At 58.0% G+C, this 228,712-nt stretch carries 221 protein-coding genes, 2 tRNA genes, 1 other RNA gene and 1 pseudogene (1 of these 225 running past the window's edge); 111 read left to right on the top strand and 114 right to left on the bottom strand.

Going from position 1 to position 228,712, the window contains the following annotated elements:
- From QRN55_RS18780 to QRN55_RS18720, 13 genes are all read right to left on the bottom strand, one after another.
- Positions 1-27, bottom strand: the start of a protein-coding gene (locus tag QRN55_RS18780; protein ID WP_284777842.1) for a histidine phosphatase family protein. Its footprint begins 555 nt before the window's first position; only the first 27 of its 582 coding nucleotides appear in the window; the start codon lies at positions 25-27; its stop codon lies off the left edge, out of view.
- A gap of 64 nt (positions 28-91) precedes the next feature.
- Positions 92-451 (bottom strand): MmcQ/YjbR family DNA-binding protein, encoded by a 360-nt coding sequence (locus QRN55_RS18775; RefSeq protein ID WP_284777841.1) that lies wholly within the window; start codon positions 449-451, stop codon positions 92-94.
- Positions 448-1,653, bottom strand: coding sequence for a bifunctional phosphopantothenoylcysteine decarboxylase/phosphopantothenate--cysteine ligase CoaBC (coaBC, locus tag QRN55_RS18770; RefSeq protein WP_284777840.1), 1,206 nt, complete (start codon positions 1,651-1,653; stop codon positions 448-450). The genes QRN55_RS18775 and coaBC overlap by 4 nt, the downstream gene beginning before the upstream one ends.
- 706 nt (positions 1,654-2,359) lie before the next feature.
- Positions 2,360-3,670 carry a thymidine phosphorylase gene (gene deoA, locus QRN55_RS18765; protein ID WP_284777839.1) on the bottom strand — a complete coding sequence of 437 codons (1,311 nt, stop codon included), beginning with the start codon at positions 3,668-3,670 and terminating at the stop codon, positions 2,360-2,362.
- Positions 3,671-3,676: 6 nt separating this feature from the next.
- On the bottom strand, positions 3,677-4,450 hold the full coding sequence (gene deoC / locus QRN55_RS18760) for a deoxyribose-phosphate aldolase (RefSeq protein WP_233135634.1): 774 nt from the start codon (positions 4,448-4,450) through the stop codon (positions 3,677-3,679).
- Between the two features lie 2 nt (positions 4,451-4,452).
- Complete coding sequence (locus QRN55_RS18755) at positions 4,453-5,253, bottom strand: purine-nucleoside phosphorylase (protein WP_284777838.1); 801 nt, start codon at positions 5,251-5,253, stop codon at positions 4,453-4,455.
- Positions 5,253-5,642: a cytidine deaminase gene (locus tag QRN55_RS18750; RefSeq protein ID WP_284777837.1), complete on the bottom strand. Its 390-nt coding sequence runs from the start codon at positions 5,640-5,642 to the stop codon at positions 5,253-5,255. The genes QRN55_RS18755 and QRN55_RS18750 overlap by 1 nt, the downstream gene beginning before the upstream one ends.
- Before the next feature lie 3 nt (positions 5,643-5,645).
- Positions 5,646-6,617 (bottom strand): ABC transporter permease, encoded by a 972-nt coding sequence (locus QRN55_RS18745; RefSeq protein WP_045230166.1) that lies wholly within the window; start codon positions 6,615-6,617, stop codon positions 5,646-5,648.
- A gap of 5 nt (positions 6,618-6,622) precedes the next feature.
- Positions 6,623-7,726: an ABC transporter permease gene (locus QRN55_RS18740; RefSeq protein ID WP_284777836.1), complete on the bottom strand. Its 1,104-nt coding sequence runs from the start codon at positions 7,724-7,726 to the stop codon at positions 6,623-6,625.
- 19 nt (positions 7,727-7,745) lie between these two features.
- Complete coding sequence (locus tag QRN55_RS18735; RefSeq protein ID WP_284777835.1) at positions 7,746-9,251, bottom strand: ABC transporter ATP-binding protein; 1,506 nt, start codon at positions 9,249-9,251, stop codon at positions 7,746-7,748.
- Positions 9,252-9,333: 82 nt separating this feature from the next.
- Entirely contained in the window at positions 9,334-10,326 is a 993-nt protein-coding gene (locus QRN55_RS18730) for a BMP family lipoprotein (protein ID WP_045230169.1), read from the bottom strand.
- Between the two features lie 296 nt (positions 10,327-10,622).
- Positions 10,623-11,270, bottom strand: coding sequence for a peptide-methionine (S)-S-oxide reductase MsrA (gene msrA, locus QRN55_RS18725; RefSeq protein ID WP_284777834.1), 648 nt, complete (start codon positions 11,268-11,270; stop codon positions 10,623-10,625).
- A gap of 67 nt (positions 11,271-11,337) precedes the next feature.
- Positions 11,338-11,655 (bottom strand): hypothetical protein, encoded by a 318-nt coding sequence (locus tag QRN55_RS18720; RefSeq protein WP_284777833.1) that lies wholly within the window; start codon positions 11,653-11,655, stop codon positions 11,338-11,340.
- Positions 11,656-11,892: 237 nt separating this feature from the next.
- Here QRN55_RS18720 and QRN55_RS18715 point away from each other — a divergent pair.
- Positions 11,893-11,982, top strand: a tRNA-Ser gene (locus tag QRN55_RS18715).
- A gap of 90 nt (positions 11,983-12,072) precedes the next feature.
- Here QRN55_RS18715 and QRN55_RS18710 read toward each other — a convergent pair.
- Positions 12,073-13,338: an ROK family transcriptional regulator gene (locus QRN55_RS18710; protein ID WP_284777832.1), complete on the bottom strand. Its 1,266-nt coding sequence runs from the start codon at positions 13,336-13,338 to the stop codon at positions 12,073-12,075.
- Positions 13,339-13,605: 267 nt separating this feature from the next.
- Between QRN55_RS18710 and QRN55_RS18705 the strand changes: the two genes are divergently transcribed.
- The 7 genes from QRN55_RS18705 (at position 13,606) to QRN55_RS18675 (ending at position 19,747) form a co-directional block, all read left to right on the top strand.
- On the top strand, positions 13,606-14,628 hold the full coding sequence (locus QRN55_RS18705; RefSeq protein ID WP_111840188.1) for a sugar ABC transporter substrate-binding protein: 1,023 nt from the start codon (positions 13,606-13,608) through the stop codon (positions 14,626-14,628).
- Between the two features lie 136 nt (positions 14,629-14,764).
- Positions 14,765-15,829 carry an ABC transporter permease gene (locus QRN55_RS18700; RefSeq protein WP_284777831.1) on the top strand — a complete coding sequence of 355 codons (1,065 nt, stop codon included), beginning with the start codon at positions 14,765-14,767 and terminating at the stop codon, positions 15,827-15,829.
- The gene (locus tag QRN55_RS18695; protein WP_284777829.1) at positions 15,805-16,623 is read left to right on the top strand and encodes an ATP-binding cassette domain-containing protein; all 819 of its coding nucleotides are present in this window, start codon (positions 15,805-15,807) and stop codon (positions 16,621-16,623) included. The genes QRN55_RS18700 and QRN55_RS18695 overlap by 25 nt, the downstream gene beginning before the upstream one ends.
- Entirely contained in the window at positions 16,620-17,249 is a 630-nt protein-coding gene (locus tag QRN55_RS18690) for a nucleoside triphosphate hydrolase (protein WP_284777828.1), read from the top strand. Before QRN55_RS18695 ends, QRN55_RS18690 begins: the two co-directional genes overlap by 4 nt.
- A 101-nt stretch (positions 17,250-17,350) precedes the next feature.
- Entirely contained in the window at positions 17,351-18,475 is a 1,125-nt protein-coding gene (gene recF / locus QRN55_RS18685; protein ID WP_284777827.1) for a DNA replication/repair protein RecF, read from the top strand.
- Positions 18,476-18,515: 40 nt separating this feature from the next.
- Complete coding sequence (locus QRN55_RS18680; protein ID WP_284777826.1) at positions 18,516-19,277, top strand: molybdopterin-synthase adenylyltransferase MoeB; 762 nt, start codon at positions 18,516-18,518, stop codon at positions 19,275-19,277.
- Positions 19,274-19,747 carry a GNAT family N-acetyltransferase gene (locus QRN55_RS18675; protein ID WP_284777825.1) on the top strand — a complete coding sequence of 158 codons (474 nt, stop codon included), beginning with the start codon at positions 19,274-19,276 and terminating at the stop codon, positions 19,745-19,747. Before QRN55_RS18680 ends, QRN55_RS18675 begins: the two co-directional genes overlap by 4 nt.
- Before the next feature lie 4 nt (positions 19,748-19,751).
- Here QRN55_RS18675 and QRN55_RS18670 read toward each other — a convergent pair whose 3' ends face one another.
- A complete protein-coding gene (locus QRN55_RS18670; RefSeq protein WP_065700051.1) occupies positions 19,752-20,756 on the bottom strand; it encodes a 2-hydroxyacid dehydrogenase in 1,005 nt (334 codons plus the stop codon).
- A gap of 185 nt (positions 20,757-20,941) precedes the next feature.
- Here QRN55_RS18670 and QRN55_RS18665 point away from each other — a divergent pair, with 185 nt between their 5' ends.
- Positions 20,942-21,478 carry an SH3 domain-containing protein gene (locus tag QRN55_RS18665; RefSeq protein ID WP_284777824.1) on the top strand — a complete coding sequence of 179 codons (537 nt, stop codon included), beginning with the start codon at positions 20,942-20,944 and terminating at the stop codon, positions 21,476-21,478.
- 9 nt (positions 21,479-21,487) lie between these two features.
- Here the strand turns inward: QRN55_RS18665 and QRN55_RS18660 are convergent, their stop codons facing one another.
- The gene (locus tag QRN55_RS18660; protein WP_233135644.1) at positions 21,488-22,480 is read right to left on the bottom strand and encodes an adenosine kinase; all 993 of its coding nucleotides are present in this window, start codon (positions 22,478-22,480) and stop codon (positions 21,488-21,490) included.
- A gap of 316 nt (positions 22,481-22,796) precedes the next feature.
- Here QRN55_RS18660 and QRN55_RS18655 point away from each other — a divergent pair, with 316 nt between their 5' ends.
- Entirely contained in the window at positions 22,797-23,741 is a 945-nt protein-coding gene (locus QRN55_RS18655) for an AEC family transporter (RefSeq protein ID WP_284777823.1), read from the top strand.
- Here QRN55_RS18655 and QRN55_RS18650 read toward each other — a convergent pair whose 3' ends face one another.
- The 9 genes from QRN55_RS18650 to rimP all read right to left on the bottom strand — a co-directional run bounded on the left by QRN55_RS18650 (position 23,742) and on the right by rimP (position 34,965).
- Positions 23,742-24,761: a class I SAM-dependent methyltransferase gene (locus tag QRN55_RS18650; RefSeq protein WP_284777822.1), complete on the bottom strand. Its 1,020-nt coding sequence runs from the start codon at positions 24,759-24,761 to the stop codon at positions 23,742-23,744. It lies immediately after the preceding gene.
- A 78-nt stretch (positions 24,762-24,839) separates the two neighbouring features.
- Positions 24,840-26,981 carry a polyribonucleotide nucleotidyltransferase gene (gene pnp / locus QRN55_RS18645; protein WP_111840178.1) on the bottom strand — a complete coding sequence of 714 codons (2,142 nt, stop codon included), beginning with the start codon at positions 26,979-26,981 and terminating at the stop codon, positions 24,840-24,842.
- Between the two features lie 306 nt (positions 26,982-27,287).
- The gene (gene rpsO / locus QRN55_RS18640) at positions 27,288-27,557 is read right to left on the bottom strand and encodes a 30S ribosomal protein S15 (protein WP_284777821.1); all 270 of its coding nucleotides are present in this window, start codon (positions 27,555-27,557) and stop codon (positions 27,288-27,290) included.
- Positions 27,558-27,750: 193 nt separating this feature from the next.
- Complete coding sequence (truB, locus tag QRN55_RS18635) at positions 27,751-28,698, bottom strand: tRNA pseudouridine(55) synthase TruB (RefSeq protein ID WP_284777820.1); 948 nt, start codon at positions 28,696-28,698, stop codon at positions 27,751-27,753.
- A 3-nt stretch (positions 28,699-28,701) separates the two neighbouring features.
- Complete coding sequence (rbfA, locus tag QRN55_RS18630) at positions 28,702-29,118, bottom strand: 30S ribosome-binding factor RbfA (RefSeq protein WP_111840175.1); 417 nt, start codon at positions 29,116-29,118, stop codon at positions 28,702-28,704.
- A gap of 75 nt (positions 29,119-29,193) precedes the next feature.
- Complete coding sequence (infB, locus tag QRN55_RS18625; protein WP_284777819.1) at positions 29,194-31,926, bottom strand: translation initiation factor IF-2; 2,733 nt, start codon at positions 31,924-31,926, stop codon at positions 29,194-29,196.
- 102 nt (positions 31,927-32,028) lie between these two features.
- Positions 32,029-32,721, bottom strand: coding sequence for an RNA-binding protein (locus QRN55_RS18620; protein WP_111840173.1), 693 nt, complete (start codon positions 32,719-32,721; stop codon positions 32,029-32,031).
- On the bottom strand, positions 32,718-34,328 hold the full coding sequence (gene nusA / locus QRN55_RS18615; RefSeq protein ID WP_284777818.1) for a transcription termination factor NusA: 1,611 nt from the start codon (positions 34,326-34,328) through the stop codon (positions 32,718-32,720). The genes QRN55_RS18620 and nusA overlap by 4 nt, the downstream gene beginning before the upstream one ends.
- 52 nt (positions 34,329-34,380) lie before the next feature.
- The gene (rimP, locus tag QRN55_RS18610) at positions 34,381-34,965 is read right to left on the bottom strand and encodes a ribosome maturation factor RimP (RefSeq protein ID WP_233122282.1); all 585 of its coding nucleotides are present in this window, start codon (positions 34,963-34,965) and stop codon (positions 34,381-34,383) included.
- 281 nt (positions 34,966-35,246) lie between these two features.
- Here rimP and QRN55_RS18605 point away from each other — a divergent pair, with 281 nt between their 5' ends.
- Both QRN55_RS18605 and QRN55_RS18600 read left to right on the top strand, forming a co-directional pair.
- The gene (locus QRN55_RS18605) at positions 35,247-36,875 is read left to right on the top strand and encodes an MFS transporter (RefSeq protein ID WP_111840170.1); all 1,629 of its coding nucleotides are present in this window, start codon (positions 35,247-35,249) and stop codon (positions 36,873-36,875) included.
- A gap of 267 nt (positions 36,876-37,142) precedes the next feature.
- A complete protein-coding gene (locus tag QRN55_RS18600) occupies positions 37,143-39,155 on the top strand; it encodes a PAS domain-containing protein (protein ID WP_284777817.1) in 2,013 nt (670 codons plus the stop codon).
- Between the two features lie 11 nt (positions 39,156-39,166).
- Here QRN55_RS18600 and QRN55_RS18595 read toward each other — a convergent pair whose 3' ends face one another.
- From QRN55_RS18595 to QRN55_RS18580, 4 genes are all read right to left on the bottom strand, one after another.
- Positions 39,167-40,402 (bottom strand): FtsX-like permease family protein, encoded by a 1,236-nt coding sequence (locus QRN55_RS18595; RefSeq protein WP_284777816.1) that lies wholly within the window; start codon positions 40,400-40,402, stop codon positions 39,167-39,169.
- A gap of 1 nt (position 40,403) precedes the next feature.
- A complete protein-coding gene (locus tag QRN55_RS18590) occupies positions 40,404-41,084 on the bottom strand; it encodes an ABC transporter ATP-binding protein (RefSeq protein WP_284777815.1) in 681 nt (226 codons plus the stop codon).
- Between the two features lie 2 nt (positions 41,085-41,086).
- Positions 41,087-41,551: a hypothetical protein gene (locus QRN55_RS18585; RefSeq protein WP_284777814.1), complete on the bottom strand. Its 465-nt coding sequence runs from the start codon at positions 41,549-41,551 to the stop codon at positions 41,087-41,089.
- A gap of 97 nt (positions 41,552-41,648) precedes the next feature.
- Complete coding sequence (locus QRN55_RS18580; RefSeq protein ID WP_284777813.1) at positions 41,649-43,406, bottom strand: alkaline phosphatase; 1,758 nt, start codon at positions 43,404-43,406, stop codon at positions 41,649-41,651.
- 354 nt (positions 43,407-43,760) lie between these two features.
- Here QRN55_RS18580 and dnaK point away from each other — a divergent pair, with 354 nt between their 5' ends.
- Together dnaK and dnaJ are read left to right on the top strand one after the other, a co-directional pair.
- Positions 43,761-45,665: a molecular chaperone DnaK gene (gene dnaK, locus QRN55_RS18575; protein ID WP_284777812.1), complete on the top strand. Its 1,905-nt coding sequence runs from the start codon at positions 43,761-43,763 to the stop codon at positions 45,663-45,665.
- An 86-nt stretch (positions 45,666-45,751) separates the two neighbouring features.
- Positions 45,752-46,885, top strand: a complete 1,134-nt coding sequence (dnaJ, locus tag QRN55_RS18570; protein WP_112497909.1) for a molecular chaperone DnaJ — start codon at positions 45,752-45,754, stop codon at positions 46,883-46,885.
- Between the two features lie 55 nt (positions 46,886-46,940).
- On the opposite strand, the gene QRN55_RS18565 is transcribed toward dnaJ, so the two are convergent.
- From QRN55_RS18565 to polA, 11 genes are all read right to left on the bottom strand, one after another.
- Positions 46,941-47,525 carry a LysE family translocator gene (locus QRN55_RS18565; RefSeq protein ID WP_284777811.1) on the bottom strand — a complete coding sequence of 195 codons (585 nt, stop codon included), beginning with the start codon at positions 47,523-47,525 and terminating at the stop codon, positions 46,941-46,943.
- 80 nt (positions 47,526-47,605) lie between these two features.
- Positions 47,606-48,157 carry a DUF924 family protein gene (locus QRN55_RS18560; RefSeq protein ID WP_284777810.1) on the bottom strand — a complete coding sequence of 184 codons (552 nt, stop codon included), beginning with the start codon at positions 48,155-48,157 and terminating at the stop codon, positions 47,606-47,608.
- A 10-nt stretch (positions 48,158-48,167) separates the two neighbouring features.
- On the bottom strand, positions 48,168-48,380 hold the full coding sequence (locus QRN55_RS18555; protein WP_042616170.1) for a SlyX family protein: 213 nt from the start codon (positions 48,378-48,380) through the stop codon (positions 48,168-48,170).
- A gap of 108 nt (positions 48,381-48,488) precedes the next feature.
- Entirely contained in the window at positions 48,489-49,994 is a 1,506-nt protein-coding gene (locus tag QRN55_RS18550; RefSeq protein WP_111840161.1) for a tripartite tricarboxylate transporter permease, read from the bottom strand.
- Positions 49,995-50,002: 8 nt separating this feature from the next.
- Entirely contained in the window at positions 50,003-50,464 is a 462-nt protein-coding gene (locus QRN55_RS18545) for a tripartite tricarboxylate transporter TctB family protein (protein WP_045230198.1), read from the bottom strand.
- A 72-nt stretch (positions 50,465-50,536) separates the two neighbouring features.
- The gene (locus tag QRN55_RS18540) at positions 50,537-51,520 is read right to left on the bottom strand and encodes a tripartite tricarboxylate transporter substrate-binding protein (RefSeq protein ID WP_065700065.1); all 984 of its coding nucleotides are present in this window, start codon (positions 51,518-51,520) and stop codon (positions 50,537-50,539) included.
- A gap of 214 nt (positions 51,521-51,734) precedes the next feature.
- The gene (locus QRN55_RS18535; RefSeq protein WP_045230200.1) at positions 51,735-53,099 is read right to left on the bottom strand and encodes a sigma-54-dependent transcriptional regulator; all 1,365 of its coding nucleotides are present in this window, start codon (positions 53,097-53,099) and stop codon (positions 51,735-51,737) included.
- Positions 53,096-54,919, bottom strand: a complete 1,824-nt coding sequence (locus tag QRN55_RS18530; RefSeq protein ID WP_284777809.1) for a sensor histidine kinase — start codon at positions 54,917-54,919, stop codon at positions 53,096-53,098. Before QRN55_RS18530 ends, QRN55_RS18535 begins: the two co-directional genes overlap by 4 nt.
- 310 nt (positions 54,920-55,229) lie before the next feature.
- Positions 55,230-55,415: a 50S ribosomal protein L32 gene (gene rpmF, locus QRN55_RS18525; RefSeq protein WP_003507205.1), complete on the bottom strand. Its 186-nt coding sequence runs from the start codon at positions 55,413-55,415 to the stop codon at positions 55,230-55,232.
- 193 nt (positions 55,416-55,608) lie between these two features.
- Positions 55,609-56,331, bottom strand: a complete 723-nt coding sequence (locus tag QRN55_RS18520; RefSeq protein ID WP_284777808.1) for a DUF1868 domain-containing protein — start codon at positions 56,329-56,331, stop codon at positions 55,609-55,611.
- 70 nt (positions 56,332-56,401) lie between these two features.
- The gene (gene polA / locus QRN55_RS18515; RefSeq protein WP_284777807.1) at positions 56,402-59,395 is read right to left on the bottom strand and encodes a DNA polymerase I; all 2,994 of its coding nucleotides are present in this window, start codon (positions 59,393-59,395) and stop codon (positions 56,402-56,404) included.
- A 424-nt stretch (positions 59,396-59,819) separates the two neighbouring features.
- Between polA and QRN55_RS18510 the strand changes: the two genes are divergently transcribed.
- Both QRN55_RS18510 and QRN55_RS18505 read left to right on the top strand, forming a co-directional pair.
- Complete coding sequence (locus tag QRN55_RS18510; protein ID WP_284777806.1) at positions 59,820-60,263, top strand: MarR family winged helix-turn-helix transcriptional regulator; 444 nt, start codon at positions 59,820-59,822, stop codon at positions 60,261-60,263.
- A 73-nt stretch (positions 60,264-60,336) separates the two neighbouring features.
- Positions 60,337-61,728 (top strand): M20/M25/M40 family metallo-hydrolase, encoded by a 1,392-nt coding sequence (locus QRN55_RS18505; protein ID WP_284777805.1) that lies wholly within the window; start codon positions 60,337-60,339, stop codon positions 61,726-61,728.
- 450 nt (positions 61,729-62,178) lie between these two features.
- Here the strand turns inward: QRN55_RS18505 and QRN55_RS18500 are convergent, their stop codons facing one another.
- Entirely contained in the window at positions 62,179-62,388 is a 210-nt protein-coding gene (locus tag QRN55_RS18500) for a cold-shock protein (protein ID WP_045230211.1), read from the bottom strand.
- Between the two features lie 514 nt (positions 62,389-62,902).
- Here QRN55_RS18500 and QRN55_RS18495 point away from each other — a divergent pair.
- Both QRN55_RS18495 and QRN55_RS18490 read left to right on the top strand, forming a co-directional pair.
- The gene (locus QRN55_RS18495) at positions 62,903-63,361 is read left to right on the top strand and encodes a YbaK/EbsC family protein (RefSeq protein ID WP_284777804.1); all 459 of its coding nucleotides are present in this window, start codon (positions 62,903-62,905) and stop codon (positions 63,359-63,361) included.
- A gap of 124 nt (positions 63,362-63,485) precedes the next feature.
- Positions 63,486-65,813: a transglycosylase domain-containing protein gene (locus QRN55_RS18490; protein WP_284777803.1), complete on the top strand. Its 2,328-nt coding sequence runs from the start codon at positions 63,486-63,488 to the stop codon at positions 65,811-65,813.
- A 100-nt stretch (positions 65,814-65,913) separates the two neighbouring features.
- Here QRN55_RS18490 and QRN55_RS18485 read toward each other — a convergent pair whose 3' ends face one another.
- Entirely contained in the window at positions 65,914-66,489 is a 576-nt protein-coding gene (locus QRN55_RS18485) for a c-type cytochrome (RefSeq protein WP_233135663.1), read from the bottom strand.
- 149 nt (positions 66,490-66,638) lie between these two features.
- Here QRN55_RS18485 and QRN55_RS18480 point away from each other — a divergent pair, with 149 nt between their 5' ends.
- The gene (locus QRN55_RS18480; protein WP_284777802.1) at positions 66,639-67,388 is read left to right on the top strand and encodes a 3-deoxy-manno-octulosonate cytidylyltransferase; all 750 of its coding nucleotides are present in this window, start codon (positions 66,639-66,641) and stop codon (positions 67,386-67,388) included.
- Positions 67,389-67,403: 15 nt separating this feature from the next.
- Positions 67,404-68,261, top strand: coding sequence for a prephenate dehydratase (locus QRN55_RS18475; RefSeq protein ID WP_111840242.1), 858 nt, complete (start codon positions 67,404-67,406; stop codon positions 68,259-68,261).
- Between the two features lie 17 nt (positions 68,262-68,278).
- Here QRN55_RS18475 and nudC read toward each other — a convergent pair whose 3' ends face one another.
- Together nudC and QRN55_RS18465 are read right to left on the bottom strand one after the other, a co-directional pair.
- Positions 68,279-69,247 carry an NAD(+) diphosphatase gene (nudC, locus tag QRN55_RS18470; protein WP_111840151.1) on the bottom strand — a complete coding sequence of 323 codons (969 nt, stop codon included), beginning with the start codon at positions 69,245-69,247 and terminating at the stop codon, positions 68,279-68,281.
- Positions 69,247-69,708 carry an HIT domain-containing protein gene (locus QRN55_RS18465; protein WP_284777800.1) on the bottom strand — a complete coding sequence of 154 codons (462 nt, stop codon included), beginning with the start codon at positions 69,706-69,708 and terminating at the stop codon, positions 69,247-69,249. The genes nudC and QRN55_RS18465 overlap by 1 nt, the downstream gene beginning before the upstream one ends.
- 31 nt (positions 69,709-69,739) lie before the next feature.
- Between QRN55_RS18465 and ffs the strand changes: the two genes are divergently transcribed.
- The 3 genes from ffs (at position 69,740) to QRN55_RS18450 (ending at position 72,126) form a co-directional block, all read left to right on the top strand.
- Positions 69,740-69,836, top strand: an RNA gene (gene ffs / locus QRN55_RS18460) — signal recognition particle sRNA small type.
- Positions 69,837-69,916: 80 nt separating this feature from the next.
- Positions 69,917-71,782, top strand: a complete 1,866-nt coding sequence (locus QRN55_RS18455) for a DNA polymerase III subunit gamma/tau (RefSeq protein WP_284777799.1) — start codon at positions 69,917-69,919, stop codon at positions 71,780-71,782.
- A gap of 20 nt (positions 71,783-71,802) precedes the next feature.
- The gene (locus QRN55_RS18450; RefSeq protein WP_111840149.1) at positions 71,803-72,126 is read left to right on the top strand and encodes a YbaB/EbfC family nucleoid-associated protein; all 324 of its coding nucleotides are present in this window, start codon (positions 71,803-71,805) and stop codon (positions 72,124-72,126) included.
- A gap of 6 nt (positions 72,127-72,132) precedes the next feature.
- Here the strand turns inward: QRN55_RS18450 and QRN55_RS18445 are convergent, their stop codons facing one another.
- Positions 72,133-72,744 carry an MOSC domain-containing protein gene (locus tag QRN55_RS18445; RefSeq protein WP_284777798.1) on the bottom strand — a complete coding sequence of 204 codons (612 nt, stop codon included), beginning with the start codon at positions 72,742-72,744 and terminating at the stop codon, positions 72,133-72,135.
- A 55-nt stretch (positions 72,745-72,799) separates the two neighbouring features.
- On the opposite strand from QRN55_RS18445, the gene recR reads away from it, so the two are divergent.
- Complete coding sequence (recR, locus tag QRN55_RS18440; protein WP_111840147.1) at positions 72,800-73,405, top strand: recombination mediator RecR; 606 nt, start codon at positions 72,800-72,802, stop codon at positions 73,403-73,405.
- Positions 73,406-73,504: 99 nt separating this feature from the next.
- Positions 73,505-74,731 carry a lytic murein transglycosylase gene (locus QRN55_RS18435; protein ID WP_284777861.1) on the top strand — a complete coding sequence of 409 codons (1,227 nt, stop codon included), beginning with the start codon at positions 73,505-73,507 and terminating at the stop codon, positions 74,729-74,731.
- Between the two features lie 20 nt (positions 74,732-74,751).
- On the opposite strand, the gene ubiB is transcribed toward QRN55_RS18435, so the two are convergent.
- Complete coding sequence (gene ubiB, locus QRN55_RS18430; RefSeq protein ID WP_112497892.1) at positions 74,752-76,326, bottom strand: 2-polyprenylphenol 6-hydroxylase; 1,575 nt, start codon at positions 76,324-76,326, stop codon at positions 74,752-74,754.
- A gap of 37 nt (positions 76,327-76,363) precedes the next feature.
- Positions 76,364-77,140, bottom strand: coding sequence for a bifunctional demethylmenaquinone methyltransferase/2-methoxy-6-polyprenyl-1,4-benzoquinol methylase UbiE (gene ubiE, locus QRN55_RS18425; RefSeq protein ID WP_233135670.1), 777 nt, complete (start codon positions 77,138-77,140; stop codon positions 76,364-76,366).
- A 146-nt stretch (positions 77,141-77,286) separates the two neighbouring features.
- On the opposite strand from ubiE, the gene mutM reads away from it, so the two are divergent.
- The 5 genes from mutM to QRN55_RS18400 all read left to right on the top strand — a co-directional run bounded on the left by mutM (position 77,287) and on the right by QRN55_RS18400 (position 82,471).
- Positions 77,287-78,174 carry a bifunctional DNA-formamidopyrimidine glycosylase/DNA-(apurinic or apyrimidinic site) lyase gene (gene mutM, locus QRN55_RS18420; protein ID WP_284777797.1) on the top strand — a complete coding sequence of 296 codons (888 nt, stop codon included), beginning with the start codon at positions 77,287-77,289 and terminating at the stop codon, positions 78,172-78,174.
- Positions 78,175-78,192: 18 nt separating this feature from the next.
- Complete coding sequence (locus QRN55_RS18415; protein ID WP_284777796.1) at positions 78,193-78,966, top strand: enoyl-CoA hydratase; 774 nt, start codon at positions 78,193-78,195, stop codon at positions 78,964-78,966.
- Positions 78,967-79,220: 254 nt separating this feature from the next.
- Positions 79,221-79,487: a 30S ribosomal protein S20 gene (rpsT, locus tag QRN55_RS18410; protein ID WP_111840141.1), complete on the top strand. Its 267-nt coding sequence runs from the start codon at positions 79,221-79,223 to the stop codon at positions 79,485-79,487.
- 874 nt (positions 79,488-80,361) lie between these two features.
- A complete protein-coding gene (gene dnaA, locus QRN55_RS18405; protein ID WP_284777795.1) occupies positions 80,362-81,825 on the top strand; it encodes a chromosomal replication initiator protein DnaA in 1,464 nt (487 codons plus the stop codon).
- Between the two features lie 220 nt (positions 81,826-82,045).
- A complete protein-coding gene (locus tag QRN55_RS18400; RefSeq protein ID WP_284777794.1) occupies positions 82,046-82,471 on the top strand; it encodes a DUF805 domain-containing protein in 426 nt (141 codons plus the stop codon).
- A 1-nt stretch (position 82,472) separates the two neighbouring features.
- Here the strand turns inward: QRN55_RS18400 and QRN55_RS18395 are convergent, their stop codons facing one another.
- Together QRN55_RS18395 and QRN55_RS18390 are read right to left on the bottom strand one after the other, a co-directional pair.
- Positions 82,473-83,018: a hypothetical protein gene (locus QRN55_RS18395; protein ID WP_284777793.1), complete on the bottom strand. Its 546-nt coding sequence runs from the start codon at positions 83,016-83,018 to the stop codon at positions 82,473-82,475.
- Positions 83,015-83,512: an SRPBCC family protein gene (locus tag QRN55_RS18390; RefSeq protein WP_284777792.1), complete on the bottom strand. Its 498-nt coding sequence runs from the start codon at positions 83,510-83,512 to the stop codon at positions 83,015-83,017. Before QRN55_RS18390 ends, QRN55_RS18395 begins: the two co-directional genes overlap by 4 nt.
- A gap of 97 nt (positions 83,513-83,609) precedes the next feature.
- Here QRN55_RS18390 and QRN55_RS18385 point away from each other — a divergent pair, with 97 nt between their 5' ends.
- Positions 83,610-83,951: a metalloregulator ArsR/SmtB family transcription factor gene (locus tag QRN55_RS18385; protein WP_234936125.1), complete on the top strand. Its 342-nt coding sequence runs from the start codon at positions 83,610-83,612 to the stop codon at positions 83,949-83,951.
- 9 nt (positions 83,952-83,960) lie between these two features.
- Here QRN55_RS18385 and hemW read toward each other — a convergent pair whose 3' ends face one another.
- Genes hemW through rph form a run of 3 tightly spaced genes read right to left on the bottom strand, consistent with a single transcriptional unit; the run spans position 83,961 to position 86,544 of the window.
- Positions 83,961-85,166 carry a radical SAM family heme chaperone HemW gene (gene hemW, locus QRN55_RS18380; protein ID WP_284777791.1) on the bottom strand — a complete coding sequence of 402 codons (1,206 nt, stop codon included), beginning with the start codon at positions 85,164-85,166 and terminating at the stop codon, positions 83,961-83,963.
- Positions 85,166-85,810, bottom strand: a complete 645-nt coding sequence (rdgB, locus tag QRN55_RS18375; protein ID WP_284777790.1) for an RdgB/HAM1 family non-canonical purine NTP pyrophosphatase — start codon at positions 85,808-85,810, stop codon at positions 85,166-85,168. The genes hemW and rdgB overlap by 1 nt, the downstream gene beginning before the upstream one ends.
- Before the next feature lie 17 nt (positions 85,811-85,827).
- Positions 85,828-86,544 (bottom strand): ribonuclease PH, encoded by a 717-nt coding sequence (gene rph / locus QRN55_RS18370; RefSeq protein ID WP_284777789.1) that lies wholly within the window; start codon positions 86,542-86,544, stop codon positions 85,828-85,830.
- 159 nt (positions 86,545-86,703) lie between these two features.
- Here rph and hrcA point away from each other — a divergent pair, with 159 nt between their 5' ends.
- Positions 86,704-87,795, top strand: coding sequence for a heat-inducible transcriptional repressor HrcA (gene hrcA, locus QRN55_RS18365; protein WP_112497885.1), 1,092 nt, complete (start codon positions 86,704-86,706; stop codon positions 87,793-87,795).
- Between the two features lie 114 nt (positions 87,796-87,909).
- Complete coding sequence (gene grpE, locus QRN55_RS18360) at positions 87,910-88,545, top strand: nucleotide exchange factor GrpE (RefSeq protein WP_111840134.1); 636 nt, start codon at positions 87,910-87,912, stop codon at positions 88,543-88,545.
- A gap of 50 nt (positions 88,546-88,595) precedes the next feature.
- Here the strand turns inward: grpE and QRN55_RS18355 are convergent, their stop codons facing one another.
- From QRN55_RS18355 to lptC, 7 genes are all read right to left on the bottom strand, one after another.
- Positions 88,596-89,720, bottom strand: coding sequence for a dienelactone hydrolase family protein (locus QRN55_RS18355; RefSeq protein WP_284777788.1), 1,125 nt, complete (start codon positions 89,718-89,720; stop codon positions 88,596-88,598).
- A 24-nt stretch (positions 89,721-89,744) separates the two neighbouring features.
- On the bottom strand, positions 89,745-90,206 hold the full coding sequence (gene ptsN, locus QRN55_RS18350) for a PTS IIA-like nitrogen regulatory protein PtsN (RefSeq protein ID WP_111840133.1): 462 nt from the start codon (positions 90,204-90,206) through the stop codon (positions 89,745-89,747).
- Between the two features lie 79 nt (positions 90,207-90,285).
- Entirely contained in the window at positions 90,286-90,861 is a 576-nt protein-coding gene (gene hpf, locus QRN55_RS18345; RefSeq protein WP_111840132.1) for a ribosome hibernation-promoting factor, HPF/YfiA family, read from the bottom strand.
- Positions 90,862-91,085: 224 nt separating this feature from the next.
- Positions 91,086-92,633, bottom strand: a complete 1,548-nt coding sequence (gene rpoN, locus QRN55_RS18340; protein ID WP_284777787.1) for an RNA polymerase factor sigma-54 — start codon at positions 92,631-92,633, stop codon at positions 91,086-91,088.
- Positions 92,634-92,816: 183 nt separating this feature from the next.
- Positions 92,817-93,614: an LPS export ABC transporter ATP-binding protein gene (lptB, locus tag QRN55_RS18335; protein WP_162694551.1), complete on the bottom strand. Its 798-nt coding sequence runs from the start codon at positions 93,612-93,614 to the stop codon at positions 92,817-92,819.
- 25 nt (positions 93,615-93,639) lie between these two features.
- Complete coding sequence (locus QRN55_RS18330) at positions 93,640-94,218, bottom strand: LptA/OstA family protein (protein WP_111840129.1); 579 nt, start codon at positions 94,216-94,218, stop codon at positions 93,640-93,642.
- Between the two features lie 13 nt (positions 94,219-94,231).
- The gene (gene lptC / locus QRN55_RS18325; RefSeq protein WP_284777786.1) at positions 94,232-94,897 is read right to left on the bottom strand and encodes an LPS export ABC transporter periplasmic protein LptC; all 666 of its coding nucleotides are present in this window, start codon (positions 94,895-94,897) and stop codon (positions 94,232-94,234) included.
- Between the two features lie 240 nt (positions 94,898-95,137).
- Between lptC and sppA the strand changes: the two genes are divergently transcribed.
- From sppA to trmB, 26 genes are all read left to right on the top strand, one after another.
- On the top strand, positions 95,138-96,091 hold the full coding sequence (gene sppA, locus QRN55_RS18320; RefSeq protein ID WP_233122314.1) for a signal peptide peptidase SppA: 954 nt from the start codon (positions 95,138-95,140) through the stop codon (positions 96,089-96,091).
- A gap of 2 nt (positions 96,092-96,093) precedes the next feature.
- Positions 96,094-96,423, top strand: a complete 330-nt coding sequence (locus tag QRN55_RS18315) for an integration host factor subunit beta (protein WP_268753650.1) — start codon at positions 96,094-96,096, stop codon at positions 96,421-96,423.
- Positions 96,424-96,548: 125 nt separating this feature from the next.
- Positions 96,549-96,899 carry a lipopolysaccharide assembly protein LapA domain-containing protein gene (locus tag QRN55_RS18310; protein WP_111840127.1) on the top strand — a complete coding sequence of 117 codons (351 nt, stop codon included), beginning with the start codon at positions 96,549-96,551 and terminating at the stop codon, positions 96,897-96,899.
- Between the two features lie 105 nt (positions 96,900-97,004).
- Entirely contained in the window at positions 97,005-98,180 is a 1,176-nt protein-coding gene (locus tag QRN55_RS18305; protein ID WP_284777785.1) for a class I SAM-dependent methyltransferase, read from the top strand.
- Entirely contained in the window at positions 98,177-99,037 is an 861-nt protein-coding gene (locus tag QRN55_RS18300; RefSeq protein WP_284777784.1) for a TrmH family RNA methyltransferase, read from the top strand. Before QRN55_RS18305 ends, QRN55_RS18300 begins: the two co-directional genes overlap by 4 nt.
- The gene (gene lspA / locus QRN55_RS18295) at positions 99,037-99,543 is read left to right on the top strand and encodes a signal peptidase II (RefSeq protein WP_111840235.1); all 507 of its coding nucleotides are present in this window, start codon (positions 99,037-99,039) and stop codon (positions 99,541-99,543) included. Before QRN55_RS18300 ends, lspA begins: the two co-directional genes overlap by 1 nt.
- A gap of 55 nt (positions 99,544-99,598) precedes the next feature.
- Positions 99,599-101,845, top strand: a complete 2,247-nt coding sequence (locus tag QRN55_RS18290) for a PAS domain-containing hybrid sensor histidine kinase/response regulator (RefSeq protein WP_284777783.1) — start codon at positions 99,599-99,601, stop codon at positions 101,843-101,845.
- A 97-nt stretch (positions 101,846-101,942) separates the two neighbouring features.
- Positions 101,943-102,824: a l-ornithine N(alpha)-acyltransferase gene (gene olsB, locus QRN55_RS18285; RefSeq protein ID WP_284777782.1), complete on the top strand. Its 882-nt coding sequence runs from the start codon at positions 101,943-101,945 to the stop codon at positions 102,822-102,824.
- A gap of 178 nt (positions 102,825-103,002) precedes the next feature.
- Positions 103,003-105,654: a DNA mismatch repair protein MutS gene (gene mutS, locus QRN55_RS18280; RefSeq protein ID WP_284777860.1), complete on the top strand. Its 2,652-nt coding sequence runs from the start codon at positions 103,003-103,005 to the stop codon at positions 105,652-105,654.
- Positions 105,655-105,740: 86 nt separating this feature from the next.
- Positions 105,741-108,569, top strand: a complete 2,829-nt coding sequence (locus tag QRN55_RS18275) for a [protein-PII] uridylyltransferase (RefSeq protein WP_284777781.1) — start codon at positions 105,741-105,743, stop codon at positions 108,567-108,569.
- 7 nt (positions 108,570-108,576) lie between these two features.
- Positions 108,577-110,178, top strand: a complete 1,602-nt coding sequence (murJ, locus tag QRN55_RS18270; RefSeq protein ID WP_284777780.1) for a murein biosynthesis integral membrane protein MurJ — start codon at positions 108,577-108,579, stop codon at positions 110,176-110,178.
- Between the two features lie 93 nt (positions 110,179-110,271).
- Positions 110,272-111,336, top strand: a complete 1,065-nt coding sequence (trpS, locus tag QRN55_RS18265) for a tryptophan--tRNA ligase (RefSeq protein WP_284777778.1) — start codon at positions 110,272-110,274, stop codon at positions 111,334-111,336.
- 109 nt (positions 111,337-111,445) lie between these two features.
- Entirely contained in the window at positions 111,446-111,937 is a 492-nt protein-coding gene (locus tag QRN55_RS18260) for a universal stress protein (RefSeq protein WP_111840118.1), read from the top strand.
- 144 nt (positions 111,938-112,081) lie between these two features.
- Positions 112,082-112,645 (top strand): NifU family protein, encoded by a 564-nt coding sequence (locus QRN55_RS18255; protein ID WP_111840234.1) that lies wholly within the window; start codon positions 112,082-112,084, stop codon positions 112,643-112,645.
- Positions 112,646-112,663: 18 nt separating this feature from the next.
- Positions 112,664-113,332 (top strand): tRNA (adenosine(37)-N6)-threonylcarbamoyltransferase complex dimerization subunit type 1 TsaB, encoded by a 669-nt coding sequence (gene tsaB, locus QRN55_RS18250; protein ID WP_284777859.1) that lies wholly within the window; start codon positions 112,664-112,666, stop codon positions 113,330-113,332.
- A 40-nt stretch (positions 113,333-113,372) separates the two neighbouring features.
- Positions 113,373-113,867: a GNAT family N-acetyltransferase gene (locus QRN55_RS18245; protein ID WP_233122324.1), complete on the top strand. Its 495-nt coding sequence runs from the start codon at positions 113,373-113,375 to the stop codon at positions 113,865-113,867.
- 63 nt (positions 113,868-113,930) lie between these two features.
- On the top strand, positions 113,931-114,359 hold the full coding sequence (locus tag QRN55_RS18240; protein WP_111840115.1) for a Fur family transcriptional regulator: 429 nt from the start codon (positions 113,931-113,933) through the stop codon (positions 114,357-114,359).
- 29 nt (positions 114,360-114,388) lie between these two features.
- A complete protein-coding gene (gene olsA / locus QRN55_RS18235) occupies positions 114,389-115,189 on the top strand; it encodes a lyso-ornithine lipid O-acyltransferase (protein WP_284777776.1) in 801 nt (266 codons plus the stop codon).
- A 50-nt stretch (positions 115,190-115,239) separates the two neighbouring features.
- Positions 115,240-116,637: a tRNA (N6-isopentenyl adenosine(37)-C2)-methylthiotransferase MiaB gene (gene miaB, locus QRN55_RS18230; protein WP_284777775.1), complete on the top strand. Its 1,398-nt coding sequence runs from the start codon at positions 115,240-115,242 to the stop codon at positions 116,635-116,637.
- Between the two features lie 46 nt (positions 116,638-116,683).
- Positions 116,684-117,739 carry a PhoH family protein gene (locus tag QRN55_RS18225; RefSeq protein WP_111840112.1) on the top strand — a complete coding sequence of 352 codons (1,056 nt, stop codon included), beginning with the start codon at positions 116,684-116,686 and terminating at the stop codon, positions 117,737-117,739.
- A gap of 9 nt (positions 117,740-117,748) precedes the next feature.
- Positions 117,749-118,255 (top strand): rRNA maturation RNase YbeY, encoded by a 507-nt coding sequence (ybeY, locus tag QRN55_RS18220; protein ID WP_112497867.1) that lies wholly within the window; start codon positions 117,749-117,751, stop codon positions 118,253-118,255.
- Positions 118,256-118,272: 17 nt separating this feature from the next.
- The gene (locus QRN55_RS18215) at positions 118,273-119,403 is read left to right on the top strand and encodes a hemolysin family protein (protein ID WP_111840110.1); all 1,131 of its coding nucleotides are present in this window, start codon (positions 118,273-118,275) and stop codon (positions 119,401-119,403) included.
- Positions 119,404-119,596: 193 nt separating this feature from the next.
- Entirely contained in the window at positions 119,597-121,186 is a 1,590-nt protein-coding gene (gene lnt / locus QRN55_RS18210; RefSeq protein ID WP_284777774.1) for an apolipoprotein N-acyltransferase, read from the top strand.
- A 144-nt stretch (positions 121,187-121,330) separates the two neighbouring features.
- Positions 121,331-121,750, top strand: coding sequence for a helix-turn-helix domain-containing protein (locus QRN55_RS18205; protein ID WP_111840108.1), 420 nt, complete (start codon positions 121,331-121,333; stop codon positions 121,748-121,750).
- Positions 121,751-121,917: 167 nt separating this feature from the next.
- Entirely contained in the window at positions 121,918-123,183 is a 1,266-nt protein-coding gene (gene metK / locus QRN55_RS18200) for a methionine adenosyltransferase (RefSeq protein ID WP_065700006.1), read from the top strand.
- A gap of 110 nt (positions 123,184-123,293) precedes the next feature.
- On the top strand, positions 123,294-123,992 hold the full coding sequence (gene trmB, locus QRN55_RS18195) for a tRNA (guanine(46)-N(7))-methyltransferase TrmB (RefSeq protein ID WP_284777858.1): 699 nt from the start codon (positions 123,294-123,296) through the stop codon (positions 123,990-123,992).
- Between the two features lie 2 nt (positions 123,993-123,994).
- Here trmB and QRN55_RS18190 read toward each other — a convergent pair whose 3' ends face one another.
- Positions 123,995-124,894 (bottom strand): ribokinase, encoded by a 900-nt coding sequence (locus QRN55_RS18190; protein ID WP_284777773.1) that lies wholly within the window; start codon positions 124,892-124,894, stop codon positions 123,995-123,997.
- 49 nt (positions 124,895-124,943) lie between these two features.
- A complete protein-coding gene (locus QRN55_RS18185; RefSeq protein WP_112497863.1) occupies positions 124,944-126,140 on the bottom strand; it encodes a DNA recombination protein RmuC in 1,197 nt (398 codons plus the stop codon).
- A gap of 150 nt (positions 126,141-126,290) precedes the next feature.
- Here QRN55_RS18185 and def point away from each other — a divergent pair, with 150 nt between their 5' ends.
- The 4 genes from def to arsC are packed head-to-tail and all read left to right on the top strand — an operon-like array spanning position 126,291 to position 128,969.
- Positions 126,291-126,803 carry a peptide deformylase gene (gene def, locus QRN55_RS18180; RefSeq protein ID WP_045230237.1) on the top strand — a complete coding sequence of 171 codons (513 nt, stop codon included), beginning with the start codon at positions 126,291-126,293 and terminating at the stop codon, positions 126,801-126,803.
- A gap of 51 nt (positions 126,804-126,854) precedes the next feature.
- Positions 126,855-127,790 (top strand): methionyl-tRNA formyltransferase, encoded by a 936-nt coding sequence (gene fmt / locus QRN55_RS18175; protein WP_284777772.1) that lies wholly within the window; start codon positions 126,855-126,857, stop codon positions 127,788-127,790.
- On the top strand, positions 127,790-128,596 hold the full coding sequence (gene truA, locus QRN55_RS18170) for a tRNA pseudouridine(38-40) synthase TruA (protein WP_284777771.1): 807 nt from the start codon (positions 127,790-127,792) through the stop codon (positions 128,594-128,596). The genes fmt and truA overlap by 1 nt, the downstream gene beginning before the upstream one ends.
- Positions 128,574-128,969 carry an arsenate reductase (glutaredoxin) gene (arsC, locus tag QRN55_RS18165; RefSeq protein WP_284777770.1) on the top strand — a complete coding sequence of 132 codons (396 nt, stop codon included), beginning with the start codon at positions 128,574-128,576 and terminating at the stop codon, positions 128,967-128,969. The genes truA and arsC overlap by 23 nt, the downstream gene beginning before the upstream one ends.
- Before the next feature lie 254 nt (positions 128,970-129,223).
- Here arsC and QRN55_RS18160 read toward each other — a convergent pair whose 3' ends face one another.
- The 3 genes from QRN55_RS18160 to dapD are packed head-to-tail and all read right to left on the bottom strand — an operon-like array spanning position 129,224 to position 131,872.
- Positions 129,224-129,820: a spermidine synthase family protein gene (locus tag QRN55_RS18160; RefSeq protein ID WP_045230117.1), complete on the bottom strand. Its 597-nt coding sequence runs from the start codon at positions 129,818-129,820 to the stop codon at positions 129,224-129,226.
- Positions 129,807-131,000 carry a succinyl-diaminopimelate desuccinylase gene (gene dapE / locus QRN55_RS18155; RefSeq protein ID WP_284777769.1) on the bottom strand — a complete coding sequence of 398 codons (1,194 nt, stop codon included), beginning with the start codon at positions 130,998-131,000 and terminating at the stop codon, positions 129,807-129,809. Before dapE ends, QRN55_RS18160 begins: the two co-directional genes overlap by 14 nt.
- A 17-nt stretch (positions 131,001-131,017) precedes the next feature.
- A complete protein-coding gene (dapD, locus tag QRN55_RS18150; protein ID WP_284777768.1) occupies positions 131,018-131,872 on the bottom strand; it encodes a 2,3,4,5-tetrahydropyridine-2,6-dicarboxylate N-succinyltransferase in 855 nt (284 codons plus the stop codon).
- A gap of 138 nt (positions 131,873-132,010) precedes the next feature.
- On the opposite strand from dapD, the gene QRN55_RS18145 reads away from it, so the two are divergent.
- Complete coding sequence (locus QRN55_RS18145) at positions 132,011-132,871, top strand: LOG family protein (RefSeq protein WP_284777767.1); 861 nt, start codon at positions 132,011-132,013, stop codon at positions 132,869-132,871.
- Positions 132,872-133,005: 134 nt separating this feature from the next.
- Here QRN55_RS18145 and QRN55_RS18140 read toward each other — a convergent pair whose 3' ends face one another.
- Positions 133,006-133,950: a nucleoside hydrolase gene (locus tag QRN55_RS18140; protein WP_284777766.1), complete on the bottom strand. Its 945-nt coding sequence runs from the start codon at positions 133,948-133,950 to the stop codon at positions 133,006-133,008.
- 180 nt (positions 133,951-134,130) lie between these two features.
- Between QRN55_RS18140 and QRN55_RS18135 the strand changes: the two genes are divergently transcribed.
- Positions 134,131-134,556 (top strand): Hsp20 family protein, encoded by a 426-nt coding sequence (locus tag QRN55_RS18135; RefSeq protein ID WP_284777765.1) that lies wholly within the window; start codon positions 134,131-134,133, stop codon positions 134,554-134,556.
- Between the two features lie 59 nt (positions 134,557-134,615).
- A complete protein-coding gene (locus QRN55_RS18130) occupies positions 134,616-134,873 on the top strand; it encodes a BQ00720 family protein (RefSeq protein ID WP_062587710.1) in 258 nt (85 codons plus the stop codon).
- A 53-nt stretch (positions 134,874-134,926) separates the two neighbouring features.
- On the opposite strand, the gene QRN55_RS18125 is transcribed toward QRN55_RS18130, so the two are convergent.
- A complete protein-coding gene (locus tag QRN55_RS18125; RefSeq protein WP_111840096.1) occupies positions 134,927-135,562 on the bottom strand; it encodes a trimeric intracellular cation channel family protein in 636 nt (211 codons plus the stop codon).
- A gap of 137 nt (positions 135,563-135,699) precedes the next feature.
- Here QRN55_RS18125 and QRN55_RS18120 point away from each other — a divergent pair, with 137 nt between their 5' ends.
- Positions 135,700-136,173: a hypothetical protein gene (locus tag QRN55_RS18120; RefSeq protein ID WP_284777764.1), complete on the top strand. Its 474-nt coding sequence runs from the start codon at positions 135,700-135,702 to the stop codon at positions 136,171-136,173.
- 11 nt (positions 136,174-136,184) lie between these two features.
- Here the strand turns inward: QRN55_RS18120 and QRN55_RS18115 are convergent, their stop codons facing one another.
- Positions 136,185-136,892 (bottom strand): YoaK family protein, encoded by a 708-nt coding sequence (locus tag QRN55_RS18115; protein WP_284777763.1) that lies wholly within the window; start codon positions 136,890-136,892, stop codon positions 136,185-136,187.
- A gap of 151 nt (positions 136,893-137,043) precedes the next feature.
- On the opposite strand from QRN55_RS18115, the gene hutC reads away from it, so the two are divergent.
- The 5 genes from hutC (at position 137,044) to QRN55_RS18090 (ending at position 141,583) form a co-directional block, all read left to right on the top strand.
- Entirely contained in the window at positions 137,044-137,778 is a 735-nt protein-coding gene (gene hutC / locus QRN55_RS18110) for a histidine utilization transcriptional repressor HutC (RefSeq protein ID WP_233122342.1), read from the top strand.
- 184 nt (positions 137,779-137,962) lie between these two features.
- On the top strand, positions 137,963-139,087 hold the full coding sequence (gene exbB, locus QRN55_RS18105; protein ID WP_284777762.1) for a tonB-system energizer ExbB: 1,125 nt from the start codon (positions 137,963-137,965) through the stop codon (positions 139,085-139,087).
- Positions 139,088-139,089: 2 nt separating this feature from the next.
- A complete protein-coding gene (gene exbD / locus QRN55_RS18100; RefSeq protein WP_284777761.1) occupies positions 139,090-139,572 on the top strand; it encodes a TonB system transport protein ExbD in 483 nt (160 codons plus the stop codon).
- On the top strand, positions 139,569-140,507 hold the full coding sequence (locus QRN55_RS18095; protein WP_284777759.1) for an energy transducer TonB family protein: 939 nt from the start codon (positions 139,569-139,571) through the stop codon (positions 140,505-140,507). The genes exbD and QRN55_RS18095 overlap by 4 nt, the downstream gene beginning before the upstream one ends.
- Positions 140,508-140,593: 86 nt before the next feature.
- Entirely contained in the window at positions 140,594-141,583 is a 990-nt protein-coding gene (locus QRN55_RS18090; RefSeq protein WP_284777757.1) for an Ldh family oxidoreductase, read from the top strand.
- Here QRN55_RS18090 and phnN read toward each other — a convergent pair whose 3' ends face one another.
- From phnN to mepA, 9 genes are all read right to left on the bottom strand, one after another.
- Entirely contained in the window at positions 141,584-142,183 is a 600-nt protein-coding gene (phnN, locus tag QRN55_RS18085) for a phosphonate metabolism protein/1,5-bisphosphokinase (PRPP-forming) PhnN (RefSeq protein WP_284777756.1), read from the bottom strand.
- Positions 142,180-143,316, bottom strand: a complete 1,137-nt coding sequence (locus QRN55_RS18080; protein ID WP_284777755.1) for an alpha-D-ribose 1-methylphosphonate 5-triphosphate diphosphatase — start codon at positions 143,314-143,316, stop codon at positions 142,180-142,182. Before QRN55_RS18080 ends, phnN begins: the two co-directional genes overlap by 4 nt.
- Positions 143,313-144,011, bottom strand: a complete 699-nt coding sequence (locus tag QRN55_RS18075; protein WP_284777857.1) for a DUF1045 domain-containing protein — start codon at positions 144,009-144,011, stop codon at positions 143,313-143,315. Before QRN55_RS18075 ends, QRN55_RS18080 begins: the two co-directional genes overlap by 4 nt.
- Before the next feature lie 460 nt (positions 144,012-144,471).
- A complete protein-coding gene (locus QRN55_RS18070) occupies positions 144,472-145,107 on the bottom strand; it encodes a 2,3-bisphosphoglycerate-dependent phosphoglycerate mutase (protein ID WP_233135707.1) in 636 nt (211 codons plus the stop codon).
- 21 nt (positions 145,108-145,128) lie between these two features.
- A complete protein-coding gene (gene dapB, locus QRN55_RS18065; protein WP_284777754.1) occupies positions 145,129-145,956 on the bottom strand; it encodes a 4-hydroxy-tetrahydrodipicolinate reductase in 828 nt (275 codons plus the stop codon).
- A 23-nt stretch (positions 145,957-145,979) separates the two neighbouring features.
- Positions 145,980-147,737 (bottom strand): ABC transporter ATP-binding protein, encoded by a 1,758-nt coding sequence (locus QRN55_RS18060; protein ID WP_502871351.1) that lies wholly within the window; start codon positions 147,735-147,737, stop codon positions 145,980-145,982.
- 118 nt (positions 147,738-147,855) lie between these two features.
- A complete protein-coding gene (locus tag QRN55_RS18055; RefSeq protein ID WP_284777752.1) occupies positions 147,856-148,878 on the bottom strand; it encodes a glucokinase in 1,023 nt (340 codons plus the stop codon).
- A 24-nt stretch (positions 148,879-148,902) separates the two neighbouring features.
- Positions 148,903-149,286, bottom strand: coding sequence for a methylglyoxal synthase (locus QRN55_RS18050; protein ID WP_065699984.1), 384 nt, complete (start codon positions 149,284-149,286; stop codon positions 148,903-148,905).
- A 97-nt stretch (positions 149,287-149,383) separates the two neighbouring features.
- A complete protein-coding gene (gene mepA / locus QRN55_RS18045; RefSeq protein WP_284777751.1) occupies positions 149,384-150,442 on the bottom strand; it encodes a penicillin-insensitive murein endopeptidase in 1,059 nt (352 codons plus the stop codon).
- Positions 150,443-150,624: 182 nt separating this feature from the next.
- On the opposite strand from mepA, the gene QRN55_RS18040 reads away from it, so the two are divergent.
- The 6 genes from QRN55_RS18040 (at position 150,625) to QRN55_RS18015 (ending at position 159,331) form a co-directional block, all read left to right on the top strand.
- Positions 150,625-152,469, top strand: coding sequence for an extracellular solute-binding protein (locus QRN55_RS18040; RefSeq protein WP_284777750.1), 1,845 nt, complete (start codon positions 150,625-150,627; stop codon positions 152,467-152,469).
- A gap of 145 nt (positions 152,470-152,614) precedes the next feature.
- A complete protein-coding gene (locus QRN55_RS18035; RefSeq protein WP_065699982.1) occupies positions 152,615-153,703 on the top strand; it encodes a microcin C ABC transporter permease YejB in 1,089 nt (362 codons plus the stop codon).
- Positions 153,703-154,845 carry an ABC transporter permease gene (locus tag QRN55_RS18030; protein WP_284777749.1) on the top strand — a complete coding sequence of 381 codons (1,143 nt, stop codon included), beginning with the start codon at positions 153,703-153,705 and terminating at the stop codon, positions 154,843-154,845. The genes QRN55_RS18035 and QRN55_RS18030 overlap by 1 nt, the downstream gene beginning before the upstream one ends.
- Positions 154,842-156,491 (top strand): ABC transporter ATP-binding protein, encoded by a 1,650-nt coding sequence (locus QRN55_RS18025; RefSeq protein ID WP_284777748.1) that lies wholly within the window; start codon positions 154,842-154,844, stop codon positions 156,489-156,491. Before QRN55_RS18030 ends, QRN55_RS18025 begins: the two co-directional genes overlap by 4 nt.
- A 175-nt stretch (positions 156,492-156,666) precedes the next feature.
- The gene (locus QRN55_RS18020; protein ID WP_045230096.1) at positions 156,667-158,028 is read left to right on the top strand and encodes a glutamine synthetase family protein; all 1,362 of its coding nucleotides are present in this window, start codon (positions 156,667-156,669) and stop codon (positions 158,026-158,028) included.
- A gap of 1 nt (position 158,029) precedes the next feature.
- On the top strand, positions 158,030-159,331 hold the full coding sequence (locus QRN55_RS18015; protein ID WP_284777747.1) for an NAD(P)/FAD-dependent oxidoreductase: 1,302 nt from the start codon (positions 158,030-158,032) through the stop codon (positions 159,329-159,331).
- Positions 159,332-159,372: 41 nt separating this feature from the next.
- Here the strand turns inward: QRN55_RS18015 and QRN55_RS18010 are convergent, their stop codons facing one another.
- The 7 genes from QRN55_RS18010 to rirA all read right to left on the bottom strand — a co-directional run bounded on the left by QRN55_RS18010 (position 159,373) and on the right by rirA (position 165,553).
- The gene (locus QRN55_RS18010; RefSeq protein WP_284777856.1) at positions 159,373-159,855 is read right to left on the bottom strand and encodes a gluconokinase; all 483 of its coding nucleotides are present in this window, start codon (positions 159,853-159,855) and stop codon (positions 159,373-159,375) included.
- Between the two features lie 101 nt (positions 159,856-159,956).
- A complete protein-coding gene (locus QRN55_RS18005) occupies positions 159,957-160,697 on the bottom strand; it encodes an ABC transporter permease (RefSeq protein ID WP_284777746.1) in 741 nt (246 codons plus the stop codon).
- Positions 160,694-161,632 carry an ABC transporter ATP-binding protein gene (locus tag QRN55_RS18000; protein WP_284777745.1) on the bottom strand — a complete coding sequence of 313 codons (939 nt, stop codon included), beginning with the start codon at positions 161,630-161,632 and terminating at the stop codon, positions 160,694-160,696. Before QRN55_RS18000 ends, QRN55_RS18005 begins: the two co-directional genes overlap by 4 nt.
- On the bottom strand, positions 161,629-162,819 hold the full coding sequence (locus tag QRN55_RS17995) for an ABC transporter permease (RefSeq protein ID WP_284777744.1): 1,191 nt from the start codon (positions 162,817-162,819) through the stop codon (positions 161,629-161,631). The genes QRN55_RS18000 and QRN55_RS17995 overlap by 4 nt, the downstream gene beginning before the upstream one ends.
- Positions 162,820-162,828: 9 nt before the next feature.
- Positions 162,829-163,740: a glycine betaine ABC transporter substrate-binding protein OsmF gene (gene osmF, locus QRN55_RS17990; RefSeq protein ID WP_284777743.1), complete on the bottom strand. Its 912-nt coding sequence runs from the start codon at positions 163,738-163,740 to the stop codon at positions 162,829-162,831.
- A gap of 148 nt (positions 163,741-163,888) precedes the next feature.
- A complete protein-coding gene (locus QRN55_RS17985; protein WP_284777742.1) occupies positions 163,889-164,926 on the bottom strand; it encodes an AbrB family transcriptional regulator in 1,038 nt (345 codons plus the stop codon).
- A 141-nt stretch (positions 164,927-165,067) separates the two neighbouring features.
- Entirely contained in the window at positions 165,068-165,553 is a 486-nt protein-coding gene (rirA, locus tag QRN55_RS17980; protein WP_111840076.1) for an iron-responsive transcriptional regulator RirA, read from the bottom strand.
- Positions 165,554-165,790: 237 nt separating this feature from the next.
- On the opposite strand from rirA, the gene QRN55_RS17975 reads away from it, so the two are divergent.
- Positions 165,791-166,777: a Fe(3+) ABC transporter substrate-binding protein gene (locus QRN55_RS17975; protein ID WP_502871350.1), complete on the top strand. Its 987-nt coding sequence runs from the start codon at positions 165,791-165,793 to the stop codon at positions 166,775-166,777.
- Positions 166,778-166,834: 57 nt separating this feature from the next.
- Here the strand turns inward: QRN55_RS17975 and irrA are convergent, their stop codons facing one another.
- A complete protein-coding gene (irrA, locus tag QRN55_RS17970) occupies positions 166,835-167,254 on the bottom strand; it encodes an iron response transcriptional regulator IrrA (protein WP_111840074.1) in 420 nt (139 codons plus the stop codon).
- A 300-nt stretch (positions 167,255-167,554) separates the two neighbouring features.
- Here irrA and fabA point away from each other — a divergent pair, with 300 nt between their 5' ends.
- From fabA to fabI, 3 genes are all read left to right on the top strand, one after another.
- On the top strand, positions 167,555-168,070 hold the full coding sequence (gene fabA / locus QRN55_RS17965; protein WP_111840073.1) for a 3-hydroxyacyl-[acyl-carrier-protein] dehydratase FabA: 516 nt from the start codon (positions 167,555-167,557) through the stop codon (positions 168,068-168,070).
- Between the two features lie 77 nt (positions 168,071-168,147).
- Positions 168,148-169,371, top strand: a complete 1,224-nt coding sequence (fabB, locus tag QRN55_RS17960; RefSeq protein ID WP_284777740.1) for a beta-ketoacyl-ACP synthase I — start codon at positions 168,148-168,150, stop codon at positions 169,369-169,371.
- A 6-nt stretch (positions 169,372-169,377) separates the two neighbouring features.
- On the top strand, positions 169,378-170,184 hold the full coding sequence (gene fabI, locus QRN55_RS17955) for an enoyl-ACP reductase FabI (RefSeq protein ID WP_111840071.1): 807 nt from the start codon (positions 169,378-169,380) through the stop codon (positions 170,182-170,184).
- A gap of 159 nt (positions 170,185-170,343) precedes the next feature.
- Here the strand turns inward: fabI and QRN55_RS17950 are convergent, their stop codons facing one another.
- Complete coding sequence (locus QRN55_RS17950; RefSeq protein WP_284777739.1) at positions 170,344-171,210, bottom strand: amidohydrolase family protein; 867 nt, start codon at positions 171,208-171,210, stop codon at positions 170,344-170,346.
- An 89-nt stretch (positions 171,211-171,299) separates the two neighbouring features.
- Positions 171,300-172,061, bottom strand: coding sequence for a FadR/GntR family transcriptional regulator (locus tag QRN55_RS17945; protein ID WP_284777737.1), 762 nt, complete (start codon positions 172,059-172,061; stop codon positions 171,300-171,302).
- Between the two features lie 250 nt (positions 172,062-172,311).
- Here QRN55_RS17945 and QRN55_RS17940 point away from each other — a divergent pair, with 250 nt between their 5' ends.
- Together QRN55_RS17940 and QRN55_RS17935 are read left to right on the top strand one after the other, a co-directional pair.
- Entirely contained in the window at positions 172,312-172,929 is a 618-nt protein-coding gene (locus QRN55_RS17940) for a TadE/TadG family type IV pilus assembly protein (RefSeq protein WP_502871348.1), read from the top strand.
- Positions 172,930-172,939: 10 nt separating this feature from the next.
- Positions 172,940-173,521 carry a TadE/TadG family type IV pilus assembly protein gene (locus QRN55_RS17935; protein ID WP_284777735.1) on the top strand — a complete coding sequence of 194 codons (582 nt, stop codon included), beginning with the start codon at positions 172,940-172,942 and terminating at the stop codon, positions 173,519-173,521.
- Positions 173,522-173,608: 87 nt separating this feature from the next.
- Here the strand turns inward: QRN55_RS17935 and QRN55_RS17930 are convergent, their stop codons facing one another.
- On the bottom strand, positions 173,609-174,931 hold the full coding sequence (locus QRN55_RS17930) for an MFS transporter (RefSeq protein WP_284777734.1): 1,323 nt from the start codon (positions 174,929-174,931) through the stop codon (positions 173,609-173,611).
- Between the two features lie 313 nt (positions 174,932-175,244).
- On the opposite strand from QRN55_RS17930, the gene cyoA reads away from it, so the two are divergent.
- The 8 genes from cyoA to upp all read left to right on the top strand — a co-directional run bounded on the left by cyoA (position 175,245) and on the right by upp (position 183,457).
- The gene (gene cyoA / locus QRN55_RS17925) at positions 175,245-176,333 is read left to right on the top strand and encodes a ubiquinol oxidase subunit II (protein ID WP_284777733.1); all 1,089 of its coding nucleotides are present in this window, start codon (positions 175,245-175,247) and stop codon (positions 176,331-176,333) included.
- A gap of 138 nt (positions 176,334-176,471) precedes the next feature.
- Positions 176,472-178,475, top strand: a complete 2,004-nt coding sequence (cyoB, locus tag QRN55_RS17920; protein WP_284777732.1) for a cytochrome o ubiquinol oxidase subunit I — start codon at positions 176,472-176,474, stop codon at positions 178,473-178,475.
- 4 nt (positions 178,476-178,479) lie between these two features.
- Complete coding sequence (cyoC, locus tag QRN55_RS17915) at positions 178,480-179,106, top strand: cytochrome o ubiquinol oxidase subunit III (RefSeq protein ID WP_284777731.1); 627 nt, start codon at positions 178,480-178,482, stop codon at positions 179,104-179,106.
- A complete protein-coding gene (cyoD, locus tag QRN55_RS17910; RefSeq protein WP_112497825.1) occupies positions 179,106-179,522 on the top strand; it encodes a cytochrome o ubiquinol oxidase subunit IV in 417 nt (138 codons plus the stop codon). The genes cyoC and cyoD overlap by 1 nt, the downstream gene beginning before the upstream one ends.
- A 120-nt stretch (positions 179,523-179,642) precedes the next feature.
- Positions 179,643-180,434, top strand: coding sequence for an SURF1 family protein (locus QRN55_RS17905; protein ID WP_284777730.1), 792 nt, complete (start codon positions 179,643-179,645; stop codon positions 180,432-180,434).
- A gap of 85 nt (positions 180,435-180,519) precedes the next feature.
- A complete protein-coding gene (locus QRN55_RS17900) occupies positions 180,520-181,740 on the top strand; it encodes a phosphopentomutase (RefSeq protein WP_284777729.1) in 1,221 nt (406 codons plus the stop codon).
- Complete coding sequence (locus QRN55_RS17895) at positions 181,737-182,726, top strand: adenosine deaminase (protein ID WP_284777728.1); 990 nt, start codon at positions 181,737-181,739, stop codon at positions 182,724-182,726. Before QRN55_RS17900 ends, QRN55_RS17895 begins: the two co-directional genes overlap by 4 nt.
- A 101-nt stretch (positions 182,727-182,827) precedes the next feature.
- Positions 182,828-183,457 (top strand): uracil phosphoribosyltransferase, encoded by a 630-nt coding sequence (gene upp, locus QRN55_RS17890; protein ID WP_077102204.1) that lies wholly within the window; start codon positions 182,828-182,830, stop codon positions 183,455-183,457.
- A 53-nt stretch (positions 183,458-183,510) separates the two neighbouring features.
- On the opposite strand, the gene QRN55_RS17885 is transcribed toward upp, so the two are convergent.
- Positions 183,511-185,007, bottom strand: coding sequence for a CoA-acylating methylmalonate-semialdehyde dehydrogenase (locus QRN55_RS17885; RefSeq protein ID WP_284777727.1), 1,497 nt, complete (start codon positions 185,005-185,007; stop codon positions 183,511-183,513).
- Positions 185,008-185,163: 156 nt separating this feature from the next.
- Between QRN55_RS17885 and QRN55_RS17880 the strand changes: the two genes are divergently transcribed.
- On the top strand, positions 185,164-185,478 hold the full coding sequence (locus QRN55_RS17880; RefSeq protein ID WP_284777726.1) for a putative quinol monooxygenase: 315 nt from the start codon (positions 185,164-185,166) through the stop codon (positions 185,476-185,478).
- A complete protein-coding gene (locus QRN55_RS17875) occupies positions 185,475-186,356 on the top strand; it encodes a LysR family transcriptional regulator (RefSeq protein ID WP_284777725.1) in 882 nt (293 codons plus the stop codon). The genes QRN55_RS17880 and QRN55_RS17875 overlap by 4 nt, the downstream gene beginning before the upstream one ends.
- Before the next feature lie 22 nt (positions 186,357-186,378).
- Here QRN55_RS17875 and QRN55_RS17870 read toward each other — a convergent pair whose 3' ends face one another.
- From QRN55_RS17870 to hutI, 5 genes are read right to left on the bottom strand one after another with little or no spacing between them, the layout of a single operon-like run.
- A complete protein-coding gene (locus QRN55_RS17870; protein ID WP_284777724.1) occupies positions 186,379-186,942 on the bottom strand; it encodes a HutD/Ves family protein in 564 nt (187 codons plus the stop codon).
- 5 nt (positions 186,943-186,947) lie between these two features.
- Positions 186,948-188,621 (bottom strand): urocanate hydratase, encoded by a 1,674-nt coding sequence (gene hutU, locus QRN55_RS17865; protein WP_284777723.1) that lies wholly within the window; start codon positions 188,619-188,621, stop codon positions 186,948-186,950.
- Positions 188,618-189,433, bottom strand: a complete 816-nt coding sequence (gene hutG, locus QRN55_RS17860; RefSeq protein ID WP_284777721.1) for an N-formylglutamate deformylase — start codon at positions 189,431-189,433, stop codon at positions 188,618-188,620. The genes hutU and hutG overlap by 4 nt, the downstream gene beginning before the upstream one ends.
- Before the next feature lie 2 nt (positions 189,434-189,435).
- Positions 189,436-190,971: a histidine ammonia-lyase gene (hutH, locus tag QRN55_RS17855; RefSeq protein ID WP_284777720.1), complete on the bottom strand. Its 1,536-nt coding sequence runs from the start codon at positions 190,969-190,971 to the stop codon at positions 189,436-189,438.
- A complete protein-coding gene (gene hutI, locus QRN55_RS17850; RefSeq protein WP_284777719.1) occupies positions 190,968-192,224 on the bottom strand; it encodes an imidazolonepropionase in 1,257 nt (418 codons plus the stop codon). Before hutI ends, hutH begins: the two co-directional genes overlap by 4 nt.
- 88 nt (positions 192,225-192,312) lie before the next feature.
- Here hutI and QRN55_RS17845 point away from each other — a divergent pair, with 88 nt between their 5' ends.
- On the top strand, positions 192,313-193,656 hold the full coding sequence (locus QRN55_RS17845; RefSeq protein ID WP_284777718.1) for a formimidoylglutamate deiminase: 1,344 nt from the start codon (positions 192,313-192,315) through the stop codon (positions 193,654-193,656).
- Between the two features lie 92 nt (positions 193,657-193,748).
- Positions 193,749-194,678 carry a DMT family transporter gene (locus tag QRN55_RS17840; RefSeq protein ID WP_284777717.1) on the top strand — a complete coding sequence of 310 codons (930 nt, stop codon included), beginning with the start codon at positions 193,749-193,751 and terminating at the stop codon, positions 194,676-194,678.
- Positions 194,679-194,687: 9 nt separating this feature from the next.
- On the opposite strand, the gene kduD is transcribed toward QRN55_RS17840, so the two are convergent.
- Positions 194,688-195,446, bottom strand: a complete 759-nt coding sequence (kduD, locus tag QRN55_RS17835) for a 2-dehydro-3-deoxy-D-gluconate 5-dehydrogenase KduD (RefSeq protein ID WP_284777716.1) — start codon at positions 195,444-195,446, stop codon at positions 194,688-194,690.
- Between the two features lie 442 nt (positions 195,447-195,888).
- On the opposite strand from kduD, the gene QRN55_RS17830 reads away from it, so the two are divergent.
- The 5 genes from QRN55_RS17830 (at position 195,889) to pncB (ending at position 200,538) form a co-directional block, all read left to right on the top strand.
- Positions 195,889-196,995, top strand: a complete 1,107-nt coding sequence (locus tag QRN55_RS17830; RefSeq protein WP_233135740.1) for a DUF475 domain-containing protein — start codon at positions 195,889-195,891, stop codon at positions 196,993-196,995.
- 341 nt (positions 196,996-197,336) lie between these two features.
- The gene (locus QRN55_RS17825; RefSeq protein ID WP_284777715.1) at positions 197,337-197,681 is read left to right on the top strand and encodes a MarR family transcriptional regulator; all 345 of its coding nucleotides are present in this window, start codon (positions 197,337-197,339) and stop codon (positions 197,679-197,681) included.
- 68 nt (positions 197,682-197,749) lie between these two features.
- Positions 197,750-198,610: a C40 family peptidase gene (locus QRN55_RS17820; protein WP_284777714.1), complete on the top strand. Its 861-nt coding sequence runs from the start codon at positions 197,750-197,752 to the stop codon at positions 198,608-198,610.
- Between the two features lie 90 nt (positions 198,611-198,700).
- Positions 198,701-199,060, top strand: a complete 360-nt coding sequence (locus QRN55_RS17815; protein ID WP_284777713.1) for a hypothetical protein — start codon at positions 198,701-198,703, stop codon at positions 199,058-199,060.
- A 173-nt stretch (positions 199,061-199,233) separates the two neighbouring features.
- The gene (gene pncB, locus QRN55_RS17810; RefSeq protein WP_111840046.1) at positions 199,234-200,538 is read left to right on the top strand and encodes a nicotinate phosphoribosyltransferase; all 1,305 of its coding nucleotides are present in this window, start codon (positions 199,234-199,236) and stop codon (positions 200,536-200,538) included.
- Positions 200,539-200,568: 30 nt separating this feature from the next.
- Here pncB and QRN55_RS17805 read toward each other — a convergent pair whose 3' ends face one another.
- Positions 200,569-201,966, bottom strand: a complete 1,398-nt coding sequence (locus QRN55_RS17805) for a leucyl aminopeptidase family protein (protein ID WP_284777712.1) — start codon at positions 201,964-201,966, stop codon at positions 200,569-200,571.
- Between the two features lie 177 nt (positions 201,967-202,143).
- On the opposite strand from QRN55_RS17805, the gene QRN55_RS17800 reads away from it, so the two are divergent.
- Positions 202,144-202,932, top strand: coding sequence for a tetratricopeptide repeat protein (locus QRN55_RS17800; protein ID WP_284777855.1), 789 nt, complete (start codon positions 202,144-202,146; stop codon positions 202,930-202,932).
- A 64-nt stretch (positions 202,933-202,996) separates the two neighbouring features.
- On the opposite strand, the gene QRN55_RS17795 is transcribed toward QRN55_RS17800, so the two are convergent.
- The 9 genes from QRN55_RS17795 to QRN55_RS17755 all read right to left on the bottom strand — a co-directional run bounded on the left by QRN55_RS17795 (position 202,997) and on the right by QRN55_RS17755 (position 211,863).
- Complete coding sequence (locus QRN55_RS17795) at positions 202,997-203,983, bottom strand: type II secretion system F family protein (RefSeq protein WP_284777711.1); 987 nt, start codon at positions 203,981-203,983, stop codon at positions 202,997-202,999.
- Between the two features lie 12 nt (positions 203,984-203,995).
- A complete protein-coding gene (locus QRN55_RS17790) occupies positions 203,996-205,000 on the bottom strand; it encodes a type II secretion system F family protein (RefSeq protein WP_233135744.1) in 1,005 nt (334 codons plus the stop codon).
- Between the two features lie 24 nt (positions 205,001-205,024).
- Entirely contained in the window at positions 205,025-206,491 is a 1,467-nt protein-coding gene (locus QRN55_RS17785; protein WP_112497803.1) for a TadA family conjugal transfer-associated ATPase, read from the bottom strand.
- Positions 206,492-206,531: 40 nt separating this feature from the next.
- The gene (locus QRN55_RS17780; RefSeq protein WP_284777709.1) at positions 206,532-207,821 is read right to left on the bottom strand and encodes a CpaE/TadZ family protein; all 1,290 of its coding nucleotides are present in this window, start codon (positions 207,819-207,821) and stop codon (positions 206,532-206,534) included.
- 36 nt (positions 207,822-207,857) lie between these two features.
- Positions 207,858-208,538 (bottom strand): CpaD family pilus assembly protein, encoded by a 681-nt coding sequence (locus QRN55_RS17775; protein WP_284777708.1) that lies wholly within the window; start codon positions 208,536-208,538, stop codon positions 207,858-207,860.
- A 14-nt stretch (positions 208,539-208,552) separates the two neighbouring features.
- The gene (locus QRN55_RS17770) at positions 208,553-210,139 is read right to left on the bottom strand and encodes a type II and III secretion system protein family protein (RefSeq protein WP_284777707.1); all 1,587 of its coding nucleotides are present in this window, start codon (positions 210,137-210,139) and stop codon (positions 208,553-208,555) included.
- Positions 210,136-210,945 carry a Flp pilus assembly protein CpaB gene (gene cpaB / locus QRN55_RS17765; RefSeq protein ID WP_284777706.1) on the bottom strand — a complete coding sequence of 270 codons (810 nt, stop codon included), beginning with the start codon at positions 210,943-210,945 and terminating at the stop codon, positions 210,136-210,138. The genes QRN55_RS17770 and cpaB overlap by 4 nt, the downstream gene beginning before the upstream one ends.
- 128 nt (positions 210,946-211,073) lie before the next feature.
- The gene (locus tag QRN55_RS17760; protein ID WP_284777705.1) at positions 211,074-211,586 is read right to left on the bottom strand and encodes an A24 family peptidase; all 513 of its coding nucleotides are present in this window, start codon (positions 211,584-211,586) and stop codon (positions 211,074-211,076) included.
- An 88-nt stretch (positions 211,587-211,674) separates the two neighbouring features.
- The gene (locus tag QRN55_RS17755) at positions 211,675-211,863 is read right to left on the bottom strand and encodes a Flp family type IVb pilin (protein WP_111840036.1); all 189 of its coding nucleotides are present in this window, start codon (positions 211,861-211,863) and stop codon (positions 211,675-211,677) included.
- A gap of 453 nt (positions 211,864-212,316) precedes the next feature.
- On the opposite strand from QRN55_RS17755, the gene QRN55_RS17750 reads away from it, so the two are divergent.
- Entirely contained in the window at positions 212,317-212,697 is a 381-nt protein-coding gene (locus tag QRN55_RS17750; protein ID WP_502871349.1) for a pilus assembly protein N-terminal domain-containing protein, read from the top strand.
- Between the two features lie 179 nt (positions 212,698-212,876).
- Here QRN55_RS17750 and QRN55_RS17745 read toward each other — a convergent pair.
- From QRN55_RS17745 to QRN55_RS17730, 4 genes are all read right to left on the bottom strand, one after another.
- Positions 212,877-212,963, bottom strand: a tRNA-Leu gene (locus QRN55_RS17745).
- Positions 212,964-213,130: 167 nt separating this feature from the next.
- Entirely contained in the window at positions 213,131-213,442 is a 312-nt protein-coding gene (locus QRN55_RS17740) for an Rdx family protein (RefSeq protein ID WP_111840035.1), read from the bottom strand.
- Positions 213,443-213,528: 86 nt separating this feature from the next.
- A complete protein-coding gene (locus tag QRN55_RS17735; protein WP_284777701.1) occupies positions 213,529-214,047 on the bottom strand; it encodes a GNAT family N-acetyltransferase in 519 nt (172 codons plus the stop codon).
- Positions 214,048-214,064: 17 nt separating this feature from the next.
- Positions 214,065-214,643 carry a helix-turn-helix domain-containing protein gene (locus QRN55_RS17730; RefSeq protein ID WP_502871347.1) on the bottom strand — a complete coding sequence of 193 codons (579 nt, stop codon included), beginning with the start codon at positions 214,641-214,643 and terminating at the stop codon, positions 214,065-214,067.
- A gap of 197 nt (positions 214,644-214,840) precedes the next feature.
- Here QRN55_RS17730 and lepA point away from each other — a divergent pair, with 197 nt between their 5' ends.
- On the top strand, positions 214,841-216,679 hold the full coding sequence (gene lepA, locus QRN55_RS17725) for a translation elongation factor 4 (protein ID WP_284777853.1): 1,839 nt from the start codon (positions 214,841-214,843) through the stop codon (positions 216,677-216,679).
- Positions 216,680-216,688: 9 nt separating this feature from the next.
- Here the strand turns inward: lepA and QRN55_RS17720 are convergent, their stop codons facing one another.
- Positions 216,689-217,705: a hypothetical protein gene (locus tag QRN55_RS17720; protein WP_284777700.1), complete on the bottom strand. Its 1,017-nt coding sequence runs from the start codon at positions 217,703-217,705 to the stop codon at positions 216,689-216,691.
- A 351-nt stretch (positions 217,706-218,056) separates the two neighbouring features.
- Here QRN55_RS17720 and QRN55_RS17715 point away from each other — a divergent pair, with 351 nt between their 5' ends.
- The 4 genes from QRN55_RS17715 to QRN55_RS17700 all read left to right on the top strand — a co-directional run bounded on the left by QRN55_RS17715 (position 218,057) and on the right by QRN55_RS17700 (position 219,150).
- Complete coding sequence (locus QRN55_RS17715; protein ID WP_284777699.1) at positions 218,057-218,254, top strand: hypothetical protein; 198 nt, start codon at positions 218,057-218,059, stop codon at positions 218,252-218,254.
- A gap of 15 nt (positions 218,255-218,269) precedes the next feature.
- Positions 218,270-218,497 carry a DUF2188 domain-containing protein gene (locus QRN55_RS17710; RefSeq protein WP_284777698.1) on the top strand — a complete coding sequence of 76 codons (228 nt, stop codon included), beginning with the start codon at positions 218,270-218,272 and terminating at the stop codon, positions 218,495-218,497.
- Positions 218,498-218,620: 123 nt separating this feature from the next.
- Positions 218,621-218,851 carry a type II toxin-antitoxin system CcdA family antitoxin gene (locus QRN55_RS17705; RefSeq protein WP_284777697.1) on the top strand — a complete coding sequence of 77 codons (231 nt, stop codon included), beginning with the start codon at positions 218,621-218,623 and terminating at the stop codon, positions 218,849-218,851.
- Positions 218,851-219,150: a CcdB family protein gene (locus QRN55_RS17700; protein WP_284777696.1), complete on the top strand. Its 300-nt coding sequence runs from the start codon at positions 218,851-218,853 to the stop codon at positions 219,148-219,150. Before QRN55_RS17705 ends, QRN55_RS17700 begins: the two co-directional genes overlap by 1 nt.
- A 65-nt stretch (positions 219,151-219,215) precedes the next feature.
- On the opposite strand, the gene QRN55_RS17695 is transcribed toward QRN55_RS17700, so the two are convergent.
- Positions 219,216-219,530, bottom strand: a complete 315-nt coding sequence (locus QRN55_RS17695; RefSeq protein WP_284777695.1) for a hypothetical protein — start codon at positions 219,528-219,530, stop codon at positions 219,216-219,218.
- Positions 219,531-219,623: 93 nt separating this feature from the next.
- On the opposite strand from QRN55_RS17695, the pseudogene QRN55_RS17690 reads away from it, so the two are divergent.
- Positions 219,624-219,960: pseudogene (locus tag QRN55_RS17690) on the top strand (EamA family transporter); the annotation flags it as partial.
- On the opposite strand, the gene QRN55_RS17685 reads toward QRN55_RS17690, so the two are convergent.
- From QRN55_RS17685 to QRN55_RS17675, 3 genes are all read right to left on the bottom strand, one after another.
- Positions 219,957-221,036: a glycoside hydrolase family 25 protein gene (locus QRN55_RS17685; protein ID WP_284777694.1), complete on the bottom strand. Its 1,080-nt coding sequence runs from the start codon at positions 221,034-221,036 to the stop codon at positions 219,957-219,959. The pseudogene QRN55_RS17690 and the gene QRN55_RS17685 sit on opposite strands and share 4 nt — an antisense overlap.
- A gap of 232 nt (positions 221,037-221,268) precedes the next feature.
- Positions 221,269-223,782 (bottom strand): methyl-accepting chemotaxis protein, encoded by a 2,514-nt coding sequence (locus QRN55_RS17680; RefSeq protein ID WP_284777693.1) that lies wholly within the window; start codon positions 223,780-223,782, stop codon positions 221,269-221,271.
- Between the two features lie 181 nt (positions 223,783-223,963).
- On the bottom strand, positions 223,964-225,034 hold the full coding sequence (locus QRN55_RS17675; protein ID WP_284777692.1) for an alpha/beta hydrolase family protein: 1,071 nt from the start codon (positions 225,032-225,034) through the stop codon (positions 223,964-223,966).
- A 141-nt stretch (positions 225,035-225,175) separates the two neighbouring features.
- Between QRN55_RS17675 and QRN55_RS17670 the strand changes: the two genes are divergently transcribed.
- The gene (locus QRN55_RS17670) at positions 225,176-226,234 is read left to right on the top strand and encodes a helix-turn-helix domain-containing protein (protein WP_284777691.1); all 1,059 of its coding nucleotides are present in this window, start codon (positions 225,176-225,178) and stop codon (positions 226,232-226,234) included.
- 35 nt (positions 226,235-226,269) lie between these two features.
- Here QRN55_RS17670 and QRN55_RS17665 read toward each other — a convergent pair whose 3' ends face one another.
- Positions 226,270-227,373: a TRAP transporter substrate-binding protein gene (locus QRN55_RS17665; protein ID WP_111840026.1), complete on the bottom strand. Its 1,104-nt coding sequence runs from the start codon at positions 227,371-227,373 to the stop codon at positions 226,270-226,272.
- 320 nt (positions 227,374-227,693) lie between these two features.
- Between QRN55_RS17665 and mbfA the strand changes: the two genes are divergently transcribed.
- On the top strand, positions 227,694-228,677 hold the full coding sequence (gene mbfA / locus QRN55_RS17660) for an iron exporter MbfA (protein ID WP_284777690.1): 984 nt from the start codon (positions 227,694-227,696) through the stop codon (positions 228,675-228,677).
- The last annotated feature ends 35 nt before the right edge of the window (positions 228,678-228,712 follow it).

Here is a 228,712-nt window from a genome sequence, read left to right as displayed (position 1 = left end):
AACGATCTGCGGAAATTTCGTACTCATCGCTCTGCTTTCCTGCACAAATGATTTTCTTCATTGGTCTTACGTTGTCCGAAGACCGGGTCGCTCACGTCAACACGATGCCCAGCTCTGCTCGTAACTTCCTCGTCAATCCTGACGCAACCAACGCATAGGATCGTTGGACGTAATGCTCTATCTCTTCGGGTTCGAGCGACGCTTGGTCGGAAATCGAAATCCATTTGCGTTTGGCGAAATAGGGCGCCTGCCCAATCCCGTCCAGCGACGTCAGAATTTCGAAGCTTTCCTCGGAACACTTGATGACAAGCCGCCAATTTTCCCGCTCTCCGAGAACGGCAAAGACCTTGTCTCCCACTTTCGCGACATGGGAATCCCATTGGTCAACGAAGGCGACACCCGGCCACGTCCCCAAGAATGCATCGAACCCATCTCGGTCAAAAATCGTCATGCGAATCTATCCGCAATCAGCGCTGCAAGGCGTCTTGCGACCTCGGTCTTGTCGAGATCAGGCCATGCCTCGACGCCATCTGCCGAGATGATCTTCACGCTGTTGCGATCTCCACCCATGATACCGGTTTGGGCAGACACGTCGTTGGCGACGATGAGGTCGGCGCCCTTGCGCGTGAGCTTGGCTCGCCCGTTCGTTTCGACATCCTGAGTTTCCGCGGCGAAGCCGACGACGATTTTCGGCCTGTTGGCGTGGTGGCCGATGGTTTTGAGAATATCCGGGTTTTCGACCATGTGCAGGGCGGGAGGCTGGCCGTCCGGTTGCTTCTTGATCTTCTGATCGACCGCCGTTGCCACCCGCCAGTCGGCGACAGCTGCGACCATCACCGCAATATCGACCGGCAGATTCGAGATGACTGCATCCAGCATCTCCTCGGCCCGTTCGACGTGGACGGTGTTCACGCCCGCCGGATCGGCAATCGTGACGGGGCCGGAGACGAGCGTTACCTCGGCGCCGAGTTCCGCCAACGCTGCCGCAATGGCATGGCCTTGCTTGCCGGAGGAGCGGTTGGCGATGTAGCGGACGGGGTCGATCGGCTCATGCGTGGGGCCTGACGTGACGATGGCTTTTTTGCCGGCAAGCGGCTTCGGTCTGTCGTCCAAAAGTGTTTCGACCACCTCCACGATCTGTAACGGCTCGGCCATGCGGCCAAGGCCGGCCTCGCCTTTTTCCGCCATCTCGCCGGACATAGGTCCGATGAAATAGATGCCATCGGCTTTCAAGGTTTCGATGTTGCGCCGAGTTGCCTTGGCGGTCCACATTTTGGGGTTCATGGCGGGCGCGACAAGCACCTTGCGATCTGTGGCCAGCAGAACGGTGGAGGCCAGATCATCGGCCAGGCCATTGGCCATCTTCGCCATCAGATCGGCGGTGGCAGGTGCGACCAGAACCAGATCGCAATCACGCGCCAGTCTGATATGGCCGACATCCTGCTCGTCCTGGCGCGAAAACAGTTCGCTAAAGACATGGGTGGCCGAGAGGGCACCGACGGCAAGGGGTGTGACGAATTCCTGTGCCCCGCGCGTCATGACAGGCGTCACCTTCGCGCCGCGCTCCTTCAGGCGACGGATGAGATCGAGGCTCTTATAGGCTGCGATGCCGCCGGAGATGATGAGAAGAATATGCTTGCCCGAAAGTGCCATGATGCCGACCGAATTCCTGTTTGATGGAAACCTAAGCCCTTGGCTTTCAAAGTGCAATCGCGTGGGCGCGCTCCACCCTCATGCTGAGGTGCTTTGGCCAAAGGGCAAAGCCTCGAAGCATCCGTTCCGCAGCCCTCGTCCTTCGAGGGTCGCTTCGCGCGCACCTCTCCTTCGACAGGGCTCAGGATGATGGATGAGGACTGCTAACGTTTAAGATACGCCTCGCCGTTCACGCGATGCGAGGCACCCGTGTCCTGTTTCGTTTCAACCCGGAGAACACACGCAAATGCGGAAAGGTCTCTGGTATGGTGGTGTCGTTGGCGTCCGCATTTGCTTGGCCTCTGGTCTTTCGTTCTTGCAGCCATGTCTTGCCCAGACCGGACCGTGAATAATCCGGGCTGAGCGTGACAGGCAGTATCCGCCGAACCGTTTCGCCTCGCCCAGTCCGAAAGCCGTGAATGGTCTTTCGCGTCGAGAAAATCAGGTCCACCGGTCTTACCCTGACATGGTATTCCTGATGTCTGGCCGCACGTCTGCGTCCACCCACCAGCCTTCGCCGCCTCCATGTCTCGCGAAACAGCTCCGCGGCGAAAGTGGGAGGATTGTAGGCATGGGTCAGATAGCCGTGGAGAAAAGTTTTTTGACTTTTTTTGGTTTTCGCGGATTTTCTGAGACGGCTGCTATCCGGGGTATTTCACCCTCACATTCAGCCTATGCGACCCGCGATCATCGGGCTCGACGATACGGGCTCGTCTGAGGTCGTGTAGATCGTCGACACCACCGCCACTGCCTTGTCCGCATCGTCCTGCGTTGCCGCATGTATCACAGCAATCGGCTGACCCTTCTCCACCTTCGTTCCCAAGGGCAGAATATGTGACATGCCGACACGATGATCGATGACATCACTTGGATGGCGACGACCGCCGCCAAGGCCGACCACGACCATGCCAAGATCGCGCGTCTGGCAGGAGGACAGAAAACCGGTTTCGGTTGCCAGAACCGCCGCGATATGGGGTGCCGGTTTGAGATAGTCACCCGGCTTTTCGATGAAATCCGAGGGGCCGCCAAGGGCTGAGATCATATGGCCGAAACGCTCCATGGCCGCACCGGAGGCAAGCGCCTTGCGCGCCATGGCTTCGCCTTCGATGAGGCTGTTGACAAGGCCAGATTGCATGAGCATTTCAGCGGCGAAGGCGAGCACCAGCGTTTCGATACGGGTTCCGGCCTTTTTGCCGCTCAGAAAATCCAGACAATGGATGATTTCGAGCGCGTTGCCTGCCGCATCGGCAAGCGGCTCGTTCATATCGGTGATGAGAACGGAGGTTTTGACGCCTGCGCCATTGGCGACCTCCACCAGAGACCGCGCCAGTTGCTCGGCCTCGTCGGCGCTCTGCATGAAGGCGCCATTGCCGAATTTCACGTCCAGAACCAGCGTTTCAAGGCCCGCAGCGAGCTTCTTCGACAGGATGGAGGCGGTGATCAGGGGAACGGAATCCACCGTCGCGGTTACGTCTCTGATGGCATAGAGCCGCTTGTCGGCTGGGGCGAGATCACCCGTCTGGCCGATGATGGCGCAGCCTACGTCTTTGACCGTGCGGCGAAAGAGGGCTTCGTCAGGCATGATATCATAGCCTGGTATGGATTCGAGCTTATCCAGCGTGCCGCCGGTGTGTCCGAGGCCCTTGCCCGAAATCATCGGAACCGCCAGACCGCAGGCGGCGACGATGGGGGCGAGCATGAGCGAGACATTATCGCCCACGCCGCCGGTGGAGTGCTTGTCGGCAATGGGTTTGCCGATATCGGCCCATGACAGAACATCGCCGCTGTCGCGCATGGCCAGCGTCAGGGCCACCGTCTCATCGCGGCGCATGCCGCGAAAGAACACGGCCATGGCGAAGGCTGCGGCTTGCCCTTCGGAAATCGAACCCTTGGACAGACCGGAGATGAAGGCGGAAATCTCATCCGCCGTCAGCACCTGCCCATCGCGTTTGCGGCGGATGATTTCCTGCGGGATCATGCGGGATCAATATCCGCTGGCGGACTTGGCCGGTTCGCCACCGCCCAGCACGTTCAAGATATCGTCCAGAATGCCTGAGGCGCCGAAGCGGAAGGTGGAGGGCATGGCCCAGTTGGGCTGCATGATGGTTTCCGCCAGACGCAGATAAAGCGTTGCATCTTCCACCGTGCCGATGCCGCCGGCGGGCTTGAACCCTACCTTCTTCTTGCTGTCTCTGATGGACTGCAACATGATGTCGGCGGCTTCCAGCGTGGCGTTGACCGCGACCTTGCCGGTGGAGGTCTTGATGAAATCCGCACCCTCGGCAATGGCAATCTCGGAAGCGCGGCGGATGAGCGCCTTGTCCTTCAACTCGCCGGTTTCGAGAATGACTTTCAGCAGGACAGGTGCAACACAGGCTTTGCGGACGGCAGCGACCATTTCTGACACCGCATTTTCATCGCCTGCTATGAATTTCCTGTAGGGAATGACCAGATCGATTTCATCGGCACCATCGGCAATGGCGCGTTCGGTCTCGCCGACAACGGTTGCGACATCGAGATCGCCGGAGGGGAAATTGACGACGGTTGCGATGCGGATCGAGTGATCCTTGCCGAAAGCGGCGCGGGCCTGAGCCACGAAACGCGGCCAGATGCAGATGGCAGCTGTTGTGCCGTATTGCGTGTGGGCTTTCTGGCACAGGGCAGCGATCTGCTCCGGCGTGCAGTCTTCCTTGAGATTGGTGAGGTCCAGCAAGGACAAGGCGAGAGCGGCGGCTTCGCGCGGGCGCTGAAGTTCCATGCTCAATTTCCTCCTGAAATCATTTCCGTTAAGATCGCGGCCAGTCTCTTGCCGCCTATGGGCGCCATGTCTTTGGTTTCGTCATGGCTCAGTTCGGCCCCGGTCATTCCGGCACCGTAATTGGTAATAACGGAAGCGGCGGCAACGCGCATCCCGAAAAAGCGCGCAAGGATGACTTCCGGCACGGTGGACATGCCAACGGCATCCGCACCCAGCGTGCGGGCCATGCGGATTTCCGCCGGTGTTTCGAAGCTGGGGCCGGAGAACCACATATAAACGCCCGAAAATAGCGGCACGGTGGCGCGCATGGCGGCGTTGCGCATGGCAATCGACATATCCGCATCATAAGCGCTGGTCATGCCAACAAAACGGCTGTCGCTTTCTTCGCCGATCAGCGGGTTCATGCCGGAATAATTGATGTGGTCGGTGATCTGCATGACCGATCCGGGTGGCATGTCTTGGCGAACAGAGCCTGCGGAATTCGTGAGAATCAGCGATTGAACACCGATGCCGCAGAGAGCCTCGATGGCCGGGCGCATGGCGCTGGCATTGCCCTGTTCGTAATAATGGACGCGGCCCGCCAACATGAGGATGGGCTGGCCGCCGAGATATCCCGCCACCAGCTCGCCCGCATGGCCGGAAACAGCGCTTTCGGGAAAGCCGGGGATTTCGGCATAGGGAATGCGGATCGGGTCGGCCACCTCGTCCACCAGAGAGCCTAGGCCGGAGCCGAGAACCACGGCGGTGCGCGGCATCAGCCCGTTCAGCCTGTCCACGAGGACGTCGATGATCGCGTGATCCATCAATCCAACTCTGTCTTGAAGCTGAAGGGCAGGAGCTCATCCATGGTCATGACCTTTTGTACGCCCGCTTCGTCACAGAGATAAATCTTCGTATCGGCGGAGGCGAATTCCGCGATCTTCTGGCGGCAACCGCCGCAGGGCGGGCAGAGCGCCAGCTTCTCGGCAATGACGGCGATTTCGGTGATCTTCTTTGCCCCGCCCATGACCATGGCACTGATGGCGGAGGGTTCTGCGCACCAACCTTGAGGAAAGGACAGGTTCTCTATATTGGCGCCCTTGTAGATATTGCCGTCTTCGGCGCGGATGGCCGCACCGACGGGAAACTTCGAATAGGGTGCGTGGGCAAAGGCCATGGCCTCGCGGGCGGCTTCAAAAAGCTCATGGGACATGGTTTAACGCTCCTTCGAGTAAGCGACGCCACCGGCCTTTGGCGGCTTGGCAACGCCGATGAAACCGGCCAGCAAAATGCAGGTGAGGATATAGGGAAGCGCCTGGAAGATTTGCACCGGGACTTCACCGATGCCCGGAATGGCCTTGCCCTGCATGAAGTTTGCAACCGCATCCAGAAAGCCGAACAGCAGGCAGGCAAACATGACCGGCACCGGCTTCCATTTGGCAAAGATCAGGGCGGCCAGCGCAATATAGCCCTTGCCCGCCGACATGTTGGCGATGAAGGCGGCGGACTGCGCGACAGCGAGATACGTCCCTGCAAAGCCGCAAAGGAAACCGGCGACGATGACGGCGCGGAAGCGCATCCATGTGACGGAAATGCCAGCCGTATCGACAGCGCCCGGATTTTCACCCACCGCGCGCAGGCGCAGACCAAAGCGGGTGCGGTACAAGACCCACCAAGAAATCGGCACGGCGATGAAGGCGAGATAGGTCAGGATATTGTTGCCGGAGATGACATTGGCATAGAGCGGGCCGATGAAAGGCACCTCGCGCATGGCATCCACACCCGGCAGAATGATCGGCGTGAAACGGCCTTCGCCAGTGATCTGCGGCGTGCGACCGCCCTGCCCGAACCATGCCTGACCCAGAACGACGGTGAGACCGGCAGCCACAAAGTTCAACGCCACGCCAGAAACGATCTGGTTGCCGCGGTTGGTGATGACGGCAAAGCCGTGGACCAGCGAAAAGAAGATCGAAACGCCGATACCGGCGGCCAGACCCGCCCAGGGGTCGGACGTGATATAGGCCACGCAGGCCGATGCGAAGGCCGCAGCCAGCATCTTGCCCTCAAGGCCGATATCGAACACACCGGCGCGTTCCGAAAACAGGCCTGCAAGGGCCGTAAACAACAGCGGAATGGTCAGGCGGACGGTCGAACCGAGAATGCTGACCAGCATATCGAAGGTTTCCATGGGCCTTACCTCTTCACGAATTGTTGGTAGATGCGCACCAGCGCGGGGCGGTACATATATTCAAGCGCGCCAGCAAACAGGATGACGAGGCCCTGAATGACGACGATCATCTCGCGGGTGATGTTGGGCATTTCAAACGAAAGATCGGCGCCGCCCTGATAGAGAATGCCGAAGAGAAGGGCCGCAAAGACGATGCCGAGCGGGTGGCTGCGCCCCATCAACGACACGGCGATGCCGACGAAGCCTGCACCACCGACGAATTCCACCTGCAAGCGTGCAGACGCGCCCATGACAGGGTTGAGTGCCATCATGCCTGCCAGACCGCCTGAGATCAGCATGGCGATGATGACGGTGCGGGAATAGGGAATGCCAGCATAAACAGCCGCAGAAGGACTGATGCCGAGCGTGCGCATTTCATAACCCAGCTTTGTGCGCCAGATGAGCACCCAGACGAGGAAGGCGGCAACCAGCGCAATGATGAAGGAGACGTTGAAGGGCGCGGGGCCGAGTTTCAGGCCGAACATCGCCATCAACCAATCCAGCTTCGGCAATTGGCCACCGGGCAGGAAGGTACGGGTTTCCGGCGCCATCTTGCCGGGCACGATAAAGACGTTGACCAGCAGATAGACCATCAAGGCCGCTGCGATGAAGTTGAACATGATGGTGGTGATGACGACGTGGCTGCCGCGCTTCGCCTGAAGCCAGCCGGGAATGAAGGCCCAGGCCGCACCAAACACGGCGGCACCGATAACGGCGAAAGGCATGGTGACATACCAGGGCACGTAACGATCCAGCGCCAGTGCGACCATGGCAGCACCCAGACCGCCGATATAGGCCTGACCTTCCGAGCCGATATTGAAGAGGCCCGCATGGAAGGCGACGGCCACCGACAGACCGGTGAAGATGAAGCTGGTGGTGTAAAACAGGGTAAAGCCGATGGCGTCACCACGGCCGAGCGCACCCTCGATCAGCAGACGCAGGGCGGCAAACGGATCTTCGCCAATGCCCCAGACCACGAGGCCGGAGATGAAAAAGGCGGTGACGAGGTTGAGCAACGGCAGAAGGCCGTAGGACATCCAGTTGGGAAGGGGGACGGAAGCTGTACTCATGAGCTTTAAAGCCTTTGCCTTATGCGGCGATGCCGGCCATCATCAGGCCCAGCGTTTGTTCTTCGGCTTCCGCCGTTTTTTCTCCGACGATCCGGCCTGCGAACATCACCAGAATGCGGTCCGACAAAGAGCGGATTTCATCCAGCTCTACCGAGACCAGCAGAATGGCCTTGCCCGCATCGCGCATTTCGATGATGCGGCGATGGATGAATTCGATGGCCCCGATATCCACGCCACGCGTCGGCTGGCCGATGATCAGCATCTTCGGATCGCGCTCGATTTCACGCGCAACGACGATCTTCTGCTGATTGCCGCCGGAGAAGTTGGCGGTCTTCAGCCGGGCATTCGGCGGGCGGATGTCGTATTTCTCGATCTTTTCGACGGCATCCTTGCGAATGGCTTCGGGATTCAGGAACATGCCTTTGCCGTAGCGGTCATCACGGTGATAGCCGAGGATTGAGTTTTCATATTCCTCGAATTTCAAGACCAGACCCATATGGTGGCGGTCTTCGGGAATATGCGCCAGACCCAGCTTGCGTAGAACGGCGGGATCGACTTTGTCGACCGTCTTGCCGCCCATCAGGATTTCACCGGAATGCGGCTTGCGGATGCCTGCGATGGCTTCCAGCAATTCCGATTGGCCGTTGCCCGCCACCCCGGCAATGCCGACGATTTCGCCTGCGCGCACATCGAAGGACACATCGTCCACCATGGTCACGCCACGGCTATCCTTGACGGTGAGATTGCGCACGGAAAACAGGACTTCGCCGGGATTGGCTTCGCCTTTTTCCACGCGCAGAAGCACGCGGCGACCCACCATGAGTTCGGCCAGTTCCTCGACCGTGGTTTCCGACGTCTTACGTGTCGCCACCATCTCGCCGCGGCGCATGACGGAGACCTCATCGGTGATCGCCATGATTTCGCGCAGCTTGTGGGTGATGAGAATGACGGTCTTGCCCTGATCGCGCAGGACGCCCAGGATATTGAAGAGGTGATCGGCTTCCGCCGGGGTCAGCACGCCTGTGGGCTCATCGAGGATGAGGATTTCGGCACCGCGATACATGGCCTTCAATATTTCGACGCGCTGTTGCAGGCCCACCGGCAAATCCTCGATGATCGCATCGGGATTGACCTCGAGGCCGTATTCGTCTTCCAGCCGCTTCAATTCCTTGCGGGTTGCCGCCGTGCCCTTGGCGAGCAGCATGCCGCCTTCGGCACCTAACATGATGTTTTCCAGCACCGAGAAATTCTCGACCAGCATGAAGTGCTGATGCACCATGCCGATGCCGGCATCGATGGCGGCCTGGCTGTCCTTGATGTTGACGGGCTTGCCGTCGATGCGGATTTCACCTGAATCGGCAGAATAGAAGCCGTAAAGGATCGACATCAATGTCGATTTCCCCGCCCCGTTTTCCCCGATGATGCCGTGGATGGTGCCCTTGGCAACGGTGAGATTGATATTCTTGTTGGCGTGTACGGTGCCGAATTTTTTATCGATACCGACAAGCTCGATTGCAGGTTCCATCGTCAACCCAAACGTCTCCGGAGGCTGGATATGAAAAGGGCGCAACGCGGATACCGCGATGCGCCCTGATCCGAAAATCACATCACTTTGGGCAAGAATTGTCCGACATATAGTCGTGAACCTTGACGGTGCCAGCAATGATATCGGCCTTCGCCTTGTCGACGGCTGCCGTCATTTCCGGCGTGATCAGAGCCTTGTTGTTGTCGTCGACAGCATATGCAACGCCGTCTTCCTTGACGCCCAGAGACTGAACGCCACCGGTGAACTTGTCGTCCTTGGTGTCCTTGAACGCATTGTAGACGGCCAGATCGACGCGCTTGACCATGGAAGTCAGGACAGAGCCGGGGTGCAGGTGGTTCTGGTTCGAGTCCACACCGATGGAGTATTTCTTGTTGTCGGCTGCGGTTTGGAGAACGCCGAGACCCGTGGCACCCGCTGCCGCGTAGATCACGTCCGCGCCCTGATCGAGCTGGTTCTTCGTCAGTTCACCACCGCGAACCGGGTCGTTCCATGCAGCGCCGGTCGTGCCGGTCATGTTCTGGAAGACTTCGATCTTGTCATTGGCAGCCTTGGCACCCTGGGCGTAACCGCAGGCGAACTTGCGGATCAACGGAATATCCATACCGCCGATGAAGCCGACCTTGCCGGTCTTGGATGCCATGCCGGCCAGAAGACCGACGAGGTAGGAACCCTCTTCTTCCTTGTAGACGACGGAGCGCACATTCGGCAGCTCGACGACGGAATCGACGATCACGAACTTGGTGTCGGGAAATTCGGCTGCGACCTTTTCCATGGCCGATGTCCATGCGAACGACACCGCAACAACGGGATTGAACCCACGGCTGGCGAAGTTGCGGATGGCCTGTTCGCCCTGCGTGTCGCTTGTCGGCTCGAAATCGCGGTATTCGGTACCGGTTTCAGCCTTGAACTTCTCAGCGCCTGCGGCAGCAGCTTCGTTGAACGACTTGTCGAATTTGCCGCCCGTGCCATAGACCAGCGCAGGCTTGATGTCCGCAGCCAAAGCGGAAGCCGACATCGCGGCTAGCGCGAAAAGCGTCAGAAGGGATTTTTTCATTGTGCAGCCCTGTTGTTACAGTTTGGTTTTTTAAAGGGTCCTCCCGCAAACCCGCTGATACGGGCATGTCTGCGGAACTGCCAGCCTGTTTTCGACTGTGCGTAAGGATTATCCTTGCACGGCTGCAAGAAAAATTCATCCGCTTTTTTTGACCCGGTGGAAAAACCGTTAACTGCTACTTCTTCAGGCATTCAGCACAAAAAATCGGCCCGGCTGTGCGCGATGATAGAGCGTGGCCGGGCCGATAGGCGTGTTTGTAGGTCCGAAAGCAGGTCGAACCACCAAAAGTTTCGAAACTAATCGATGTTGCAGCTCACGCCCGTACCGCGCAAACCACAATAACCGCCGGGATTTTTCGCCAGATACTGCTGATGGTAATCTTCCGCATAATAGAAGATATCCAGCGGTTCGATCTCGGTCGTGATCGCCGGATGCCCGGCAGACTTCAGCGCCTGCTGGAAAGTGTCGCGTGTGGCTTTGGCCTGGCTTAACTGCTCATCACTGGTCGTGTAGATGACGGAGCGATAGGTGGTACCCACATCGTTCCCCTGCCGCATGCCCTGTGTCGGATCATGTTCCTCGAAAAATTTCTTGAGCAGAGCGGCGAGCGACACCTGAGCGGGATCATAGACAACCTTGACCACTTCGGCATGGCCGGTGAGGCCGGTCGTCGTTTCCTGATAGCTGGGATTGCGGGTAATGCCACCGGAATAGCCGACAGCCGTCACCCAGACACCGGGCGTTTTCCAGAACAGCCGTTCCGCACCCCAGAAACAGCCCATGCCGAGATAGATCGTTTCTAGACCATCGGGGTAGGGGCCTTTGAGAGGGTTGCCGTTGACGAAGTGATGCTCCGGAACAATCACCGCCTCGTCGCGGCCCGGATATGCCGTCTCCGGCGTCGGCATGGTGGTTTTCTTGGACATGGTATCAAATCCGAACATTGCATTCTCCTTGCGCCCACAAAGGGCCGCTACATGGTTCGCGCATATGTACGTGGCTATCTCTGCATCAGGCGGAGAAACGGCCCATGACCCTCGGTTTTCTGTATCCCGCCATCCAGAAGAGCAGCGACAACGCCAGAAGAACGGCAAAGGCGGGAACCGCAGACAGGCCGTTTCCAACCCAGCGCCACGCTTCCGGGTGAATATAGTGCGCCACAATGCCTTCTGCCATGGTGAGCGATGCAGGAAAGAATTTCGACCAGACATCCTGCGCACTCATCATATCCACTGATGATGTCGCAACCGAGCGTACAGAGTCGAGCGCACCGACGCCCACCGCTGCCGCCAGAAACAAAAAACTGATGAGCCGCAAAATCGCTTTCATGAAACCTCTTCCGATACTGCTACAGGAAAGCAGTGCCTCGGCCTTTCCGGCGCACGACGCGCTCGTTTGTCTACCTCGGGATAAAGCTGCGTAACACGCATTGCAATCGCGCTAACGGCAACGAATTGATGCGCAAATAAAAAAACTGTCAAATTTGGGTTGATCCCTGCGAATTCATCGGTATATATCGCGCCGTTCCAGTGATTTGCAGTTTTCACAAAATGCAGATGTTTAGACGGACAGGTGGCCGAGTGGTTTAAGGCGCACGCCTGGAACGCGTGTGTGCGTGAAAGCGTACCGTGGGTTCGAATCCCACCCTGTCCGCCATCCCACACTTAAAAACCTCACCCAAGTTTCGACGCGACAAGATATCTCTTGACCGCGAGCAACCTCGATGTTTGGCTTGCAAATATCCCCTTATTGAACGGCACGCATTCCATTCTGCTGCTCACCCAGCCCCGTTGTTTCCTTGAACAACACGTTCTGATCCAAAAGGTAGCGTGAGAAAAGCGGAAGGCTTGCGCCGCCGATGGCGCGGGCCTGGCTTCCAACAGCACCCTCCAGAATTTCCGGCACGACGACGCCCTGGAGATCATGCAGATCCAGCGCCTTGCGTGTCGCTGCGGTTATTCTTGCGCGCACCCAGCTTGGAAACCCGCCATCGATAATAACGGACGCGAAATCGATGATCGAGGAGGCGGCGACGACGGCTTGGGCGAGGGCTGCCGCCGTGTTCTCGATCCATCGTTCGAGCGGTTCGCCGAAATCGACCCATTCGTCCGGGGAAAACCACAGTGGTTTCGGGTCGATATTTTTTTCACGCAACATATCCTCAAGCACGAAGATCGAGGCGATCTTCAGCAACTGCACGACGGAACCATCCCGGCCCTGCACCGGTAAGGGACCGATTGCGCCAGCCGCACCGGTGCGCCCGGAAAACAGGGCGGAATTCAAAACGACGCCGCCACCGATGAAAGACCCGATGAAGACGTAGAGGAAGTCGGGGTAGTTCTGGCCGACGCCGAACACGAGCTCTGCGCCGCAGGCGCTCGTCGCGTCGTTTTGCAGAAACACGGGGTAGCTGATCTGCCGGGCAATCTCGGCCCTGAGATCGACGCCACGCCAGCGGTCCATTTCCTTTTGCGGCGCGCCCACTTCCTGCGCCCAGCTCCAGAGCTCGAAAGGGGCCGCGATGCCAATGCCAGCGATCCGTTGTTGTTCGGCGGGGGTGAGGCGTGCCTCCAACTCGGCGATGCCATCGATCACGAAGGGCAATATCCATTCCGGCATGGGATAGGGGTAGGTGTTGCGGAGTTTCAGCCGGATGCGACCGACGAAATCCATCAAAACGAGATCGACACTGCGCCTGCCGATCTTGACGCCGAAGGAGAAAACGGCATCCGGGTTCAGTCTCATCGGTGTCGAGGGTTGGCCAACCTTGCCCCGGAGCGGTTCGCCGCGAATAAGCAGCCCGTCGCTTTCAAGCGACCGCATGATGACCGAAACAGTTTGCGCAGAAAGACCGCTTCTGCGGGCAATCTCAGCCTTTGAGAGACCATTGTGGCGTCTGACGAGCGACAGCACGAGGCGTTCATTATAGGCGCGGACACGGACCTGGTTTGCCCCGCCGCTGTCCATCGCATTGGCCGATACCTGTATCGTCGGTTCCGCTGATCGTCTCATGTGCATGTCCCTCCCGGCCTACGACGGTCTGTAGCCAGCATCAAGAAATTCGCAAGGATCGTGTTTCGAAGAACAGTCTCCTCCCACCGTTCTTTCCATCGTCGCGAAACGATAAGATGGCACATCGAATTAATAATTCAATTGGATTTATTTATTGACAGTTTTTTAATTTGGTGGTTCCATCTGCCGCAGTGGTACCCGCTCTAGGAGGAGAGGGGCCGCACAGGTCGCTTCGACAAGAAGCACTTCGCTCACTGGGAGGACTACATGAAAAGCACCGTTTCCGCCTTTCTCGGCGCGCTTGCGCTTGGCGTTTCTTTTGCATCCGTGGCATCTGCCGCCGATACGTCGGTTTGCCTCATCACCAAGACAGATACCAACCCCTTCTTCGTCAAGATGAAGGAAGGCGCGACTGCCAAGGCCAAGGAAGTCGGCGTGACGCTGAAGTCCTATGCCGGTAAGATCGACGGCGATTCCGAAAGCCAGGTTGCCGCTATCGAATCCTGCATCGCCGATGGCGCCAAGGGTATCCTCATCACCGCATCCGACACCAAGGGCATCGTTTCTTCTGTCAAGAAGGCACGTGACGCAGGCGTTCTCGTGATTGCTCTCGACACCCCTCTCGATCCGGTCGATTCTGCCGATGCGACCTTTGCCACCGACAACCTGCTTGCCGGCAAACTGATCGGCGAATGGGCCAAGGGTACGATGGGCGACAAGTCCAAGGATGCCAAGGTTGGCTTCCTCGACCTGACACCTGACCAGCCAAGCGTCGACGTTCTGCGCGACCAGGGCTTCATGATCGGCTTCGGCATCGACCCCAAGGATCCATCCAAGATCGGCGATGAAGTCGATCCGCGCATCGTTGGCCATGACGTGACAAACGGCAATGAAGAAGGTGGCCGCAAAGCCATGGAAAACCTTCTCCAGAAGGACCCAGGTATCAACGTCATTCACACGATCAACGAACCTGCTGCCGTTGGTGCCTACCAGGCGCTGAAGGCCGTCGGCATGGAAAAGAACGTGCTGATCGTCTCTGTTGACGGCGGTTGCCCCGGCGTGAAGTCGGTTGAAGAAGGCGTTATCGGCGCGACATCGCAGCAGTACCCGCTGATGATGGCAGCACTCGGCGTGGAAGCGATCAAGAAGTTTGCTGACACCGGTGAAAAGCCAAAGCCAACCGAAGGCAAGTCCTTCTTTGACACAGGCGTTTCGCTCGTCACCGACAAGCCGGTATCCGGGGTGCCGTCGATCAGCGTCAAGGAAGGCCTGGCCAAGTGCTGGGGCTAATCCCCATCCTTCGATAAACCCATGCCGGTCGGAACATTGTTCCGGCCGGTTTCGCCCAGAAGATTTCGCTGTCAGATTATCCGGCTAAAGATCGAGCGACTTGGATGGCTTGGGCTGGCGAGCGGGAGGAGAAACCATGAGCGGAATACAGGAATTCGAGCAAGTGCTCGATGGCAGCGACAAGAATGTCGCGTCGTTCGAGCACCAGAAAATTTCACCCCTGAAACGCGCGCAGCATTTCCTGCACTCGACCCCGGCAGCGGTGCCGCTGATCGTGCTGATCCTTTCGGTCGCCATCTTCGGACTGAGCATCGGTGGGCGTTTCTTTTCATCCTATACGCTAACGCTGATTCTACAGCAGATCGCCGTCGTCGGTATTCTCGGCTCGGCGCAGACGCTGATTATCCTGACCGCCGGTATCGATCTTTCGATCGGCGTCGTCATGGTGATTTCGTCCGTGGTGATGGGCAATGTGGCCGTGACCTACGGGCTGCCGAGCGGCGTTGCCGTTCTGGCAGGCTTCGTGGTTGGCGGGCTCTGTGGTCTGTTCAACGGCTTCCTGGTTGCGGTTGTCAAATTGCCGCCCTTCATCGTCACGCTCGGATCGTGGAACATCGTCATGGCGACGAATTTCATCTATTCGGCAAACCAGACGATCCGTGATGCTGACGTTTCGCAAAACGCACCGCTTCTCCAGATTTTCGCCACCAACTTCCGCATTGGCACGGCCACCTTCACGCTGGGCGTTATCGCCATGGTGCTGCTGGTCGGGCTGCTCTGGTATATTCTCAACCACACCGCCTGGGGTCGCCACGTCTATGCCGTGGGTGATGATCCCGAAGCGGCAAAGCTTTCCGGCATCCAGACCCGCAAGGTTCTATTGAGCGTCTATACCGTTGCAGGCGTCATCGCCGCCTTCGCAGCTTGGGTTGCCATCGGTCGTAACGGCTCGATTTCGCCGTCCGCTGCCGTGACCGACTATAACCTGCAAGCTATTACGGCGACTGTGATCGGAGGTATTTCGCTGTTTGGCGGTCGTGGCTCCATTCTCGGCACGCTGTTTGGTGCCATGCTGGTGGGTGTCGTCTCCATGGGTCTCAACATGCTTGGTGCTGACCCGCAATGGAAAGTCATGTTGACCGGCTGGCTGATCATCGCTGCCGTTGCAATCGACCAATGGATCCGAAAGGCAGGCGTGTGATGAGCATAGACACCACAAAGCAACCCGTTCTCTCCGCCCATGGTCTCGTCAAGCGTTATGGCCGTGTGACCGCCCTCGACAATGCAGATTTCGATCTCTACCCCGGCGAAATCCTGGCCGTTATCGGCGATAATGGTGCGGGCAAATCCTCTCTGATCAAGGCTTTGTCAGGGGCCGTCCGTCCCGATGAAGGCGAAATCAGGCTCGATGGCAAGCCGGTGCAGTTCAAGACTCCGCTCGAAGCCCGCGATGCTGGCATCGAGACCGTCTACCAGAATCTGGCGCTCTCGCCTGCCCTGTCGATCACAGACAACATGTTCCTTGGTCGTGAGCTGAGAAAGCCAGGCTTCCTGGGGTCTGTCCTGCGCAAGCTCGACCATGCCGCCATGGACAAGTTTGCCCGCAACAAGCTGTCTGAACTCGGGCTGATGACTATTCAGAACATCAACCAGTCGGTGGAAACCCTCTCGGGTGGTCAGCGACAGGGTGTGGCCGTGGCACGCGCGGCAGCCTTCGGTTCCAAGGTCGTTATTCTCGACGAACCAACGGCGGCACTCGGTGTGAAGGAAAGCCGTCGCGTGCTGGAGCTCATCCTCGATGTGCGCTCGCGTGGCATGCCGATCGTGCTGATTTCGCACAATATGCCGCATGTGTTCGAGGTCGCAGACCGCATTCACATTCACCGTCTGGGCAAGCGCCTTTGCGTCATCAACCCGAAGGAATACACCATGTCCGATGCGGTGGCTTTCATGACGGGCGCCAAGGAACCACCGAAAGAGACGCTCGCGGCATGACGATGACACTCGATGCGATAGCTGACGACATCGTCAAGCGCGCGTCAGACAATCCCCGCTTCATCGTTGCGATTGCCGGTCCCCCTGGGGCCGGCAAGTCTACTCTGGCCGATGCGTTGCGGGACGAACTGACCAGACGCGGTGAAAAAACCGAAGTCCTGCCCATGGACGGGTTTCATATGGACAACGGCATTCTGCAAGCACGCGGACTGTTTGCCCGCAAGGGTGCGCCTGAGACCTTCGATGTGCGCGGTTTCTCCGACATTGTCGCCGCCGTTCGCGAGGCGGATCAGGAAGTGCTGGTGCCGGTGTTCGACCGTTCGAGGGAGATTGCGATTGCCTCGGCACGGGCGATTGCGCCTGATACGCGGTTCATTCTGGCCGAAGGCAATTATCTCCTGCTCAATGAAGAGCCATGGGTTCATCTGAAAAGCAGCTACGACTTTTCGATTTTCGTCGGTCCATCCGTCGAGGTTCTGGAACAGCGCTTGCGGGATCGCTGGGTTGGATATGGACTTGACGAGGCGGGCATTCAGGCCAAGCTTTACGAAAACGATCTGCCCAACGGCAAACGCGTGGTCGAGAACTCCTTAGGCGCGGATATCAGCATCGACATCTGGGAATAGCGGCACAGAACGGGCAATCAATATGCGCTTTGTTTGAAAATCCATTCCGATTTTCCAGCGCATGTTGTAGGTCATGATCCCATGACGATTCTGGATGTGGCATGACTGCCAAGGTTTTCCTCTCCCGGCTGAAACTGAGCGAGTTTCGCAATTATGCGGAGGTTGCCCTGCGCCTCGATGCGCGGCATGTTGTGCTGACGGGCGACAATGGATCAGGCAAGACCAATCTGCTGGAGGCCATCTCGTTTCTGTCGCCCGGTCGCGGATTGCGGCGCGCGACGCTTTCCGATGTGACGCGCGTTGGCGCAGAGAATGTGGGCTTTTCCATCTTTGCCGAGGTTGATGGCATGGATGGCGAGGTTGCCATCGGCACCGGCGTCGAGGGCGAAGGCGAAACGCTGTCGCGCCGTCTGCGGCTGAATGGCACCTCTGTCAAATCCGTCGATGAGTTGACAGACCACCTCCGCGTCTTATGGCTGACACCGGCCATGGATGGCCTGTTCACCGGCTCCTCATCCGACCGCCGCCGGTTTCTCGACCGGCTTGTTCTATCGCTGGACCCCAGCCATGGACGCAGGGCCAGCGACTTCGAAAAAGCCATGCGCGGACGCAATCGCCTGTTGTCGGACGGTCGCTTCGATCCCGTCTGGCTGGAGGGCATCGAGAAGCAGATGGCAGAACTCGGGATTTCCATGGCGGTGGCACGCCACGAAATGCTGGGCCTCCTGAGAGCGCTGATCAACAGCCGCAGCAATGACACAAATTTTCCGACGGCATCGCTGACGCTCTCCGGCTTCATGGATGGCGAGTTTCATCGCCCGGCGGTCGATCTGGAAGACGAGTATCTCGCGACATTGAAGGACAATCGCTACCGCGATGCTGCCGCCGGACGCACACTGGAGGGTCCGCACCGCGCCGATCTTTTCGTGCGCCATGCGGAAAAGGACATGGATGCGGGACGCTGCTCGACGGGTGAGCAGAAGGCGCTGCTCGTCGGGTTGGTTCTGGCCCATGCGCAGCTCACGGCCAACATGACCGGCCACGCACCGGTGCTGCTTCTGGACGAAATCTCTGCCCATCTGGACGAGGGGCGGCGCGCGGCGCTGTTCGACCTCATCCACGCGCTGGGCGGGCAGAGCTTCATGACCGGGACAGATGCGTCGATGTTTGCGGGTCTGGGCGAGCGGGCGCAATTTTTCGATGTTTCCCATGGCAGCATCGGGTGATAGTTCTTAAATCCTGTAGCTATTGCCAGGAGACACAACTTTGGAACCGCTGACGCCAGAGGAAATCGACCGTTACAAGCGCCATATTCTGTTGCCGGAAATCGGTGGCGCGGGCCAGCAGCGTCTGAAGGCTGCCAAAGTGCTGGTGATCGGCGCGGGCGGGCTGGGTGCGCCGGTGCTCTATTATCTCGCAGCGGCGGGTGTCGGCACGCTTGGCATCATCGATGACGATGTGGTGTCGCTCTCCAACCTTCAGCGACAGGTCATTCACGATACAGGCACCATTGGTGAGCAGAAGACGGAGAGCGCACGTCGCTCCATTGCGCGGCTGAACCCGCATGTGCGGACGCTGCATTTCGAAGAGCGCTTCTCGATCGTCTGGGCGCATGACCACCTGAAGGGTTTCGATCTGGTCATCGATGGCTCCGACAATTTCGATACGCGCTATGCCGCCGCCGATGCGGCGGAGACGGCAAAAGTGCCGCTAGTGACGGGGGCGGTTGGGCGTTTCGATGGCTCCGTGACCGTGCTGAAGCCCTATGAGGCTGGTGCGGACGGCACCTTGCTGCCGGGATATCGTGACCTTTTTCCCGCACCGCCGCCAGAGGGCGTCGTGCCGTCCTGCGCTGAAACCGGCATTATCGGCGCGCTGACGGGGGTGATCGGCACGATCATGGCGATGGAGGCGATCAAGCTGATTACCCAGACTGGCGAACCGTTGATCGGGCGTCTGCTGTTATATGATGCGTTGGCGGCGCGGTTCGACACCGTTCGCTACAAGCGGCGTGCGCAGACATCATGATCGAGATCGTGAAGATCGATGGCGAATTCAAGCGATTTGCCGAGTTGTTGGCGCTTATCAGGTCGTCCTTTGCCTATATGGACGGGATCATCGATCCACCGTCTTCCGCGCACCGGCTGACATTGGACACGCTGGCGCAGAAAACCGAAGACGAAATCGCCTTTGTTGCGCTGGATGGCGAGCTGTTGTTGGGCTGTATTTTCTGCAAGCCGGAAGTGACAAGCCTATATGTTGGCAAACTGGCCGTTTCCCCGTTGGCGCAGGGTAAAGGCGTGGGCTCCGCATTGTTGCGGAGAGCGGAAGAGGTGGCCAGTGATCTGGGGCTTTCCGCACTGCGACTGGAAACGCGCATCGAGCTTACCGGCAACCATCGTCGCTTCGCAGCATGGGGTTTTGTGAGGACGGCAGAAAACTCCCATCGCGGCTATACGCGTGTCACGTCCATCGAAATGACGAAGCGGCTTAGCTGATCGTCTAGCTGCGGCCCGGCAGCACGCGGTTGGGTGGGCGGTGGCCGTCATAGAAGGCGCGGATGTTGATGATGACCTTGTCACCCATATCGATGCGGCCTTCGATGGTGGCCGAGCTCATATGCGGCAACAGGACGACCTTGCCCTCTTTGGCCAGCTTGATGAGCTTGGGGTTCACGACCGGTTCGTTTTCGAAAACGTCCAGACCCGCACCGGCAATCTTGCCGTCCATCAGGCAGCGGATCAGCGCTGCCTCGTCGATGATATCACCACGCGCGGTGTTGACGATGTAACTCGTCGGCTGCATCAGCGCCAAGTGGCGCGCGGAAATCAGGTGGTAGGTCGCTGGCGTGGACGGGCAATTGACGGACACGATATCGACGCGGGCCAGCATCTGGTCGAGGCTGTCCCAATAAGTCGCCTCAAGCTCTGCTTCTGTTGCCGGGTTGACGCGCTTGCGGTTGTGGTAGTGGATCGACAGGCCAAACGCCTTGGCGCGGCGGGCGACGGCAGTGCCGATGCGGCCCATGCCGACGATGCCGATGCGCTTGCCCGACAGGCGACGGCCCAGCATCCAGGTGGGCGACCAGCCCAGCCATTCATCCGAGCCATTGGCAAGAACGCGGGTTCCCTCCACCAGCCGACGCGGCACGGCCAGCACGAGCGCCATGGTCATATCGGCGCTGTCTTCGGTCAGAACATTTGGGGTGTTGGTAACGGTAATTCCCTTGCGGGCGGCGGCATCCACATCGATATGGTCGATGCCGTTGGAAAACCCGGCGATCAGCTTCAGTTGCGGGCCTGCCTGTTCGATCATCTCGGCGGTGATACGGTCCGTGACCGTGGGCACCAGAACGTCCACGGTCTGCATGGCCGCGATGAGTTCGGCCTTGGTGCGCGGGGTGTCCTCGATGTTCAGTTCCGCGTCGAACAGCTCTCGCATGCGGGTTTCGACCAGATCCGGCAATTTGCGTGTCAAATAGACGGTCGGTCTCTTCTTATTCGTCATTGTCCGAGGGCACCTTGTTCAGAGGTCGTTAACCAAAAAGAGCGATAATTTCTTTCACCACGGGCGTTTCTACCAGACCCACCGGCGAAGACAAACAAATCTCGCATGTTGCCGTCGTCGACTTTTAAAAATGGTGGTTTCGTTCGTCACCCAAGATTACCAACCGCAAGGAAACGGAAACCGGCATGCGTAGCATTGTCTTTATTGTCTGCATTGCATTGTCGCTGGGTTTTCTCGACGCTGCAAGCGCACCTGTGATGGCACAAGGTGCCGCCAAGGGCGCAAGCGGCCTGCCGTTGCCACGCTTCGTCAGCCTGAAATCGCGGCGCGTCAACATGCGCATTGGGCCAAGCACCGATTATGCGGTTTCATGGATGTATATGAAGTCCGGCATGCCGGTGGAAATCATTCAGGAATATGAAAACTGGCGGCGCATTCGCGATGCCGATGGCACCGAGGGCTGGGTCAATCAGGCCCTTCTCTCGGGCGAGCGCACCGCCGTCGCGGCCCCATGGATGCGCGGCAAAGGCAAGGATGTCTACGTCAACATGCGCCGCGAAGCGCAATCGAGCGCATCCGTCGTCGCCAAGCTGGAGCCCGGCGTCCAAATCCGGATCGGCGAATGCAACGGTGACTGGTGCAAGGCCCAAGCCGATCAGGTGACCGGCTGGGTGTCTCAGGGCGAAATCTGGGGTGCATACCCCGGAGAAGCCTTCAAGTAAGCCTAGCCTTTAGACAAGACCATGCTTTTCGGCCAGCGCCTTCAGCGACGACATGGGGCGCGGCCCGACCTGCTGAATGACGGCGGCGGCGGCCAGGCAGCCAAGCTTGCCGCTGTCTTCCAGCGAACGGCCCTGCGTGTAGCCATAGAGGAAGCCGGAGGCGAACAGATCGCCAGCACCTGTCGTGTCCACCACGTCGAACACCGGGTAGGCTTCGACCTTCACACGCTCTGTGCCGCGCACAATGGTGGCACCTTCTTCGCTCATGGTCACGGCGGCGATCTTGCAATCGGCGGCGATCTTCGTCAGCGCCAGATCGAAATCATCGGTCTCGTAGAGCGAAAGCGCTTCCTGCTTGTTGGCGAAAACGATATCGACCGTACCGGAGCGCATCAGTTCCAGAAACTCATCCCGGTAACGACCGACGCAAAAGCTGTCTGAAAGCGTCATCGAGACTTCGCGACCGTTTTCGTGGGCAATGCGGGCGCAATCGCGGATCGCATCCTTGGCGCGCGGCGGGTCCCAGAGATAACCTTCGAAATAGATGACCTTGGATTCTGCGACGACTGCCGGTTCGACATCCTCAGGGCCAAAATCGACACAGGCACCGAGATAGGTGTTCATCGAACGCTCGCCGTCTTCGGTAACGAAAATCATCGAGCGGGCCGTTGGCGGGAATGTGCCCTGTGGCTTGGTTTCGAAATGAACGCCCTGGGCGCGGATATCGTGCTGGAATATCTCGCCGAGCTGATCTTCGGCCACCTTGCCGAAATAGGCCGCGCTTCCGCCGAAATTGGCAATGCCCGCTGCCGTGTTGCCAGCGCTGCCGCCGGAGGCTTCCAGCGCCGGGCCCATCAACGAATAGAGCAATTCGGCACGCTCGGCATCGATGAGGTTCATCGCGCCCTTGGTGATCTTGGTTTCTTCTAGAAACTGATCGTTACAGCGGGAGATGATATCCACAATGGCATTGCCAACCGTCAGTACGTCGAATTTTGTCATGGGCCTCTTGTCCGGGATGCATCGGTGGATGCGTTATATACCATCCGGTCTTAAAGAATTCTGGCGACAAGAAAAGCCAAAACCGCGTTCCGGTTGCAACAGAACAGCGATGCCACAAAAAAACAACGCGTCATGTGTCTGTCATGCAGCGTTGGTATAGAATGCGCATTGCGTCATCACGGATGTACTGATGGGGCAAGCGGATGAAAGCGGGGGCGACCTCGCTTTTTTCTTTTGTGGAGGCGGTTGGCGTTGTTCGGTCCCTAGAGATGCGTTAGACCGAAAGCTTCTGCAGGCCCGCGAAAGTCCCTCCGCAATGTATGCTGTCGCCATCAATGTCGCGCCGATCTTCCTTCTCATTCTCATTGGCTGGGCAACCGTCAAGGTTAAGCTGTTCAAGGCGGAAGCCAGCGATGTGCTGAGCGACTTCGTCTTCAAGATCGCCGTTCCCACACTGATTTTTCGCACGCTGGCCTCTGCCGACTTCCACGGTGCCTCGCCCTTCAAGCTTTGGGTGACCTATTTTGTCGGGGTCGCCATTACCTGGACAGCAGGGCAACTGGTGACGCGCCACGTCTTCAAGCAGGATTTACGGGTCAGCGTCATCGCTGGCATATCGTCTGCCTTTGCCAACAACATCTTCATCGGCCTGCCGCTCGTCGGTCGCTCGATCGGCAGCGATGGCATCGTCGCGATTTCCATTCTGCTGGTGGTGCATCTGCCGATCATGATGATTGCCGGTACGATCCTGATGGAAAATGCCACGCACAAGGTTCTGGGCGGAGAAAAGCGCAGTGCATTTGCCGTGCTGAAACAGGTGGGGCGCAATCTGGCGCAAAACCCGCTTGTAATCGCGCTCGTGCTGGGGCTGAGCTTCAACATGACGGGCTTTGCCATGCCGGAGGTGATGACGACGGTGATCGATCAAATCGCCAGCATGGCGGGACCAGCGGCGCTGATTTCGCTCGGCATGGCGCTCACCAAATATCCCATACGCGGCAATCTGCGCATTGCGGTGACGATGACGGCGTTCAAGCTGATCCTGATGCCAGCCTGCGTGTGGCTGATGGCGCATGCCCTGGGCCTGAGCCCGGCCTGGACGGCAGCACTGGTTCTGACGTCGTGTGTGCCCACAGGCATCAATTCCTGGCTGCTGGCCAACCGTTTCGGCATCGGCCACAGCATCGCGGCCTCCACGATCAGCATTTCCACCCTTTTCGGTGTGCTGACCGTATCGTTCTGGGCGTGGCTGCTGAGCTAATTATTTCTGTGCGCCCAAAACCTTGAAGCGCGAGTTGCGGCAGACTTCCTGGCTGGAGCGGAACTCGGTCGACAGGATCGTCTCGTAGGGCATGCCGCGATTGGCGACCATCAGCAGTTTTCCGCCGCTGCGCAGCGCCGTTGCGGCTGTCTTGATCATGGCCTGGCCGAGAGCCGGTTCTGACGCCTGACCATTGGCATGGAAGGGTGGGTTCATGATGATGAGGTCGTATTTTTCCTTCGGCGGCTCTGCGACCAGATCCTGCCAGAAGAAGCGTGCCGTCAGACGCGGGCAATTTTCCAGCATATTCGTCTTTGCAAATTCCAGCGCGTTCCAATCGGCCTCGAACAGGTCGATGCGGGCCGTGCGCGAAGACTTCTCAGCCAGCATGACAGACAGATAACCCCAGCCTGCGCCAAAGTCTGCAGCGTTGCCATCGAAATCCGTCGGCAGGCGCGAAGCCAGAAGCTCGGAGCCGCCATCGACGCGGTCGTGCGAGAACATGCCCGGCATGGCCGTAAAGCGACTATCGATGGTCACAGTGCCCTGCTGGAGTTTGGCAACGGCTGCGGAGACATCGTCAGGACGTGTAAACCAGATGGCGACGCCGTGATATTTCGGTGTCGATTCCGCTTCGATGCCGAGCTTCGACAGGGTCTTGCGCAGGGTGACGATGCCATCTTCCTTCGAACCGGCAGCGACGATCAGGCCGCCAGCCTTGACGCGGGTCAGTGCCTCGGCAAGACGGTTTTCGTTTTCGCCGCGGTGCTTGCCACCGATCAGAAGTGCCACGTCATAATCTTCACCTGATATCTCAGGCGCGACCTCTGCGCCCTGCGCTTGCAGTGCACGGTAGAGTGGGCGCAGGTTCTGAACGGCGGTGATGGCAGCCTCGAACCCTTCCAGACGTGGCGCGCCTGCTTCAGCGCCCAAAAACAGAACGCGTTCGCCCGCTTTGGGGCTCGCCAGCATATCTGCGGCAAAGGGATGAAACAGGGTTTTGACAGCGTCACGGCTCATGGGGTCGTTCCTAAGTTCAAATAGAAAAAAGGCGCGGGGAGAAATCCCGCGCCTCGATATCGGTTAGCGCCAGCTACCTTATTCGGCAGCTTCGCCTTCGCTCTTCTTTTCAGCAACGGCTTCCTTGCCGGTTGCCTGATCGACAACCTTCATGGACAGGCGAACCTTGCCACGCTCGTCAAAGCCCATCAGCTTGACCCAAACCTTGTCGCCTTCCTTGACGACGTCGGAGGTCTTGGCAACGCGGTCGGATGCCAGCTGCGAGATGTGAACGAGGCCGTCGCGTGCGCCGAAGAAGTTGACGAATGCACCGAAGTCAGCGGTCTTGACGACCGTGCCTTCGTAGATCATGCCGACTTCAGGCTCTGCAACGATGGAGTGGATCCACTTGCGGGCCGCTTCGATTTCCTTGCCCGAGGACGAGGCGATCTTGACGGTACCATCGTCTTCGATGTTGATCTTCGCGCCGGTCTTTTCAACGATTTCGCGGATAACCTTGCCGCCGGAGCCGATCACTTCACGGATCTTGTCGACCGGAATGTTCATGACTTCGATGCGTGGAGCGAATTCGCCAAGCTGCGAACGTCCTTCGGTGATGGCGTTGGCCATTTCGCCGAGAATGTGCGTACGACCGCCCTTTGCCTGCTCCAGAGCGACCTTCATGATCTCTTCCGTGATACCGGCGATCTTGATGTCCATCTGCAGCGAGGTGATGCCGTCAGCTGTGCCGGCAACCTTGAAGTCCATATCGCCGAGGTGATCTTCGTCGCCCAGGATATCGGAGAGAACGGCGAAGCGTTCGCCTTCAAGGATAAGGCCCATGGCGATACCGGCCACTGGCTTGGCAAGCGGAACGCCTGCATCCATCAGAGCGAGCGATGTGCCGCAAACGGTTGCCATCGAGGACGAGCCGTTGGACTCGGTGATCTCGGAGACGACACGCAGCGTGTAAGGGAACTGTTCGACCGATGGCAGCATCGGGCGAATAGCGCGCCATGCCAGCTTGCCGTGACCGATTTCGCGGCGGCCCGGGGAGCCCATGCGGCCTGTTTCACCAACCGAGTAGGGAGGGAAGTTGTAATGCAGAAGGAAGCGTTCCTTGTACATGCCTGTCAGGCTGTCCACGTACTGCTCGTCTTCGCCGGTGCCGAGTGTGGCAACAACGATGGCCTGGGTTTCGCCGCGTGTGAAGAGCGCCGAACCGTGCGTGCGTGGCAGCATGCCGACTTCAGATACGATCGGACGAACGGTGGACAGATCGCGACCGTCGATGCGGCTTTTGGTGTCCAGAATGTTCCAGCGAACGATCTTCGCCTGAATGTGCTTGAAGACAGCGCCGATGACTTCATTGGTGTACTTCGGCTCTGCACCTTCCGGGAAGAAGTGCGCCTTGACCTTTGCCTTGACGGCGTCGACCGCGTTGTAACGGGCAGCCTTCTCGGTGATCTTGTAGGCGTCGCGCAGTTCAGCTTCGGCAAGGCCGAGCATTTCCGTTTCGAGAGCGGAGAAATCTTCCGGCTCGAATTCGCGTGGTTCCTTGGCAGCAACTTCAGCCAGCTTGATGATGGCGTCGATGACCGGCTGGAAACCGCGATGACCAAACATCACAGCGCCAAGCATGATTTCTTCGTTGAGTTCCTTGGCTTCGGACTCGACCATCAGAACGGCGTCCTGCGTACCGGCAACCACCAGATCGAGAACCGACTCGTCCATCTCGTCGAGATGCGGGTTCAGGACGTATTCGCCGTTGATGTAGCCGACGCGTGCGCCGCCGACGGGACCCATGAAGGGAACGCCCGACAGTGTCAGGGCAGCAGAGGCTGCAACCATCGACAGAACGTCAGGATCGTTTTCGAGGTCGTGCTGAATGACGGTGACGACAACCTGGGTGTCGTTCTTGTAGCCTTCAGGAAACAGCGGGCGGATCGGGCGGTCGATCAGGCGGGAAACCAGAGTTTCCTTTTCAGAAGGACGACCTTCGCGCTTGAAATAGCCACCGGGAATCTTGCCGGCTGCATATGTCTTTTCCTGGTAGTTGACGGTCAGCGGGAAGAAGTCCTGACCGGGCTTTGGCGACTTTGCGGAAACGACGGTCGCGAGAACCATTGTTTCGCCGTAGGTTGCGATAACGGCGCCGTCAGCCTGACGGGCGACCTTGCCGGTTTCAAGCTTGAGCGGGCGGCCTGCCCATTCGATTTCCACGGAGTGTTGATTGAACATATCTTGTCCTCAAATGTAGCCACGGTCCTCTCAAAAAGCGGAGACACGCGGGCTGCAACGTATCACGGGCAAGACAGCAGGGCGCTTTGGTCCATATTTCATGTGAAACATGGCAACGCGTCGAAACGTTGCAAAAGCATCCGGCAATCCTGCCCCATGACAGGTCATCGGTTATATCAGACGGCACCGGCCCATCCGGCCCATCTTCTGTTGGCGTCCTGAGGGACTGCCATTATCAGCATGCCAGCACAGGGCTGGAATAAAAACCGGCGGGAATTTCGTGATCGAAACCCGCCGGAAAAGTTTTTAGCGGCGAATGCCGAGTGCGCTGATCAGCTTGGTGTAACGGCTTTCGTCCTTCTTCTTGACGTAGTCGAGAAGCGAACGGCGGCTGGAAACCATGGTCAGAAGGCCACGACGCGAGTGGTTGTCCTTCTTGTGATCCTTGAAGTGGCCTGTCAGGTTGTTGATCCGTTCGGTCAAAATTGCGACCTGAACTTCCGGCGAACCGGTATCACCTTCCTTGATGGCGTATTCCTTGATGAGTTCGGCTTTGCGCTCTGAAGTAATCGACATCGGACGATCCTTTCTATTTAAGGAAAAACGGGACGCCAAGCACCGGGATGTCGTCCAGCACTGGCCATGTAGTAGCGCGGGCCAAGCCCAAGCTGCGCTGCCTATAAACCAAACGGCCCATAAAGGAAAGAGGCGATTGGTTTCGCCTCTTTGGGTCGCTCAGCCATCAACGTGGGTGCGTGTGCTGTCGTTATCAGCCGAAAACGCGCTTCGGGCGGAACTCGCCTTCGGCGATTTCTCCGATGGCGACAAGCTTGCCGCGAGCGGTCGCATAGGCTTCCATCTCCTGTGTCGGCGCATCGCGTCCGCGCAGAAGAATGGGATTACCCATTTTGAGCCGATGGGCCTGGTCATCATTGATGATGAGATGCGGCAGCGACGATAGCGCCTCCGACGTGTCGATCAAATAGGCGTCCAGTGCCGCCAACCGCTCGTCGCGGTCTTCGATGACTTCGAACTCGACCAGCTTTGCAAGCGGCACCATCGCGTCTTCGGCAAAGGGTGCGACCATGGAGCGTCGCAGCTCAGAGATAAAGCCATAGCAACCCAGATCGCGGCCCATGTCACGCGCAAGCGCACGGACGTAGGTTCCCTTGCCGCACTCGACCTCGAAATGGGCGGTATCGGCATCCGGGCAGGCCAGCAGGGTGATCCGGTGTATCTCGACCTCACGGGCCGGAATTTCCACTTCCTCGCCGCTGCGCGCCAGATCATAGGCCCGCTCTCCCGCAATCTTGATCGCGGAAAACTGCGGCGGTATCTGGAGGATCGTGCCGGTATAGTTGGGCAGCAGGTCGCGGATCGCCTGCTCATTCGGACGGTCGGTGGATGTGTTGAGCACATCACCTTCCATGTCGTCGGTGGTCCGCTCTTCGCCCCAGGTTACGGTGAACTCGTATATCTTACGGCCATCCATAACGTAGGGAACGGTCTTCGTGGCATCTCCCAGCGCAATCGGCAACATGCCGGAGGCCAAAGGATCGAGCGTGCCAGCATGACCGGCCTTCTGGGCGTTGAAGAGCCATTTGATTTTCGAAACAGCCTCGGTGGAGCCAAAGTCGAACGGCTTGTCGAGAATGAGCCAGCCGGAAATCGGTCGGCCCTTGGGCTTACGGTGTTGTTGTTTGCGTGGTTTGGACATGCTTCAGTTCTGTTCGTCGTCTTTTTCGTTTGAAGGTCCCAGATCGCGCTGCACCTCCGGCGAACGCAGGAGCGCGTCGATCTTCTTGTAATTGTCGAAGCTGGTATCGTCGCGGAACCTCAGTTCCGGCACGTATTTCAGCTGCCGCAAATGCGGGCCGAGCCGACCACGCAGAAACTTGGCGTGGCGGTTCAGTGCCGTGATCGTATCGGTGTGGTCGTCAACGCCAATCGGCGTCACGTATGCGGTCGCGATCTTGAGATCTGTCGACATGCGCACTTCCGAAATGGAAATCACCGTCTTTTCGATCAGATCGTCGCGAACTTCGCCGCGTTGCAGAATTTGGGTCACCGCAGCGCGAACCTGTTCGGCAACGCGCAGCATGCGTTGCGAGGGCGCGGATGATGATGCTTTTGCCATTTTATCTTAGCCTTAAACAAAGCGAGCGCCGGTTAAGCCGGCGCCCGACAGTGTATTCTCGTTGTGGCGAAACGCTTAGAGCGTTCTGGTGATGTGCTCTACGCGGAAGCACTCGATGGTATCGCCTGCACGGATGTCCTCGTAGTTTTCGAACGCCATACCGCACTCCTGACCGACAGGCACTTCGCCGACTTCGTCCTTGAAGCGCTTGAGCGTCTTGAGCTTGCCTTCGTGGATGACGACATTGTCGCGCACCAGACGAACGCCTGCACCACGTTCCACCTTGCCTTCGACCACACGGCAACCGGCAACCTTGCCGACCTTGGTGATGTTGAAGACTTCCAGGATTTCGGCGTTGCCGAGGAAGGTTTCGCGGCGTTCTGGAGACAGAAGACCCGACATCGCTGCTTTCACGTCATCCACCAGATCGTAGATGATGTTGTAATAGCGAATTTCGATACCGGCGCGTTCGGATGCGGTCCGTGCCTGAGCGTTGGCGCGTACGTTGAAGCCGATGATCGCAGCGTTGGAGGCCTCGGCAAGCGAGATATCCGATTCCGTGATCGCACCTGCACCAGAGTGGATGATGCGTGCGCGAACTTCGTCTGTTCCAAGCTTTTCAAGCGATGCGATGATCGCTTCGACAGAACCCTGCACGTCACCCTTGATGAGCAACGGGAAGTCCTTGCGGCCACTGGCCTGCAACTGCGTCATCATCTGTTCCAGCGAACCGCGCTGGCCAGTCTGACGGGCAACAGCCTTGTCACGTGTCAGGCGCTGACGGTACTCGGAGATTTCACGCGCACGGCTTTCGTTTTCGACGACCGCGAAGCGATCACCGGCAGATGGTGTACCCGAAAGGCCGAGAACCTCGACTGGTGTAGCCGGACCGGCTTCCTTGACGTGTTCGCCCTTGTCGTTGACGAGTGCGCGCACACGGCCCCACTGGTCGCCGGCAACGATGATCTGGCCCGGACGCAACACGCCCTTCTGAACCAGAATGGTCGCCACGGAACCACGACCGCGATCGAGCTGCGCTTCGATAACCGTACCTTCCGCGGTGCGGTTGAGGTTTGCCTTCAGATCGAGAATTTCGGCCTGGAGCAGAACCGCTTCGAGAAGCTTGTCGAGGTTGAGCTTGTTCTTGGCGGACACTTCCACATCGAGAACTTCACCACCCATGGATTCGACGAAGACTTCATGCTGCAACAGCTGCTGGCGAACCTTTTCAGGGTTTGCCTCGTGCTTGTCGATCTTGTTGATCGCGACGATGATCGGCACACCAGCGGCTTTCGCGTGGTTGATCGATTCAATCGTCTGCGGCATCACGCTGTCATCGGCTGCGACCACCAGAATGGCGATGTCGGTCGCCTGTGCACCACGAGCACGCATGGCCGTAAAGGCGGCGTGGCCGGGGGTGTCGATGAAGGTGATCTTGTGACCGTTCTTCTCGACCTGATAGGCGCCGATATGCTGAGTGATGCCACCGGCTTCACCCGAAACAACGCTTGTCTGACGGATGGCGTCGAGCAGCGATGTCTTGCCGTGGTCGACGTGACCCATGATGGTAACGACAGGAGGACGCGAAACCAGTTCGCCGCCATCGTCGTCGGATACGTTGAAGATGCCTTCTTCGATGTCGGATTCGGATACACGCTTGACGGTATGGCCGAATTCGCCAGCGATGATTTCGGCCAGATCGGCGTCGATGACGTCGCCTGGCTTCATCATCTGACCTTCCTTCATCAGGTACTTGATCACATCGACGGCCCGTTCGGACATACGCTGCGACAGTTCCTGAATGGTGATGGTCTCAGGCAGAATGACTTCGCGCATGACCTTTTCGCGGGTTTCCTGCATCTGGCCACGACGGAATTTTTCCTGACGGCGGCGCATGGCGGAAAGCGAGCGACCGCGCGGGCTGCCGTCTTCTTCCAGATTGGACGTTACCGTCAGTTTGCCACGACGACGCTCTTCTTCCGTCTTGAGACGGGCAGCAGGCTTGGTCGGGGCAGGGGCCGCGACCTTGCCGCGAACCGGTACACCACTGCGACGTGCACCACGATCGTCTTCTTCTTCGCCACCGGGGCGACGGCCACGGGGACCGGCATTGTCGATCGGTGTCGGAACGGCAGCCGGAACGGTGCGCAGTTGCGGACGTGAGTCCGGGCGGCCCGCGCTGGCAGGTGTTCTGGTCGCAGCAGGCGCAGGTGCGGCTTCGGCAGGCGCTGCAACAGGAGCCGGTGCCGTCTTGGCGGCGAGGGCTTCTTCGGCTGCGCGGCGTGCAGCCTCTTCCTTCTCGGCCACTGCACGGGCTTCTTCTTCGATCTTTCGGCGTGCTTCGTCTTCGGCGCGCTGCTTGGCTTCTACGATGTCGCGAGCCTGAGCTTCTGCGAGAGCCCGACGGCGCGCATCCATTTCGCCAGCCGAAAGGTCATGCAGGACGGCGCCACGCGGGCGGTCCGGCTGACGCGCAGGCTGCGAAGATGGCGCAGAGCGGTTCTGATTGTTGTTATTGTTCTGGTTGCCAGACTGATAGGGCCGCTGCGCCTGAGGCTGCTGCGGGCGCTGAGCTGCAGTAGGCGCTGCAGGCCGTGCTGGCTGTGGTGTTGCTGTCACTGTCGGCGTGATGGGCTTTTCGTCTTCGGGACGCAATGGCCGGCGTTTGCGTGTCTCCACGACAACCGCGTTGGTGCGACCACGACCCATATCCTGACGCACAGTTCCCGTCGACGCTCCACTCGGCTTCAGAGTGAGGGTCTTCTTGGGTTGTGCGTTGAGTGTCTTGTCGTCGTTGTTATCGGTCATTCCGTTCCCGTTCCTTCGGACGAGAGCCGGATGACATTCATCAGGCCCTGTCTTTAACTAGCTGCATCCGAACGCGGTGGCGGATAGAGTCCGATGACCGCGTCATTGTATTGTCCGGGCAGCGTCTAAATCCGCCTGAGGTTTATCGCCATTGCGATATCGCTCGAGCATCTTTGCGCGCTTCACTACACCCTCACCCGCCTGCCCTGCAAGCGCGCAGGCATGGATAAAAGCATTCTGGCCCATCAGTTCGTCCATTTCCTGCTCGCTGAAGAGCCGAAAGGACGGTATTTCTGTTTCGGCGCCTGAGCCGAGGGTCCAGGCCTTGCGGGCCTGGTTGATCTTTCTCACGCCATCCGGCGCAGCATCCGTTGCATGGAACACCGCAAGGGCATGTCCCGAACGCACGGACGCATCCACTTTTGTGGCGCCGCTGATGAACTGGCCCGCCTTGCGCGCCATGTTCATCATTCCGGTCAACTGCTGCGCCATCAGCCGGTCCATCATCTCCAGGAGTTCAGGTCCGGTTTTGACATCCGTCTTCAAGGCGCGCGCGAAAAGCTTCTTCGCAATGGCCTTCTCGATCAGGGCGCGCTCGGGAGTGACCCAGCATCCGCGCCCTGGCAATTGGCGTTTCAGGTCCGGAACAACGCTTTTGTCCGGGCCTGCGACAAAACGGACCAACTCATCGGGTGTTCCACTCTGCCGCGTTACAATGCACATCCGCTCGCTGCCTGTACCTTCGACCAGCTCGTCATCGAGCAGGTCGTCAGGCTCATGCGCTTGCGAAATCATTCCTGATCGGCGGTATCCGCCTCCTCGGTAGCAACCTCTTCCTGCTGTGCAGCAAGATCTTCAGCGGTGATCCAGCCAGCCAGAAGACGGGCCTGAACGATCATGTTCTCAGCTTCAACGCGCGACACGTCGAGCTTGGAGAACGTGCCTTCGAACTTCCTGGTCTCGCCGTCCTTGCGTTCGCTCCAACCAACCAGATCGTCAGCGGCGCAGCCTGCGAAGTCTTCGATGTTCTTCACACCTTCTTCGCCCAGAGCGACCAGCATCTGCGATGTCAGACCGTCGATCTGGCGCAGTTCGTCGGAAACGCCGAGTTCCTTGCGCTTGGCATCCATTTCCGTCTCGATACGCTCGATATATTCTTTCGCGCGGGTCTGGATTTCGACAGCCGTGTCTTCATCGAAACCGTCGATGGACGAGATTTCGCTCAGGTCCACATAAGCCAGTTCCTCGACCTGCGCGAAGCCTTCGGATGCCAGAACCTGGCCAACCATTTCGTCCACATCCAGCGCTTCCATGAAGATGCCGGTGCGTTCGTTGAATTCCTTCTGACGGCGCTCGGACTCTTCGGCTTCCGTCATGATGTCGATGTCCCAGCCGGTCAGCTGCGATGCGAGACGCACGTTCTGGCCGCGACGACCGATGGCCAGCGAAAGCTGCTCATCCGGCACGACGACTTCAATGCGCTCTGCCTCTTCATCGAGAACGACCTTGGAAACTTCAGCGGGCTGAAGCGCGTTGACGATGAAGGATGCCGGGTCCTGAGACCAGGGAATGATGTCGATCTTTTCGCCTTGGAGTTCACCGACAACGGCCTGAACGCGCGAACCGCGCATACCGACGCAGGCGCCGACTGGATCGATCGACGAGTCGTTGGAGATGACGGCGATCTTGGCGCGCGAACCCGGGTCGCGGGCAACAGACTTGATCTGGATGATACCGTCGTAGATTTCCGGCACTTCCATGGTGAAGAGCTTGACCATGAACTGCGGATGCGTACGCGACAGGAAGATTTGCGGGCCACGCTGTTCGCGGCGCACGTCGTAGACGAAGGCACGAACGCGGTCGCCGTAACGCAGGTTTTCGCGAGGAATCATCTCGTCGCGACGGATGATGCCTTCGCCACGACCGAGATCGACGATGACGTTGCCATACTCGACGCGCTTGACGGTACCGTTGATGATTTCGCCGATACGATCCTTGAACTCGTCGTATTGGCGGTCACGCTCGGCTTCACGAACCTTCTGGACGATGACCTGCTTGGCAGACTGCGCAGCGATACGACCGAAATCCATCGGGGGCAGCGGATCGGCAATGTAGTCGCCGATCTTGGCATCGACGTTGCGGTCACGCGCCAACTCCAGCGGAATCTGCGTGCCGTAATCTTCGGCCTTTTCGACGACTTCGAGCAGACGCTGCAAGCGGATTTCGCCGGTCTTGGAGTTGATGTCGGCGCGAATGTTGGTCTCGGAACCGTAACGCGAGCGGGCAGCCTTCTGGATAGCATCAGCCATTGCGGCCAGCACGATTTCGCGGTCGATGACCTTTTCGCGCGCCACAGCATCGGCGATCTGCAGAAGCTCAAGCCTATTAGCACTGACTGCCATTTTTATGTCTCCGTAAGTCGTTTTGCCCGCGTTGTCAGGGCTTACTTTGGAATTAGTCTTCGTCTGCTTCTTCGTTCTGATTGGCGGCCGCGGCCTTGGCCTGCTTGTCCGCCTTCAGTGCGTCGCGAATAAGATCGTCCGTCAGGACCAACTTCGCGTCGGAAAGTGTGTTGAACGGGATCATCACCACGGGCTCTTCGCCATAGGCAATCTGGTCGCGCTCCAGTCTGAAACCGTCCGCTTCGACGCTGGCGATCTTGCCGCGAAAGCGCTTGCGGTTGTCGACCAGGATCGATGTTTCGACCTTGACGATATGGCCCTGCCAGCGAACGAAGTCGGTCTTGCGCACCATCGGCCGGTCGATGCCGGGCGACGACACTTCGAGATGATACGCCTTTTCGACGGGGTCTTCCACATCAAGAACCGGTGAAATCGCCATGGAGACGGCTTCACAGTCCTGTACGGTCATGGTTCCGTCTTCGCGCTCGGCCATGATCTGCAGGGTCGAGCCGTTCTGGCTGGAAAGCCGGACGCGCACCAGAAGGAAGCCCATGCCTGTCAGCACCGGCTCGATGATTTCGGCGATGCGCTGGTCGATGCCTGTTTCGGTTATCAGTCTTGGTTCGGCGTCTGCCATTCTGGCCTTCCGGTCTTTCTCTGCGCCGGAGGCTGGCTCCGGTTTTTAGGGCGCCTAACGAAAAAGAGCGGAGCCTTGCGGCCCCACTCTTCATCAGACGATCAAGAATTTGAAGGTCCGTATAAACCCAAATCGTCGATATTGCAAGGATGAGGCGCAAAAGCAGCGAAATTGGCTTTCGTCACAATTTTACCTTGGCACGCGCCGAAACAGTGGCATCCTCTCAAACGGCGTCTATAGTGTGACCCGGATGACCAGCAATTGCATCAATTGGACTGCCCGTGCCCGATAGAAAATCTCCCCTTACGCCACTCAAGCATCAAACCTACCGCACAATCTGGTTTGCGAGCATTGCCTCGAACTTCGGCGGGCTCATTCAGGCGGTGGGCGCTGCCTGGATGATGACGGCGCTATCCTCGTCCGAAAACATGATCGCACTGGTGCAGGCATCGACGTCGCTGCCCATCATGCTGTTTTCGCTGGTATCGGGCGCATTGGCCGACAGTTTCGACCGCAGGCGCATCATGATTTCGGCGCAGCTTCTGATGCTTGCCGCCTCCATCATGCTGACGGTGTTCGCCTGGTTTGGATGGCTGTCACCGTGGCTGCTCCTGTTCTTCACCTTCATGATCGGCTGCGGTACTGCGCTCAACAATCCGTCATGGCAGGCGTCCGTTGGCGAGATGGTGCCGCGCGAGGATCTTCCGGCAGCAGTGACGCTCAACAGTGTCGGCTTCAACATCACCCGTAGCGTCGGCCCGGCCATTGGCGGTGTCGTCGTGGCGATTGCGGGCGCGGCAGCCGCGTTTCTCGTCAACACCTTCAGCTATTTTGCGCTGATCTATGCTTTGGTGAAATGGCAACCGCCCAAGAGCACCTCCACTTTGCCACGCGAGCATCTCTTCGCCGCGATCTCCGCTGGCATGCGCTATGTCGCCATGTCGCCGAATATCGGCAAGGTTCTGGTGCGCGGTTTCCTGTTCGGCCTTTCCGCCAGTGCTATTCTGGCGCTGATGCCGCTGGTCGCGCGCGATCTGGTGCAGGGGGGACCTCTGACCTACGGTATTATGCTGGGCGCCTTTGGTGTCGGCGCAATCGGCGGTGCTCTGGTCAGCGCGCGCTTGCGGGAAATGGTCAGCAGCGAATGGATCGTGCGCGTTGCGTTTCTCGGCTTTGCCTTGAGCTCCGCGGTTACCGCCGTCAGCACGAGTGCCATCCTGACGGCGCTGGTCCTGACAATTTCCGGCGCAAGCTGGGTTCTCGCACTGTCGCTGTTCAACACCATCGTGCAATTGTCCACGCCGCGCTGGGTCGTGGGCCGCGCGCTCTCGCTCTACCAGACGCTGACCTTTGGTGGCATCGCCGTGGGCAGTTGGCTGTGGGGTTCGCTTGCTGAAAATTACGGCCTGACCTATTCGCTGCTCTGTTCGTGCCTGCTGATGCTGCTAGGTGTTCTGGTCGGCTTCAAGCTGGCAATGCCAGCCTTCGCGTCGCTCAATCTCGATCCGCTCAACCGTTTCGTCGAACCGAACCTGCGCCTCGACGTCAAACCGCGAAGCGGGCCGATTGCCATTCTCGTCGATTATGAAATCGATGATGCCGACCTGCCGGAATTCATGTCGATCATGGCAGAGAGAAGACGCATCCGCCTGCGGGACGGAGCCCAGAACTGGACGTTGATGCGGGATCTGGAGAACCCGGATATCTGGACGGAAATCTACCACGTACCGACATGGGTGGAATATGTGCGTCACAACCACCGGCGAACGCAGGCCGATGCCGAGAGTTGGGATAGTATTCTGGCGCTCCACCGCGGCAGTACACGTCCCCGCGTGCATCGTATGATCGAACGTCAGGCCATACCGCCGCAGGATGATATCTTCCATAAAGCCCATATCGACCCGCACTGAAGGCAGCATGACCGGATCAGACGGATCATCGGCTTCGCTAAAATACTCTACCCTCGGGAACTTTTTTGACCGTAACGGCTTCATGCGTCTCATATGGTCAGGGGAAAGTCATGAGAGCCTTCGAAAGTCCGCGCCTGAGACGCAGCCCTGCGCCATGGCTCTCGCCCCGTTGCGCCAAGGCTTCCACCAGATACCGCATGTGAAAACTGCGCTCTTTTTGAGAACGACGACATTTATCAAAGACTTTAGGCATGACGGGGCAGACAATTGTACACAGAGACGAGCGGCATAGGCCCAATTCTGGATAAGCTATTCGAGCAAGCGCCGACGTTCATCGCCCTTCTTCATGGCCCGGATCACCGCTTCGAACTTGCCAATCGCAGCTATATGACACTGGTAGGTCGAAACGATCTCGTCGGCCGGACAGTTGCGGAAGCCTTGCCGGATGCCGTCTCGCAGGGTTTCGTGAACATTCTCGACGACGTCTATCGAACGGGCTCACCCTATTCTGCTCCCGGAGCGCTTTATGCGGTGCAGCCGGAAATCGATGGGCCCGTCACCGAGCGCTACCTCGACTTCATCTACCAGCCCATATTGGGAGCGGATGGAAAGGTGGAAGCGATCTTCGTCGAGGGGTCCGATGTCACCGAGCGGACATTGGCTGAGCGGAAACGTCGCGAGAGCGAAGAACTCTACAAGGGTTTGTTCGACGCGATAGACGAGGGCTTTTGCGTCATCGAGTTCTTCGATGGTCCACACGGTCCAAACAGCGACTATATCCACATACAGGCCAATGACGCCTATGCCCGACACGCCGGTATTCCCAACGTCGTTGGGCAAAAGCTGCGCGAAATGGTTGGGGATGAGGCCGATGCCTGGGTCGCTCGCTACGGCGAAGTTCTACGGACCGGAAAGCCGATCAGGTTTCAGCAGGAACTGGTTGCGACAGGCCGCTATCTGGAGCTGGCGGCGGTGCGCATCGAGCCGGAAAGCAAGCGGCAGGTCGCGGTCATGTTTCAGGACATCACCGCCAGACGCCGAGCCGAAATTGCTTTGGCAAAACTCAACGCCACGCTGGAACAGCAGGTGGAGAAGCGCACAGCCGAATTGATGGTCGCGGAAGAGGCTTTGCGCCACAGCCAGAAAATGGAGGCCGTGGGGCAACTGACCGGTGGCCTTGCGCATGACTTCAACAACATCCTTGCTGGTATCAGCGGCAGTCTGGAGATGATGAGCACGCGCCTTGCGCAAGGCCGTGTCGGTGATATCGAGCGCTATATCAACGGTGCGGTGGGCGCAACCAAGCGTGCTGCGGCCCTGACGCAACGGCTTCTCGCCTTCTCACGGCGACAGACGCTCGATCCCAAGCCGCTCAACGTCAACACCCTCGTGGACGGTATGCTCGACCTCATCACCCGAAGCGTCGGTCCCGCCATCAAGGTGGAAACGGTGGGTGCGGCGGGGCTGTGGGCAACCAGTGTGGATGCCGGTCAACTCGAAAATGCTCTTTTGAACCTCTGCATCAATGGGCGGGATGCGATGCCCGGCGGCGGTAACTTGACCATTGAGACCGGCAATCGCTGGATCGATGACAGGGCGGCACGCATGCGCGGGCTGGAGCCGGGGCAATACGTTTCGCTCTGCGTGTCCGACACGGGAACCGGCATGAGCCAGGAAATCATCGACCGGGCATTCGACCCTTTCTACACCACCAAACCGATCGGTCAGGGCACCGGCCTTGGTCTTTCCATGGTGTACGGATTTGCAGGCCAGTCGGGTGGTGCGGCGCGAATTTATTCCGAAGTGGGCAAGGGCACGATGATATGCCTTTATTTGCCCAGACACGCCGGTGACATCGAAACCACTGAGGCCGAGCCGCTTGGCGTGACGGATGCGCTGCGTGCCGATGGCGGCGAAACCATCCTCGTCGTCGATGACGAGCCACTGGTGCGCATGCTTGCGGTCGAGGAGCTTCAGGATTTGGGCTACTCGGTCATCGAGGCGGAAGATGGTGCGTCGGCGTTGCGGATATTGAACTCGGCGCGCGACATCAGCCTTCTGATCACCGATGTCGGGTTACCCGGCGGAATGAACGGGCGACAGCTGGCCGACGCAGCCCGCGTCAACCGACCCGGGCTGGAGGTGCTGTTCATCACGGGCTACGCCGAAAACGCGGTCCTCAATCACGGGCATCTCGATCATGGCATGCATGTCATGACCAAGCCGTTCCAGCTTGATGTGTTTGCGCAACGGGTCAAAGCCCTCGCCGGCCCCCGGTAATAGACCTGCGCTTAGCTGCGCAGAGCTTCAACGGCGGACTGACGATAGGCGAGCCACGCAGGCAATATCGCCAGAACCGCTGCGACGCCAAGCAGCAGCCCGGCCTGAGTGAGGTCGGCGCGGGCAAATTCGACCGGCATGGCAACGCCGCTCTGGGCAACAAGCATGCCTGTGATCGTCTTGGCGGCGGCAAAGCCGATGCCGAAGCCTAAAATAATGCCGGTCGCGAACAGCGTGAAGAGTTCCGTCCATACGATCAGCGATATGGAGGAGCGTGGCGCTCCAAACGCGCGCAGAGCCCCGATCTGCTTTCGTCTCTGCACGATATGCGTCAGGGTGACGAGAATGAGCGATGCCGCGACCAGCAGTTGCGCGCCGATTGCCACGATGGACAGCACCTGACGCGCATCCCCCAACGTCGCGTAAAGTTTCGTCAGCACTTCGCCGGGGAAAACAGCAAGCGTGTTGCCCTGACGGTACTGCTGTCTGAGCTTGTAGGCATCTGCAATGGATTTGGGCTTGACCAGAATGGCTGGGACACCGGGCGTATCGGCATCGAAAGCCTCGTTCAGCGTATCGTGGTCGTGGCCTTCGTGCCCCTCTTCGTGGGCCTCGGCGCCATGCTCGTGTGCATGATCATGATCGCCCATGCCATGGATGTGCCAGACGGAGCTGATGGGTACCAGAATAGCCCTGTCCCACGGCGTGCCCGTGGGTTTCATTCTGCCCTGAACATGGTAGACGATTTCAGTATGCGTATGGCCACCTTCCTGCGCACTGCCATGCATAGGTTTGATTTCAGCACCCAGCGGCAAATCCACCGCAGAGCCGATGACGGCATCTTCGCCATCTGCAAAACCCTGACCTTCGACAAAGCCGTCGGAGGTGTTTTTGATCAAGGCGGTCGTCGTTCCCACAATAGGATAGCCGGCGAAGGAATCGCCAAAGCCGACCGGCCCGGCCCATGCGACACGGGGATCTGTCGACAGCGAGGCCAGCGTTTGACCGCTGACGAGTGGCAGTGGGGCAGCCTGAAGGAAAACGGACGACAGGACGAGCTGCGTTTCGCTGCCCGCCGCACCGATGACGAGGTCGAATTTATCGGCAGCGCGCGCCGAGCCCAGTCGCAGCGCCCGTTCCTGCAAGGTGACGGTCGCGCCCAGTGCAGTTGCCATCGCAACCAGAATGACGACGACGAGTGATCCTGCCCACAGACGCTTGAGGTCTGAAACAATAAAACGCAACATATCAGGGTTTCCCGGCGGTGTCGGTGACAACACGGCCACTGGCGAGTTCCAGACGACGGTCCAGCCGTTCTGCCAAAAGCCGGTCGTGAGTGATGACGATCAGGGTCGAGCCCTCTGCTTTGGAAAGATCGACCAGCAGCCCACCGATGGCCTCGCCATTCTCAGGGTCCAGGCTTGCGGTCGGTTCGTCGGCAACGATGACACCCGGCTTTCGTAGCAGCGCACGGGAAATGGCCACGCGCTGCATTTCACCACGCGACATGGTATCGATTTTCTGGTCGGGGCGCGACAATCCGGTCTTTTCGAGCAGTGCTGCTGCGCGTTCGCCAAGTTCTTTCGACATGCTGCGGGCCAGACGCGCAGGCAAAAGCACGTTCTCTAGCGCGGACAGGCCAGACAGAAGATGAAAGTCCTGCATCACCAGCCCGACGTTTTCGCCACGCCAGCGGTCTCGCCTGGTCTCGGTCAGGTCGCCGATGCTTTGCTCGCCCCATGTGACGCTGCCCTGACGTACCCGTTCCAACCCCGTGATGACGTTGACGAACGTGCTTTTGCCCGAGCCGGACGCACCTGTGATCGACAGTTTTCCGCCCGCCGAAACCACGAGATTTTCAATGGACAGAACGGGTGCTGCGAGCCCCGGATAGGATACGGACAAGCCGGATATTGTTAGTGGCAGCATGATCACGAAACCCTGTACTGAGCGTCGCGGATACGCACAAGACTGACGAAGCCCGTTTCCGGGTCCGTCCAGGAGCCACGCTCCAGCATGCCCGTCACTTCGATCGTGGTGCTGGGCTGCACGAAGGTCTGTTTTTCGGAGAGGTAGACGACGACGATGTTATCTGGCCAATCGGAATCCGATGAGCAGAATGGGCACAGCGCCATGGGAATTTCGGTCAAAACGAAAAAGGCCGCTTCGGCCTTCAACGGAGGCGCCATGAAACCCTTCATGCGGATTTCCTTGCCGGTCAATGACTTGAGCTTTTCGGAAAACTCGAGTCCCAGCACACCGATCTTGCCGTACATCTCATCGAAGGTGAGGGGAGATGGCGCAGCAGTGGCTTGCTTCGTGCCGAGTGCAAAGGCTGCCAAACCGGCGAGTTGAAACGACTGCCTGCGTGTGAGAGCGGCTTTGTAAGGCGCCATGGCGGTCTCCGATGTCGGCTGTTCCGAATAGGTCTGTAACAGGGCGACCCGGCCTGCATGATGCAGACCGGGTCGCTTTATCTGGCTAAGCCGTTTCTTACTGCGTCTGCTTTGTGCCAAGCGCGAAGGTATCGGCGAGCACGCGGTAAACGTCGCTCTGCTCCATGTAACCCTTGAACTCTTCCGAGCCGGGGCCGGTGGACTGAAGCACGATGTCGTCGACGGCGTGAACGCCGCTGTCGCCGTCCTTTGGAATGTTGCCCTGGACGAAGACGGCACCGGGAACGTTCTTGTAGGCTTCGTTGGCGATGTATTCCTTCTTCTCGTTCTGGATTGCCGGAACGAAAGGACCATCCATCTTCGGACGGAATGTTTCGTAATGGTCAGGACCATTATTGGCATTCAGAAACAGACGGCGGGTCACGTCGATCCGGTCTGGGTAACCGTCACCGTCCTTGTCTTCGTAGTTGGGGAAGCCTGCTTCGGCATAGGTGCCGACCTTGGCGCGCATTTCATCGCCCGGCTTTTCATCATCCACGGTGCCGATGATGGAAACGCCATGGGTGTGGTCACCGGTGACAACGATCAGCGTATCAGGGTTCTTGGCAGCGAATTCACGCGCGACGCCAACGGCCTTGTCGAATTCGATGGTTTCGACAACGGCGCGATCCCAATCCAGCGGGTGGGACATCTTGTCGATGTTGGCAGCTTCAACCATCAGGAAGAAGCCGTCTTGATTTTTCGAAAGCTCACCCAGAGCGGCCTTGGTCATATCGACCAGACCGGGCTGGTTCGGAAACTTGTCGACTGTACCCTTCTTGAGGAAATTGCGGTCAAGCACGGTATCCATGTTGCCGGTGTGGAAGAGGCCGAGCAGCTTTCCGGTGTTGGAACCTTCAGCCTTTTCAAGCTCGCTCTTGTCGGTGGCCAGCGTGTAGCCTGCGTCCTGGAACAGCTTGATGTAATCCTTGTCGTCCTTGCGTTTGGAGCCGGGGATGTCCTTGCTGAGGAAATAGGCCGAGCCGCCGCCCAGCACGACATCAGGCTTTACGTCGAACATCATGCCGGTGATTTCGGCCTTGTCGGCACGCTTGCGGGTATGGGAGACGGTGGCCGCAGGCGTCGCATCCTGCAATTCGGATGTCGTCACGATACCGATCGACTTCTTGGTCTGGCGACGCAGAGCCTCACCCATTGTCTCGACCTTTGGATCGTCAAGGCTTGCAGGCGTGCGGTCGCCATAAACGCCAAGCGCGTTTACAGGCGCCTTGTGGCCGGTCATGTATGCCGACATGGTGTTGGCGCTATCGGTTGCGACAGCTTCTGTAGACGATGTGCCGATGAAGGCCATGCGGTCCATCTCGTCCATGTTGAGGCGACCGTTCGCCTTGCCTTCGGTCATGCCCTTGGACATGATGCGGGCAGCGGTGCGGTGCGCAACCGACAGGCCATCGCCCAGCAGGAAGATGATGTTCTTGGCCTTTGGCGTTTCAGGGGTGCCGTAAACCGTCCACGTGACGTTTTTGGTTTCGGAACCTGCGGAAACCTCGATCTTGTAGTCGCCCGCCTTGGCGATCTTGAGGCCACGCAAGCTGACCGCAGAACCAAGAACCTTGTCTTCCTTGCCCTTTTCTTCAGCTGTGAAGCTCACGTCCGAGCCGAAGACGGTCTTGTAGTCCTGGCCGTTGACGGTGATCTTGACGTCTTCAGCCTTTACGACGTTCTTGAATTCGACTTTGAAGTCGAAGGGAGAACCGACCAGAATCGTTGCGCGATCAAGTGGATAGACGGTTGCTGCCTGGGCAGCGCCGGCAAGCACGGTGGTCGCGACGAATGCAGCGATAATTTTGCGCATGATAACCTCGAAGGAGTTATGTTTTATGAAAAAGCTCCCCGCCTATAGGCACCGCGCATGACACTGAAATGACGATCGGCGCGAATCCAACGGGCGCTTCGCAACCCCGCGTTTTTTTATTCCTGCCGCGTTGAAAGGCGCTCAGGGTGCCCCATCTGTTTTATGCAAGCTTTATTTCTTCATTTTTTGGTGCAATCGACGCGTCTATCCGCCTTGCAGCGGGAAAAATCGCTCCTTATATACCCCCCAGACAGCAGCAAGTTTGCTGCACAAACCGGAAGACCATCCAAGTCAAGGAGTTGTCAGTGGAATGCCTCCCGGGGTTCCGACAACTCGCTTCAAGGAGAGAAGAACATGGCAAAAGTAATCGGTATCGACCTTGGCACGACCAATTCCTGCGTTGCAGTGATGGACGGCAAGGACACCAAAGTTATTGAAAACGCAGAAGGCGCGCGCACCACCCCTTCCATGGTCGCCTTCAGCGATGATGGCGAGCGTCTGGTCGGCCAGCCTGCAAAGCGTCAGGCCGTCACCAACCCGACAAACACCCTGTTTGCCGTCAAGCGCCTGATCGGTCGCCGTTACGAAGACCCGACTGTCGAAAAGGACAAGGGCCTCGTTCCGTTCGAGATCGTCAAGGGCGACAATGGCGACGCATGGGTTCAGGCACAGGGCAAGGGTTATTCCCCTTCGCAGATTTCCGCGATGATCCTTCAGAAGATGAAGGAAACCGCTGAATCCTACCTCGGTGAAAAGGTCGAAAAGGCCGTCATCACCGTTCCAGCCTACTTCAACGACGCACAGCGCCAGGCAACCAAGGATGCAGGCCGCATCGCTGGTCTTGAAGTTCTGCGCATCATCAACGAGCCGACGGCTGCTGCCTTGGCTTACGGCCTCGACAAGAAGGAAGGCAAGACGATTGCCGTGTACGACTTGGGTGGCGGTACCTTCGATATTTCCGTTCTGGAAATCGGCGATGGCGTTTTCGAAGTAAAATCCACCAACGGCGATACCTTCCTCGGTGGTGAAGACTTCGACATGCGTCTGGTCGAATATCTGGCCGGTGAGTTCAAGAAGGACCAGGGCATCGACCTCAAGGGCGACAAGCTTGCGCTTCAGCGCCTGAAGGAAGCTGCAGAAAAGGCAAAGATCGAACTGTCGTCTTCGCAGCAGACCGAAATCAACCTGCCCTTCATCACGGCAGATGCGACCGGTCCAAAGCACCTGACGCTGAAGCTGACCCGCGCCAAGTTCGAAAGCTTGGTCGATGATCTGGTTCAGCGCACCGTTGCACCGTGCAAGGCCGCGCTCAAGGATGCTGGCCTGACGGCAGCCGAAATCGAAGAAGTCGTTCTCGTCGGCGGCATGAGCCGCATGCCGAAGGTGCAGGAAATCGTCAAGCAGCTGTTTGGCAAGGAGCCACATAAGGGTGTGAACCCGGACGAAGTGGTTGCCATGGGCGCCGCCATTCAGGCCGGCGTTCTGCAGGGTGACGTCAAGGACGTGCTGCTTCTCGACGTGACGCCTCTGTCGCTCGGTATCGAAACTCTGGGTGGTGTCTTCACACGTCTGATCGACCGTAACACGACGATCCCGACCAAGAAGAGCCAGACCTTCTCGACCGCCGAAGACAGCCAGTCTGCCGTGACGATCCGCGTCAGCCAGGGTGAGCGCGAAATGGCTGCCGACAACAAGTCGCTCGGTCAGTTCGACCTCGTTGGCCTGCCACCAGCACCACGCGGCGTTCCGCAGATCGAAGTCACCTTCGATATCGACGCCAACGGCATCGTGCAGGTTTCGGCCAAGGACAAGGGCACCGGCAAGGAGCAGCAGATCCGCATCCAGGCATCTGGTGGTCTGTCCGACGCCGACATCGAAAAGATGGTGAAGGACGCCGAAGCCAACGCTGAAACTGACAAGAAGCGTCGCGCCGGTGTGGAAGCCAAGAACCAGGCCGAAAGCCTCATCCACTCCACCGAGAAGTCGGTGGCGGAGTATGGCGACAAGGTTTCCGAGACGGACCGCAAGGCCATCGAAGACGCCATCGCTGCGCTGAAGAGCTCGGTCGAAGCATCCGAGCCGGATGCCGATGACATCCAGGCGAAGACCCAGACGCTCATGGAAGTGTCCATGAAGCTGGGTCAGGCCATCTACGAAGCCCAGCAGGCTGAAGGTGGCGAAGGCGCTGCCGAAGGTCACAGGGACGACGTGGTCGATGCAGACTACGAGGAAATCAAGGACGACAAGAAGTCCGCATAAGCGTGGCTTTTGAACTCCAATTGATGCTTGACTGAAATCCGGCTGCCTCGTGCAGCCGGAAATCCATTTCCGGGGCTTGTTAATTAATGGCGAAAGCAGACTTTTACGAAACACTTGGCGTTGGCAAAACTGCTGACGAAAAAGAGCTGAAAAGCGCCTTCCGCAAACTCGCGATGAAGTACCATCCTGACAAGAATCCGGGTGACGCTGAATCCGAGAAGAAGTTCAAGGAAATCAACGAAGCCTATGAAACGTTGAAGGACCCGCAAAAGCGGGCAGCCTACGACCGCTTCGGCCATGCGGCTTTCGAACAGGGCGGCATGGGCAATGCAGGCGGCGGCTTCGGCGGTGGCGCAAGCGGTGGCTTCTCCGACATCTTCGAAGACATTTTCGGCGAGATGATGGGTGGCGGACGTGCGCGTCGCTCCAGCGGCGGACGCGAACGCGGTGCCGATCTGCGCTACAACATGGAGATATCGCTGGAAGAGGCCTTTGCGGGCAAGACCGCGCAGATTCGCGTTCCGACCTCGATTACCTGCGATGTCTGTACCGGTTCTGGCGCGAAGCCCGGCACGCAGCCAAAGACCTGCGGCACCTGCCAGGGTTCTGGTCGCGTGCGTGCAGCACAAGGTTTCTTCTCGGTGGAACGCACCTGCCCAACCTGTCACGGTCGCGGCCAGACGATCACCGATCCTTGCGCGAAGTGCCATGGTCAGGGCCGTGTGACAGAAGAGCGTTCGCTGTCGGTCAATATTCCAGCCGGTATCGAAGACGGTACGCGCATTCGTCTGCAAGGCGAAGGTGAGGCAGGCATGCGCGGTGGCCCCTCGGGCGATCTCTACATCTTCCTGTCGGTGCGACCGCACGAGTTCTTCCAGCGCGATGGTGCTGATCTCTATTGTGCCGTGCCCATCTCGATGACGACGGCTGCACTCGGTGGCACGTTCGATGTGACGACGCTGGACGGCACGAAATCCCGCGTGACGGTGCCGGAAGGCACGCAGGCGGGCAAGCAGTTCCGTCTGAAGGGTAAGGGAATGCCGGTTCTGCGCTCTGCGCAGCAGGGTGATCTCTATATCCAGATTCAGATCGAAACACCGCAGAAGCTGACCAAGCGCCAGCGGGAATTGCTACAGGAATTCCACGAACTGTCATCCAAGGACAACAACCCTGAATCTACCGGCTTCTTTGCCCGGATGAAGGAATTCTTCGACGGCTGATGCTGTCGATTGATATCCAAGACAAAGCCGCGCTTCGCAAGAATGCGCGGCTTTTTTATGCCATAGCCCGGACTGTGCTGGTGGCGAGAATGGCGGCAAAGACGAAGAGGCAGGTTGCCGCGATGCGCTGGATGGATTCCGGCTTCAGCGCAACCGTCTTGTTTCTCGATACGTGACGACCGAGAGCGATCCAGCCGGATGCGGCAAAGACGACCAATCCTGTGAATAGGACAAGCCATGGAATCAGCTGAGTGATCGCACCATGCGGCATGATGACGATGGCAATGATCAGGGCTTTGGGATTGAGCATGGTGGTGACCAGAATATCCGCCGCGGTGACCTCTTTAACCCCTACCTCGACCGAGGTCTTGAACCAGAGCCGATAGCTCAAAAACAGCACCCAGAGACAGGCGCAGATTTTGGCGGCGAGCAGCAATTGCGGGTGTTGCGCAAGAAACGATGCGGCCAGAACGGCGACGGGAATGATGACGAGGAGATATCCGACGATCTCGCTGAGGATCAGCGGCAAAGCGCGAAGGATGCCACGAGAATATCCCGCCAGCGCCATCAGTGTGTTGGTCGGCCCGGGCGTCAACAAAAGAAGCAGAATGGCACCGGTGAATTCCAGAAATGTCGACATGCGCAGGCTCCATCTTAGAGCTCGACCATAGCTGATCTCACCGCAAGCGGTTTGATTTCGGTCAATTTCGCCAGGCCAGATCAGCCTGCAAACCCGCCTTCTTCCAGAAAGCGTTTTTCATCCGCCGTGCTCTCGCGCAGAAGAATGTCGTTGCGATGCGGGAAGCGGCCGAAGCGTTCGATGATGTCGCGATGCTCGATGGCAAAAGGCAGATAACGCTCGCCCAGGGGTTTGCAGAGCTTGCAGCATAGATGCTGATCTTCAAGGTCTTCCGAGTGCATCAACGGGAGATAGAAGAAGATGGGAAGTTCTGGATCGATTGTCTTGTCGTGGCCACGCCGCAGGACATCGTGGGTGTAGTGGCGGGCGAGCGGGTCTGTCGCGTACATATGGGCCGTGCCGCGAAAGCAGTTGCGGGGAAACTGGTCCAGCAGCAACAGCAGCGCAAGACTGCTTTCAGCGTCCTCAAGCCATGTCTCCAACTCGAGCCGTGCTGCTGCGAAATGCAAATCCCTGAAACGATCATGGAACGTCGCGTCGAACTGGGCGTCCTTGTCGAACCACTTTTCAGGTCCGGCATCTTTCCAAAACGCCATAACGTCAGAAGCGGACGTGGCGGTGCCCTTGCTCATGGCCTTCTCCTCAATAATGCGGTGGCTTGGTAATGGCGGGGGCTTCGAGCGATTGTTCCTCGAGGTTCAGGAACCGGTCTGTCAACCGATCCAGCTTGGCGCGGGTCTGCTCGACGACTTTCCATTGCTCGGTCAGTTGGTCAGACAGTTCTTCGATGGTCTTTGCCTGATGCGCCACGGTTTCTTCGAGCGCAATGATACGGTTTTCGCTGTCGTCGGCCATGGGTTTCTCCTCGTCAATGCCCTGCTTTGCCAGCTTTATACCCAGCAAACAAGACAAAGGCCGGACATGATGCCCGCCCTTCGATGGTTTTCGTGATGTGATGACGGATCAATCTTCTTCCTGGAAGACCTCTTCGCGCTTTTTCTTCACACTTGGCAGGAAGACGACGATCAGAACCGCCAGTGCGATCAACAGCAAGGTTGCGCTGATGGGGCGTGTAACGAAGGTCGTCGCGTCGCCGCGCGACAGGATCATCGCACGCCGCAGGTTTTCCTCCAGCAACGGCCCCAGAACGAAGCCGAGCAGAAGCGGTGCCGGTTCGCAGCGCAGTTTGACGAGCGCATAGCCGATAAGCCCGAAGAAGGCGACGGCATAGAGGTCGTAGACGTTGGAGTTCACGCTGTAGACCCCGATGGCACAAAAGGCCATGATGATGGGGAAGAGCACGTAGTAGGGGATGGTCAGCAGCTTCACCCACAGCCCGATCAGCGGCAGGTTGAGAACCACAAGCATCAGGTTACCGATCCACATGGACGCGATGATGCCCCAGAACAGAGCAGGCTGTTCGGTGGCGACATTGGGTCCGGGGACGATGCCCTGAATGATCATGGCACCGATCATCAGCGCCATGACGGGGTTAGCGGGAATGCCGAGCGTCAAAAGCGGAATGAACGAGGTCTGCGCACCGGCATTGTTGGCCGATTCGGGGCCAGCCACACCGGCGATAGCGCCATGGCCGAACTCTTCCGGGTGCTTCGAGACGCGCTTTTCGACCGTGTAAGACGCGAACGCCGCAAGAATCGCACCGCCACCTGGAAGGATGCCGAGCGCCGAACCGATGGCCGTACCGCGCAGGACGGGGCCGATCATCTGCTTGAAGTCTTCCTTGCTGGGCAGAAGGCCGCTGACCTTTGCCATCAAGACGGAGCGCGTCTTTTCGTTTTCGAGGTTTCTCAAAATTTCGGCAATACCGAAGACACCGACGGCGACAGCCACGAAATTCAAGCCATCGGCATATTCGCGGATGCCCAGCGTGAAGCGTGGCGTGCCGCTATAGATATCGGTACCGACGAGGCCCAGAAGCAACCCGAGAACCACCATGGCCAGCGCCTTGATGATGGAGCCGTGCGCGAGCGCGATGGACGAGACCAGACCGACCACCATCAGCGAGAAATATTCGGCAGCGCCGAATTCCAGAGCGATGGCGGTCAGCGGTGGTGCAAAGACGGCGACGAGGAATGTCGAGACCGTACCGGCAAAGAACGAGCCGAGAGCGGCAACCGAAAGGGCCACGCCTGCCTTGCCCTTGCGCGCCATCTGGTAGCCATCGATGGCGGTGACGGCGGACGAGGATTCGCCCGGCATGTTGATGAGGATCGCCGTGGTCGAGCCGCCATATTGTGCGCCGTAATAGATACCCGCCAACATGATGAGCGAAGAGACCGGCTCCAGCTGGAAGGTGATCGGCAACAGCATGGCAATGGTTGCCGTGGCACCGATGCCCGGCAATACGCCGATCAAGGTTCCCAGCAGCACGCCGATGAGGCAGAAGAACAGATTGTCGATAGAGGTTGCGGTGGAAAAACCCAGCGCGAGATTATTGAACAGTTCCATCATGCACCTCAGAAATTGAGCCAGGGGCCGAAGCGCTGGAAGGGCAGACCAAGACCGTAGTCGAAGACTGCGACGGAAAAGATGGTGATGCCGATGGACAGAATGACGGCCATCAGCGGTTTCATCTTATGCGATGCAAAGGATGCGATCAGTGCGCTGATGAAGAGTGCCGTGACGAAACCAAGCCCGCGCACCGTCATGCCGAAGAAGATCGGCGCAGGCAGAATGAGGAAGATACCGCGCCATGCGATAGGTCCGAGCGGTTCGCCCTGAACCTTGCCAGCCCGGACGAGGATGAGTGTGCCGAGCCCGACGAGAATGAGCGAGAGCACCAGCGGGAAATAGCCGGGGCCCATGCGAAATGCCGTTCCCAGTTCCAGCCCGTAGGATTGCCAGGCAAAGAAGATGCCGAGCAGAATGAAAAAGGCGCCACAAATCGCCTCTGTTGCGTCGAAAGAAAGTGATTTCATGTGTGTGTCCCCCGCTGGCGAGTGAAAACCGGTGGCATGGAAACGCCACCGGTCGATTGCGTGCGCGCAGACTTAGTCGGCGTACTGACCAGCGGCCTCGATCACCGTTTTCCAGCGTGGTATCTCGCTTTCGAGCTTCGCCTTCAGCGCCGCAGGCGTGCCATCTGCTTCAGGCGATGGCGTGGTGCCTAGCTCTGCAAAGCGGGCCGCGACATTCGGGTCCTTCAGCGCGATCTGAAGCGACTTGGACAGGCGCTCATTGATCTCGGCAGGCGTGCCCTTTGGCGTATAGATGCCGTGCCAGACACCGACTTCGAAGTCCGGCAGACCGGCTTCGGCAGAGGTCGGTACATTCGGCAGCACGTCCAGACGCTTCGGTGTCGTCACCGCATAGGCCTTCACGGTGCCACCCTGGATCTGCTTGGTGGTGTTGGTCGTCTGGTCACACATGATATCGACCTGACCGCCGAGAAGATCGGTCATGGCCGGACCCGTGCCCTTGTAAGGCACAGTGACGAGCGGGGTCTGGATCGCGCTCATGAACAGCATGCCGCACAGATGCGAGGCCGCACCGATGCCCGCATTGGCCACGGTGACCGTGTCCTTGTTGGCCTTGGCATATTCAATCAGGCCCTTGAGGTCGGTCGTCTCAAGCGTCTTGCGCGACAGAATGGTCATCGGCACTTCGGTGACGAGGCCGACATAATCGAAGGCTTCGAGCGTGTTGTAGGCCAGTTTGCGGTAGAGCGTGGCGCTGGTGGCCATGCCGATGTGGTGGAGAAGGACGGTGTAGCCATCCGCATCAGCCGATGCGACGCGACCCGCACCCAGCGTGCCACCGGCACCGCCGACATTTTCCACGATGATCTGCTGGCCCAAGTCCTTCGACATGGATTCGGCAACGAGGCGGGCAACCGTATCGGTCGGGCCACCGGCGGCGAAGGGAACGACCATGGTGATGTTGCGCTGCGGATAGGTCTGCGCGGCGGCGGACAAAGCAAACAGCGATACGGCGGCAGCAGCCACGGCACCTGTGACGGTATTGAGAATTTTCATCTTTTCCTCCCGATGAAATATGGCCTCATCGACCGTCGCACTCCTATTGCGCCGGTCGGGGTGAGGTTATTTGCAATCGGTGTCGGCGTCGGCGCAATGCCGGGCAGAGCAACGCAGAAGAAAAGCCCTCGCTACCTGGGCATAATGGGTGGAAAGCGAAACATTCGACATCATCAATGGGTGGAAATCCACCCATCGCAATAGAGGCAAAGGTTCAGGGCAGGGTTTTCAGGTCTTCATCGACCAAGCCATGTTTCGTCAGCGCATGCTTTTGCATTTTTTCATAAAGCGTCTTGCGCGATATTCCGAGCGTCTCGTAGACAGCTTTGAGGTTGCCTTTGTGGAGCGCGATCGCTCTTGCCAGCACGGATTTTTCGAACTCCGCGACTTTGTCTGAGAGACTTGCGGCACTTTCCGATGCCGTTTGCGCCCCATCGGCGGCACTGCCATCAAGCCCCAGCACCAGCCGATCTGCCGCATTTCGCAGTTCCCGCACATTGCCGGGCCACTCCTGCATGGCAAGTGTCGAGACGATATCGGAGGGCACGTCGAGATCATCCCGGCCATAACGTGCCGCAGCCTCGCGCACCAGTTGGAGGAAGAGAAGCGGGATATCTGAGCGACGTTGCGCTAGCGATGGCACATGCACGGTCGCGACATTCAGCCGGTAGAGCAAATCCTGCCTAAAGCGCCCCGCCAGCGCCTCTTGGGCCAAATCAGCCTTACTGGTCGCGATAAAGCGCACATCGAGCTCCACGGTCTCGTTTGAGCCAAGGCGGGTGATCGTACGCTCTTGCAACACCCGCAACAGCTTGCCTTGCATATCGAAAGGCATGGAGCCGATTTCGTCCAAGAGAACCGTGCCGCCACGGGCGTGTTCGAACTTGCCGTAACGCGGGCGCAGCGCACCGGGAAACGCGCCCGCCTCATGGCCGAACAATTCACTCTCGATGAGATGCTGCGGCAGGGCAGCGCAATTGATGGCGACGAATGGCTTGTCGGCACGGGCGCTGACATCGTGGAGCGCGCGGGCAACGACTTCCTTGCCAGCACCGGTATCGCCGATGATGAGGGTATCGGCATCCGCCGCACCAATCGCGCGGATGCGGTAGCGTAGATCGACCATGACTTGCGTGCGGCCCGGCAGGCGTGTTTCCAGATCGTCGCGCTTGCCTGCCACGGCACGCAGTCGGCGGTTTTCCAGGACGAGCGAGCGCCGGTCGATGGCGCGCTTGATGATGCCTGCGAGATATTGAACGCTGAACGGCTTTTCGATGAAGTCATAGGCGCCGTTTCGCATGGCGCTGACGGCAAGCTGCACGTCTCCATGGCCGGTGACCAGAATGACGGGGATTTCCGCATCCAGCTCCCGCACCTTTTGCAAAAGCGTCATGCCGTCCATGCCGGGCATTCGGATGTCGCTGACGATGACGCCATCGAAGCTGTAGCCGATCAGCTCAAAAACATGGTCGGCATTGTCGACGGTTACAACGTCAAGACCTGCGAGCTCCAGCGCCTGCGCGGTGGAGAGGCGGAGGTCTTCTTCATCGTCGATCAGCAGCACACGGGAAGAGGTCATTCAGCCGCAATCTCCATCGACAATGCCGCATCCAGTTCGATGTCGAACCGGGCTCCACCCTCCGGCAGGTTGGTCACACTCAAGCGCCCGCCAAAATCCTTGACGATGTTGTAGGAGATGGACAGCCCAAGGCCCAAGCCCTTGCCGACGCCCTTGGTGGAAAAGAACGGATCGAAGATACGCTCCATGATGGCGGGTGGCACACCGGGTCCGTGGTCACGAATGGAGAGGATGACTTTGTCACCCTCGTGGTGAGCCGTCAGGTGGATGCGGCGGTCGCTCAGGCCTTCCACAGCGTCGGCAGCGTTGGAGATGATATTGACCAGAACCTGCTGGAGCCTGACAGGGCCTGCCTTCACCTGAAGAAGGCAGCGCCCGAAATTGACATCCAGCACGGCATCGGCTGCCTTCAGCCGGGCGTTGACGATCTCCAGCGTATCGCTGACCACGGCATCGAGGGAAACCGGCCCCAGCTTCTCGTTGGGCTTTCGTGCAAAATTGCGAAGATGCTTGCCAATCGCCGCCATCCGGTCAATCAGGACCGAGATGCGATTGAGGTTGGTGGTCGCTTCCTCGACCCGCCCTCGCTCGATCAGCAGGGCAGCACTTTCGGCATAGGTCTTGGCCGCAGCCAGCGGCTGGTTGAATTCGTGGGAGAGAGCCGCCGACATTTGCCCAAGCGCGGCCAGCTTTCCAGCCTGGATCAAATCCTTTTGGGTCTTGCGCAGGCGTTTTTCCGTCTGCCGCCGTTCGGCGATCTCGTGCTTGATATCCTGATTGACCCGAGCGAGATCGGCGGTGCGCTCCTCCACGCGTCGCTCAAGCTCGGCCTGCGCTTCTGCCTGATGGATCAGTCGGTCACGCAATCGCTTGCGTCGTTGCAGCATGGCAGCAACCAGCGCACCGGCAAGGCACAGGCAGAGCGCAATCGCAATCATGGTGGTTTTGGCCTGCGTCCGCACCGATCCCGTGTCCATGAGGACATTAACCGTCCAACCGGCATCGGGCATTGGCTGGGATAGCAGGATGTATTCCCGGTCCTGCTCACTTTCGCGGATCGTCATAAGATCATGCGTGCCGAAGGTGCTGCGCGTCTGCGCAAGCTGGGTCAGGTTGGCATCGGCATAACGCCTCGAACCCTCGGTCCTTGCAATCCTATCCGGCGTCAACGGCTGTATGGCGGAATAAAGCCATTCCGGTGTGCCCGTCATGAAAATGATCCCTTCAGGATCATTCACGAAGATGCGGTTTTCACCATTGCCGAAGGATGCTTCGATGCCTTCGATATCGACCTTGAAGACGATCACACCTTTGATCTGGGCATTGAACAGGATGGGCGAGGCGAAGTAATAGCCACGTTTGTGCGAGGTGGTGCCAAGCGCGAAGAACTTTGATTGCTGACCTTTGGCAGCATCCTGAAAATACGGGCGGTAGCTGAAATTCTGGCCAACGAAGCTCGCCGGTCCATCATAATTGCTGGCGGCAATCGTCTCGCCATCCAGCGTCATGATGTAGATGTCGGATGATTTAAGGAGGTCGTTGATCGACTTCAGGTAGATGTTGGCGCGAAGGCGCAGAGCCTGATCGTCAGGATGGGCGACGAGCTCTTCGATATCGTCGTGATCCGCCATCAACGCAGGCAGCGGCTCGTAGCGACTCAAATGCCCGCCCAGCGCAGACACCGCCAGCCGCAATGTCGTTCCGCCTTGGGCTGCCACCTCGTTGAAATAGCTTTCGGCGATCAGATCGCTTCCCTTGGTCAGGGCGACACCACCCAGACCAAGGCAGACAAGCACAATGCCGACCCAGCGATATCTCACGGCTCTAACCCCTCCCCATGACAGATCTCTTTAAAAGTCTGCCCTCCGACCCTCCGACCCTCCGTCATCCCGGACTTGATCCGGGATCCAGTTCGATCAAGTCTTTGATCGAAGAAGACTCTTTCGCACCGCAGACGCGGCGCTGCTGGATTCCGGCTCAGGGCCGGAATGACGGAAAGCGAAATTTTCGCTCTCCAGCTTAAAGTGTAAGGGGAGGGGCCACAATTTCCAAGGGGGATCGGCAGGCTTCAGCCAAAAACGAAAAAGCCGACCCAAAGGCCGGCTTTTCAAAATTCTCGGAGCGCAGAAATTATGCGCTTTCTTTCGGTGTCAGAACCTGACGGCCACGGTACATGCCTGTCTTCAGGTCGATGTGGTGTGGGCGGCGCAGTTCGCCGGAGTTCTTGTCTTCAACGTAGGTTGCAGACTTCAGGCCATCGGCCGAACGACGCATGCCGCGCTTGGACGGGCTTGTTTTTCTCTTTGGTACTGCCATTTGTGTAACTCCACTTGAGCGGCGAAACACGGGAACCAGCCAGGACCAAGGCCGAATGTCACATGTTTCTTTATTGGAAATTTGGCGCGCTTATACATGCCTCCCAGGGCTTTGACCAGCCCCGGCGTCGATTTTTTCAAGAATGTCCGAATCACGGAAAAGGGTTTCGCGCGAAAGCTTTTGACACTGACTATCAAACAGGGTCGAAAACGATCAATTCCTCAAAGTGATTCATATCGCTGAATTCACAGAATGCTGGCGGGCGCATTTCCAGAACCGGAACGGTGGATCGCAAGTCTTCCAGGCATTCGTCCAGCATTTTTTGCCAGCGGGGCAAGGCCTCTGGCTCGAACCAGCGCATGATATAGGCAAAGGTGAAATGAAATTCGTAGTCATCATGGTCCGGATGGCGATAGCCGAACGCCTCGGCAAATGCGTCGCGCCATTCGGCAACGATCCTGTCATCCTCAGCCATTGCACCTTTCAACGTCAGGCCGAGCGGTGATAGCCGGATAGCCTGCATTTTGAAGGCTGGAAGCTGCGGAAACCTCTGGAGTTTTTCCAGATAGAAATCCGTCATCTGTTCAATGGATGAATCGCTGGGCATTTCCTTCGGCCAAAAGGGCCAGGTGCGGCGATACTCGATAATGCCTTGGAAAACCGTCATATGCAGGCTGGAAATGGGTGTGAAGGCCAGATGACTGTGCGCCTCAGGCATGTCGAAAAGCCGCTGGCGGGCTCTGATGATCGCCTGTTGCGTGCGCGATCCGTCTGCCAGATGGCAAACGACCGTGTTTCCCGGTTCAGGCAGAAACACGCCGCTCAGATCAAAGCGGGTTCCGAGGTGACGCGGCGGCGCGTCATTGCTGGTTGCGGAGAAACGGGCAAGTTTGGGTGAAACGAACGGCACATGCATGGTGCGAAGGCTCCCTTAAGAAAGGTAGCCTCCTACTCCTGGCACACGACACTTCGATGACACGACAGCGTCAGTGTGCTTCGTCCCAGTTGGCGGCCGCACGGGCATCGACCTTGAGCGGCACCTTCATGTCGATGGCGGGCATGGCTGCATTTTCCATGATCGAAACGACGACCGGCAGGGTTTTGTCGATCTCGGCTTCTTCCACCTCGAAGATCAGTTCGTCGTGAACCTGCAACAGCATACGGGCCGATAGTTTGGCTTGGTCCAGCGCCGGTTCGATGCGGATCATGGCGCGGCGGATGATATCGGCTGCGGAACCCTGGATCGGGGCGTTGATCGCTGCGCGTTCGTTGAAAGCCCGCACCGAAGGGTTGGACGACTTGATTTCCGGGTAATTGATCCGGCGCCCGAAGATGGTTTCGACGTAACCCTTGTCACGCGCAAATGTCTTGGTGTTTTCCATGTAGTCGCGAATGCCGGGGAAGCGCTCGAAATACTTCTTGATGTATTCCCCCGCCTCGGATCGTCCGATGCTGAGCTGGTTGGCAAGGCCGAAGGAGGAAATGCCGTAGATGATACCGAAGTTGATGGCCTTGGCACGGCGACGCACTTCCGACGGCATGCCCTCAACCGGCACGCCGAACATTTCAGACGCCGTCATGGCGTGAATGTCGATGCCGTTCTCGAATGCATTTCTCAACTGCGGAATGTCGGCGACATGGGCCAGCACACGCAGTTCGATCTGGCTGTAGTCTGCCGACAGAAGCTTGTTGCCCGGCGTTGAAATGAAGGCCGTACGGATCTTGCGGCCTTCCGCTGTGCGGACCGGAATATTCTGCAAATTCGGTTCAGACGACGAAAGGCGCCCCGTCGTCGTGGACGCCAGGGAATAGGAGGTGTGAACCCGCCTGGTTTCCGGGTGAATGTAACCGGGCAGCGCGTCGGTATAGGTGGATTTCAGCTTGGTCAGCTGACGCCAGTCCACGATCTTGCGGGGGAGTTCTGCGCCTTCTGCGGCCAAATCTTCCAGAACCTGTGCAGAGGTGGACCACTGGCCGGTCTTGGTTTTCGACCCTCCTGGTAGCCCCATCCTGCCGAACAGGATATCGCCCAGTTGCTTGGGTGAGCCGATATTGAATTTCTCGCCAGCGAGTTCGTAGATGTCTTCTTCAAAGGCGGCGGCCTTTTGCGCCAGTTCACCCGACAGACGCGACAGGATTTGACGGTCGACGGTGATGCCGCGCTCTTCCATGCGGGCCAGCACCGGCAATAGCGGGCGCTCCAGCCGCTCATAGACCGATGTCAACCGGTCAGCCACGAGGCGAGGCTTCAAGACCATCCACAGGCGCAGGGTTACATCGGCATCTTCGGCTGCGTAGGCTGTGGCTTTGTCGATATCGACAAAATCGAATGTCACGCCGGATTTGCCGGAACCCGCAACGTCCTTGTAGGCAATCGGCGTATGGCCGAGCCAGCGCTCGGACAGCGCGTCCATGCCATGTAGGCCCTTGCCGGCCTCAAGCACATAAGAAAGCAGCATGGTGTCATCGAAGCTTTCGATGACGATCCCGTGGCGCTTCATCAGCAGATAATCGTACTTCAGGTTTTGCGCGACCTTGAGAATGGCAGGGTCTTCGAGAAGCGTCTTCAGCCGGTCCAACGCGTCTGCCGACGGTATCTGGTCTGGTGCGAGTTTTATTCCGTCACTGAACAGATCGCCGCCCGAGCCTGTCTTGTGGGCAATCGGGACATAGGCAGCGATGATATCGGTGCCGCTGGCGTCCTTGCTATTATCGGCAAGCGCCAGGGAAAAACCAACCAGTTCCGCCTGCATCGGATCGAGCGATGTCGTTTCCGTATCGAAAGCGACAATACCGGTTTCACGGGCCATCGCCAGCCAGCGATCCAGTTCTTCGATATTGCGGATTGTCTGATACGAGGTGATATCGATCTTCGCTGCGGAGAAGACAGCTTCTCGCGAAGACGACAGGTCGGCAGGTGTCTCGCCTTCAACCTTGGACGCAATTGCCGATGCTTCGGCGATGGAAGTCTCATCGAGCGGGATCGCAGCATCGCCCGTCCCAGTGGCAGCAACACCTTCCAAATCCGGCCCGTGGGCCTGCGCACCGCGCTCTACGGGGACATTGGCTGCCTCGATGACGGCGGCGTCCGCGCCCGTGGTTTCCGCGACGCGGCGGGTTAGCGTCGTAAACTCCATGGCTTTCAGGAAGGCGATCAGCTTGGGACCATCCTGCGGCTCCAGCGTCAGCGCATCCAGCGGAAGTTCCAGAGGAACGTCCGTGCGCAACGCCACGAGCTGGCGCGACAGGCGCGCAAGTTCGGCATTTGCGATGATGTTTTCACGACGTTTCTGCTGCTTGATCTCGCCAGCGCGCAGAAGCAAGGTGTCGAGATCACCATATTCTTCGAGCAGCTGCGCGGCAGTCTTTGGCCCGATGCCGGGAATGCCGGGAACGTTATCGGTGGAATCGCCCGTCATGGCTTGCAGGTCGATCATCTTTTCGGGCGCAACGCCCCATTTTTCGATGACGTCAGGTACGCCGATCTGCTTGTCCTTCATCGCGTCGTACATATGAACGTTGGGCGTGACGAGCTGCATCAAGTCCTTGTCGGACGAGATGATCGTTACGTCGGCGCCGATTGCTTCGGCCTGCCGGGCATAGGTCGCGATGATGTCGTCGGCCTCGAAACCCTCCGTCTCGATGCAGGGCAGGTTGAAGGCGCGGGTCGCATGGCGGATCAGGCCGAATTGCGGAATGAGATCTTCCGGCGGGGCAGAGCGGTTGGCCTTGTAGAGATCGTAAAGCTCGTTGCGGAATGTTTTCGAGGAATAATCGAAAATCACCGCAAAATGCGTGGGCGTCACGCCGACATCGGTATTGCGCGCATCCTTCAGAAGCTTCCACAACATGTTGCAGAAACCGGAGACGGCGTTGACGGGCAATCCATCCGATTTGCGGTTGAGCGCGGGGATGGCATGGAACGCCCGGAAGATGAAGCCGGAGCCGTCTACGAGGAAGAGATGATCGCCTGTTTTCATGGGAAGCATGGATAGCGCGGGCCATGATTGACGTCCAGATAAAGTTCGCCCGTGCCACAGGCAACCCACTGTTTCGAGACGGCGGAAGGGCGGCTCTCATTCTCACCAGAACGTTACAAATTTGTAATCCGGGCTTCCCTTGAAAAGCCGCATTTGGAGCCTCATTTCTTGGAGGACGGCGACTGATCACGCCGTAGTCTGATTGCAGGCATGTCCCCCGCCGCGTCAGACCGGACAAAGGCCTATCCCCCCTCTCCGGGCCTTTGTCCTTCAATGTAAACGCCATGGCCGTCCCCTCCCGGCCATGGCGTTTTTTTATGCTCGATCATGACAATCGCCTTGAAGCGCATGCTCCACGAAAGCCTGCATATCTAGATAGCATGATATGCAATGCGGCAACTTGCTGCGCCTTCAGGATCGAGACATGCGTTTTTCACGAAACGACTCAGCGACATATCTTGCTGCGCAACTGGCAAAGACCTTTTCGAAGGCACTCAACAAGCGCGCCGCCGCCCTTGGCTTTTCCCCGGGTCAATTCCCCGTCTTGCTGGAATTGTGGAATGAAGACGGCTTGACGCAGCGCCAGTTGCTCGACCGCGTGGAAGTGGAGCAAGCAACGCTTGCCAATACACTGGCACGCATGGAGCGCGATGGCCTCATCGAGCGCAAGCAGCACCCGCGGGACCGACGCGCGCAGATCATCGAATTGACAGAGCGCGGTCGCGAGTTGGAGCAGCAAGCGATTTCTGCCTCGAAATCGACAGACGACGCCATTCTTGCCGGGCTCCTGCGGTTTGAGAGGCAGCTTCTTATGGAATATATGGGTCGCGCCATCGACGCGGCCAAAGCACCAAACGCGGAAGCGTGAAATGATTTTCCGGCTCGAAACCGGTGCCGCTTTGCTCTATCCTGACACGATCTTCGCATGACAGGATCGCGTAATGACAGATATTTCCCCCGTTCTCTCGGCGGTTGACGACAATCTCAATGCCAGCCTCGACAGACTTTTCGAACTCGTCCGCGTCAAGTCGATCTCGACTGACCCGGCCTACAAGGCCGAATGCCGCAAGGCTGCCGAATGGCTGGTCCGTGATCTCTCGACAATCGGCTTCACGGCCTCGATACGCGATACCGCAGGGCATCCCATGGTCGTTGCCCATCATGATGGTGCCAGCGCTGACGCGCCCCACGTGCTGTTTTACGGACACTATGACGTCCAGCCCGTCGATCCCATCGCTCTGTGGGACAACGAACCCTTCGACCCCGCATTGAAGGACATCGGTGGCGGTCGCCAAATCATCACCGGACGCGGAACATCCGACGACAAGGGACAGTTGATGACCTTCGTCGAAGCCTGCCGCGCCTACAAACAGGTGCATGGCTCCCTGCCTCTGCGCATCACCATTCTGTTCGAAGGCGAAGAGGAATCCGGCTCGCCGTCGCTGAAGCCTTTCCTCGATGCCAATTCCGATGAGTTGAAGGCAGACTACGCTTTGGTGTGCGACACCAGCATGTGGGACCGCGAGACGCCTGCCATCGCTGCTGCGCTGCGCGGCCTCGTCGGTGAGGAAATCGTCATCACAGCCGCAGACCGCGATCTCCATTCCGGTCTCTTCGGTGGTGCTGCTGCCAACCCCATTCATATCTTGAGCGGAATTCTGGCTGGTCTTCACGACGAAACCGGAAAGGTGACGTTGCCGGGCTTCTACGAGGGCGTCGAAGAAACGCCGTCTAACATCAAGGCTTCCTGGGACAGTCTGGGTCGCACCGCCGAGAGCTTTCTGGGCGAGGTCGGTCTTTCCGTACCATCCGGTGAAAAGGGACGCTCTGTTCTGGAATTGACCTGGGCGCGGCCAACAGCCGAAGTCAACGGCATCACGGGCGGCTACACCGGCGAAGGTTTCAAGACGGTTATCGCCGCCAAGGCGTCCGCCAAGGTTTCATTCCGCCTCGTTGGCAAGCAGGATCCCGCAGCTATTCGTGAAAGCTTCCGGTCCTATGTTCGCTCGAAAATTCCAGCGGATTGCTCGGTCGAGTTTCACGAACACGGTGGTTCTCCGGCCATCCAGCTGTCCTATGATTCGCCCGCGCTGACGAAGGCGAAGAGCGCGCTGTCGGATGAATGGGCAAAGCAGGCCGTGGTGATCGGCATGGGTGGCTCCATCCCGATTGTTGGAGATTTCCAGAATCTGCTCGGAATGGATTCGCTGATGATCGGCTTCGGGCTGACGGATGATCGCATCCACTCGCCGAATGAAAAATACGATCTGCAATCCTTCCACAAGGGCATTCGCTCCTGGGTCAGGATTTTGCAGGCGCTGAGCGTCAGATAACAAAATGGCGCCACCTGATTGACGGGTGGCGCCATTGCTCATGAGACACAGTCTCTAAAAAGCAAAAAGGCCGGGCAAGCCCGACCTTTCCTACCGTTTCAGCTTCAGTGCCAGTACATCCGTGGTCAAAGTGCGTAAAACGGTCTGGTGTCTCAGCACGGCGCCAGCAAAGTTGCTGTCGCTCGCGTCTTCCGAAACATGTTTGCGCTGCTTTGGTTAATCTTTGGTTAACGCATAAACTGCAAACGCGTGGTAGTGTCACCAAATCGGAAGTTACTGAAACACCGCTGCACCCTATATTGTGAGACGACATCGCGATTACAAGGCCATGTCCCAGAATTTTAGCGATGGATCATCTTCGGTGCTCAAGAGAATCCAGAAAAAGAAAAAGGCCGGGAAGACCCGGCCTTAAACCTATGCGTCTCATCGGCGAACCGACGGAAGCTTTAATTAGGCAGCAACGATGCTGTCGGCAGACATCTTGCCAGAACGACGGTCCTGAACCAGTTCGTAGGTGATCTTCTGACCATCCTTGAGGCCGTTCAGGCCAGCGCGCTCAACAGCAGAGATGTGTACGAACACGTCCTGTGCGCCGTCGTCAGGCTGAATGAAGCCGTAGCCCTTGGTTGCGTTGAACCACTTTACTGTACCAGTCGCCATAACGATGTTCCTTCCGTTGGCAAATTACGTTTGCACCGAAATTCAGTGCGGGTGTTCTCGAATTTGAAGGAAAGATCGTCGTATGCGTCTATGAAACGCCGAAGCTCTGGTCGTCAAACAAATATCGATGGCAAAACACCTAGGATGGAGCCACGGAGAAGTCAAGTTTGTTTGATGAAGAACGAATGCGGAAGGCTTGATTTTTCTGTCCGTTCCGCGTGCAAAAACCGGCGCGACTTTGTTCGAATGCGGGAGGTCAACGGAACGCAGAAAGCAAAAACCCGGCGCGGGAGGAGGTGCGCCGGGTTCTTGAAACTGACTGACAACTGGGAGGAGGAGTGTTGCCAGTCCAAATCGGGCGACGCTGGGAGGAGGAGTGCGTCGCTTCGATGATTTGAAGATACAACAATTTTCCATGAAAAACAGCCCAGACATTGCAGCGCAGCATTGCAAATTTTGCATAGCTAGGGCCGATATGCTTGCTCTTTTTGTGCTCTGCGCCTAAAGATTACGCATGAGCCTTGATTCAGTCCGAGAATATTTCGCCGCCCACGCGCCTGACGCCGCCATTTTGGTGACCGAAGCGAGTTCGGCCACGGTCGAGCTTGCTGCTCAAGCCCATGGCGTCGACGCCGACCAGATTGCCAAGACGATCTGCCTGCGAGCGGGCGACACCATTCTTCTCGTCGTCACTGCCGGGACAAAGCGACTGGATAACCGAAAATTCAGAGATCGCTTCAGTGCAAAGCCACGAATGCTGAGTGCCGACGAAGTGGTTGCCGCAACAAGCCACCCGATAGGCGGCGTGTGCCCCTTCGGCCTGCCGTCGCCGCTGCCGGTCTACTGCGATATTTCACTGAAAGCCTACGCCGAGGTCGTGCCTGCTGCCGGGGCTACCAATGCAGCGGTTCGCATCGCGCCTGATCGTCTGGTTGAATTGACGGGCGCAGAGTGGGTAGACGTCTGCCAGTGACGGCAACGTGAAGCCGCACGTCCCTTAACCCCACCTTAAATCGCCGCATTTAAGCTCCATCGGGATGAAACGGCGATCAGGAGCCGCTTAGCGCCCTCGAATATCATGGAGTGATTTCCCGCAGATGGCAGGTAATGGCAAGTCACGCCAGCGCGTAGAACCTTCTTTTGGGGATTTTCACGAGTCCGGTGATGACCTTCGTCTTGACGAGACAGACCGTATCAACGGCACCAAGACGGGTGGCAAAAAAGCATCCGGCTTCGATTCGCCCAAGCAGCCCAAACGTGACAAATCCAAACCACAGCGACCAAACCGCCAAACGCGTGCGGCAAGCGGCGGCGGCATTACGGGCTTTATCCGCTCCTGCCTCTATTGGTGTGTTGTTCTTGGAATATGGGGCGGGATAGCTGTTGCAGGCATCGTCTTCTATTACGGTGCACGCATGCCAAGCGCCAGCACATGGTCGATACCCGAGCGTCCGCCAAACCTGAAAATCGTCGCCGTCGACGGCTCTGTTCTTGCCAATCGCGGCACGACGGGCGGTGAGGCGCTCTCGCTGGAGGACATGTCGCCCTATCTGCCGCAGGCCGTCATGGCGATCGAAGACAGGCGTTTCTATTCTCATTTCGGTATCGATCCACTCGGTCTTGCCCGCGCTATCGTGACCAATGTCGTCAGCGGTCGCACGGTCCAGGGTGGTTCCACCCTGACGCAGCAGCTGGCGAAGAACCTGTTCCTGTCTCCCGACCGGACGATGGAGCGGAAAATCCAGGAAGTCCTGCTGTCTTTCTGGCTGGAGCAGAAATACACAAAAGACCAGATCCTCGCCATGTACCTCAACCGCGTGTACTTCGGCTCGAATGCCTATGGCGTAGAGGCGGCGTCGCGGCGATATTTCAACAAGTCGGCGCGTGACGTCAATCTGGGCGAGGCCGCACTTCTGGCGGGATTGCTGAAGGCTCCGTCGAGACTTTCTCCTGCCCGTGATCCGCAGGCAGCCGAAGAACGGGCGCAGGTCGTCTTGCAGTCGATGCGTGACGTCGGCTTCATCACCGAAGACGAAATCAAGACCGCGATGTCCCAGCCGCCGACCAAGGCCAAACGCTTCTGGTCTGGCGCGGAACATTACGCCGCCGATATGGTGTTGGACGAAGTCCGCATGCTGGTGGGCGATGTGAAGCAGGATTTGGTTGTCGACACCACGATCGATCTCGATCTGGAAAAAGAGGCCGACAAGGCGCTTTCCGATGTCTTGAAGAGTGAAGGCAAGAAACTGGGTGCTTCACAGGCAGCGCTCGCTTCCATCGATGGCACCGGGGCAATCCGTGCGGTGGTCGGCGGAGCGGACTACGCGCAAAGCCAGTTCAACCGCGCATCCAGAGCCAAACGGCAGCCGGGTTCGGCCTTCAAGCCTTTCGTTTATATTGCAGCCCTCGAAAACGGCCTGACCCCGAATTCCATCCGCAACGACGCACCCGTCAAGATCGGCAAATGGACGCCGGAGAATTACGACCAGAAATATCGCGGCGAGGTGACGCTTGCCACGGCATTGGCGAACTCGTTGAACACGATCGCGGCCCAGCTCGTCATGGAAGTTGGGCCGGATCGCGTCGCGCAGGTGGCGCATCGCATGGGTATCGAATCCGATCTGCAAGCCAATGCCTCGATTGCGCTCGGCACATCCGAAGTGTCGCTTCTCGAACTCACCTCGGCCTACGCGCCGATGATGAATGGCGGCTTCAAGGCGACGCCGCATATCGTCAAGCGAATCACCGATGCCGATGGCAAGGTTCTCTACGAGAACAAATACGACAATCCGCCCCGTGTTCTGAGCGAAGGTGTCGCGGCCACCATGAACAGTATGCTGACCGGCGTCATCAACGAAGGGACTGGCAAGGCTGCGCGTCTCAAGGGTTGGCAGGCCGCTGGCAAGTCAGGCACCACGCAGTCCTTCAGGGACGCCTTGTTCGTAGGCTATACCAGCACGCTGACGACAGGCGTCTGGTTCGGCAATGATGACGGCACATCCATGAAAAAAGTGACGGGTGGTGGTTTGCCGGCAAAGGCGTGGAAAGAATTCATGACTGCCGCCCATTCCGGCCTCACCCCATCGCCGCTGTTCGGTCTCGGGGCCTATGGCGCACCTGAAATGGGTCAGCCTGCAACCGAATCGCCCGGTGCTCCACCGCAGACGATTGGTGATCTCATTTCAAATGCGCTGGGCGGCGGTTCGGCACCGGTGCCGGAGGATTATCCGGCAGCACCCGTGGGACGAGATCAGCAGACCGCATCGACCCCCGACTACCCACCTGCGGATTACCCGCACCAGCAATTCCCGCAGCAAGGGTATGGCGGTGGACCTGTTCCACCAGCCGACATTGGCGGTGCACCACAACAGCGGCAGGCTGCGCCGAAACAGACGACCCTGTTCGACATTCTGATGGGGAACTGAGGAAAAGATCACATCACCCGAACGACGGTGTGCCATCGCTGAACAGCAAAAAGCCCGGTCGAGCCGGGCTTTTTTTACATGATATCAGATCGCAGCGATGTCAGTTGATGACTTCAGGCGCCGCATTTGGATCCGGCAGCGGTACCGGGCTGTCTGAAAGCGTGCGTAAATAGGCAATCAGGTCGGCGCGCTCGGTTTCCTTCTTGATGCCCGCAAAGCCCATGGCGGTGCCAGGAACGTGCTTCTTCGGCGCTTCGATGAAGTAGCTGAGGTGGTCATAGTCCCACTTCTCTGCGCCTCCCTTGGAAAAATCTTTCATCCCAGCGGAGTAGCTGAAGCCTTCGTGGCTTGCAATTGGGCGACCGACGACGCCGTACAGGTCAGGGCCGACTTTATTGGGGCCGCCCTTTTCCCCGGAGTGACAGCTCGTACATTTCTTGAAGACCGTCTCACCCTTTGCCGCATCGGCGCTTGCCAGAAGCTTTGCAATCGGCGTCGCTGCAGCGGCAGGTTCTCCGCCAGCACTATCCGCCCCGGTGGTTTCTGCAACAATGGCGTAACCTTCCTTTTCGGGCGCTGGCGCGTGGAAAATACCTTCCGACGCGATGGACACCGACATCAGGACGAAGATCGTGCCCAAGAGCGCACCGACCGCCATGTTAACCTGTGAATTCATTGATCTGCGCTCCCTCACAACCGTTCGCATCAAACGGACATCTTGAAATTGCTCGAAAGCTATGGCTTTTGCACAGCACGCGCAACTTGAATATGCTCCCCGCACCGTGACGTATTGCCACTTTTCCGCCGGGATTTGAAGGGTGTTGGATGAATAATCGGTATTTCGAAAAAGCAGTCGTCCTGATTCCGGCAAGAATGGCCTCCACGCGCCTTCCCGGCAAGCCTTTGGCAGACATCGGTGGCCACCCCATGATTGTGCAGGTTGCGATGCGCGCGCGCGAAGCCGGTGCCGAACGTATCGTGGTTGCAGTTGACGATGACCGTGTTTTCGAGGCCGTCAAAAATGCCGGATTCGATGTCACGATGACCCGCCAGGATCACCAGTCCGGCTCCGACCGCATCTATGAAGCGCTGCAAAAGGCCGATCCCTATGGCAATGCCGAATTCATCATCAATGTTCAGGGTGATTTGCCGACCATCGAGGCCGACACGATCCGCGCCTCCCTGCGCCCCATGGAAAACCCCGCCACCGACATCGCAACGCTGACCGTCGAAATCCAGGATGAAGACGAAAAGACCGATCCGAGCATCGTGAAGATCATCGGCAGCCCGATTTCTGAGCAGAGACTGCGCGCCTTGTATTTCACCCGCGTCACGGCACCCTATGGTCAGGGTCCGCTCTATCACCACATCGGGCTCTACACCTATCGCCGCGCCGCCCTCGAAAAATTCGTGACACTCAAGCCCTCGACACTCGAGGTGCGCGAAAAGCTCGAGCAATTGCGCGCCCTGGAAGCGGGCATGCGCATCGATGCGGAAATCGTCAATTCGGTCCCGCTCGGTGTCGATACGCAGGCTCAACTCGATAAAGCACGCGAAATCCTCGCGAACAGATAAATGAATGGCGATACCATGAGCAGCAACCGCATTGCCTTTCAGGGCGACTTTGGCGCAAATTCCGATATGGCGTGCCGCGACGTTTTCCCGCAGATGGAGCCGCTGCCGTGCCCGACATTCGAGGACGCGTTCAACGCACTGGAGAACGGCGATGCAGAGCTGGCGATGATCCCCATCGAGAACACGCTGGCGGGTCGTGTCGCCGATATTCATCATCTCCTTCCCGAATCACGCCTGCACATCATCGGCGAGTATTTCATGCCCATCCGCTTCCAGTTGATGGTGCTGCCGGGTGTACAGAAAGATGAGATCAAGACGGTCCACAGCCACATCCATGCCTTGGGACAATGCCGCAAGATCATCCGTTCCAACGGCTGGAAGCCGGTCGTTGCTGGTGACACGGCGGGTGCGGCGAAGCTGGTGGCCGAATTGGGCGATCGCAGCATGGCAGCACTTGCACCGAGGCTCGCTTCCGAACTCTACGGCCTCGATATTCTGGCTGAAAATGTCGAGGATTCCGAAAACAACGTCACCCGTTTCGTGGTGTTGTCACGGGATGAGGACTGGACGAAACGCACTGCGTCAGACGAAGTGATCGTCACAACCTTCGTGTTCAACGTCCGCAATATTCCAGCAGCACTCTATAAAGCCATGGGCGGCTTTGCCACCAATTCCATCAACATGACCAAGCTGGAAAGCTACCAGCTGGGCGGCAAGTTCGTGGCAACGCAGTTTTATGCAGACATCGAGGGTCACCCCGACGACGAATCGGTGCGACACGCACTGGATGAGCTGCGGTTCTTTTCGGAAAAAGTCCGCATCCTCGGCGTCTACAAAGGTCACGCCATGCGCCGCAAGCTCAACTTCATCTAGCCAGCGGCAGCAGGGGCCTATTCTGCATTGCCCCATTCGATCCAGTCGCGCATCAGGCGGTGCGCGATGGCGCCGCGCGGTGGGGGTTGCCTGCCGTCGGCGGATGTCATGTCCAGAAGTGTTGCCACTTCCTCGCGGGTAAACCAGCGGCAATCTTCAAGCTCGGCCTCGTCCCGTGTGATGTCCCGCGTCAGCGCCTCTGCGTAGCAACCGATCATGAGGGTGTGGGGCATCGGCCAAGGCTGCGACGCGTGGTAACGCACCCTGCCGACATCGATATTGGCTTCCTCATGGGTCTCGCGGCGTACGGCGTTCTCGATGGTTTCGCCCGGTTCCACGAAGCCTGCCAGGCAGGAGTACATGCCGGGTGCGAAGTGCGGTCCCCGACCGAGAAGGCACAGTTCCCGTTCCAGATCGATCGTCAGCATGATGACCACAGGGTCCGTGCGCGGAAATATCGTATGCGAGCAAGCTGTGCAGGTGCGCTTGTAGCCACCGATGCGCGGCTCCATTGCACTGCCGCAGCGCCCGCAAAAACGGTTATCGCTGTTCCAGTTGATCAGCGCCACAGCCTGGGCGACCTCGCCCAAAAGTTCGTCGCCGATCAGTTGGTCGCGATACAACGTGCGGGCATCCACCGGCTTGTAGTGGCTTGCCAGCGCGTCCTCGGCAATGTTCACGGGAACAGCGATGCGCGGCTCGCCATTGTCCTTGTGGCCCAGCAGAATGGCCTTTTCGAAGTCGGGATCGAGTTCTGCCAGCTCGTAGGCCGAAAACAGCGGGTCGAGCACCTGGTCGTCATGTTTGAGAATGAGCTTTGTGCCCGCGAAGGCCAGCAGATGCGTGCCTTCCAGCTTCAGCGCATCCACGACACAGTTTTCCGTGCGCTTTTCCGCCAGACGATCCAGCTTGTTTTGCGCGAAGGCGGTGAGGGTGCTTGGTTCTGGATGGGGGGAGTTCGTATCGAAAATGCTGTGTGATGTCATCAGAGCGCGCCGGCCAGTTTTTGCATGAAATTGTGTCTGTCTTCGTCCGAATAGGCAACGGGAGTGCCTTGCCCCCAGATCGGACCCGGCCAGCAAGGATCGCCCTCGTTGCGGGCAATGACATGAACGTGGAGTTGCCGCACGATGTTGCCAAGAGCGCCGACATTTATTTTCGCCGCGCCGGTCAATTGTTTCAGCGCGGATGCGACCTGATTGATCTCGAATGCCAACGTCGTCTGGTCGAGCGGTGTCAGGTCGAACATCTCGCTCATGTCGCCTCGCTGCGGCACGAGAACGAGCCACGGCCATCGGCAATCATTTTGAAGGCGCAGTTGGCACAGGCCCAGCTTGGTAATCAGCACGCTGTCGCGCGCCAGTCTATCGTCAAGCCGGAATGTGTCCAAGGCGTCCTCCCAATTTGTTTTCTCCTGATAGCAGTTTTTTGAAGGCTTGGCTTGCATTTGCTTTTATTATTGCCGATATGTGCCTTCGGGAGGTTGGTGGTGGACGAGCCACTCGCCAACCGGGTCAGGTCCGGAAGGAAGCAGCCCTAACGAGCCAGGCACGGGTCGCCGTGCCAGCCTCCCACCTTTTCTTTTTGAAGACGTGCTCAGGTTTCGCCGGGCCCATTCGGCCTGAAGCGGGCAGCACCCAATCACTGGCGAGGCGATGAGCGAAACCGGAACCAATACGCCCCAGACCAAAGAGCAGGGTACAGGTTACCGGGTTCTGGCGCGAAAGTACCGCCCAAAGGACTTTTCCGATTTGATGGTTGGCCAGGAGCCGATGGTTCGCACGCTGACAAACGCGTTCGAGACCGGGCGCATTGCGCAAGCCTATATGCTGACCGGTGTTCGCGGCGTGGGCAAGACCACGACAGCCCGCATTCTGGCACGTGCGCTGAACTACAAAACCGACGAAATCGACAAGCCGACCATCGATCTGCGCATCCCAGGCGAACATTGCCAGGCCATCATGGAAGGCCGCCATGTCGATGTGATCGAGATGGACGCCGCCTCTCATACCGGCATCGACGACATCAGAGAGATCATCGAGCAGGTGCGCTATCGCCCGGTTTCGGCACGCTACAAAGTCTACATCATCGACGAAGTGCACATGCTCTCGACGCAGGCCTTCAACGGCCTTCTGAAGACGCTCGAAGAGCCGCCGGAACATGTGAAATTCATCTTCGCAACGACCGAAATCCGCAAAGTTCCGATTACCGTTCTGTCGCGTTGCCAGCGGTTCGATCTGCGCCGGATCAGCGCTGCCGATCTGGTTGGGCTGTTTACGGCCATTGCAGCTAAAGAAGGTTTCGAGGCAGAGCCGCAGGCGCTGGCCATGATCGCCCGTGCAGCTGAAGGTTCCGCGCGTGACGGTCTGTCTCTGCTGGATCAGGCCATTGCCCATGGTGGCGGGCATGTGGAGGCGGAAGCCGTTCGCGGTATGCTGGGCCTTGCCGACCGCGCCCGTATCGTCGATCTGTTTCACCACGTGGTGAAGGGCGATGTCGCGTCGGCCCTGGGTGAATTTACGGCTCAATACGAGGCGGGTGCGAACCCTGTCGTCGTCCTCAACGATCTGGCTGATTTCACGCATCTCGTGACGCGCATGAAATATGTGCCGGATGCGGCGGAAGACCCGTCGCTGTCGGAGGTCGAGCGTGTCAGCGGTGCGGAGTTCGCCGACAGTATCGCGGTGTCCACCCTGTCGCGCATCTGGCAGATGCTGCTGAAGGGTATTCCTGAAACGGAAAATGCCTCTCGCCCGGCAGGCGCTGCCGAGATGGTGCTGATCCGCCTTTCGCATGCGGCCAATCTGCCTGCGCCCGAAGATGCCGCCCGTCGGCTGCTGGAGCTTGCCAATGGAGACGGCGGCGCGTCCAGCGGTGCGCCTTCCGGTGGCGGTAATGGTGGCGGCGCACGCGCCTATTCGTCTACGCAGGCCGTTGCCTCCGCTCAAGTTTCGCCGCAGCGCCAGACCTCGCCGCAGCCGACCGCCATGCTGCGCACTGTGCCGGACAGCCGCCCGCAAGAGATGCAGGTCGCGACCCCCAAGCCAGAAGAACGACCAGAGCCCAAGGTTCCCATCAACGCCTTGAGTGACATCGTCGATCTCTGCACCAAACACCGTGAACCAATCCTCAAAGCGAGGCTGCGCAATTTTGTCCATCTTGTGCGGCTGGAGCCCGGGCGCTTCGACCTGCGGCTCGGCGAAGGCGCGCCCGGCTCGCTTCCCGGTGAGATCGGCGTCAAGCTCAAGGAATGGACCGGCATCCACTGGATCGTCAGCATCAGCAAGGAACAGGGTGAGCCCACGCTTGTCGAAGCGGAGGGCAACGCGCGCGAAGCCCGCTTTGTCGATGCGCGGCAAGATCCCGATGTCGCCGCTATTCTAGCGCAGTTTCCCGGTGCCAAGATTACGGACGTTCGCATCAGGACACCGGTGCCCGACGACGTCGAAGAGATCGCACCACCATCCGTTGTCGAATCGAGCGAAGGCGACATCCTTCCCGGCGACGATATCGAATTCTAGAAAAAGACAGGAGTTTTGCGATGCGCGACATCATGGGCATGATGGGCAAGGTCAAGGAAATGCAGGCCAAGATGGAGAAGATGCAGGAAGAGATTGCTGCACTCGAAATCGAAGGCAAATCCGGTGGCGGGCTTGTTACCGTCAAGATGAGCGGCAAGGGTTCGCTGCTCGGCGTGAAAATCGATCCGTCGCTCCTCAAGGAAGACGAAGTCGAAATTCTCGAGGATCTGCTTGTGGCTGCGCATAATGATGCCAAGCAGCGCGCGGAATCCGTCACGGCTGAGAAGACACGCGACCTGACAGCCGGTCTGCCGATTCCACCCGGTATGAAGCTGCCTTTCTAGGCCATATTATTCCAGCATCGCCCTGAAACGGCTGGCAAGCGGCGTGGTGAGATATGCGTCCCGCTCCGCTTGCGATAGTCGACATGGCCGGAATTTCTGGAGAACGACAGGGATTGGCAGCTGAGTGCCTTGATAGGCGGTCAGTACCACCGTTTCATCAGCGGCCATCATCCCACCCTGCAGCACGCGACAGTAAAAGCCCGGCTGTCCCGCCTGTTTGAAGCGGGGTGCGAAATTTGGGTCGCTTATGCGCGCGGTTAGCGTCGCGCAGGGAATGCGAGCCGCGGTGACTTCAAGCTTCACCTCGGCCGCCATCAACTGATCGCCCACATGCATCTTCGCGCTGTCGATGCCGTCAATGACAAGATTTTCGCCGAAGAAACCGGGCTCGATGGTGCGACCGAGTTCGCGCGACCAGAAATCGAGATCGGCAGAGCCCATTACGTAAACGGCCTGATCCGGTCCACCATGATGTTTCCTGTTGCAGACGGCGTCGCTGACGATTCCCTGCTGGTCGATGAGGACAGGACCTTGAACGGGATGTTTGAAAATTCCTGTCTTCGACGTCTTGCCGGGGAGAAGTTTCGCATCGGCCCGGCAGATTGCGCGTATTTTCATATGATGCTGTCCGCTTGTGATTCCCGTTATGACATTTATGCAGTAGAAAGCGCCCATGGCAAAACGAGTCACCGGTCCTGAAATCGAAAAACTCATCCAGCTTCTGGCAAAAGTGCCGGGGCTTGGTCCCCGTTCGGCGCGCCGCGCGGCTCTTCATCTCATCAAAAAGAAAGAGCAACTGTTGGGCCCCCTCGGGCATGCCATGGGCGAAGCCTATGACAAGGTGAAAATCTGCTCCTGCTGCGGCAATGTCGATACGATGGACCCGTGCACGGTCTGCACCGACGAACGTCGCGATCAGACGGTGATCATCGTGGTGGAAGATGTCGCCGATCTCTGGGCGCTGGAGCGGGCTGCGGCCATGAACACCGCCTACCACGTGCTGGGCGGTACGCTGTCGCCGCTGGATGGCGTCGGGCCGGAAGACCTGAACATCAAGGGTCTGATCGACCGCGTCAGTGCAGGTGGTATTCGCGAACTCATCATCGCCGTCAACGCGACCGTCGAGGGACAGGCGACGGCCCACTATATCACCGACAGGCTGACCGGCCTCGATGTGAAGATCACCCGATTGGCGCACGGCGTGCCGGTCGGAGGCGAACTCGACTATCTCGACGAGGGAACGCTGACGGCGGCGTTGCGCGCACGCACAGCGATCTAGGGCGGATAGAATCTGGTCTTGTTCACAAGGCCACACATGCATTTCAAAAAAGGAAGCTCCATGCCCTCCAAATTGTTCGGTCTCGCATTCGCTGCGGTCATGACGTTGCTGTCGAGCAGCGCGGCCTTCGCGCAATCGACCCCCACGGGTGCAGCCGCAGCCAGATATGACGCCGAATTCAATAGTTGGCTGAAGAAAGAAATCTGGCCGGAAGCGCGCAAGGCAGGCATCTCGCAAAAGACGATAGAGATGACGCTGAGCGGGCTTACCATCAACTGGAAGCTCCCGGACCTCATCATACCCGGCCAGAAGCCGCCGAAGGAGCAGGCACAAAGCCAGGCGGAGTTCTCGTCACCGGGCGCCTATTTTTCGGAGCAACGCTTGCAGGGCCTTGCCGCAACCGGACGTTCGCTCGCTGCCACCCATTCTGCGACCCTCAAGCGCATCGAAGCCACCTATGGCGTTCCCGGCAATATCCTCATTGCCGTCTGGGGCCGCGAATCAGGCTTCGGGCGCGCGAAACTGCCGAATGCCGTGATCGACGTTCTGGCGACCAAGGCCTATACCTCGACGCGGAAAGACCTGTTCCGCACAGAGCTGATCGATGCGCTGAAGATCGTCGATAGCGGCGATATCTCCGCATCGAAAATGATTGGCTCCTGGGCAGGTGCGCTCGGTCAGCCGCAATTCATGCCATCGAGCTATCTGAAATATGCCGTCGATTTCGACGGCGACGGCCATCGCGATATCTGGAATTCCGTGCCGGACGCGCTGGCTTCCATCGCCAACTATCTGTCGAAACGCGGCTGGCAGCGCAATCGGGACTGGGGCTTTGAGGTTTCCATACCGGACAACGTATCCTGCGCGCAGGAAGGGCCAGATCTGGCACGCCCGGTCGCGGACTGGGCCAAAATGGGGATCACGCGCATCTCGGGAAAAGGCTTTCCGTCTAACGATTTGAGTGCGGATGGAATGATGCTCATTCCCGCCGGTCGAAACGGCCCGGAATTTGTCGTGACGCCGAATTTCTATGTGATCAAGGAGTATAACAACTCCGATCTCTACGCGCTTTTTATCGGCAATCTCGCAGATCGCATCACCTATAATGCCGGGCCCTTCCAGGCCAAGTGGGGCGATGTCGGCTCCATGCTGCGCTCCGATGTGCTCTCCATGCAAAAGGCACTCGTTGCCAAAGGCTATGATGTGGGCAAAGCTGACGGCCTGGCTGGCTTTAAAACGCGGCGATCGATCGGTGACTGGCAGTCCAAGAACGGAATGCGTTCAACCTGCTTTCCCGATGCGTCCCTCAAAACCAAGCTGAGATAGGCGCCAATAACTCCGCTGTCTCAGCTTATTCTGACGGCGATATAGATCAGCACCAGCGCTATCACCCAAAGGGCAATTCGGCCCCAACGGGTGTGGCGCGCTTCTGCCTTGCCGATTGCCTCGGCAGTCCGCTCATCGAAGCGAAGACCGTGCTCGCTCATATACATCAGGTCGGAATGCAGCTTTTCCGTCTTGGCAGCGATTTCAGGCGCGGCTTCGGCTAGCTTCATGGCCGCTTTCAGGCCATCCTTGATGTCGGTGACAACGCGTTTGGGGCCGAGATTGTCGCGTATCCAGCTGCTGACGACAGGATCAGCGGCTTTCCACATGTTGAAACGTGGATTGAGCATGCGCGATACGCCTTCGACCACCACCATCGTCTTTTGCAGCATGACGAGTTCAGGGCGTGTTTCCATGTCGAAGAGTTCGGTGACTTCAAACAGAAGCGTCAGCAATTTGCCCATGGAGATCGTTTCCGCAGGCTGCCCGTGAATGGGCTCACCAATGGCGCGGATGGCCTGGGCGAAGCTGGCAATGTCGTGGTGGCCGGGAACGTAACCTGCCTCGAAATGCACCTCTGCGACGCGCATGTAATCGCGGGTGATGAAGCCATAGAGGATTTCGGCAAGGAACCGCCGTTCCTTTTTGCCGAGACGCCCGGCAATGCCCATGTCGACGGCAACGATCATACCCTTCGGGTCAACGAAGAGGTTGCCGGGATGCATGTCGGCGTGGAAAAAACCGTCCCGCAATGTGTGGCGCAGGAAGGACTGAATGAGCGTATCGGCCAATGCGTTGAGATCGTGACCGGCAGCCTTCAGGCCTTCTACGTCGGACATCTTTACGCCGTCGATCCACTCCATGGTGACGACATCACGGCCCGTGCGTTCCCAATCCACTTCGGGCACACGAAAGCCGGGGTCGCCTTTGGTGTTTTCGGCAATTTCGGAAAGCGCCGCCGCTTCCAGCCGCAAATCCATTTCGATCTTGGTCGTCTGTTCCAGCGCGCGTGTGACTTCCACCGGGCGCAAGCGACGTGCCGAACGCACGAAGCGCTGTTGCAGATCGGCAATCAGATACATGGCCTCCAGATCGTTCTGGAAGCGCTGGCGCACACCCGGGCGGATGACCTTAACGGCGACCTTCTTTTGCCCCGAAGGGGTGCGCACCATTGCAGGGTGCACCTGCGCGATGGAGGCTGCGGCAATCGGGTCGTTGAACTCCAGAAAGAGCTCGCTGACGGGTCGCCCCAGAGAGCCCTCGATATTGGCCTTTGCCGCGGCATTGGGGAAGAATGCCATGCGGTCCTGAAGTCTGGACAGATCGTCTGCGAAGTCGGCTCCGACGACATCGGGGCGGGTGGCCAGAAACTGGCCCATTTTCACATAGGATGGACCCAGGCGCTCCACCGCTGTCGCCAGACGATCGCGCCTGTCCGCATGTTTCGCGCGATTACGGGCGAAAGGCTTCAGCAAGGCTTTCGCGAATTTTGCTGTCTGCGGCAGGTCTTCCGATGGCAGTGCCAGCACCACGCCCTCGCGCACGAGAACCCAGCCAACCTTTGCGAGGCGGTAATATGCGCCAGGAGTGCTCATGCGAATGCCTTCTTCCTGCCCGTGGCTGCCATATCGATCAGAGCTTCCAGCCGGAATGCAGGGCGGCAATGCCGCCGGTATAATTGGTATAGCTGACGCGCGAGAAACCGGCAGTGCGGATCATCGCTGCGAAATCTTCCTGATTGGGAAATTTGCGGATCGATTCCACCAGATACTGATAGGGCTCGGCATCGCCGGTGATCATCTTTCCGAACTTCGGAATAGCGTTGAACGACCAGGCATCATAGACCTTGTCGAGAAGCGGCATATCGACCTCGGAAAATTCGAGCACGAGAAGACGGCCACCGCGCTTCAACACCCGGTGCGCTTCTTTCAGCGCCACATCGATGCGCGGCACGTTGCGGATGCCGAAGGCGACCGTGTAGGCGTCGAAGCTGTTGGCCTCGAACGGCAATTCCTCGGCATTGGCTTCCACGAAGGTCAGATTGTCGGAAAGCTTCTTCTTCGCCGCCCTCTCTTCGCCCACGGCCAGCATCGACCCGTTGATGTCGAGAACGGTAGAATGCGCCAAGCGATTGGAGGCTTCGATGATGCGAAACGCGATATCGCCAGTGCCGCCAGCCACATCAAGCGTCTTATAGGACGGGTCCTTGCGCGGATTGAGCGACGAGATCATCGCATCCTTCCAGACGCGGTGCATGCCAGCCGACATGACGTCATTCATGATATCGTAGCGCTTGGCGACCTTATGGAAGACCTCGTTGACCATTCCCTGCTTCTGGCCTTCATCCACCTTGTGGAAGCCATAGGAGGTTTCCATGCCGCCTTGAGCGGTGGTGCGGGCTTCGGTCATGAGCGGTCTCCATGTATTATTGCGGTGCGGACCATAGCGGAAACAGGATTACGAAGCTATCTGTTGCGACAGCAACTGCCTGCGACATGTATGCCCGCAGGCAGGAGATCACAAGACCGTTGCGGTAAACATGTGGGATAAACTCCATGCCAGAATTGCCCGAAGTTGAAACCGTCCGACGCGGCCTTGCGCCGACCATGGAAGGTGCGCTCATCGAAAAACTGGCGCTCGGCCGTCCCGATTTACGCTTTCCCTTCCCTGAGGGGTTTGCGGATCTGGTGGATGGAAAGCGTGTCATTTCGCTTGGCAGGCGGGCGAAATATCTGCTGATAGAACTGGAGGGTGGGCTGACCATCGTCTCGCATCTGGGCATGTCCGGTTCGTTTCGCATAGAAGATGAGGGCACGGACACGCCCGGCGTCTTCCATCATGCCCGCTCGAAGGATGGCAAGCACGACCATGTGATCTTTCACCTGCGGCTGGGCGATCGTGCAGTGCGCGTCATCTATAATGACCCGCGCCGCTTCGGTTTCATGCATCTGGTGGAGCGTTCCAATATCGATCTCTATCCGGCCTTCATCGATCTTGGCCCGGAACCGACAGGCAATACACTCAGCGCGGATTATCTCGCAGCCCGCTTTTCCGGCAAGGCCCAGCCGCTCAAAAGCACATTGCTGGACCAGAAGATCATTGCAGGGCTTGGCAATATCTATGTGTGCGAAGCTTTGTGGCGTGCCCATCTTTCGCCCCTGCGGGCTGCGGGTACACTGGTGACGAAGACCGGCAAACCACGTGCGCAGTTGACGGTGCTGACCGAGAAAATCCGGGATGTGATTGCTGACGCGATAGCGGCAGGCGGGTCATCCCTTCGCGACCACATTCAAACCGACGGTACACTGGGTTACTTTCAGCACTCTTTTTCGGTTTACGACCGCCAGGGTCATGCTTGCCCCACACCCGGTTGCGGGGGTACGGTCGAACGTATCGTACAGGCGGGGCGTTCCACCTTTTACTGCGCCGCCTGCCAGAAGTAACGGGAGAGGATGAATCCGATGGAATACGAGACCCTGATTGTCGAAAAGCGCGATGCGGTCGGCGTTATCACGCTCAACCGCCCTCAGGCTTTGAACGCGCTCAATTCTACCGTGATGAAAGAGCTGCGGCACATATTGGCGTCCTTCTCTACGGATGAGTCCATCGGCGCAATTGTCATTACCGGCTCGCCAAAGGCCTTTGCCGCAGGTGCCGATATAAAGGAGATGCAGTCTCTGGATTTCGTCGATGCCTATCTCGGTGATTTCCTGGGCGGCTGGGACGATGTGGCAGCTATCCGAAAGCCTGTCATCGCGGCGGTCTCCGGTTTCGCCCTGGGTGGCGGATGTGAGCTTGCCATGATGTGCGATTTCATCATTGCCTCCGATACGGCGAAGTTCGGGCAGCCGGAAATCACGCTCGGCGTTATCCCGGGCATGGGCGGATCGCAGCGCCTGACCCGCGCTGTCGGCAAGGCGAAAGCCATGGACCTCGTTCTCACAGGTCGCAAGATGGATGCGGCAGAGGCAGAAAGGGCAGGGCTCGTGTCGCGGGTCGTGCCGCAGGACCGCCTGCTCGATGAAGCGGTCGAGGCTGCGGGTGTGATCGCGTCGCTGTCTCGTGCGTCCGTGCTGATGGCAAAGGAAAGCGTCAACCGGTCCTTCGAAGGCTCTTTGAGCGAAGGCCTGCGCTTCGAGCGGCGCCTGTTCCAGTCTCTTTTTGCGACGGAAGATCAGAAAGAGGGTATGGCGGCTTTCATAGAGAAGAGAAAACCGGTATTCAAGAATCGCTAGGGCAATCCCATGCGTGGAATGGGCCGAAAGCTTCATGTGTTTTCGGCTCAAGAGGCGCCAAGGATTCGAAATATCAGCGTTTTTGCTGAAAATGCGCGTTGACGGGCAGCCGCTTTAGGGCTATATGCCCGCCCACGGTTAGGAAAAGCCACCCGGCTTGTTCCAATTACTCCCGCACTCTTTGGAACGTGAGGTCTTCGACAGACCTGATCCTGTGGTTGCGGATTTTGGTTTGAATTCGAAGAGAGGCATACATGGCCAATACAACTTCGGCGAAAAAGGCGACTCGCAAGATCGCTCGCCGTACTGAAGTCAACAAGGCTCGCCGTTCGCGCGTTCGTGGTTTCATCCGCAAGGTTGAAGAAGCCATCGCATCGGGCGATCTTTCAGTGGCAACGGAAGCCCTGAAGGTAGCTCAGCCTGAGATCCAGCGCGCTGCAACGCGCGGTGTTCTGCATGGCAACACGGCATCGCGTAAAGTGTCCCGTCTTGCTCAGCGCGTGAAGGCACTTTCAGCCTAATCCGGCTAATCCAAATTTATTATAAAAAGCCTGGTCTTCGGACCGGGCTTTTTTCGTTTCTAACGACTTGTTAATATGTCTCCTGTCAGCATGACACTTCTGCGTCAATGAGGTGACGGAAAAATACATTTAAAATCAATGACTTGCGAAAGGTCTCTGAATCGGGCGCTGCTTTACGTAACGGAAGGCTACACTAAGTTAGAGTCAAGAGAATTTTTATTTTTCCCTCAAATCGCCCTTTGAAAAAGTCGAGAAATTGAATCTCATTGATTCATAAGAGATTCTCCAGACGGCCCTTCAAACGATGCAAAACGGCCCCAGTGAGTCAATGGCCGATCTTCGGTTTGGCGGAAAAATCGCCATTGATCTCCACCCCTGATCCTGCCTAAATGCATCTCGACAAGGGGCAAGGATTTCTATCCACAAGCTATCTCGATCCTTGAGTATCGAAGGCACATGCTTCTTGCGGACGAATTCTGTTCGAGTTCGTTTTTTCAAGTATTGGGGTCGGTTTGGTCGTAATCCACACGGTTGCGAAAAAGCGAAGCTGTGTCCTGATGATCGTATGTTTAGGTTGTGTTGTGGGAGTAGTTGTTGAGTAATCGCAGACCTCTCCATGATGAAGAGGGAAGTGGGATAACCGGCTCGCGGTGATACAAAAGACTCAAAGGACATGCTTACGAGGGGGATGTCTGGAGAGAAAGAATAAACGAGGGGTATCCCTGATGAACGTTGGTTCGTCGGGCTATGATTGGCAATTTTGAAAGGCGGCAATATGCAATTGAATTTGGTGATGGGTGCGGTATCAAACGGGGACCGCACACCAAAGGCATGTGATGCAGCTGGTACTGATGCGGCAAGGGACAACCAGGTTATGAAGCAAGACGCGCTGTTTGAACGTTTTAGCGCGCGGCTTAAGGCGCAGGTCGGACCGGAAGTTTATGCGAGCTGGTTCGCTCGCCTGAAGCTCCACTCCGTTTCCAAGAGCGTCGTACGGTTTACCGTTCCAACGACATTTTTGAAATCATGGATCAACAATCGCTACATCGATCTCATCACGACGCTCGTTCAGAGCGAGGATGCCGATGTCTTGAAGGTCGAAATTCTCGTGCGTTCGGCAAGCCGTCCTGCACGCCCTGCTCCGGTCGAAGAACGCGCCCAGCCCGCCGCTGACGTGAGCGCCTCCGTCCAGAGAGCAAAGCCGTTCATTCCGCCACAGCCATCGTCAAGCGCGCAGATCTCAGGTGCTTCCGCACCCGTTACCCGCCACGCTGGCTCCGGTCCGCTGTTCGGATCGCCGCTCGACAGCCGCTTTACCTTCGACACCTTCGTTGAAGGCGCGTCCAACCGTGTGGCTCTGGCTGCTGCAAAGACCATCGCTGAGGCCGGTGCGGGTGCCGTGCGGTTCAATCCGCTTTTCATCCATGCAGGTGTTGGTCTCGGAAAGACCCACCTTCTCCAGGCCATCGCCAATGCTGCCGTCGACAGCCCGCGCAATCCGCGCGTCGTCTATCTGACCGCAGAATACTTTATGTGGCGCTTCGCAACCGCGATCCGCGATAATGATGCGCTGACCCTGAAGGACACGCTGCGCAATATCGACCTTCTGGTCATCGATGACATGCAGTTCCTGCAGGGCAAGATGATCCAGCACGAGTTCTGCCATCTGCTCAACATGCTGCTCGACAGCGCCAAGCAGGTCGTGGTTGCCGCTGACCGCGCACCTTGGGAACTGGAATCGCTCGATCCACGCGTTCGTTCGCGTCTTCAGGGTGGCATGGCCATCGAAGTCGAAGGCCCGGATTACGAGATGCGCTACGAAATGCTGAACCAGCGGATCGCAACCGCCCGTCAGGACGATCCAAGCTTCGATATTCCCGAAGAAATCGTCTCCCACGTGGCCCGCAGCGTCACCGCCAGCGGTCGCGAACTGGAAGGCGCGTTCAACCAGCTGATCTTCCGCCGTTCTTTCGAGCCGAACCTTTCGGTCGAGCGCGTCGATGAATTGCTGGCGCATCTGGTCGGCACCGGCGAAGCCAAGCGCGTGCGCATCGAAGACATCCAGCGCATCGTCGCCAGACACTACAACGTCTCGCGCCAGGAACTGGTCTCGAACCGCCGCACCCGTGTCATCGTCAAGCCGCGTCAGGTGGCCATGTATCTCGCCAAGATGCTGACCCCGCGCTCCTTCCCGGAAATCGGTCGCCGCTTCGGCGGACGCGATCACACAACCGTTTTGCATGCGGTCCGCAAGATCGAGGAACTGATCGGCGGCGATACGAAACTCGGCCACGAGGTCGAGCTTTTGAAGCGGTTGATCAACGAAAACAACGCGTGACTGTGATGGTCGGGGAAACCCGACCATTCCTCGATCATGTGACCATTATATAAAAGACCGGTCGCGTGTTCAAAAGCGAGGTTCGGTCTTTCTACTTGTAATTGAGTCATGCGTGTGATTATTTCACGACAGCAAAGCGCTTCTTTTTAATTCAGCACCTAAGATACGGGTGCAAAATGCATAAATTTTCACTGTGATTTGAGACATGGAAAGGCACGATATGTCGGCTTGGCATTTGATTGTTATCATTGCTCTTATTGCCATCCCGCTGATCTTCGTCTTTAGGCCGCCGCCACCCGGACCCAACAGGTTCGGTACACCGGCCATGCCCATGACGTTTGGAGAGGCTTTTGCCAGCTTCTTCAGAAACTACGTCAATTTCCGGGGCAGGGCGTCCCGATCGGAATACTGGTTTTCTTTCCTATTTGTGTCGGCCAGCTCGTTGGGTGTCGACACGATTGATAGTCGTGGGTTCCTGAGTCTGATCTGGTCTTTCATTCTGTTTTTACCGATGATCGCAGTGTCTACGCGTCGCCTTCACGACATCAATCGCAGTGGATGGCACCAGCTTCTCTCGGGATTTTTCCCGATCGGATCGATCGTTGTGATCGTCTGGTATTGTACGGCGGGCCGAGACGAAACCTGATCTAGGCTAGGAGTGGAGTTTCGTCATCGACCCCGCGTTCTTCGTGAGGCTTGCGCATCGCGATCCAGAGATGGGTGACGGGTACGAGCAATGTGCCGCCGCCAATGATGGCAAAAGGCAAACTTGTCCAGCCACCGTCGCTGACGCCCACAGCCGCCATGACGGTCGTCGCGAAAATGAGCGGCGCCAGCCCGCAATAAAAGCCGATCCGAAAATCACGGCGGTGTGCTGACAGCTCCTGCGCACCCTTGAAGAGATAGATGTGCGAGAGTTTTGCCAGTTTCCATAGGGCGATGACACCTGTCACGGACAGCGTCGCGGCTAAGATGACGATCACTCCGATGAGAAGAACAGGCGCAGCTTCTCCATTTGCATCAACGAGATAACTCATGAGCCAAACCGGACTAAACAGGATCAGCAAGCCTGCATAAGGCGCGCTGATCACCGCTACCAGTCCATAGGTCAGGTAGAAGGGCGCTGCGAAGATAATCAGTTCCACGAAATACACGACGCGGGCCACGATCTGCGATGTCTCACGCTCCTTCATAGTAAGACCTCCAGTGTCTGATCGGCAGCCTGCTTTTCACTGCTCAATCTGCGCCAGTTCTTTGAGGCGTAGCGGTGGGCCTGTTTCAGGGCGACCCAGAGTGCCAATTGCTTGACGGGTGCCAGCCATCCATGTGCGACGAATTCGCTTCGTCGCTCGACACGGGTCATGTTCGGCCCGATGGCAACCAGTGTGAATTCATCCTCCAGATTGCCGATCCAGTCCTTGCACCAGACGGTGCTGCCGATCATGCGGTAACGCATTTTCTCGTTGGGAATGTAATCCAGAATGCGCTGATCGATGGTGCCGCGATCCGTGGTGCATTGGCGGGTGTTGCCCAGAGCACCGTATCCTTCCAGCACCTTGCAACTGACCGGCTTGGGAATACCGAGGCGAAACAGGAAGGGTTTGGAGCTGTCCATTTTGGCATGGAGAAAATGCGGCCAGATGTGGTGCGGGGCGCTGTTGAAAATCCATTGCGAGTGAATCTGCATAATTGTCTCTCCTTCATTTCTACAATTAGGTAATCAACTAATTATAATCCTGTCAACAGTTAGTTGATTGTCTAATTGATTAATGGTAGAAAGAGCCATGTCCATTCAGTTGATTTTCGAGGCACTGGCCTCTCCCGTCAGACGCAAAATCCTAGCCTATGTCGCGCATCATGAGATGAATGCAGGCGATATTGCCGCACGTTTCGAGATGTCAAAACCGTCGATTTCACAGCATTTACAATTGCTTGAACATGCGGGACTGGTGTCGTCTGAAAAGCGGGGAAAGTATGTTTATTACCGACAGGTTTCGGACACGCTGGCCAATAGCCTAACCGGGTTCGTGCAGGATATTTGCCCTGTAGGCGCGCCGTTGCGGCGCGAAAGTGCGGAGAATGCCCGTAAGGCACAGGAAAAAGATGTGGGTGCGACGTCCGAATAACGGACTACATCAACACGCCAGATCAGCCACCACCGAATCCAGAATAAGCATGCCGGATGGCGTGCAGCGCAGGCGTGAATTACCCAGGCGCTCGATGAAGCCGTGTTGCAGCAGGAAATCTTCCTTGTCGGGATCGAGGTCGCGGCCGGAGAGATCGCTCCAGCGGGCAAGATCGACGCCTTCGCGCAGGCGAAGGCCCATCAGCAGAAGCTCATCGGACTGTTCTTCGACACCCAGCATTTCCTGATCCAGAATGCCATGGCCATCGCGTTCGACGGCCTCAAGCCAGGTTTCCGGGTGGCGTTCGGTGGCGGTGGCGAGTTTTGCGCCGCCTTTGGTCAGGCGCCCATGCGCGCCGGGGCCGATGCCGGCATAGTCGCCGTAGCGCCAATAGGTCAGGTTATGGCGGCTTTCCGCGCCCGGTATCGCGTGGTTGGAGACTTCGTAAGCGGGCATGCCGTGACGCGCGGTGATCTCCTGCGTTGCCTCATAAAGCAGCGCGGATTGGTCGCCATCCGGCACGATCAGCTTGCCTGCCTTGTGAAGACCATAAAAGGCGGTGCCTTCCTCGATGGTCAGCTGGTAGAGTGACAGGTGGTCGACGGCATAGGAAATGGCTTCGACAAGCTCTTTTTCCCATTCTTCGACCGTCTGGTTCGGGCGGGCATAGATGAGATCGAACGACATGCGCGGGAAGATCTCGCGAGCAAGTCGGATGGCTTTCAGCGCATCGGCGACATCATGCAGGCGCCCCAGAAATTTCAGGTCACGGTCGTTGAGCGCCTGTACGCCCATGGAGACACGGTTGACGCCAGCGGCGCGGTAACCGCGAAAACGCTCCGCTTCGACGCTGGACGGGTTGGCTTCCATGGTGATTTCGATGCCATCGGGCACATGCCAGAAGCGGGCAATGCCATCCAGAATGGCGCCAACGGTCTGCGGGTCCATCAGCGACGGCGTGCCGCCGCCCAGGAAAACACTGGTCACGACCTTTGCGCCGCTCAGCTGCCGCATCGTGTCCATTTCGCGCAGGAAGGCGGCAACGAAACGGTCCTGATCCACAGGCTTGTGGCGGACATGGCTGTTGAAATCGCAATAGGGGCACTTGGCCGCACAGAAGGGCCAATGCACATAGATGCCGAAACCGGGCTCACCGGTATCGGGCAGCAGTGTCGCATCGGGGGCAGGGGAGAAACTGCTCCCGAGATCGATCATCATGCGTCCAGACAGGTTTCGACGAAGGTTTTGAAGGCGCGGGCGCGGTGGGACAGGGCTTGCGCGTCACCGGGCTTCCAGCCATGCTTTTCCTCGGCAGTCATCTCGCCGAAGGTCGTCTCGTGTCCTTCCGGTTGGAAGATCGGGTCGTAACCGAAGCCGCTGGCACCACGCGGCGGCCATGCAACGGTCCCTTCGATCTCGCCGCGGAAGAATTCGGTATGGCCATCGGGCCAAGCGAGGCAGAGCACGCTGACAAAGCGGCACGTGCGGGCGGAAGGCTCCGTCGCGCCACGCTCCTGAAGTGCGTCTTCGACCTTCTGCATCGCCATCGCGAAATCGCGGGTTCCATCCGCCGTTTCCGCCCAATTGGCGGTATAGACGCCGGGGTTGCCGTCAAGCGCATCGATCACCAGACCGCTATCGTCTGACAGCGATGGTAGGCCGGACGCTTGCGCAGACGCCAGCGCCTTGATGGCGGCGTTTTCCTCGAAGGTCGTGCCGGTCTCGTCGGGTTCTGCGAAATTCAGCTCCGCAGCCGACTTGGCAGAAAAACCGAGAGGGCCGATGAGATCGGCGATTTCGGCAATCTTGCCCTTGTTATGGCTGGCAACGACGATGGTTCTGGTGTCGAGTTTGCGCATGGTTCTGATGTCCTGGCTCAGGCAATCGCCCGCTTTTGCAGCTCAACGAGTTCCGCGCAGCCGGTCTTGGCAAGACCAAGCAGCGTCAGGAATTCCTCTTCCGAGAAAGGCGCGCCTTCAGCCGTGCCCTGAATTTCAACGATGCCACCGGAACCGGTGATGACGAAGTTGGCGTCGGTTTCAGCCGAGGAATCTTCCAGATAATCGAGATCGATCACCGGCTGGCTGGCGAAAATACCGCAGGAGATCGCAGCGATATGGTCTTTCAGGACCTTCTCGACCTTGATCATGTTGCGCGTTTCCATCCACTTCAGGCAGTCGTGAAGGGCAATCCAAGCGCCGGTGATGGAGGCCGTGCGGGTGCCGCCATCGGCCTGAATGACATCGCAGTCGATGCTGATCTGGCGTTCGCCCAGTGCCTGAAGATCGACCACGGCGCGCAGCGAGCGGCCAATGAGACGCTGGATTTCCTGCGTGCGGCCACCCTGCTTGCCGGATGCGGCTTCACGGCGCATGCGCTCATGGGTGGAGCGGGGCAACATGCCGTATTCGGCGGTGACCCAGCCCTTGCCGCTGTTGCGCAGCCATGGTGGCGTCTTTTCTTCAAGGCTGGCGGTGACGAGAACATGCGTATCGCCAAATTTGACCAGACAGGAGCCCTCTGCGTGCTTGGAGAAGTTGCGCTCAAAAGAAACTTTGCGCATCTGATCGAGTTTTCTGCCTGAAGGCCGCATGTGGTTCGTCTCCGTGTTGATCTGCGCCTTCTAAGGCCGCAGCACCGGTTTTGCAAAGGAAAAGCGGGTCTCAGCACCGCCACCTTGGAATTTCCGTTTTCACTTGTGCAAGCGAATGACTATATTCCTTACAGTACTGAATTGATGAAGAGCTGGCGAATGGGCGTTTCTCCTCCGATTGGAACAGAACCGGGTGCGCTGCTGGATGATCGCTCACGCGAGATTTTCCGGCGCATCGTCGAAGGCTATCTCGAAAATGGCGAGCCACTGGGCTCGCGCAGCCTTTCGCGCCTGCTGCCAATGTCTCTGTCTCCCGCCTCCGTTCGCAACGTCATGAGCGATCTGGAACAGCTTGGCCTGATCTATTCGCCGCATATCAGCGCAGGTCGCTTGCCGACGCAAAGCGGGCTTCGCTTCTTCGTGGATGCCTTTATGCAGGTGGCCGATCTGCCTGCCGAGCAGCGCGCCAGCATCGACAGGCAGATCGGTCCGGTTTCCGGGCGCGAACAATCGATAGAGGGTTTGCTGACGGAAGCGAGCCGCATGCTCTCGGGCATGTCGCGTGGCGCCGGCCTGGTGCTGACGACCAAGAGCGATGCGGTGCTGAAGCATGTGGAATTCATTCGCCTGGAGCCGACCAAGGGTCTCGCCATCCTGGTCGGCGACAACAATCAGGTCGAAAACCGTATCATCGAACTGCCCGCCGGGATTACCTCGTCGCAATTGACGGAAGCGGCCAATTTTATCAACGCGCATCTTTCCGGCCAGACGCTGCCGGAACTGCGCAACCAGCTTTTGCGTCAGAAGTCTGAGCTGCAAAGTGCGCTGAGTACACTCGCGCAAGATCTTGTGGAGCGCGGGCTAGCGGTCTGGTCGGGTGATAATGAAGAGGGCAAGCTCGGACGTCTCATCGTGCGCGGTCGCTCCAATCTTCTGGAAGGGCTGGCCGGCGAAGAGGACATCGACCGCGTGCGACTGCTGTTCGATGATCTTGAGCGAAAGGACAATCTGATCGAAGTCCTCAATCTGGCTGAGACAGGATCCGGCGTGCGGATTTTTATCGGATCGGAAAACAAGCTGTTTTCCCTGTCGGGCTCATCTCTGATCGTTGCGCCCTACAGGGACGATGAGAACCGGGTGGTGGGTGCGGTCGGCGTCATTGGTCCGACACGGCTCAACTACTCCCGTATCGTGCCGATGGTGGACTATACCGCCCAGATCATGGCCCGACTTTCCAGCCAAAGACGCTGATCCTCAAAAGACATCACCGAATCCGGAACGGATTTGCCTGCGAGCCTTGATTTTTGCCCGGCAAAGCTCGATATCGGGCTCAACCCATGAACACATGTGAAGCTGGAGAACGTCATGACCGATGACAACAACAAAACCGGACCTGACGCAGACGTCGTAGACGAGGCTGCCGACACTGCTGCTGTTGAAGACGCAGGGCAAGAGCAGGCAGAGCCCGATCCTATCGACGTCTTGAAGGCCGAAAATGCCGATCTGCGCGACAAATTTCTGCGCCTCGCTGCGGAAATGGACAATCTGCGCCGCCGCACCGAGCGCGACGTGAAAGATGCCAAGGCCTATTCCGTTGCAGGCTTTGCCCGCGACATGCTGGCCGTTTCCGACAATCTGCGCCGTGCACTCGACACCATCCCTGAAGAGCTGAAGACGAATTCCGAAGCTGGCATTGCCGGGCTGATCGAAGGCGTCGACATGACGGAGCGCTCGATGCTATCGGCGCTGGAGCGTCATGGTGTGCGCAAGATGGATGCGGAAGGACAGAAGTTCGATCCGAATTTCCACCAGGCTATGTTCGAAATTCCCAATACGGCGGTTCCGAACAACACGGTCGTGCAGGTCGTCCAAGCGGGCTTTACCATTGGCGATCGCGTGCTGCGCCCGGCGATGGTCGGCGTTGCCAAGGGCGGCCCCAAGGGTGATGCGCCCACAGCGGCTGAGCCGGGCACAAGCGGTCTGAACGAAAAAGACGCGTAATGTGAACGTCCACCCCGGTCTATGGCCGGGGTGGATCCGATCAAATGGTTTTATGCCTTGCTTTGATCGAACTGACGATCCAGCCAGTCATAAGCGTAATCCTGCTGAACAGCTTCGAAGACATGGCCACCGGGCCAGATTTTGCTCTCGAAGTCATCTGCTACGCCCCACGCGTCCCAAACCCCACTCATTTTCTGAAAAGCCGTTTTAACAGACGCGAGTGGAAACAGCCTGTCGTGCTCTCCTGCAAAGATCAGCATGGGGTTGGGTGCGCAAAGACTCGCCACATCCGGGTAGTCCATATGCTGCATCAGCCCTGGATGCGTCATGTGCCAGGCCGATCCTCCACGACAGTGGTTATTGCCAGGTTCCATCAGGCCCTTGGCCGTCGCCATCCAGTTGACCGCAATCACAGCCTTGATCGTATCGCTCAGCGCTGCTGCCTGCCAGGCTCGGAACGCCCCCATTGAAAAGCCGATAGCCGCGACACGGGTGCTATCCACTTGGCGGAGGTTACTGAGAAAATCCGCAGCGCGCGTATCCTCCAGCGCCATCAAGCCCGCCAATGAACTGCCCATGTTGAAAAGATTGGCGGCAAGAGCCTGCTGGCCATCATAGGTAAGGGGGCCGCGGTATCCCCAGCCCAGGGCATCCGTCACCAGCACGACATAACCACGGCGGGCAAGTTCATCCGCTGGAAATCGCCCGGAAAAGAACCTTGCCGTCCATGCCTTGGCGGATGTCAGGCGGGCGTCGTCGTCCCAGGGCTCCACCAGCTTTTCCTTGCCGATATCGAACTGCGATCCATGATCGTGATAAAAGATCGCTGCTGGAAACGGGCCTTCGCCCTTTGGCACCAGCAGAAAGGCCTGTACCCGACTGTCAGAGGTCAGGTTGAAGGCGATCTTGTGTGCGACATAGCTGCCACGATCCTTGGAGGCCATCGTGGAAGGTGTGAACGGGGTATCGTCTGGCTGTTGAAGGGTCAGCGCGTGAAGTTTGGCCCGTGCCGTCGCCTTCCACGCGAAAACATCGTCTTCGCCGGGTCGCCAGGTAAGAGGGAAATCAAGTCTTTGCTTTAGCGAGGCGGAGAAGACCGGCAGATGATCGGGCGTCACACCCTGCGTCTGGGCGCGAGTATCCGTTCCAGACGTAGGGTCGTTGCCGTTTTCCATCAGCCCGTGACCTGTGCCACGCACTCAGGCCGCTGTGGCCTGTTCCTGGTTGAGGAAGGTGTAAATCGCCGTGTCGGATTCCGTCGCGCGCAGTTTGGCAACCAATTCAGGGTCACGCAGCACACGCGCGATACGCGACAGCGCCTTCAAATGGTCGGCACCAGCGCCTTCTGGCGCCAGAAGAAGGAACACCAGATCGACCGGCTGGTCGTCGAGCGCTTCGAAATCGACGGCATTTTCCAGGCGTGCGAAAACGCCCACGATGGTGTTGATGCTGGCCAGCTTGCCGTGCGGGATGGCAATGCCATGGCCCACGCCCGTCGAGCCCAGCCGCTCACGCTGCAATATGACGTCGAAAACTTCCCGCTCAGGCACGCCGGTGATCCTGGACGCTCTTGCCGCCAATTCCTGAAGGAGCTGCTTTTTGGAATTGACCTTGAGGGCGGGAATAATCGCATCTTGTTGCAGCAAATCTGCCAACGCCATTCTGTTTATCCTTCATGCCATCGAGACGAAGGGAGTGCCACCGCATGGCGGCTGCACTCCCGATGTCCTGTCAGACTATTCAGTTCTTGATCGTCGCCGCGTCAATCCAGCCGATGTTTCCATCGTTGCGGCGATAAACGATATTGAGTTCCTTGCCTGGGCTGCGGAACAGCAACACCGGCTCGTCTGTCATGTCCAGCGCCATGACCGCGCTTGCGACCGTCATTGTCTTAACCTGCTTGGAGGTCTCGGCAACGATGGTTGGTGCGAAATCTTCCGGCAGCTCGTCGTCCTCATCCGGCACGGCATCCATCACGGTATAGGGAAATTCTTCCATGATACCGTTTGCCGAAGCGCCGTTGTGGTGGTCCTTCAGTTTTCTTTTATATCTGCGAAGGCGCTTTTCTATCCGCGCCGCTGCCGCATCGAAACTCGCCTGTGGATCGTTGGCCTGTCCCGCTGCATGCAAGACGACCCCGGTGTCGAGATGGATCTTGCAATCGGCATCGAAACGCGCGCCAGATTTCTCCACAGTCACTTGACCGGAATACCCCCCGTCAAAGTATTTGGTAATCGCCAGGCTAATGTTGTCCTCGATCCTCTGACGGAACGATTCGCCGATATCCATATGTTTACCAGATACACGCACACTCATGGAATTTTTCCTTTTTCAGTGATTTGCGTGTACCAGCTTACGTCAAGCGACGCGCTCATCCAAGCGTTTCGAGTCCCTTTCGGTCTCATTCCGGCTTGGCGCAAAAGCGCCGCATGTATTTAACGGTTGATCCGGCCCCTGCCCTCTATGCGGCGAGCTTCTAGCCTCGCGGGCATCAAGAGTCAATTAACATTATTAACAAATTGAAATATATGAATTTTTCGTTACGAAACGGTAACTTTTGCCATGGCTTTTTTCTCCCGACGCCGCTGTACTGATGAGGGAATATTCATCGCTTCACGATATTTTGCGACCGTTCGTCGCGCTAGTTCGACACCGTTTTTTTTCAGAATTTCGACGATATCATCGTCTGAAAGTACGGCATCGGGCGCTTCCTGGGTGATCATGATCCTGATGCGGTGCCGAACGGCTTCCGCCGAATGGCTGTCACCGCCCTCAACCGCTCCGATCGAAACGCTAAAGAAATATTTGAGCTCGAACAGGCCGCGCGGCGTGAGCATGTATTTGCGCGACGTGACCCGGCTGACGGTGGACTCGTGCATCTTGATCGCGTCGGCCACCTGTCTGAGGTTGAGTGGGCGCAGGTGATCGACACCGTGCAGCAGGAAGGCATCCTGCTGCCGCACGATTTCGCTGGCAACCTTCATGATGGTCTTGGCGCGCTGGTCGAGACTGCGGGTCAGCCAGCTTGCGGTCTGCATGCACTCGGACATAAACTCTCCATCCTCGCCCTCACGGCATTTGAGTTTGGAGACCTGAGCAAAATAGGTCTGGTTGACGAGGACTCGGGGCAGGGTTTCCGGGTTGAGTTCTATCAGCCAGCCTCCGTCGGAGGACGGCCTGACGATGATGTCGGGCACGATGGTTTCCGAAATCCCGGTCTCAAAGCCTGCGCCCGGTCTGGGGTTGAGCGACCGGATTTCAGCCAGCATGTCGAGGAGGTCTTCTTCGCCCACCCCGCAAAGCCGCTTCAGAGAGACGAAATCGCGTTTGGCCAGCAGTTCGAGATTGCTGACAAACGCTTTCATCGCCGGATCGAGGCGATCCTTCTGCGCCAGTTGGATGGACAGGCACTCACTCAGCGAGCGGGCAAAAATACCGGGTGGATCGAGTGCCTGTAGCGCGGTGAGGACGGCACTCACGTCACGGTCGTCTTTGCCAAGGCGCTCAGCGATCTCGTTGACGGCGTCCGCAGCCAGATAGCCGGTCTCATCGAGATGATCGAGCAGCGCATCCGCGATCACCCGGTCCTGAAGAGAGGTGACGGTAAAGGGCAATTGTTGACCAATATGGTCCCGCAGACTGGGCTTGCCCGCAACAAAGTCGTCGAGATCATAGGCCTCGGACGACTCGGCGCCCGGCATCGATTTCCACTGGCCAACCAGCTCCGGTGCATCCGCCTTTGGCGCTGCGCTATCATCTGGAAAGACGTTCTCGAAATTCGTGTCGAGCTGCTCGTTGAGGCTGCTGGCGCGGTCGCCGTACCACTCTTCGGGGTCGTGAGCGCTTTCGGAGAACTGGTCTGTGGTGAGTTCCGCCTGGGCATAGCTGTCTTCGACGGATGCAGAAGCGCTGCCCAAATCGCTATCGTTTGCCGCAATTTCCAGCAGTGGATTTTTTTCAACTTCCTGAGCGATGAATTGCGTCAGCTCGATATGGGTCATCTGAAGCAGTTGGATCGACTGCATCAGTTGCGGGGTCATGACCAGAGACTGGCTCTGACGCAGCAAAAGACTGGCGGACAAGGCCATGGCGGACGCTAAACTCCCAAAAACCCTTTACCCGTCGATATTTTTGAAGAAATCTGAACGGGGAGGTAGAACTTGGCCCAAAAATTGCTTTTTATTTTTGTTTGGTCAAGCTCAACTGTCAGGTCGAGTGGAAGATTCTTTGCGTGGACCGTTAACCGGACCTAAGTTTTACGGCCAAGTGACTTACAGGCTGAAATTATTGCCGAGATACAGGCGGCGGACGTCAGCATTGTTGACGATTTCCGAAGCGCGACCATGGGTCAAGACTTCCCCCGCATGGATGATATAGGCGCGGTCGATCAGACCCAGTGTTTCACGAACATTGTGGTCGGTGATGAGAACACCGATGCCGCGGGCTGTGAGGTGACGCACCAGATTCTGGATGTCGCTGACCGAAATCGGGTCAACACCTGCAAAGGGTTCATCCAGCAACATGAAGGTCGGGTCGGTCGCCAGCGCACGGGCGATTTCCAGACGGCGACGCTCACCACCAGACAGCGCGACCGCTGGCGACTTGCGCAGTTGCGAAATGTGGAATTCTTCCAGCAGTTCATCAAGCTTGCGATTGCGCTTCTTCTCGTCGCGCTCATGCACTTCGAGAACCGCACGAATATTGTCTTCGACCGTCAGTCCACGAAAGATCGATGCTTCCTGCGGAAGATATCCCACGCCGAGCCGCGAGCGGCGATACATCGGCATGCCGGTCACGTCATTGCCGTTGATGGCGATCTTGCCGCTATCGACGGGAACGAGGCCGGTGATCATGTAAAAACACGTCGTCTTGCCAGCGCCGTTGGGTCCAAGGAGACCAACGGCCTCACCACGACGCACGACGAGCGAGACGCCATTGACGACACGGCGCGTATTGTAGGTCTTGGTCAGGCCGTGGGCGATCAATGTGCCCTCGTACCGCGCCTTGTCACCGGGAGCGATATCCGCCTCGGGTGCGCGCGCGGAGCCTGCGCCGAACAGCTTTGACATGGATGGTATCTTCACGGGCTGGGAACTACTGCTTTTTCTGGGACTTGGGGTCAAGCATGATGCGGACAGGTCCGCCACAGCTTTCGAGCTTCGCTTCACCCGTGTTCATCAGGACGGTCAGCTTGCAGCCGGTAAAGACGTTGGTGTCCTGCGAGAGAACGACCTGCTTCCCAGAGAGGATGAAGGTCTGCGCCGCCATGTCGAATTCACCCTTGTCGGCTGTCGCCTTCTGAGTGCCCGATGTCAGGTAAACAGAGTTATCGACGAAGATCTTGTCGATATCCGCACCGCCGCTGGTGATCGATGAATTGGCAGCAGCGCCTTCGCCGTTGCTTTTATAAAGCACTGTCATCTTGCCCGCCTGCAAGGTCGTCGTTCCCTGCACGACCTTCACATTTCCGGTGAAGTAAGCCTTGCGCTCCTGATCGCGCACTTCCAGCTGGTCGCTCTCGATGGCGATGGGCTGATCGTTGGAAAGCTTGAGGCCCTCCATCTTGCTCGTCGCATTTTGCGCCGCAGCAGGGCCTGCAAGACAGGCCAGAGCGATGGCAGAAGCGAAATAGGCAGCATTGACGTAACGGGCTGGGCGCGAAATCTGCATCATCTGGGTCGGGCTCTCACTTGCCTGCGTTCTGAATGGTGGATGCAGCTATACGTGCCCGTACCTGCCCCGAGAATGTAATCGTCTTGCCATTATCTGCTATATGCAGACTTTCTGCAACAATTGAACCTTGAGTGGTGGTGATGGTAACAGGCGTCGAGCTGTCCATCGTTCCGGCTCTCAGGTCCACATCCGCAGACTGGAACTTCGCTTGTATGCCATTGCTGAGATTGATGTCAAAGGGCGCTGTCATTTTCAGCCGGTTGGTGGCGCGGTCGAAAATGCCTTCCTGCGCCACGACCTGTGCGACGATGTCGTTCATCGGCACTGCTGCGAGCACTTTTTCCAGCGTCATCAGGTTCGGGCTGGCAATATCCTGCAGCGCCCGTTCGGCGTTCATCGAATAATCGAAGCCCTTGTTGTTGCGCCCGGCAAGTGCGGGCTTTTCCATGACGATCTTGCCATTCTCGACCGTCGCGCTTTCCAGCGAAACCTCATCCGGCAACCATGTCCGCGCCAGCGAGACAGCAATAAAGGTGAGCGATATCAGTGCTGCGCCAAGCGGAAGAATGATCTTCAGCTTCTTGACGCGTGACGAATGACGCAACGCCAGCGCATAGGCGCTTGCCTGTCCGTCAGACAGGGGAAAACCGGGCGCTGGCTGGCTAAGTCGTTCGAGCATCATCTGGGTCCGGGGCAAATCTCGTCGCTATAACGCACATATTAGCGACTTTATCATGGGTTGCACTTGTCTTTGGCACGGGGCACTTGCCCTGCCAATATGGTTTTTCTCAGAATGAGCGCAAGAGCTACGATATTTTTATCAAAACAAAGCTTTCCGTTTGTTTCTTTGCAAGAGGTAGCTACAAGGCTCATATGGCTGGCATTAATCGTTGACGGCGTCCTGAGTTAAGGTGAGCAAATGGATCAGACAGCAATCGCAGATCGCAGACAGTTGCGGCGCAAGCTGACATTCTGGCGCGTCGCCGCCGTTCTCCTTCTGGTGGCGGGATGCTTTGCGATCTATCGCTTCGCCTTTGCCGAACCGACGACGAGCGTGCGCCCGCACATTGCACGTGTCGAAATCAGCGGTCTCATTCAGGATGACACCGAGCTGTTGGAGCGCCTGCAAAAGATTGCAGACAGCGACAGCGCCAAAGGCTTGATCGTTTCCATCTCTTCGCCTGGCGGTACCACCTATGGCGGTGAGCGCATTTTCAAGGCCATCCGTGCGGTGGCTGAAAAGAAGCCCGTCGTTTCCGATGTCCGCACATTGGCGGCTTCCGCTGGCTATATGATTGCCACGGCGGGCGACACGATCATTGCCGGTGACACCTCGATCACCGGCTCTATCGGCGTCATCTTCCAGTATCCGCAGGTCAAGCCTCTGCTCGACAAGCTTGGCGTTTCCTTGCAGGAGATCAAGTCGTCGCCGATGAAGGCGGAGCCTTCGCCGTTCCACGAGCCGCCGGAAGAATCGAAGACCATGATCCGCAACATGGTCATGGACAGCTACGGCTGGTTCGTTGACCTTGTCGCAGACCGCCGCAAGCTGCCGCGTGAAGACGTATTGAAGCTTGCCGATGGTTCCATCTTCACCGGTCGTCAGGCCGTTGCGGTCAAGCTCATCGATACGCTGGGTGGTGAAAAGGAAATTCGCAGCTATTTCGAGAGCCGCAAGGTCGCCAAGGATCTGCCCATCGTCGAATGGACGGCTCCGCCCAAGCGCTCGCCATTTTCACTCTTCAGTCTTGCGGGCATCGCAAAAATGCTCGGATATGATGAATTTCTGCCTTTCAACGTGCCTCGCCAGTTGGGTGCCGACAAGTTGTTTCTTGACGGTCTTGTTTCGGTTTGGCAGGTTGGGGAACGTTAAAAATCCAATTCTTTCAGGGGGCAACCGTGATTAAGTCTGAACTGGTGCAGATTGTTGCTGCGCACAACCCGCACCTTTACCACCGTGACGTGGAAAATATCGTCAACGCCGTGCTTGACGAGATCACGGATGCGTTGGCGGCGGGCAACCGTGTGGAGCTGCGCGGCTTCGGTGCTTTTTCAGTCAAGAATCGCCCCTCACGTTCGGGACGGAACCCACGCACGGGTGAGTCCGTTTTTGTCGAGGAAAAATGGGTTCCCTTCTTCAAGACCGGCAAGGAGCTGCGTGAGCGTCTCAACCCGGGCATGAGCGACGTCGAAGACGAAGACTAAAAATCCATGGCGCAGATCGTTTGGCGATTTTGCGCTTTGGAGAACGGTTGAGACCGAGCAGTCGGGCTCCTATCTGACGTCCATGCAGGTTTGTCTGAAGGCCCCTAAAGACGGAGTATCGTTGGATGTCTAAGAAGATCGTCAATCTCGTGGTTCTGGTGCCACTCGCCATCATTCTGGTGGTGTTGTGCGTGGCCAACCGGCAGGCCGTGACGCTCGCGCTCAATCCTTTCCGACCCGATGACAGCGTTCTGTCCTTCTCCGCGCCGTTCTTCGTCTTCATATTCCTCGCCGTTATTTTCGGCATCTTTCTCGGCTCTCTGGTCACATGGTTCTCGCAGGGCAAGTATCGCAAGCGCGCCCGCACCGAAGCTAAAGAAGCCGTGCGCTGGCATGACGAAGCCAATCGGCAGAAGGCAGCCGCCAATGCGGTGGTCATCGCCCCCTCCACGGATGCGCGCATCGCCGCCAAGTGAGTCGCTACGACGTGATGGGTGTTGAAACCGCAGCCCTTTGATAATATTGCGCTGTGATGCTATTCGCTGTCGCATAAAATGCGGTCAGACTTGGAAAGAACCCCGTTGAAGAAAAAAGACAGCCGCCCGGGCGCCAAGTCGCGCGCGGGGCAGGAACCCCGGCAGCGCAATGCCGGTAAACCGGCAAGACAAAAAGACACCGCTCCTCGCAGCCGCGCGCCGGACCATGTGCGCGCTGCCGCCAACGCGCCAGTAAAATCCGGCAAACCCGCTGCGAAGGCGGGCGTTCAGGACAGTGTGAAGGTCAAGGTCGCCCCGCAAGAGACAGAGCAGGTTCCACCGCGACCTCTCAAGCAGCGGACCGGCGATCTGCCGGGTGAACAGGTTCCGGTGATCCTGGAATCGCTGGGCGCTGGCGACTTTCACCTGATCGATACGGGCAACGGTCTTAAACTCGAGCAATATGGCAACTACCGCATCGTGCGACCCGAGGCACAGGCACTGTGGCGTCCGAGCCTGCCCGAGCGCGTCTGGGAAAACGCCGACTCCATTTTCACCGGCGATACGGATGAAGACGGCATGGGCCGCTGGCGCTTTCCCAAGGAACAGCTGGGCGAAACATGGCCGCTCTCGCTACTCGGCGTCAATTTCCTGGGTCGTTTCACCGCGTTTCGCCATGTCGGCGTGTTCCCCGAGCAGATCGTTCATTGGGAATGGCTGAAACACACGATCGAGACAGCAGATCGCCCGCTCAAGGTTCTCAATCTCTTCGGTTATACCGGTGTCGCCTCTCTGGTCGCGGCGGCTGCCGGTGCGGAAGTGACCCATGTGGATGCTTCCAAGAAGGCAATCGGCTGGGCGCGGGAAAATCAGGCGCTGGCGGGGCTGGAAAACGCACCGATCCGCTGGATTTGCGAAGATGCGATGAAGTTCATCCAGCGCGAAGAACGGCGCGGCAACACCTACGACATTATTCTCACTGATCCGCCGCACTTTGGCCGTGGCACCCATGGTGAGATCTGGCAACTGTTCGAGCATCTGCCACTGATGCTGGATGTCTGCCGCGATATCCTGTCGCCCAAGGCGCTAGGTCTGGTGCTGACGGCCTATTCCATACGCGCCAGTTTCTATTCCATGCATGAGCTGATGCGCGAAACCATGCGCGGCGCAGGTGGCGAAGTTGCCTCCGGCGAACTCGTCATCCGCGAGGCCGGTCTTGACGGCAAGACGCGGGGCCGTGCGCTGTCCACCTCTCTCTTTAGCCGCTGGGTGCCGAAATGATCGATGACCGCCGTGAAAACAGACCGGGCCGGGTAGGGCAGGTCAAAGAGGTCACCAGCCTTGCCAATCCGATCATCAAGGACATCAAGAACCTGACCCATAAGAAGGGCCGGGAAGAAACCAGCACCTTCATGGCCGAAGGGCTGAAGCTGGTGATCGATGCGCTGGAACTGGGCTGGACGATCCGCACGCTGGTCTACGCCAAAAATGCAAAGGGCAAACCGTTGGTCGAACAGGTGGCAACCAAGACCGTCGCCAAGGGCGGGCTTGTTCTGGAAGTGACCGAAAAAATCCTGTCATCCATCACCCGTCGCGACAATCCGCAAATGGTGGTCGGTATTTTCGATCAGAAATGGACGCCGCTGAGGGATATCCAGCCGCAGGACGGTCAGACCTTCATTGCGCTTGACCGCGTGCGCGACCCCGGCAATCTCGGCACCATCATTCGCACTGCCGATGCGGCAGGTGCATCCGGCGTCATCCTCGTTGGCGATTGCACCGATCCGTTTTCGCTGGAAACAGTGCGCGCCACCATGGGTTCGGTCTTCGCCATTCCCGTTGCGCATGCGACAGTGGAAGAGTTTCTGACCTGGAAGAAATCCGCAGGTGTCAGCGTCGTTGCAACCCATCTTGCCGGTTCGGTCGATTACCGCACAATCGATTACAAGCGCAAGCCGACCGTGATCCTGATGGGCAACGAACAATCCGGCTTGCCGCCGGAACTGGCGGCGAAGGCAGACCAGCTAGCGCGCATTCCGCAGCAGGGGCGTGCCGATTCTCTTAATCTGGCGATTGCAACGGCAGTGATGCTGTTTGAAGCCCGCCGTCATCTTCTCGAACTCGCACCGGTAAAATGATGGCCAAGCCCGCTCTGTTCTCCAAGCCTATCCCGGCAATCGCCCTGATCGTCTGTGCGCTGATCGCAGACCAGATCATCAAGCTTCTGGTGGAAGCCTATCTGCCCTTACAGCAGATGGTGCCGGTCATGCCCTTCTGGGCGCTCTACCGCACCTATAATCTCGGCGTCGCCTTTTCCATGCTGGCTGACATGGAAGGCTGGTTCATCGTCACCATGCGCTTAGCCATCGTCGGTTTCGTCATCTGGCTGTGGCGCAAGACGGATGCGGACCGCACCTTCGCGCATCTGGGCTTCGCGCTCATCATCGCTGGTGCCGCCGGTAATATCTTCGACCGCTTTTTATACGGCCACGTGATCGATTATATTCTCTTCCACACCGACACATGGTCCTTTGCGGTGTTTAACCTTGCCGATTCCTTCATTACCATCGGTGCCGGTTGCGTCATTCTGGATGAGATATTGCACGCCAGAGCAACCCAACGCGCTAAAAACGAGGAACGCTAAAAGTTTAGCGTTCACGCCAAGCCAATCCAAACGGCTGGCGTGGTAGCCATTTGGCATGAGCGAACTGGCGAAACTGAAAGATCAGCTTTCCGAAGCCTTCGGCCCGACTGAGGCGGATGCGGTTTTTCCCGTCGTTTCGAAAACGACGAGTCCGCCAGAAGCGGGCGCACTTGCCTTTTACAACAAAATTCTGCGCCGGGTGACGCTGTTTACCGCTGGCTGCGGCGTTGCTTTTGCAAGCGCTGTCTATCTCGGTGGCGATGCGGCGCTCTATATGGCGGCTTTGTCGGTTGCCATCTGCGTGTCCTGCGCCTTTTACATGATGGTCCGTTCCTCCATGCTGCGTCAGGCGTCCATGCGTGATGCGACGGTGATCGAGGCGCGACAGAGGCAGAACGCTGCATTGATGGCTGAAATCCATGAGGCCATGGGCGACATCGTGGTGACCCGCGATCTGGAGCGGCGCATCCTCCACACCAACACGGCCTTTTGTGAAATGACGGGCTGCGCCTCGCCACAGGGCAAGACATGTGAAGAAATCGGCATTGCCTTTCGCCCCGGCGGCAAGGCCCATTGTTACGATGTTGAAATCGCCACGCCCTACGGCCAGCGCATTTTCACCTGGCACGACGTCGTTGCCAATGATGCAACGAGCAGCCGTCTCGTCATCAACAGCATCGCGCGTGATGTGACCGATGAAAGAGCCGCCATCGTCAGCCGTGAAGATGCCAGGGTCCGGGCTGAGAATGCGAATGCTGCCAAGGGCAGGCTGCTGGCAACGGTCAGTCACGAAATCCGCCTGCCACTATCGGGCATCCTCGGCATGAACCACCTGCTCGCACAAACGCAGTTGAACCACGAGCAGCGAAACTATTTGAATGGTATGCGTGAATCCGGGCAAGCACTGGTGCAACTCGTCGAGGATTTGTTGGATTTTTCGACTATGGAGGCCGGTCGTTTCAGGCTGAATCCGCGCGCCGAAAACCTTCGCCAGCTGATCGAAAGCGTCGTGGAGATGCTGGCCCACCGCGCCCATGAGAAAGGCATCGAGATTGCCTCCATCGTAACGCCTGATGTTCCCGATTACCTGGATTTCGACCCGGCACGACTTCGTCAGGTGCTGTTCAACCTCATTGGCAATGCGGTGAAGTTCACCAGCAAGGGCGGCGTTCTCGTTCAGGCCCAGATGGCTGACGGTGAACTTTCAATCGCTGTCGAGGATACCGGGCCGGGCATGAGCGGTGCGGAGCAGGCGCGGATTTTCGGTGAATTCGAACAGGCCGGGCCAACCTCCCAGCGCAGTGCTGGCACCGGGCTTGGCCTCGCCATATCGGCCAGGATCATCCGTGAGTTCGGTGGCGCACTCAAAGTCGACAGCCAACGGGGCAGGGGAAGCGTGTTCACGCTCACATTCAAGCCTGCCCCGTTGGCGCAGACCCTGTCGTCACATCGCGCCGAGGCCTTGGGCAAGGCAAACGTCCTGCTGCTTTCACCGTCAGGCACGGTGGCAAAGGCAACGGTGACCTCTGTCGAAGCACTGGGTGGCTCGTGCCTGCATGCTTCCACACGGCGCGAACTGGATGCATTGCGCAGCCGATTGCCTGGCACGTTCCGGCGATTGACGGATATCATCATAGACCACCGTGTAGCCCCACTGTTTCAAGAGACTTTGGAAACTTGGCCGACAGAGCCGGACCGCCCTTTGAGACGCATTCTGCTGGTCAACCCGGAAGAGCGTGCTGCGCAAAAACAGGATGCCTTCGACGCCTGGCTGATCCGGCCCCTGCGCGAAAAGTCGCTGACCGATGTCCTGTCGGGACGCTTCAGCGGCGTTGAGGGTCGTGATGCAATCAACGACAATCACCATCCCGGTTTCGGCTTTGCCAGCGTCCTCGATGACACGGCGTATGAGCTCGATGTGCTGGTGGCGGAGGACGATCCGGTCAACCTGCGCATCCTGCGCGCTGTTCTGGAAAAATCCGGCTGCAAGGTGCGTTCGGTCGCTGATTTCACAGGGCTCACTCAGAGCCTCGCCAGTGGACCGGAAAATCTGCCGGACCTCATCATCTCCGACCTCAATATGCCGGGTGGCGATGGCATCGATATCCTTCCCGGCCTGTGCGCGTCGCTGAGCGGTCATAACATTCCGCTCATCGTGCTCAGTGCAGATACGACGCCGGGTATGCAATCGATTTTATTGGCTGGGGGCGTCGATATCGTGCTCGCAAAACCCGTCGAACCAAAGCGCCTGATCGAGGAAGTGCTTCGATTGTTTCCTCAAAAAGGGACTGGCAGATTTTAGGTGTCACCGCAGGCCATTGCGCGGCTAACTGTCACTGTTTTGTCGTCAATAAGTGATTTATGACAGCCAGAACGAAACGGTGGTGGGGTGATTCTCCATGGTCACGGAAATTCTCGAACACGACATTCGCGAGCGCAATGTCATTGCTGGCGTCAGGCCCACGTCGCAGACGCGGAACGACGACGTCTTCGGGCGTATCGGCTCGCTGGAAACGCGGCTTGCCAGAAACGAGCGCGAAGTCGACGCCGCCCAGCATGTTCGCTACCGCGTCTTCGTCGAGGAAATGGGTGCGCGTCTTCCGGCAGAGGCCATGCGCCGCAGCCGCGACATCGATGCTTTCGATGCGGTGTGCGACCATCTCCTTGTCCTAGACAACGCCATCGAAGGTGACCCGGAAGATCAGATCGTCGGCACCTACCGTCTGTTGCGGCAGGAAACGGCTTTTGCCCATAATGGCTTCTACTCCGCAAGCGAGTTCGATATCGAGGGTTTGATCGCCCGCCATCCGGGCAAGCGCTTCATGGAGCTCGGCCGCTCCTGCGTGTTGCCGGACTATCGCACCAAGCGAACCGTCGAGTTGCTATGGCAGGGAAATTGGGCCTATGCCGTCAGGCACCGCATGGATGCGATGATCGGCTGCGCCTCCTTTCCCGGTGTTCAGCCAGAAGCCCACGCTTTGCCTCTCTCCTTCCTGCATCACAATTGCGGTGCCAAGGGCGAATGGTCGGCATCTGCCTTGCCTGAGCTTTACCGCGAAATGGACATGATGCCCAAGGAAGCCATCAACCCGCGCCGTGCGCTTTCGGCCATGCCACCCTTGATCAAGGCCTATATGCGCATCGGCGCCACGTTCGGCTCCGGTGCTGTGGTTGATCACGCTTTCAATACCACCGATGTGCTGGTCATCCTGCCGGTTTCATCCATTGCCGGGCGGTACATCAATTATTACGGTGGCGAGGGCTATCGTTTTAACGGATAGGGCCTGATATCAGCAGCTTCCTGTGGGCAGGTTGTTCGGGTGTGTTGTTCTGATGGGGCGGGATCGTTAGTCTCTGCGCTCGTCTCCCGCAACACACAGCGATATTGAAAAGCCATTGACGGACGTTCACTCCACTGCCTCGCTCATCTCCGAGGAAAGCCGCGCGTCGGCCACTCCGATGATGGAGCAATATATTGAGATCAAGGCGAACAACCCCGGTTCGCTGCTGTTCTATCGCATGGGCGATTTTTACGAGCTTTTCTTCGATGATGCGGCGGAGGCGTCGCGGGCACTGGGCATTACACTGACGAAACGCGGGCAGCATCTGGGGCAGGATATTCCCATGTGCGGTGTTCCCGTCCATGCCGCTGACGACTATCTGCAAAAGCTCATTCTGCGCGGCTATCGCGTTGCCGTTTGCGAGCAGACCGAAGATCCTGCTGAAGCCAAGAAGCGTGGCTCGAAATCCGTTGTTCGTCGTGATGTCGTCCGGCTGGTCACACCCGGCACGCTGACGGAAGACAAGCTGCTATCGCCGACGGAATCCAATTATCTGATGGCGCTGGCCCGCATCAAGGGAAGTTCCGAAGCGCAGTTTGCACTCGCCTGGATAGACATCTCCACGGGCGTTTTCCGCCTGGCAGAAACGACATTGACCCGGCTTTTGGCCGATATCTGGCGTATCGATCCGCGCGAGTTGATCGTCGCCGACAGCCTGTTTCACGATGAAGAGCTGAGGCCGGTTTTCGATGTGCTGGGTCGGGTCGCCGTGCCGCAGCCCTCCATTCTGTTCGATAGCGCAACGGCGGAAGGTCGCATTGCGCGCTATTTCGGTGTCGCCACGTTGGATGGTTTTGGCAGTTTCTCCCGCATCGAAATGGCCGCCGCAGCCGCAGCCGTTGCCTATGTCGAAAAAACGCAGATCGCCGAACGCCCGCCCCTGGGCGCACCGGAGCGCGAAAGTGCGGCCTCGACCCTTTTCATCGATCCGGCCACCCGCGCCAATCTGGAACTGACGAAAACCCTTTCGGGCGAGCGCGACGGATCGCTGCTGCACGCCATCAACCGCACTGTCACCGGTGGCGGTGCGCGGCTCTTGGCCGAGCGGCTGATGTCGCCTTTGACGGACCCGGAGCAGATCAATACCCGTCTCGACGCCGTTGCCTATCTGCTGGACGATGTTCCGCTGTGCGACGAGTTGCGAGAGGCATTGAAGCACGTGGCGGATATGCCGCGCGCACTTTCGCGTCTTGCGCTTGACCGTGGCGGGCCGCGTGACCTGGGTGCGATCAAGGTGGGGCTCTCTGCTGCCGCCGACGTCGCGACCTTGCTGGATCACGGCTTGCTGCCGGATGAGCTGGCCGATGCGCTGGCAAATTTGAAGGCGCTTCCGACGACGCTTGAGCAGACGTTGAATGCGACGTTGTCGGACGAATTGCCTCTGCTGAAGCGCGACGGCGGTTTCGTGCGCGATGGGTGGAGCGGCGAGCTGGATGAAGTCCGTGCACTTCGCGACCAGTCCCGTCGCGTCATTGCTGGTTTGCAGCTGCAATATTCCGAAGAGACCGGTATCAAGTCGCTGAAGATCAAGCACAACAATGTGCTGGGTTACTTCATCGAGGTCAGCGCGGGAAATTCCGATGTCATGATGGTGGGTGATGAGGCGAAGGCCCGCTTTATTCACCGTCAGACCATGGCTGGCGCCATGCGCTTTACCACGACTGAGCTTGCTGATCTGGAAAGCCGCATTGCTAACGCCGCAGCGCAGGCCCTGACCATGGAATTGCAGGCCTTCGACCAGATGGTGCGCGCCGTCGTATCGCATTCAGAGTTCATCAAGGCTGGTGCTTTGGCGCTTGCGGTGATCGATGTTGCAACAAGCCTTGCCTGTCTGGCGGCAGAGCAGGCCTATTGCCGACCGGTCATCGATGGCTCCATGATGTTCGATATCAAGGGCGGACGCCACCCGGTGGTGGAGCAGGCGCTTCGCCGCCAATCGAGCGGGCCGTTCATCGCCAATAACTGCGATCTGTCATCGGTGGGCGGTCATCGCAACGGCGCCATCTGGCTGCTGACAGGCCCGAACATGGGCGGTAAATCGACATTCCTGCGCCAGAATGCGCTAATTGCCATTCTCGGCCAGATCGGCTCCTTCGTGCCGGCAGATTCTGCCCATATCGGCATCGTAGACCGCCTGTTTTCCCGTGTCGGCGCATCGGATGATCTAGCGCGCGGTCGCTCGACCTTCATGGTGGAGATGGTCGAAACGGCGGCCATCCTCAATCAGGCCACGGATCGTTCGCTTGTCATTCTTGATGAGATTGGGCGCGGCACGGCAACCTTCGACGGCCTTTCGATTGCCTGGGCCGCGGTGGAGCATCTCCATGAGGTCAACAGGTGCCGTGGCCTTTTCGCCACCCATTTCCATGAGTTGACGGTGCTGTCGGAAAAGCTGGGGCGTCTCTCCAACGCAACCATGAAGGTGCGCGAATGGGAAGGCGACGTCATATTTCTACACGAGGTCGGGCCCGGTGCCGCCGACCGTTCCTACGGTATTCAGGTTGCGCGACTGGCGGGTCTGCCGGCCTCTGTGGTCGAGCGTGCCAAGGATGTTCTCACCAAGCTGGAGGATGCTGACCGGAAGAACCCGGCAAGCCAGTTGATCGACGATCTGCCGCTGTTTCAGATGGCGGTGCGGCGCGAGGACAGCCGATCGGCTGGCAAATCGAAAGTCGATGAAGCGCTCAAAGCTTTGAACCCGGATGAAATGACGCCGCGGGAGGCGCTCGACGCGCTTTACGCCCTCAAGAAACAACTTGGCAACGCTTGAGCCTTACAGTGCCTGTCCATCACGTCTTAAAATCGCTATAGGGCTATGGCAAAAGCGCAGTCCGTATGAAATGGATATCGGCATCAATGGCCATCAAGGACCTGGATTTTACCGCAATATTGGACGTTGCGGCTCTCAAGCATGAGTGTGACGCTGTCTTTCAGGGAGAAGGGAAGCGCGTTTCCGATGTCCGCGCAGACCTTTTGCCGATCTTCAAGAGGGCAAGCGGGCAAGGACGCGACAAGGCCCGCGAGCTGTTGAATACGGAAGGCGGTGGCATCGATTGCGCCCGTCGTATTTCCTGGCTTCAGGATCGCCTCATCGAAGTTCTCTATGATCTTGCCTGCCAGCATGTCTATCCGGCTGACGCGCCCCAGGTGGCGATCACCGCTGTTGGCGGATACGGGCGTGGCACACTGGCGCCGGGCTCCGATATCGATCTCCTGTTCCTGCTGCCGCCCAAACACACGCCGGACATGAACAAGGCCATCGAATTCATTCTCTACATTCTGTGGGATGTCGGCTTCAAGGTTGGCCACGCGACCCGCACAGTGGACGAGTGCATTCGCCTGTCCAAGGCCGATATGACCATCCGCACCGCCATTCTTGAAATGCGCGCCATTTGCGGAAAACAGACGCTGGCCGATGAGCTGGAGCGTCGGTTTGAAACCGAGGTCGTCACCAATAGCGGCCCGGAATTCATTGCCGCCAAGCTGGCTGAGCGCGATCAGCGCCATCGCAAGGCAGGCGACACGCGCTATCTGGTGGAGCCCAATGTCAAGGAAGGCAAGGGCGGCCTGCGCGACCTCCATACGCTGTTCTGGATTGCCAAATATTACTACCACGTACGCGATACCGCAGAACTGGTGAAGCTGGGGGTTCTCTCGAAACGCGAGCTGAAGCTGTTCGAAAAGGCGGACGATTTCCTCTGGACCGTGCGTTGCCAGATGCATTTCATCACCGGCAAGGCAGAGGAACGCCTGTCATTCGACATCCAGCGTGAAATCGCGGGATCACTGAATTATCAGCCGCGTCCCGGCCTGTCGGCTGTCGAGCGCTTCATGAAACACTACTTCCTGGTCGCCAAGGATGTCGGCGATCTCACGCGCATTCTCTGCGCCGCCTTGGAAGACAAGCAGGCGAAGGATGTTCCCGGCCTGTCGGGCGTGTTCAGCCGCTTTGCCCACCGTCTGCGCAAAATACCGGGGTCTGACGAATTCGTGGAAGATCGTGGCCGCATCGCGCTTGCTAATGCCGATGTTTTTCGCCGCGACCCCGTCAGCCTTATTCGGCTCTTTCATGTGGCGGATATCAACAATCTGGAACTGCACCCGGATGCGTTGCGGGTGGTAACCCGTTCGCTGGCGCTGATCAATCACGAACTGCGCGACAACGAGGAAGCCAATCGGCTCTTCCTGGCAATCCTGACCTCGCGACGGGACCCGGCGTTGACGCTACGCCGCATGAACGAAGCCGGTGTGCTGGGCAAGTTTATCCCGGAGTTCGGCAAGATCGTCGCGATGATGCAGTTCAACATGTACCATCACTACACGGTCGATGAGCATTTGATCCGCTCCGTTGCCGTCTTGTCGGAAATCGAAAAAGGACAGGCGGTCGATACCCATCCGCTGGTCAACCAGTTGATGCCCGCCATCGAAGATCGCGACGTCCTCTATGTCGCGGTGCTGTTGCACGATGTCGCCAAGGGTAGGCAGGAGGATCACTCCATTGCCGGGGCCCGTGTGGCGCGCAAACTCTGCCAGCGCTTTCGCCTGACCAGCAAACAGACGGAAACCGTCTTCTGGTTGATCGAGCAGCATCTCTTGATGTCCATGGTGGCGCAGACTCGCGACCTTCACGACCGCAAGACCATCACCGATTTCGCCGATAAGGTGCAGTCCATGGAGCGGCTGAAAATGCTGCTGATCCTCACCGTCTGCGACATCAGGGCCGTGGGGCCGGATGTGTGGAACGGCTGGAAAGGCCAGTTGCTGCGCACGCTCTATTACGAGACCGAGCTTCTGCTCTCCGGCGGGTTCTCGGAAACATCCCGCAAGGAACGCGCCAAGATCGCCCGTCAGGCGCTGTATGATTCCCTGACAGATTGGGGTCAGAAGGCACGCCGCAAATATACGGCGCTGCATTACGAGCCCTATCTCTTGTCGGTCGATCTGGACGATCAGATCCGTCATACGCGGTTTTTGCGAGAAACGGACAAGCAGGAAAAAGTCCTGTCCACCATGGTCCGAACGCACTCCTTCCACGCCATCACCGAGATCACCGTGCTGGCGCCTGACCACCCACGTCTGCTGTCGATCATCACGGGCGCCTGCGCCGCTGCCGGTGCCAATATTGCCGACGCGCAAATCTTCACGACGTCGGACGGGCGGGCGCTGGACACCATCCTCATCAACCGCGAATTTCCGATCGATGAGGATGAGACGCGGCGTGCCAACAATATCGGCAAGATGATCGAGGAGGTTCTGGCAGGTCAGAAGCGTATTCCAGAAATCATCGCGACCCGCACCAAGAGCCGCAAGAAAAGCAAGACATTCAACATTCCGCCATCCGTCACCATCTCGAATGGTCTGTCCAACAAGTTCACGGTTATCGAGGTGGAATGCCTCGACCGCACCGGCCTTCTGGCAGATATGACGGCTGTGCTGGCCGATCTTTCGCTGGACATCACATCGGCGCGCATCACCACCTTCGGCGAGAAGGTGATCGATACGTTCTACGTGACCGATCTCTTCGGTCAGAAGGTCATGACCGACAACAGACAGGCAAGCATTGCCTCACGCCTGAAGGCCGTCATGGCCGAGCAGGAAGACGAATTGCGCGACCGCATGCCTCCCGGCATCATCGCCCATCCCGATGTCGCAGCCTTGCCTGCCGCACGTACCGCGAAGGCTTGAAGATAGAATGGGTTTGATCTCCAAATTCGCAACGGTCGGCGCCGCGACGCTGGGCAGCCGTCTCTTCGGTTTCGTCCGTGAAATGCTGATGGCCGCCGCAGTCGGTACCGGGCCGGTGGCGGATGCGTTCAACGCAGCGTTTCGGTTCCCCAACACCTTCCGTCGCCTGTTTGCCGAGGGCGCCTTCAACTCCGCCTTCGTGCCACTGTTTGCCAAGGAAATCGAAGCCAACGGCATGGAGGGCGCAAAGCGCTTTTCGGAAGAAGTCTTCGGCGTTCTCTTCACGGTGCTGATGGCACTGACGATCGTCATGGAACTGTCGATGCCCTTCATCGTGAAAACGGTGATTGCGCCAGGCTTCGTCGAGGACCCGACGAAGTTCGACAACACGGTGCGTCTCGCCACCATCATGTTCCCCTATCTCGCCTGCATGTCGCTGGCGGCGATGATGGGCGGCATGCTGAACTCGCTGCATCGGTATTTTGCAGCGGCGATTGCACCCGTCTTCCTCAATATCATTCTGATCGGCGTGCTGGGTATGGCCTGGTGGAAGAGCTTCGATCCGCTTCAGGTCGGCTACGCGCTGTCCTGGGGCGTGATGGCAGCCGGTTTCGTGCAACTGGCTATCGTCTGGATTGCCGTGCGCAACGCCGGTATCAAGATCGGCTTTCGCCGCCCGCGTATGACCGGAAACGTCAAGCGCCTGTTGGTGCTGGCCCTGCCTGCTGCGATCACAGGCGGCATCACCCAGATCAACCTGTTGATCAACACCAATATTGCATCCGGCGGTGAGGGGGTCATATCCTCGCTGGCCTATGCGGACCGGATCTACCAGCTGCCGCTCGGTGTCGTCGGTATTGCGGTGGCGACCGTGCTGTTGCCGGAACTGGCCCGCGCTTTGCGAGGTGGACAGCAGGTCGAAGCTGCCAACCTGCAAAACCGCTCCGTCGAATTCGTGATGTTCCTGACCCTTCCGGCCGCTGCCGCTCTGCTGGTCATGGCCGAACCTATCGTCCGTTTCCTGTATGAGCGCGGCAACTTCTCTCCATCTGCAACCGTGACAGTCGCTGAAATTCTCGGAATCTATGGGCTCGGGCTTCCCGCCTTCGTGCTGATCAAAGCCTTCATTCCCGGCTTCTTTGCGCGTGAAGACACCCGAACACCGATGATCTTTGCAGCGATCTCCGTCGTCGTGAATGTGTCCATGGCGCTCACCCTTTTTCCGTCCTATGGCGGACCGGGCATCGCGACGGCGGAGATCACCGCCGGTTGGGTCAATGCCGCTCTTCTCTTTGGCATGCTGTTGTGGCGTGGACACTGGAAACTCGATATTCCGCTCCTGACCCGCATTCCACGGCTGTTGATTGCGGCGGGTGTCATGGCCGTCGCCATTCACTATGCGCTGGCCCATCTGTCCTTCGAATTGTCAGCTGCATCGTCTATTGCCGTGCGAGCCGGAACCCTTGTCGGCCTCGTCCTTGCGGCCATGGTGCTGTATTTCGGTCTTGCCTTCCTGTCCGGTGGTGCCAGCCTTGCCATGGTCAAACGCGGGTTGAAGCGGCGTCAGATGAAGAAGGAAACTCAAACCGAGCCCACCGAAATCCCTTGATTGCAGCCTGTTGCGGGTGCATAAGCGCGGCCAATTTGAAACCCGATCCAAAACGCAGGGCAAGGCCCTCCACAAGCCTTATCGAGGACGATGATGAACGCATTCAAGCCACTGGTTTTCTCTGGCGTCCAGCCGACCGGAAACCTACACCTCGGCAATTATCTCGGTGCCATCCGCAAATTCGTTGCGCTTCAGGAAGACAATGACTGCATCTACTGCGTCGTGGATATGCATGCCATCACGGCCCAGCTGGTGCATGCGGACCTGAAGGCGCAGACGCGCTCGATTGCGGCGGCCTTCATTGCGGCAGGTATCGATCCGGTCAAGCATATCGTCTTCAACCAGTCCGCCGTGCCGCAGCATGCGGAACTGGCATGGGTGTTTAACTGCGTTGCGCGCATCGGCTGGATGGAGCGCATGACCCAGTTCAAGGACAAGTCGGGCAAGAATGCCGAACAGGTCTCGCTAGGTCTGTTGGCCTATCCAAGCCTGATGGCCGCTGACATTCTGGTATATCGCGCAACCCATGTTCCCGTCGGTGATGACCAGAAACAGCATCTGGAGCTTGCTCGCGATATCGCCCAGAAATTCAACATCGATTTCGGTGCCAATATTCGCAATGCCGGTCTCGGTGTTGATATCACTGTCGGCAACGAGCCCGTTCATGCCTATTTCCCGATGGTCGAGCCGCTGATCGGCGGACCCGCTCCACGTGTCATGTCGCTGAAGGACGGCACCAAGAAGATGTCAAAGTCCGACCCGTCGGATCTGTCGCGCATCAATCTGATGGACGATGTCGATACGCTGTCGCGCAAGATCAAGAAGGCGAAGACGGACCCGGATGCCTTGCCAAGCGAGGTCGAGGGTTTGAAGGGTCGTGCAGAGGCTGAAAACCTCATCGGCATTTATGCGGCCCTGTCCGACAAGACCAAGGCCGAGGTTCTCGCGGAATTCGGCGGGCAGCAGTTCTCGGCCTTCAAGCCTGCGCTGGTAGACCTCGCTGTCAATGTTCTCGCGCCCATCAACAGCGAAATGTGCCGCCTTCTGGATGACACCAGTCATATCGATACGATCCTGAAGCAGGGTGGAGAGCGGGCACGTGCGATTGCGGAAAAGACGATGGACGATGTGCGTGACATCATCGGCTTTCTGCGCTGAGGTGTGACGCTTGCTTGCGCAGGAGCATTTTTTAATTTCTGCATCTGATATAAGGTCCGCCCGGGCCACCGGGTGGCTTTGTCCTGCCGCTGCGAAATAGGAGTGCGCTATGGTATCGAAACGACTTTCGCGTCTCGAAGGACACCGTCGTAAGTTTCTGGCGGTCATCGATGGCACGCCCGAATGCGAGCGGGCCGTCCACTATGCCGGTCGTCGCGCCAAGAATTCCAACGGCGCACTCGTGCTTCTCTATGTCATCCCTGAAGGTGACTTTCAGCAGTGGCTGGGCGTGGAGCAGATCATGCGCGCCGAGGCTCTCGAAGAGGCGGAAGCTTCGCTGGCGAAAGTGGCTCAGAGAGTGCGCGAGAGCGTCGGCATCGAGCCGGAAGCGGTGATCCGCGAAGGCAACGCTGCCGACCAGATTCATGGCCTGATCGAAGAAGACCGCGACATCGCCATTCTTGTGCTGGCCGCTGGCTCCACCAAGGATGGCCCCGGTCCGCTGGTGTCATCGATCGCTGGTCGCGGTGCTGCGTTCCCCATCCCCGTGACGGTACTGCCCGATACGCTGAGCGATGAGGAAATAGACGCCCTCTGCTAAAAGGCGACAACGAAGCATTGCTTTGTCGGGCAGATTTCTTGACTATCATTATCATGTCAGCACTTGAAGTGAACCCATATTCGGCATACTTTGGAAGTGTTCTAAATTCCGGGCTGTCTGAGGATTGTCCCGAAGGAGATTGAGATGTTCATTCAGACAGAATCCACGCCCAACCCGGCAACGCTGAAATTCCTGCCGGGAAAGGTCGTTCTGGAAAACGGAACGGCGGAATTCCTGAATGCAGCGCAGGCGCAGGCGTCGCCTCTGGCCGCGGTTCTGTTCGAAATTCCCGGTGTGACGGGCGTTTACTACGGGTTCGATTTTATCACCGTTTCCAAGGATGGTGCCGAGTGGCAGCATCTCAAGCCAGCGATCCTCGGCTCGATCATGGAGCATTTCATGTCGGGTCGTCCCCTGATGGGCACCGCCGTTTCGGCAGAAATTTCCGATGAAGAGGAAGAGTTCTTCGAAGCGGGTGACGAGACCATTGTCGCCACCATCAAGGAACTGCTTGAGACCCGCGTCCGCCCGGCTGTTGCGCAGGATGGCGGCGACATCACTTTCCGTGGTTTCCGCGATGGCACGGTGTTCTTGAACATGAAGGGTGCATGCTCCGGCTGCCCATCCTCCACCGCAACTCTCAAGCACGGCGTCCAAAACCTGCTGCGCCACTTCGTTCCCGAAGTGCAAGAGGTTGAGGCCGTCTGACCAGCGGCTGCTTTGGCGATGATTGTTCTGTCCATCGATACCTCGGGTGTGGATTGCTCCGCTTGTCTCTATGACAGCGCGGATGATGCTGTACTGGGCGAGGTTACTGAAAACATCGGCAAAGGCCATGCCGAGTTGCTGATGGGCATCATAGAAGGTGCCTTGCAGCAGGCTTCGCTAACCCTGCAGGATGTCGGACACATCGCGGTCACCATCGGACCGGGCTCTTTCACGGGTATTCGGGTCGGCGTTGCCGCGGCGCGCGGATTTGCTTTATCCCTGGGCATAGAGGCCGTGGGTGTCACGACACTGGAAACACTGGCCGCACATCACTTGCATGCGCATCCTGGGCAACCAGTCGCAGTCGGTCTCGATGCCAAGCGTGACGAAGCCTACCTTCAGATATTTGCCGCAGATGGATCGCCATCAACCGAGGCCGCCCTTCTTTCACTGACGGATGCGAAGGCTGCTCTTGCCGATTTTAGCGGTGAGGTCATCGGCTCAGCCGCGCCGCTTCTGGCCGGTGGCGAGACCGGCTCAGGGCCGGATCATTTCGAGATCGCCACGGTCGCCCGCATCGGCGCTTCGAAGCCACAGGGCCTGCCCAAGCCAGCACCCCTTTATCTGCGTGGGCCCGATGCAAAGCCGCAATCGGGATTTGCACTGGAACGCCGCTCGGGTGCCTGATAGTGCCCGTTACTATTGTGAACGCGGATGATTCCCTGAAATGTTCGACGATTATCTAAGCTGGAAACCCTTTTTCGAGATCGTGCCGATGGAGCATGGCGACTGCGTCGATATCGCTGCGCTGCACGCGACGCGCTTTCCACGCGCCTGGAACGACGGCGAATTTTCCGGTCTTTTGAGCCAGTCCAGCGTTTTCGGCGCGGTCGCCCGCCAGACGAATGCCTTTTTCAGCAAGCCCTTGGGGGGCTTCGTGCTGTCGCGCGAGGCGGGCGGTGAGGCGGAAATCCTCACCATCGCAGTTTCCGACAAGTTTGCGCGTGTCGGCCTTGGCTGGCGGCTGATGCAGACGGCCATGCGCGAAGCGTCGATGCGCGGTGCCGAAACCATGTTTCTGGAGGTCGATGGTGCCAATGGTTCGGCCATCGGCCTCTATCAGAAGCTTGGATTCAAGACGGTTGCGGAACGTCGGGCCTATTACACCGCCAAGGATGGCACGAAATCCATGGCGCTTGTCATGCGGCGCGATCTTCGCTAGTTCGTGATGCAAGTTAACCGAGCGCAGTGGCGCATTCCAACGGACGAGCCTGGAAGACGAGACGTGATAGACCTTTCAAAAACGCTGGAAGAATTATGTGCCGAGCGCGGTATGCGCATGACGGATCAGCGCCGCGTCATTGCGCGTGTCCTTCAGGAATCGGCTGATCACCCGGATGTCGAAGAACTCTATCGCCGCTCCTCCGCTGTCGATCCCCGCATTTCGATTTCCACTGTCTACCGCACGGTCAAGCTGTTTGAAGATGCGGGCATTATTGAACGACACGACTTTCGTGATGGTCGCTCGCGTTACGAGACGATGCCGGAAGAACACCACGATCACCTCATCGACCTCAAGCACGGTGTGGTGATCGAGTTTCACTCTCCCGAAATCGAAGCGTTGCAGGAAAAGATTGCCCGCGAGCATGGCTTCAAGCTGGTGGACCACCGGCTTGAACTCTATGGTGTGCCGTTGAAGCCCGAAGAGCGTTAGGCGAAACGGGCTGCGGAGCAGGTGAAGCGATGATGTGGCTGCGGGTTATCTATCTGGTTGTCCTGATGTCGCTAGTCACGCTGGTTCTGTTACCGGTGCAAGTGCTTGGCCTGTTTTTCGATTGGCCCCTCCGTCGCACGTTGCCGAGAGTATGGCACAGGTTTGCCTGCCACGCGCTGGGCATCAAGGTCCACGTTCACGGCAGCGTCGAGAGCGCAACGCCGCTGTTGCTGGTGGTGAACCACGTCTCCTGGAAAGATATCATGATACTCGGCAGCATTGCCGACGTGGCCTTCATCGCCAAGACAGAAGTGCGGGACTGGCCGGTTTTCGGCCTGTTGGCACGGCTGCAAAAAACCATCTTCATAGCGCGTGAACAAAAGCGCAGCGCAGGCGCGCAGGTCAACGAGATCGCCGAGCGGTTGGCTGCCGGTGAAATCGTCGTTCTGTTTCCCGAAGGCACGACGTCTGATGGCAATCGTCTTCTCACCGTCAAATCCTCGCTTTTCGGCGCGGCTTCGAGCGCGGCAGAGCAGGTACCGGGGCGCATCGTTCATGTGCAGCCGGTTGCGATTGCCTATACCGGCATTCAAGGCATGGCGATGGGCCGATATCACCGCAGCGTTGCCGCTTGGCCGGGCAGCTTGGAGCTTCTGCCCTCGCTCTTCGGTCTGCTGAAGGCAGGTGCTATCGATGTCGATGTGTCCTTCGGCGAAGCGATCCCTTTCCGCGCGGGTGATAATCGCAAAGCCTTGAGCACTGAGTCGACCCTGGCAATCCGGTCCATGCTGAATTTTTCTCTGCGCGGCGGCTGGCGAAAGTCCCGCTGATCCCGCATTTTTCTATTTAATATAGCGACCGAAATCATTAGATAAGCGTCATGACCCAGGAAATGATTGGCCTAGAGGCCGCCCCGCTTGCCCTCCGCGAAGGTGCAAACAGCCGCAAGGTCTTCATCAAGACCTATGGCTGTCAGATGAACGTCTACGATTCCGTGCGCATGAGCGATGCTCTGGCCAAGGATGGCTACGTGCAGACCGAAGACATGGGCGACGCCGATCTGGTTCTTCTCAACACCTGTCACATCCGCGAAAAGGCAGCCGAGAAGGTCTATTCCGCGCTTGGCCGTCTGCGGGATATGAAGAAGACCCGTGAAGAACAGGGCCGCGAATTCGTCATCGGCGTTGCCGGTTGCGTGGCTCAGGCAGAAGGCGAGGAAATTCTTCGCCGCGCGCCTGCCGTGGATGTCGTCATCGGTCCCCAGACCTATCATCGCCTGCCGGATGCCCTGAAGCGTGTTCGCGGCGGGGAACGGGTCATCGAAACGGACTATGCGGTCGAAGACAAGTTCGAGCATTTGCCGCTGGCGGAAAAGCAAACGCTGCGCAGCCGCGGTGTCACCGCGTTTTTGACGGTGCAGGAAGGCTGCGATAAATTCTGTACCTTCTGTGTCGTGCCGTATACGCGCGGATCGGAAGTATCGCGTCCGGTACGGCAGATCGTTGACGAAGCGATGAAGCTTGTCGATGCCGGTGTGCGAGAAATCACGCTACTCGGCCAGAACGTCAATGCATGGCGCGGCACGGGTGCTGCGGGAGAACAGCTGGGCCTGGCCGAGTTGCTGTATAAACTGGCGGAAATTCCCGGCCTTGCGCGGTTGAGATACACGACCAGCCATCCGCGCGATATGGATGAGCAGCTGATCGGCGCCCATCGTGATTTGCGCATTTTGATGCCGTATCTGCATCTGCCTGTTCAGTCCGGCTCGGATCGTATTCTGAAAGCCATGAACCGCCGTCACACGGGTGATGAATATATTAGGCTTATCGAAAGAATTCGTTCTGCCCGCCCTGATATCGCCATGTCGGGAGACTTTATTGTTGGCTTCCCGGGCGAGACGGATCGGGATTTCGATGATACGCTCGCTCTCGTAGAACAGGTGAAATACGCACAGGCATTTTCGTTCAAATATTCCACGCGACCGGGAACGCCCGGTGCCGATTTGACTGATCAGGTGCCTGAAGAGGTCAAGGCTGAACGGCTGGAACGCCTGCAAGCCTTGTTGTTGAAACAGCAGCACGAATTTGCCGGTTCGCTGGTCGGCAAGACGATGGATGTGTTGCTGGAAAAGCCCGGTCGGATGCCAGGACAATTAATCGGTAGATCTCCCTGGCTTCAATCTGTGAATCTTGATGCAAACGACATGAAAATCGGCGACATTATTCATGTACGAATCACCGCAACGGGTCCAAACAGCTTGTTTGCCGAGGTGGCATAAAGCTAGAGTGAGGAACCGACACTGATTAGGACGGGAGCCTGACCGCTTGAACGCACACGAATTGGTATCACCCCCATCGCGCCAGCCACGCACAGCCGCGACCGACGCCAATCACTTCGTCCTCACGTTCGAGAATAACAGGATAGCCGGAGAGCTATTCGGTCAGTTCGATCAAAACCTCAAATTGCTGGAGCAAAAGCTCAATATCGATGCCCGCCCGCGCGGAAACTCGGTAGCCATCACCGGCGATGTCGTCGCCATCAATCAGGCGCGACGCGCGCTGGATTCGCTCTATGAGAGACTGCTGAAGGGCGGCACGGTGGAGGTTTCCGACGTCGAAGGTGCCATTCGCATGGCGATGGCCGCTGACGATCAGCTGACCCTTCCGACGATGGAACGCAAAGCCAAGATATCGATGGCTCAGATTTCCACGCGCAAAAAGACCATCGCTGCCCGCACGCCGACGCAGGATGTTTATATGCGGGCGTTGGAGCAGTCCGAGTTGGTCTTCGGTGTTGGTCCTGCCGGTACGGGCAAGACCTATCTCGCCGTCGCCCACGCAGCGCAACTGCTGGAGCGGGGCGTGGTGGATCGCATCATCCTGTCGCGTCCAGCCGTCGAAGCCGGTGAGCGCCTTGGCTTTCTGCCCGGCGATATGAAGGAGAAGGTCGATCCTTACCTTCGTCCGCTTTACGACGCGCTTTACGACATGATGCCGGGTGACAAGGTGGAGCGTGCCATTCAGGCAGGCGTCATCGAAATCGCGCCGCTGGCTTTCATGCGCGGACGCACGCTTGCCAATGCTGCCGTCATTCTCGATGAGGCGCAGAACACCACGACGATGCAGATGAAGATGTTTCTGACGCGTCTGGGTGAAAACGGCCGCATGATCGTGACCGGTGACCCAAGCCAGGTGGACTTGCCGCGCGGCGTGAAATCTGGCCTCGTGGAAGCCCTTCAAATCCTGCCGGATGTCGAGGGCGTATCGGTCGTCCGCTTCAAGGATGTGGACGTCGTTCGCCATCCGATGGTCGCACGTATCGTCCGCGCCTACGAAGCCCAGACGGCGGTGCCGGACGAGAGCCTGCCCAGAGGCGCATGAAGCAGAACGATGACGTTACTGGATATTCAGATCAGCGTAGAGGCTGAGCGCTGGTCTTCTGAAGAAGAATTGCTGACATTCAGCAGCCAGGTTTTAAATCCGGCTGCTGAATTCTTGCGGGAAAAGGAAGAGCAGCCTTTTCCAAAGATGCCAACGGAACTGTCTCTGGTTTTCACCGACGACGCGGCAATTCGCGAAATCAATGCGGAATGGCGTGACAAGGACAAGGCAACCAATGTGCTGTCTTTTCCCGCCTATCCGCTGGAACCCGGCGGTATGCCGGGCCCGATGCTGGGTGATATCGTCATCGCCCACGAGACCGTCGCCCGCGAGGCTCTTGATCTGGAAAAGAGTTTCGAGGATCATCTGACCCATCTTCTGGTGCATGGATTCCTGCACCTCTTTGGTTACGATCACATCGAAACCGATGAAGCTGAAGAAATGGAAGGGCTCGAGACTCGCATTTTGGCGGCGCTTGGTCTATCTGATCCGTATGCGGGACAAGACCCGCTTTGATTTAACAGTTTGGGACCATGAACGAACATTCTGCAAGGCCGCCCCAGGAGGGCAAAGAAACCGGGGAGCAATCCTCATCGGAGGAGGGCAGTAGTCCCTTACGTCAGGACTACCAGGCCAAACCCAGAGCCACGCTCTGGTCTCGCATTTCGCGGCTGTTGAAGCCGTCGCAGGGCGAGCGTCTTCGTGAAGACATTACGGACGCGTTGATGACCGATACGGAAATCGGTGCCGCGTTCACGCCCGAAGAGCGGGCGATGCTCAACAATATTCTACGCTTCAGGGAAGTCCGGGTCGAGGATATCATGATCCCGCGTGCCGATATCGACGGGCTGGATCAGGACATGACCATCGGCGAAGCGATGATCCTGTTTGAGGAAACCGGGCGCTCCCGCATGCCGGTTTACGATGAAACGCTGGATAACCCCAAGGGCATGATCCACATTCGCGACCTCTTGTCCTTCATCGGCAAGCAGGCCCGCAACAAACGTCGAGTCGGTTCCCGCCAGACGACGAATGCCGAAGGCAAGGTGACCAAATCACCGCGCGCCAACTTCGACCTCGCCCGTGTCGATCTGGAAAAGACGCTGGCGGAAGCCGGTATCATCAGAAAAATTCTTTTCGCACCGCCGTCCATGCTGGCGTCCAGCCTGTTGAAAACCATGCAGGCTCAGCGCACGCAGCTTGCGCTCATCATTGATGAGTATGGCGGCACGGATGGTCTCGTGAGCCACGAAGACATCGTGGAGATGGTTGTCGGCGATATCGATGACGAGCACGACAAGGACGAGACGATGTTCTCACGCCTGTCTGCGGATGTCCTGATTGCCGATGCCCGCGCAGAATTGACCGAACTTGCCGAGGCCATTGGCCACGATTTCGATGTGCGTGAGCATATCGAGGAGATCGATACGCTGGGCGGACTGATCTTTTTTGCGCTTGGCCGTATCCCGGTCAAAGGCGAAGTCGTTCGTGCGGTCGCAGGTTTCGAGTTCCACATTCTCGATGCCGACTCCCGTCGCATCAAGGGCGTACGCATCGTTCGCAACCAATCCTCGGAAGGTGAGGACGATCAGGCTCCGGCGGATGCCGTCGTTCTGGCGCTGCCGCCACCATCACAAAGCCATGCCGATAACGCCACTGCTTAAACAAAGACGTTGATAGATTCTGAATGGCCGTAGAATAATGATTCTACGGCCATTCTGTTTTTGGAACGACGTCATCCTGTGACGCGGGATGCTGTGGACGTGCGGTTTTTTTTACAGTAAATCCCGTTGAACAGACGGTGTCGCCTCCCGTGTATCTTGTGTCGGATGGTGCCTTAAAAAGGTGGAGACTAAGATGGAGCGACTGGCGGGCAGGATCATGCTGAGCAGTGGTTTTGGCCGTGTTGCCATGACCATCGGTGCCGGTGCCATCGGTGCTCTTGCGTTTCCACCCTTCGGCTTTTTCGCGTCTCTGTTCGTCTCGTTCACGCTGCTCGTCTGGCTGATCGATGGTGCCACGGGCAATCCCGATGGCGGCCTGTGGTCGCGTGGCTGGAAAACCTTCATAATCGGCTGGCTGTTCGGGTTCGGCTACTTCGTGGCGGGGCTGTGGTGGCTTGGCAACGCCCTGCTTCTGGAAGCCGACGAGTTTGCCTGGGCTTTGCCGCTCGCCATCCTTGGATTGCCCGCCTGCCTCGCCATCTTCTACGGCTTCGCCGTCATGCTCGCCAATCTGCTCTGGTCGGACGGATGGGGACGGATCGCCGCTTTGGCCGCGGCCTTCGGCCTGATCGAATGGCTGCGCAGTTTCGTGCTGACGGGGTTTCCGTGGAATACGGTCGGCTACGGGCTGATGCCGTTCCCTTTGATGATGCAGACATCGAACCTCATCGGCATATTCGGCATGTCGATGCTGGCGGTTTTCATATTCTCCAGTCCGGCGCTACTTGGGACGAAAAAAGGCTTGCTTCCGGGGCTTGGTATCGCGCTTCTCATGATGGCGCTGCATCTCGGATATGGTGCCTATCGCCTGCAGCAGCCATTGAACTCAGACAGTGATGCGCTGACGGTCAGGATCGTACAGCCGGGGATCGACCAATCCCGCAAGATGCTGAATGCCGACCGCGCTGAGATATTCAAGGAACATCTACGCCTGTCAGCACTGCCGGTGAAGGACGGCGAGAAGCGCCCAGACATCATTGTCTGGCCGGAAACCTCCGTACCCTTCATTCTGACGCAGAACCCGGATGCGCTGGAAGAGATCGCCAAGACACTGGACGATGGGCAGATATTGCTGACCGGTGCAGTGCGCATGGAAGATGCGGGTGCAGGACACGCGCCGCGCTATTACAATTCCGTCTATGCCATCGATAGTCAGGGGCAGATCATCGGGGCCACGGACAAGGTGCATCTTGTACCTTTCGGAGAATACGTGCCGTTCGAAAACGTGCTGAGAAACTTCGGCATCGACAATCTGATCAGCTTGCCCGGCGGCTTCTCGCCAGCCGCAACGCGCGAGCCGATCACGCTGCCTTCTGGCCAGAAACTGGACTCGTTCATCTGCTACGAGATCATCTTTCCCGGCGAGGTGCCCGCCGATATCGCCACGTCGACGGCGATCGTCAACGTGACGAATGACGGCTGGTTCGGCGATACGCCGGGTCCTTACCAGCATCTTCAGCAGGCTAGAATACGCGCTGTGGAAACCGGCATTCCGGTGATTCGTGCAGCCAATACCGGCATTTCAGCCATTATCGACCCTCTGGGGCGAATTGCCGCAGGTCTTGACTACGGTCAAAAGGGAATGATCGATTCCACTTTAAGTGGTGCCGCCACTGGCGCGTTCATTGGAGATATGCGACAGATACACTTTTGGTTGTTCTTTGGAATATTGCTCGTGTGCGCGGTGATTGCTCGGACTGGTTTGATGAAATCGAAGAATTGACCAAAAACCCCTAAAATTGCATAGTGAACTTGTTAGGTTGCACAACGCACGTGATATGTTTCGTGCGGCGACAATCCTACTATTCAGGATTTGAACAGGCGTGTAGTCGATAACCCGAATAAACTGAATGTCAGGACCACGACAATGACAGAGAACAAGAAGAAGCCAAACCCGATCGACATTCACGTCGGAAGCCGTATTCGCCTCCGCCGCACGATGCTGGGCATGAGCCAGGAAAAGCTGGGCGAAAGCCTCGGCATCACATTTCAGCAGATTCAGAAATACGAAAAAGGGACGAACCGCGTCGGCGCCAGCCGTTTGCAGAACATCTCTGGAATTCTCAATGTCCCCGTGTCGTTCTTCTTTGAAGATGCGCCGGGCGATCAGGGCGTCAGCGCCACCGGCATGGCCGAGGCAAACAGCTCCAACTACGTCGTGGACTTCCTGTCCTCGTCCGAAGGGCTCCAGCTGAACCGCGCCTTCGTCAAGATCAACGACCCGAAGGTTCGCCGCCGTCTCGTGGATCTGGTCAAGGCGCTCGCTGCCGAAGGCGACGCGGAATAACGCATTTACCATTGTGCGATTTTTAAAACGGTCCCTCGGGGCCGTTTTTTATTGCGTAAGGATGAGTTAGGAATTCCGATATAAAGATATATTTATGTCGTTGTGTCCTTGTTTTTTTCGAGCAATGTGACTAACAACGATGACCGTTTCTTTGAGGGGAATCCCGCATGCGTGCCAATTACCTATTCACCAGCGAGTCCGTTGCTGAAGGTCACCCTGACAAGGTTTGTGACCGCATTTCCGATGAAATCGTCGATCTGATCTATCGCGAAGCCGCCAAGACCGGGGTCGATCCCTGGACGGTGCGAATCGCCTGCGAGACCCTTGCAACGACGAACCGCGTGATCATCGCCGGTGAAGTGCGTGTTCCCGACACGCTGTTGAAGAAGGACAAAGACGGCTCCGTGTTCAAGGACGCGAGCGGCCATCCCGTCATCAACCCCGCCAAGTTCAAGGCTGCTGCCCGCAAGGCCATCCGTGATATCGGCTACGAGCAGGACGGCTTCCACTGGAAGACGGCCAAGATCGATGTGCTGCTGCACCCGCAGTCTGCCGACATTGCGCAGGGCGTGGACAACGCCTCCGACAAGCAGGGCGACGAAGGCGCTGGCGACCAGGGCATCATGTTCGGTTACGCCTGCAAGGAAACGCCGGACCTGATGCCGGCACCGATCTATTATTCGCACCGCATTCTCCAGCTTCTGGCCACTGCCCGCAAGAGCGGCGAAGGCGAAGCAGCCAAGCTCGGCCCCGATGCCAAGAGCCAGGTGACCGTGCGTTACGTCGATGGCAAGGCTTCTGAGGCCGTCTCGATCGTGCTTTCCACGCAGCATCTTGATGCCAGCTGGGACTCCAAGAAGGTTCGCTCGGTCGTCGAGCCCTACATCCGCGAAGCGCTGGGCGAATTGAAGATCGCCGACGATTGCCAGTGGTACATCAACCCGACAGGCAAGTTCGTGATCGGTGGTCCTGATGGCGACGCTGGCCTGACCGGCCGCAAGATCATCGTTGACACCTACGGCGGTGCAGCCCCTCACGGCGGCGGTGCATTCTCCGGCAAGGACACGACCAAGGTCGACCGTTCCGCAGCATATGCTGCCCGCTACATTGCCAAGAACGTCGTGGCCGCAGGATTGGCAGAGCGTTGCACGATCCAGCTGTCCTACGCCATCGGCGTTGCACAGCCCCTGTCGGTCTATGTCGATTTCCACCAGACGGGTAAGATGAGCGAAGACGAAGTCGAAGCCGCGATCCGCAAGGTCATCGACCTCTCGCCATCGGGCATTCGTCGTCACCTCGACCTCAACAAGCCGATCTACGCCAAGACCTCGTCCTACGGCCATTTCGGTCGCAAGGCCGGTCGTGACGGCTCCTTCTCCTGGGAGAAGCTGGATCTGGTCAAGCCGCTCAAGGATGCATTGAAAGCCGCTTAAGGCTTGTCAATCGCTACCGATTGAGAGATACGGTCTGAACGTTTTGAAACCCGCACCGCGCAGTTGAACAGGCGCGGTGCGGGTTATCCATTTTGTCTGAGAGTGTTGAAATGACGGAAGAGCGGCGTTCACGCGCAACGGAAGCGTTTTTTGGTCGGCGCAAGGGCAAGCCACTGCGCAACCAGCAGGTCGATACGATCGAAAACCTTTTGCCGTTGCTGAAGGTCGATCTTGAGACGCAGCCGCCTAAAAATCTCGCTGCGCTGTTTCCCGCCGATGTGAAAACCATCCGCCTCGAAATCGGCTTTGGTGGCGGTGAACACCTCATTCACCGCGCCTCCGAAGATCCTGCCACCGGTTTCATCGGCGTCGAGCCCTTCGTCAATTCCATGGCGAAGCTTCTGGGCAGCGTGAAAGAGCGCGAGCTGATGAACATCCGCCTCTATGATGATGATGCAACGCAACTGCTCGACTGGCTGCCGGATGCCTGCATCGACCACATTGATCTGCTCTATCCCGACCCTTGGCCGAAGAAGAAGCACTGGAAGCGCCGTTTCGTGTCAGACGTCAATCTGGCGCGGTTTCATCGTGTGCTGAAACCCGGAGCAAAATTCTGCTTCGCCTCGGATATCGACACCTACATCAACTGGACGCTTCAGCATTGCGCCAGCCATGGCGGGTTCGAGTGGACGGCGCAGGTAGCTGCCGACTGGACGACGCCGTTCGATACTTGGCCGGGCACGCGTTACGAGAACAAGGCGAAGCGCGAGGGGCGCAGCTCCGCCTATCTCACCTTCATCCGAACCTGAGTTTAGATTTTAGCATCCACCTCGGATGCGACCGGAATGGATGGCTGCGCGCCGGGCTTTGTGCAGGCCAGCGAACCGGCAACGGCGGCGCGGCGAAGTGCTGCCTCAAAATCGAGACCGGCATCGAGGCTCGCGGCCAGATAACCGCAGAACGTATCACCCGCACCGACCGTATCGACGGGCTCGATCTTCAGGCCCTTGGCCTTCACCAGCTTGCCATTGCGAATGGCGATCACCCCTTCCGCACCCAGCGTGACGATGAGGGTCTGGCCGGTCTCGTCGTGAAGTGCGGCGAGTTCCTTTTCCCGCTGGTCAGCGGAAAGACCGCTTTTGCCGATCAGCAATTCGAACTCGGTTTCGTTGGCAATGACGACATCCGCCAGTCGCGACAGGCGCTGCGCCTCGGATGTCAGCGGCGCGGTGTTGATGAGCGTGGTGACGCGCTTTGCCTTGGCGGCCTTGAGTGCTGCTTCGATGGCCTCGGCTGGTATTTCGAATTGCAACATCAGGATATCGCCTGCCATCATTTCGGAGACGGTACGCTCCGCATCGGCTGCCGACACTTCACCATTGGCGGCGGGGATAACCGAGATCATGTTTTCACCGCCCTCACCAATCAGGATGACGGCGGTTCCGGTCGGCACGGCAACGGACTTGACCAGCGACAAATCGGTTCTGGCATCGCGAAGAAGGGTGAGCGCCGGGGCTGCAAAGGCGTCATCGCCAACGGCACCCGCCATTTTCACTGTGGCACCGGCGCGTTTCGCTGCCAGCGCCTGATTGGCGCCCTTGCCACCGGCTGCGGTGGAGAAAGTCTTGCCGGTCACGGTTTCACCCGGCTTGGGCAGGCGGTCGGAAATGGCAACGAGGTCCATGTTGATGGAGCCGAAAACTGTGATCATGCGGGTCATTCCATAAGGGGCAAAAACGAAGGCGACTTTGCCGAGTGGATCACTCGTCGTCAACCACCCTCAGCTTGGTGGCACCGGCGCGCACATCCGCGATGCGCCGCAACTGCTCGGCCTCAAGATGGGCGATTTCCTTTTGCGACGGCGCGAAATCGAGGCTTTCGATCTTGATGCCACGTGCCAAGACCTTGTCGGACGAGGTCAGCATCATGTCCACGTCCTTCTGCACCAGCCCAAAATGCGCCTGCAATTTGCGCGTCCGCTCATCCAGACGCCGCACATCGTCCATCAGCATCGCGACTTCGCCTTGAATGAGATGCGCCTGTTCGCGCATGCGCTGGTCTTTCAACACCGACTGGATGACCTGTACCGACAGCATCAACAGCGATGGCGAAACGATGACGACGCGGGACCGGTGCGCGCGCTGCACGAGGTTTTCGAAGTGTTGATGAATATCGGCAAAGATGGATTCAGAGGGCACGAAAATGAAGGCGGTGTCCTGGGTTTCGCCGGAGATCAGATATTTGTCCGCGACATCGCGGATATGCACTTCCATATCGCGACGGAACTGCTGGGTGGCGGCGCGTTTGGCCTCTGGCGCATCATCGGCCTTCAGCGCATTCCAGGCTTCCAGCGGAAACTTGGCGTCGATGACCAACGGCGGTGCATTGTTCGGCATTCTGATGGTGCAATCAGGCCGAAAGCCGTTCGAAAGTGTGGGCTGCAAACTGTATGAACCCGAGGGCAGGGCGTCGGCAATCAGCGCTTCCATACGCGCTTGGCCAAAAGCCCCGCGTGTCTGCTTGTTGTTGAGAATGGCCTGAAGGCCGATCACGTCCTTGGCCAAATCCTGAATATTCCCCTGCGCGGCGTCGATGACGGCGAGGCGTTCCTGCAATTTACTGAGATTTTCGTGCGTCGAGCGGGTCTGCTCCGTCAAAGTGGTGCCGATGCGCTGCGACATGCCGTCCAGCCGGTCGTTCAGCGTCTGGCTCATCTCGTTCTGGCGGGCGCTGAGGCTCTCCGTCATGGCAGCGATGCGGCCATGCAGTTCCGATTGGGTTCTGAGAAGCTCGGTGATTTCGTCACGTGATTGATCGGGCACGGGCGGTTTGCGCCACATCATCGCCGCAGCCACCAGACAACCCGCTATGAGAATGCCGAGGAGAGCGCCAACCGATATCTGGAGGCTGCCAAGACTGAAAGCTGTCGTACCAAGCGCATTTAGATCGATGTTCATAGCCAAATCTAACAGATTCCGTGTGATTCGTCAGATCAAAACAAGAACATTTCTGGGGCGTAAATGAGTCCCGTTTGCTGCTGCTCATGTCGCTAATATTGGCCTTTATTTTTTGTTTCCTCCAAAGATGAGATGCGTTATGGGGAAGCCATGACGATCAAACCTCTTATTATTTTGCCTGATCCACTGCTGCGCCAGCAATCCAAGCCCATCGAACAGGTGGATGCCGAGATCACGCGTCTGGCCGACGACATGCTGGACACGATGTATGATGCGCCGGGTATCGGCCTTGCCGCAATCCAGATCGGCGTGCCGCGCCGCATGCTGGTCATCGACATCTCGCGCGAAGACGAAGACCGCAATCCGGTTGTGTTCATCAACCCGGAAATTCTCAAAGTGTCGGACGATGTGTCGGCCTATGAGGAGGGCTGTCTGTCCATTCCCGACTATTACGCCGAGGTGGAGCGCCCGGCTTCGCTGACGGTTGGCTATATCGATCGCGATGGCAAAAAGCAGACCGTGGAAGCCGATGGCCTTTTGGCGACCTGCCTGCAACATGAAATGGACCATCTGAACGGTGTTCTGTTCATCGACCACATTTCCCGCCTGAAACGGGATATGGTCATCAAGAAATTCACCAAAGCGGCCCGCGCAAAAATCTGATCTGCCTGTCTACAAGCATTGGCAGATCAGGCGACAGGGCAGGGGGCGAGCATGGCACTGCGCATCATTTTCATGGGAACGCCGGAATTTTCCGTTCCCACCCTGCGCGCGCTGGTCGATGCGGGCCACAAGATCGCCGCCGTCTATACACAGCCGCCCCGGCCCGGTGGTCGTCGCGGGCTCGATCTCCAGAAATCGCCCGTGCATCAGGCCGCCGAACTGCTCGGTATTCCGGTTTTGACGCCGCTGAATTTCAAGGCCGAAGAAGACCGGGCGGAATTCAAGGCGTTCAACGCAGACGTGGCCGTCGTCGTCGCCTATGGCCTGCTGCTGCCTGAGGCCATTTTGAACGGCACCCGACTTGGCTGCTACAATGGCCATGCCTCGCTGTTGCCACGCTGGCGCGGTGCCGCCCCCATTCAGCGCGCCATCATGGCTGGAGATACCGAAACCGGCATGATGGTAATGCAGATGGAAAAGGGGTTGGATACTGGCCCCGTGGCTCTGACGGCAAAGGTTGCCATCGGTCCGAACATGACCGCTGGCGAATTGCATGACAGCCTGATGCTGGCGGGTGCGCGGCTGATGCGCGAAGCGATGCTGAAGCTGGAAGATAATGACTTGCCGCTGACACCGCAGGCGGAAGAGGGCGTTGTCTACGCCGCCAAGATCGACAAGGCCGAGACCCGCATCAATTTCTCCTGGTCCAGCCAGGATGTGCACAATCACATTCGCGGCCTTTCGCCCTTCCCCGGCGCATGGTTCGAAATGCAGATCGGCGGCAAGGCCGAACGCGTGAAGGTGCTGGAAACCGAATTGGCGAGCGGCATGGGCGAGGCGGGGTCCGTTCTGTACGGTGACCTGACCATCGCCTGCGGAAGTGGTGCGGTGCGGCTGGTGCGTCTGCAAAAGGCAGGCGGCAAGTCGATGTCTGCTCAGGATTTTCTGCGTGGCACTCCCGTTGCTGTCGGAACGAGGCTCGGCTGATGCCACGCTTCCGCATGACCGTCGAATATGATGGTTCACCCTATTTCGGCTGGCAGCGGCAGACCAATGGTCCGTCCGTGCAAGGTGCACTGGAAGCAGCCGTCCTGTCGCTGACAACGGAAGTCGTGAGCTTTCGCGGCGCGGGCCGTACTGATTCCGGCGTTCACGCCAAGGGGCAGGTCGTGCATGTCGATCTCACCCGCACCTGGGAGCCTTACAAGCTGCGCAACGCGTTGAATGCGCATCTGGCCATGGCGGGAGAGGCTGTCTCGGTTCTGGACGTGGAAGCAGTAACAGAGGATTTCGACGCCCGCTTTTCAGCGCTGCGCCGCCATTACCTCTACCGTATCATCTGCCGCAAATCGCGGCTGGCGCTGGAACACAAGCGAGCCTGGTGGGTGTCGAAAGACCTCGACCACGAGGCCATGCATGCGGCAGCCCAGACGCTGGTCGGTCGGCATGATTTCACCACCTTCCGCTCCGTTCACTGCCAGGCCAACAGCCCGGTCAGAACGCTCGACCGGCTGGATGTGACGCGCGACGGCGACCTGATCGAAATACGCGCGACGGCGCAAAGCTTTCTGCACAATCAGATCCGCTCCTTTGCCGGCACGCTGAAACTGGCCGGTGACGGCGGCATGACGGTTGAAGACGTGAAGGCAGCACTGGATGCGCGCGACCGCAAGGCCTGCGGCCCTGTCGCCCCGCCGGATGGCCTCTATTTCATGCAGGTGGATTATCCCGATATAATACCGCCACGGAAACCCAGACCGGAGACGACCAATGACGGTGACGATCTATCATAACCCCGCCTGCGGCACCTCGCGAAACACGCTTGCCATGATCCGTCAATCCGGCGAAGAACCTGTCATCATCGAATACCTGAAGACGCCGCCGTCGCGCGATGAGATCGTCTCTCTTGCAGAAAAGATCGGCGTTCCGCTGCGCAGCCTTCTGAGGGAAAAAGGCACGCCCTATGCGGAGCTTGGCCTTTCGGACGAGAGTTTGAGCGATGATGCCTTGCTGAATGCCATCGAAGCGCATCCTATCCTGCTAAACCGGCCTATCGTGGTGACGGACAAGGGCGCGCGTCTCTGCCGCCCTTCGGAACTGGTGCTGGACATTCTGGCCGATGGCAGCATCGGTAGGTTCACCAAGGAAGATGGCGAGGTTGTCTGAACGCTGATTTTTGCAGAAGCCAGGCGAAAGTAGGCGTGGCGGGTTTGGCTTACCCCCTCTGTCCTGCCGGACATCTCCCCCACAGGTGGGGAGATCGAATCGTGGCTAGCTCTCGCGCATCTTGAAGGCCGCGGATAAAGTGGGGAGCGTGCATCTAGCCAATCTCCCTCCTTGTGGGGGAGATGTCCGGCAGGACAGAGGGGGGTAAGCCAAACCCGACACCGCCTATAATGAAAAGATTCACACCCCAAGCGTCAGCTCGGATAGACGCCCAGAAAGCGTTGCAGCACTTCCGACAGGATCATGCCGGGAATGAGCAGCGTCATGACGAGTGCCGCGACCAACAGCGGCTGGTCCCGCACGAAGAATTTGACGATGCGGGAAAAGCTGAACACCAGCGCCAGCAGCAGCGAGAACCACAGGATCGCCACCAACCCCTGCAAGGAGGGAACCAGAAGTGCGATCAGGATCAGCGTGGCATAGGCATAGGAAAAAGGCAGCGATAGCCAGTTGGCGACGACCACGAGCGCCGGAAACTTTTGTCTTGCACCGAATGCCACCAGCAGAAATCCGATGAGGATCAGCGGCACCATCCAGCAGATGGCCTCGACCATCGCCAGCCGCAGGAAGAAGATGGCCCCGGTGCCGACACCCTTCGGCAGGACGGAAACATAGGCTTCATGCCACCAGTACCAGGACAGCGCCATGGACGGCAGGCACCAGAGCGCCGCATAAAACGACCGCCCCACGCCCCGATCCGTCAAATCCAGCAACCGCCCCCCGGCCGGATCGCCCAGAAACAGCAGCCACAGGCCTCTGACGTATAGGGTTATCTCGTTATACGACGGCATGGCTGAACCAGCGTTCGATGAAGACCTCGTAGATGCGGGTCAGCGTTTCCAAGTCCGCGACGGCGACGCGCTCGTCCACCATGTGCATGGTCTGGCCGACGAGACCGAATTCCACCACCGGGCAGTAATCCTTTATGAAACGGGCATCCGACGTGCCGCCTGTCGTTGATAGCTTCGGCTCCTTGCCGGTGACTTCTGCCACCGCACCCGAAAGCGAGGAGATGAGCGCGTTGTTGCGGGTCAGAAAGACGTGGGATGGGCGGTCGGCCCAGATGATGTCGTAGTTGACCGGCGAGCGATCCGGGCGCAGCACGCCGTCGGCGGCAGCCTCATCCAGACGGCGGATGATTTCGGCGCGTAGTGTCTCTGCCGTCCATGTATCGTTGAAACGGATGTTGAAGGCAGCCGTCGCCTTGGACGGGATGACGTTGGTGGCAGCATTGCCGGTGTCGATGGTGGTGACTTCGAGGTTGGATGGCTGGAAATTATCCGTGCCGGCATCGAAGGGCGGGTCCATCAGCGCCTGGGTCAATTGCAGCATGCCGCGAAGCGGATTGTCGGCGAGATGTGGATAGGCCGCGTGGCCCTGAACGCCATGGACGACGAGTCGGCCCGAGAGCGAGCCGCGGCGACCGATCTTGATCATGTCACCCAGCTGATCCGGGTTGGTGGGTTCCCCCACCACGCAGGCGTCCCATGTCTCGCCCTTGGCGGTCGCCCATTCCAGAAGCTTGGAGGTGCCGTTGATCGATGGTCCCTCTTCATCGCCGGTGATGAGGAAGGAGACGGAGCCCTGGGGTTTCCCGTGTTTTTCGATATGGCGGGCGATGGCCGCGACGAAGCAGGCGATGCCGCCCTTCATATCGACCGCACCGCGCCCGAACATCTCACCATCTGCAATTTCTGCGGCAAAAGGCGGGTGGGTCCAGGCGGTCTCATCACCCACGGGCACGACATCGGTGTGACCCGCAAACATCAGATGAGGGCCTTTGTCACCAAGCCGTGCATAGAGATTTTCGACGTCAGGCGTTCCCTCTTCCGTCGCCGTGACGCGTTCCACCGCAAAGCCTAGTGGGCTCAGCAGCGTGTCGAGCAGCGTAAGCGCTCCACCTTCCGCTGGTGTCACCGACGGGCAACGGATGAGGGCAGCGAGATTGGCGACGGGATCGGTGGCGTTCATGGGTCAGTCTACTTCTATCAGTCGCGCAGCAACTCATTGATGCCGGTCTTGGAGCGGGTCTTCTCATCGACAGTCTTGACGATAACGGCGCAATAGAGGCTCGGGCCCATCTCGCCATTGGGGAACGGCTTGCCCGGCATGGTGCCAGCAACGACGACCGAGTAAGGCGGCACTTCGCCATAGGTGATTGAGCCGGTGGCGCGATCCACGATCTTGGTGGACTTGCCGATGAACACGCCCATGCCGAGAACCGCACCTTCGCGAATGATGCAGCCCTCGACGACTTCCGAACGTGCGCCGATGAAACAATTGTCTTCGATGATGGTCGGACCGGCCTGAAGTGGTTCCAGAACACCGCCGATTCCGACGCCGCCGGACAGGTGCACGTTCTTGCCGATCTGCGCGCAGGAGCCGACGGTTGCCCATGTATCGACCATGGTGGCTTCATCGACGTAGGCACCGAGATTGACGAAGGACGGCATCAGGACGACGTTCTTAGCCACATAGGCAGAGCGGCGCACGACCGCATTCGGCACCGCGCGAAAACCTGCGGCGCGGAACTGGTTTTCGCCCCAGTTCTCGAACTTGGACGGCACCTTGTCCCACCAGGTGGATTCGCCGGGGCCGCCGGTGACGATCTCCATGTCGTTGAGACGGAAGGAGAGCAGAACGGCCTTTTTCAGCCACTGGTTCACGGTCCAGTGTCCATCGGCCTGTTTTTCGGCAACGCGCACCTGGCCAGCATCGAGCAGGTTCAGCGCAGTTTCAACGGCATCACGAATTTCGCCTTTGGTCGATATGTTGACGCCGTCGCGGTTGTCGAATGCGGTTTCGATGATTGTTTCAAGGGAGCCGAGATCCGAGATGCTCATGAGAATTCCTTAAACTTCGCTGACTATCGTCACATACAGGGAAATATCCGCACCGCTGGCCGGACATGGTCAATTGCTCTAAGCGAGTGTTTCAAGGGCGTCAATGTGATTTGGCGCGGGCAGACGAAAGGCATGGACATGGCAAAACTGAAAAATGGCAAGTTGCGGCGCAAGGACGGCGTGTGGGACCCTTTGAAATCCAGTTCGGATGACAAGCAGCGCGCGGAAGGTCTGCCGAAAACCCCGCAATCGGCCTCGCCCTCTTATCGTTTGGCCTATGCCGATACCGATTTCCTGTGCCGCGAAGAGTTGCGCCCCATCCGGCTGCAGCTGGAACTGATGAAGCCGGAAATGATCCTGACCGAGCGCGGCATCAAATCCACCGTCGTGTTGTTTGGCGGTGCGCGCATTCCCGAACCGGGCGGCAAGGCCTGGGCAGCGCGCAACGAAACGCAGAGGAAGAACCTGGAAGCTGCCTCGGTTTATTATGACGAGGCCCGCAAATTCGCCAAGCTCTGCGCCGGTGAATCTGAAAAGCACAATCACCGCGAATATGTCGTGATGACAGGTGGCGGACCCGGCGTGATGGAGGCGGGCAATCGCGGTGCATCGGAAGCCGGTGCCCCGTCAATCGGCCTCAACATTCTGCTGCCGCACGAGCAGGCACCCAACCCGCATGTGACGCCGGAACTCAGCTTCAACTTCCACTATTTCGCCATCCGCAAGATGCATTTTCTGATGCGCGCCAAGGCGGTCGTGGTGTTTCCCGGCGGCTTCGGTACCATGGATGAGCTGTTTGAAACGCTGACGCTGATCCAGACCAAGCGCATGGCACCCATCCCGCTCATCCTGTTCGGTGAAGCCTTCTGGCGCTCGATCATCAATTTCGAAGCGCTGGCTGATTTCGGAACGATTGCGCCCGATGATATGGAGCTGCTGCATTTCTGCGAAACCGCTGAGGATGCGTGGAAGGTTGTTGCGGATTTTTATGAGCTTTGAGCCTTCGAAGGCCCGCACGACGCCCACCAACTCGTCATCCTCGGCCTTGTGCCGAGGATCTAACGAACCACAACATCAAACGTGATTAGACCCTCGGGACAAGCCCGAGGGTGACGAAGGAGAGGGGCGCACCGTCAAATCCGCGCAAATCGCTCCGTCAACAGCGCGAAGAAACCATCCGCATCCACATCGCGCATGACACGGGCATTCGGTTCGCGGCCCGTGACCTTCCACCAGTCGACAACCGTCATGCCGATGGTGAGTTCGGAATTCACCTCGATCTCGACGTTGCAATCGCGGCCATCGAAGAGTTCCGGCTTGATGAGATAGGCGATTACGGTTGGGTCATGCAGCGGACCGCCGTCGGAGCCGTATTTTTCCACGTCGAAACGCTCGAAAAACTCCAGCATCTCCGCCATGGCAATCGCGGGGCGGGTGCCGATATCGCGGATGGCGGCAACGCGGGCCTTGGTGGTCAAAAGCTTGTGCGTCACATCGAGTGGCATCATGACCAGCGGGATGCCGGAGCGGAACACGATGTCGGCGGCCTGCGGATCGACATAGATGTTGAATTCGGCGGCGGGCGTGATGTTGCCGCCCTCGAAGAAACCGCCGCCCATCAGCACCAGTTCTTTCACGCGCGGCGCAATATCTGGTGCCTTCTGCAAGGCGGTGGCGATGTTTGTCAGTGCGCCCAAGGTGCAGAGCGTGATGGTACCTTCCGGCTCGCGGCGGATCGTCTCGATAATGAAGTCGATGGCGTTTTGCGATTGTGCCTCAAGTACCGGCTCCGGCAAGGTCGGGCCGTCCAGCCCAGTGCTGCCGTGAACGTGCTCGGCGGTAATCGGCGCGCGGACCAGCGGGCGCTCGCAGCCTTCATAGACAGGGATTTCGGTGCGGTCGCACAGTTCCAGCATGATGCGAATGTTGCGGCTGGTCAGCTTCAGCGGCACGTTGCCCGCAACGGCACACAGACCGATAACTTCGATTTCATCCGGGCTCGCCAAGGCCAGCATGATGGCGGCGGCGTCGTCCTGCCCTGGATCGGTGTCGATGATGATTTTTCTGCGCTCGGCCATGATTGTCCTGTTTTTAAATGACACGCCTTTTCAAGCCTGTTTCGGAGCCTTGTCAAGCACGCGGCGGTTCAGACTTTTCGCGTCGTGCCGTTCTTGCGTTGCAAACCGCATATTCCCATATGAAGGCATGCCGCCGTAAACGGGGCACAGGATCGTCGCTTGGGTACAAGGACTGAACAGATGAGTCGCATGACACCTTTCACGCACCCGCTGATGCTGGGTTTCGATGCCATGGAAAAAACGCTGGAGCGCATGGCAAAGGCGAATGATGGTTATCCCCCCTACAATATCGAACGCCTCGCAGCCGAGGGAAGCAGCCCGGAACGCCTGCGTATCACCATTGCGGTGGCGGGATTTTCCGAAGACGATCTGGAGGTGACGACGGCTGACAATCAGCTCGTGATCCGTGGACGCCAGCAGGAACAGGATGCGAAGGACTACCTTTATCGCGGTATTGCCGCGCGGCAGTTCCAACGGGTTTTCGTGCTCGCGGATGGCATGCAGGTCAATGATGCGCGTCTGCGCAACGGGTTACTGTCCATCGATCTGACGCGCCCTGAAATCTCCAACGTGGTGAAGAAAATTAACATTTCCGTCTCACAGTAGGATTCTGACGCCAAACGATTCATCACGTCGCTGCGTCTTAAGAATGTGGAGGCTGAAATATGCTCTTGAAAGAAGCGCACGCGCGTTTGACCAAGTCACAGCTGGCTCATATCGGGGCAGGCGAAGTCGGATACATCAGAAAAATGCGTGCCGAAGAAGTGAACCGTTGTTTTCCCGAGGCACCCAATATCGATCCCGGCCTTGATCTCTGGGCGCTGTTCGGCGCGGATGGTACGCCGATCCTTCTGACCGACAACCGCTCCAGCACCTTCTTCAAGGCCGCCGAAGACGAGCTTCGCACCATCAGCGTGCACTGAAAGTTTTTCAATAGATCATGTCTAGGCGCCCTCGGGCGCCTCTTGCGTTTGCCTTACATAACGTCTTCGGGCGGTCTGCCGGGGCGGGGGTGATAACGCGGAAAGGTCCAGCCGAAGATCAGTGCACCGCTTCTGATCGCGAATGCCGTGAGAACCCCAGCGGCGGACGCGGCCAAAAGCGGCAGGCCTATGGCATGGGCGGCTGTGAAAACGCAGGCTCCTGCCAAAGCGCAGCTGATATAAACCTCTGGCCGCAGCAAAACGGATGGCTCACCGGCCAATATGTCACGAAGAACGCCGCCGAATGTTGCGGTCAAGGTGCCCGTCACGATCGCCACGGTGGGTGATCCGCTAGCTGCAAGTCCTTTTGCGGCGCCCATGACGCAATAGGCCGAGAGACCGATAGCGTCGAGCCAGATCAGCAGCTTGTACCGCGATTCCATCAGGTGTGCAGTCAGGTAGACCAACGCCGCGATAACGACACAGACGAGAATATAGGTCGGGTTGACCACCCAGAAGACCGGCGCGCGGCCCAACACCAGATCTCGCAGCGTACCGCCGCCAATGCCGGTGACGGCGGCAAAAAACAGAAATCCGATAAGGTCCAGCTGTTTGCGCGAGGCGGCAAGTGCGCCGGTTGCGGCAAAAACGGCAACGCCCGCATAATCGAGAAAGGCCAGAAGGGTCATAGGCAGGCGCTCCTCAAATATGTGGCGCAGGGTCAGTGTCACGCAAGGGACGGGATGTATGCTTCGTCGCCGGATCGAATAGCGACTTGGCCGATGCTGTCGCATCCATAGCCCAAACAGACCTAAAGGAAAATGCCGTGAAACGCCTTCTCTTCGTAACGCTTCAAGCGCTGGTACTTCTGGTCGTTCCGGTTGCGGCATTGGCGCAGCAGGAACTCGTCAGCGATCCCGAAATTTACGAGAAAGACCATTTTCGCCAGGAATGCAAAGTGGCGGAATTCGGCGAGGGTTTCGTGACCCGGCTTGACATCAACAATGACGGTCTGGTGGATGCCGTGACCAACCGCGGCGAACTGACCTGCGATGGTGAAAAAGCGCGCGCCTGCAACGACGATGGCTGCCCCTATAATTTCTACGTGCAGGTCAAGGAAGGCGGTTATCTGATGATCGCCACCGCCACCATCTATAGCTATGATTTCGTCCAGCGTTTCGGCAACATGGTCTTCGTGCTTAAAATGCATCCGCGATATTGCGAGCGGACGGACAGCGAGCCTTGCGAAATGACGGTGCGCGTTCGCGGCACGAACTTCGTCACCATATCCCGCAAATAGGCGGCGCCTATTTATCGTGTGGTTTTGATCGCAACGCCTTGATTGTATCGGCGTCGCAGCGAAGGCGGCATGAACAGGCTGGCAAGTGCGACCACAAAGACCAGCAGGCTGACGCAGGCCAGCGCAATCGTGGCATAGGTGGTCGCAAGAACAGCGCCGCAGACCGCGCCTGCAACCATGCCGATCCAGGGCACCATCTGGATCGTCCAGTCTAGTTTGCGTTCGCCCAGAATGAACCGTCCGATGCCGCGTCCGAAACGGGAGAGCGCACCTGTGACATAGGTCAGGCCAATGGGCAGGCCTTCGATATGTTCGACGGCGGCGTTGATCATGCCCATGGCAAACACGACCAGATAGAACTGGGTCAGCTTCATATCCTGCGTTTGCAGAAGAGCGGCGGCGGCGAGCAACAGGCCGACGCAGCACAGAACCGTAAACACACGTCTTTGCGACTTGTAGGCGACCACGATGCCGCCCGCATTGCCAGCGACGAAGGTGACAATGGCCAGCAGCAAAATGCTGGCATGCGCGTAGTCTCCAGCCTGAAGCGACAATGCCGCGCGGGTGGTGTTGCCCGTCATGAACGACACGAAATCCCCAGACATCGTTAGGCCGATCGCATCCGTCATTCCGGCGATGAAGGAAAGGGCAGCCACCAGCGCGATGCCGGTTGCCGTGCGCCTTGCGCGGATGATCTGTCGCCGTCTCTGTCTGGTCATGGAAATCTCGCGATCCGCGGTCCGGTATGGTTCAGAAAGGGTAGGCTCACAAGATTTCAACCTCGTTAAACGGAGTGTCGGCCAAGCCATATGGCTATGCGACAGCCGGGATGATATCAGGCATTGCAAATGCAACGGGATGATTGGGCCTATGGCTGAAACCCCTCGGGTTCAGGAAAAATCGCTACATGACCGCATCATCGGTGATGTCGAGGGCCGAATTCTATCTGGCGAATGGGCGCCCGGTCATCGTATCCCGTTTGAGCATGAGTTGACGCAGGACTATGCCTGTTCGCGCATGACGGTGAACAAGGCATTGGGCGAGCTTGTGAAAAAAGGGCTGATCGAGCGCCGTCGCCGATCAGGTAGCTTCGTCACCCAGCCGCACGCGCAATCCGCAGTTCTGGAAATTCACGATATCCAGCGCGAGGTACAGGCGCTTGGTCTCGTCTACGCCTATCGGCTGGATAATCGGGAGCTGAGAAAATCGACTGCGGCGGATCGAAAGGCATTGGAGGTCAAGGCAGGGGCCCCGGTATTGGCTTTGGCGTGTCGTCATTTTACCGGCGAAGTGCCCTTTTGCCTTGAGGAACGCGTCATCAATGTTGCATCCGTGCCGGAAGCACGCAATGCGGACTTCTCCACCATCGGGCCGGGCTCATGGTTGTTGAAAATGGTGCCTTGGAGTGCTGCGGAACACCGCATTCGTGCTGTTTCCGCCGACCGCAGGGTGGCCGAAGCCCTGGCAATACCCACGGGAACCGCCTGTCTGGTCATCGAGCGACGGACATGGAATGGCCAGACCTACATCACCCATGTCACCGTAACATACCCCGGCGACCGCCACGAATTGGTCGCGCAATTCATGCCATCACAACAAATGTGAACGCCTCAGTGAGGCTCTTTTCGTAAAAGAAGAGTTTACACCGCAGGTTTTAGCAATGTATTAGTTGCCAATCGCACTCCACTTTGTTAGCGGCTTTCGGAGAAGGCCACTTTGCCAAGGTTTGGGTTGCAGGCTCTGGCCAAAGAAGATCGGCGCATTGTTACGGACATCCGGGAATATCATGATGGCATCTGAAAAATTGACCCTTTCGTCAAACCTAACGGCTGCGCCGAGCAGACGGCGCGCATCTGCTGCCCTCGTGCTGTCTGTCGTCGCCTGCCTCTATGCCGGATCAACGGTAGCGCAGACCACGGCACCCGCCCCAGCCAGTGAGCCAGCGCCCGCAGGTCAGACGGCAACGCCGCCTGCCCCATCACAGGCTCAAGAGCCCGCCGCCTCCGCGCCTGCGACGGAAAATTCGGCGCCGCAGACCCCCGCAGCACCGGCACAACCATCTCAGCCAGCGGCACCTTCAGCGCCCACGGCACAGCAGCCAGCCTCTGGTACGGTAGATCAGCCACTTGTTCAGCCCACCATTGCGGACCAGGCCCCACAGACGCCTGCCACGCCTGAGCAGCGCACCGACATCCCGCATAACCTGTCCCCCTGGGGCATGTTCATGGCCGCCGACTGGGTGGTGAAAAGTGTCATGATCGGGCTGGCGATTGCCTCGTTGATCACCTGGACGGTCTGGGTTGCGAAAACCATCGAACTGGCGGGCGCGCGCATTCGCGCCAAGTCCACGCTCAAAATCGTTCACAAGGCCAAGACCTTGTCGGAAGCCACTGATGCCGTGGAAAAGAAGGGTGGCCCGAGCGCGCTCATGTTGCGCATGGCGACCCACGAAATGCAGCTGTCGGACGCCGTGGTGGAGCACACGGACGGCGGCGGCATCAAGGAGCGTGTGTCCTCCGTTCTCGGTCGTATCGAGACCCATGCGGGCCGCCGCATGTCGCGCGGCACCGGAATTCTGGCGACCATCGGTTCCGTATCGCCTTTCGTCGGCCTCTTCGGCACGGTCTGGGGCATCATGAACTCGTTCATCAGCATCTCGGAATCGCAGACGACCAATCTTGCCGTCGTCGCACCTGGCATTGCCGAAGCACTGCTGGCAACCGCCATCGGTCTTGTTGCCGCCATTCCAGCGGTGGTGATCTACAACGTGTTTGCGCGCTCGATAACCGGTTATCGCCATCTGCTGGCCGATGTCGCCGCTGGTGTCGAACGCCTCGTCAGCCGCGACCTCGACTTCCGCCGCATTCCGCCCGGCAATGCCGCCAAGCCTGCCGTTTCGCTCGTGGGACGCTGATCATGGCTGGCGGCATTCGTGAAAGCGGTGGAGACGACCTCTCCGAAAACCATGAGATCAACGTGACGCCTTTCATCGACGTGATGCTGGTGTTGCTGATCATCTTCATGGTCGCGGCCCCGCTGGCGACGGTGGATGTGAATGTCGATCTGCCCGCCTCTTCGGCCAAGCCTGCGGAGCGCCCGGACGAGCCGCTGTATCTGACGGTCAAGGACGACCTGTCGCTCAATCTTGGCAACGACGCCGTGGCGCGCGAGGCGCTGACCGCAAGCCTTGATGCGCGAACCGGCGGCAACAAGGATACCCGTATTTTCCTGCGGGCCGACAAGGCTGTCGATTACGGGCATTTCATGGAAATCATGAACATGTTGCGCGATAGCGGTTATCTGAAGATCGCGCTTGTAGGCCTTGAGAATGCTGCGGCTGCAACGCAGCCTGCACCGCCTGCTCCCGGCACTCCTACACCCGCCGGAGCCACGCCATGAGTGCCACGTCTTTTCCCCGTTCCGGACGCTCCCGGCTGGGAGAAGTGGCACTTTGGACAGCGGCTGGTCTGCTGACATTGTCCGTGCATGCGGGCGCTGCCTATTATCTTCTACAGGAGCAACCTGAGCCCGATGCCGATGGTGGACCGCCAGCGGCGATCATGATCGAGCTTGCGGCTCTTCCAGAAGCTGTCGAAACCGAGGAGACGGTGGAGGCAAACGATATGGAAGACGCGCAGGAGGTGCAAAGCGAGGTTCCTGAAAAGGTGGAAGACGTTCCGCCAGAGGAGGTACCCCAGCCTCAGCCGCAGCCCGAACCCGTTGTCGAGGAAACGCCGCCTGAACCGGAACCGATGCCCGAACCACCACAGGAAGTGACGGAGCCTCTGCCGCAAGAGGTGCCCGAACCTGTGGAAGAAATCGACCCCATTCAGCAAGAGCAGATGGCCGCCCTCGAAAATGTCGAGGTGCCGTTGCCTGTCATGCGTCCACCACCGGCTCCGGTCGAGAAAAAGGTGGAAAAGAAGAAAGAACCTGAGAAGAAGAAGGTGGAGCGAAAGCAGACAGCCGCGCCGCCACCATCCGCTGCGAAGGAAACCGCCAAGGTCGAAACGACGCAGTCGAACCGCACGGCGGCCTCACGGACAAGTTCCGGTTTGTTTTCGTCTTCCATGACGCCTGCGAAATGGCAGTCAAGAGTCGTTGCCCAGATCAGACGCAAGAAACCTCGGGAACTCCCTGCTTCGGGCGTGAGGGTTTCCGTTTCTTTCAAGGTGAGCGAATCCGGGACTTTGAGCGGGGTCAGGCTGCTTGGTTCGACGGGGGATGCGTCACTCGATCAGCAGATCGTAGCCTGGGTCGAGCGCGCTTCGCCGGTCGCCGAGCCACCGCCGGATGTGAACCGAAATGTGACGCTTCCCATCACAATCAAATAGAACGTGTCGCGGTCGTCTAAAAAAGATTTCGCTTCGCCGCTGCTCGCGCTATGGCTGGATTTTACCCACCGCAGGTCGAGCCAGTCATGAAATTCAGCATTGCGCAGGCGGAAGAATTCGTTTCTTCCATTTTTGAAAAGAACGGCGTTTTGCCGGAGAATGCGCGCTCCGTTGCGCGTGCGCTCATTGCGGCAGAAGCCGCAGGGCAGGGCGGCCATGGCATTCGCCGATTGTCCGCATATATCAGCCAGTTGCGCATCGGCAAGATCGACGGTCAGGCGAAGCCCGCCGCATCACAGCCGCGTCCTGCGGTTCTCAGCGTCGATGCCGGTCATGGCTACGCTTATCCGGCTATCGATATGGTTGTTGAGCGGCTGCCAGCCATTGCCCGCAGTCAAGGTATTGCGCTGGGGGTCATCGGCAGATCGCATCATGCGGGCGTGATGGCGTTGACGGTCGAGCGTTTTGCAGACCAGGGTCTTGTCGCCTTCATGGTTGCGAATGCACCGGCATCCATGGCGCCGTGGGGCGGAATAAAGCCGCTCTATGGTACCAATCCCATCGCGTTTGCAGCGCCTGTTGAGGGCGCCGATCCGCTCGTCATCGATCTGGCACTTTCCAAGGTCGCACGGGGACGAATCATGGCGGCGCGGCAGAAGGGTGAGACGATACCCGATGATTGGGCGCTTGATTCCAGCGGGCGCCCGACGACCGACCCCGATGAAGCGATTAAGGGCACGATGTCGCCTGCGGGCGATGCCAAGGGTGCCGCCCTTGCCTTGATGGTGGAGGTCATGGCCGCAGGGCTGACCGGTGGCAATTTCGGTTTTCAAGCATCATCGCTGCTAGATGATACCGGGACTGCGCCATCGCTTGGACATACCATCATCGCCATCGACCCGACGATTGCGGGTGATCATATCTTTGCCAAGCGACTTGCCTTGATGGCCGCCGAGATCGAGGGACAGGAAAATGCGCGTTTGCCGGGACGAAGAAGCCAGGGCATTCGAAAGCAGTCACTGGAAAATGGCATCGTCATCGACGACGATATCATGGCCGAGATACGAACCCTGTGATCACCGCCGGGCACTGATGTGCTGCCGAAGCAACTCGACGAAGGCAGTGCCCGCTGTCTCCAGCGCGCCGCTGTTGTCGATCGTGACGACATCGAAATCACCACGGACATCGAGTGAACTGCGTTGCAGCCTGCGAAGAATGTCGTCACGGCTTTCTCTACCGCGACCCTCAAGCCGCGCGGCCAAAACATCAGGGGTGGCGACGATATTGACGACTGTCAAACTGGGAAAAACGGCCTTGAAATGTCCCAGCGCAGAGCGTGAACCGTTGGCTATAACGATGTTACCTGCGGCGAGCTTGTTCTGCACCGATGCTGGAATACCGTAACTGAGACCATGAGCCTGCCACGACACGCAGAGTTCGCCCTCCGCGAGACGACGCGCAAACGTCTCGTCACTGACGGCGTCATGGTTTTCCCCTCCCGCATCGCTGTTTCGGGTTATGACGCGGCGGACGAAATGGACGTCGTCACGATCGCGAAACCGGCTTGCGGCGAAGTCCATGATCGTATCTTTCCCCGCGCCGCTCGGTCCCACGACCACGATCATCACGCCGGAGCGCGGAGAAAGACGAGTGGAAGTCGGAGCAGGATCGCTCATGCCACGCGCCTGCCCTGTCGCCACACGGAACGAACCACGGGCACGCCATCATCACGTTGGACGCGCACGAGATCGGCTCGCAGACCGGACGCGATGCGACCGCGATCGGCAAGCCCCACCGTACGGGCCGGTGTCGCTGTCACCATGGAAAGCGCCCTTGGAAGAGTCATGCCTTCAACCTGATCCGCCAGAAGGAAGGGCGCATGAAGGAGACTGAACGGGACATAATCGGACGACAACACGTCGAGAACGCCGATCTCCGCGAGATCTCGCGCGGCGATGTTGCCAGAATGGGATTTGCCCCGGACGATATTCGGCGCACCCATCAAAACACTCATGCCTGCATCGTGTGATGCCTTGGCGGCTTCGACGCTGGTGGGAAACTCGGCCAGCTTCACACCGTGACCGATGGCCTCATCGACATGCGCCAGCGTAGCATCGTCGTGACTGGCAATGGTTATGCCGCGTGCCAGGCACTGCGCGGAGAGGTAATCGCGATGCTTGGTGGAGTATTTTGTCGACGCCGCAACGCGGCGATCTACGAAAGCCTTGAAGACCTCGTCGCTAAGGCCACGTTTCTTTTGATAGAAAACGACATACTGATCCATGGTCTGGAACTGCCGTTGGCCCGGTGAATGGTCCATCAGCGAAATCAGCTTGACTTGCGGATCGCTCTCGAAGTCTTCGAAATGATCCAGCACATCGGCAGACGCGACTTCGCAGCGAAGATGCAGAAGATGATCGGCCCGCAGACGATTTTCGCTCTGGGCCTGTTCGATCGCATCCGCCATGTCGCGCATTTCGCCACGGGCAAAGCCGCCATCCTCATCCGAGCCGAGCCTTAGGCAATCGAAGACTGTGGTGATGCCTGACGATGCCACCTGCGCATCATGCGCCTGAATGGCGGCAATCTTGTTCCACGTCACGCCGGGACGGGGAGAATAGTGCTGCTCGAGGTGGTCGGTATGGAGTTCCACCAGTCCGGCGATGAGGTAATCGCCTTCGAAGTCCTCGCCCGTAGGGGATGCGCCTTCGCTGATATCGGCAATCACGCCATCGCGGATCAAAACCGAGCCTTCGATGATCTCGTCTTCTAGGACGATGCGGGCGTTGGAGAATACCTGTTCGGTCATGCTATCGCTTCTTTCGTATCATCTGCGTTCGGCGCTGCGAGTGGCAACCACGTGTGAGCGATGAAGGGCTCGCCACGCGCTTTTTCAATGAACAGGCCAAGCCCGGAAATGGTGAGTGGACGATCCGTAAAGTCGGTAAACTCCGCCCTTAGAACCGTCGACATATCGTCCCGATCGGCAGCATCCACCGGCCCGGTCAGCGTCATATGAAAACGAAAATCATCCATGACATGCGGATAGCCCCACAGGGAAAGGTTCTGCCGCTGGCTTTCCGTGAGGTTTTGCGGCCTGCGACGGGCGATGTCGCTGTCGGACAATGGCGCACGGAAAGGATCGAAGTAATCCACGACGTCAGCTGCAAAATCCTGAAGCGGCTGGTAGGGCGCTTGCGGCACCAGCGCGAAGAACGGCCCCAGAGAACCGACCACCAGTTTGGGAATGTCGAAGGCATGCCGTGTCGCGGCAAAAGCGTGAAGGGCGGCCAGAAGATCGGCTTCGCGGCGCTTTTCGGAAAGCTCGAAGGGTGCTTTCAGCGTGGCGTGGAAACCGTACCGACGTGGCTCGGCGGTGATATCCGCATAGGCCTCGTGTTCATTATGGGTCGCACCGGAAAACGCGTTGCGCCCCAGCCATCGCGATGCCTTTTCGGTAAGGGCATCATGTTCGGCGGGTGTAAAATAGATGGCGTAGCGCACGTTGGTCGCACTTTCGGTATCAAGGATCAGGATAGCATCTGGAATGACTCGCCCTGGCGAAGCAAGGCCGCAGGAGCGAATTAGAGCCTCTACGTGACGGAATGATGATAGAGCCGAAAAACTCCGCATGGCGGATGCGTTTTAGGCTGAGGTGGCCAGCTTGCTGGATGGTCTCCGAAATCGAGATGAAACTTCTTCAAACATTGTGCGTTAGTCTTGCAAGTATTCACGGATGCAAGGAGCAAAAGCTCATGGAAATCGGAATTCTCGTCGCACTGTTTTTTACAGTATTTGCCGCATCCAGCGTAGGTTGCGCCTATTGGTTCGGCGAACATCGCAATTTCTGAATTCAATCACGGCACAGTAATTTCACTGCGCCGAAGCGTTTGAATGTATTGCAGATAAAATAATAAAAGCGCCGCAAGTTTTACACTGCGGCGCTTTTTGATTAAGCGCAATATCAATGCGCGGCGGACATATCGCCCAGCACTTCCTTGGAAGCGACAGTAGAATCCGCATTCAGCTTGTAGACCATGGGAACACCGGTCGCGAGGTTGAGCTTGAGGATTTCTTCTTTGCTCAACTTATCCAGGACCATAACCAGCGAGCGAAGGGAATTGCCGTGGGCGGCAACCAGAACCTTTTCGCCACGAAGCACGCGCGGCAGGATTTCCGTCAGGTAATAGGGCCAGACGCGGGCACCGGTGTCGCGCAGGCTTTCGCCACCCGGAGGTGGAATGTCGTAGGAACGGCGCCAGATATGGACCTGGTCTTCGCCCCATTTTTCACGCGCATCATCCTTGTTCAGACCGGACAGATCGCCGTAGTCGCGTTCGTTCAGCGCTTCATCCCGAATGGTCTGGAGGTCAGGCTGGCCGACATTGTCGAGCACCATCTGGCAGGTTCTCTGGGCGCGAATGAGCGACGAGGTGTAGGCGATATCGAATTTGATGCCGTAATCGGCGAGCGCCTTGCCGCCAGCATTGGCTTCCTGAACGCCAAGCTCCGTCAGATCAGGGTCGCGCCAGCCGGTGAAGAGGTTCTTGAGGTTCCAGTCACTTTGGCCGTGACGAACGAGGACGAGGGTTCCGCTCATATCAATTGCTCTCCGAGTTGATTATTGGTCTTTCGCCAGGCCGAGAACGTCCAGCATGGAATAAAGGCCGGGCTTCTGCCCATGGGCCCAGATGGCAGCAGCGATGGCGCCGCGCCCGAAAATCGTACGATCTGCCGCATGGTGGGTAAGCGTGACCTGCTCTCCCTCTGCGGCAAAAATAACCGAGTGGTCGCCGACGACCGAACCGCCGCGCAATGTCGCAAAGCCGATCGTCCCGCTTTCACGAGGGCCGGTATGGCCATCACGCACGCGTACGGACTTGGATGCGAGATCGATATCCCTGCCTTTCGCAGCCGCCTGGCCCAGAAGCAGGGCTGTACCGGAGGGGGCATCGACCTTGTGCTTGTGGTGCATTTCGAGAATTTCGATATCCCAGCCATTGGCGTCCAGCGCTTTTGCCGCCTGCTGCGTGAGAACGCTGAGCAGGTTGACGCCGAGGCTCATATTGCCGGATTTGACGACGCGGGCGTGGCGGGCCGCTGCTTCGAACTTCTCCTCATCCGCGACCGAGCATCCCGTGGTGCCGATGACATGGACAATGCGGGCCTGCGCGGCGAGACCCGCGAAGGCAACGCTGCCACCGGGCGAGGTGAAGTCGATGACACCTTCGGCGTGAACGAAAGCCTCGAGCGCATCGCTTGTTACTGCAACGTCGATAGGACCAAGACCGGAAATCTCACCGGCATCACGACCGATAAAGGGTGAGCCTTCGCGCTCGACGGCGGCATGAAGCTGGACACCCGGCGTTTCGTGGATCAGACGGATCAGGGTTTGACCCATCCGTCCAGCCGCGCCGACCACCACCAGTTTCATGCCATTGCCGCTCATGCTACCCTACCTGTACATTTTGTTCAAAGACCACGAACGCCCGTCGCCTGAAGATTATTGAGGCGAGCGTAAAGACCATCTTCCTGACGCGCAAGCGTCTCGTGAACGCCTTCTTCCACCACCAGTCCTTCGTTCATCACCACGATCTTGTCGGCCTTGACCACGGTCGACAGACGGTGCGCAATCACAATGACCGTGCGACCCGTCATGGCGGTATCGAGTGCTTTTTGCACGACGGCTTCCGATTCCGTGTCGAGCGCGGATGTCGCTTCATCCAGCAACAGGATCGGCGCATTGCGGACCAAAGCGCGGGCGATGGACAGACGCTGGCGTTGACCGCCGGAAAGCGTCATGCCGTTTTCGCCGACCGCCGTTTCGTAACCCTGTGGCTGCGAGAGAATGAAATCATGCGCAAAGGCCAGCCGTGCTGCCTCTTCGATCTCCGCATCCGTCGCCTCGGGCCTACCGTAGCGGATGTTGTCGCGGATCGTTCCTTCGAAGAGGTAGGGCTGCTGCGAGACGTAAGCGAGGTTCTGGCGAACGGACATCGTCGTGACATCGGCGATATCTTGGCCATCGATCAGGATCGCACCAGCGTTTGGATCGTAAAAGCGCGGAATGAGGTTGATGATCGTTGATTTTCCGGCACCGGATGGACCCACAAGAGCGGTCGTCTTGCCGCCCTCTGCAATGAAACTCACGCCACGCAGGATTGGGCCGCCGTCCTTGTACGAGAAGACGACGTCACGCAATTCCACCGTCGCATTCGAAATCTTCAACGGTTGCGCATCGGGCTTCTGGCGTTGCACCGGTTCCATATCGAGAATGTCGTAGATCATCTGTGCGTTGACGACAGCGCGTTCCAGCGAAATCTGAACGCGTGCAAGACGGCGTGCCGGATCATAGGCAAGAAGAAGAGCCGTCACGAAGGCAAAGAAAGCGCCCGGAGGGACATTGTCATAGATCGCGCGGTACGCTGCGTAGGCAAGAACACCTGACACCGCAAGACCGGCGAGGGTTTCGGTCAAGGGCGCGCTTTTTTCGGTCAGCCGTGCGATGCGGTTGGCGCGAGATTCGGCGGAATCGATGACGGCGTCAACTCTGGCCTCTAGCTGCTTTTCCATCGTGAAGGCTTTGACGATGGCAATGCCCTGCAGCGTTTCCTGCATGGCACCCAAAACGCGGCTGTTGAGGATAACGGCATCGCGCGTTGCGCTACGAAGTCGCTTGGAGATGTAGCGTAGTCCCAGCACGAGCGGCGGGGCGATGAAGACAATAACGATGGAAAGGATTGGATCTTTTATGATCATCACGCAGACCAACGCGATGAAGGTGAGCAGATCGCGCGCAACCGTCGTCACTGTCAGATTCATGACATCGCGAATGCCGCCGATATTTTGACTGACCTGGGCTGCCAAGTGCGCGGAACGAGACTCGCTCAGATATCCAACCGACAATGTCATCAGGTGGGAATAGAGCCGCTTCTGATAGCGCGCGACAATATTGTTGCCGATCTTTGAGAGGGCTACGGACTGGCCGTAAGTCGCTATTCCGCGGATGAAAAATGCGGCGAAGATGGACGCGCAGATGATCCAGACAAGATCGGCCCGTCGGTTGACGAAGGCCTCATTGATGATGGAATCCATGATCCACGCTGTGAACGCGGTGGTACCAGCGACGGCTAGCAGGCAGAAAATCGCAAAGGCATAGCCGCGCATATGATCACGGGCATTTTCGGCAAAAATGCGTTTCAGGACTGACGTGATGGTATCGGTATCCATAGGATGCCGTTTTTTGGCGGTCTTCAAGCGTTCATCCACCTTGTGCGGTTGCGGCGGACATGCCGCCCATTCAAGCGGCGTCTATATCCACTCGGGCCGGATTTGACCAGTCCTGACTTTACCCTGGGTGCTGCCAGCGCCGTCCATCCAGTGTCAGGCCGAAATCGGATGGCGTGCGGGCATAGGTCGAAAGTCCGGCCAAGGCTGCCTGCGGGTGGGTGACGACATGGGTCGGAATGCTGCGCATGAGGGCCTTGTGCGGTGCCTTGTCTTCGAACGCGGCGCGAAACTCCGGCAGTCGCAAGGCGGGAATGATTTTCTGCGAGATGCCACCGGCCAGATAAACACCGCCACGCGCCATGAAGATCAACGCCATATCGCCCGCGATGCGGCCGAGATAGGTGCTGAACAAAGACAGAGTTTCCTTGGCTTCCCGGTTTTCGGCGCTCAGGCCCTTGGCCGTGACGTCTGCGGGATCGGACAAGACGGGCGTTATGCCGTCGGCCTTACAAATGGCGCGGTAGAGATTGACGAGCCCGCGTCCACACAGGATTTGCTCGCCTGCGATACGCCCTTCGATAGCGTCGAGATGCGGAAACACCTGATAGTCGCGTGCGCTGCGCGGACCGATATCGACATGGCCGCCTTCGCCGGGAACCGGAAACCACATGTTGCGGGCGTAAACCAGCCCTGCGACGCCAAGCCCGGTACCGGGCCCGAGCACGACACGCGACGCCGTCATATCCGGATTGTGAGGGCCAATGGTTTCTCTGTTGTCGCCATCAAGCGACGCAATGGCCAGAGCCTGTGCTTCGAAGTCGTTGATGACGATCACGTCTTTCAGGCCGAGATTGACGAGCATTTCCTTCGGCTTGACGACCCAGTGGCAGTTCGTCAGCGGTATCTCGTCGGTCTCGATCGGACCGGCAACGGCAAGGATCGTGGACACCGGCAGCAAGGCGGTGTGGTTCAAAACCGCATTCTGGATCGCATCATCGATCGATGCGTAATCGGCGGTCTTGACGCTGGTCAGCTGGGTAGGTTCGGCGTTCGCATCCGGCAGAATGCAGAAGCGCGCATTGGTGCCGCCGATATCTCCGATGAGAATCGGAAAGGAAAGTGTGTCGTTCTGCTTGGTCATCGCTGCTCCTGGATGGCCCTGAAATCAATGTGTCGAATGAAAATCGGTCAGCTGTTCGGCCGTGGCGCGGTTCAAGGCCATGGGGATGTCATAGACTGTTGCAAGGCGTGTCAAAGCCTTGACATCGACATCGTGGGGTAGGGAAGACAAGGGATCGATGAAGAAGATCAGCATGTCCACATCGCCCGTTGCGATCATCGCGCCGATCTGCTGATCACCGCCCAGCGGGCCGCTTTTCAGGCGCACGACGCTCAAGCCCGGACAGGCATCCTGCACCCGCCCGCCGGTTGTGCCGGTGGCGACGATCCTGAATTGCGACAGGGCGGCCTGATGCCGACGGGCGAAATCCGCCATGTCGTCTTTCTTCTGGTCATGCGCGATCAATGCGATACAGCGTTGCCCGGTCATATGGTGTCTGCGCCCCAGCCTTGTTCAGATCGCGTCGTGTCTCATCGATTTGAAGCCTTCTACCGCAACTTCGCACCGTTTGGAAAGCCGGGCTACCTTAATTCGACGAAGGGCGGGACGATGGGCGCGGTACATCCGCAGGCGGCATGGGCACGCCCGATCTGGACGATTGCGGCGCGGTGTCCTGTGCCTGAGACAGCGGCGCAGACGGCGCGTAGGAGTTTTGAGCCGCGACATTTGCCCTGCCTGCGGAGGGCGCCGCTGCGATCGCCGCACAGGCTTTCGGCAGATCGGACACCATCATCGGCCGCGGCGGCTTTGGTGGCTTGGCATTCGGGTCTTTCTTCGGTGTCGCCCAAGGCTCCTTGGTAAACCACCATGCCAGCGACTTGTCGCAGCCGTCGCCAGCGCCCACAGGGGCTTGTGGCTTGCAGTTGGGAGCGCCGGGCGGGCATTCCAGACGCACATGGAAATGCTCGTCATGGCCATAGATCGGCCTGATCTTGCCCATATAGGTACGGTCGCCGGTCCATGTCTGGCACAGCTTCTGCTTGATGGCCGGATTGACGAAGACGCGCTCCACCTGCGGATAGCTCGCTGCCATCATCACCAGCTTGGCGTTGAGCGGCGACCATTTGCGATCATCCACCGTCAGGAATTTGCTTTTGTCGAGCATGGAGATGAAGGGCGTGCTTTCGCGCTGTTCTGCGCTCATGATGCGGTCCGGCATGGGACGCCACCAGATGTCGGCATCGAGACCGATCTGATGCGAGGCATGGCCCGTCAGCATCGGCCCACCACGCGGCTGCGAGATATCGCCGATCAAAAGCCCAGGCCAGCCGATCTTTTGGGCGTCCTGCGCAAAGCGCTCGATGAAGGAAATCATCTGCGGCTGGCCCCAGCGCCGGTTGCGCGAAAGGCGCATGGCCTGAAACCCTTGGCCTTCTGCGGGAAGCGCCACGGCACCCGACTGGCAACCCTTGGCATAGGAACCGTAAGAAGCGGAGGGACCAGCGGAGGGAAGGGCGATATTGCCGAAAACCTGTTTTGCCGGACCATCCTGCGCAAAGGCTGAAACGCTATCCATGGCCAGTATGGACATCATCGAAAGTGCCAGGAATGATGCCTTGCCCACGCCTCTTGCCATTTTTTCCATATCGTCCGCCGCCTGCGATGCTTGAAATGATTCTGTTGGAAACATTACGCTGGAACGCGAATTTGGTGAAAGCATGTTTGGCCGATTTTCACGGCGTAAACGGCTTGTGACCCAAATCCCCTATATTTTGCCAATGTTTGTCTTATGGTGCACAGCAATGAAACGAAAAGGACTGTCGCTTTATGGCATTGGCAAAGTTGAAATCCGGTGTGTTCGCTCTGGCTGCTCTATCATGCGTGATGACGCCGATAGCGGCACGGGCTCAAGACAGCGAAAACTGGCGCAGCGGGATTTCGACAATTGGCGAACTGAAGCACCCGAACGGATTTGATCGCTTCGATTATGTGAACCCGAATGCGCCCAAGGGCGGGACGCTACGGCTATCGACCGCAGGTACCTTCGATACGGTCAATCCGCTTCTGGCAAAAGGCGAACTTGCGACGGGGCTCGGCGCTGTTTTCGATACGTTGATGAAATCCTCCGAAGAGGAGCTCTCGGCATCCTACGGGCTCTTGGCCGAGGCAGTCAGCTTTCCGGACGATATATCCAAAGCAACTTTCCGGTTGCGCAAGGAAGCGAAATGGGCGGACGGACAGCCTGTGACGCCGCAAGACGTGGTTTTCAGTTTCGAGAAAGCCAAGGATCTTAGTCCGCAACAGGCGACCTACTACACCCATGTCACAAAGGCTGAAGCGACCGGCGAACGTGAGGTCACCTTCATCTTCGATGAAAAGAACAACAAGGAACTGCCCCAGATCGTCGGTCAGCTTCTGGTCGTGCCAAAGCATTGGTGGGAGGCCAACGGTCCAGACGGCAAGCCACGTGATATTTCCCGTGGCACGCTTGAGCCCGTCATGGGTTCCGGCCCGTATAAGATTGCGTCCATCTCGCCCGGTTCGACCATAACCTATGAACGCCGTGATGATTATTGGGGCAAGGACCTGAACCTCAATGTTGGAATGAACAACTTCAAAACGATCAGCTACACCGTTTTTGCCGATCAGGATGTGGAGTTTGAGGCCTTCAAATCTGGAACCATCGATTACCGTCAGGAACAGTCATCCAGCCGTTGGGTGACGGGTTATGACATTCCCGCCGTGAAAGACGGGACGATCAAGCGAGAGCAGTTGCCAAACGTGTTTCGTTCAGTAGGTGTGATGCAAGCCCTCGTTCCGAATGGACGCCGCGAAAAATTTCAGAACCCGAAACTGCGGCTTGCACTCAATTATGCTTACGATTTCGAAGAGCTGAACAGAACTCTGGCCTACGGGCAACTCAAACGCGTCGATAGTTTTTTTTGGGGAAGCGAACTTGCGTCTTCCGGTCTTCCGCAAGGTAAAGAGCTCGAGATATTGAACGGATTGAAAGATCAGATTCCACCGGACGTGTTTACGACAGAATTTCGAAACCCCGTTGGTGGTGACCCTGCAAAGCTGCGCGATAATCTTCGCAAAGCTGTGGGTCTGATGAAAGAAGCGGGATATGAGCTTCGCGGCAATCGAATGGTGAATGCTAAAACCGGACAGCAGCTTGATATCGAGATACTGAGCGATTCCCCGGGCTTGGAACGAACGATTCTACCCTATATCCAAAATTTGAAGAAGATCGGCATCAACGCAACGATCCGTAGCGTTGATGCATCGCAATATACCAATCGTGTCCGCAGCTTTGATTTCGACATGATCATGAAAGTTTGGGCGACTGCTCCCAACCCAGGCAATGAACAGGCCGACTTCTGGGGATCGGCCGCGGCCGACAGGCAAGGCTCGAATAACGTTGCAGGCATCAAAAATTCCGCAGTCGACGCGCTTATTCGCAAAGTCATTTTCGCGCCGAACCGCGATGAACAGGTTGCGGCAGCGCGCGCGTTGGACCGCGTGCTGTTGGCAAACGCTTATGTCATTCCCCAATTCTATCGCGGTGAAACCTCCATGGCCTATTGGAACACGATTGTTCGTCCGGAAACGCTTCCTGAATACGGGCTTGGTTTCCCCGATGCCTGGTGGTCTGCAAATGCCGGAAAATAACGCAGGCCTTGCTTTATAAGCCAAGCCTTGATTCACATGAGCGATTACGAATCACGACGCCTGCGGTCCTTACCGCAGGCCCGAAAGGAAACGGTTTGACGAAGCCGATGACAACCGAGCCTCTTGCCATGCTGGGACGCGCCTGATGGGAGCCTATATTCTGCGGCGTCTGGCCCTGATGATACCGACCATCATCGGCATCATGGGCATTTCCTTTCTCGTCATTCAGTTTGCACCCGGTGGTCCGGTGGAGCAGGTCGTCGCCCAGCTGTCCGGCTCTGGCGACAGCGCGTCCGACCGTCTGTCGGGTGGCGGTGATCTCATGGGTGGAGGGATGGATGAAAGCGGCTCGAAATATCGCGGCGCGCAGGGGCTGGACCCGGACCTGATCGCCAAGCTGGAAAAGCAGTTCGGTTTCGACAAGCCGCCGCTCACCCGCTTTCTGGAGATGATGTGGAATTACATCCGCTTCGATTTCGGCGACAGCTTCTTCCGCAATTCCTCCGTCATCGATCTCATTATTGATAAGCTGCCGGTCTCTATTTCGCTCGGCTTCTGGATATTGATCATCTCCTACGCCATCTCGATCCCGCTCGGCATCAAGAAGGCTGTCTCGGATGGATCGAAATTCGATGTCTGGACATCCGGCATCGTCATCGTCGGTTATGCGGTGCCGAGCTTCCTGTTCGGCATTCTGCTGATCGTCGTCTTTGCCGGTGGTTCCTTCTTCGACTGGTTCCCTCTGCGCGGGCTGACCTCGGATAACTTTGCCGAACTGACATGGTGGCAGAAGATCATTGACTATTTCTGGCACCTGGCGCTGCCGCTCACCGCGCTCGTTCTCTCGGCCTTTGCCACGACGACGCTGCTGACCAAGAATTCCTTCATCGATGAAATCAAGAAGCAATACGTGGTCACGGCCCGCGCCAAGGGTCTGTCGGAACGCAAGGTGCTCTACGGCCACGTTTTCCGCAACGCCATGCTCATCGTCATTGCCGGTTTTCCGGGCGCCTTCATCTCGGCTTTCTTCACCGGGTCGCTGTTGATCGAAAACATCTTCTCGCTGGATGGTCTCGGGCGGCTGGGTTATCTCTCGGTCGTCAACCGCGATTATCCCATCGTGTTCGGAACGCTGTTCATCTTCTCGTTGATGGGCCTCGTCGTCAGCCTCATCTCCGACATGATCTACACCTGGATCGATCCGCGCATCGACTTCGAGCGGAGGGACGTGTGATGACCGTGACAACACCTCTCGTCACCGATGCACCACCTCAAAAGCGTCCGTTCTTCTCGCCGACAAGCGTGCGGCGCTGGCAGAATTTCAAGGCGAACCGGCGGGGCTACTGGTCCTTCTGGCTGTTCCTTGTGATATTCGGGTTGAGCCTGTTTGCGGAGTTTCTGGCCAATGACAAACCGATCATCGCGTCGTACAAGGGGGAGATTCTGGTGCCTGTCATGGTGGATTACCCTGAAGAGAAATTCGGCGGCTTCCTGGCCCAGACGGATTACAAATCCTCCTTCATTCAGGATGAAATCAACGCCAATGGCTGGATGATCTGGCCGCCGATCCGTTACTCCTATCAGACGGTCAATTCCAACATTCCGCACTCGGCACCCACTGCACCTTTCTGGCTGATGGATGCGCAGGAGCGTTGTTCCGGTTACCCGCAAGGCGCGGCTGATCCCGGCTGCACAATCGGCAATCTCAACTGGCTTGGTACGGACAATCAGGCACGCGACGTCGCGGCCCGTGTCATCTACGGCTTCCGCATTTCCGTTCTGTTCGGTCTTGCGCTCACCATCGCCTCGGCCATCGTCGGTGTCAGCGCCGGTGCGGTGCAGGGCTATTTCGGCGGCTGGACGGACCTTTTGATGCAGCGTTTCATCGAGATTTGGTCGTCCATGCCGGTGCTCTACATCTTGCTCATCATCGCCGCCATTCTGCCGCCCGGCTTCTTCGTGTTGCTCGGCATCATGCTGCTGTTTTCCTGGGTGGGTTTCGTCGGCATCGTGCGTGCCGAGTTTCTGCGCGCCCGCAACTTCGAATATGTAAACGCCGCCCGTGCGCTTGGCGTCGGAAACGGCACCATCATGTTCCGCCACCTGCTGCCCAATGCGATGGTCGCGACGCTGACCTTCCTGCCCTTCATTCTCTCGGGCTCGATCACGACGCTCACCTCGCTCGACTTTCTCGGCTTCGGCATGCCGCCCGGCTCTCCCTCGCTAGGCGAACTGATCGCGCAGGGCAAGAACAACCTTCAGGCCCCCTGGCTGGGGCTGACGGCCTTCTTCACCATGTCGATCATGCTGTCACTGCTGATTTTCGTGGGTGAAGCGGTGCGAGATGCCTTCGATCCGAGAAAGACATTCCGATGAGTGCCGCAAAGGATACGATGACCGCTCCGCTTCTTTCCGTCCGTGACCTTTCCGTTGCCTTTCATCAGGGCGGCAAGGAGAGCATTGCCGTCGATCATGTGTCGTTCGATATCATGCCCGGCGAGATCGTGGCGCTGGTGGGTGAGTCGGGCTCGGGCAAATCGGTGACTGCGAATTCCATTCTGAAGCTTTTGCCATACCCTGCCGCCAGCCATCCTTCCGGGCAGATCCTGTTCGAAGGCAAGGATTTGCTGAATGCTTCGATCCGCGAGCTTCGCGCTGTCCGTGGCAACGATATCACCATGATCTTTCAGGAGCCGATGACCTCGCTCAACCCGCTGCACAGCATCGAGCGGCAGATTGGTGAAATTCTCGAGCTTCATCAGGCCATCACCGGCATCGAGGCGCGAAAGCGGACGCTGGAGCTGCTGTTGCAGGTTGGTATTCGCGAGCCGGAAAAGCGGCTGAAGGCCTATCCGCACGAACTCTCCGGCGGCCAGCGCCAGCGTGTGATGATCGCTATGGCACTCGCCAACCGTCCGAAGCTGCTGATTGCCGACGAACCGACGACGGCGCTTGACGTGACAGTGCAGGCGCAAATCCTGGAACTGCTGGGGAATTTGAAGAAGCAGCACGACATGTCCATGCTGTTCATCACCCATGATCTCGGCATCGTGCGCAAATTTGCCGACCGTGTGTGCGTGATGACAAAGGGCAAGATCGTGGAGACCGGCACGGTCGAGCAGGTCTTCACCCATCCGCAGCATGCCTACACCCGCCATCTTCTGGCTGCCGAGCCCAAGGGCGAACCGCCGCTGTCCGACAGCAGCAAGCCGGTCGTCATGCAGGGCGACGATATCAAGGTCTGGTTCCCAATCAAGGCCGGGCTGATGCGCAAGGTGGTGGATCACGTCAAGGCGGTGGATGGTATCGACATCACCCTGCGCGCCGGTCAGACGGTGGGCGTCGTTGGCGAATCCGGCTCGGGCAAGACGACGCTGGGTCTGGCGCTGTCGCGGCTGATATCCTCCAAGGGCCGCATCAGCTTCATCGGCCAGTCCATCGATAGCTATTCCTATGCGATGATGAAGCCGCTGAGAAACCGGCTTCAGGTGGTGTTTCAGGACCCCTATGGTTCGCTGAGCCCACGCATGTCGGTGGGTGAGATCATCGCCGAAGGTCTGCGGGTACACGAAAAGTCCCTGTCTGCCGATGAGCGCGACCGGCGTGTGGCGCAGGCACTGGATGAGGTGGGCCTTGATACCGCCACCCGCTGGCGCTTCCCGCACGAATTCTCCGGTGGTCAACGGCAGCGCATCGCCATTGCCCGCGCCATGGTGCTGAAACCGCGCTTCGTGATGCTGGATGAGCCCACCTCTGCGCTCGATATGAGTGTGCAGGCGCAGGTGGTTGATCTGTTGCGGGATTTACAGGCGCGGCACGATCTCGCCTATCTCTTCATCAGCCACGACCTCAAGGTCGTCAAAGCGCTCGCCAACGACATGATCGTCATGCGTCACGGCAAGGTGGTGGAAAGTGGCCCGGCAAAGTCGATCTTCGAAGCGCCGAAGGAAGACTATACGCGCGCGCTGATGGCGGCGGCTTTCAACATCGAGGCCGTCAAGACGGCAGCGATCAGCGAATAGCCGTTTTCAAGAACACGCTGGCCTTCTTGGGCCAGCCCACGTACGATGCAACGAGAACGTGGAAAACAATGAGGCGTGATGTCATCATGACGGCGCGATATATACTTTATCAGCTTGTGGATGCTTTCCGTTAGCGACTCTGCCGCGAACCGAAGATGAAACAACCTGCTGGTGAATGATGGTCGATATTGATTACGCAAAAAGATTTTTCGAAGAAAACCCCGATATTGAAATTCTTGAAGCCTTTGTCATCGATGTAAACGGCGTTCCGCGCGGCAAATGGATACCGCGTGAACGGGCCATCGATGTGCTGGAAAAAGGCATGGCCGTGCCGCGCTCCGTCTACGCGCTGGATATCTGGGGCCGTGACGTCAACGCAGCCGGCCTTGCCGAGGGTACTGGCGACCCCGATGGTCTATGCTTTGCCGTTCCAGAAACGCTGTCACGGGTGACGTGGCTGGGGCGTCCCACGGCGCAGGTGCTGCTGGCCATGAAAGACCCTGATGGCAACGGTTTTTACGGCGATCCGCGTAACGTGCTGGCGCAGGTTCTGGCAGGATTTACCCGGCGCGGGCTGACGCCGGTCGTGGCCACAGAGCTCGAATTCTATCTGATCGATCCTGTTCGCTCCGCGCTCGACCCTGTGCGTCCGCCGCGCAGCCGCGAGGGACGCTGGCACACAGGCCAGACGCAGGTTCTCTCCATCTCCGAATTGCAGGATTTTGAAGGCGTCTTCCACGATATTTCGACCGCGTGCCGTGCGCAAAATGTCGGGGCCGATACGACGTTGCGTGAAAACGGTCCGGGCCAGTATGAAATCAACCTCAACCATGTGCCGGATGCCCTGCGGGCGGCGGATGATGCCGTCTTTCTGAAGCGCATCGTCAAGGGCGTGGCCCGCAAGCACGATCTCGATGCCACCTTCATGGCCAAGCCTTACGGCATGCAGGCGGGCAATGGCATGCATGTGCATTTTTCCATGCTGGATAGAGACGGTAACAATATCTACGCGGGCGAAAACGGCCCGTCAGAAGCGCTGATGCATTCTGTCGGTGGCCTGCTGGAAAATATGGGAGAGAGCATGGCGGTGTTTGCGCCCCACGCCAATTCCTACCGCCGCCTGCGCCCCAGCGAACATGCGCCGACCTATGCTTCCTGGGGTATCGATAACCGATCTGCCGCGGTCCGCGTTATCGTGGCGAGCAAGCCCGCGACCCGCATCGAACACCGCGTCGCCGGTGCCGACACCAACCCCTATCTGGTGCTCGCTATGATCCTCAGTGCGGCGCTCGCCGGCATGAAGGAAAAGCGCCAGCCGGGTGGGGCAATCTCGGGCGACAGCCATGCGATCAACCATGAGCCGCTGCCGACGAACTGGGACTATGCGCTTCAGCGCTTCACTCGCTCCAGCTTTGCCTACGCCACCTTTGGCCAAAAATATCGTACGCTATACTCAGCCTGCAAACAGCAGGAACTCTCCGAATTTTCCCTACGCGTAACCGACGTCGAATATGACGCCTATATCAGGACGGTGTGAGATGGCGAACGTGACTGACACTCCAAATCCCGGCCATACCACCTCGTGGTACGCGGCATCCGCCAACACCAAGACCGTTCGCACTGCGCTTCAGGGCGATCAGGATGCGGATGTCTGCATCATCGGCGCAGGGTTCACCGGCCTGTCGGCAGCACTGGAGCTGGCGCAAAAAGGCTTCTCCGTCATCGTGCTGGAGGGCGAGCGGGTCGGCTTCGGCGCGTCTGGGCGCAACGGCGGCCAGATCGTCAACGGCTACAGCCGCGATCTTCATACGATTGCCCGGCGCTACGGCGCGCAGAAAGCCTCGCAACTGGGTGCGATGTCGCTCGAAGGCGGGAAGATCATCCGAGAGCGTGTGGCGAAATACGGGATCGATTGCGATCTTGTTGATGGCGGCTTCTTTGCAGCGTTCACGCCCAAGCAGATCACCGAAATGGCTGCCAATAAGGCCAATTGGGAAAAGCACGGCCATACCGGGCTTGAAATGGTCTCCAAGGCCGAGGTCGGCAAATATGTAAAGTCGGATCGCTATGCGGGCGGCATGATCGACCGTTTCGGCGGGCATATTCATCCGCTGAACTACGTTCTGGGCGAAGCGGCGGCGATTGAGAGCCTCGGCGGGCGCATTTTCGAAAACTCGCGCGTCATCGCGGTCGAGCAGGGCGCAAATCCTGTGGTGCGGACGGCGCAGGGCAAGGTTGCGGCCAAATATGTGCTGGTGTGCGGCAACGCCTATCTCGGCGGTCTCCTGCCGGAAATCGGTGAGCGGATGATGCCGGTGTCGAGCCAGGTGATGGCGACGGAGCCGCTGGATGCGGCTCTGATCGAAGACCTCTTGCCTGCCAATTACTGCGTGGAGGATGCCAATTACATTCTCGATTATTATCGCCGCACTTCGGACAATCGCCTGCTCTATGGCGGCGGCATCGGTTATGGCGGCAGCAATCCCGCAGACCTGACCAGTGTCATCCGTCCCAACATGCTGAAAACCTTTCCGCAATTGCAGAACACCAAGATCGATTTTGCCTGGAGCGGCAACTTTGCGCTGACGCTGACGCGTATTCCGCATATCGGGCGTCTGTCGCCCAACGTCTATTTCTCGCACGGCGACAGCGGCCATGGCGTGACGACAACGCAGCTGCTGGGCAAGATTTTGGGCGAAGCGGTTGCGGGCCATGCGGAACGCTTCGATGTCTGGTCATCGCTGCCGAACTATCCGTTCCCCGGCGGCAAGACATTCCGTGTGCCGCTGACCATGCTCGGCGCATGGTGGTACGGCCTTCGCGACAGGCTGGGTGTTTAGAGCAATTCCAGCAAAAGTGTGAAGCGGTTTTGCGTGAAAACCTATAACACGTATAGGCCCTTCAAGGCGTTGTCTGTGATCTCGTCCGGCGTGGCGTCGATGCTAACGGTGACGACGCCGGGTTCGCCGGTTGGCACTTCCAGCGTGGCCAACTGTGTCTTTAGCAGCGACAGCGGCATGAAGTGGCCAGTGCGGGCGCCCATGCGCTTCGTCAGAAGCGCTTCGCTGCCCTTGAGATAGACGAAGGCCAAGGGGCCGCCGCATGCTTCACGCAGGCGGTCGCGATAGGTCTTCTTGAGGGCAGAGCAAGAAACGACGATGCCACCTGCTTCAAATCCTTTGCGCAGTTCAGCACCCACAAGGTCGAGCCAAGGCCAGCGATCTTCATCGGTGAGCGGAGTCCCGGCAGCCATTTTCTCGACATTGGAGGTGGGGTGAAGCTTGTCACCCTCCATGAAGGTAATGCCCAGCCGTTCGGCCAGTTCTTCGCCCACGGTAGACTTGCCGCAACCGCTGACGCCCATGACGATGATTGCCTGTTTCACGATGACCTCTGCATTTCAAATTCGATCTTCATCCGTCTACAGCATGACGCTATCGGGTGGACATCTTTTCTCTTCACAAATCAGTAGCCCGCACGCCGGGCCGCCTTTGCCTCCAGCATGGATAGCCCGCTATGGATCAGCACGGCAAGGGCTGCGACGATGAGACCGCCCTGAAGAATGAAAGCGAGATTGTTGGATTGCAGCCCGGCAATGATGACTTCGCCCAGCGTGCGTGCCGCAACCGTCGAGCCGATAGTGGCGGTGGAAAGGCTGATGACGGCAGAGAGCCTTATACCCGCGAGGATGGCGGGGAGGGCGAGCGGCAGCTCGATACGCCACAGGCGCTGGAAACCAGTCATGCCAGACCCACGCGCCGCTTCGACAATAGCAGGCGGAAGGGTGGTGAGGCCGGTGATGGTATTTTCGAAGATCGGCAGCAGGGCGTAGAGAAATAGCGCCATCAGCGTCGGCTTCTCGCCAAAACCCATGATCGGCACGGCAAGCGCCAGCACCGCGACGGGCGGAAAGGTCTGGCCGATATTGACGATGCTGCGCGACAGCGGCAGGAATTCCCGCCCGAAAGGCCGGGTGACGAGAACGGCCAACGTCCCGGCGATGATGATGGCCGCACCCGTCGCAATCGCGACCGTGGCCAGATGAGACAGCGTCAGCGACAGAAGATTGGCCTGTATGTAGATGGCCGGGGCATTGGTCTGGACGAGAGGCTTGAACACCGGCTCGAAAAGCTCTGGCTTCACGAGGAAGGTGATGAGCAAGAAGCTGAGTGCGGCCAGCAAAAAATGACCGAGCCGCTTTGTCATACAGACCCCGCAGCATTGTGCACCAAGACCTCGCGGCGAATACGCCCTGCCGCCTGTCCATCCGGTCCGGTTACGGGAAGCATGTCACGTCCGGTCCACAGCATGGCCGATAGCGCATCGCGCTGGCTGGTCGCTGCAGGCAAAGGCTCACCTTCGGCCTCTCCCGGCTCCACGATCTCGCCGACGGTTGCGACGGATAACAGCCGCAGCGGTCTTTCCCGCTCACCGATCATGGTGCGCACGAAATCCGTCGCCGGTTTTCGCACCAGTTCGGCGGGTTTGCCGTATTGGACGATTTTGCCCTTATCCATGACGGCGATACGGTCTGCCAGATGAAAGGCCTCGTCCATATCATGGGTCACGAGGACGATGGTGACGCCAAGCTTTTGCTGGATAGCCAGCAAATCGTCCTGCGCTTTGGCGCGGATAATCGGGTCCAGCGCGCCGAAGGGCTCGTCCATCAGGAGGATATTCGGCTCGGCCGCCAGCGCACGCGCAACACCGACGCGCTGCTGCTGGCCGCCAGAGAGTTCGTTGGGAAAGCGGTTCGCGTACAGGGCCGGGTCGAGCTGAAAGAGCTCCAGAAGTTCGGTCACTTTGGCATCGATCCGGGATCGGTCCCAGCCGACCAGTTCGGGGACGGTTGCAATGTTCTGCGTCACGGTGCGGTGGGGAAAAAGTCCATGGCCCTGAATGGCATAGCCGATGCTGCGGCGAAGCTGATAGCCGGGCATATCGAGAATATTCTGCCCGTCGATGCGGATGATGCCGGATGTCGGCTCGACCAGACGGTTGATCATGCGCAGAAGCGTCGTCTTGCCGGAGCCCGATGTACCGACGATAACGGTGATGGTGCGGGCATCGATCGTTAGCGATACGTCGTCCACCACCTTGGAGCCGTCATAGTCTTTGGTCAGGTGTTCGACCTCGATCATGTCCTGCTTCCTTTGTTGAACAGATTGCTCTCGATGACGGCATCCAAGAGGATGGCAGCAGTAAAACCCAAGATGACGGTCGGGATGGTACCAAGCAGAACCAGATCCATCGCCGTCTGGCCGATGCCCTGAAACACGAAGACACCAAACCCGCCGCCGCCGATGAGGGCTGCGATGGTGGCAAGGCCGATATTCTGGACGAGAACGATACGAATTCCGGTGAGAATGATCGGCAGCGCCAGCGGGAAATCCACTTTGATCAGCCGCTGCGCGCTCGTCATGCCAAGCCCGCGTGCCGCCTCCCGCACGGAATTCGACACGCCATCCAGCCCAACAACCGTGTTGGAAACGACCGGCAGCAGCGAATAGAGAAATAACGCGACAAAGGCTGGCGCCATGCCGATGCCGCGAATGCCGAGGTCAGATGCGCCAGGGATGTTGGCGGCGATCCATCCCAGTGGCGCGATCAGCAGGCCGAACAGCGCGATAGAGGGAATGGTCTGGACGATGTTGAGGCTGTTCAGCACACTGGCGCGGAGCTTCCGCACTTTGTAGCAGAGAAGGCCGAGCGGAATTCCAACTAGAACGGCGGCGACAAGTGAGCCGATGGCGAGCTGGACGTGCCGGAAGGCTTCCGTCCAGAAAATATCGGCGCGGCTTTGATATTCCTTCAATAGGGAAAGATCGTTCCATTGCCCGGAGGCGAGCATGGTGCCGACAAGGGCGAGCGCGATGACAAGTAGCAGCACGCGAATGGCGGGTTTGGGATCGAGCCGTGCAATCGCGTCCGTCGCCATAACGATCAAACCCGCCATCAACAACCAGAAGCCGCTGGCCGGGGAAACGCGGGCGTACGTGTTTTCAGCGGGGGTAAGATGGGAGGCGGCAAGGCCAATTACGAATGCGAGGGTGGCAAGGCCAATCAGTGCCGAAACGAGCCTGAGTTTCGTTTCACTACGAAAAAACGCCATCGCCGCTGCGGCTATGACGATCGCGATGAGGCCATATCCGGCAAGGGGCGGCAGCGCATCCAGAATGCCGCGCGTCTCGCCCTGGATGATGCGGTTGGCGCGAAATGTTGCGAAAGGCAAAGCGACTAGAGCATAGATCAGCAATGCAGCGATCAGCGCCCCCACCTTGTCGGGCTTAAACGTCGGACGTTCAGGGGCAGGGAGGGCGCGCTGCAAAGTCGCCTCTTATTGTATGAGGCCGTTCTTCGTGAGAAAGTCCAGCGCCACGTTTTTCGCCTGTTCACCACCCACCTGTACGCGACCGTTCAGTTCCTGAAGGGTCTTGAGATCGAGTTTTTCGAACACTGGCTTCAGCAGCTGCTCGATATTGGGATGTTCTTTCAAAACGGCTTCGCGAATGATCGGAGCAGGCTGGTAGACCGGCTGCACATTTTTGTCGTCTTCCAGCACCACGAGACCGGACGGGGCAATGCCGCCATCCGTGCCATAGACCATCGCCGCATTGGCATTGTTGGTCTGGTTGGCGGCTGCAGCAATGGTTGCTGCGGTGTCGCCGCCGGAGAGGGTGATGAGCTGGTCGGACTTCAGGGTGAAGCCATAGGTTTTCTGGAAGGCTGGCAGCGCTGCTGCGGAATTGACGAATTCCGACGATGCGGCAAGCACCATCTGGCCGCCACCGGAAACGTATTTTCCGAGATCGCTGAGCGTCTTCAGGTTGTTCTTCTCGGCAATGTCCTTGCGGATGGCGATGCCCCAGGTGTTGTTGGCAGGCGAAGGTGCCAGCCAGACAATCTTGTTGGCGTCGTAATCCAACGTCTTGGCCTCTTCATAGGCTTTCGCCGAGTCCTTCCAGAGCGGATCGTCGGCCTTTTCGAAGAAGAAGGCGGCATTGCCGGTGTATTCTGGATAGATATCAACCTCACCCGCTGTGATCGCCTTGCGAACGACTGGCGTTGCACCAAGCTGGATGCGGTCTGTCGTTTCAATATTGTTTTTGTTGAGAACAGTCAGAATGATGTTGCCGAGAACGCTACCTTCCGTGTCGATCTTGGACGATACGACGACCTGGGCCTGTGCAATAGATGCATAGAGGGCGAGCGCCAGTCCAGCGCCGGTCAGCTTCATCAAACGCTTCATCAACAATCTCCATCGAAACAGGTGCGGGCCGAGGGGAACGCGCTATGTCGATGAAATCGATGTTTCCCCAATTCAGTAGGCGGTAACGAAACCGAGAGCCAAATGGTTGCATGCGAATTTTAATTTATGCGCAGCGACTAAAATAACTTCACTCGGGCTTCCGACGGGCGTCTTTTCCCATCACCAGCGGCATCAGCACGGAGAGGAAAAGCAGGCGCAGCACGTGGTGGGAGCCGACATAAGCTGTGTCAGCATGCATCATCACAGCCATGGCGGCCATGGTTTCCAGTCCACCCGGTGAAAAAGCGATCATGACAGCGTTGAGCGGCACGCCGGTCAGTCTCGACACGAACACTGCAATCACAGAAGCGAGCAGCATGACGACAACCGTTACGACGCCGCCTGCGACGAAGGCCTTGCGCATGTCGCGCAGTGACGCACGAGAAAAGCGTGTGCCGATAAGGCTGCCCAAAACGATATAGGTGGGTTGGCTGAGCCAGTTCGGCACGCCACCGCTGGTCAGGCCGGTAATATGGATGCCGATCGATACGGCGACACCGCCTAGCAACAACGCTGCCGGAAAGCGCCAGCGCATGAACAGCCAACCAACCGCCAGGGATGCCAGAATGGTCAGGCCAAGAACGACCGGATGCATCGGTGCCGCCATCACAGGTGGTTCGATGCTGATGAGATCGAGATATTCGACGATCAACGGCACGGCGAGCGTCAGGGCCAGCACCCGCACGCTCTGGATGACGCTGACGGTTGCCAGATCGCTCTTGGTCTCCGCCGTCAGGCTGATGATGTAGCTGAGGTGGCCGGGTGATGCGCCCAGCATGGCGGTGGTGCGATCATAACCAAAACCTCGCAAAACCCAGTAAGCGACATAAAGAAGAATGACAACGGTGACGAGAACAGCCAAGAAGCTGAGCGGCCATGCTTTCGCGGCATCGATTACCTCCGGCGTTACGCTCGTGCCCATGGAAATGCCGACGATGACGAATGTAGCGTTGCGCAGCAGATTGGGCACCGAGAGCCGCAAACCCGCAAGTCCCGCAAGCGTAACCGCAAGCGCAGGACCGCACAAAAACGGAGCCGGAAAGTTGAGGGCGAACGCAACCAGAGCGCCGATGCTGCCGATGATGGCAGTGAGGATGAAACTCTGGAGGTCTGGCTTGATGATCATTGCAAATACTAAGGGAATCGAAGAGGCGGATTTCGGTTTCCAGTTGCGCCCTTTGGGCTACCACCGTCAACCTTCAAGCCGTGGAAAAAAGAAAACCCGCGAACGAGGTCCGCGGGTCGAAAAATATCGCTGTTGTCTCGTTCAGGCTGCGGGCGCTGCCACCACTGCGGCGGGACGGCGCTTGGCCATCGTGTCTTCCAGACCCAGCAGGAAGCTGATCTGTGGGCGTGCCTTGACGAGATCGTCAATGGAATATTGCGTCAGGACATCGAAGAATGCGTTCAGCGCCTTGCGAAGTGCGGAGTTGAGACCGCAGCTATCGACCAGTGGACACTCGACTGCACCATCTTCGAAGCACTCGGCCATGGCAAAGCTGTCCTCGGTGACCTTGACCACGTCGAACAGGCTGATCTTGTCCGCCGCGCGACCGAGCCTGACGCCGCCATTGCGACCGCGAACGGTTTCGACCAGGCCAGCCTTGTTCAGCGGCTGAAGAATCTTGAACAGGAAGAGTTCAGAAACGCCGTAAGCCTTGGCGATCTCTGGAATCCGGCTGAGGTGGCCATCGTTGGCAGCGCAGTACATCAACATGCGGACGGCGTAATTGGTCTGTTTGGTCAAACGCATGCTGGTCTCCTAACTCCTGTAATGTGGAGTTATATAGTCGCTTTTACAGTTTAGAACAATTCCAGAAATTAAAAATTCTCTAACGGAATTTTCAAACTCAAAATTGCCCCGTTGACCGCCCATTCGATTCATGAACAAACAACTCAAGAATCCAACTTATCGGAGGCATTCCCTATGGCAAGGACGAAATCCATCATTTGTGCGATTGCGGCGACGGCAGCGGTTGTCAGTTGCGGAATGTCCACAGCTTTTGCGGGTGGGGAGGTCAATGTCTACTCCTATCGCCAACCGGAATTGATCCAGCCGCTGCTGGATGCCTTCACCAAGGAAACCGGCATCGAGGCTAACGTCCTGTTTCTGGACAAGGGACTGGTCGAGCGCATTCAGGCCGAAGGCGTCAATTCGCCCGCCGATATTCTGCTGACCGTCGATATCGCTCGTCTGGTCGAGGCCAAGGAAGGCAAGGTCACGCAGCCGGTGTTGAACGACCCGGTCATCGAAAAGGACATTCCTGCCAATTTGCGTGATCCAGAAGGCGAGTGGTTCGGACTGACGACCCGCGGGCGTGTGGTCTATGCCTCCAAGGAGCGCGTTACGCAGAAAGACATCACCTACGAAGAGCTTGCCGACCCGAAGTGGAAAGGTAGAATCTGCATTCGCGATGGCCAGCACTCTTATAACATCGCGCTGTTTGCCTCGATGATCGCTCATCATGGTGTGGATTACACTCGCACATGGTTGACCGCGCTCAAGAACAATCTCGCCCGCAAGCCTGATGGGACGGATCGCAGCCAGGCAAAATCGATCTATTCCGGTGAATGCGATATCGCGCTCGGCAACACCTATTATGTCGGCCTCATGCTGACCAACGAGCAGGAGCCGGAGGAAAAGGTCTGGGGTAATGCTGTCCGCGTTATTTTCCCGAATGCGCAGGACCGTGGCACACACGTCAATATTTCCGGTGTGGCAATGACCAAATATGCGCCCAACAAGGACAATGCCCTTAAGCTGATGGAATTCCTCGCATCCGGTGAAGCGCAGGAAATCTATGCCAAGCAGGTGTTTGAGTATCCTGTCCTGCCTGGCGCCCAGCCCTCAGATGTCGTGAAGAATTTCGGACCGATCAAGCCCGACACACTATCGCTGACGGAGATCGCCGCTCACCGTAAGGAAGCATCCGAATTGGTGGACGAGGTCGGCTTTAATGATGGTCCGTCGAACTAGAGAGCAGTAAAGCTAGCGGGGAGTGCCGTTTTCAAAGCGGCACTCGACGTGAAGTTATCAGCGGCGCTTGCGGCGCAGGCGGATGACCACGTCCACATGGGCAATTTCCATGCCTTCAGGTGGCTCCGGCAGATTGCCGATTTGCAGATTGTTGACCGGAATATCGAGCACTTCGTTTTCACCTTCGACAAAGAAGTGATGGTGATCCGAAACATTGGTGTCGAAATAGGTCTTGGCACCTTCAACCGCCAGAACGCGAATGAGACCTGCCTCGGTGAACTGGTGCAGCGTGTTGTAAACCGTCGCAAGCGAAATGGGGACACCAGCAGTCACCGCCTCATCGTGCAGTTCCTCGACGGTCAGGTGGCGGTCACCCTTGGCAAACAGAAGGTCGCCCAGCGCGACGCGTTGGCGCGTCGGGCGCAGGCCGAAACGGCGCAACCGTGTACCAATGTCCAATGTGGCGTCAAATGCCATACAATGCTGCCCCAAGCGGTAAATAAAACCCAATCGAAGTAGCATATAACTTTTACGCGCAGTCCTTTCAATAGTTTCCGGTGTGGCGGGCGCGGCAATTGGCTGCAAACCGGTGCTTTTTGCAATTTTCCTCTGGTTCCTGTCTTACGCTTCCTGTATGCGGGCGCCATATTGAGGCAAGGCTTCGATGGAAGACGTGAAGGTTTCCAAATGCAAGTTGCCCTTGTGGCGCTTCATTTTAAACCTAACTTGATCTACAGAAGTCGTGCAACGAACAGTCAACGGGGAAACGGAAGCGATATGGCAACGAGGCAATCCAGCTATAACTATGAGGAAATTCTCGCATGCGGACGTGGCGAGTTGTTCGGCCCGGGCAATGCACAGCTTCCTCTGCCTCCTATGCTTATGGTTCACCGCATCACTGAAATTTCCGAAACCGGCGGCGCTCACGACAAGGGCTTCATCCGCGCGGAATATGACGTGTCGCCGGATGACTGGTATTTCCCATGCCACTTTCAGGGCAACCCCATCATGCCAGGCTGCCTCGGTCTCGATGGCATGTGGCAGCTGACCGGCTTTTTCCTAGGCTGGCTGGGTGAAGAAGGCCGCGGCATGGCGCTGTCCACTGGCGAAGTGAAGTTCAAGGGCATGGTCCGCCCTGAAACCAAGCTCCTGCAATACGGCATCGATTTCAAGCGCGTTATGCGCGGTCGGCTTGTGCTCGGCACCGCCGATGGCTGGCTGAAGGCCGATGGCGAAACCATTTATCAAGCGTCTGACCTGCGTGTCGGCCTGTCGAAAGAAAAGACCGCCTGATCCCTGACGTTTGTGAGGTGTGGTTTCTCCACCCAAAACAGACACGTCAGTCGGCAAACACAGAAAAGGTCAACTTTATGAGAAGAGTTGTAGTCACCGGCCTCGGTATTGTTTCATCCATCGGCAGCGATGCCGCAGAGGTTACGGCGTCCTTGAGAGATGCAAAGTCGGGAATTTCGTTCTCGCCGGATTTTGCCGAGCATGGCTTTAAATGCCAGGTTTGGGGCAAGCCGTCTCTCGACCCGACCGATCTGGTTGACCGTCGCGCCATGCGCTTCCTGTCCCAGGGCGGTGCGTGGAACCATGTGGCCATGAAGCAGGCGATTGCGGACTCCGGTCTGGAAGAAAGCTTCATCAGTGGCAATGAGCGCACCGGCATCATCATGGGCTCTGGCGGTCCGTCCACCCGTACCATCGTTGAAGCGTCCGACATCACGCTGAAGAACAACAGCCCCAAGCGCATCGGCCCGTTTGCCGTGCCAAAGGCGATGTCGTCGACGGCATCCGCGACGCTTGCCACCTGGTTCAAGATCCACGGCGTCAACTATTCCATCTCCTCGGCCTGCTCGACATCGGCGCACTGCATCGGCAATGCCGCTGAAATGATCCAGTGGGGCAAGCAGGACGTGATGTTTGCTGGTGGTCATGAAGACCTCGACTGGTCCATGTCGAACCTGTTCGACGCCATGGGTGCTATGTCGTCCAAATATAACGATACGCCATCGGTCGCCTCGCGCGCCTATGACGTCAACCGCGACGGTTTCGTCATCGCTGGCGGTGCCGGCGTTCTGGTTCTGGAAGAACTGGAACATGCCAAGGCACGCGGCGCCAAGATTTACGCAGAAATCGTTGGTTACGGTGCCACATCGGATGGTTACGACATGGTCGCGCCATCGGGCGAAGGCGCCATCCGCTGCATGCGTCAGGCGCTGGCAACGGTGAAGGGCGATGTCGATTACATCAACACCCACGGCACCTCTACACCCGTTGGCGACAGCAAGGAAGTCGGCGCGATCCGCGAAGTGTTCGGCGACAAAATCCCGCACGTGCAGTCGACCAAGTCGCTCACCGGCCACTCGCTGGGTGCCGCAGGCGTGCAGGAATCCATCTACGGTCTGTTGATGATGCAGGAACGTTTCATCGGCAAAAGCGCCCATATAGAAACGCTCGATCCAGAATTCGACGGCGTGCCGATTGTCCGCGAACGCATCGACAATGCCAAGATCGATACGGTTCTGTCGAACTCCTTCGGCTTCGGCGGCACCAACGCCACGCTCGTCTTCCAGCGCTACAACGGATAATTGCCCATGAACGGCATCATGCAGGGAAAACGCGGCCTCATCATGGGTGTCGCAAACAATCACTCTATCGCTTGGGGCATCTCCAAAGCGTTGGCGGCTCAGGGCGCGGAACTGGCCTTCACCTATCAGGGCGAAGCGCTGGGCAAGCGTGTGAAGCCGCTTGCGGCGGAAGTCGGCTCTGACTTCATCGTGCCCTGCGACGTGGAAGACATCGCCTCGGTGGATGCCCTGTTTGAGACCGTACGTGAACGCTGGGGTTCCCTGGATTTCGTGGTCCACGCCATCGGCTTTTCCGATAAGAACGAGCTGAAGGGGCTTTATGCCAACACCACGCGCGAAAACTTCAGCCGCACGATGGTCATCTCCTGCTTCTCGTTCACCGAAATCGCCAAGCGTGCCGCCGAACTGATGACGGATGGCGGCTCGATGCTGACGCTGACCTATAATGGCTCTCAGCGTGTGATCCCAAACTATAATGTCATGGGCGTCGCCAAGGCGGCTCTCGAAGCCTCAGTACGTTATCTGGCCGCCGACTATGGCCCCAAGGGCATCCGCGTCAACGCCATCTCCGCAGGTCCGGTTCGCACTTTGGCGGGCGCTGGCATCTCTGATGCACGCGCCATATTCTCGTGGAACCAGAAGAACGCACCGATGCGCCGTACGCCTGATATCGAGGATATCGGCGGCTCAGCGCTGTACCTTCTGTCAAACCTGTCACGCGGCGTCACCGGCGAGTGTCACTATGTCGACGGTGGTTTCAACATCACCTCGATCCCTACGCTCGAAGTGCTTTACAACGCTGACAGCGAGTAAGGCCCGTCATACTCCGTCATCCCGCACGTGATGCGGGATCCAGTGTGATCAAGTCCTTGATCACAGAAAGATTCTTTCGCACCGCAGATGCGGTGCTGCTGGATTCCGGCTCGAGGCCGAGTTGACGGGGAGTGTAAACGGGTCATTTGCATTTTCGCATTAGACCGTGCCGAAACCAAACAACTCTTCCGGGTTGGTCACTAGCGCCTTTCGGCGGGCCTCGTCCGAAGGCAACCACGACAATACGGTATCCATCAGATCGGCATCGTCAGGATATTCTTCCGTCGTCTTGGCATTGTTGTGCGGCCAGTTGGTGCCCCAGATGATGCGATCCGGCGCATAGGTGGCTATGTCACGGGCAACGGCTGCGATGTCTTCGAAGTCAGGCCCACCGGAACGGCTGGACTCGTAGCAGCCAGCAAATTTGAACCAGCAATTGCCATTGTCGATCAATCGCTTCAGCGCTGCGATTTGTGGGCTGTCAGGTGTCACGCCTGCGAAGAACTTGCCGTGATGGTCCAGTATCCAGCGGCTTTTGATGGCGCCGAGACGTGCCTCGTGGTCGAGAATGTTGGAGCCGTCGAGCTGAACTGCGATGCACCAGCCGAGTTCCTGCGCAAGACTATCGACCTCTTCCAGATGGCTGAGATCGGCTGCGCCACCCGGCAGATCCATGATCCGTGCTCCAACGACACCCACATCGCAAAGCTCCTGCAGTTCGTCGAGCGGTGTATCACGCGTAATGACGGCAACGCCGCGCGCCATAGTTCCCATGGCCCGCAGACAGGCGATGAGATTGCCGTTATCGCGTTGATGCGCATTGCCCTGCGTAATGACGACACGATCGATGCCGAGCCAGTTCATCAGACGGCGGTACTCATCCGGCCCGGGCGTTCCCTCGGGAACAGGTGGACCGCCCGCCTGCTGGGGAAAACCCGGTAAATACATGTGCATCTGCGTGTCGATCGTGCCTCTCGGCACGGCCACGCGTGGCGACCGACCTTCGAATGTTCTGGTGATGGTCATGATTCTCCTCCGGGCCGAAAAGCCCCTCGATTTGGCGCGACGGTCGCGTGCCCTCCATGGACGCCACCGCGCTCACCTTCCGTACTTGATTAGCGGTCCGTCTGCCGCAGCATTGCACGATAGCGCTGCTGGCTGCCCTTCAGATGCTGGCGCATGGCTTCCCGGGCGGCGGCCGCGTCTCCATCCGAGATGGCGTTGACGATGACCTCATGCTCTTTTTGAAGCTGCTGAAGGTACGACGCGGCTGTCTTCTCGGACTGCGAGGAGCGCAGGGCTGCGCGCGGAATGACGTTCTGGCCCATCACCTCCAGGAACTCACGGAAGCGCGGATTGTTGGTGGCGTCTGCAATAGCGAGATGCAGCTTGAAATCCGCCTCCGACGTCGGCTCGCTGTTTTCGATACAAGTCTGCACGGCCGACAGACAGCGCATGATCGCTTCTTCTTGGGCGGGCGAGCGGCGAACGGCAGCAAGCTCGGCGGCTTCGGTTTCGACGGCTGCGCGCAGTTCCAGCAGTTCGATGATCGATGAAATGCGGTCGTGGTCCACATCCTGAAAAGGCTGGGGTTGCTGTGTCGGCAGGGTCAAGACGAATATGCCTGCGCCATGCCGGGCTTCCACCAGTTTGTCTGCACGCAAGGCGGCGACAGCTTCACGCACGACGGTTCGGCTGACTTTGTAGAGTTCCGTCAGACCCGCCTCGCTGGGCAGCTTGTCTCCCGGCTTGTATTCCCCAGACAAGATGGCGTGTCGCAGCGCATCTGCCGTCTGGCTGACGAGCGAGCCACCGGAACGACCGATAGAGGATGGTTCTTTCACGCCGCTTTCGGCGGTTTCATGGACGCTGGCCAAAATGAACTCCGGGCAATTCGAGACATCGCTGAGGCGCGTCGTCTCCATTATTGATTAAGATTTCTGCAAATATCCCGTAAATGCGGGGAATTGGCAATATTTATATTATTTCCAGCATCCATTGATATGATCTCCGGCTGCTGGCTCTGAACGCGAAATCACACTGATACTGGAAATGCAAAGTTTTCAGGAAAGACAATTTAAACGAAGCCGCGCTACAGTTCTATCGCATAAAAGCTTTGCGGCAGACATGCTTTCCCGTCATGAAGATAGAAAAAGCTCTATGCGATCACTGTTTTCCAAAGCAAAATTGGCTCGGAAATTTGCACGCTCGCGCGATGGCGCAGCGGCGATCGAGTTCGCTATTCTTGCCATTCCCTATTTTCTCATCGTTTTTGCCACGATCGAAACCTTTCTGGCGATGATGGGCGAGCAGCTTGTGTCCAATGCCACCGACACGATGGCGCGCAGATTGCGCACCGGGCAGATTGCCAGCACGATCACAAGGGACGAGTTCAGGAAGCAATTTTGCGCGGAAGTGTCTATCCTCATTACCTGCTCGACGGATGAGATCAGGATGCCGAAAAAACTCTACATCGATCTTAGAAAGTTCTCGACCTTCGCCGATATTCCAAAGACGGTGCCGTTGATGCTGAATGGTCAGTTTTACGATCTGGACGAATCGGCGTTCGGTTTTTCTCCAGGTGGGCCCAAGACGATCAATATGCTGAGGGTCTACTACCGCTGGCAGGTGACCACGGATCTGGTCCGCCCATTCCTCACCAGAATTCGCCCTAAAGATGGCTCCATGCCCTCGCACTTCTTGATCGTCGCGACGGACGCGTACCTCAATGAGGCCTATCAGTGAGGGCGCGGATATGAAAAGCGGGATATCTTCCATTCTTCGCAAATTGACAGAGACACTGACGCGCCTCAAACGTGACCGCGGGGGTGTTGGCGCAGTGGAGTTTGCGATTATCTTCCCTCTTCTCGTCGCCCTCTACATCACGGCGTTCGAGCTGACGATCGGCTTTAGCATCTACAAGCGCGCCACCCGCGCTGCCGGTGCCATCGCTGATCTGGTGTCCCAGCCCCAGACGGTCAACAAGGCCTATCTCGGCACGATGAGAGATGTAGCCGGTGCCATATTCGTGCCCTATAAAACGACGGGAATGAAGTTGAAGATCACCGGCATACAGGTCGATGCCAACAAGGTGGCGAAAGTCAGTTGGTCATGGGATGAGAGCGACCAAAAGCCCTATCCTGTCAATTCCATCGTCAACATTCCCGCCAACCTGAGACAGGCCAATGCGTTTCTCATCCACGCGGAACTGACCGTGCCACACACATTGCTCATGGTGATGTCGACACTGTCGTCGAAACTGACACCGATTACCATCGGGCGGGATTACTACTTCGCCAAGCGTGAAGCAGACCCGATTACCTGCTCAGACTGCTGAGCGGATGTGAAGCACGCTCCTAGATGATAAAAAAGCCGCGGCTACTTTTCAGCAGTCGCGGCTTTTTCATTCATATAGTTCTGCCACTTAGTCCGCCGGCATATCCAGTGTTCGGCTGAAGTAGAGCGCGACGATGGTGCAAAGCGCGCCGGACAGAAGATAGATGCCCACCGCAAACAGGCCGAACTTGGACGAGAAGCCGAGCGCTACGAGCGGTGCAAATCCCGCGCCGATCAGCCACGAAATATCAGACGTCAGTGACGCGCCGGTATAGCGGTACTCTCGGCTGAACCTGGAGGCGAGGGCTCCACCCGACTGTCCGAAAGAAAGACCAAGCAGAGCAAAGCCGATGAGAACGAAGAGATAACGACCAATATCGCCAGATGACAGCAGAACCGGCGCGATGAAGCTGAAGACCGCGATGAGACAGGCCGCGATACCGATCAGCTTGCGACGGCCGATTTTATCCGAGAGCACGCCGGAAACGACAATCATGCCGCCAGCGATGATGGCGCTGACGAACTGCACGAACAGGAAGTCTGATACCCTCTGGTTCGTGTTGAGCGACACCCAGCTGAGCGGAAACACCGTCACGAGGTGGAAGAGAGCAAAACTTGCCAGCGGCACGAAGGCACCGGTCAAGACCACGCGTGACTGGTTGCGCAGCATCTCGAACATCGGCTTCGGTTCCAACTCATGCTGTTGCAGCATGGTCTGGAACTCCGGCGTGACGATCATGCGCAGCCGGGCAAACAGTGCCAGAACGTTGAGCGCGAGTGCGACGAAGAACGGGAAGCGCCAGCCCCAGGCGAGGAACTCCGGGTTGGACAGCTGCGTGGTGAAGATGATGAAAAAGGCGCTTGCCAAGCCAAAGCCCATGGCGGCACCCAATTGCGGCATCATCGCGTACCAGCCGCGCTGCTTCTCAGGCGCATTCATGGCAAGCAGCGACACCAAGCCATCCCAGGCGCCACCCAGGCCGATGCCCTGGCCGATACGGAACACAGCCAAAAGAAGAGGCGCGAGCATGCCTGCATCCGCATAGGAGGGCAGGAAGCTGATGGCCATGGTGGAGCCACAGAGCGTGAAGAGCGCGAGTGTCAGTTTGACGGCCCGTCCGAATTTGCGGTCGACCTGAAGGAAAAGCAGGGAGCCGATGGGCCTTGCAATGAACGCGAGCGAGAAGACGGCGAAGGAATAAAGCGTTGCGGTCAACGGATCGACGAAGGAGAAGAACACGTGAGGGAAGACCAGCGCAGATGCGATGGCATAGACGAAAAAGTCGAAGAACTCCGTCATTCTAGCGAGAATAACCGCGATCGTAATGCGATCCGGGTCTACAGCCACTGGGGCTGTCGGTTGGCCTTTGCGCCCATTGTGGTCCGTGTAGGACGTATCGGTGTAGCTCATAAATTCCCTCCTGCGTATGGGCATGCCATGACCATAACGACCGACGCTCCTCTATCGCCGACGTTATGCGACGGATTGTCACACAGGGGTTCAAGGGCGTCAAATGAAGATTACAGATGAGGGGTTGCTCGCACGCTATCCTATGAGATAATGGCTCATTCTCTGCGTTCCGGTGCTGCTCCGAGCGCCGCAATGATGGCGGTTCGAAAACTTATGTTGCACCGCGACAAACTACCTCATGTCATTTATGACGTTTGATAAGTATACGCCACAATACCAAAAACAGTACGAGTACCAGAACGTGCGCACGCTCATGAAAATTCCATCTGCCCTCCTGGCCATTTCGTTTCTGCTGCTGTTAAGCGGCTGCGATCTCGTTGTGATGAATCCTTCGGGTGATATCGCCGTCCAGCAGCGCGACCTGATCATCACCTCCACCGTGTTGATGCTCCTCATCATCGTTCCGGTCCTTGCTCTCACGCTGTTCTTTGCGTGGAAGTACCGCGCATCCGCCAAGGCGGAGGATTACGATCCGGAATGGCACCACTCCACGCGTCTCGAAATGGTCATCTGGTCGGCTCCGGTCGCGATCATTTTGATGCTCGGCACCGTGACGTGGATTTCCACGCACCGTCTTGATCCTTACCGCCCGATCGAACGCATCGATCAGGACCGTCAGGTCACCGCCGACATGAAGCCGATCACGGTCGAAGTCGTGGCGATGGACTGGAAGTGGCTGTTCTTCTACCCGGAACTCGGCATTGGTAGCGTCAATGAATTCGCAGCGCCCGTCGATGTACCCATCAACTTCAAGATCACTGGCACCACGGCGATGAACTCGTTCTTTGTGCCAGCGCTTGCCGGTCAGATCTACGCCATGGGCGGCATGCAGACCAAGCTTCACGCTGTGATCAACAAGGAAGGCGTCTATGACGGCTTCTCGGCCAACTTCTCTGGCCCGGGCTTCTCGCACATGCGCTTCAAGTTCCATGGCATGAGCCAGCAGGGCTTCGACCAGTGGGTTGCCAAGGCGAAGGATGGCGGCAAGGGCTTCGGTCGCATGGAGTATCTCGAATTCGCCAAGCCGAGCGAGCGCGAGCCCGTGCAGTATTTCGCCAATGTCGATCCAGAGCTTTACGATGCCATCCTCAACCGCTGCGTCGAGCCCAACAAGCTTTGCATGCGTGACATGATGCATATCGACGCCAATGGCGGCGGCGGCAAGGAAGGCATCGATATCGCCAAGGCGCTGAACTCCGTGGTCTGCACGCCGCTTTCGCCTTACGGCGTCGCGTCCGGCCCACAGTCTGTACCAGCGGTCATCGAAGGCCAGACATTCGAACCGGCAGCACTGCCCGATACGAAGGCAGCACTGCCGTCCGCAGGCAAAAGCGCGGGCTGAGTGATGAATTGCATGGGGGCCGCGCGAGGTTCGCGCAGCTCTGGGCGTCCCGGTTGGTCGGGAACGTAGATTCAATGATGTGGGTGCTGCTGTTTGCCAAGTGGACGAACGGCGCCCCGAAAATCGCAAGAGGCTAAAATGGTCGTCAATACCGATCAAACGTCGTTCCTTTTCGGGAAACTGACGTGGGAATCCATCCCTTTCCATGAGCCCATTCTGATCGTGACCTTCGCGGTCGTGGCGCTCGGTGGCGCAGCCGTTCTTGGCGCGCTCACCTACTTCCGGCTCTGGGGGTATCTCTGGAAAGAATGGTTTACATCTATCGATCACAAGAAGATCGGTATCATGTACATCATTCTGGCCCTCGTCATGCTGCTGCGCGGCTTTGCCGACGCCATCATGATGCGCCTCCAGCAGGCCATCGCCTCTGGCGGTTCCGAAGGTTATCTCAACCCGCATCACTACGACCAGATTTTCACCGCCCACGGCGTGATCATGATCTTCTTCATGGCGATGCCGATGATCACCGGTCTGATGAACTATATCATTCCGCTGCAGATCGGTGCGCGTGACGTTTCTTTCCCATTCCTCAACAACTTCTCCTTCTGGATGACCACGGCTGGTGCCGTCATCACCATGATCTCACTGTTCATCGGTGAATATGCGCAGACCGGTTGGCTGGCCTATCCGCCGCTGTCTGGTATTCAGGGAAGTCCGAGTGTGGGCGTCGACTATTATATCTGGGGCTTGCAGATCGCTGGTGTGGGAACGACGCTGTCGGGTATCAACCTGATCGTCACCATCATCAAGATGCGCGCGCCGGGCATGACGCTGATGCGCCTGCCTATCTTCGTCTGGACATCGCTGTGTTCGAACATCCTGATCGTGGCGTCCTTCCCGATCCTGACCGGCACACTCGCTCTGCTCACGCTCGACCGTTATGTTGGTACGAACTTCTTCACCAACGATCTCGGTGGCAACCCGATGATGTATGTCAACCTCATCTGGATCTGGGGTCACCCGGAAGTTTACATTCTCGTGCTGCCAGCCTTCGGCATCTTCTCCGAGATCGTGTCGACCTTCTCCAACAAGCGCCTGTTCGGTTATGCCTCGATGGTCTATGCGACGGTGGTTATCACCATTCTCGCTTACGTCGTGTGGCTGCACCACTTCTTCACCATGGGTTCGGGTGCCAGCGTCAATGCCTTCTTCGGCATCACGACGATGATCATCTCGATCCCGACGGGTGCGAAGATCTTCAACTGGCTCTTCACAATGTATAAGGGCCGCATCACCTTCGATGTGCCGATGCTGTGGGCCATGGGTTTCATGATCACCTTCGTCATCGGTGGCATGACGGGCGTTCTGCTCGCCGTTCCTCCTGCTGACTTCGTGCTGCACAACTCTCTGTTCCTGATCGCTCACTTCCACAACACGATCATTGGTGGCGTGGTCTTCGGTGTTCTGGCCGGTATCGCTTACTGGTATCCGAAGGCTTTTGGTTACCGTCTCGATCCATTCTGGGGCAAGCTGTCCTTCTGGTTCTGGTTCGTCGGCTTCTACTTCGCCTTCATGCCGCTCTACGTGCTCGGCCTGATGGGTGTGACCCGGCGTCTCAGCCAGTTCGAGGATACATCGCTTCAAATCTGGTTCATCGTTGCCGCCTTCGGTGCGTTCCTCATCGCACTCGGTATCGCCTCCTTCCTCATCCAGCTCGTCGTCAGCTTCCTGCGACGCGAAGAGCTGCGTGATGTGACTGGCGATCCCTACGGTGGTCGTACGCTTGAGTGGTCCACGTCTTCGCCGCCGCCTGCCTACAACTTCGCTTTTACGCCGGTCGTGCATGAAATCGATGCCTGGGCGCACATGAAGAAGCACGGTGCCGAACGTCCCGTCGATGGCTTCATTCCCATCCACATGCCGAAGAACACCGGCACGGGCGTTATCATCAGCGCAATCAGCGTCGTCCTCGGCTTTGCACTGGTGTGGCACATCTGGTGGCTGGCAATCGTATCCTTGGTTGCGATCATCGCGGTCTCCATCGCCCACACCTTCAACTACAATCGCGACTATTACATCCCGGTTTCGGATGTGACGGAAGTCGAAGCAGAACGTACGAAGCTGCTGGCAACTCAGGCGTAACAGAATGTCTCAAGCACCTGCCCAGAGCGCCAATGGCGCAGAAAAGCCGGTCTTCTATCTTAGGGAAGACCACCACCCTGAAAACGGTACATCCATCGGTTTCTGGCTGTATCTGATGAGCGACTGCCTGATCTTCGCAACGCTCTTTGCAACCTATGCCGTCGTCGGTCGCAGCTATGCGGCTGGCCCATCGGGCGCTGATCTGTTTGATCTGAAACTGGTGGCGATCAACACCGGCTTCCTTCTCTTCTCCTCCATCACCTATGGCTTTGCCATGCTGGAGGCACAGAAGAAGAAGATCAACACCACGCTGATCTGGCTCGCCATTACCGGCCTGTTCGGCCTGGCCTTCCTTGGTCTGGAACTTTACGAGTTCTACCACCTGATCCACGAAGGCGCGACACCGCAGCGCTCCGCGTTCCTGTCTGCGTTCTTCGCGCTGGTCGGCACGCACGGTCTGCACGTCACCTTCGGCGTCATCTGGCTGGTCACACTCATGGTTCAGGTCAAGAAGTTCGGTCTGCATCCTGAAAACATGCGCCGCCTGACGTGCCTCTCCATGTTCTGGCACTTCCTTGACGTGATCTGGATTGGTGTCTTTTCCTTTGTCTATCTGGTTGGAGTTCTGTGATGAGTGCAAACACACACGACCATAGCCACGATCACGGTCATGCACATGGCCACGGCGACGATCACCACCACGATAGCGGCGAAGATCACGGCTCCTTCAAGAGCTACATGATCGGCTTCATCCTCTCGGTCATCCTGACGGCGATTCCGTTCTGGCTGGTCATGGGCGATGTTCTCGAAAGCCGTACCACCACTGTCATCGTCATCATGATCTTCGGCGTGATCCAGGTGTTCGTGCACATGATCTACTTCCTGCACATGAACACCAAGTCGCAAGGCGGCTGGACCTTTATGTCGCTACTGTTCACGCTTGTTGTGGTCATGATCACGCTCGTCGGCTCGCTCTGGGTCATGTACAACATGAACAAGAACATGATGCCGACTATGACCATGGAGCAGATGCGCAATATGCCGTAACCGGCTGGCGTCGCGATATTGCGGTCCGCGCAACAGCGGACCGCTCCTCTCCGAGAGACACAAGACCCCATGAATCGGAGAGCGGATTCATGGGGTTTTCTGTTGAGCGGGAAAGCTCCGATGACCATTCAAAATGAAACCACGCCGCGCAAGGGCATCCGCCCGGCGGCCATCGTCGTCATCCTCATGACTGTTGTGCTGACCGGCTGCCTGCTGGCGCTCGGCACATGGCAGGTGAACCGCTTGGCGTGGAAGCGCGAATTGATTGCCAATGTCGAGGAGCGCGCCCACGCCGCCCCTGTGGAAGCACCTTTGGCCAGCGAGTGGCCCACTCTGACCAACCCGTCGCAATACGAATATCGTCGCGTCCACCTGTCCGGCACTTTCCGTCATCAGGATGAGGTTCAGGTCTATACCGTCTCCGATCTTGGCCCCGGCTACTGGGTGCTGACGCCGCTGCAACGGGATGATGGCTCCTCCGTCATCGTCAACCGCGGCTTCGTTCCCACCGACAAGCGCGAGCCCTCCGCACGTCCGCAAGGTGAGGTTGAAGGCCGCGTCGATGTCGTGGGCTTGATGCGTGCACCGGAGACGGGCGGACTGTTCCTGCGCACCAATGATCCGCAAAACAATCGCTGGTATTCGCGCAATATCGTCCAGATCGCTGAGACCAAACAGATCGCAAATGCCGCGCCGTTCTACGTTGATGCGGATGCGACACCTAATCCCGGCGGCCTGCCCATCGGCGGCAAGACCATGCTCACCTTTCCCAACAACCACCTGTCCTACGCCATCACTTGGTACATTCTGGCGGGCATGGTCGTTGCTGCGGGCTGGTACGTCACGCGCAATCTCAATGCGCCGCACGCCGCACGCGTGGACGATCCCTCAGGCGTTCAAGAGAGTGCTTAAAGAAAGCGTTTCACCTTTCTCCTCCCGGTGATTATATCACTCGTTTGTTATCGCGGCCTTTGCGCCGCGTTTTTTTGGGTGACGTATGGCACGGGCTTTTCTCCTCGTTCTGGATTCCTTCGGTGTCGGTGGCGCGCCGGATGCCGAGCAATATGGCGATCTCGGCTCCAACACGCTGGGCCACATCGCCGAGTTCTGCGCCGCCGGTGCAGCGGATCGCGCAGGCCTGCGCACCGGCCCGCTGAAATTGCCGAACATGTCGGCGCTTGGCCTCTTGAACATCGCCCAGCTTTCCAGCGGCGAGGCGCCAGCGGGCATGGAGCCGCCCGAACGCATCTATGGCATCCACGGCTGCGCCAGTGAGGTGTCGAAGGGCAAGGACACGCCATCAGGCCATTGGGAAATTGCAGGCACGCCGGTTCGGTTCGATTGGGGTTACTTCCCGACGGAAGGCGATGCTTTCTCTCCCGAACTCGTCGCAGCCATTTGCGAGCAGGGTGAAGTGCCCGGCATTCTCGGCAATTGCCATGCGTCCGGTACCGAGATCATTGCCCGCTTCGGCGCAGAGCACATCCGCACTGGCAAGCCCATTTGTTACACGTCCTCAGACTCCGTTTTCCAGATCGCCGCGCATGAAACGCATTTCGGGCTGGAGCGACTGATCGCGTTCTGCCAAACCGTGCGCAAGCTGGTCGATCCGCTCAATATCGGCCGTGTCATCGCCCGGCCCTTTACCGGCGAAACCGTTGCCGCATTCGAGCGAACCGGCAATCGCCGGGATTTCTCCGTTCTGCCACCGGAGCCGACCTTGCTCGACCGTCTGGTAGAGAGGGACCGCAAGGTGCTGGCCATCGGAAAGATCGGCGATATCTACGCCTATCAGGGCGTTACCCGCGTCATCAAGGCCAATGGCAACGAAGCGCTGATGGATGCGACATTGCAGGCGATGGAAGAGGCCGAAAACGGCGATCTCGTCTTCACCAATTTCGTTGATTTCGACATGATCTACGGCCACCGCCGCGATGTGGCGGGCTATGCCGCGGCACTTGAAGCTTTCGACGCGCGCCTGCCGGAAATTCACCGCAAGATGCAGCCGGGTGATATCGCCATTCTCACCGCCGACCATGGCTGCGACCCGACATGGCGCGGCACGGACCACACCCGCGAACGCGTGCCGATCATGGCCTTCGGCCCCGGCATTCGCGAACGCAATATCGGGATACGCTCATCCTTTGCCGATATCGGCGAAAGCATCGCCTCCCATCTCAGCATACCCACTGGCCGCCACGGCAGGAGTTTCATGTGACGCCGCATTTGTTGAAAGCAGAGATACATTGCCATCTGGAAGGTGCCGCCCCGCCTGCGCTGGTGGCACAGCAGGCGAAGAAATACGGCATAGACAGCAGCAGCTTCCTGCGCGATGGCGCATACATCTGGACGGATTTTGCCGAATTCATCCGCTGCTATGATGCCGTGGCCCAGGTCTTCAAGACCGAAGAAGATTACGCGCTTCTGGCCGAGACATATCTGACCGAATTGGCCGGTGAAAACACCATCTACAGTGAACTCATCGTTTCGACCGATCACGGCGACCGTATCGGCTTAGGCGCGGATGCCTATCTCTCTGGGATCGCCGCAGGCATTGCGGCGGCCAAAGAAAAGACCGGCATCGAAGCCCGCATCATCGTCACAGGCGAGCGCCATTTCGGCCCGGAAAGCGTCATTGCCGCTGCGGAATATGCGGCTCGCGTCAAGCACCCGCTGATCACAGGCTTTAACATGGCAGGCGAAGAGCGCATGGGCCGCGTGGCGGATTACGCCCGTGCCTTCGATATTGCCCGCGACGCAGGTCTAGGCCTCACTATCCATGCAGGCGAAGTCTGCGGCGCGTTCAGCGTGACGGATGCGCTCGATCTCGTCAAACCCCAGCGCATCGGCCACGGCGTGCGCGCCATTGAAGACGGTGCACTGGTCTCGCGGCTGGTGGACCTCGGCACGGTGCTGGAAGTCTGCCCCGGCTCCAACATTGCATTGAATGTCTACCCGGACTTCGAAAGTCACCCCTTGAAGCGTCTTCGAGACGCGGGCGTGCGCGTCTGCATCAGCTCGGATGATCCGCCGTTCTTCCACACCTCGCTGGCGCAGGAGTATGAGATCGCCCGCCATGCCTTCGGCTTCAGCGATGCGCAGATCAATGCTATGACCCGTACCTCGATCGAGGCCGCGTTTGTGGACGAGGACACGCGCGCGACCCTGCTTGCCAAGCTGGATGCGCAGTCTGAAGCAGCATAAATCGGGCGGGAACGGGAGTGCAAAATGCGCTTCCGGTCTTGCGAAAGCCGCTCATTCGGTGAAATACAGAGACATCATAGATAAAAGAAAAGGCCAGCTTCATGGACGGCGTCACCGTTATCGCTCATCCCCTCGTGCAGCACAAACTCACCATCATGCGCAAGAAGGAAACGTCGACTGCCGGTTTCCGGCGTCTGCTGCGCGAAATCTCGACGCTGCTGTGCTACGAGGTCACGCGTGATCTGGAAATGACGATGGAGACCATCGAAACGCCGATGCAGACCATCGATGCGCCGGTTCTGGAAGGCAAGAAACTGGTGTTCGCCTCCATCTTGCGTGCCGGTAATGGCCTGCTGGAGGGTATGCTGGAACTGGTACCATCTGCCCGCGTCTCGCATATCGGTGTGTACCGTGATCACGATACACTTGAGGCCGTCGAATATTTCTTCAAGGCACCCGACAATCTCGATGCGCGCCTGATCATCGTGGTCGATCCGATGTTGGCGACCGGCAACTCCTCTATCGCCGCCGTCGACAAGCTGAAGGAACGCGGCGCGAAGAACATGCGTTTCCTTTGCCTGCTGGCAGCCCCCGAGGGCATCAAGAATTTTCGCGAAGCGCACCCGGATGTGCCTATCTTCACGGCCTCGATCGACAGCCACCTGAATGAACAAGGCTACATCATGCCCGGTCTCGGTGACGCGGGCGACCGCATGTACGGCACGAAATAAACATTAAAAAAGCGCCCTCAACGAATTGAGGGCGCCTGGTATCTCGGTCGGCGTTACTTCATCGTCGGCATGACGAATTCAGCACCGCTCTTGATGCCCGAAGGCCAGCGTGCCGTGACCGTCTTGGTCTTCGTCCAGAACTTGATCGAATCAGTGCCGTGCTGGTTGAGATCGCCGAAGCTTGATGCCTTCCAGCCGCCGAAGGAGTGGTAGGCCAAGGGAACCGGGATCGGAACGTTGATGCCGATCATGCCGATATTGATGCGGCTGGCAAAATCACGGGCGGCATCACCATCGCGGGTGAAGATCGCAACACCGTTGCCATACTCATGCTTCATCGGCAGGTCGAGCGCATCTTCGTAGTTCTTGGCGCGAACGACAGAGAGAACCGGCCCGAAAATTTCCTGCTTGTAGATATCCATGTCGGTAGTCACGTTGTCGAACAGGCAGCCGCCAACGAAATAGCCGTCTTCATAGCCCTGAAGCTTGAAATTGCGGCCGTCAACAACAAGCTTTGCACCTTGCTCAACGCCACTGTCGATCAGGCCGCTCACACGTGTCTGCGCTTCCTTGGTGATCAACGGGCCCATATCAGCCTTGTCATCGGTATAAGGGCCGATTTTCAGTGCTTCGATCTGCGGAATGAGCTTTTCGACCAGACGGTTCGCCGTCTCTTCGCCCACGGGAACGGCAACGGACACCGCCATGCAGCGTTCGCCCGCCGAACCGTAACCGGCACCCATCAAGGCGCTCACGGCTTGGTCGAGATCGGCATCCGGCATGATGATCATGTGGTTCTTCGCGCCACCGAAGCACTGGGCGCGCTTGCCGTTCATGGCTGCGGTACCATAAACATAGCGTGCGATGGGGGTGGAGCCGACAAACGAGATCGCGCCGATATCCGGGTTGGTCAAAATACCGTCAACCGCGCTCTTGTCACCATTGATGACGTTGAGGATGCCAGCGGGCAGACCAGCCTCGATCATCAGTTCTGCCAGACGGATCGGTAGCGATGGATCGCGCTCCGAAGGCTTGAGGATGAAGGCGTTGCCGCAGGCGATGGCGGGCGCAAACATCCACATGGGAATCATGCCGGGGAAGTTGAACGGCGTAATGCCCGCGCCGATGCCGACCGGCTGGCGAATGGAGTACATATCGATGGCAGGACCGGCACCTTCGGTAAACTCACCCTTGGAAAGATGCGGAATACCGCAAACGAATTCGCAGACTTCAAGTCCGCGAATGATATCGCCCTTTGAATCTTCCACCGTCTTGCCGTGTTCGCTGGAGAGCAGCGTTGCCAGCTCATCCATGTTCTGGTTCAGCAGCTCAACGAATTTGAAGAACACGCGCGCACGGCGCTGAGGATTGGTGGCCGCCCATTTCGGCTGCGCAGCCTTGGCGCTTTCAACGGCAGCCAGAATTTCCGCATCGCTGGCCAGAGAAAGCGTTGCTTGCACTTCTCCGGTTGCCGGATTGTAGACATTGGACGTGCGACCGCTGGTGCCAGCCACATGCTTCCCGTCGATGAAATGACCGATCTGCTTCATGGGTGTTCCTCCTGAATTTTCGATGCTGCCACCTTTGCGCTTTGAATTGCACAAATCAATAACCTCGCATAATCATCCGTTGTGCGTAAATTGAAGTTCTTCTTGACCTGAGATAAAAGATGTACCTCAATTTTTGCAAACCGGAGAAGCAGTTCAATGGCGGACAATCGCGTTGTCAGGATGGCAGAGATCGAAATAGACCCGGCTCATCTGGAAGACTATCGACGCCAGTTGGCGGAGGAAATTGAAGCATCTGTCAGGATCGAAGACGGTGTGCTGGCGTTGAGCGCTGTCGCCATCAAAGGCAGCCCCGAGAAAATTCGGGTGCTCGAAATCTACCGGGATGTCGCTGCATATGAGGCACATCTGCAGACGCCTCACTTTCTGAAATACAAGAACGGCACCGCTGGCATGGTCACGAAGCTCACGCTTTTCGAGGTCGATCCTATTATGATGTGCAGCAAATCATGAACTGGGATGATGTCCGCATCTTTCTGGCGGTTGCGCGCACGGGGCAGATCCTTGCGGCGTCCCGGCGTCTCGGGCTCAATCACGCGACCCTGTCCCGGCGGCTGACCTCTCTGGAAGAAGCGTTGAAGACGCGGCTCTTCATTCGCGGTACGACCGGCTGCGAGCTGACCGAGGAGGGTGGACGCTTTCTCGTTTCCGCCGAGCGGATGGAGGCAGAAATGCTGGATGTTCAGGCGAGCCTCGGGCGAGGCGATGCGGCAATCAGCGGTACGGTGAGGATCGGCGCACCCGATGGTTTCGGCGTCTCTTTTCTGGCACCTCGGCTGGGCCAGCTGACGGCTCGTCACCCGGAACTGAAAATCGAACTCGTGCCGGTACCGCGCTCCTTTTCGCTTTCACAGCGCGAGGCGGATATCGCCATCACCATCGAAAGGCCGGAGCAGGGGCGGCTGGTCTTTTCGAAGCTCACCGATTATTCGCTCGGCCTCTATGCCTCAAGGGCTTATGTCGAAAAACATGGACACCCGGAAGATATCGATGCGCTAAAGCAGCATCGCCGCATCGGTTACGTGGAAGACCTGATCTTTTCCCCATCCTTGAATTTCACCGGCGAGATCATGCGGGACTGGGACGCAAGCTTTGCCATATCGAGCGCCATCGGCCAGACCGAGGCGGTGCGTTCAGGGGCAGGCGTCGGCATCCTGCATGACTATATAGCACGGGGAGAGGCAGAACTTGTGCGCCTTTTGCCCGACATTTCCATCCGCCGTTCCTACTGGACAGCCTTTCACGAAAACGCGCGACAACTCGCCCGCGTCAAGACGGTCGTAGAGTTTCTGCAGGAATGCATTGCCGGGGAAAGACGGATGTTCCTGTAAATGCTCCTACGACAGCAGGCTGTCAGAGGGTCCGCAAAGAGATCAGATAGAAAGCCGCATGTCCGGTGATGACCTGAGTTTGTGTCTCGATCAGCGCGGCATCCAGAGCATCGAGATCGACGGCTTGGCCATCCGTTTTCAACGACATTGTACCCATCGCGAGAACAAAAACCGTTTCGCCGATTGTCGGAGGCTCGATAAGAATGTTCTCCGACTTCCGTTCCACCCGATGCGAAAACCTGCCGCGACGGGTCATGACATTGAGATCGGTAATGGGTCCATCCACAAGAACCGCACTGACCGGAACGTCGGCAGCAAAGCTGAGAGGTTCGCTGGTTTCGTTCATCACGATCGGCACGGCCCTATTTATTGACAGCGACATGCCGTTTCCATCCAAAATGGATAGCGTTCGATCAATGCCGGGAAAAATCGAAAATGGCCCGTCACTGGCAACCGTCGCCATGCTGATGCGCCAGTCGAAATCATCGATTGAGGCATCTGGCGGAAAGACGGCGATTTCCACCGTCTCCCCGCCGCCGTTCTTCCAAGGCATGCGCTTGTATTCCCTTGCGCGGAAGAGCTTCATGGCATTCAGTTACCGAGAATGCCGGGCAGACGAAGACCCTTTTCCCGGGCGCAATCCAGCGCGATGTCATAACCGGCATCGGCGTGGCGCATGACACCGGTTGCCGGGTCGTTCCACAGCACACGGTCCAGACGCCGCGCCGCGTCTTCGGAGCCATCGGCGCAGATGACGACACCGGAGTGCTGCGAAAAGCCCATGCCGACACCGCCGCCGTGATGCAGCGAAACCCATGTCGCGCCCGACGCGGTATTGAGCAGTGCGTTGAGTAGCGGCCAATCGGACACGGCGTCGGAGCCGTCCTTCATTGCTTCCGTTTCCCGGTTGGGCGAGGCCACGGAGCCGCTATCGAGGTGATCGCGACCGATGACGACGGGTGCCTTCAGCTCCCCGCTTTTCACCATCTCGTTGAAGGCCAGCGCCAGTCGGTGCCGGTCACCAAGGCCGACCCAGCAGATGCGGGCGGGCAGGCCCTGAAAGGATATGCGCTCGCGCGCCATGTCCAGCCAATTGTGCAGATGCGTGTTGCCGGGTGTCAGTTCCTTCACCTTGGCGTCGGTCTTGTAGATATCTTCGGGATCCCCCGAAAGCGCTGCCCAGCGGAACGGGCCTATGCCACGGCAAAACAGCGGGCGGATATAGGCAGGCACGAAGCCGGGGAAGGCGAAGGCATTTTCGAGGCCTTCTTCCTTGGCGACCTGGCGGATATTGTTGCCGTAATCGAGTGTCGGAACGCCGGCATTCCAGAAATCGACCATGGCCTGAACCTGAAGCTTCATAGAGGCGCGGGCTGCGGCTTCAACCGCTTTCGGGTCGCTCTCCTGTTTGGCGCGCCACTCGGCAACCGTCCAACCGACCGGCAGATAGCCGTGAACAGGATCATGTGCCGAGGTCTGGTCGGTGACGATATCAGGGCGAATGCCGCGCTTGACCAGTTCGGGGAAAATCTCCGCCGCATTGCCAATGAGGCCAACGGATTTCGCCTCACCTGCCGCAGTCCATTGGTCGATCAGCGCCAAGGCCTCATCCAGCGTATGGGCTTTGGCATCGACGTAGCGGGTGCGCAGACGAAAATCGACGCGGGTTTCATCGCATTCCACGGCAAGGCAGCAAGCCCCGGCCATGACCGCGGCCAGCGGCTGTGCGCCGCCCATGCCGCCAAGCCCGCCCGTCAGTATCCACTTGCCCTTAAGGTTGCCGTCATAATGCTGGCGACCGGCCTCCACGAAGGTTTCGTAGGTGCCCTGCACGATGCCCTGCGTGCCGATGTAAATCCACGAACCGGCGGTCATCTGGCCATACATGGCCAGTCCCTTTTTATCGAGTTCGTTGAAATGCTCCCACGTTGCCCAATGCGGCACGAGGTTGGAGTTGGCGATCAGTACACGCGGCGCATCCTTGTGGGTCCGAAACACGCCGACCGGCTTGCCGGATTGCACCAGCAACGTCTCGTCCTCATTGAGGTCTTTCAGCGTTGCGACGATGCGGTCGAAATCCTCCCAGGTGCGGGCGGCACGGCCAATGCCGCCATAGACGACCAGTTCATGCGGGCGTTCAGCCACTTCGGGGTCGAGATTGTTCATCAGCATGCGCAACGGCGCTTCGGTCATCCAGCTTTTGGCGTTGAGCTCGGAGCCTCGGGGGCTGCGGACTTCCCGTTCGTTGTGGCGCGGATTGGTCATGATGGTCTCCCCATATCGTTGGCGTGCAGCGCAAAGTCTTCCATGCGGGTCAGAATGTCTTTGAGGTGAATGCGAAGCTTTCCAGCCTTTTCAGCGTCATAGGCGAAGGGCGGCGCTTCCGTTGCCAGATGCGTGGATTGCGCCAGTTCCATCTGGATGGCGTGAACACCTGTCTTTGGATTTCCATATTCCCGCGTCGTCCAGCCACCCTTGAAGCGCCCGTTGAGCACGGACGTGTAGCCTTGCGCACTCGCTGTCACATCGACGGCGATGGCTTCGATACCAAGGTTGCAGGTACGGCCCATATCTGTGCCAATATTGAAATCCGGCAAAGTACCCGCAAAAAGGAACGGGATGTCAGAGCGGATGGAGTGGCAATCATAGAGAATGGCGATGCCATGGATGGCCTTTACCCGTGCGATTTCCGCTGAGAGGGCTGCGTGGTAGGGCGCGTGGAAGGTTGCCAGACGGTGTGCGATATCCGCTTCCGTCGGTTCTTGCCCTTCTTTCCAGATCGGCTTGCCATCGAAATCCGTTGTCGGAACCAGACCGGTCGTGTTCTGGCCCGGGTAGAGGCTGGAGCCCTGCGGATCACGGTTCGCGTCGATGACATAGCGGTGGAAGGTCGCGCGCACGGGGGTCGCATCATCCAGCAACCCGGCATAGAGATCGTGAATGTGCCAGTCGGTATCGGCAAGCATTTTGCCGTTATCGTTCAGGCGCTCCCAAACATCCGGGGGCATATCGGTTCCCGTGTGCGGCAGGCCGAGGATGATAGGAGAGGAGCCCTTGTGGGTTTCGAAAACAGGCATCCTCACGCCTCCAGCTTCGGCAGAATGCACTGGGAGATTACGGATACCAGCGCGCCGGACGCGATAAGCTTGGAAGCTGCTTTCAGATCGGGGGCCATGTAGCGGTCGTCATCCAGCGATGGGATGACAGCGCGCAGCACGGCCATCGCCTTTTGCAGCTCCGGGCTCGTCTTCAGCGGGCCGCGCAGTTCCACACCCTGAACGGCAGACAGCGCCTCGATGCCGATGATAGCAAACAGGTTGTCCGTCATCGCCAGCAGGCGACGCGCGCCGTGGCAGGCCATGGACACATGGTCTTCCTGATTGGCGGATGTGGGCGTTGAATCGACGGATGCCGGGTGCGACATCTGCTTGTTTTCGCTCATCAGGGCCGCAGACGTGACCTCGGCAATCATCAGGCCGGAGTTCAGCCCCGGCTTTTTCGACAGAAAGGCGGGCAGGCCGTAGGACAGGGCGGGATCGACCAGCAGGGCGACGCGGCGCTGAGCAATCGCACCGATTTCGCAGATGGCGAGCGCCGTCTGGTCAGCAGCGAACGCCACCGGTTCGGCGTGGAAGTTGCCGCCTGAGACGACGGAATTGTCCGAGAGAACCAGCGGATTGTCGGTGACGGCATTGGCTTCGATTTGCAATGTCTGTGCAACCTGTCGCAACAGATCGAGGCAGGCACCATCGACCTGTGGCTGGCATCGGATGCAATAGGGGTCCTGCACCCGCTCGTCGCCTTCGATGTGGCTGACGCGGATTTCAGAGCCTTCCAGCAGATTGCGAAGTGCTGCACCTGCATCGATCTGGCCCTTGTGGCCACGAAGCGTGTGGATATCAGGATGGAACGGAGCGGATGAGCCCATGGCCGCATCGGTGGACAGCGCGCCGGTAATCAGCGCGGCCTGCGCTGCACGATGGGTGCGGAACAGTCCCGCCAGCGCCAATGCAGTGGAGGTCTGCGTGCCATTGATCAGCGCCAGACCCTCTTTGGCGGCCAGCACCACCGGCGTCAGTCCCGCGTTGGAAAGCGCGTCGGCTGCTGGCATGAGCGTGCCGCCATAAAAGGCTTCGCCTTCACCCATCATCACGGCGGCCATGTGGGCCAAGGGTGCAAGATCACCCGACGCACCGACTGAACCTTTCTCCGGGATGGACGGGATCACGCCCTTTTCAAGCATGCCCTCAATCAGCCGCACCAGTTCCAACCGCACCCCGGATGCGCCGCGACCCAACGAAATCAGCTTCAGCGCCATAATCAGGCGCACGACATTTTCCGGCAGTGCAGAACCCACGCCGCAGCAATGCGACAGGATGAGATTGCGCTGAAGGGTAGCCACATCGGCTGAATCGATCTTGATGGAGGCCAGTTTGCCGAAGCCGGTGTTGATGCCATAGACAGGCGCGTTGCCCGCCGCGATTTCAGCGATGCGTTTCGCTGCGCGCTCAATGCCCGCATCGAAGGATGGGTCGAGCTTAGCCGAACCATTGTTCCAGTAGATATCGGCAAGATCGGCCAGCTGCACGGAGCCGGGGTGAAGCGTGATGGTCATGATGTGATCCGTCCCTTGAAAATACGGGCATGAAGCGGGTTGAAACCGATGCGGTAGACGAGCTCGGCGGGACGCTCGATATCCCAGATCGCGAAATCGGCGGATTTCCCGACTTCCAGCGTTCCAGTCTCTGACAGCAGACCCAGTGCTTTGGCGGCATTGCGCGAGGTGGCAACAAGGCATTCCTCAACCGTCAGGTGGAACAGGGTGGCGCCCATATTCATGGTCAACAGCAGCGAGCTCAGCGGCGATGTGCCGGGATTGCAATCGGTGGCAAGCGCGATATCCGCGCCCGCATCGCGAAGAGCCTGCACCGGTGGCGCCTGTGTTTCGCGAAGAGCATAGAACGCGCCGGGCAGCAGCACCGCAACCGTTCCGGCCTCGCCGAGTGCTTCGGCACCGGACTTATCCAGATATTCGAGATGATCGGCAGACAATGCCCCGTAGGTGGCTGCAAGTTGTGAGCCGCCGAGATTGGAGAGTTGCTCCGCATGCAGCTTCACCGGCAGACCAAGCGATTTGGCTTTGTCGAAAACCATGCGCATCTCATCAACAGAAAAAGCAATGCCTTCGCAAAAGCCGTCGACCGCATCGATGAGACCCTCGGCATAGCCGCGTTCCATTCCCGGCAGTACGACGTCCGCGATGTATTGCGCATTTCGGCCTTTGTATTCGGCGGGCGTGGCATGGGCCGCCAGATAACTGGTCAAGATTCGAACGGACCGCACTGTGGTCAACCGGTGCGCCACGCGCAGCATTTTTAGTTCTGTCTCGATATCCAGCCCATAGCCGGATTTGATTTCGATAGTGGAAACGCCTTCCGCCAGCAGCGTATCCAGTCGCGGCAGAGCCTGCGCAAGTAACTCGTCTTCCGACAACGCCCGCGTATCGCGCACCGACGACACGATGCCGCCGCCTGCCTTCGCGATGTCTTCATAGTTCGCGCCGTCCAGCCGCATCTCGAATTCCATGGCGCGGTTGCCGCCGAAGACGAGGTGGGTGTGGCAATCGATCAGGGCAGGGGTAATCCAGCGTCCCTCGCAGTCGAAGCTCCCGGTTGCCCGCGTGAACTCGGCTGGCAAATTCGCCTCCGGGCCAGCAAAAACGATCCGCCCATCCTGGACGGCAAGCGCGCCTTTTTCGACGATTCCAAGGCCCGGCATTGAAGGATCGAGTGTTGCAAGCCGCGCATTTCGCCACAGCGAAACAGATGTTTCGCGTTCGCTGTTTTCTGGAATGGAGTTGCCGTTCATGCTGAGTTTTCCCTTCCCTTATGTTTAATATGTATATACATAATGGATAGAGAGGCAAGAGCCGTGATGTAAAAATTGGGGAGCCGAAATGATCCTTCATGCTGAAGTCGCTATGTTGTCAGATGGTTGGGCGGATAATGTCCGGCTGAAAATTGCCGATGGCAAAATCGTTTCGCTCGACATCGGCGCACCGGCGCAAGGTGCTGACGAACGGGCGAAGGTCATCCTCCCAGCCATGCCGAACCTCCACAGCCACGCCTTTCAGCGCGCCATGGCGGGCCTCGTGGAAACGCGAGGCAGCACCGCAGACAGTTTCTGGAGCTGGCGCAGCCTGATGTACCGCTTCGCGCTGACCATGACGCCGGACCAGATGGAGGCGGTCGCCGCGCAGCTCTATATGGAAATGCTGGAGGCCGGGTTTGGCCGTGTCGGCGAGTTTCACTATCTGCATCATGACAAGAACGGCGGTCATTACGCGAACATCGCGGAAATGTCGGAGCGCATCGCGGCGGCAGCGTCCCAAACGGGTATCGCGCTGACACTCCTTCCGGTCCTCTACGCTCACTCCGGCTTCGGCGGGCTCGAACCGTCAGAGGGCCAGCGACGATTCATCAATTCTCCGGAGAGTTTTGCCCAACTCTTCGAGGGTGCTGCAAAGGCCGTTTGCTCGTTGCCTGAAAGCGTCGTCGGCGTTGCACCGCACAGTCTTCGCGCGGTGACCCCGCACGAGTTGACTATCGCATCGCAGCTTGCTTCCTCCGCACCGCTTCATATCCACATCGCCGAGCAGGTGAAGGAAGTCGAAGATTGCATTGCGTGGTCCGGCAAACGGCCGGTGGAATGGTTGCTGGACAATGCCGATGTCAACGATCGCTGGTGCCTGATCCACGCCACCCATATGACCTCAGAAGAGACGGTAGCCGTGGCCCGACGTGGTGCGATCGCAGGCCTATGCCCCATAACCGAGGCCAATCTGGGGGATGGTACATTCCCGGCCCGGGAGTTTCTGGCATCAGGCGGCGCTTTCGGCATTGGCTCAGACAGCAATGTGCTGATCGGTGTTTCCGATGAGCTTCGGCAACTGGAATATTCCCAACGGCTTCTGCATCATGCCCGCAATGTGGTGGCACCCGCCAATGGCTCCACCGGCAGGACGCTTTTCGATGCTGCCTTAAAGGGTGGCGCTCGAGCCTTGGGAGCCAAAGCGGGTATCGCAGTAGGGCATGCCGCCGATTTCGTTTCGCTGAACACAGGAGATGCGCCGTATCTTGAGCGCGACAACCTGCTCGACGGCTGGATATTCGGTGGCTTGGTGAGGCCGGAAAAGGTATGGATTAATGGAAAAGCCGTCGTTCGCGATGGTCTCCATGTTACGCGTGAAGCGATCTCAGCGCGCTTCCGTGGGACGATGAAAGAGCTTTTGTCGCAATAGATAACTCTAATGTACGCATGGAAGCGTGCTTGGGCTTGACTTGGAAAAGCACCTCGCGGAGATCATTGTGATCTAGGGAGTCCGGAGACAAAATGCCCAATTTCATTCGTCAGCTTTCGCCCACGGGTCTCGGGGTGGCTGTCATGCTGCTCGGCATGCTTCTTTTTGCGTTGAATGACGCCATGGGCAAATGGCTGGTATCGACCTACAGCCTGGGGCAAGTCGTTCTGGTGCGCAGCGCTGCTGCCATTATTGTGCTGATTCCCATCCTGTGGCGAGCGGGTTTAAGCAATGTCATCCGCGTCGAGCGTCCGGCCTTGCAGGCCGCCCGCGTGTTCTTTTCCACGGCTGAACTCTTCTGTTTCTATTTCGCCGTCAAAGCGCTGCCGTTGGCGGATGTCATGACCTATTGGCTGGCGGCCCCTATCTATGTTGCCGCGCTGTCGCCGTTTCTGTTGGGCGAGAAGGTCGGCTGGCGGCGCTGGACGGCGATTGCCATTGGCTTCGTCGGCGTAGTGATTGCGCTGCAACCAAGCTCGGCATCGCTGACCTCGGCGGCGCTCTTTTCCATCCTCGGCAGCGCGGCTTTTGCTTTCATGATGCTGTCTGGACGCCAGTTGCGCAACACGCCGGATACGGTGCTGGCCTTCTGGCAGATCGTCGGGGCGGCAGTCGCCAGTGTCGTTGCGATTGCCGTCACGCCGTCCGGCTGGGTGCCGCTGAAATCCGGTTTCGACCTGTCGCTGCTGGCTCTGCTGGGCATCGTCGCGATGACGGCGCATGTGCTGGTCAACCGCGCGCTGAAGCTGGCCGATGCCGCAACCGTGGCGCCGCTGCAGTACACGCTGCTGCTCTGGGCCGTGGTGTTCGGATGGCTGATCTTTGGCGATGTGCCACAGTCCAGCATCGTCATCGGCGCTGGCCTGATTGTGTTGGCGGGCCTCTATATCTTCTTCCGGGAGAACACACTCAAACGCAGGCAGGCAAAGTCCGCCAGCCCGCCTCTGGATGATCTCGTCTAAGCTTTCGGATCAACGTGCCAACCAGCCACCATCGACCGGCAGAACCGTGCCGTGAATATAGTCCGCAGCGCTGGACGCAAGGAACACGGCGGCTCCGCCAAGCTCTTCCGGCTTGCCCCAGTGGCCTGCGGGAATACGCGCCAGGATCGCCGCGTTGCGATCCGGGTCGTTGCGCAGGGCTTCCGTGTTGTTGGTGCCGAAATAGCCAGGCGCGATGGCATTGACGTTGATGCCCTTGGCCGCCCATTCACAGGCCAGAAGCCGCGTCAGACCCGCGAGCCCGCTTTTGGATGCGGTGTAAGATGGAATGCGGATGCCGCCCTGAAACGACAGCAGCGAGGCGATGTTGATGATCTTGCCCGGCTTGTTTTCCGCAACGAGATGACGGGCAAAAGCCTGGCTGAGAAAGAAAACCGTCTTCAGGTTCACGTCCATCACGGCGTCCCAATCGGCTTCGGTGAAATCCAGCGAATCGGCGCGCTTGATGATGCCCGCATTGTTGACGAGAATATCGGCGCCGCCAGCAAGGCGCACGGTCTCGCTGATGACATCTCCAACGGGCGCGATGGAGGAGAGATCGGCCTTGATGCTGTGGCTCTTGCCGCCAATGGCTGCAATTGCCTCTTCCGTTTCCGTCATGGAGGACCGCCCGACCAGTGCCACCGTTGCGCCCGCGCCAGCCAGCGCCGTGGCGATGCCCTGTCCAAGCCCGGTATTGGCACCTGTGACAATGGCTGTCTTGCCGGTAAGGTCGAAGGAAATCGTCATTGCGCTGCTCCATGCATCAGGAATTCGTTGCTTTACACGTATTTATCGCAAGCTGATTATAGGGGCAAGAAACAAATAGTATCTCTTTTGAGAATGATCCTACAACATAATGCATCGCAACTTTTATTTGTAAAACTAGCTCGAAAATGGCTGAAACGTCGGGATTGCGTCGAAAAAACAACTTTTATCTTGACGAAATCACGAAGTTGCGAGACTAACAGGGGTATTCCCAATCCCCTGACATCGGGATTTGGGAACCGAACTTTGGTGCCGGGCCCCTCTGGCGAGAGTTTTACGGCGCTCTCGCGATGTCGGTACCGCCTGCTTATGACGCCGGCGGATTTAAACCCATGAAAAATCTGACCATGCATTCCATGCGTGCGCTTTGTGCCATGCCTGCTCCACGTTTTCCCGTTCGCCCAGCCAGCGCGGGAGCCCTGTGATGACACCGACAACCAAATCCTCACTTACCTATTTCAAATGGGCCTTCATCGTCACGGTCGTCGGCCTTCTGCTGGGCGGTTGGCTTGGCTGGGAAATGACGGGCACCGTCAGCGGTACGGCCACGATCTTCTTCATCTGCGCGGTTCTGGCGGTTCTTGAGATATCGCTGTCCTTCGATAACGCCATCGTCAATGCCAACAAGCTGAAAGACATGACGCCGGAATGGCAGCATCGCTTTTTGACCTGGGGTATTCTCATTGCCGTTTTCGGCATGCGTATCGTCTTCCCGCTGCTCATCGTCGTTATCGCGGCCAATGTCGGGCCATGGACGGCTATGGTCATGGCGGCGACCGAACCGGAACGTTATGCGCAGATCATGAAAGACGCACATCTGCCGATCGCGGCCTTTGGCGGCACCTTCCTGATGATGGTGGGCCTCAGCTTCTTCTTCGATCATGAGAAGGACGTGCACTGGGTGCGCTGGTTCGAAGAAAAGATTGCGACCTATTCGTCGATCAAGGGTATCGAGATCGCTTTCGTGCTGATCGTCATGCTGGTCTTTTCGCGAATCATCGCCAATAGCGCTGATCCAGCGCTGGGTCCTGAAGCAGCTACTCTTTTCTTCAGTTCGGCGATCTGGGGTCTCTTGACCTTCCTTCTGGTCGAAGTTCTCGGCGGCATTCTGGACCGTAGCCAGCAGGTGCTGGAAGGTGCGGCAAAGGGCGGCTTCGGCGCGTTCCTTTACCTCGAAGTGCTGGATGCCAGCTTCTCCTTCGATGGCGTCATCGGCGCTTTTGCGCTCACCTCCAATCTCTTCATCATCGCCATCGGTCTTGGCATCGGTGCCATGTATGTGCGCTCGATGACCATCATGCTGGTCGAAAAGGGAACACTGGCGGAATACCGCTATCTCGAGCATGGCGCGTTCTATGCCATCCTCATCCTTTCGGTCATCATGTATGTGCAGAGCCTCGTCCATATTCCAGAAGTCATCACCGGTCTGGGTGGCGCAACGCTCATCGGTATCTCGCTGTGGTCTTCCATTCGCTACAACAAGCAGGAAAAAGCACGGGAAGTCGAAGGCGCGCAGGGTGCCCAGATTTAACACTATTAACGCCGCTCAACTCTTCGAGTGAACGGCGCGGAATTGTGCGATTGAAGAATGTCGCTTAAAATATGAGCTTCGGCGGTGCCTCCGCCGAAGCTTTTTGTTTGTAAAGGCAGGATTAGCGGGCATTTCTGCTGCAAAATCCAACTGGCACGCTTGATGCATGTCTCTCTTTAAGTCCAGAGGGGACGCTAGCTCGAAAACGAGCGCAAGAACCGCCGCCACATCGATGCGCACGTCAGTGCAGACACGATGGGCGGCGGTTTTGTTTTGTTCATTGATTTGCGCCAAAATCCCATGATGACTTTTTTGGATTGCAAACGAACGGAGTTGGACACGTGTCTGTCGAACTGTCGCCAAGTCAGGCGCTGAACCTCTGGCACCGCGTGGTGCTGGCGCAGGTCGAGGAAGATGGCCCGGATCTGACAGCGAGGCAGATGGCAATCCTGCTGCATATCTACCTCGTGCCTCCACCACATACTGTCAGAGGTCTCGCTTCTGTCCTGGGCGTCACCAAGCCCGTCATCACCCGCGCGCTGGACAGCATGGGTGGGTTAGGACTGGTAGACCGCGCGCGCGATGAACGCGATCGCCGCAATGTCGTAATCAAACGCACGGTGGCCGGTGCGCTTTATCTGGAAAAATTCGGCGATCTGATCATCGAGCATGCCCGCAGGGCTTAGCGTGCCGCTTCAAAAAGGTGTATGCCGGTGGGCGAATACGCAAATGAAGGTGAGCAGGACTGAGCGATATGACAACCACGGAAACGACACTCGACCGCCGCCTTAACATCTTTCGCGCCGATCTAGCCGATGAGGCACTCAAGGGTCAGGTGGAGGCGGAGCGGTTTGTCAGCGGTGCTCCATCGCAGATTACGGTTCCGGTCATCGGACTGCGTCCAAAGCCGGATTTGACTGCCGGCATCGATACGGCATTGCTGCTGGGTGAAACCATCAAGGTGTTCGAAAAGGTCAATGGCTGGGCCTGGGTTCAGGCGGATGCGGATGGCTATGCCGGGTATGTGCCGGAAACTGCCTTCGGTGACATCGTAGCACCCACCCACCGCATCATCACCCCCCGTACCTTTCTCTATCCCGCTGCTGAACTTCGAAAGCCACCGATTGCAGCGCTGTCCATGGGCAGCCAGATGCGCTTCGTCGGAGAAGCCGAGACGCGCGGCACACGGTATCTGATGACCGAAAACGGGCACGGCGTCATCGCCGCCCATTGCCTGAGCGCCGAGCAGGTGCTGACGGAAGACTATGTGTCCATCGCTCTGCGCTTTCTCGAAACGCCTTACCTTTGGGGCGGGCGGTCAGGCTTTGGTATCGATTGCTCGGGGCTCGTCCAGCTTTCGATGGCCATGGCGGGCAAATCGGTTCTGCGGGATACGGATATGCAGGTCCGCTCCCTGGGCACCGAGATCACCCGCGAAGAACTGCGGCGTGGCGATCTTGTGTTCTGGAAGGGCCATGTCGGCATCATGGAAGACGAGGAGACGCTTCTTCACGCCAATGGCCACACCATGACTGTCTCGCGGGAAAATCTCGATGAGGCGATCAAGCGTATCGGCTGGCTCTACGAGATGCCGACGGCCTACCGCCGCCCTTGAGGTTTCACGAAAACGTTTGCATCCATCCGCTGTTTTGGTGCGATTGCCGTTCTATATAACATGGATAGAACATTCTGCAGGACCATTCCTATGGCACGACCAGCACTCCGCATCGCGGCTTTCCTTTTCGCCAGTTTCTCACTTGCTTCGAGCGGTCAGGCGCAGACCGTCTATGAAAATGGTTACATGCCAGCACCGGATGCCTATGCCAATCTGCCGGGTGTGAAAGACCCCAAGACGCTGCAGCCGAAAGAGCGCTACAACTGCCACTCGGCTCCGGTGATTTCGAGCTATTCGGATGGCCCTTATCGCGACGTCTTCGGCAATCGTGGTCTGGCTGTGCAGGGCTACCGTTGCACTGGTTCCGCTGGCGTGACTGCGACAGGCAACCGCGTGCCGACATCGAAGGACTGGTATCCTGGCATCAATCCACCTGCGGTGGATTTCTAATCGTCAGCCAGAACCGTCTTTGCTGAAACCGGTCTGGACTTGCCGCTGTTTTATCAGATAAGTCTTTTTCTCGGGAGCAGATCAGGCTCCTGAAGGCTCAAAGCCTTTCGAAATGCGCGGCGACATCGGCCCCTCTTGATTTATGGAGCCCGGTGCGGGGGATAGCAGCAGCAATGACGAAGACAGACATAGCGACCCGTGTTCACAACCACACCTGGAAGCTGGACCCCATCGTCCGCAGCCTCATCGATACCGACTTCTACAAACTGCTGATGTTGCAGATGATCTGGAAGCTCTATCCAGAGGTGAATGCGACCTTCTCTCTCATCAACCGCACCAAGACAGTCAAGCTTGCCGATGAAATCGACGAGATGGAACTGCGCGAGCAACTTGATCATGCCCGGAGCCTGCGTCTTTCCAAAAAGGAAAGCATCTGGCTGGCGGGTAATACGTTTTATGGCCGTTCGCAGATTTTCGAGCCAGAGTTTCTCTCGTGGCTGGATAGCTACCAGCTGCCAGAATACGAGCTTTTCAAACGCGATGGGCAGTACGAACTGAATTTCCATGGGCGCTGGATGGACACCACGCTATGGGAAATTCCCGCTCTTGCTATCATCAATGAGCTTCGCTCGCGCAGCGCCATGCGGTCGCTCGGCTATTTCACGCTCGATGTTCTCTATGCGCGCGCAAAAGCCAAGATGTGGGCGAAGGTGGAGCGTCTGCGCGAACTTCCCGGCCTGCGTATTTCCGACTTCGGCACCCGCCGTCGCCACAGCTTCCTGTGGCAGCGCTGGTGCGTGGAAGCCTTGAAGGAAGGCATCGGCCCGGCCTTTACCGGCACGAGCAACGTCTTGCTGGCGATGGATTCCGACCTCGAAGCTGTCGGCACCAATGCGCATGAGCTGCCGATGGTTGTCGCGGCCCTTGCACAGAACGACGAAGCTCTGGCAGCAGCGCCCTATCAGGTCATGAAGGACTGGAACCGGCTTTATGGCGGCAACCTTCTGATCGTGCTGCCGGATGCTTTTGGTACCGCCGCGTTTTTGCGCAATGCGCCGGAATGGGTAGCGGACTGGACGGGTTTTCGCCCCGATAGCGCGCCGCCGATCGAAGGTGGCGAGAAGATCATCGACTGGTGGCAGAAGATGGATCGCGACCCGAAGAAGAAACTGCTGATCTTTTCGGACGGTCTGGATGTGGATGCCATCATCGACACTTACAAGCATTTCGAGGGACGCGTCCGAATGAGTTTCGGTTGGGGCACCAATCTGACTAATGACTTTGCCGGATGCGCGCCCAATACGATTGAAAGCCTGAAGCCGATTTCCATCGTCTGCAAGGTCATCGATGCCAACGGACGCCCCGCCGTCAAGCTTTCCGACAACCCGCAAAAGGCGACTGGAGAACCGGAAGAGGTTCAGCGCTACCTGAAATTCTTCGGTCAGGAAGACCGTAAGGAGCAGGACGTGCACGTTTGAACAGGGAGCGGTTTCCCGCTCCCTTGCCAGTTACTTCTTCGCGAAATTGCGTGAAATATATTGGAAAAGCGCGCGAATGGCCTGGGCTTCTCCGCCGATGGAGGAATGTGGACGCTCGCTGAGCGACCAGCCGTAAATATCGAAATGCGCCCATTTCTTCGTCTGCGTTACGAAACGCTTGAGGAAAAGCGCTGCCGTGATCGAACCGGCCATGCCTCCTGCTGGCGCATTGGTGATATCGGCGGCGCGGGAGCGGATGTCCTTGTCGTAGCCCATGTAGAGCGGCAGGCGCCACAAGGGATCATCCACATCCATGCTGGCATCGCTGATGCTGTGTGCCAAATCTTCATCATCCGTGAAGAATGGCGGCACATCGGGGCCGAGCGCTACGCGGGCGGCACCCGTCAGGGTCGCCATGTCGATGATGAGATCCGGCGCATCCTCGTCGGCATAGGCAAGGGCATCCGCCAGCACGAGACGGCCTTCCGCATCGGTATTGTCGATCTGAACGGTCAGGCCTTTACGGCTCTGATAGATATCGCCGGGGCGGAAGGCGTTGGCCGAAATGGAGTTTTCCACGGCAGGCACGAGAACGCGCAAATCGATCGGCAGGCGGGCGTCCATGATCATGAGCGCCAGACCAAGCACATTGGCCGCCCCACCCATGTCCTTCTTCATCAGCGCCATGGAAGACGAAGGCTTGATGTCGAGGCCACCGGTATCGAAGCACACGCCCTTGCCCACCAGCGTCAGGCGCGGATTGCCCTTTTTGCCCCAGGTCATCTCCAGCAGGCGCGGCGCGCTTTCGCTGGCACGACCAACTGCATGGATCAACGGAAAGTTTTCTTTCAGCAGGTCTTCGCCTGCCACGACCGAAACCTGAGCCTTGTAATGCGCAGCCAGACTGCGGAATGCGATTTCGAGCTGGTCCGGCCCCATGTCGTTGGCAGGCACGTTGATGAGGTCACGGGCCAGATAAACACCCGCCAGAATTCGCTTTATCTCCGCATCCTCCGCGTCGCGGGGGATCAACAGCTTCGCGCCGTTGCTCTTGGACGTACGGTATTTATCGAAACGATAGGCGCCGAGGCCAAAGCCCAGCATCAGACGGTTGACCGTCAGCGGTGCAGTCTCGATGTGCCAGTCGCCTTCGGGCAGCTCTCGCGCCAGCTTGCCGGTAATGAAAGGAAGCTCCGACGGGTTGGTGCCGAGCCCCAAAAGCGCGCCGCCGAGGGCACCTTCTGCGGATGGAATGAGCAGAATTGCGCCTGCATCTGCCTTGAATCCCGCTTTACGCGCCCAATCGAGAGCAATCGGATCAATCGCGCGCTGTTCGATGTGAGCAGGTGTCACCGCAAAAACGGGCAGTGTTTTTCCCGCTTTGGAACTGAAAGGCGTGGTGCGATCGATAAATTGATAAGGAGGCATTGGGTACTTTCGTAAAGGTCTGGAATCGGCAAATTAACACTCTGTTAGGGTTAACAGATTATTGCTGGAGCGAGGGTTGCGTCGAGCGAAATCGCTTCGTGTCACCCGTTTCGATCATAACCGAGAGCCGGGGGCAATGTCGTGATTGCTGTTTCTTCCCTTCCAGAGCGCCCAAAAATGCTGTTGCGCGGCGTCTGTGCGGCCGTGCTTGCGCTGTCTCTCGCGGGATGTTCCACCAACAAGCCAGACCGTATGTCGACCGGATCGGTGGCGCCGGTGTCCCGTTCCTACGACCAGATGAACATGGAGCAGTTGCGACAGGCGGAAGCCTCCACCGGCAAGGCCTATGAGCACAACCCGAGGGATCGCAACACGGGCCTCAACTACGCCAATCTGCTGATGATGACGGGCAAGAACACGCAGGCACTTGCCGTCATGCAGCAGGTCGCCATCGCTTATCCGACAGATCGTGACGTTCTTTCTTCCTACGGCAAGGCACAGGCCGCTGCCGGTCAGCTGGAACAGGCACTCAACACCATCAACAGGGCGCAGACACCGGATCGCCCGGACTGGCGTCTTTATTCGGCAGAAGGCGCTGTGCTGGATCAGCTTGGCCGCTCGTCCGAAGCGCGGGCGAAGTACCGTCAGGCGCTTGATCTGAAACCGAACGATCCGAGCATTCTCTCCAATCTGGGAATGTCCTACGTGCTTCAAAGCGATCCGCGCACGGCTGAGACCTATATGCGCTCCGCCGCGTCCCAGCCCGGAGCCGACAGCCGTATCCGCCAGAACCTTGCACTGGTCGTCGGGCTTCAGGGGCGCTTTGAAGAAGCGGAACGCATTGCGATGCAGGAACTGTCCGCCCAACAGGCGCAGGCGAACCTGACCTATCTGCGCGGCATGCTATCCCAGCAGAATGCATGGTCGCAGCTTTCCGACAAGAACAAGAAAACGGCGACGAATTAAGCTTGTTTGCCATGGTTTTCAAAAGGCGGTCTGCGGGCCGCCTTTTTGCTGCGCGCAGACCGGTTCAGAACGTATCGGAGATGCGAATTCCAGCAGGGCCGAGAATGACGGCGATCAGCACTGGCAGGAAAAACAGGATCATCGGTACGGTGAGTTTGGGCGGCAGAGCGGAGGCTTTCTTCTCGGCTTCGTTCATGCGCTCATCACGGCCTTCCTGTGCCAGCACGCGCAGCGCCTGCGCCAAGGGCGTGCCGTAGCGCTCTGCCTGGATCAACGCCTGCACTACGCTTTTCACGCCATCCAACTGCGTGCGAAGGCCCAGGTTTTCGAGCGCAGTACGCCGATCCTGCAGGAAGGACAGTTCTGCCGTGGTCAGCACCATTTCTTCGGCAAGTTCGGGCGATTGCTCTGCCAGCTCTTCGGCCACACGCCGCATCGCCGCTTCCATCGATACGCCCGATTCCACGCAGATCAACATCAGGTCCAACGCATCCGGCCATGCGCGTTTGATCGATTTCTGACGCTTGGACATCTGATTGGAAACGAAGATGTTGGGTGCATAAAAGCCCAGATAACCAAAGCCCAGAACTGCCATCAGCCGAATGCCGAACGGCCTGCCGTCGAGATTTCCCATGACGAAGACCCAGAGAAAAGCCAGCACGAGGAACACGAAGGGCAGAATGAAGCGGGCAGCCAGAAAAGTGTTCAAGGCGTTCTGGGATCGGTAGCCCGCAGCCCGCAGCTTGTTGACCGTATTGGCATCGACAAGCGCTTCGCGCAGATTGAAGCGTTCGACGATCCGGCGAGCGGATTTGTTGTTGTTCGAGCGCAACGAGGCCTTTTCGCCTTTAGCTGCTTCGCTCATCCGGTTGCGTTCCCGGCTTCGGATCAGGTCACGTTCCGTGGACACGGCCTTCATGCGTTTGCCTAGATCGCCCTTCTCGAAATATGGAATGGCGAGCGTGTAGAACGTCGCAAAAACAGCGACGGCAACGAGGACGGCAACGATGAGATGCGGGTTGGTCAGGCTGGATGCGAGTTGCTGGGACATGGTGCTACCGCCTCAAATATCGAAGTTGATCATCTGGCGCATGACGATGATGCCGATGGACATCCAGATCGCCGAGGCGCCAAGAATGAGATGACCGCGCGGATCGGTGAACAGCACCATGATGTAATCCGGTGAAGTCAGGTAGACGAGCAGCGCCACGATAAAGGGCAGTGCGCCGATGATGACGGCGGATGCCTTGGCCTCCATCGAGAGCGCGGAGACCTTGGCCCTCATCTTGCGTCGTTCACGCAGCACCTTGGACAGGTTGGCCAGCGCTTCGGAGAGATTGCCACCCGCCTGTGCCTGAATGGTAATGACGGTGCCGAAGAAGTTGACCTCGGGCAGTGGCATTGTCAGCATCATGCGGTTTATGCCTTCGGGAATGGTCATGCCCACCTGCTGCGCTTCCACCACGCGCTGGAACTCGGTTTTGACAGGCTCCTGCCCGTCTGAAGCGATCAGCCTTACGGAATCATTGAGCGGCAGGCCGGATTTGATGGAGCGGTACATCACATCGAGTGCGTTCGGAAACTCTTCCAGAAACCTGTTCTGCCGGCGCTTGACCAGAAAGCCGAGGATCCAGCGGGGAAGGCCAAGCGCGCCGACAAAGCCGCCACCGAGTGCCAGATAGATGGGCGCGCCGTAAAGCAGGGCGACGAGAAAGACGGCGATCCCAAGACCACATCCCAGGACATAGAATTTTCGCACCGAGATCGACAGTCCGGCCTGAACCAGCTTGCCGCGCACACTCGTGTCGCGGCGATCCTTGGTTTTCTCGTTCTGCTTCTTTTCAAGATCCTTGAGGGTGTCCTGCACGGATTTGCGACGCTTGCTCAGTTCCTGAACACGGTCACGTGCGGCCTTGATCTTGGTATGGTCGGTTTCTGCGGCCTTGACCCGGCTCACGCGGCTTGCGGTTTTCTTTTCAACTTCGATCTGCGGGAAGAGAAAGACATAGGCCATCGCTCCTGCCGATATGGCGACCAGGATCACGAGCAACACCACCGTCATATTCATTCTACAGTTCCGTTCTGATCCTGCTTATTGAGACTGGCTTTCCATTTCATCGAGGGCGGCGGCCAGGCGCTTTTCCTCGTTGAAATAGCGTGCTCGATCCCAGAAATGCGGTTTGCTGATGCCGGTCGAAACATGGCGGCCGATCAGACGTCCGCTCGCGTCTTCGCCATCCATCTCGTAGCGCATCAGATCCTGCGTGATGATCACGTCGCCTTCCATGCCCAGCACTTCGGTCACCTGCGTGATGCGGCGCGAACCGTCACGCAGACGCGCAGCCTGAATGATGACATCGACGGAGGAGGAGATGATTTCGCGCACGGTCTTTGCCGGAAGGCTAAAGCCACCCATGGCGATCATCGATTCCATACGGCTTAGGCATTCGCGCGGGGTGTTGGCGTGGATCGTTCCCATGGAGCCGTCATGGCCCGTGTTCATCGCCTGTAACAGGTCGAAGACTTCGGGCCCACGCACTTCACCGACGATGATGCGTTCAGGGCGCATACGCAGGCAGTTCTTGACGAGATCACGCATGGTGATTTCACCTTCGCCCTCGATGTTGGGCGGACGGGTTTCAAGCCTGACCACATGGGGCTGCTGCAACTGAAGTTCGGCAGTGTCTTCGCATGTAATGACGCGTTCTGTCTTGTCGATATAGCTCGTCAGGCAGTTCAAAAGCGTCGTCTTACCTGAGCCGGTACCGCCGGAGATGACGACATTGCAGCGCACGCGCCCGATGACCTGAAGAAGAACGGCACCCTCCGGTGTGATGGCTCCAAAGCGCACCAGTTGGTCGAGGGTGAGTTTGTCTTTCTTGAACTTTCGGATGGTCAGTGCCGGGCCATCGATGGCGAGCGGCGGAGCGATGACGTTGACGCGCGAACCGTCCGGCAGGCGCGCGTCGCAGATCGGGCTCGATTCATCGACGCGGCGACCGACCTGGCTGACGATACGCTGGCAGATCGACAGGAGCTGAGCATTGTCGCGAAACCGTATGTCGGATTCGATGGTTTTACCGCCCACTTCGATGAAGGTCTGGCCGGAACCGTTGACCATGATGTCGGCGATGTCGTCACGCGCCAGAAGCGGCTCCAGCGGTCCATAACCCAGAACATCGTTGCAGATGTCTTCCAGCAGTTCTTCCTGCTCGGAAATCGACATCGCGAAATTCTTGATGGTGATGATATCGTTGACGATATCGCGGATTTCTTCGCGCGCGCTCTCGGTGTCGAGTTTCGCTAGTTGCGACAGATCGATGGTGTCGATCAGCGCCGAGAAGACCTGTGCTTTTGTCTGGTAATATTCGTCGGTCCGCGTGCGCTTGCGCACCTGTGGGGGCGGAGAATGAGACGGGGCTGCTGGCGAGGGCAGCACCAGTGTCTCCACCGGCTCAGCGCGCGGAGCCGCGACAACGGGTGACGGGGCAGGGGAAGATGCCGCCGGTCCACTGTTTGTGCTTCGTGAGAAGCCTTCGTTGCCACGTTTTCCGAACATAGGTGTCTTCCGGTCTGTCTTTGCACGGCCATGCCGCGCATCACTTGCGTTTTATAAGGTCCATGAATTTGCCAAGCCCTGCCCGCTTCGCCTTTCGCGCCGAAGAACGGCCCGTGACGATGTGGGAAATCTGCGAGAACGTCTCGGCAATCGGCGACTTTGCATCGATTTCGCTGATCATCCGCCCGCTATTGGCCGCATTGCCGAACAGTTGTACATCGAACGGAATGATGGCGATCGGCTCGATCTCCAGTGGCTCGAAAAAGTCGGCAGGTGCGATCTCGGGTCGCTTCACCATGCCAACCTGATTGAGCACCAGATGCGGAACCTTGTCGTTGGGTCGAAGCTTTTTCAGCGCATCCAGAAGGTTCTTGGTATTGCGCAGATTGGCGAGATCCGGCACCGCCGTGATCACCACCTCGTCGGCTTCGGCCAGAACAGTTTGCGTCCACTCAGACCAGATGTGCGGAACATCGAGAACCGCAACCGGCGCACTGCGCTGCAGGAGCTCAAGCAGGGGCTGGAAGGCCAGCCGCTCGAAATCATAGGATCGGTCGAGAAGCGACGGCGCGGCAAGCAGCGAAAGATGCTCGGAGCATTTGGTCAGCAGACGGTCGAGAAACATCTCGTCCAGACGCTCGGGCGCGTAAACCGCCTCGGCGATGCCCTGAGCAGGGTCTTGATCAAAGTCGATATTGGCGGTTCCGAACGGCAGGTCCAGATCGGCGAGAATGGTTTCCGTGGAAAACAGGTTCGAAATGCCGAAGGCGCAATTGTGCGCGATGGTCGACGAGCCGACGCCGCCCTTCGCGCCGATGAACGCGATGTTGCGACCCAGCGGTTCGGCCTCCGGGTCAACGAAGATCGCCGAGATCGACGCCAGCAAATCCGGCATTTTCACCGGCGCAACGAGATATTCCGAAATGCCGTTGCGGATGAGGTCCCGGTAGAGCGTGATGTCGTTATGGCGCCCGATGATGATGACGCGGGTCGTCGGGTCGCAAACCTCCGCAAGCGGTGCCAGGTCGTTCAGCAGCGTCGAAGGCTCGCGCGCGGTTTCCAGAACGATCAGATTGGGCGTCGGGCTGGAAGAAAACATCGTCGCTGCTGCTTCGATCTCGCCGTTGGTGACGCGCAGGCTGACCTTGTTCATGCGGCGGTCGCCTGACAGACGCTCCATCAGGCGCTGCATGCTCTCGCTTTCGCAGAACGCATGGATGGAAATGCGGGGTAGGGGTCGCAGACCCTCCAGATCGCCCGTGCGCAAGGGCTCTTCGGCGTAGGTCTCGTCCGGGTTTGCGTGCTGAATATCGTAGTTTACCGGGTTCATTGTGTTTCCTGTTGCCTCATCCGCTCTGGCTTCACGTCACTCTGTCGTTGCCGTTGTCTTGCCTGCGCGATAGTTGCCGATCACCACGGAACGACGCTCTGCATCGATCGGGCTCATGCCGCGCGGGCCGACAAGGTCCATCGGGTTTGCCACCTGCGCTGCGAGATTGTTTTGTGATGCACAGCCGAAATTGTACCAGTTCTTGTTGGAATAGGTGTTATCCGAAAGGTCTTCCGGCCATTGCCCGCACTGCCCGGTCATCGCCGTGATGGCCACGTAGCTCAACCGGATGGGAGCAGCATCCCCCGAGGGTGCGGCACCATAAGGCGTCTCCACGATCTTGGCCGCCGGAATGCCGGAAGAGGCCAGCACGGACCGGATCTGCCGTTTCATGATCGAAGCCGCAGCCGAGTTTGCCGAGCCCATGGGTATCTGCATCTGCACGACACCGGAGGAGGTGGAGGAATAGCTCTGCGCAAAGCCCTTGATGCTATCGGCCATGCCGACCGTCAAACGGTTGTCGCCAGCAGAAACCGGGATGTCCAAGGAGTGCTGCGCTTCCGAAAGCGTGATCGGATGGCGGGTGCGGTAGTCATCTGGAATGGCGCCTGTCGACATCGGGTCGCGTGCGCAGCCCTGCGCCAGCATTGCCGTCGTCAGTAGCGCGGCAACGAGGCTGACGCGGCGGATCGTGTGGCGTTGCGCGAGAGGTTTCATCTGGTGCATCTTTGTCATTTGTAGATAAACCCTACCGAGCCCTGATAGGGCTGTGTGTGAGCCTGCTGCCTGTTGCCGTAAACCTTGTTGACCCGGTTCATAAAGTACATGGCGGCATCGTTTTCCGGGTTGAAGTTGTCGTCGGGCCGGGCGATCTCGTTGCGTGATACCGGTCGCACCAGATAAGGCGTGGCGATGATGACGAGCTCTGTTTCGTTGCGAATGAAGTCCTTGCTGCGGAACAGCGTGCCGAGAATCGGAACCTTGGACGCGCCGGGCAGACCGGACATGGCTTGTCGCACGTTGTCTTGCACCAAACCAGCAATGACGATCGAGCCGCCAGACGGAAGCTCGACGCTTGTGGAGGCCTCGCGCTTTCGTATTGACAGGTAGGTACTACCCGGAACGCGAACGCTGCTGCCATTGCCCGTCACGGCACTGCCCTCATAGGTCGGTTCCGAGACGTTGGTCTCGATCTTCAGGCTGATACGGCCGGGAGACAGAACGACAGGACGAAAATTCAGCTCGATCCCGTAATCGACCTTGTCCGTTGTTCGAGTAACAGTCGGTCTTCCCGTCGTTTCATCGAATGCAACTTCCTGTTCAGCAGGCAGCCGGAACTCGCCACCTACATAGAACTTCGCCTGTTCGCCTGAAATCGCAGTGAGGCTCGGCTCGGCCAAGGTGCGCATGACTCCCGCCTGCTCCATCGCATTGAAATAGCTGCCAAGGGCCAGTTTTCCGACTGTGCCCGCCACGTTGCCAGTACCCGCCAGGCCAATCGCATTGCCCAGGTTCGCGGGATTGGAAAACGCGATTTGACTGGAGTTCGAGCCTGTACCGCTTATGGAGCCATTGAAACCAAGCTGCTTCAAAACCTGACGGCTGACTTCCGCAACCGTGACCTTCAGCGTCACCTGATCTTCACCTTCGATCGTCAGCATATTGACGATGGAGGATTGCTGGCGGTCTTCGGCGAAGATCGCGACGGCGCCGTCACCATTGCTCTGGCTTGTCTCGGTTATATTGCGCGTGGTCGCCTCACCACCTTTCAAGAAGGCGGAAGCGAGCTGGACGGCGCGGGCAGAATCTTGCGGGGTGCGAACGCTGCCCGAGAGCACGATGTTATCGGAGACGATTTCGACGCGTATGTCCGATTCAGGAATGAAGCGGCGAAGGTTGGCCTGAAGACCGGAAATGTCACGCTCGACTTCAAGATCGAGGCTGACGATCTCCTGCCCCTGATCACCGAAAATGAAGATATTCGTCTGGCCAACCGACTTGCCGAAAAGATAGATGCGTCGCGAACTGCGCGTTACGGCATCCGCCATGGAGGGGTCTGCCACGAGAATATCGTGAGCGTCTTGCGGCAGGTCGATGACCAGCGCCTTGTTGAGCCCCAGCTTAAGGCGCTTTCGCACGCCCTGACCGCTTTCATTGATGCGCACGATGCTGGCGCTCTGGGCAAGGGCTTCGTTTGTCGATAGGCCAAAAGGAACGTTCATGCCGGGAAAGCCGGAGAATGCGATGCAGAAAGCCAGCCCGCCAGTGACGGACGAGCGCATAAGGGTCTTCAGGCTATTGCGTGCTCGATAGGTCATTGTGCCGATCCCCCCTGTCCTTCCTTGACGATTGAGCCGGATTTGATGACCTGAATGGCTGGCTGTCCCGCACCCCGGTTCAGAAGGTATTCGGCAGATGTGGTGTCACTATCCTGTGCATCGGCAACGGAGCGTAGCGACAGCGTCAGACGGTCCGCCATCTGCTGTGCGACAGTCATGATCTTTGCCTGTTCCGGTGTCAGTTCCAGCGTGGCTGTTGCGCCGACAACAGCGCTCGTGCCGTCTTCGCCTTCCTTGATCTGCTGGTCGATGGCGAGAACGCGGACATTGTTGAGAACGTTTTCCGTCAAAAAGCCGCCGCCATCACCCTTGCGAACCATGATCACGTCCACACGGTCGTTGGGCAGCACGAAGCCACCGGCGCCGGTGGCGACCGAAATCTCTGTCGAGACGGCACGCTTGCCCGCAGGCAGCAACGCGGACATGATACGGGAGCTGGAATCGACGACCTTTTCGGGCCGCAAGGGTTCGCCTTCGAACAGCGGCAGGCGCACGATAGAACCGGTCAGTTCGGCAATGGCCTCCGGGCGCTTTGCTTCGGTAACGAAGCTCTCATTGATGCTGCCCTGTGGCCACGCTGCCCAGCGCACCGAGTCAGCACTCAGGCGGCTTCCAACCGGCAAGTTGACCGAGGACACCAGGACATTGACGGTCGGTTCTTTCTGAATGATGGCTTCGGCCTGCTCCACGACCTGTTGAGGAGCGCCAAGCTGCATGGCTAGCAAACCGGCAAGACCGGCGGCGACCACAGCTACGCAAAGAATGACGACACGCGACGGTTTCATGTTCGGGCCTTGAAAGAGTCAGAATCTCTGTTCCGACCATGGCCCGCCATTGGTGTAATTATAGTTAATAAAATGTGTCGGCGTGTAGTTAATGGAAAATAAACAGGCCCGTTTTGGCTGCCTTTGCTTTACATCAGGCGCTGCATCGCAAGCTGAACGATTGGCGCTTCAGGGTAGGTCAGCAGGCCCGCTACCGCGATCGCTATTCCGTAGGGAACCTTTTTAGCCACCAGCAGCGAATCTGGAACCGGCAGGCCCGTCACCATGATTTCCTGTCGATAGGACCTGATGAACAGAATGCCCATCGTCAGCACACCACCAAGGATGGCGACTGCCAGCATGTAAAGCGCAAGTGGCATGTCGAAGCCGAACCAGACCGCAGAGGCCGTCAGCAACTTCGCATCCCCGCCGCCCATCGTGTTCATTGCAAAAAGAATGAAGCTCACGCAAAATACGGCGAGACCTGCAACGAGGCTCATGCCGAACGTCTGCATGTCCATGCCCGAAAGCGGTGCGACCACGAGGAATGAAGCGATGAGGATCGCCGAAATGCGGTTCGGAATCGTCATGGCGAAGAGGTCGTTTAGTGCCGCAAATGCGAGACACAGCGGAACGATCAGGAATATCGCGGCGATAACCATGTGATGCACCTTATCCTACTCGCCAACAGACCAATGCGATACGCCGCCTTGTTCAGGCGGCGCAAATACTATCGAACCCGGGCCGAACTCAGTTGTTTGCCGCGGTTGCAGCCGTTGTCATGCGTGTTCCAAGCGTTGTAAAGAGCGCGCCAAGGCGTGTACCAACAGTGGTCGCGCCAGTGATGATCGCAACGGAAATCAGGGCGGCGATGAGGCCGTATTCGATGGCGGTCGCGCCGGACTCGTCTTTCATGAAGCGAGCGAAAATCTGTGTCATGCGGGTTCTCCTAAACTCTGTCTTATCGTTGAGCACGCCGACAACTGTTTTCCGTTGTTCGGTTGACCTCAAACTAGCGAATTTGGATTTCCAACCACTTAAAAAAGTTAATTAAAAAAAGATTAAAGGGCAGTGAAATCGAGCATAGTAAACAATAATTCAAAGTAGAAATTCAATTTTTATGTGTTGCAGAACATGCCTATTCTTAGGGGCTGTAGCGACAAATGACGCCAGCGGAATGCACTTTAATAGGACATATCCGCTGTTTTGTTTTGAGGCATGCCGCATAATGGAGCAACGCTTTTCAGCTGAGGAGTATCAACCATTTCATAATGGGATTGTCGTTTAACGCTTCATTCACCAATCCCGCGCATGGTGCTTTTGATCATCACAACGCCGCACCAACCAAGGCTGTCCAAACTCATGCTGTCCGTTTCAATGGCTAGACTTGCTATGACCCTGGCGGCGCTGCTCGCCACGTCCACAATGGCAGTTTCGGCTGACGATGAGATGCTGCGTGTGTCGATGAACCACGCCCGCGTGCTGAAATTGGACAGACCGGTCAGCAAAGTCATCATCGGAAACTCCAAGGTAGCCGATGCGACGGTCGCAGATGCTACCACCATCGTATTGACGGGCCGGAGTTTCGGCACCACGAACCTCGTTCTGCTGGACGCAGATGGCAATGCAATCGTGGATGAACGCGTGCTCGTTTCCATCGATGAAGGCAACACAGTCCGCGTTTTCCGCCAGACGGCCCGCACCGTCCTCTCCTGCACGCCGAACTGCGAAGAGCATTCCCCGAACGAAGGCGCAGCGGCGACCGGCCAGTAAGATTTCAATTTTTTCTGGGGTCGAGGCACGCCGAGCATTCAGCGGCGAATATTTCTGTCGCATGACAAAATCTGCACATCATAGGCGAATTTCAGGCACAGATTTACCGCGCCCCGAGGGCGATACATCTTTACAGATTTTTCGGTAAGTCATTGATCTGGCTAAGATCAAAAATGGAATGGTGCCCAGAAGAGGACTCGAACCTCCACACCCTTTCGAGTACCAGCACCTGAAGCTGGCGCGTCTACCAATTCCGCCATCTGGGCGACGAGGAGCGATGTACGGGGGGAGCCCCTCGGTGTCAACAGGGATTTTGAAGTTTTGTGACGATCATTGATTTTTCAGTGAAAAAACTTGAGGAGGCGGTGTGAAGGCCTCGTTGGAGAGATCCAAAGGGTCGTGAAGGGCCTCCGCGAACGCCACCAAAAGGGAATCAGCTATCCAGCCCCTCGTTCTTAGACCGGTCGAGATGGCCGAGGTCGCGACCGGGGTCTATGACGTCACGGACGCGCTGCTTGAGTTCCTTTGGTCCGGGGAAACCGCCATCGCGCTTGCGTTCCCAGATGACGTTTCCGTCCAGCAGGATTTCGAAGCGTCCGCCGGTTGCCGGCACCAACGAGACTTCTGCGAGACTGTCTGAAAATGTGTGCAGTAGTTCCTGCGCCATCCAGGACGAGCGCAGGAGCCAGTTGCACTGGGTGCAATAGACAATGGAAATGCGTGGCTTGGCCGCTGTGTCTGTCATATGGCCCCTCATTTGTTCATCGCTTTTAGCGCGAGGCCATGTTCTGCGGTGAAGCAAATCTTTGCAAGCGCCTATGTGCAGGAAATCTAGCCGATTTCTTTGTAGAACCATGTCGCGTCGCAGTAGCGACCATCGGGATGCATCGCATAATTGGGAATGACGCCGACGCGCTGCCAACCGTAGCGAGGATATATCGCTTCCGCCGTGCTGCCCGACGCCGTGTCCAGCACCAGAAGCGTCCGGCCACGGGCCACAGCTTCGGCTTCCACCCGTTCCATCAGCAGGCGTGACAGGCCAAGCCCGCGCGAGGAGCGATGCACCAGGAGTTTCATCAGGTCACCGCGATGAGGCTGATTGGGTTTGGAGGCGAGCCCCACCTGCACGGTGCCGACGATTTTGCCATCCACCTCTGCCACCACATGAAGTGTGCCGCCACTTTCCACCGACTTCACTACGCTTTCCCAGAATGCTTTGGCATCGGCAGGCACGAAAGGCAGCATGTAGCCGACGGAGGCACCGTCATTGACGCAATCGGACAGGACTTCGCAAAGGTCTGGTAACGCGGCCAGGGTCTCCTCGCCGTTCAGCATGCGGATACGTGTCATTCGAAACTCCTGAGATGTCAGCGCTTGCGTTGGTCCAGCACCACGGCATAGCGGGCAGGGTGGTCGGACGGATTGTGAAAGATGTGCCCTTCGCCCACAGACATGAACAGGCAGTCGCCGGGCTCCATTTGGTGGATCTCGGCGCCTGTCGTCATTTCGAGGGCCCCCTCCAGCAGCCAGACATATTGTGTCATGCCACGGCTCGCGCTGTGCGGTGGGAAGCTGACCCGTGCGTGGGCTGGAAAATCGACCTCGACGATATCGATGTCTGACTCGACGCGTGGCGGAGAGATGGCCCGGCGCGTGTAACCGGTTTCAGGATCCTGCCATGTCGGCTGATCGCGTTTTCGCGTCAGCGGTGAGGTGGTCGTTTCGTCCTCGGCAAAAAAGCCTGACAGCGAAAGCCCCAGTGCTGCGCAAATCCGGGCCAGAAGAGCTGCGGTTGGGCTGGCTTCGCCGCGTTCTATACGGGAGATCATGGCGCGGCTGACGCCGGAGGCGCTAGCGAGCTGGTCGAGTGTTAAATTGCCTTGCGTTCGCAGGTGCTTGATGCGTGCGGCAATAGAGTGTTCGAAGGTGTCGATTTCGTTTTTCATTATCAGAGAATATTAATCTCAAATGATGGAGTCAATATCTACGATAATGGAATTTGTAGTCTGAAGCGTAAAATCCGGTCATGTAAATTCATGATGCTGCTCGCCTGCAACTGCAGTCTCCCGATCACTGACTGAAAAAGCCCAACTTAAAAGGCTTTTAACCAAATTCCCGCTTTTCCAGCGCAAGGCCCCCTGCTATAGCGCGGGGCATGAGCACAAATTCGACCCGCACTCCGCTTGACCATATCCGCAACTTCTCCATCGTTGCCCATATCGACCATGGCAAATCGACACTGGCTGACCGGTTGATTCAATCGACGGGCGGCCTTGCCGAACGCGACATGTCCGAGCAGGTGCTCGACAACATGGATATCGAGCGCGAGCGCGGCATTACCATCAAGGCACAGACCGTGCGCCTGCATTACAAGGCGAACAACGGCGAAATCTATGTGTTGAACCTTATCGACACGCCCGGCCACGTCGACTTTGCCTATGAAGTGTCCCGCTCGCTGTCGGCCTGCGAAGGCTCGCTGCTGGTGGTCGATGCCTCTCAGGGCGTCGAAGCGCAGACTCTGGCCAACGTCTATCAGGCTATCGATAACGACCACGAACTGGTCACCGTCCTCAACAAGATCGATCTGCCCGCTGCTGAACCGGACCGCATCAAGGAACAGATCGAAGAGGTCATCGGCATCGATGCCAGTCAGGCTGTTCTGATCTCAGCCAAGACAGGTTTTGGTATTCCCGACGTTCTCGAAGCCATCGTACACCAGTTGCCGCCACCAAAGAGCGAGCTTGGCGAAAAGGGTCCGCTGAAGGCGCTGCTGGTCGATAGCTGGTACGACACCTACCTCGGCGTCATGGTTCTCGTGCGCGTTCTCGATGGTGTGCTGACCAAGGGCCAGACCATCCGCATGATGGGAACAGACGCGAAATATCAGGTGGAGCGCGTGGGCGTTCTGACCCCGAAGATGGTGGCTGTCGATAGTCTTGGTCCGGGCGAGATCGGTTTCATCACCGGCTCGATCAAGGAAGTCGCCGATACGCGCGTTGGCGACACCATTACCGAAGACAAGCGCCCGACAGCGACCGCACTGCCGGGCTTCAAGCCCGCTCAGCCTGTCGTCTTCTGTGGTCTCTTCCCGGTGGATGCGGCTGACTTCGAAGATTTGCGCGCCGCGATGGGCAAGCTACGTCTCAACGATGCGTCGTTTTCCTTCGAAATGGAATCGTCTGCTGCACTCGGCTTCGGTTTCCGCTGCGGCTTCCTCGGTCTGCTGCATCTGGAAATCATTCAGGAGCGTCTCGAGCGCGAATTCGATCTCGATCTTATCGCGACGGCTCCGTCGGTGGTCTATCAGTTGACGATGACCGATGGTTCTGAACGCGAACTTCACAATCCGGCTGATATGCCTGATGTCGTGAAGATTTCCGAGATACGCGAGCCGTGGATCAAGGCGACGATCCTGACGCCGGACGATTATCTTGGTGGCATTCTGAAGCTTTGCCAGGACCGTCGCGGTGTTCAGACCGAGCTGACCTATGTCGGCAAGCGCGCCATGATCACCTATGAACTGCCGCTCAATGAAGTGGTCTTCGACTTCTACGATCGTCTGAAATCGATCTCCAAGGGCTATGCTTCCTTCGATTACCATCTCGATGGTTATCGTGAAGGCAACCTCGTGAAGATGTCGATCATGGTCAATGGCGAGCCGGTTGACGCTCTTTCCATGCTCGTGCACCGGACTGCTGCTGAAAAGCGCGGTCGCGACATGTGCGAGAAGCTGAAAGATCTGATCCCGCGCCACATGTTCAAAATACCTATTCAGGCGGCCATCGGTGGCAACGTCATTGCACGTGAGACGATCTCTGCCATGCGCAAGGACGTAACCGCGAAATGCTACGGCGGCGACGCGACACGTAAGCGCAAACTTCTGGACAAGCAGAAGGAAGGCAAGAAGCGCATGCGTCAGTTCGGCAAGGTGGACATCCCGCAGGAAGCGTTCATTGCCGCGCTGAAAATGAGCGACGACTGAGGGTCTGCCCTATTCTACGTCTACAGCCCTAACATTCCGCTGAACTTTACGCTTCATCAGGTCCAGCCAATCGGAAAAATCATCAAAGCTATCTTTGCTGATTTGGCTTGGCATGGTGAGGGTGACCTCACCCTCGTCAAGAGCGAATACATCCTTCCGAATCTGAAAAGAGCTAGATGTTTCTTGCAACTGAGGATCCGCGAGGCCCGAAACATGACCGACCGGTTGATGCGTCACTTCTTGCCTAGGAATCTCTGGAAGTAATGTTGCTTTTTTTTCGAGTATAACCTCGCTTGCAGGGATACCGTTGTCACTTCCCTCCACAGCGATCCAAGCACCATCCTCCGAAATCCAGCGCACGCGCTTTGGCTGCTTAAACTGAAGCACTCCACCGGATTCCCACTGGATCAGATCACCAAAAGCGACGATCATCGCTCCATTTTGCTCTGGAGGTTGCTGCGGAGAACGGTCATCGTGACCATTCGAATCGGCAGTTAAGCTTTCTTCAGCCTTATCCAACTCTGCAAACGCTAGCGCATCGCGGTAAGTTTGAATCACTTCGTTTGAGGAAGCCTGACTAAATGGCGCTTCTCCGACTTCGGTGCGATCAATGAGTAGATGATTTTTGAGCAAGGCATCCGAAAGCTCCGCGGGATTCCCAAACTTTTCCCATAGCTCCTTATGAATCGTTGGCGATAGGGCTGCCGCGCGAATTAAAGCTTTGCGACGTTCGGAATTGGGATCCGCATCCTGTAAAATGCGTCGTGCAGCCTCTGTAAGCTGGAATTTCCGCGCATCGCCACTGCCCTGATCCTTGACCAAGCCATATTGAATAAGCGCCGCTGCACTTTTTAGCAGCCCACTACTTTGAGGGGAAAAACCCCATGCATTGGCAAGTACATTTTGCCCGACAGGATAGTGTTGAGCTTTCTGGAACAGCTGAGCTGCTCGCTCAATCGCTCGGCCAATATTCAAAAAGGGGTAAGGCGGGCTGCGAAACTTCTTAATCGTCGTTTTGTCGTTCATAGTTTATTGGCCTGCTAAAATTAAGCTCTGAAGCTAAGATTTAGCTTACTGGATGCTTGCGTGCAAGATAAATCATGGTAAATGTTAAATAGAAAAGGAGAATCGATATGATCAGAAGACCGTTAGCCAACCGCACCAATGAGCGCCGTCGTGGTTGGCAGTAACGAAACGGGCCACAAAACAGGAAGGCGGCAACCGACCTGCTATGTGACCCATGGTGTCAGCGGACAAGCCCAAATCCGTTGGACGGAGCAACTGGGAATGCCGATATCTGAAACCCTTGCAAATTCAGAATCGCACGTCCCGGTCTTCGTTTCAAGTGGGCATTGATGTCGTAATCAGGAGGTCATGATGACCAACGACAATATGCCGAGCTATACGCTCACCTTCGATGATGCCATCCAGATATGGCTTCGCCACTGGAATGGTGAGTTCCAGAACCGGATTGCCGCGAGTTTCGATGTCAATCCGGGGCGCGTCAACGATGTCCTTAAAGAACGGAAACACGTTGGAAGCCGGGAAGCAGCGCTTTCCCAGCGTTCCGCATAGAAAGGATTCTGAAAAATGACCAATAAACGCAATCAACACGTCGTGCCACATGCCGAAGGCTGGGCCGTTAAAGGCGCCGGTTCGGAGCGCGCTACAAAGGTTGTAGAAACCCAGCGTGAAGCAATCAGCATTGCCCGTGGTATCGCTCAAAATCAGGGTTCAGAAATGTTGATCCATGGTGAAAACGGTCGCATTCGCGAACGTAACTCCTATGGAGACGATCCGTATCCGCCGAAGGGCTGAGACATTGCCGCTCACCTTTTACCCGGGTGGGCGGCTTCAATTTTCAGAGTAATATCATGTACCAACGCGCTTGCTTGCCGAGTGTTTGCGCATATAATATGCGCATTAGCTTTGGAGGTTGCGATGGCATCGACAGCAAGAAAAGCCGCCAATCTTTCCCTGGACATTGTCCTTGTGGAACAGGCGCGTGAACTCAAGATCAATATTTCCCGCGCAGCCGAAGAGGGGATCACCCACGCGATCAAAGCGGAACGTGAACGCTTATGGCGGTTGGAGAATGCTGAAGCTATCCGGCTTGAAAACGAATATGTGGAAAAACATGGTCTGCCATTAGCGCAATACCGGAAGTTTTGATGGCCCGGTTCTGCGTCTACAAGTTGGTTGGCAGCCACATTTTGTTGCTGGATCTTCAAGCAGATATCTTGGACGACTTGAAAACGCGTGTTGTTGCGCCGCTCTATCCCGCCAATGAGCTCTCATGGTCTTTAGCGAAGCTCAGTCCTCGCTTTTTGATCAGCAGCGAGATTTTTGTGATGGCGACCCAAAGAATGGTGGCGGTCCCGGTCCAGGAAATTGGAGATTTCGTAGCCGACCTCTCCAGTCGACGCGACGACATCATTGCAGCAACAGACTTCCTCTTCCAAGGGTTCTGACCCCTAACAGAAAAACCGCCTGCCCTGGGGCAAGCGGTTCTTGATTTATACAGCAACCTCAGCGCTTATGGCTGTGTCTGCGTGCCGCCTGTGTTGGGCGAAGCAGGAGTTGTATTAGTTGGCGCAGCTGGTGTCATTGGTACTGGTGCCGGAGCCTGATCACTTACCGCTGGCGGTGTCGTCGACGAGGTCGTCGTTGGGTCTGTGGTCGATGGTGCGCTCATCTGCATCCAGATGAAACCACCGACCAAAAGGACGGCGATGACGGCGAGCCATGGGGCCCAGCCGGGCGATTTGCGTGCTGCTTCAGGGGTCGTGCGTAATTCTGGGCGATCTGGACGCAGGTTCGGATCGCGTGGCAGGTTTGGATCGAATGTCATGGTCTTTTCTCCTCTACTATGCGGAGAAAATGCAAAAATACGTGATTGGTTCCAGAAATGTAAGAAAACCGTCATATTCGGTTGGCAGGCAGCATATCTTGCGTGCTGGTTCTGTCGCTGCTCGTCATGCTGCCAATAGCACTCTTTACCATGCTGACATCGTAGGTGACGTTGCGAGCGCGGCCTGTTTTACGTCTTGCTGTCCAGAATGCTGATCGGCTTCATCTTCTGGTATCGCGGGCTGGCGCTCGGTGGCATTGCCGCCGTGGGCCAATTGCAATTGCTGCAACCCTTTTTTGGGCTGATATTGTCGGCAACACTGCTCGGAGAAGCCGTCAGCCCCACAATGCTTGTCGTCACGATGGGCGTGGTGGCCTGCGTCGCAGGTGCCCGGCGCGTTTCAAGGCAGGTCGCGGTGCCACGGAATTAGCCGCGACCGCGCGTCCAGCGTTGCCATGCTTCTTCGTTGCCGCTGAACACGTTGAGGTCGATCTTGCCCTCTACGCCATGCGACAGGCCGGAACCCGAATATTGCCAGAACAGCCACTTGCGGTCCGGGTAGACCTTGGACGGATACTGCGCCACGGCCCGAAGCCAGAATGGGTAGTTCTTGAACTCACCCGATAGGTGGTCCTTGTAGAAATCAGGGGCCGTGTAGATGATCGGACGCTGGCCATAATGGCGCTCCAGCATGTCCATGAAGACCTGCATCTTTTCCAGCACCTTGGCACGCGGCAGGCGCATCTTGCAGCTGGACTCCCCGTTATATTCCACGTCGATGACAGGCGGCAGCGCGTCCGGGTCACGCGGTACGTTGCGAATGAACCAGTCGGCCTGATGGCTTGCCGGACGGCACCAGTAGAAGAAGTGGTAAGCACCGCGGCGAACACCCGCCGCCTTGGCGCGGTCCCAATTGGTCCTGAACATCGGGTCCAGATGGTCACCGCCATCCGTCGCCTTGATGAAGGCGAAGTTGGCACCGCGCGATCTCAGCCTTTCCCAGTCGATATTGCCCTGCCAGCGCGAAACATCGACGCCGTGAATCGGGAAATGGCGGGGCGTGACTCTGCCGAAATTGATGGGCTTGGCATCGCCGAAATTGGATTTGAAGATGCGAGAGCGGACCGCAGGACCGGCATTGATGGCAGGCGCTGCGGCCATCGCCAATTGCACTGGTCTTTCGTTCGGCATGGCCACACCCGCCTGCGGGGCTATCGGTCTTTCCATCTGCGGTGCCGCGCGGGGTGCCGTGGTCTGCTGGTCGACAGCGGCAAAGGCGGGAGAGCCGGACGGCATCGGGCCACCCCAGGCCAGCACTTTTTGTGCGGGTTCGGCACGAAGCGGCGCGCCGACACTGGCTTGTGGCACGGGCGCCGAAGGCGTCACCGAACTGGTGGTTTCCTTGGAAGGAATGCCCGCCATCAGGCCTTCCGGCCCGGAACTGGACGTACAGCCCGCGAGGGATAGGCAGGCGAGTATTATGGCTGGCACTGTCGATCGATGCATGAGAATCCGTACGCAAAACAAGCGGATAAGCACAACACGCGCCAACCCTGAGACCATGAAAAAATATGACTAACGACAAATTATCAAAAAAGGCTGAATCCAATCTTTACGACCGGACATCTGGTTAAAAACACTGATCACAGCTGCGCGAGGAGGACTGTGCATGCTCGTAAAAAGCAAAACGCGCGGGCGAAAACCGCCCGCGCGTCGAACTGTTTGTCAGCGGCGTTGATTAGGCTGCGAAACGAGTGTCGCGATAGCCAGCGTTGGTATCGAGTTTGAATTGCTCGAGAAGTCCCAGCAACTGGTCCGTCTCTTCGTTCAACTGTTCGCTCGCCGCACTCGTTTCTTCCACCATCGCCGCATTTTGCTGCGTGAGAAGATCCACCTCACCTACGGAACTGTTGATCTGTTGCAGGGCGACAGCCTGATCCTGAGTTGCCTGCGTGATCTTTTCGACGTGGTCGCTGACGTGGGCGATCTGCGAGCCGATCTGCGCCAGAGCATCGCCAGTCTGGTGGACCAGGCTGGAGCCTGCGGCAACCTCGGTGGAGGAAACGGCGATCAACTGCCGGATTTCCTTTGCAGCCGAAGCAGAGCGCTGCGCCAATTCACGCACCTCGTGGGCAACGACCGCAAAGCCCTTGCCTGCTTCACCCGCACGTGCCGCTTCCACGCCTGCATTCAGCGCCAGAAGGTTCGTCTGGAACGAGATGGAATCGATGACCTCGGTGATATTGCCGATGGTCTGCGACGCGTTCTCGATGCGTTGCATGGCCGTAACGGCGTTGCGCACGATAACCAGCGATTCCTCGGTGTTGCGACGTGTCTTGTCGACAATGGTGTTGGCTTCGCGAGCCCTGTCCACGGCATTGCGCATGTTGGTGTTGACCTCATCCACAGCCGCTGCGGTTTCCTCCAGCGAGGCCGCCTGACGTTCGGTGCGGCGCGCGAGATCGACGGCGGATTCCGACATCTGCTGGGCGTTGCCCCTGATGACGCTGACATTTTCCTGAATGCCGCCGATAGTTTCGCGAAGGCGCAGCATCGACTGGTTGAAGTCCACACGCAACTGCTCGAGACGATCATTGAAAGGCGTGTCGATGGTTGTAGAGATATCGCCGGATGATAGTCGCTTCAAACCACCGGCAAGTGCGGTGACGGCGAACTGAATCTGACGGTCCAGTTCCTTGCGCTCGCTGTCGTTCGACTGTCGCTGCGCTTCCGCCGCTGCCCGCTGCTCTTCTGTTGCGACCTCGAGACGGACGCGCTCCTCGGCATTTTCCTTGAAAACTTCCAGCGCACGCGCCATGTCGCCAATTTCATCGTGGCGATTTTTAGCGTTCAGCGGAATATTCGTGTCGCCCTTGGCCAGGCGTTTCATCGCACTGACAATACCAAGGATCGGACCCTTAAAGGTCATCACCAGGCCAATGCCTGCGAAGATGGCAACGAGGACGCCAATGACCATGGCAGAGAGCGAGATACCATCCGCCTTGCTGCGTTCCGTATCAGCGGCTAGACGCTGCTTTCCGGCAAAATCCGTCAGGCTGACCCAGACGCGGCGAATTTCCTCTTCCGCCATGCCGAAAGCCACTTTTCGCTGTTCGGACACTGCCAGAAGGTCTGCGGCTGAGCGGTCCAGCTTGGTTGCGGTGTCGTCGATGGCCTTTGCACTCTTGCGCGTCGATTCCGACATTGCTGCATCGCTGGTCATGGCGCCTGCCGAGACATTCAGGCGGAAGGCGGCGTCGCTAAATTTCTCTAGTGCGGCCTTGGTTGGGGCTGCAACATAGCCCGCCATTTCCAGTTCGAGGTTCTTGGCATCGTCGCCGATCTGCCGGGCGGTTGCCAGAAATGTCGTCGCTTGTTCGATAGGCTGGTCGAGCTGGCCGAAGACTTCCGTGGCCTGTCGCGATTTGACGGTGGCAAAGCCTTGGAGACGAATGGTGGCCGGGCGCATCAGGTTCACGACGCGGTCTACGGCACCAACGGTGCTCTCGTTGACGATGCCGATGTCGATCTGTGCGCGGATTTGCGAGACGGACTCAGCCATCTGTTCGATCAGAACTTTCTGATCGACGGATGCGATGGCAACGAGGTCTTTTGCGGTCGCTTCCAAGGTGCCGATGGCCGCCTTGACCACTGCCATTTTGTCTTCCGGCACTGTGGCCTTGTTGAAGTCGGTGACCACGGTTGCGATGACGTTTGCGCCACGGTTGAGTTTATCGGCCTCGCGCAACAAAAGCTTGGCTCTGGCTTCGTCGGTTTGCAACGTGTTGCGGGTGTTGGTGGCGTTGGACAGAAGTCCATTCAGCTCGCGTAAAACAACGGCCAGGTCGGCGCTCATACTGGCACGGAGCGCCTGCTCCTTCTGGTGGCTGGACCATAATTCATTGACCTGATCGTCGATGATTTTTGTACGGTCGATTGCATCTTTTATCTCGGGAGAGGCAGCGTCTGCCGTGGCGCGAAGAAAATTCGCCTGCTCGGACAGCTGACGGTGCAATGTGGTGCGCGTGTCCTCGTTAGTATTGTTGAGAAACGATGTCATGCCGCCATAGACTTCCTTGAACCCGGTCAGCGACTGCAGGATCGTGTTGGAAACATCCATGCGGCTTTGCAGCAGATTTGATGCGTATAGGCCGGAAAGCCCCACTGCAAGAATGCTTGCAATGAAGGGGGCAATGAAAACGATGACTTTCGTTTGTATCTTGAAGCGTGCGAGCAGATTATCGATTACCATAATTTTCCCCAAGGCCCGTTTTTACTTTTTATGTCGCTTTTCGCTGGCGCAATCGCCGTTTCTAACTTCTGCAATTCAGGTTTGAAAAAACGGTTAAGAGCGCGGCGATTTCAAGCAGTTGGCAAGGGCGTGGACCGGCACGGGAGTGCCGGTCGGGGTGGTAAAACGTGTCAGGCTGACCTTAGTGGTCTGCTTTTAGCGTCGTGCTGAAGGCATCGACGATGAGCCTCTTCAGCTCCTCATGGATGTCGGCCCTGTCGCGCGGACCGGCAGGTTCGCAGATCGGATCGATCTCGCCGACCGATTTCAGGAAATCGGCAGCGCCTGGCTTGCACACGGGCAGAAAGCTGAAATGGTCTGCATCATCAACCTGCGCGTAGCTTGCCTTCGCTACGCCCTTGGCAAGCTGGTCGGACAGCACGGAGATCGGGATTTGACCGACACTGCCCAGATTGATGAAGGCCAGTGGAATGTCGATTGCCGCAAGGCTGTCCTTGGTGAAGGCCACCTCCAGACCGGGATCGACGAGCACTGCTGTGCGGATACGGGCGTCGTGGTTCGATTGCTCGAAGCGCGCCTTGTCCACACTGCGCAAATCCAACGTCGGGACTGAGATTGGCTCGTCGTTCTTGAAACCTTTGCCACCGGCAAACCACTGGCAATCCATGGAGGCCGCATAGTCCACGCAATATTGCACATAGGCGTCAAGATTGGCCCGACCGCCCACCAGCTCCAGTGCCGTACTGCCGCCGAGGGAAAAGCCGAGAATGCCGATGCGCTTGGCATCGACAGATTTCGACAGTTCGGGATCAGAGGTCAGCGACGTGATGATGGTGGAGATGTCATTCGTGCGCTCCCATATTTTCGGCGTTTCTTCGGGCGTGGAATCGCCACTGGTGGTGCCGGGATGGTCAGGTGCGGCGACGAGGTAGCCTGCCTGCGCAAGTGTGGTGGCAATCCATGCCATGGCGACCGCGCGCGAACCCGAACCGTGCGAAAGCAGGATCAGCGGCCTTGGGCCGGACGAAAGCGCAGCATTGCTGACCGCTTGCGCTCCGTCAAAAATCCTGTTTTCGCCGACAGCAATCGTTTTTCCCTCTCCGTTGGAAGGGTACCAGAGAGTAACGGATAAATCCCTGTTGCGGGAAGGGGAGTATATCGTAATGTCACGCGTGCCGACGACATCATCAGCGAGTGCGGACTGGAAGGTGAAAGCGGTCAGCAACAGAGCGGTGGGGAGCATAAAGCGCATCGTAAAACCTCATGGTTGGAGCAACGAGGCCGGTGTCTGCGCATGGCAACTTTTTCACGCCCTGAAACACGATTGAGGTCGTCCGTAAACGCGATCTGGTCCATGTAGAAGACGTCGTCTTTTCAGCGCGAGGCTGTCACCTTGATTTTCATACCCATGCCCTTCGTCGTCGCACTGCTGTTGGCCTTGATCCTGCTCTCCATTATCCGCAGCAATGGCGAAGGCCGCGCCAACCGTCCGTTTCTCGCAATGATTTTGCTGAGCGCCGTGCAATCGACCATTGTCGGCCTGCGCTGGGGTTACCAGATCGAGGAGTTGAAATACGCTTTGCCGGTCATGGCATCGGTTTTGCCACCGCTGGCCTATGCCAGCTTCAGAAGCCTCATGCATAGCTGGCGCTTGAAAAGTGCCGCCAACATTGTGAGCATCGCCGCGCCGCCCATCGTGGTCGCCGTCTTGCTCGTGACCTATCCCGTCGCCATCGATGGCATTCTCATCTTGCTGTTCGTGGGGTATGCGCTTGCAATCGTTTTGCTGGGCAGGCGCGGGCCGGATGGGTTGGAGGAGGCTCAGTTCGCCAGTGTAACCTCCGTTCACCGGGCGCTTTTTATCGCCGCCTTCGCTCTGTGCCTTTCCGCCGCTTTCGATGTTCTCGTTCTGCTCGACTTTGAGTGGGCGCAGGGCCAGAACGCTGGCGCCATCATCAGCAATGGCAATCTGCTGGGACTGCTTCTGATCGGACTGACGTCATGGGTGGCAGGAGATAGCAGGCCGGAAAAGCATAGAGATGTCGACCCTGCACCGGCTGATCCTGCCCCTGCGACGCCCGGAGACCAAGAGATCATGGGTCGATTGGAAGAGATGATGAGCAGGCAGAAGGTCTATCGCGATGAAAACCTCAATCTCTCCCGTCTGGCGCGCAAGATGGTGCTGCCCAGCCGCCAGATTTCGCAGGCCATCAACCGCGCAACTGGCGGAAACGTATCGCAATATATCAACCAGCTGCGAGTGAAGGACGCATGCAGGCTGCTGGAGGAAACAAATCAGTCGGTGACGTCGATCATGCTGGAAAGCGGCTTTCAGACCAAGTCCAATTTTAATCGCGAATTTCGGCGCATCACCGGCATGAGCCCCATCGCATGGCGCGACCGGGAAGTCTGGACGCTGGTCTCCAGGCATAAAAAGGGCCACCCGGCATAACCGGATGGCCAAAGCATCGCAACAAGACACGGTAGTCAGAGATTACCGTTGCGCTGCTGGATCATCATGTAGGTATCATAGGTGTATTCGGCGATCTGCGCCCAGAGATAGGCGTCTTTCTTGAAGGCCTGCTGGCTTTCGTAAATCTTCTTGAAGTTCTCGTTGACGGCCGAAATTTCCGCGTAGGTTTCCAGCGCTGCCTTATGGCACACGTCGAGAATTTCCTGGCTGAACGGGCGAAGGATTGCGCCCTGGGCCACCAATTCCTTCAATGCCTTCGGGTTGCGCGCATCGTAGCGTTCCAGCATGGAAGCGCTGCCAGCCGCACAGGCGTCCTTCAGAATACGCTTGTAGTTCTCTGGCAGGCCGTTGAACTTTTCAAGGTTGACGAAGGCGTGGCAGGCCGGGCCACCTTCCCACCATGCGGGATAGTAGTAATATTTTGCCACCTTGTAGAACCCGAGCTTCTGGTCGTCATAGGGGCCGACGAATTCCGTCGCGTCGATGGTGCCCTTTTCCAGCGCTGCATACACATCACCGCCTGCGATCTGCTGCGGTGTGATACCGACCTTCTGCATGACCTGGCCGGTCAGACCAGCGATGCGCATCTTCAGACCCTTCAGGTCATCGATGGTGTTGATTTCCTTGCGGAACCAGCCGCCCATCTGCGCGCCGGTGTTGCCTAGCAGAATGGAGTAGATGTTGTGCTTGGCCAGAAATTCGTTCAGCAGCTCGTTGCCGCCAGCCTGGTTGAACCAGGCATTGGTCTGGCGTGCGTTGAGGCCGAAGGGGACCGATGTGCCCAGCGCAAAGGTCGGGTCTTTACCGACGTAATAATAGGAGCAGGTGTGGGCCATCTCGACCGTGCCGGATGTCACCGCATCCGCGGCCTGTAGAGCAGGCACGATTTCGCCACCAGCAAAATGCTGAATGACGAAGTTGCCGCCCGATGCTTCCTTCACATGGTCGGCCACGATCTGGCCTGCGCCGAACAGAATGTCGAGACCCTTGGTGAAGGAGGAGGTCATGCGCCAGGTGATCTTGGGGTTTTCCTGGGCAATGGCGGGTGCGGCGAGAGCGGTTGCTGTGACGCCTGCGCCAACGGCACCGGCCTTGCGGATGAATGATCTGCGATCCATGTCGATTGAGCCTTAATATGAAGATTCAAGGCGAACCGCTTGGTACGCCTCCCATAAACTACTAACCATGTCCGGTTGCAGTCTTCAAGACAATCTTGATCATATTGAGTCGGCGTTCTTTGTTTTGCAGTAGAAGCAATATATTGCCTTCAACTACAGGATGAATGAGCATTCCTGTGGACATCCGATTCCCCTTTTGTTGAGAGACCGAAAAGCCAAAAGACTCCAATTCGTAGGGTAGAAATTAGAATTATTCTAAATTGACTTGCGCAAATTAGGCGGCGGGATTATTTAGAATTATTCTAAATCGGACGCCTCCCATGTTTCGCAATCTGTTCTCCCGTTCCAAACGTTCTTTCATCTCCTTGAGCGAACAGGAAATTCTCGCCCTCGCTATTTCGTCCGAGGAAGACGATGCGCGCATCTATCGGTCTTATGCAGGGCATCTGCGGGCTCAATATCCCCAGTCGGCCAAGGTCTTCGAGGATATGGCCGAGGTCGAACAGGCGCATCGCAATGTGCTGATCGGCCTGCACCAGGACAGATTTGGTGACGTGATTCCCTTAATCCGTCGCGAGCATGTCAGCGGCTTTTACGAGCGTAAGCCCGACTGGTTGGTCAAGAACCTGTCGCTTGAGACGATGCGTGAGCAGGCTGAACTGATGGAGGGTCAGGCCATCCGCTTCTACGACGAGGCCGTAAAACACGTGACCGATGCCTCCACACGCAAACTCCTGGGCGACTTGGCCGAGGCCGAACGTGGGCATGAAGACATCGCTGGCATGCTGAACGGCAAGCATCTGCCCGAAGACGTAAAATCCGACGAAGAGGAAACCGCAAAACGGCAATTCCTTTTGACCTATGTTCAACCAGGCTTGGCGGGTCTGATGGACGGTTCGGTCTCGACGCTGGCCCCCATTTTCGCTGCCGCTTTCGCCACGCAGGACACATGGCAGACCTTCCTCATCGGCCTGTCTGCATCCGTTGGCGCGGGCATCTCGATGGGCTTTACCGAAGCCGCCCATGATGACGGCAAGCTTTCCGGCCGTGGATCGCCTTTGAAGCGCGGTCTTGCATCCGGCATCATGACGGCCATCGGCGGTCTGGGGCATACGCTGCCCTATCTCATCTCGCATTTCTGGACGGCGACCGCCGTCGCCGCCGTCATCGTCTTCATGGAACTCTGGGCCATCGCCTTCATCCAGAACCGCTACATGGAAACGCCGTTTCTGCGCGCCGTCTTTCAGGTGGTGCTGGGCGGTTCGCTGGTGCTGGCGGCGGGCATTCTCATCGGCAATGGCTGATGTGAGGGAGGGCTTAGTTCGTACGGAAGCCCTCC

It is taken from the genome of Agrobacterium sp. lyk4-40-TYG-31, assembly GCF_030209855.1.
Taxonomy (GTDB): Bacteria; Pseudomonadota; Alphaproteobacteria; order Rhizobiales; family Rhizobiaceae; genus Agrobacterium; species Agrobacterium vaccinii.
Note: the sequence above shows the minus strand (reverse complement) of the source record. Positions and strands in the feature narration are given on the sequence as shown.

Bases quoted from the DNA above. Each gene is read 5' to 3' on its own strand.
- QRN55_RS18775 (WP_284777841.1), bottom strand. From the start codon at position 451: ATGACGATTTTTGACCGAGATGGGTTCGATGCATTCTTGGGGACGTGG.
- coaBC (WP_284777840.1), bottom strand. From the start codon at position 1,653: ATGGCACTTTCGGGCAAGCATATTCTTCTCATCATCTCCGGCGGCATC.
- deoA (WP_284777839.1), bottom strand. From the start codon at position 3,670: ATGATCCCGCAGGAAATCATCCGCCGCAAACGCGATGGGCAGGTGCTG.
- deoC (WP_233135634.1), bottom strand. From the start codon at position 4,450: ATGGAACTTCAGCGCCCGCGCGAAGCCGCCGCTCTCGCCTTGTCCTTG.
- QRN55_RS18755 (WP_284777838.1), bottom strand. From the start codon at position 5,253: ATGGATCACGCGATCATCGACGTCCTCGTGGACAGGCTGAACGGGCTG.
- QRN55_RS18750 (WP_284777837.1), bottom strand. From the start codon at position 5,642: ATGTCCCATGAGCTTTTTGAAGCCGCCCGCGAGGCCATGGCCTTTGCC.
- QRN55_RS18745 (WP_045230166.1), bottom strand. From the start codon at position 6,617: ATGGAAACCTTCGATATGCTGGTCAGCATTCTCGGTTCGACCGTCCGC.
- QRN55_RS18740 (WP_284777836.1), bottom strand. From the start codon at position 7,726: ATGAGTACAGCTTCCGTCCCCCTTCCCAACTGGATGTCCTACGGCCTT.
- QRN55_RS18735 (WP_284777835.1), bottom strand. From the start codon at position 9,251: ATGGAACCTGCAATCGAGCTTGTCGGTATCGATAAAAAATTCGGCACC.
- QRN55_RS18730 (WP_045230169.1), bottom strand. From the start codon at position 10,326: ATGAAAAAATCCCTTCTGACGCTTTTCGCGCTAGCCGCGATGTCGGCT.
- msrA (WP_284777834.1), bottom strand. From the start codon at position 11,270: ATGTTCGGATTTGATACCATGTCCAAGAAAACCACCATGCCGACGCCG.
- QRN55_RS18720 (WP_284777833.1), bottom strand. From the start codon at position 11,655: ATGAAAGCGATTTTGCGGCTCATCAGTTTTTTGTTTCTGGCGGCAGCG.
- QRN55_RS18710 (WP_284777832.1), bottom strand. From the start codon at position 13,338: ATGAGACGATCAGCGGAACCGACGATACAGGTATCGGCCAATGCGATG.
- QRN55_RS18705 (WP_111840188.1), top strand. From the start codon at position 13,606: ATGAAAAGCACCGTTTCCGCCTTTCTCGGCGCGCTTGCGCTTGGCGTT.
- QRN55_RS18700 (WP_284777831.1), top strand. From the start codon at position 14,765: ATGAGCGGAATACAGGAATTCGAGCAAGTGCTCGATGGCAGCGACAAG.
- QRN55_RS18695 (WP_284777829.1), top strand. From the start codon at position 15,805: ATGGATCCGAAAGGCAGGCGTGTGATGAGCATAGACACCACAAAGCAA.
- QRN55_RS18690 (WP_284777828.1), top strand. From the start codon at position 16,620: ATGACGATGACACTCGATGCGATAGCTGACGACATCGTCAAGCGCGCG.
- recF (WP_284777827.1), top strand. From the start codon at position 17,351: ATGACTGCCAAGGTTTTCCTCTCCCGGCTGAAACTGAGCGAGTTTCGC.
- QRN55_RS18675 (WP_284777825.1), top strand. From the start codon at position 19,274: ATGATCGAGATCGTGAAGATCGATGGCGAATTCAAGCGATTTGCCGAG.
- QRN55_RS18670 (WP_065700051.1), bottom strand. From the start codon at position 20,756: ATGACGAATAAGAAGAGACCGACCGTCTATTTGACACGCAAATTGCCG.
- QRN55_RS18665 (WP_284777824.1), top strand. From the start codon at position 20,942: ATGCGTAGCATTGTCTTTATTGTCTGCATTGCATTGTCGCTGGGTTTT.
- QRN55_RS18660 (WP_233135644.1), bottom strand. From the start codon at position 22,480: ATGACAAAATTCGACGTACTGACGGTTGGCAATGCCATTGTGGATATC.
- QRN55_RS18655 (WP_284777823.1), top strand. From the start codon at position 22,797: ATGTATGCTGTCGCCATCAATGTCGCGCCGATCTTCCTTCTCATTCTC.
- QRN55_RS18650 (WP_284777822.1), bottom strand. From the start codon at position 24,761: ATGAGCCGTGACGCTGTCAAAACCCTGTTTCATCCCTTTGCCGCAGAT.
- pnp (WP_111840178.1), bottom strand. From the start codon at position 26,981: ATGTTCAATCAACACTCCGTGGAAATCGAATGGGCAGGCCGCCCGCTC.
- rpsO (WP_284777821.1), bottom strand. From the start codon at position 27,557: ATGTCGATTACTTCAGAGCGCAAAGCCGAACTCATCAAGGAATACGCC.
- truB (WP_284777820.1), bottom strand. From the start codon at position 28,698: ATGTCCAAACCACGCAAACAACAACACCGTAAGCCCAAGGGCCGACCG.
- rbfA (WP_111840175.1), bottom strand. From the start codon at position 29,118: ATGGCAAAAGCATCATCATCCGCGCCCTCGCAACGCATGCTGCGCGTT.
- infB (WP_284777819.1), bottom strand. From the start codon at position 31,926: ATGACCGATAACAACGACGACAAGACACTCAACGCACAACCCAAGAAG.
- QRN55_RS18620 (WP_111840173.1), bottom strand. From the start codon at position 32,721: ATGATTTCGCAAGCGCATGAGCCTGACGACCTGCTCGATGACGAGCTG.
- nusA (WP_284777818.1), bottom strand. From the start codon at position 34,328: ATGGCAGTCAGTGCTAATAGGCTTGAGCTTCTGCAGATCGCCGATGCT.
- rimP (WP_233122282.1), bottom strand. From the start codon at position 34,965: ATGGCAGACGCCGAACCAAGACTGATAACCGAAACAGGCATCGACCAG.
- QRN55_RS18595 (WP_284777816.1), bottom strand. From the start codon at position 40,402: ATGTTGCGTTTTATTGTTTCAGACCTCAAGCGTCTGTGGGCAGGATCA.
- QRN55_RS18590 (WP_284777815.1), bottom strand. From the start codon at position 41,084: ATGCTGCCACTAACAATATCCGGCTTGTCCGTATCCTATCCGGGGCTC.
- QRN55_RS18585 (WP_284777814.1), bottom strand. From the start codon at position 41,551: ATGGCGCCTTACAAAGCCGCTCTCACACGCAGGCAGTCGTTTCAACTC.
- QRN55_RS18580 (WP_284777813.1), bottom strand. From the start codon at position 43,406: ATGCGCAAAATTATCGCTGCATTCGTCGCGACCACCGTGCTTGCCGGC.
- dnaK (WP_284777812.1), top strand. From the start codon at position 43,761: ATGGCAAAAGTAATCGGTATCGACCTTGGCACGACCAATTCCTGCGTT.
- dnaJ (WP_112497909.1), top strand. From the start codon at position 45,752: ATGGCGAAAGCAGACTTTTACGAAACACTTGGCGTTGGCAAAACTGCT.
- QRN55_RS18565 (WP_284777811.1), bottom strand. From the start codon at position 47,525: ATGTCGACATTTCTGGAATTCACCGGTGCCATTCTGCTTCTTTTGTTG.
- QRN55_RS18560 (WP_284777810.1), bottom strand. From the start codon at position 48,157: ATGAGCAAGGGCACCGCCACGTCCGCTTCTGACGTTATGGCGTTTTGG.
- QRN55_RS18555 (WP_042616170.1), bottom strand. From the start codon at position 48,380: ATGGCCGACGACAGCGAAAACCGTATCATTGCGCTCGAAGAAACCGTG.
- QRN55_RS18550 (WP_111840161.1), bottom strand. From the start codon at position 49,994: ATGGAACTGTTCAATAATCTCGCGCTGGGTTTTTCCACCGCAACCTCT.
- QRN55_RS18545 (WP_045230198.1), bottom strand. From the start codon at position 50,464: ATGAAATCACTTTCTTTCGACGCAACAGAGGCGATTTGTGGCGCCTTT.
- QRN55_RS18540 (WP_065700065.1), bottom strand. From the start codon at position 51,520: ATGAAAATTCTCAATACCGTCACAGGTGCCGTGGCTGCTGCCGCCGTA.
- QRN55_RS18535 (WP_045230200.1), bottom strand. From the start codon at position 53,099: ATGACCTCTTCCCGTGTGCTGCTGATCGACGATGAAGAAGACCTCCGC.
- rpmF (WP_003507205.1), bottom strand. From the start codon at position 55,415: ATGGCAGTACCAAAGAGAAAAACAAGCCCGTCCAAGCGCGGCATGCGT.
- QRN55_RS18520 (WP_284777808.1), bottom strand. From the start codon at position 56,331: ATGCATGTGCCGTTCGTTTCACCCAAACTTGCCCGTTTCTCCGCAACC.
- polA (WP_284777807.1), bottom strand. From the start codon at position 59,395: ATGAAAACAGGCGATCATCTCTTCCTCGTAGACGGCTCCGGCTTCATC.
- QRN55_RS18510 (WP_284777806.1), top strand. From the start codon at position 59,820: ATGCGTTTTTCACGAAACGACTCAGCGACATATCTTGCTGCGCAACTG.
- QRN55_RS18505 (WP_284777805.1), top strand. From the start codon at position 60,337: ATGACAGATATTTCCCCCGTTCTCTCGGCGGTTGACGACAATCTCAAT.
- QRN55_RS18500 (WP_045230211.1), bottom strand. From the start codon at position 62,388: ATGGCGACTGGTACAGTAAAGTGGTTCAACGCAACCAAGGGCTACGGC.
- QRN55_RS18495 (WP_284777804.1), top strand. From the start codon at position 62,903: ATGAGCCTTGATTCAGTCCGAGAATATTTCGCCGCCCACGCGCCTGAC.
- QRN55_RS18490 (WP_284777803.1), top strand. From the start codon at position 63,486: ATGGCAGGTAATGGCAAGTCACGCCAGCGCGTAGAACCTTCTTTTGGG.
- QRN55_RS18485 (WP_233135663.1), bottom strand. From the start codon at position 66,489: ATGAATTCACAGGTTAACATGGCGGTCGGTGCGCTCTTGGGCACGATC.
- QRN55_RS18480 (WP_284777802.1), top strand. From the start codon at position 66,639: ATGAATAATCGGTATTTCGAAAAAGCAGTCGTCCTGATTCCGGCAAGA.
- QRN55_RS18475 (WP_111840242.1), top strand. From the start codon at position 67,404: ATGAGCAGCAACCGCATTGCCTTTCAGGGCGACTTTGGCGCAAATTCC.
- nudC (WP_111840151.1), bottom strand. From the start codon at position 69,247: ATGACATCACACAGCATTTTCGATACGAACTCCCCCCATCCAGAACCA.
- QRN55_RS18465 (WP_284777800.1), bottom strand. From the start codon at position 69,708: ATGCAAGCCAAGCCTTCAAAAAACTGCTATCAGGAGAAAACAAATTGG.
- QRN55_RS18455 (WP_284777799.1), top strand. From the start codon at position 69,917: ATGAGCGAAACCGGAACCAATACGCCCCAGACCAAAGAGCAGGGTACA.
- QRN55_RS18450 (WP_111840149.1), top strand. From the start codon at position 71,803: ATGCGCGACATCATGGGCATGATGGGCAAGGTCAAGGAAATGCAGGCC.
- QRN55_RS18445 (WP_284777798.1), bottom strand. From the start codon at position 72,744: ATGAAAATACGCGCAATCTGCCGGGCCGATGCGAAACTTCTCCCCGGC.
- recR (WP_111840147.1), top strand. From the start codon at position 72,800: ATGGCAAAACGAGTCACCGGTCCTGAAATCGAAAAACTCATCCAGCTT.
- QRN55_RS18435 (WP_284777861.1), top strand. From the start codon at position 73,505: ATGACGTTGCTGTCGAGCAGCGCGGCCTTCGCGCAATCGACCCCCACG.
- ubiB (WP_112497892.1), bottom strand. From the start codon at position 76,326: ATGAGCACTCCTGGCGCATATTACCGCCTCGCAAAGGTTGGCTGGGTT.
- ubiE (WP_233135670.1), bottom strand. From the start codon at position 77,140: ATGACCGAAGCCCGCACCACCGCTCAAGGCGGCATGGAAACCTCCTAT.
- mutM (WP_284777797.1), top strand. From the start codon at position 77,287: ATGCCAGAATTGCCCGAAGTTGAAACCGTCCGACGCGGCCTTGCGCCG.
- QRN55_RS18415 (WP_284777796.1), top strand. From the start codon at position 78,193: ATGGAATACGAGACCCTGATTGTCGAAAAGCGCGATGCGGTCGGCGTT.
- rpsT (WP_111840141.1), top strand. From the start codon at position 79,221: ATGGCCAATACAACTTCGGCGAAAAAGGCGACTCGCAAGATCGCTCGC.
- dnaA (WP_284777795.1), top strand. From the start codon at position 80,362: ATGAAGCAAGACGCGCTGTTTGAACGTTTTAGCGCGCGGCTTAAGGCG.
- QRN55_RS18400 (WP_284777794.1), top strand. From the start codon at position 82,046: ATGTCGGCTTGGCATTTGATTGTTATCATTGCTCTTATTGCCATCCCG.
- QRN55_RS18395 (WP_284777793.1), bottom strand. From the start codon at position 83,018: ATGAAGGAGCGTGAGACATCGCAGATCGTGGCCCGCGTCGTGTATTTC.
- QRN55_RS18390 (WP_284777792.1), bottom strand. From the start codon at position 83,512: ATGCAGATTCACTCGCAATGGATTTTCAACAGCGCCCCGCACCACATC.
- QRN55_RS18385 (WP_234936125.1), top strand. From the start codon at position 83,610: ATGTCCATTCAGTTGATTTTCGAGGCACTGGCCTCTCCCGTCAGACGC.
- hemW (WP_284777791.1), bottom strand. From the start codon at position 85,166: ATGATCGATCTCGGGAGCAGTTTCTCCCCTGCCCCCGATGCGACACTG.
- rdgB (WP_284777790.1), bottom strand. From the start codon at position 85,810: ATGCGCAAACTCGACACCAGAACCATCGTCGTTGCCAGCCATAACAAG.
- rph (WP_284777789.1), bottom strand. From the start codon at position 86,544: ATGCGGCCTTCAGGCAGAAAACTCGATCAGATGCGCAAAGTTTCTTTT.
- hrcA (WP_112497885.1), top strand. From the start codon at position 86,704: ATGGGCGTTTCTCCTCCGATTGGAACAGAACCGGGTGCGCTGCTGGAT.
- grpE (WP_111840134.1), top strand. From the start codon at position 87,910: ATGACCGATGACAACAACAAAACCGGACCTGACGCAGACGTCGTAGAC.
- QRN55_RS18355 (WP_284777788.1), bottom strand. From the start codon at position 89,720: ATGGAAAACGGCAACGACCCTACGTCTGGAACGGATACTCGCGCCCAG.
- ptsN (WP_111840133.1), bottom strand. From the start codon at position 90,206: ATGGCGTTGGCAGATTTGCTGCAACAAGATGCGATTATTCCCGCCCTC.
- hpf (WP_111840132.1), bottom strand. From the start codon at position 90,861: ATGAGTGTGCGTGTATCTGGTAAACATATGGATATCGGCGAATCGTTC.
- rpoN (WP_284777787.1), bottom strand. From the start codon at position 92,633: ATGGCCTTGTCCGCCAGTCTTTTGCTGCGTCAGAGCCAGTCTCTGGTC.
- lptB (WP_162694551.1), bottom strand. From the start codon at position 93,614: ATGTCAAAGCTGTTCGGCGCAGGCTCCGCGCGCGCACCCGAGGCGGAT.
- QRN55_RS18330 (WP_111840129.1), bottom strand. From the start codon at position 94,218: ATGATGCAGATTTCGCGCCCAGCCCGTTACGTCAATGCTGCCTATTTC.
- lptC (WP_284777786.1), bottom strand. From the start codon at position 94,897: ATGCTCGAACGACTTAGCCAGCCAGCGCCCGGTTTTCCCCTGTCTGAC.
- sppA (WP_233122314.1), top strand. From the start codon at position 95,138: ATGGATCAGACAGCAATCGCAGATCGCAGACAGTTGCGGCGCAAGCTG.
- QRN55_RS18310 (WP_111840127.1), top strand. From the start codon at position 96,549: ATGTCTAAGAAGATCGTCAATCTCGTGGTTCTGGTGCCACTCGCCATC.
- QRN55_RS18300 (WP_284777784.1), top strand. From the start codon at position 98,177: ATGATCGATGACCGCCGTGAAAACAGACCGGGCCGGGTAGGGCAGGTC.
- lspA (WP_111840235.1), top strand. From the start codon at position 99,037: ATGGCCAAGCCCGCTCTGTTCTCCAAGCCTATCCCGGCAATCGCCCTG.
- QRN55_RS18290 (WP_284777783.1), top strand. From the start codon at position 99,599: ATGAGCGAACTGGCGAAACTGAAAGATCAGCTTTCCGAAGCCTTCGGC.
- olsB (WP_284777782.1), top strand. From the start codon at position 101,943: ATGGTCACGGAAATTCTCGAACACGACATTCGCGAGCGCAATGTCATT.
- mutS (WP_284777860.1), top strand. From the start codon at position 103,003: ATGATGGAGCAATATATTGAGATCAAGGCGAACAACCCCGGTTCGCTG.
- QRN55_RS18275 (WP_284777781.1), top strand. From the start codon at position 105,741: ATGGCCATCAAGGACCTGGATTTTACCGCAATATTGGACGTTGCGGCT.
- murJ (WP_284777780.1), top strand. From the start codon at position 108,577: ATGGGTTTGATCTCCAAATTCGCAACGGTCGGCGCCGCGACGCTGGGC.
- trpS (WP_284777778.1), top strand. From the start codon at position 110,272: ATGAACGCATTCAAGCCACTGGTTTTCTCTGGCGTCCAGCCGACCGGA.
- QRN55_RS18260 (WP_111840118.1), top strand. From the start codon at position 111,446: ATGGTATCGAAACGACTTTCGCGTCTCGAAGGACACCGTCGTAAGTTT.
- QRN55_RS18255 (WP_111840234.1), top strand. From the start codon at position 112,082: ATGTTCATTCAGACAGAATCCACGCCCAACCCGGCAACGCTGAAATTC.
- tsaB (WP_284777859.1), top strand. From the start codon at position 112,664: ATGATTGTTCTGTCCATCGATACCTCGGGTGTGGATTGCTCCGCTTGT.
- QRN55_RS18245 (WP_233122324.1), top strand. From the start codon at position 113,373: ATGTTCGACGATTATCTAAGCTGGAAACCCTTTTTCGAGATCGTGCCG.
- olsA (WP_284777776.1), top strand. From the start codon at position 114,389: ATGATGTGGCTGCGGGTTATCTATCTGGTTGTCCTGATGTCGCTAGTC.
- miaB (WP_284777775.1), top strand. From the start codon at position 115,240: ATGACCCAGGAAATGATTGGCCTAGAGGCCGCCCCGCTTGCCCTCCGC.
- ybeY (WP_112497867.1), top strand. From the start codon at position 117,749: ATGACGTTACTGGATATTCAGATCAGCGTAGAGGCTGAGCGCTGGTCT.
- QRN55_RS18215 (WP_111840110.1), top strand. From the start codon at position 118,273: ATGAACGAACATTCTGCAAGGCCGCCCCAGGAGGGCAAAGAAACCGGG.
- lnt (WP_284777774.1), top strand. From the start codon at position 119,597: ATGGAGCGACTGGCGGGCAGGATCATGCTGAGCAGTGGTTTTGGCCGT.
- QRN55_RS18205 (WP_111840108.1), top strand. From the start codon at position 121,331: ATGACAGAGAACAAGAAGAAGCCAAACCCGATCGACATTCACGTCGGA.
- metK (WP_065700006.1), top strand. From the start codon at position 121,918: ATGCGTGCCAATTACCTATTCACCAGCGAGTCCGTTGCTGAAGGTCAC.
- trmB (WP_284777858.1), top strand. From the start codon at position 123,294: ATGACGGAAGAGCGGCGTTCACGCGCAACGGAAGCGTTTTTTGGTCGG.
- QRN55_RS18190 (WP_284777773.1), bottom strand. From the start codon at position 124,894: ATGATCACAGTTTTCGGCTCCATCAACATGGACCTCGTTGCCATTTCC.
- QRN55_RS18185 (WP_112497863.1), bottom strand. From the start codon at position 126,140: ATGAACATCGATCTAAATGCGCTTGGTACGACAGCTTTCAGTCTTGGC.
- def (WP_045230237.1), top strand. From the start codon at position 126,291: ATGACGATCAAACCTCTTATTATTTTGCCTGATCCACTGCTGCGCCAG.
- fmt (WP_284777772.1), top strand. From the start codon at position 126,855: ATGGCACTGCGCATCATTTTCATGGGAACGCCGGAATTTTCCGTTCCC.
- truA (WP_284777771.1), top strand. From the start codon at position 127,790: ATGCCACGCTTCCGCATGACCGTCGAATATGATGGTTCACCCTATTTC.
- arsC (WP_284777770.1), top strand. From the start codon at position 128,574: ATGACGGTGACGATCTATCATAACCCCGCCTGCGGCACCTCGCGAAAC.
- QRN55_RS18160 (WP_045230117.1), bottom strand. From the start codon at position 129,820: ATGCCGTCGTATAACGAGATAACCCTATACGTCAGAGGCCTGTGGCTG.
- dapE (WP_284777769.1), bottom strand. From the start codon at position 131,000: ATGAACGCCACCGATCCCGTCGCCAATCTCGCTGCCCTCATCCGTTGC.
- dapD (WP_284777768.1), bottom strand. From the start codon at position 131,872: ATGAGCATCTCGGATCTCGGCTCCCTTGAAACAATCATCGAAACCGCA.
- QRN55_RS18145 (WP_284777767.1), top strand. From the start codon at position 132,011: ATGGCAAAACTGAAAAATGGCAAGTTGCGGCGCAAGGACGGCGTGTGG.
- QRN55_RS18140 (WP_284777766.1), bottom strand. From the start codon at position 133,950: ATGGCCGAGCGCAGAAAAATCATCATCGACACCGATCCAGGGCAGGAC.
- QRN55_RS18135 (WP_284777765.1), top strand. From the start codon at position 134,131: ATGAGTCGCATGACACCTTTCACGCACCCGCTGATGCTGGGTTTCGAT.
- QRN55_RS18130 (WP_062587710.1), top strand. From the start codon at position 134,616: ATGCTCTTGAAAGAAGCGCACGCGCGTTTGACCAAGTCACAGCTGGCT.
- QRN55_RS18125 (WP_111840096.1), bottom strand. From the start codon at position 135,562: ATGACCCTTCTGGCCTTTCTCGATTATGCGGGCGTTGCCGTTTTTGCC.
- QRN55_RS18115 (WP_284777763.1), bottom strand. From the start codon at position 136,892: ATGACCAGACAGAGACGGCGACAGATCATCCGCGCAAGGCGCACGGCA.
- hutC (WP_233122342.1), top strand. From the start codon at position 137,044: ATGGCTGAAACCCCTCGGGTTCAGGAAAAATCGCTACATGACCGCATC.
- exbB (WP_284777762.1), top strand. From the start codon at position 137,963: ATGGCATCTGAAAAATTGACCCTTTCGTCAAACCTAACGGCTGCGCCG.
- exbD (WP_284777761.1), top strand. From the start codon at position 139,090: ATGGCTGGCGGCATTCGTGAAAGCGGTGGAGACGACCTCTCCGAAAAC.
- QRN55_RS18095 (WP_284777759.1), top strand. From the start codon at position 139,569: ATGAGTGCCACGTCTTTTCCCCGTTCCGGACGCTCCCGGCTGGGAGAA.
- QRN55_RS18090 (WP_284777757.1), top strand. From the start codon at position 140,594: ATGAAATTCAGCATTGCGCAGGCGGAAGAATTCGTTTCTTCCATTTTT.
- phnN (WP_284777756.1), bottom strand. From the start codon at position 142,183: ATGAGCGATCCTGCTCCGACTTCCACTCGTCTTTCTCCGCGCTCCGGC.
- QRN55_RS18080 (WP_284777755.1), bottom strand. From the start codon at position 143,316: ATGACCGAACAGGTATTCTCCAACGCCCGCATCGTCCTAGAAGACGAG.
- QRN55_RS18070 (WP_233135707.1), bottom strand. From the start codon at position 145,107: ATGAGCGGAACCCTCGTCCTCGTTCGTCACGGCCAAAGTGACTGGAAC.
- dapB (WP_284777754.1), bottom strand. From the start codon at position 145,956: ATGAGCGGCAATGGCATGAAACTGGTGGTGGTCGGCGCGGCTGGACGG.
- QRN55_RS18060 (WP_502871351.1), bottom strand. From the start codon at position 147,737: ATGGATACCGATACCATCACGTCAGTCCTGAAACGCATTTTTGCCGAA.
- QRN55_RS18055 (WP_284777752.1), bottom strand. From the start codon at position 148,878: ATGACCAAGCAGAACGACACACTTTCCTTTCCGATTCTCATCGGAGAT.
- QRN55_RS18050 (WP_065699984.1), bottom strand. From the start codon at position 149,286: ATGACCGGGCAACGCTGTATCGCATTGATCGCGCATGACCAGAAGAAA.
- mepA (WP_284777751.1), bottom strand. From the start codon at position 150,442: ATGGAAAAAATGGCAAGAGGCGTGGGCAAGGCATCATTCCTGGCACTT.
- QRN55_RS18040 (WP_284777750.1), top strand. From the start codon at position 150,625: ATGGCATTGGCAAAGTTGAAATCCGGTGTGTTCGCTCTGGCTGCTCTA.
- QRN55_RS18035 (WP_065699982.1), top strand. From the start codon at position 152,615: ATGGGAGCCTATATTCTGCGGCGTCTGGCCCTGATGATACCGACCATC.
- QRN55_RS18030 (WP_284777749.1), top strand. From the start codon at position 153,703: ATGACCGTGACAACACCTCTCGTCACCGATGCACCACCTCAAAAGCGT.
- QRN55_RS18025 (WP_284777748.1), top strand. From the start codon at position 154,842: ATGAGTGCCGCAAAGGATACGATGACCGCTCCGCTTCTTTCCGTCCGT.
- QRN55_RS18020 (WP_045230096.1), top strand. From the start codon at position 156,667: ATGATGGTCGATATTGATTACGCAAAAAGATTTTTCGAAGAAAACCCC.
- QRN55_RS18015 (WP_284777747.1), top strand. From the start codon at position 158,030: ATGGCGAACGTGACTGACACTCCAAATCCCGGCCATACCACCTCGTGG.
- QRN55_RS18010 (WP_284777856.1), bottom strand. From the start codon at position 159,855: ATGGGCGTCAGCGGTTGCGGCAAGTCTACCGTGGGCGAAGAACTGGCC.
- QRN55_RS18005 (WP_284777746.1), bottom strand. From the start codon at position 160,697: ATGACAAAGCGGCTCGGTCATTTTTTGCTGGCCGCACTCAGCTTCTTG.
- QRN55_RS18000 (WP_284777745.1), bottom strand. From the start codon at position 161,632: ATGATCGAGGTCGAACACCTGACCAAAGACTATGACGGCTCCAAGGTG.
- osmF (WP_284777743.1), bottom strand. From the start codon at position 163,740: ATGAAGCGTTTGATGAAGCTGACCGGCGCTGGACTGGCGCTCGCCCTC.
- QRN55_RS17985 (WP_284777742.1), bottom strand. From the start codon at position 164,926: ATGATCATCAAGCCAGACCTCCAGAGTTTCATCCTCACTGCCATCATC.
- rirA (WP_111840076.1), bottom strand. From the start codon at position 165,553: ATGCGTTTGACCAAACAGACCAATTACGCCGTCCGCATGTTGATGTAC.
- QRN55_RS17975 (WP_502871350.1), top strand. From the start codon at position 165,791: ATGTCCACAGCTTTTGCGGGTGGGGAGGTCAATGTCTACTCCTATCGC.
- irrA (WP_111840074.1), bottom strand. From the start codon at position 167,254: ATGGCATTTGACGCCACATTGGACATTGGTACACGGTTGCGCCGTTTC.
- fabA (WP_111840073.1), top strand. From the start codon at position 167,555: ATGGCAACGAGGCAATCCAGCTATAACTATGAGGAAATTCTCGCATGC.
- fabB (WP_284777740.1), top strand. From the start codon at position 168,148: ATGAGAAGAGTTGTAGTCACCGGCCTCGGTATTGTTTCATCCATCGGC.
- fabI (WP_111840071.1), top strand. From the start codon at position 169,378: ATGAACGGCATCATGCAGGGAAAACGCGGCCTCATCATGGGTGTCGCA.
- QRN55_RS17950 (WP_284777739.1), bottom strand. From the start codon at position 171,210: ATGACCATCACCAGAACATTCGAAGGTCGGTCGCCACGCGTGGCCGTG.
- QRN55_RS17940 (WP_502871348.1), top strand. From the start codon at position 172,312: ATGCTTTCCCGTCATGAAGATAGAAAAAGCTCTATGCGATCACTGTTT.
- QRN55_RS17935 (WP_284777735.1), top strand. From the start codon at position 172,940: ATGAAAAGCGGGATATCTTCCATTCTTCGCAAATTGACAGAGACACTG.
- QRN55_RS17930 (WP_284777734.1), bottom strand. From the start codon at position 174,931: ATGAGCTACACCGATACGTCCTACACGGACCACAATGGGCGCAAAGGC.
- cyoA (WP_284777733.1), top strand. From the start codon at position 175,245: ATGAAAATTCCATCTGCCCTCCTGGCCATTTCGTTTCTGCTGCTGTTA.
- cyoB (WP_284777732.1), top strand. From the start codon at position 176,472: ATGGTCGTCAATACCGATCAAACGTCGTTCCTTTTCGGGAAACTGACG.
- cyoC (WP_284777731.1), top strand. From the start codon at position 178,480: ATGTCTCAAGCACCTGCCCAGAGCGCCAATGGCGCAGAAAAGCCGGTC.
- cyoD (WP_112497825.1), top strand. From the start codon at position 179,106: ATGAGTGCAAACACACACGACCATAGCCACGATCACGGTCATGCACAT.
- QRN55_RS17905 (WP_284777730.1), top strand. From the start codon at position 179,643: ATGACCATTCAAAATGAAACCACGCCGCGCAAGGGCATCCGCCCGGCG.
- QRN55_RS17900 (WP_284777729.1), top strand. From the start codon at position 180,520: ATGGCACGGGCTTTTCTCCTCGTTCTGGATTCCTTCGGTGTCGGTGGC.
- upp (WP_077102204.1), top strand. From the start codon at position 182,828: ATGGACGGCGTCACCGTTATCGCTCATCCCCTCGTGCAGCACAAACTC.
- QRN55_RS17885 (WP_284777727.1), bottom strand. From the start codon at position 185,007: ATGAAGCAGATCGGTCATTTCATCGACGGGAAGCATGTGGCTGGCACC.
- QRN55_RS17880 (WP_284777726.1), top strand. From the start codon at position 185,164: ATGGCGGACAATCGCGTTGTCAGGATGGCAGAGATCGAAATAGACCCG.
- QRN55_RS17875 (WP_284777725.1), top strand. From the start codon at position 185,475: ATGAACTGGGATGATGTCCGCATCTTTCTGGCGGTTGCGCGCACGGGG.
- QRN55_RS17870 (WP_284777724.1), bottom strand. From the start codon at position 186,942: ATGAAGCTCTTCCGCGCAAGGGAATACAAGCGCATGCCTTGGAAGAAC.
- hutU (WP_284777723.1), bottom strand. From the start codon at position 188,621: ATGACCAATCCGCGCCACAACGAACGGGAAGTCCGCAGCCCCCGAGGC.
- hutG (WP_284777721.1), bottom strand. From the start codon at position 189,433: ATGCCTGTTTTCGAAACCCACAAGGGCTCCTCTCCTATCATCCTCGGC.
- hutH (WP_284777720.1), bottom strand. From the start codon at position 190,971: ATGACCATCACGCTTCACCCCGGCTCCGTGCAGCTGGCCGATCTTGCC.
- hutI (WP_284777719.1), bottom strand. From the start codon at position 192,224: ATGAACGGCAACTCCATTCCAGAAAACAGCGAACGCGAAACATCTGTT.
- QRN55_RS17845 (WP_284777718.1), top strand. From the start codon at position 192,313: ATGATCCTTCATGCTGAAGTCGCTATGTTGTCAGATGGTTGGGCGGAT.
- QRN55_RS17840 (WP_284777717.1), top strand. From the start codon at position 193,749: ATGCCCAATTTCATTCGTCAGCTTTCGCCCACGGGTCTCGGGGTGGCT.
- kduD (WP_284777716.1), bottom strand. From the start codon at position 195,446: ATGACGATTTCCTTCGACCTTACCGGCAAGACAGCCATTGTCACAGGT.
- QRN55_RS17830 (WP_233135740.1), top strand. From the start codon at position 195,889: ATGACACCGACAACCAAATCCTCACTTACCTATTTCAAATGGGCCTTC.
- QRN55_RS17820 (WP_284777714.1), top strand. From the start codon at position 197,750: ATGACAACCACGGAAACGACACTCGACCGCCGCCTTAACATCTTTCGC.
- QRN55_RS17815 (WP_284777713.1), top strand. From the start codon at position 198,701: ATGGCACGACCAGCACTCCGCATCGCGGCTTTCCTTTTCGCCAGTTTC.
- pncB (WP_111840046.1), top strand. From the start codon at position 199,234: ATGACGAAGACAGACATAGCGACCCGTGTTCACAACCACACCTGGAAG.
- QRN55_RS17805 (WP_284777712.1), bottom strand. From the start codon at position 201,966: ATGCCTCCTTATCAATTTATCGATCGCACCACGCCTTTCAGTTCCAAA.
- QRN55_RS17800 (WP_284777855.1), top strand. From the start codon at position 202,144: ATGCTGTTGCGCGGCGTCTGTGCGGCCGTGCTTGCGCTGTCTCTCGCG.
- QRN55_RS17795 (WP_284777711.1), bottom strand. From the start codon at position 203,983: ATGTCCCAGCAACTCGCATCCAGCCTGACCAACCCGCATCTCATCGTT.
- QRN55_RS17790 (WP_233135744.1), bottom strand. From the start codon at position 205,000: ATGAATATGACGGTGGTGTTGCTCGTGATCCTGGTCGCCATATCGGCA.
- QRN55_RS17785 (WP_112497803.1), bottom strand. From the start codon at position 206,491: ATGTTCGGAAAACGTGGCAACGAAGGCTTCTCACGAAGCACAAACAGT.
- QRN55_RS17780 (WP_284777709.1), bottom strand. From the start codon at position 207,821: ATGAACCCGGTAAACTACGATATTCAGCACGCAAACCCGGACGAGACC.
- QRN55_RS17775 (WP_284777708.1), bottom strand. From the start codon at position 208,538: ATGAAACCTCTCGCGCAACGCCACACGATCCGCCGCGTCAGCCTCGTT.
- QRN55_RS17770 (WP_284777707.1), bottom strand. From the start codon at position 210,139: ATGACCTATCGAGCACGCAATAGCCTGAAGACCCTTATGCGCTCGTCC.
- cpaB (WP_284777706.1), bottom strand. From the start codon at position 210,945: ATGAAACCGTCGCGTGTCGTCATTCTTTGCGTAGCTGTGGTCGCCGCC.
- QRN55_RS17760 (WP_284777705.1), bottom strand. From the start codon at position 211,586: ATGGTTATCGCCGCGATATTCCTGATCGTTCCGCTGTGTCTCGCATTT.
- QRN55_RS17755 (WP_111840036.1), bottom strand. From the start codon at position 211,863: ATGACACAGATTTTCGCTCGCTTCATGAAAGACGAGTCCGGCGCGACC.
- QRN55_RS17750 (WP_502871349.1), top strand. From the start codon at position 212,317: ATGACCCTGGCGGCGCTGCTCGCCACGTCCACAATGGCAGTTTCGGCT.
- QRN55_RS17740 (WP_111840035.1), bottom strand. From the start codon at position 213,442: ATGACAGACACAGCGGCCAAGCCACGCATTTCCATTGTCTATTGCACC.
- QRN55_RS17735 (WP_284777701.1), bottom strand. From the start codon at position 214,047: ATGACACGTATCCGCATGCTGAACGGCGAGGAGACCCTGGCCGCGTTA.
- QRN55_RS17730 (WP_502871347.1), bottom strand. From the start codon at position 214,643: ATGAAAAACGAAATCGACACCTTCGAACACTCTATTGCCGCACGCATC.
- QRN55_RS17720 (WP_284777700.1), bottom strand. From the start codon at position 217,705: ATGAACGACAAAACGACGATTAAGAAGTTTCGCAGCCCGCCTTACCCC.
- QRN55_RS17715 (WP_284777699.1), top strand. From the start codon at position 218,057: ATGACCAACGACAATATGCCGAGCTATACGCTCACCTTCGATGATGCC.
- QRN55_RS17710 (WP_284777698.1), top strand. From the start codon at position 218,270: ATGACCAATAAACGCAATCAACACGTCGTGCCACATGCCGAAGGCTGG.
- QRN55_RS17705 (WP_284777697.1), top strand. From the start codon at position 218,621: ATGGCATCGACAGCAAGAAAAGCCGCCAATCTTTCCCTGGACATTGTC.
- QRN55_RS17700 (WP_284777696.1), top strand. From the start codon at position 218,851: ATGGCCCGGTTCTGCGTCTACAAGTTGGTTGGCAGCCACATTTTGTTG.
- QRN55_RS17695 (WP_284777695.1), bottom strand. From the start codon at position 219,530: ATGACATTCGATCCAAACCTGCCACGCGATCCGAACCTGCGTCCAGAT.
- QRN55_RS17685 (WP_284777694.1), bottom strand. From the start codon at position 221,036: ATGCATCGATCGACAGTGCCAGCCATAATACTCGCCTGCCTATCCCTC.
- QRN55_RS17680 (WP_284777693.1), bottom strand. From the start codon at position 223,782: ATGGTAATCGATAATCTGCTCGCACGCTTCAAGATACAAACGAAAGTC.
- QRN55_RS17675 (WP_284777692.1), bottom strand. From the start codon at position 225,034: ATGCGCTTTATGCTCCCCACCGCTCTGTTGCTGACCGCTTTCACCTTC.
- QRN55_RS17665 (WP_111840026.1), bottom strand. From the start codon at position 227,373: ATGGATCGCAGATCATTCATCCGCAAGGCCGGTGCCGTTGGCGCAGGC.
- mbfA (WP_284777690.1), top strand. From the start codon at position 227,694: ATGTTTCGCAATCTGTTCTCCCGTTCCAAACGTTCTTTCATCTCCTTG.